Below are 211,242 nucleotides of genomic sequence, written 5' to 3'. Positions count from 1 at the left end.
GATATCAGTCATTTCCAGATCCTCCGGGCGATTGGAAGTTGCTGCCCCGCCCGTCAAGTTGTTAATCCGATTTCCGCAGCAAGTGCGTTAGTCGCGCTGCTGCACGTAGCGCCCCGGCGCCGGCTCGATCTCGGGGAATTCCGCCGAGCCGGCTTGCGCATGCGGCTTCACCTTCTTGCCGCCATACTGATCGAGCCATTCGGCCCAGGTCGGCCACCAGCTGCCCGGCTTTTCCTCGGCAGCAGCGAACCAGTCGTCGGCCTCTTCGGGCAGATGCTTCGCGTCGGCTTCGATGGTCCAGAAGCTGCGCTTGTTCTTCGAAGGCGGATTGATCACGCCCGCGATATGGCCCGACGCTCCGAGCACGAACTTCAGCGGCCCGGAGAGGAGCGGCACCGATGCATACGCCGTGCGCCACGGTACGATGTGATCCTCGCGCGAACCGTAGATAAAAGTCGGCACGTCGATGCGCGAAAGGTCCACTTCCTCGCCGCACACCGTGAGCGCGCCCGGCTCCCGCAGTTTGTTCTCGAGATAGGTATTGCGCAGGTACCACGCGTACATCGGCCCCGGCAGGCTCGTGGAATCGCTGTTCCAGAACAGCAGGTCGAACGGCGCGGGCGTGCGCCCCTTCAGGTAGTTGTCGACGACGTAGTTCCAGACCAGATCGTTGGGCCGCAGGAACGAGAACGCGTTCGCGAACTCGACGCCGCGCATGAGCCCCGGCGCGCTGCCATTCTTGCCCCCGATGGTCTGTTCGCGCATCTGCACATGCGCTTCGTCGACGAACACGTCGAGCACGCCCGTATCGGCGAAATCGAGCATCGCCGTAAGCAGCGTCATCGACGAAACGGGATGCTCGCCGCGCGCGGCCGCGACGGCCAGCGCCGTGGCGAGCAGCGTGCCGCCCACGCAGAAGCCGAGCGTGTTGATCTGCTCGCGGCCGCTGATGCTGCGCGTCGTGTCGATGGCCGTGAGCACGCCTTCCTGCACGTAATCGTCCCAGGTTTTATGCGCGATCGACGCGTCACCGTTGTGCCAGGAGACGAGGAACACCTGCTGCCCCTGCTCCAGCGCATAGGCGACGAGCGAGTTCTCGGGCTGCAGGTCCAGGATGTAGTACTTGTTGATGCACGGCGGCACGATCAGAAGCGGCCGTTCGCGCACCGTGGCCGTGCGCGGCTTGTACTGGATCAGCTGAAAGAGCGCGTTCTCGAACACCACCGAGCCCTCGGTGGTCGCGAGATTGCGGCCCACCACGAAGCGCGATTCGTCGGTTTGCGAGATCTTGCCGCGCGTCATGTCGCCGAGCAGGTTCATCACGCCCTGACGCAGACTCTCGCCCTTGCTTTCGAGCAATGCGTTCTGCGCGTCGGGGTTGAGTGCGAGGAAGTTGCTGGGCGACGCCGCCGCGGTCCACTGCTGGACGGCGAAGCGAATGCGCTCGCGCGTTTTCGGATCGGTGTCGATCGCGTCGACGAGTTCATGCAGGTAGCGCGCATTGAGCAGGTACCACGCGGCCGTGAACGCATAGCCGGGCGTCGCCTTCCAGGCGTCGGAGCTGAAGCGCTTGTCCTTGAGATCCGGCGGCTTCGGTGTTGCATCGGTAGCCTGGCGTAGCAAATCGAGTGCATCGCGCGAATATTCCGACTGCAGATGCTGAAGGCGCGTGGGTTCGATCGACGCCGTAGGAAGCTTCAAGGCCTCGAACGGGTTCGCCATGCCGAACGGCGTGGCACCGCTGAAGGGGTTCACTCCGGCGAAGGGGTTGGCTTCGCCAAAGGGCCTGGGCGCACTGAAGGGATTGTTCGGCGCACCGTTGGCGGGTGGCCACCAGTTGCCTGCGAGGCCGCCGAGCGGCGCCTGCTGCGCTGCGCCGCCCGCTTGCTGCGCGGCATTCAAGGCGCTCTTCCACGCGTTCGTCCACGCGTCGAGATACTGCTGCATGCTGGCTGCGTCAGGAGCGAAAGGCTGAGTGAAGCGCGTTGCACCATCAGTTGAAGCGCCCGTGCCCTGGGCAGTTTTGGAACGTTGAGATGCCGTCATGCCTGCTTTTGACCGATGTGTCCCGAAGGACTGGTTGAGAGGCAGGTGGGTACGCATACGGGCGCCGTTGCGGCGCTCGTCACGTCCTGTCCCGTGGGTGAAAGGACATTCTTGCTCCCCATTGCAAAGCGTGTCAATGCTTGTGCCCGATTTTGCCGCAGCGCGATATTTTTTTAATTATCGTTTTCCCGATGTAATCAATTGTTTAACCCGTGCGACACATCGTTGTGCGTCCCGGCGCACAAAAATCCGCCGCCTCCGCAAGCGCTTGCCATTCGAGGGAGCGTTCAGGGATTTCACGCTCCGGGCATTTGCACGGCGGCAGCGGAGCTTCGATGCGGTGCAGCAAAAATAGCCTGATATGGGTCAACCCTGGAGCCAGATCAGTGCCGCCATCCGGCCCGTGATGCGGTCCCGCCGATACGAATAGAAGCGCTCGCGCTGCGAAACCGTGCACATGTCGCCACCGCTCACGCGGCGTATGCCGAGCGCGTCGAGCCGCAGCCGCGCGAGTGCGGCGAGATCGGCGAGGAATTTGCCGCTTGCCTCGGGGCGCGCGACGAAAGCCGCAGCGGTGGCTGCACGATGAACCTCGCGTTGCGCCGTCTCAAGACGCTCTACGTGGGACATGAAGGCCTCGCGCACTTCTGCGCCGACCTCGAAGGCCGTGGGCCCGATCGCGGGGCCGAGGTACGCATGCAGATCGGCAGGCGAACAGCCCGCGAGCGCAGCGACGCGCTCGGCCGTGCGCTCGATGACGCCCGCGGCCAGTCCGCGCCAGCCCGCGTGCGCGGCGCCCACGGCACGGCCCGCGCCATCGCAGAGCAGGACGGGCATGCAGTCGGCCACCATCACCGTGCAGGCAATGCCGGGCTCGGCCGTCACGCTCGCATCGGCTTCGAGCGGTGCGCCCGCGCGCGCGGCGGCGAGCGCCGCGGCGGCATCGACCACGATCGGACCGTGGACTTGCTTGAGCCACGCAGCAGGCACGCCCGCAAGTGCGAGCAGCCGTTCGCGGTTCGCCTCGACATGCACCAGATCGTCGCCGCAACCGCGCCCGAGGTTCAGACCGCCGGGCAGCTCGATGCCCTCGTCACCCGCAGCGCCCTGTTCTGCCTGCGTCGCCTGCCAGCGCCCGAAAGGCGGCTCGCTCACGCCACCGTTGCGTGTCGTCACCAGCGCGCGCACGCGCGGCGAAACCTGCCAGTCGGGGTGCAGCAAATCGGCGGATGTCAGTTCCGGGCAGGTCGTCATGCGTGCTTGTCCTCGTCTTGCTGATCGTCTTCTTCGTCTTCTTCGTAGTCGTCTTCGTCGCTGCCGATCACATAGCCTTCATCGGTGTAGGCGCTGTCGAACATGTCGTCATCGAAGCCGGGTTCGTCGTCTTCCTCGCTGCCGAAGCCGAGCGCCTCGATCAGCGCATCCATGTCGTCGGGGACTTCGGCGCGCCATTGCATCGAACGGCCCGTCACCGGATGGACGAGGCCAAGGCGCCAGGCGTGCAGCGCCTGGCGCGCAAAACCGTCGGGCAACGCCGCCACCGAGCGCTTGCCGCGCGCATGGCCGTACACGGGGTCGCCCAGCAGCGGATGGCCGATGTGCGCGCAATGCACGCGGATCTGGTGGGTGCGGCCCGTTTCCAGGTCGCAATGGATCGCGCTCACGGGCTGGTTCTGCCACACCGTCTTGTCGATGCGCCGGAAGTGCGTGCGCGCGGGCTTGCCCGCCGCGCCCTTGACGACGGACATACGCGTGCGCTCGCGCGGATCGCGGCCGATCGGCGCGTCGATCGTGCCTTTGTCGGGCATGTTGCCCCAAACGAGCGCGAGGTAGCGACGCTTGACCGTGCGCGCCTGCAACTGGCGCACGAGATCGGTCTGCGCTTCGAGCGTGCGGGCGACGACCATCAGGCCGGAGGTCTCCTTGTCCAGACGATGGACGATGCCCGCGCGCGGCAGGCCCGCCGCGGCTTCGCCGTAGCGGTGCAGAAGACCGTTGAGGAGCGTGCCGCTCCAGTTGCCCGCCGCCGGATGCACGACGAGCCCCGCTGGCTTGTTGATGACGACGATCGCGTCGTCTTCGTACACGACGTCGAGCGGCACCGGCTCGGGCGTGAACGCGAGCTGCTCGGGCAGCAGGTCGGGCACGAGCTCGATGGTCGCGCCGAGCGGCACGGGCTGGCGCACCTTGGCCGGCTTGCCGTCCACGTGCACCCGCTGCTCTTCGATCCAGCCCTGCAGCCGGCTGCGCGAAAATTCGGGAAACAGTCTGGCGAGCACCTTGTCGAGCCGCTCGCCGGCCAGGTCATCTGGCACCTCAATCGAGCGCGGTGCTTCGCCGCCGCGCGTGCGCGGGGCGCCAACGGCGTCTTCTCCGGCGAGTTCATCCTCTAGCGCCTCGCTGGCGCCTGCGTCATCGGGCGCATCGCCCAGGCTATAATCGCTGATGCTGTTTTGGGCGCCGGGAGCGCCGGCCCCCGGAATAACTGAACGGGTCATTGAGTCTGGGTCACCTGTGGACCTGAAGCTGGACTGGATAAATGCGAGCCTTGAACACGATTACGAAACTGGCCCAACACGCAGTGGCCCGAAACGCAATGCGCGCGACGCGAGCACAGACGCTCGGCAAGATTGGCAACATGGTTCGGCTCGCTGCCTGCGGCGCCGCGCTCGCTGTCGTCGCGGCCTGCCACGGCCTGCCGGAAAAAACCGACGAAACGGCTGCGTGGAACAACAACAAATTATATACGGAGGCCCAGGACGCGCTCTCCGGCGGCGACTGGGGCAAGTGCGCGAAGTACTTCGAGGCGCTGCAGGGCCGTGACCCGTTCGGCCATTTCGCCCAGCAGGCGCAGATCAACGTTGCCTACTGCGACTGGAAGGACAACGAGAACGACGCTGCCGACCAGGCGATCAACCGCTTCATCCAGTTGCACCCGGATCACCCGGACGTCGCCTACGCGTACTATCTCAAGGGCATGATCCACTTCAACGACGACCTCGGTCTGTTCGGCCGCTTCTCGGGCCAGGACATGAGCGAGCGCGACCCGAAGTCGCTGCGCGAGTCGTATGACGCATTCAAGGTCGTGGTCGACAAGTATCCGCAGAGCAAGTACGCACCGGACGCAGCGCAGCGCATGCGCTACATCGTGAACGCGCTCGCCTCCCACGAGGTCCACGCGGCCGATTACTACTATCGCCGCGGCGCCTATGTGGCGGCCATCAACCGCGCGCAGCTCGCGATCCAGGAGTACAAGAGCGCGCCGGCAATCGAGGACGCACTGCACATCATGATCCTGTCGTACCAGAAGCTCGATCAGCCGCAGCTCGCCGAAGACACGCGCCGCGTGCTCGCGGGCACCTTCCCGGACAGCCCGTACATCACCGGCCACGCGCGCCCCACCAAGGAAGACAAGTCCTGGTGGCAGATCTGGTGATCGCCGCGCCTCGTTGTTGACGTAAGTCGAAACGCAAAACGCCACGGATTTCCGTGGCGTTTTTTTATTCAGCGACAACGCAGGCGTAACGCCTGCGCTGCGTGGACATCTTCAATCGCGTTCGAACAGCGCGATCGACTCCACGTGCGACGTGTGCGGGAACATGTTGACGACGCCCGCGCCCTTCAGCCGGTAGCCGGCCTCGTTGACGAGCACCCCGGCATCGCGCGCCAGCGTCCCAGGGCTGCACGAGACGTACACGATGCGCCTCGGCAGCGGACCCTCGCCGCTCTGCGCGATTTCCGCGAGCGCCTGGCAAACGGCAAGCGCACCTTCGCGCGGCGGGTCGACGAGGAACTTGTCGAAGCGGCCCAGCGCGCGCATGTCGTCGGCGGTGACTTCGAACAGGTTGCGGCATGCAAACGACGTATGACCGTCCACGCCGTTGGCACGGGCGTTCTCCAGCGCGCGGGCGGTCAGCGTATCGCTGCCTTCGATGCCCACGACTTCGCGTGCGAGACGGGCGAGCGGCAGCGTGAAGTTGCCGATGCCACAGAACAGGTCGAGCACGCGATCGCCCGGTGCCGGCGCGAGCAGGCGCAGCGCGCGGCCCACTAGCACGCGGTTGATCTGGTGGTTGACCTGCGTGAAGTCCGTCGGCTTGAACGGCATGCGGATGCCGAACTCCGGCAGCGTGTAGTCCAGTGCCTTGTCGAGCGGATAGAACGGGAACACGGAGTCCGGGCCCTTCGGCTGCAGCCAGAACTGCACGTTGTGTTCGTCGGCGAAGGCGCGCAGCAGGGCTTCGTCGGCTGCCGTGAGCGGCTCGAGAATACGCAGCACGAGCGCCGTCACGCTCGAACCGACGGCAAGCTCGATCTGCGGCATGCGATCGCGAATCGACAGCGCCGCCACGAGATGGCGCAGCGGCACGAGCATCGCCGACACGTTCGGCGGCAGCACTTCACAGCTCGTCATGTCGGCCACGTAGCTGCTCTTCTTCTCGTGGAAGCCCACCAGCACGCCACCCTTCTTCGGCACGTTGCGCACCGTGAGGCGCGCGCGATAGCGGTAGCCCCACGACGGGCCGTGAATCGGCCGGAACATCGTCTCCGAACGGACCTTCGAGATGTGCAGGAGGTTGTCCTCGAGCACGCGCTGCTTGACGGCGATCTGCGCGCGCACGTCGAGATGCTGCATCGAGCAGCCCCCGCAGGTGCCGAAAAACGCGCACTTCGGCTTCGTGCGGATCGCGCTCTCGCGCAGCACGTTCACCACCTGCGCCTGTTCGAACGTGGGCTTCTTGCGATAGCTCAGGTAGGTCACGCGCTCGCCCGGCAGCGCGCCCTCGACGAAGATGACCTTGCCGGGCTCGCCCGTCTCGGTGACGGTGCGGCCGACGCCGCGCGCCTCCATGTCGAGCGACTCGATCTCGAGAATGGGGGCATGAGCGACCGAGGCTTCAATCGCGGCGCGCTTTTCGGCGCGGCGTTCGCGCTTGCTGCGTTTCTTCGCGGGAGCGGACGGCACGTGCTCGGCCTGCACGGACGGGGCCTGAACAGGCTCGGCTTGAGGGTCGGGGGCAGCTTGAGACACCAGCGGTTTCCTGACTGACAATGAGTGAATTGTGGGCGAAGGCGAGATTGTAGTCGATGTCGGGACCGGCGCCCTCGACGCCCTTTTCGACTTCGTCGCCTCAGCCTCGCACTGATCGCTACAGCGATGCATGCTTCGGGCGCGCCATATGCGTTCACACTCCCGCCGCGCGCCAGAAAATATATGAAACAGCATGCCGGTAAAAACGGGCCAGGGTTGAACCTGCGTAGACCACCGCCGCGCCGGGCAAGGAGCACGAAGATGAAACTGGTGAGCTGGAATGTTCAATGGGGACGTGACGCCTCGGGCAACGTCGACCTTGCACGCACGGTGCGTGAGGCCCAGCGCCTCGCCGACTTCGACGTGCTGTGCCTGCAGGAAGTCACGTGCGGCTTTCGCGCGTTGCCGGGCGGCCCTGGCGACGATCAGTTCGCGGAACTCCGGACGCTGCTGCCCGGCTATACGGTGATCGAGGCGATCGGCGCCGATTTACCGGCATTGCCCAACGCCCAGGCCTCCAGTCAAAACGCGGCGCCCGCGCCGCGCCGCCAGTTCGGCAACGCACTCGCCACCCGCCTGCCCGTTGCGCAGGTGTTTCGCCACACCCTGCCGTGGCCTGCCGACTCGACGGCGCCGTCGATGCAGCGCGTCGCGCTCGAAGCGGTAGTCGATGCACCGGGCGGCGCGCTGCGGGTGCTGGTCACGCATCTGGAGTTCTATTCGCTGCGACAGCGGCTCGCGCAGGTTGACGAGCTGCGGCGCTTGCAGCAGGAAGCCGCCGATCATGCGGCGCACCCCGCACGCGCGGAAAACGACGTCGGCCCGTTCGCGCGCACCGCGCGGCCTGCCGCCGCGATCGTCTGCGGCGACTTCAACAGCGCGTGGGGCAGCGAGGCGTACACGCGCATGCTCGAGCCCCTCGCGGGCAGCCCCGCCTTCATCGACGCGTGGATGGCGCTCCACCCCGGCGCGACGCCGCCGCACACGGCGGGCGTGTATGACACGGCGCAATGGTCGGATGGGCCGCTCACGTGCGATTTCGTCTTTGTCACCGAGGATTTGCGAGCGCGCCTGCGTCGGTGCGAGATAGACGGCCTGACCCAGGCTTCGGATCACCAGCCGATCGTGCTCGAACTGGATTGACGGTAGTCGGTGGGCCGCGCGGCCGTTCGGTCGGTGTTCAGCGCTCGAATGCGCTCAAGTACTCGCCCCAATGCGGTGCGGTCTCCGCCGCGAGCGACTGCTTCACAAACTCGATCTCATCCGCATATTCGCGCTCGGTGAATCCACCGCGCATCATCTGAAACCGGCAATAGAGCAGGTAGGTGTTGACGACGTCGGTTTCGCAATAATTGCGGATCTCCTCGATGCGGCCTTGCTGGAACGCCGTCCACACCTGGCCGCCATCCATGCCGAGCTTGCCGGGAAAACCGCAGAGCTTCGCGAGCGCGTCGAGCGGCGCATTCGCGCGCGGCTGGTACATCGCGAGCAGATCCATCAAGTCCGTATGCCGCGTGTGATAGCGGCTGATGTAGTTGTTCCACTTGAACTCGCGGTCCTCGTCGCCCATTTCCCAGTAGCGCACGGCGCGAATGCCGTGCACGAGCGCACGATAGTGCAGCACCGGCAAGTCGAAGCCGCCGCCGTTCCAGGACACGAGTTGCGGCGAGTACTTTTCGATCGTGCGATAGAACGAGTCGATCAGGCGCGCTTCGCCGTCTTCGGGCGTGCCGAGCGAGCGCACACGAAAGCCCTGCCCGTCGCGAAACACGCACGAGATCGCGGCCACGCGCTGCAGATGATGCGGCAAGAAATCGCTGCCGGTCTTCTCGCGGCGTGCCGCGAAGGCATGCTCGGCCACTTCGGTGTCGGTGAGCGAGGCGGGCAGATCTTCGAGACGGCGAATGCCGTCGACATCGGGAATCGTCTCGATGTCGAATACGAGTACGGGAACTGTCATTCAGTCGGACTGCGAGGTGTTAGAGAACGGCGTCTTTGCGCACGCCGTTCGAAGCGAAAAAGCGCTTGAGGCGCACCAGCGCTTCCTGCTGGATCTGCCGCACGCGCTCGCGGGTGAGGCCCATTTCGTCGGCCAGCTCTTCGAGCGTGGCCGGCTCGATATGGTTCAGGCCGAAGCGCCGCTCGATGACGTGGCGATGCTTGTCGGATAACCGCCCGAGCCACGCGCGTGTAAGCGTTTCCAGTTCGCGATGCTGCACCTCCGCATCGGGCGACTGGCTCTGGTCGTCGGAGAGCAGGTCCAGCAGGCTGCTGGCCGGGTCGAGGTCGAGCGGCGCATCGAGCGATGCCGTGTGCTCGTTGAGCGCGAGAATGTCGGTGACTTCCTCGGTGGTCTTGCCCGTGAGGTAAGCGATGTCGTCGATGCTCGCGTCGCGCCGCTCCGAGGCCGAGTCGGCGTTGAGCGAGTTCTTTTCCAGATGGCGCTTCGCGCGCAGCACCTGGTTCAGTTCGCGAATCACGTGCACCGGCAGGCGCACCGTGCGCGCCTGGTTCATGATCGCGCGTTCGATGCTCTGGCGGATCCACCAGGTGGCATAAGTCGAGAAGCGAAAGCCGCGTGTCGGATCGAACTTCTCTATCGCGTGCATGAGACCGAGATTGCCCTCCTCGATCAGATCGAGCAGCGGCACGCCGCGATTGAGATACCCCTTGGCAATGCTGACCACGAGGCGCAGATTGCGCTCGATCATGACCTGGCGCGCCTCGAACTCACCCGCCTTGGCAAGGCGCGAGTAGCGCTGCTCTTCCTCGACGGTGAGCAGCGGCTTCACGCTGATCCGGTTCAGATAATGCTGAATGGTGTCGGCCGTGAGTTCGGCCTGCAGCATGGCGCGGAAATCGTCGGCATCGGGCGCGGCATCGGCGGCTTCGGCACCCTCGCCCGCACCGCCTTCGTCGGTCGCAGAATCGCGCTCTTCCGGCTCGTCGCGCTCTTCGCGCTCGTCATAGTCACGGCTGCTTCCAGGCTCGGGCAACGCGTCGTCGTCGCCCGACTGCGCGCCGTCCTCCACCGAAACCTGGGCGGCTTGGCTGTCAGACTCGGATTGCTGCAGACGGCGCTTCGATTTCGGCATAGTCGGCTCGCTTTATTGCGGCGGCAAGTACTTCAGTGGGTCGACGGGCTTGCCCTGACGGCGTACTTCGAAATGCAGCATCACCCTGTCTGAGTCGGTATTGCCCATTTCCGCGATCTTCTGACCTTTGGTGACTGCATCCCCTTCTTTTACCATCAAAGCCCGGTTGTGTGCGTACGCGGTCAGAAACGTCGCGTCATGCTTGATGATAATGAGATTGCCGTAACCGCGCAGCCCATTTCCGGCATAAACCACGCGTCCGTCGCCTGCTGCCTTGACGGAATCGCCCGGCGCACCACCGATATTGATGCCCTTGTTCTTCGAATCGTCGAAGCCGTTGAGCACCGGACCACGCACCGGCCATGCAAGCGCGATGTTGCCCGGCGCCGCGGCCATGTCGCCGCCGCTCGCAGCCGGCTGGGGAGGCACCGCGGCAGACGGCGCCGCTGCATTCGCACCCGAACCGTAGATCGGCGGCTGCGCCGGCCCTCCTGCTGCCGGCGCGCCCAGCGCCGCGCCCACGCCCGGAACCGGCGCGGTCACGACACCTGGCGTGTATGCCGACGCCGTGCCCGCACCAGGCGGCACCACGCGCAGCAACTGATCTACCTCGATCTGGTTCGGATTGGTGAGATTGTTCCACGTCGCGATGTCGCGATAATTCTGGCCGTTTTCGAGCGCAATCCTATAGAGAGTGTCGCCCGGCTTCACCCGGTAATATCCCGGAGGCGGCGGCCCGAGCGGCACAGGTGGCTGCGCCGCCGTGCCCAGCGGCGCCGTGCGGTCGACGACGGGCGCCTGATCGAGTCGCGTGGCGCATGCGGTCAGAAGACAGAGCGCGATGACCGAAGCGCCACGAGCGGCTGCGGTCAGATCGACAGTCAGGCGGTTTCTTTGGATCGCGCGCAACATACTCATCGGATTCAGATCACTCCAGATTTTAAGGGGACAAAGAAAACGCGATCGAGGCGCGACTCACGCCACTGCGCCGGCCCCGTGCGCTCGACGAGCGTCAGAACCTGCGTGGCTTCGCCAGCGCCGCCCGCCGCCCCCGATACGGCGACGGGCGCCACGAGCCGCCCGCCGATGGCGAGTTGCTCGCGCAGCGCCTGCGGCACGTCGAAGCCCGCGGCGGCGATCACGATCGCGTCGAACGGCGCCGCCGACGGCAAACCGAGCCGTCCGTCGCCGTAGTGCAAGCGGATATTCGGAATACGCAGCGGACGAAGATTCGTCTTCGCGCGCTCGTATAACGGCTTGATGCGTTCAATGGAATACACGTCGCGTGCAATCTGGCTCAGCACCGCCGCCTGATAGCCGCAACCGGTGCCGATTTCCAGCACGCGCTCCAGCACTCGGCCCGCGCCCGCCAGTTCGAGCATCCGCGCGACCACCGAAGGCTTCGAGATGGTCTGGTGATGACCGATCGGCAGCGCCGCGTCTTCGTAGGCCTGGGTAGCGAGGCCCGGGTCGACGAACATGTGACGCGGCACGGCCGCGAGTGCCTGAAGCACGCGCGCATCGGCGATGCCGTTTGCACGCAGCCGTTCGACCATGCGTTCGCGAACGCGTTCCGAAGTCAATGCGTGGGCGCCGTTGAGCGCAACGCCAGGTGCGCCCGTGACGGACGCCGCGGGGCGCGGCGCAGTTGCAGCGCCAGAGGGAACCGCGCGCGCCGACCCAACGTTGCCGGCCGCGAGCGTGGTCTTGATGGCAGTCGACGGCTTGGCGCCCGCCGCGACCGGCTTGGCGCTCGCCGGCTTGCCATTGACGGGCTTCGCAGGCGACGCTTTGAACGGCGCGTTTGCCGTGGACTTCGCAACGAGCGTTGCCCCTGGCTTCGCACCTGCGCCAGCGCCTGGCTTCGAAGGGCTCCCGTTGCCCGCGCCTGCCAGCGGCGTGCGCGCGTCGCCGGGCCGCGTGTCGTGCCTGCGCGTCTCACGCACGAGATCCGCGAGCCCAAGGGGAAAACGCTTCGTGCGCTCGCCCGTCATGAAGCGCTGCCGCCCTTGCGCGCCCAGTCGTGCGTCGCGGGGAGCATCTGTGTGTGGGTGAGATCGAGTTGCAGCGGCGTGATCGACACGTGGCCGTTCGATACCGCGTGGAAGTCCGTGCCCTCGCTTGCGTCGCGCGCGCTGCCCGACGGCCCGATCCAGTAGATCGGCTCGCCTCGCGGATTGGTCTCGCGGATCACGGGCTGCGAAGGATGACGCTTGCCGAGGCGCGTGACGCGCCATTCGCCAAGCTCGTCATACGGCAGGTTCGGAATGTTGACGTTCAGGAGCGGATGACCGGGCAGCGGATTCGCGAGGTAATGCGCGACGATCCCGGCCGCGACGCGCGCGGCGGAATCGAGATGCATCCAGTCCTTGTCGACCAGCGAGAACGCAATGGCCGGCACGCCGAACATGATGCCTTCGGTCGCCGCGGCCACCGTGCCCGAGTAGAGCGTGTCCTCGCCCATGTTCTGGCCGTTGTTGATGCCGGAGACCACGAGGTCGGGTTGGTGGTCTAGCATGCCCGTGAGCGCGATATGCACCGAGTCGGTGGGCGTGCCGTTCACGTAGTAGAAGCCGGTCGTCGCGGAGCGCAGCACCGACAGCGGGCGCCACAGCGTAAGCGAGTTCGATGCAGCGCTGCAGTTCTGCTCGGGCGCCATCACGGTGACTTCGCCGAGCGGCTTGAGCGCTTCGTAGAGCGCGGCAAGGCCGGGGGCGAGATAACCGTCGTCGTTGCTGAGTAGTATTCGCATCGAGCGATTGTAACCGAGGAAAGAAGGCACGCGAACGACAGCCCGGCCCCGGCTGCGTGGCTACCCCGGACATCGGGTTCGCCCGCCGTTCCGCGGCACGTTCGCGTAAGCGATGCACTCCACCCGCAACAGTCCCGGCACCATAAATCGCACGATCGTTCGCGTCGAAGCGGATTGCCGTACACTGTTCCGCTGTAGCGAACCCAGGCTCGAAACGACCGAACGCAACCGAACCAGAAGAGAAAGGAGACACGATGCGCGCAATCCGCTGCAACCAGTACGGCCCGCCCGACTCGCTCACGCTCGAAGAGCAGCCCGACCTCGTGCCCGGCGCGGGCCAGGTGGTGATCGACGTGAAGGCCGCAGCCGTCAATTTTCCCGACGTGCTCATCATCGAGAACAAGTATCAGATGAAGCCGCCGCTGCCCTTCACGCCCGGCGCCGAGCTTGCGGGCGTGGTGCGCGCCGCGGGCGAAGGCGTGAAGCTCGCACCCGGAACGCGCGTGGTGGCTTATGTGGGCACCGGCGCATTCGCCGAGCAGGCGCTTGCCGATGCATCGGCATGCGTGGCGCTGCCCGAGGGCGCCGACTTCGCGACGGCCGCCGCCTTCACGCTGGCCTATGGCACGTCGCATCACGCCGTCGTCGATCGCGCCGCGTTGCGCGCAGGCGAGACGATGCTCGTGCTCGGCGCGGCGGGCGGCGTGGGCCTCGCGGCAGTGGAGATCGGCAAGGTCCTCGGCGCGCGCGTGATCGCCGCGGCGTCGAGCGAGGAAAAGCTCGAGGTGTGCCGCCGCTTCGGTGCCGACGCCACCATCAACTACAGCACCGAGGACTTGCGCGAGCGCATCAAGGCGCTCACCGGCGGCCAGGGCCCCGACGTGATCTACGACCCGGTGGGCGGCGAGTATGCGGAGCCTGCCTTTCGCAGCATCGGCTGGCGCGGGCGCTATCTCGTCGTGGGCTTCGCGAACGGCGAGATCCCGCGACTCCCGCTCAATCTCGCGCTGCTCAAGGGCGCGAGCCTCGTCGGCGTGTTCTGGGGAGATTTCGCGCGCCGCGAACCGCAGCACAATGCGGCGGCGTTCGCGCAGATGGTGGGCTGGATCGGCGAAGGCAAGCTCAAGCCCTATGTCTCGAAGCGCTACAAGCTCGCCGATACCGCGCAGGCGCTCAAGGACATGGCGTCGCGCAAGGTGACGGGCAAGATCGTGATCGAGCCCTGATCGCTTACTGCGAAGCGTGCAGCGATACCAAAACGGCTCGCGACGTGCGAGCCGTTTTGCCTGTCGAGCAGCGAAGCGAGTACGGCTGACGATGCTGCCTCGAAGACACCCCGTTCATCGCGCCCAGCAGACCAGCACGAAGCCGCAGTGGAACGTCGTGAAGACGAACCGCCTTAAATAACTTGTTGCTCGCGCAACCGCGCGATGTGGTCTGCGTCATATCCCAGCGTCTGCAGGACTTCTTCCGTATGTTCACCGAGCGCGGGACCGAGCCAGCGCGTATCGCCCGGCGTGGCGGAGAGTTTGGGCGTGACCGAGGGCAGCGCGATGTCCACACCCTCGCCGTCCTTCGCACCCGGCGCCTGCCAGCGGAACTGCTGGATCATCTGGCGCGCCGCGAATTGCGGATCGGCGAACATGTCGGCCACACTGTAGATGCGGCCCACGGGCACATCGGCCGCGTTGAGCACGTCGAGTGCCTCGTCGATGGTGCGCGTGGAGAGCCATGCCGCGATCGCGCCGTCGATCTCCGCCGTGCGCGGCACGCGGCCGTCGTTGTGTGCGAGTTGCGCATCGTTGGCGAGATCCGCGCGGTCGATGGCCGTCATCAGGCGCTTGAAGATCGGATCGCTGTTGCCGCCGATCACGATGCTGCCGTCGCGGCACGGATAGGTGTTCGACGGCACGATGCCCGGCAGCGACGCGCCGGTGCGCTCGCGCACCATGCCGTACACGCCGTACTCAGGCACCACGCTCTCCATCATGTTGAACACGGCCTCGTAGAGCGCGACATCGACGATCTGGCCGCTGCCGCCGTTCATGTTGCGGTGATGCAGCGCCATCATCGCGCCGATCACGCCGTGCAACGCGGCAATCGAGTCGCCGATCGAAATGCCGATGCGCGGCGGCGGCAGGTCGGGATAACCGGTGATGTGGCGCAGGCCGCCCATCGATTCGGCGATCGCGCCGAAGCCCGGACGGTCGCGATACGGACCGGTCTGGCCGTACCCCGAAAGCCGCACCATCACGAGGCCGGGATTCTCTTTCGAAAGGACGTCGTAGCCGAGCCCGAGCTTTTCGAGCAGGCCGGGCCGGAAGTTCTCGATGACGATGTCGGCTTCCTTCGCGAGCCGCCGGACGATCTCCTTTCCCTCCTCGGCCTTGAGGTTCACCGTGACGGACTTCTTGTTGCGCGCCTGCACGGCCCACCAGAGCGACGTGCCCCCCGCCTCGGGATAGAGCTTGCGCCACTTGCGCAGCGGGTCGCCGCCCTTGGGATCTTCGATCTTGATGACCTCGGCGCCGAACTCGCCGAGAAAGCGCGCGGCGAACGGGCCGGCGATCAGCGTGCCGAGTTCGAGGACCTTGACGCCCGCGAGCGGACCCGCGCTTTTGGCGCCCGCTGCGTTCGCATGGGATTCGGGGGAAGCGGCTGCTGCGCTCATGGTGTCTCCTTTCGTTCTGTTGCCGAGGCGGCGCGGCTCGCAATGCGCCGCTATCGAGGCATCGCAAACGCTACATCGAGCGCCGGTCGAGCATGGCCCGCGCGATGGTGCCCGCGTCGACGTATTCGAGTTCGCCGCCAACCGGCACGCCGCGTGCGAGGCGCGTGACGGCGAGGCCGCGCGCCTTGAGCGTCTGGCCGAGATAATGGGCCGTCGCCTCGCCCTCGTTCGTGAAATTGGTTGCGAGCACCACTTCCTTGACGACGCCGTCCGACGCGCGCTTCACGAGCCGGTCGAAATGGATCTCTTTCGGTCCGATGCCGTCGAGCGGACTCAGATGCCCCATCAGCACGAAATACAGCCCGCGGTACGTCATGGTCTGCTCGAGCATGATCTGGTCGGCCGGCGTTTCGACGACGCACAGCAACGTCGGATCACGCTCCTCGTCGAGGCAAGTTTCGCACACCTGAGCTTCGGTGAAGGTATTGCACTTCTCGCAATGCTTCAGGTGCCCGGTTGCGAACAAGAGCGCGTTGCCGAGTTTTTGCGCGCCCTCGCGGTCGTGCTGCATCAGGTGGTAGGCCATGCGTTGCGCCGACTTCGGCCCGACGCCTGGCAACACGCGCAGCGCCTCCACGAGCGCAGCGAGAGCGGAAGGTTGTTTCATGCGGATTCAGCGCCGAACGCGCGAATGAGTTTGACGCGTAAGCGCCTTCTGGCCAGGTCCATCTGCTTCTGGCGCCTCGACGCCGGCGCGTGCACGACGCGCCGATCGCGGCCAGATTCACGCAAACGGGTACTGGCCCGTCCGAAGCCGGCCAGCGCCCGCACCGTGACTCAGAACGGCATCTTGAAGCCCGGCGGCAGCGGCAGACCGGCGGTCATGCCGCCCATCTTTTCCTGCGACGTGGCTTCGGCCTTGCGCACCGCGTCGTTGAACGCCGCGGCCACGAGGTCTTCGAGCATGTCCTTGTCGTCGGCGAGCAGGCTCGGATCGATCGACACGCGACGCACGTCGTTGCGGCAGGTCATCGTGACCTTGACGAGACCGGCGCCAGCCTGACCCTCGACTTCGATCTGGGCAAGCTGCTCCTGCATCTTCTTCATGTTTTCCTGCATCTGCTGGGCTTGCTTCATGAGCCCGGCGAGTTGGCCTTTCAACATAGTCACTGCTCCTTCTGTAGTCGTTCGAATCCATGCGCCCGAAAGCGCGCGACGCCCTCTCGCGCCGCGCGGCGCAAATCAGTGGGCGGATTGACTGCCGCCCGATGCGGCTTCCGGCGCGATCGGCCGGATCGAACCCGGCACGATGCTCGCGCCGAAGTCGCGAATCAGTTGCTGCACGAAGGGGTCGGCGCCGATCTCGCGCTCGGCTTCGCGTTGACGCTGCGCGCGCGCCGCGGCGTCGAGCGCGGCCGCTGTGCGGCGCGCCGGACCGACTTCCACGCTCACCTCGACCGGCTTGCCAAGGCGCTCGGCAAGCGCCGATTTGAGCTTCGCGACCTGCGAGGCTTCCGCGTACTGCGGCACCGGTACGCTGAGCTTGAGCAGCGTGCCTTCGAGCGCCGTCAGTTCGCTGTTGAAGGCGAGCTGGTACGAGATGCCCTTGAGCGAGAGCGTCGCGGCAAGCGCGGGCCAGTCGCCCGCGAAGCCGATCGGATCGAGCGCAATGCCCGGCGGCAGCTTGCTCACGTCGACCACGGCCGGTGAAGGCACCGGCGCCGAAGCGCTGGCGCGCGGCGCGGACGGCTCGCCGTCGTAAGCGGGCACGAAGCCGTCGTCGGGCGGCGCGAAGTAGGCGTCGTCGGCGCCGAGCGGCACGTAGTCGTCGGGCGGGATGTCGTCCCACGGCGGCGCACCGGAGGCGTCCTGCCGCGCATTCGGCTCGCGGGCCGGCTGGCGCACCTGCGCTTGCTGCGCAGCGGCGGCGCGGCGGGCGGGATCCGGCGTCGGCACCTTCACTTCGACGCGCGGCGCGGCCTTCGGCGCGGACGCGGGCGCAGCCGCCGCGCTCGCCGCGCCACCCGCTGCGCGGTTCGGGGAAACACGCATGCCCTTGCTGCGCAGCACGTCGAGCGCCGCGCTTGCGCCGCCACGAACAGACGTCGAGGCGGCTGCATCTTCGAGCGATTCGGGTTGCAGCGCGGGCGCGGCAGACTCCGCCTGAACCGCTTGCGGCTCTGCTGCAGGCGCGTCATCGATTGCGGGTCCGGCTTGCTCCGTGCGTGTGCCCGACGCGGTCTCACCCTCGTCTTCCCAAGGCGGGACGACCTTTGGTCCAGCAACGGCCATGGAAACCGGTGCGTCCGCGGCAGGCGACACAGTCGCATTGGCCGCCGTATCGGCGACGGTCGCCTTGACCGCCTGCGTTTCGACGGAGTTCGCCGCATTGAGCACGCTCGCGGCGCGCGGCGGCTCCGCTGCTTCGGCTCTGTGGACAAAAGCCTGGCCGGCCGGCGCCACAGTGCGTGCAGATGCCACCGCGGGAGCTGCTGCACGTGCCCCGGCACTCGCCGCGGCAGGCTTCGACGCGGGCGCGCTGCCCACGCTGCCCGCGCCCACGGAGGGCTCGAACGCGAGCATGCGCAAAAGCGTCATCGTGAAACCAGCGTATTCGTCGGGCGCGAGACCTATTTCGCTGCGGCCGAGCGTGGCGATCTGATAGAAAAGCTGGACCTGCTCCGGGCTCAAGGCTTGCGCAAAGCGGCGAATGTCGTCGGCTTCTGGCCACTCGTCGAGCACCGACGAAGGCGCGAACTGCGCCCAGCCGATACGGTGGAACAGGCTCGCGAGGTCCTGCAGCGCCGTGGAGAACGACAGGCTGCGCAGCGCCATTTCGTCGGCGATGGCCAGCACGCTCGCGCCGTCGCCGGCCACCAGCGCGTCGATGAGGCGGATCAGATAGCTCTGGTCGAGCGCGCCCAGCATGCCGCGGACCGCTTCTTCAGTGACCTGGTTGGCCGAATAGGCGATGGCCTGGTCGGTGAGCGAGAGCGCGTCGCGCATCGAGCCGTCTGCGGCGCGCGCGAGCAGGCGCAGCGCCTGCGTCTCGAACTCGACCTTCTCCTCGCCCAGGATGTGCGTGAGATGCTCGACGATGTTGCCCGCCGGCATCTGCTTCAGGTTGAACTGCAGACAGCGCGAAAGCACCGTAACCGGAATCTTCTGCGGATCGGTCGTCGCAAGGATGAACTTCACGTGCGGCGGCGGTTCTTCCAGCGTCTTCAGCATCGCGTTGAAGGCGTGGTTCGTGAGCATATGCACTTCGTCGATCATATAGACCTTGAAGCGCGCATCGACCGGCGCATAGACCGCGCGCTCGAGCAGCGCCGCCATTTCGTCGACGCCGCGATTGCTCGCCGCATCCATCTCGACATAATCGACAAAGCGCCCTTCGTCGATTTCCCGGCACGCACGGCATACGCCGCAGGGCTTGGACGTCACCCCGGTCTCACAGTTGAGCGCCTTGGCGAAGATGCGCGACAGCGTCGTCTTGCCCACGCCGCGCGTGCCAGTGAAGAGATACGCGTGGTGCAGGCGGCCGCCGTCGAGTGCATGCGTGAGCGCGCGCACCACGTGCTCCTGTCCGACGAGCGAAGCGAAATCCTTCGGTCGCCATTTGCGTGCGAGAACTTGATAGGTCATCCGGAAATTGTATCAGCAACACCCGCGCGCCCAGATGAATCAAAAGGCGGCGAACGGCTTGCCCGTGGCGGCTGCGGAACAGGGGGCACGAGCGACCGGGAGCGAGAAAGACCGCCCGAAACTGACGATCGCGACAGACTAGCGACAAACAAGCGACAAGCGAAGCATCGCGTCGCGCGCCAGATTGCGCGGCGTCGTAGCTGGGGAAAATACGGAAGAAAAAGAGGAAGGTGACGAGCCCGACCCTCGGCACTGGCGGAAAACGGCTGTGGCTGCTTCGTTCCCGACCTGACCAGGTTGACCGCCCCTCCATGCGAGGAGGCCCGTCACGGCGCATTCTAACATCGGTCGCGCCGCATTGCGACTCCGGCGGTGCCAAAAAGCGCGCCGAGCGGGTCACCGCATCTCGCACACGCTGCCCGGACGCATTCTTTGACGCTCTCTTGCAAAGGCCGGCTGCGCCATCAGATAGTGTTCGGGAGCACACGGTCTCGCGCGCAACGGTCGCGCCGAGGCGCCCGTCATATCCCTCGCATGCCCCGCCGAATGTGGCCTGGAGGACGGAAACCCTCCTTCCGGCATGAGTACTATCACCGTCGGCAACGCATAGGGATTTAGGCTACACTGGCGTCGGCAATCGGCTAAGCCGCGCGGTTTGCGCCCGAATGGCATGTGATTGGCATGGGGTGCGGCTTCGGCCTGGCCGCCCTCGCGGCCCCGGATGAATTTTCAGTTTTGGAGCATCGTGGCGAGCAATTTGCTCGGCCTCGAATCGAAAAGAGGTATTCATACAATGAGCGAACAAATCAAGCATATCAGCGACGCATCGTTCGAACAGGACGTCGTGAAATCCGACAAGCCCGTGCTGCTGGACTTCTGGGCCGAATGGTGCGGCCCGTGCAAGATGATCGCGCCGATTCTCGATGAAGTCGCGAAGGATTACGGCGATCGCCTGCAAATTGCAAAGATCAATGTCGACGAGCATCAGTCGACTCCGGTGAAGTTCGGCGTGCGCGGCATCCCCACGCTGATCCTCTTCAAGAACGGCGCCGTGGCGGCACAAAAAGTCGGTGCGCTCTCGAAGTCGCAACTCACCGCGTTCCTGGATAGCCACCTGTAACGGCCGTTTTTGCCGCCCTCACCTGCCCGGGCGCACTGCCCGGCCAGTCCACGCAGTCCGCGATGAGGCGAGCAACGCTGCGTGTTGTCACGCGACAACACGCACCCTGAAAACACGCGGAAACTTGCTGTCGGTCTACGCTGGCGGTTTCTGGCGTGTGCTATGCTAGAATTCATAAAGCGTCTACCGGCGCTCTTATAAAGCCTCAAGCAAAGTTCCAAGCAAAAGTCCTTGAGCGGTTCCGCTCGCTTCTTTTCCCCCAGACTTCTTTTCGTCGCACTCCTCCCCGACGGGTTCTCCGTATGCATCTTTCCGAGCTCAAGTCTCTGCACGTGTCCGAATTGATCGAGATGGCCAATGGCCTCGAGATCGAAAATGCGAACCGCCTGCGCAAGCAGGAACTCATGTTCGCGATTCTCAAAAAACGCGCCAAGACGGGCGAAACGATCTTCGGTGACGGCACGCTCGAAGTGCTGCCGGACGGCTTCGGCTTTTTGCGCTCGCCGGAAACCTCGTATCTCGCCAGCACGGACGATATCTACATCAGCCCGTCGCAGATCCGCCGCTTCAACCTGCACACCGGCGACACGATCGAAGGCGAGGTACGCACGCCGAAGGACGGCGAACGCTACTTCGCGCTCGTGAAGGTCGACAAGGTCAACGGCCAGCCGCCCGAGGCCTCGAAGCACAAGATCATGTTCGAGAATCTCACGCCGCTGCACCCGAACAAGGTGCTGCTGCTCGAGCGCGAGATGCGCGGCGAGGAGAACGTGACGGGTCGCATCATCGACATGATCGCCCCCATCGGCAAGGGTCAGCGCGGCCTGCTGGTCGCCTCTCCCAAGTCGGGCAAGACGGTGATGCTTCAGCACATCGCGCACGCCATCAAGCAGAACCACCCCGATGTGGTCCTCTTCGTGCTGCTGATCGACGAGCGTCCTGAAGAAGTGACGGAAATGCAGCGCTCGGTGGCCGGCGAAGTGATCGCCTCCACCTTCGACGAACCGGCCGCGCGTCACGTGCAGGTCGCCGAAATGGTGATCGAGAAGGCCAAGCGTCTCGTCGAAATGAAGCACGACGTCGTGATTCTGCTCGACTCGATCACGCGCCTCGCGCGTGCGTACAACACCGTTGTGCCCGCATCGGGCAAGGTGCTCACGGGCGGCGTGGACGCCAACGCGCTGCAACGTCCGAAGCGCTTCTTCGGCGCGGCGCGCAACATCGAGGAAGGCGGCTCGCTCACCATCATCGGCACCGCGCTGATCGAAACCGGCAGCCGCATGGACGACGTGATCTACGAAGAGTTCAAGGGCACCGGCAACATGGAAGTGCACCTCGAGCGCCGCCTCGCGGAAAAGCGCGTCTATCCGTCGATCAACCTGAACAAGTCGGGCACGCGCCGCGAAGAACTGCTCATCAAGCCGGATATCCTCCAGAAGATCTGGGTGCTGCGCAAGTTCATCCACGACATGGATGAAGTCGAGGCCATGGAATTCCTGCTCGACAAGATCCGCCAGACGAAGAACAACTCCGAGTTCTTCGACATGATGCGCCGCGGCGGCTGATACCGTCGTCCCGGCTGGATTGGCAACAAGACGCCCGCTGTTCGCGGGCGTCTTGCTTTTCCGGCGAGGGGCGCCGCGCGCCTCTCGCCCCCCGCCACTGAAGCGTGGCTCATCCCGCCGCTGCCCCTGCGCGCACTGCTGCTGTTCATCGCCCTGCACCGATTGCCCATCTCACGTTCCACGTCTTCGCGATCGAGGAATACACGGCTATCGCTTGAAAAACGTCGTCAGGCAGTTGACGATATCGTTCGACGGGCCGAGCTTTCCGAGCTCGTTCGACGCGGACAACCGCAAGCCTCCCCGAACATCTATCCGAAGCGATGCTTTCGAAACTCTCAAACTGGTTCGGCGCGCGCCGCCGCGAGAAGGCGCTGCGCACCTATGCGATCGACGACGCGCTCTGGAAGGCCACGCTCGCCGGCCTGCCGTTCCTCACGCATCTCGACGAAGCCGACCTTGTCCGCCTGCGCGAGATGACGAGTCTTTTCATCGCGCAGAAGGAGTTCTCGACTGCGCACGATCTCGTGCTCACCGACCCGATGACGGTGGCCATCGCCGCACAGGCGTCGCTGCCCGTGCTCAATCTTTCGCTCGATCTCTACAAGGGCTGGGTGGGGGTGATCGTGTATCCGGGCGAATTCGTGATCCGCAAGACCGTGGAGGACGAGGACGGCGTGGTGCACGAAGTCGAGCAGGATGCAAGCGGCGAGGCGTGGGAAGGCGGCCCTGTCATCCTGTCGTGGGAAGACGCGCAGATGACCGACGGCAGCGACGCCTACAACGTTGTGATCCACGAATTCGCACACAAGATCGACATGCTCAACGGCGAGCCGGACGGACACCCGCCCCTTTTTCGGCGCTGGCATGCGCCGCTCGACGCGCAGGCCTGGGCCGACGTGTTCGACAATGCCTACGACCAGTTCTGCGACAAGGTGGACGCCGTGCCGGAGCGCCGCTGGGCGCGTTTCGAGCGCGACTCGCTGATCGATCCCTATGCCGCCGATCACCCGTCGGAGTTCTTTGCGGTGTGTAGCGAGGCGCTGTTCGTCAAGCCGAAGGCGTTCGAGGCCGAATATCCCGAGCTTTACCGTCTGCTCGCGCGCTATTACCGCCAGGACCCGGCGCGCGTGGGCGCACTGGGCGCATAGTCACGCTGGGAAGCCAGCCTGAGCATCTGCCGGCAGCGCCGCAAAAAATCGCGAACCGGCTGATTTTCTGGCATAATCTCCTTTTTTCGACCTTGGGCAAGTGGCTCGCGCGAACGGTTTTTCGGCATGGTGCCGGGAGCACGCGGGTTGGCTACCGCCAGATTTGAGGAACAATCATGAAAGAAGGCATTCACCCGGATTACCGCGAAGTCCTGTTCGTCGACGTTTCGAACGACTTCAAGTTCGTGACCCGCTCGACCATCCAGACGCGCGAAACCGCCGAATTCAACGGCAAGACCTACCCGCTCGCCAAGATCGAAGTGTCGTCGGAATCGCATCCGTTCTACACGGGCACGCAAAAGATCATGGATACGGCCGGCCGTGTCGAGAAGTTCAACAAGAAGTTCGGCGCACGCGCCTCGGGCAAGGCCGCGAAGTAAATGCTTCGCCGCGCCGGCTGCTTGCCGGCCCCGCATTGGCAGGACTCAAAAGGGCAGCGTACGCTGCCCTTTTTTGTTGCTCGCGCCACCTTCGCGCGGCTCGGGCCACTCGCGGGTGCGACTGACTGCCCTGTTTCGCCTGTTTCTGCGAATTAGCCTGCTGCTCGTGCGATGACGCGCGATAGCCGGCCCGGCTAGAATGCCGGATTGCTCCGCGGGTACGGCCGGCCGTGCCGTCTGCCCCGCAAGCCTGCTTGCCCCTCTATGCGCACCCGCTCGCGCATACAGGGTTTATCCGTTTCCCTTCGCACTGCATGAAGCCAGCCATTCGACTGACCGCCTCCGCCACCAGCGCCTTGCCGCGCTGGCTGTTGCTGACCATCTGTATCGTCTTCGCGGCGTTCGGGCTCTTTGGACGCGATCCGTGGAAGAACGAGGACGCGGCGGGCTTCGGCGTGATGTGGACGATGGCGGGCGGCACCTCGCACGACTGGATGCTGCCGAACCTCGTCGGCAAGTACGTGACGGAGAACGGGCCGCTCGCCTACTGGCTGGGCGCCGCGTGCATCCGCCTGTTCGCGCCGTGGGTCGACGCGAGCAACGCCTCGCGCATCGCCACGGGCGTGTTGTTCTGTCTCGCGTGCGCGTTCGTCTGGTACAGCGCCTATCTGCTGGGCCGTCGTCCCGAAGTGCAGCCGTTCAAGTACGCGTTCGGCGGCGAGCCCGAGCCGCGCGACTACGGTCGCACGCTCGGCGACGGCGCCCTGCTCGTGCTGCTGGCGTGCTTTGGCCTTGCTGAGCGCGGCCACGAAACCACCCCGCAGCTCATGCAGTTCCTGGGCATCGCCATGCTCCTGTACGGCGTCGTGCGCGCCATCGACAAGCCGGTCCAGGGCGCGATCTGGTGGGGTGTCGCGCTGGGCGTCGTGATGTTGTCGAGCGGCCCCGTGCTCGTGGGCGCGCTCCTCATCGGCACGCTCGCCATGCTTGCCAGCGCGCCCGAAACGCGCTCGCGCTGGCTTCTCGTGGCGGGCCTGCCCGTCGCGCTCGCGATCTCGGCCTCGTGGCCTGTCGCCGCGCTGCACCTGTACCCCGACGACGCTGCCTGGTTCCTCAACCAGTGGGCGCGAACCAACGTCAACGCGTTCGCGGGGCCGCCGGGCTACGTACTGCGCTATGCGGCAAAGAACCTGCCGCTCTTCACGTGGCCCGCATGGCCGCTGGCGATATGGGCCTTCGTGAGCTGGGCCGGACTGCGCCGCAAGCCGCATATCGCGATCCCGCTCTCGGTGATCGTGCCGTTGCTCATTCTCGTGATCGTGCAGAGCCACGAGTCGAACCGGCTCTTCATGCTGGTGCTGCCCGCGCTTTCGGTGCTCGCGACCTTCGCGCTGCCCACGCTCAAGCGCGGCGCGATCAATGCGATCGACTGGTTCGCGGTGCTCAGCTTCACGATTCTCGGCACCTTCGTATGGCTCGTGTGGCTCGCGGGCATGACCGGATTTCCCGCACCGCTCGCACGCAATCTCGCGCGGCTCGCGCCCGGCTTCGTGCCGCAGTTCAAGATTCTCTCGTTCGCGTGCGCGGTGGCCGTCACCGTGTGCTGGATGGTTCTCGTGCAGTGGCGCGTGGCGCGCCATCCGAAGGTGCTGTGGCGCAGTGTCGTGCTGTCGAGCGGCGGCACCACGCTCATGTGGGTGCTGCTCATGACGCTGTGGCTGCCCGTCGTGAACTACAGCCGGACCTACAAGGACGTCGCCGAGCAGATCGCGGCGCACCTGCCCGCCGATTACCAGTGCATCTCCCCAGTGCGCCTCGGCGACGCGCAGATCGCCACCTTCGCCTATTTCGGCAGGATGCATTTCGCATTCGACGAGAACTGCGACGTGATCCTGCGCCAGGATACCCAGGACTACGGCGAGCCGAGCTCGATGCCTGACTACGAATGGAAGCTCGTGTGGGAAGGCCGCCGTGCCGCCGACCGCGACGAGCGCTTCCGCCTGTACGTGCGCATCGACCGTCCGAAGACGCCGCTCAAGAAGCCGCACGTCTGGCGCAAGCGCCCCGACTGAGGCCGCGGTGCCACCCTCACTCCTCGGCGACGTCCGGCGCATCGCTGCGCTCGCGTGGCCGGTGCTGATCGGCCAGCTCGCGATCATCGCCTTCGGCGTGATCGACACCGCGATGGTCGGCCGGTACTCGGCGCTCGATCTCGCGGCGCTCGGTCTGGGCTCGTCGATCTACGTCTCGGTTTATATCGCCCTCACCGGCATTCTCAGCGCGCTGCAGCCCGTCGCGGCTCAGCTCTATGGCGCGCGCAAGGACATCGAAATCGGCCTCGAAGTGCGCCAGGCATTCTGGCTAGCACTCGTGCTGATGGCGCTCGGCTTCGCGGTCCTCTACTTTCCCGGCCCGCTGCTCGACCTCGCGCACGCACCAGAGGCGCTGCGCGAGCGCACGATCGGCTATCTGCGGCTGCTCTCGTTCGGGCTGCCCGCAGCGCTGGCTTTTCGGATCTACAGTTCGCTCGCCAATGCCGTAGGACGGCCGCGACTCGTGATGTTCCTGCAAGTCGGCGCGCTCGCGCTCAAGGTGCCGCTCAACACTTGGCTCATCTTCGGCGGTCTCGGCGTGCCGGCCCTCGGCGGCCCGGGCTGCGCGCTCGCGAGCACGTCGATCAACTGGGTGCTCGCCGTTTGCGCGGTGCTGGCGCTCACGCGCTTCGACGTGTTCGCGCCGTTCGAAATCTTCAGGCACTTCTGCTGGCCCGAGTGGAAGCGCCAGGCCGAATTGCTCAAGCTCGGCATTCCGATGGGGCTCTCGTACCTCATCGAGGTGACCTCGTACACGTTCATGGCGATCTTCATCGCGCGCATGGGAACGACCACGCTCGCCGGGCATCAGATCGCCGGGAACATCGGCGCGGTGCTCTACATGACGCCGCTTTCCATCGGCGTCGCGACTTCGACGCTGGTCGCCCAGGCGCTGGGCGGCAATCGCCCGGCCGAGGCTCGCACCCTCGCGAGGCACGGCGTGGCGACGGCCGTGGCGATCGCCTGCTGCTACGGCGCGATTGTGTTCGTGCTTCGGCCACTCGTCATCGGCGGGTATACGCCCGACCCCACGGTGGTGGCCGCGGCCATGCCGCTCGTCGCCATCGTCACCTGCTATCACGTCTTCGACGCGCTGCAGATCACCACGGCCTTTGCCTTGCGTGCCTACAAGGTCGCGGTCGTGCCGACCCTCATCTATGCGGTCGCATTGTGGGGCGTGGGGCTCGGCGGCGGCTATGCACTGGGTTTCGACGTGACGGGCACGATACCCGTCTGGGCGACGGGCGCGCGCGGTTTCTGGCTCGCCAACCTGGCGAGCCTCCTGATGGCCGGTGCTGGACTCCTGCTTTATCTCTCGCGCGTGAGTGCGTGGCATCTGCGTCGGGGCGGATAGCCGGCGGGTGTCACTCGATGGCGCGAGACAGGATGGCAGTTAGTTGCAATCCCCCCTCACCGCGGCAAGGCCTGCCGCGCCGCCTGCACCGTCTGCGCCGCGTGATACGACGAGCGCACGAGAGGCCCGGCCACGACCTCGCTGAAGCCCATCGCGAGGCCCTCATTGCGCAACGCCGCGAATTCGTCGGGATGCACGTAACGTTTCACCGGCAAGTGAAACCGGGACGGCGCGAGATACTGCCCAATCGTTAGCACATCTACGCGATGGCCACGCAAATCACGCATCGTCGCGAGCAACTCCCCATTGGTTTCGCCCAGCCCAACCATTAACCCTGACTTCGTGACGAGCGCGCCGTTCGCCGCTTTCGCGCGCGCCAGCAGATCGAGCGAGCCGCAATAATCTGCGCCCGGCCGCGCGGCGCGATAAAGCGAAGGCACGGTCTCGACGTTGTGGTTGAACACGTCAGGCCACGCGAGCGAAAGTGCCTCGATGGCACGCTGGATGCGGCCGCGAAAATCGGGCGTCAGCACCTCGACGCCGATGCCCGGCACGCACTCGCGCACCCGTGCGATGCAACGTGCGAAATGCGCCGCGCCCCCATCGCGCAAGTCGTCGCGATCGACCGACGTAATCACCACGTGACGCAAACCCAGCGCCCCAACTGCCGCCGCGAGATGCGCAGGCTCCTCCTCATCGAGCGGCGCGGGCCGCCCGTGCGCGACGTCGCAGAACGGACAGCGCCGCGTGCACAGCCCGCCCATGATCATGAATGTCGCCGTGCGCTGCGCAAAGCATTCGCCGATGTTCGGGCACATCGCTTCTTCGCACACCGAATGAAGCCGGTGTTCGCGCAAGACGGCCGCCACGCCCGCGACAGTCTCGCTCATGAGCGGGCGGGCGCGCAGCCAGGCAGGCTTCGGCAAGACCGCGTCCGTGCCGGAGGTTGGCACGATCTTCACCGGAATCCGCGCGAGCTTCTCGCGGCTGCGCAAGCCCTCCTGGCCCAGCGCCGTACTGGACGATCGAGACGTATGAGACGTAGCGGCCTCCATGCTCAGGCTCCTTCGTCGAGGAAGGCCTTGAGCAGGCGATTGACCTCCTGCGCAGCCTCCATCTGCACCATGTGCCCCTTGCCCGGGATCATCTCCACGTGCACCTGCGAAGGCAGCCCCTGCGCATGGCGCGCCGGGATGATCTGGTCGGCCTCCCCCCAGATCACGAGCGTGCGCGGAGCGAGCGAGGCGAGGCGCTCGCGGAAGACATGCCGCTGCGCGCCGCCCGCGAACGCCTGCCCCGCGATCATGCCGAGCGCGGCCTGCACGCCTTCTAGCCGCTTGTACTTCACGAGGTCCTCGACCAGCTGACGCGTGACCAGCGCGGGATCGGCGAACAGTTTCGTCACATGCGGCTTGAGCGCATTGCGGTTTGCCGCCGTGACGAAGCCCTCGATGTACGCCCCGTCGATCTCGCCGCCAAGGCCGGCGCTCGAGATCAGCGCGAGCGAGGCCACACGCTGCTGCGCGCTCTCGGCCACCGCCATGGCCACCGCGCCGCCCAGCGAGTGCCCAACGAGATGCGCGCGGTCGATCTTCTGCGCGTCGAGAAATGCAATCACGCTCTGCGCAAGCTCGTCGAGGCTCCCGCTCTCGACGGCCTTGCCCGATTCACCGTGGCCCGGCAGATCGAGTGCCCAGACGGTGCGCTCCGCCGCCAGATCAGTGTGATTGAAGAGCCAGTTGTTGAGATCGCCGCCAAAGCCGTGGATCAGGACGACGGGCACGCCCTCGGCTTCTCCCTGCTTCAGGTAGCGCAGGGTCCTGCCGCCGATCTGCATCTTCTCCGGCTGCGGTCCCGCGTCGGCATCGCCTGCCTGCGCCGGCACGAAGTCGCGCTGGAATTCGGCCACTGCGGCGTCGATATCGGCGTCGGCCGCTTCGGCATCGGCTACCACGCCCAGCAGCGCACCGACCGGGAGGGTGTCGCCCTCTTTGGCGATCTGCCGTCGCAACACGCCCTCGAATGCACACTCGACCCCCGAGGCGATCTTGTCCGATTCGACGTCGAGCAGTTCATCGCCCTTGGTGACCGTCTCGCCTGGCGACTTGAGCCACCCGTTCACCTGGCCCTGCTCCATCGAAAGGCCCCATTTGGGCATCGTGATCATGTGGATCGGCATGACTTCAGCTCCTTGCAGCGCGCGCGGCTTCGGCGATCTTTTCCGCCGACGGGATATAGAGATCTTCGAGCGACGCCGCGAACGGCACCGGCGTGTGCGGCGCCGTGACCATGCCGACCGGAGCCTTGAGCGCACTGAACGCCTTTTGCCCGACGAGGGCGGCAATGTCCGTCGCGATCGAGCAGCGCGGATTCGCTTCGTCGACGACGACGACCCGGCCCGTGCGGCGCGCGCTTTCGAGGATCGTCTCCTCGTCGAGCGGTGAGGTCGTGCGCAGGTCGATCACGTCTGCCTCGATGCCGTCTTTCGCGAGCTTCTGTGCGGCGTCGAGCGCGTAGTGGACCATTCGTCCATACGTGACGATCGTGATGTCGTCGCCGTCGCGCACGATGTTGGCTTCGCCAAACGGAATCGAATAGGATTCCTCCGGAACGTCACCTTCCATCGTGTAGAGCAGCTTATGCTCGCAGAAAATGACCGGGTCGTTGTCGCGAATGGCCTCGATCATGAGGCCTTTTGCGTCATAGGGCGTGGCCGGGCACACGACCTTGAGCCCCGGAATATGCGTAAAGAGCGAGGTCAGCATCTGCGAATGCTGTGCCGCGGCGCGCAGTCCCGCACCGTACATGGTGCGGATCACAACCGGCGTGACCGCCTTGCCGCCGAACATGTAGCGGAACTTCGCCGCCTGGTTGAAGATCTGGTCGAAGCACACGCCCATGAAGTCGATGAACATCAACTCCGCCACCGGCCGCATGCCGCACGCCGCCGCGCCCACGGCCGCGCCGATGAAGCCGCCCTCCGAGAGCGGCGTATCGAGCACGCGCCCCGGAAACTTGCCGTACAGCCCCTTCGTCACGCCGAGGACGCCGCCCCACGCGTCCTGCTCGCCCGGCGCGCCTGCGCCGCCCGCATTGTCCTCGCCCATCACGATCACGCTCTCGTCGCGCCCCATCTCCTGGGCAAGCGCTTCGTTGATCGCCTGCGAATAGGTGATTTTCCGTGCCATTTCCGTCTCCTTATTGATATGGGATCCTGATTACCTGAGCAGGCAGCGCTCAAGGATATGAAACGTACACGTCGGTGAGCAGCGCGTCGGCCGGCGGCAGCGGTGCGGCCTTGGCCTGCGCGACCGCATCATCGATCAGTTGCTTCACTTCGGCATCCACCTTGCGCAGATCGTCGCTGCTCGCGAGTTCGGCGCGCATCACTCGCTCCTCGAAACGCTTGAGGCAATCCTTTTCCTCGCGCAGCTTCTGCACTTCGCCGGGCGCGCGATAGGTCTGCGCGTCGCCCTCGAAGTGGCCGAAATAGCGCGAAAGCTTCATTTCCACGAGCGTCGGCCCGCCGCCGCTACGCGCTCGCGCGATGGCTTCACCCAGCGCCTCGTGCACGGCAAAGAAGTCGAAGCCGTCGACGATCACGCCCGGCATGCCAAAGCCGTTCGCGCGGTCTGCGATGTTGTCGGCCGCGACCGACCAGGTGGACGACGTCGCCTCGGCATAACCGTTGTTTTCCGCGACGAAGATCACCGGCAGGCGCCACACCGAGGCCAGGTTCATCGACTCGAAGATCACACCCTGGTTCGATGCGCCATCGCCGAAGAAGCACACGCCCACGCCGCCGGTCTTCTTCTGTTTGGCGGCGAGCGCCGCACCGCAGGTCAGGGGACCTCCCGCGCCGACGATGCCGTTTGCGCCCAGCATGCCTTTCGACAGGTCGGCGATGTGCATCGAGCCGCCTTTGCCGCGGCATGAGCCCGTGGCCCGGCCATAGATCTCGGCCATCATTTCGCGCACGTCCACGCCCTTCGCGATGCAATGGCCGTGCCCCCGGTGCGTGGTGGCTACGTAGTCGGTATCGTTCAGATGGCTCATAGTGCCGACGGCGGACGCCTCCTCGCCCGCATAGAGGTGCACGAAGCCCGGAATGTCGCCGGTCGCGAACTCGACGTGCAGCCGCTCCTCGAATTCGCGGATCGTGCGCATCGAGCGATACGCGGTTAGCAACTGCTCCTTGTTCAACTGAATAGACATGGTTGTCTCCTGTGGGTATGCCTGCTGGTGGAAGTGCATCTGCGCCTGATGGAAAGCGAAACCACCTCGTCTCCTTCTGTTGACTACGCGTTGGGGAACCGCGCCCGGCCGCTACACGCTTGCGGCGGCCTCGCGCAACAGTTGATGCGACGCCGCGTATCGCAGCGTGCGCGCGACATCGACGGTCAATGGGCCCTGCCAGTCGAGTGTCACTTCGTAGCGGTCGCCGCGCGCCGGTTCGATCTCGCGCTCGCCGTCGAACGCGAGCGTGCCGTGGCCGGCTTCCAGCGGCAGCGCCACGCCGACTTCGAGGCGCTGACAGGTGCGCATCGTCAGTCGCGCAACGCGTCCTGGCGCGATCGGCGCAAGCAGCGGAACGCCCGCAGTCGCCCCCGCGGGGGCACCTGGCTCGGCGAAGGTCATGTGCAGCCCATGCGACGCATCTCGCCCGACCGGTGCCCATGCCCCGCCGATCGACGAAAGCCCGATGCCGTCGGACGGGGCGAAGGCGAGGAAAAGTGATTCGATATCCGAACTTTCCGATATCGCGCGCGCACCGATGAACGGCTGACGCGCCACGCAAATATCGACCAGCGCGAGTTCTTCGCGCCCGCGCGATGGTCCGTCGACGCAACGCGCGACGAGCCGCTTGTTGCGCGCGAGCGCCGCCTCGGCCGGCACCGCGCCCGTCGCGACGAGCGCACCGGCGAGCCCCGCGACGGTGGCTTCGCGCAATTCGGGAAACGCATTGTTGGTGCCGGTGGAAAGCGCAAGCAGCGGCGTCTCGCCGCAATGCGCCGCGACCGCGCGGTGGGTGCCGTCGCCGCCCAGGACCGCAATGAGCGCGACTTCCTCGCGCACCATGTGATCGACGCCGGCGTGCGTATCGGCCACGCTCTCGCTCACCGGCAAATCGATGAACTCGACCTCGGGCCAGCGCTCGTGCGTGGCAATGGCGGCGTGGGTCTCGATCGCACGCAGCAGCAGCGCGGCCACGCCGGTGTTGTCGCGCAGCGCGAGCACGCGCGCGACGCCAAGCGCGCCCAGACCCGCGAGCAGGCGCACGACCATGTTCGCCTTCTCCGCCGTGGGAAAGACGGATGCATGGGAGGTCAGACGGCGGATGTCGCGGCCCGATGCGGGATTCGCGATCACGCCTACGGTCACGGGCGTCGTCACGGGGTTTGTCTCCTTGGCGTCGCACGCTGAGATGCCGCGCTCCGCTTTTGCCCATGCACTCTGCAAGCGTCATGCCAATGATGTTCGAGACAACGCATGAACATCCAGAAGTCCGCGTGACGGGGCTCACGGGCCACTGCGCACGACCGCGCCAGCACCGCTTGCGGCTCGCGGTGCGTCTCACGGGCCGTCTCGCGCGCGCAAAGCACTGGATGCGCCGTGGCCGCTTCACCCGAACGAAAACGGGCAGAGCCCCGCGCAGCCTGCCCGAGCGGCGTCCCGACCCGTGCTCGAACGCGATACGCCGCGGGATGAGACGTTCGTCTCAACCGTCTCGCATGCTGCGCTGCGGTGTGATCGAGCGCAAAGGATGTGCTACAAAAGACTCCCGCCGAACGCTTTCCGGTCCGACGTGACGTTATCTCGCCGTTTTTGCGACCGTTGTCCGCCAGCCACCGTCTGGAACCGCTCATGCCCAACGCCCTTGCGTCTACCCGGCACGCCGAGCGCGTGCGTGGCGCCGTAGAAGGCCGGCTCCCCGCGCCGTCCGGTTCACCGCGCCTCGTCTCGTCGTGGCAGCGCTCGTTCGAGCGCTATCAGCTCGATCCCGGCTCGGTGATCGGCCCGCGCGTGCTGAGCGCCGCCGAGCTGCGCGAGATCCGCGATCGCGAGGAGTCCTTCCTGCGCGCCTCGGGCCAATGCCTCACGCGTTTGCACGACATGGTGCGCGAGGCCGACTACTGCGTGATGCTGACCGACGGTCACGGCGTGACCATCGATTACCGCATCGACCGCGAGCGCCGCAACGACTTCAAGCACGCGGGGCTCTACATCGGCTCCTGCTGGTCGGAGAGCGAGGAAGGCACCTGCGGCATCGCCAGCGTGCTGACCGATCTCGCGCCCATCACCGTGCACAAGACCGATCATTTCCGCGCCGCGTTCACCACGCTCACCTGCAGCGCCGCACCGATCTTCGCGCCGGGCGGCGAGCTGATCGGCGTGCTCGACGCTTCGGCCGTGCACTCGCCCGACAATCGCGAGAGCCAGCGCATCGTCAACCAGCTCGTGCGACAGAGCGCGACGCTCATCGAGGACGGCTATTTCCTGCATCGCCTGGCGTCGTGCTGGATCCTCTTTGGGCACCAGAACCGCAATTACGTCGAGGCGCAGCCCGAGATGCTGATCGCCTTCGATGAGATGGGCAACGTGGTCGCCGCGAACCGGCGCGCGCGCGAATGCATTCCGGGTCTCGACGGCCCTCGCCATATCGACGAGATCTTCGATTCGTCGCATGTGCATTTGCGCGACATCGGGCGCATCGAGACCATCGCGGCGCTGCGTCTGCGCGCGAACGGCTCGATGCTTTACGCGCGCATTCGCGCGCCGCTCGGATCTGGCGGACACAGCGGACACAGTGGACACAGCGGACATGGCGGGCACGGCGCGGCACATGCCGCGATGCCGCTGCGGCGCGAATCCGCGACCAACGCGCAGGAATACGATCGCAGCGCGCTCGGCCCCTTCCTGCGCAGCGCCGACGCACGCGTGGCCGAAAACGCCCGCATCGCGCAACGTGTGGCAGGCAAGCGCCTGCCCATCCTGCTGCTCGGCGAAACGGGCGCGGGCAAGGAAGTGTTCGCACGCGCGATGCACGACGCAGGCGCACGAAGCAACCGGGCTTTCATCGCGGTGAACTGCGGCGCGCTGCCCGAATCGCTGATCGAAAGCGAGCTGTTCGGCTATGCGCCGGGCGCCTTCACCGGCGCGCGCCGCCACGGTGCGCGCGGCAAGATCGCGATGGCCGACGGCGGCACGCTCTTCCTCGACGAAATCGGCGATATGCCGCTCACGCTGCAGACTCGCCTCCTGCGCGTGCTCGCGGAAGGCGAGGTGCTTCCGCTCGGCGCTGAAGCGCCGCTGCGCGTCGATGTCGACGTGATCTGCGCGACACACCGGGACCTCGCGCAAATGGCCAGATCTGGCGCGTTCCGCGAGGATCTCTACTATCGTTTGAGCGGCGCGGTGCTCACGCTGCCGCCGCTGCGCGAGCGCCGTGACATCGCGACGCTCATCGACACCGTGTTCGCAGAAGAAGCACAGGCCGCCGGCCGCCCGCTCGCACTCGATGCCACGCTCGCCGCGCGGCTCGCCGCGTTCGCGTGGCCCGGCAATCTGCGGCAACTGCGCAATGCGATGCGCTACGCATGCGCCGTTTGCGACACGGTGCGGGTCGAGGCACGGCACCTGAGCGCGGATCTCGCCGAAAACCTGCCCGCGCTCGCGCCGACAGCCGCGGCATACGCGCGTCCCGCCGCGCCGCTCTCGCCGGAGGTCGAGCGTGAGCGCATCATCGCGGCGCTCACGGCGCACCGCTGGCGACCCAACGCGGCCGCGCAGGCGCTGGGCATCTCGCGCGCGACGCTGTACCGGCGCATTGCGAAGCTCGGCATCGCCGGGCCGCACCGCGCCTGAGACGGATTGCGCGGACAGCGCCGTCTCGCCCGCCACGGCTTTCAGCGGATTTCGCGTCGCCGGAATGCATAAACCATTAAATATTGTGCGGCGCGATTTACTTGCCACGAATCGGCCGGTATAACTCGATCGCGCCCGAATCACGGATACGCCAACTGTCCTATTCTTTTATCGCAGCCTCCCTGGCTGGATGCGTCGTCCGTTCCCGGCTAACCGAATTGCCCTCAATGGAGTGATTGCCATGCTCAAGAAGCTGCTGATGCTGTTCCTCGCAATGGGTTTGTCGCTGTCCGCGGCGCTCGCTGCCGCCGTCGAAGTCAACACCGCCGACGAAACCGCGCTCGAATCCGTCAAGGGCATTGGCCCCGTCCACGCCAGGGCGATCATCGACGAACGCACGAAGAACGGCCCGTTCAAGGACGCCGACGACCTCGCGAACCGCGTCAAGGGCATTGGCCCGAAATCCGTGCAGAACCTCGAAGCCGCGGGGCTCACGATCAACGGCTCCTCGGCGCCGCCGGCGGGCAAGGCGGCCACGACGAAGAGCAGCAAGAGCGCCGCGGCGACGGCCGCCGCGCCCGCTGCCACCACGGCGAACCCGATGACGGCGCCCGCTAGCGCCGCGCAGCCCGCCTCCGGCCCGGTGGCGGCCAAGTCGAAGCACAAGAGCGCGAAGGAGAAGACGGCCATTGCCGCGAGCGCGCCAGAAGCGGGCGCCGCGGCTTCGGCGCCGGCCACGGCATCCGATACGAAGGCGAAAAAGCCCGGCAAGTCGAAGAAGAGCAAGGCCGCATCGGAGGCGGCCGCTTCCGGCGCCTGATCGTCGCCGTCGTCCGGCGTGCCAACCGTGCGCCGGCCCCGGATCCGGCGCCGCCATTGCGCGCGCCGGCCCACTTACCGGCCGCGTCCCCCGGCGCGGCCATCATTCAGAGAGATCGACATGAGTCTGCTAGATACCCTCGGTTCCCTGTTCGGTTCGCAGTCGCAACAGCAAGGCGGCGGCCAGGCCCAGCTCCTCGCCGCGGCGATGGAGTTGGTCAACAACCAGCCCGGCGGCCTGAACGGCCTCATCGAGAAGTTCAAGCAAGGCGGCCTCGGCGACATCGTGCAGTCGTGGGTCGGCAACGGCGAGAACCAGCCCGTCTCGCCCGATCAACTGCAAAACGCGCTCGGCTCGGACGTCGTTTCGGGCCTCGCGCAGAAAGTCGGCATGCAGCCCGACCAGGTGAGCGGCCTGCTCGCCCAGGTGCTGCCGCACGTGGTCAACGCGGGCACGCCGAACGGAGAAGTACCGCAAGGCGGCCAGATCAACACCGAAAGCGTGCTTGGCACGCTTGGCGGGCTGGCTTCGCTCTTTGGTGGCGGCAACAAGCAGGCATAACGGTGCTCGCGCTCTGAAATCAGCGCTTCTGCGGCAAAGAAAAGGGGCAGCGGATCACTCCGCTGCCCCTTTTCCGTTTCAGCCAGGCGAGCGCACCTCACGGTACGCGCCTGACCCGTGTTTCGATGCGCGAACTTAGTGCACCACGCGCTCGAACACGAACTTGCCGTCGTTCACATCGACCGGAATCACGTCCTTCGGCCCGAACTTGCCCGCGAGAATCAGCTTGGCGACAGGATTCTCGATCTCCTGCTGGATCGCGCGCTTGAGCGGCCGTGCGCCGAACAGCGGGTCGTAGCCGACCTTGGCGATCTGCCCGAGCGCTTCGTCCGACACCATGAGCTCCATGTCGAGCTTCTCCAGACGCTCGCGCAGACGCTGCAACTGGATCTTCGCAATGGCCTCGATATTCGTGCGATCGAGCGCATGGAACACGACGACCTCGTCGATGCGGTTCAGGAATTCGGGGCGGAACTGCTGCTTCACTTCGTTCCACACCGCGTCCTTCACCGCTTCCTGCGGCTCGCCCGCCATCGACTGGATGAGGTGCGAACCGAGGTTCGACGTCATCACGATCACGGTGTTCTTGAAGTCGACGGTACGGCCCTGGCCGTCGGTCATGCGGCCGTCGTCGAGCACCTGCAGCAGCACGTTGAACACATCCGGGTGCGCCTTTTCGACTTCGTCGAGCAGGATCACGCTATACGGCTTGCGCCGCACGGCCTCGGTCAGATAACCGCCCTCCTCGTAGCCCACGTAGCCCGGCGGCGCGCCGATCAGGCGAGCCACGCTGTGCTTCTCCATGAACTCGCTCATGTCGATGCGGATGAGATGATCCTCCGCATCGAACAGGAAGCCCGCCAGCGCCTTGCAGAGCTCGGTCTTGCCCACGCCCGTCGGTCCGAGGAACAGGAACGAGCCGTACGGCCGGTTCGGGTCCGCGAGACCGGCGCGCGAGCGACGAATCGCGTCGGCAACGGCGGTGATCGCCTCGTCCTGGCCCACCACACGCTCGTGCAGCTTCTCTTCGATCTGCAGCAGCTTTTCGCGCTCGCCCTGCATCATGCGCGACACGGGAATGCCGGTCGAACGCGACACGACTTCCGCGATTTCCTCGGCGCCCACGAGCGTGCGCAGCAAGCGCGGGCGCGTGGGATTGTTCTGCTCGTTCGCCTCGGCCAGCGCGACCTGCTTGAGCTGCGCCTCGAGTTCCGGCAGCTTGCCGTATTGCAGCTCCGCGACCTTCTCGAGCTTGCCTTCGCGCTGGAAGCGGTTGATTTCCGCGCGCACGCGGTCGATCTCTTCCTTGATCTGCGCGCCGCCCTGCACCGCGGCCTTCTCGGTGGTCCAGATCTCTTCGAGGTCCTTATATTCGAGGCTCAGCCGGTCGATCTCCTCCTCGATCAGCTGCAGACGCTTTTGCGACGCCTCGTCCTTCTCCTTCTTGACGGCCTCGCGCTCGATCTTCAGCTGGATCAACCGGCGATCGAGCTTGTCCATCGCTTCGGGCTTCGAATCGATTTCCATCTTGATCTTCGAAGCGGCTTCGTCGATCAGGTCGATGGCCTTGTCCGGCAAGAAGCGGTCGGTGATGTAGCGATGCGAGAGCTCCGCCGCCGCGACGATCGCCGGGTCGGTGATTTCCACGCCGTGGTGCAGCTCGTACTTCTCCTTCAGGCCACGCAGGATCGCGATGGTCGCCTCGACCGTCGGTTCGTCGACGAGCACCTTCTGGAAGCGGCGTTCGAGCGCGGCGTCCTTCTCGATGTACTTGCGATATTCGTCGAGCGTGGTCGCGCCGATGCAGTGCAGCTCGCCGCGCGAGAGCGCGGGCTTGAGCATGTTGCCTGCATCCATCGCGCCTTCGGCCTTGCCTGCGCCGACCATCGTATGGATCTCGTCGATGAAGACGATGGTCTGCCCTTCGTCCTTCGCGATGTCGTTGAGCACGGCCTTCAGGCGCTCCTCGAACTCGCCGCGATACTTGGCGCCCGCGAGCAGCGCCGCCATGTCGAGCGACAGCACGCGCTTGCCCTTGAGCGTCTCGGGCACTTCGCCGTTGACGATGCGCTGCGCGAGGCCCTCGACGATCGCCGTCTTGCCCACGCCCGGCTCGCCGATCAGCACCGGATTGTTCTTGGTGCGGCGTTGCAGGATCTGGATCGAGCGGCGGATTTCGTCGTCGCGGCCGATCACGGGGTCGAGCTTGCCCGAGCGCGCACGCTCGGTCAGATCGACGGTGTACTTCTTGAGCGCTTCGCGCTGGCTCTCGGCGTCCTGGCTGTGCACCTGCGCACCGCCGCGCACCGCGACGATGGCAGCTTCGAGCGCCTTGCGCGTCAAGCCATGCTGCCGCGCGAGGCGGCCCGCCTCGCCCTTGTCGTCGGCGACGGCCAGCAGGAACATCTCGCTCGCGATGTACGTATCGTTGAGCTTCTGCGCTTCCTTGTCGGCCTGATTGAGCAGACCCGTGAGCTCGCGGCCGATCTGCACGTTGCCGTCGGTGCCCCGCACTTGCGGCAAGCGGTTGATGGCGTCGTTGAGCGCGTTCTGCAGCGCCTGCACCTGCACGCCCGCACGCGACATGAGCGAGCGCGCCGAGCCGTCCTGCTGCGCGACGAGCGCGGCCAGCAGGTGAACGGGTTCGATGTACTGGTTATCGTGGCCAACGGCGAGGCTTTGTGCATCGGCGATGGCTTCCTGGAACTTGGTGGTGAGTTTGTCGATTCTCATTTGAAACGAGGCCTCCAGATTTCTAGACTGTCACCAAATTTGAGGGGGGAGACGCCGGTTTCAAGCGCGCTAGCGTCATTTTTTCCGATTTCCGCAATCGTGGCGCGCACCGCGGCCGCCGGCGCACGATGCCGGGGCGTGCGACGACGGGAGAGGGATGATCGGCAGTCAGGCGCCGGATTTCGTCTCGGAGACCCACCGCGCCGGGCGCGAGTGAGCAAAACGCCAGTCTGGAACAGGCAGGCAGAGGCGCCGCTCAATGCTCTCGCGAAGGCGCCGGCCGCGGCACCTGCACACGCGGCATGAGCTGGATCGGAGCCAGGCCCAGCAAGCCCGTCAGTTCGTCCGCCGGCTGCGCCAGTTCGCCGATCGTGTGGCGGTCGAGCTCCGCGAGGAACGCGTCGCGCGCGGCCGCCAGCGCATGCTTGAGCCGGCACTGCGGCTCGATGACGCAGCCGCGCCGCTCGCCATGTTCGTCCGGAAAACAGCCAACGAGAGAAAAATCGCTCTCGGTTTCGCGGACGACCGCGCCAACGGTCAGATCGAGCGAAGCCGGCGCGAGCCGCAAGCCGCCATTGCGCCCACGAACGGTATCGACCCAGCCTAGCTCGCCAAGACGCTGGACGACTTTCATCAGATGATTCTTCGAAACGCCATAGGCGTCCGAGATCTCCTGAATCGTTGCCATGCTCTCGCGACGGAGCGCGAGATAGAGCATCACGCGCAACGAATAGTCGGTGTAGTCGGTCAGTCTCATAGCGGCGCCATCAAAGGGGCAGTTCGGGCAGCAGAAACCATACAATAACATGCAGGGGGCATGCAGGTTTTGTCTGGACTCGGTATCATGGTCACTTCGCATTGCCTGGCGGCTCATTGCGGCGGAATGCGGCTCAGGGCCGCATCGTGCAGGGAGAGCCCCGCCCGCTAGACTCCAGGCTCTCACGCATCATCCGGACCCCGAAATGACTCGCCCCGACTCCAGCCCTGCTGCCATGCTGCACGTCCAGCCCACCGAAGACAACATCCGCGAACTCGTCTACGCGTTTTACGACCGCGTGCGCGACGACGCGATGCTCGGGCCGGTGTTCGACGGCGTGCTCGCCGGGCGTTGGGACGAGCATCTGCCGAAGATGTGCCGGTTCTGGTCGAGCCTCGTGCTCGGCACGCGAACCTACCGCGGCAATGTGCAGCAGGCGCACGATCCGGTGCCCGGCGTCGAGCCCCAGCATTTCAGCCGCTGGCTCTATCTCTTCCTCGATACGGTACAAGCGCGCTACGAACCCGCGGCAGCCGTGCAGTTCATGGAGCCGGCGCTGCGCATCGCGCAGAGCCTGCAACTGAGCCGCTTTGGCTGGGACTATACGATTCCGCCCGAGCAGCAGGCCATCCTCGATCGCATCGCGCCGCGCCGGCGCCCCGGTCACGGACACGATCTCCCCACGCGCTCCACTGGCGAGCCCTTCCCGGCCCGCTTCATTGGTCGTCCGCTGGATATCGACGAAACTACGCCGTCCGCGTAACGGCTTTCGCGTCCGGTCGCGAGGCGGAACAGGCGGTTAGTTGCATTAAAGCGAAGCTCATGCCTGGCAAAGCTGCCGCTCCCGCACGGCGCTCGGGCGCTTAACCGTCACCGCGCGAGGCATTCCCCGACGCCACACGCCAGCGCGCCAGCGCGGCATCGTCGCTCTCGCGGGCGTCGACCCAGCGCGCGCCCTGCTCCGTCTCTTCCTTCTTCCAGAACGGGGCCTCGGTCTTGAGGAAATCCATCACGAACTCGCAGGACGCAAAGGCGTCACCGCGATGTTTCGAGGTCGTCGCGACGAGCACGATCTGATCGAGCGGCGCGAGCCTGCCCACCCTGTGGACGATCAACACCTCGATACCCGCCCAGCGTCGCTGCGCCTCGCCGACAATCGCCTCCAGCGCCTTTTCCGTCATGCCGGGATAGTGCTCCAGCTCCATCGACGCGATCGTGCTGCCGTCGTTGAGGTCGCGCACCGTGCCGACGAAGCATGCGACCGCTCCGATCGCCGGATTGCGCGCGCGCAACTGCGCCACCTCGGTGGTGAGGTCGAAATCTTCCGTTTGTACGCGCACGGGCATCGCGAGTCTCCTGTGGCGCTCAGCCGCCCGTCACGGGTGGGAAAAACGCGACCTCGCAACCCTCGGTGATCCGCGTGCGCGGATCGGTCATCACGTGATTGCAGGCCATGCGAAGCGCGCGGCCTTCCGCCAGCGTTTCGGCCCACACGCCGCCGCGCGCGCGCAGCCAGCCGCGCACGTCGCCGACCGTCACGACGCCATCGGGCAGCGTGACCGTTTCATCCGCGACGCCCAGCGCCTCGCGCACACTCGCAAAAAACTTCAACTGGATCTTCATCGCTTGAGACTTCATTCAGGCTTCAATACAGCAATTCGGTGAACGGGATGAAACGCACGGTCTCGCCCGCGCTGATCGCATGGTTAGGCGGATTGTCGATGAGGCCGTCGGCCCAGACCGTCGAGGTCAGCACGGCCGAACTCTGATTGGGGAACAGGTCGAGGCCGCCCGCCGGATTCACGCGCGCGCGCAGGAATTCGTTGCGACGGTCGCTCTTCGTCTGGGTGAAGTCGGCGCGCAGTGACAGCGCCCGCGGGCTTACGTGCGTCGCGCCCGCGAGACGCAGCAGGAACGGGCGCACGAACAGCAGGAACGTGACGAAGCTCGACACCGGGTTGCCCGGTAGCCCGATGAAGAACGCCTCGCCGGCTTGAGCCGCAGTGTCGCCCGGCCCTTGCGGGCGACGTACCGCGCCGAACGCGAGCGGCTTGCCCGGCTTCATGGCGATCTGCCACAGGTTGATGCGGCCTTCGGCCTCCACGGCGGGCCGCACGTGATCTTCCTCGCCCACCGACACGCCGCCCGAGGTGAGGATCAGGTCGTGCGCGGCGGCCGCTTCGCGCAGCGTCGCGCGCGTAACGTCGAGCTGGTCGGGCACGATGCCGTAGTCGGTCACCTCGCAGCCCAGGTTGCGTAGCAGACCCGTGAGCGTGAAGCGGTTCGAGTTGTAGATCGCGCCGGGCTTGAGCGGCTCGCCCGGCATGGTCAACTCGTCGCCGGTGAAGAACACCGCCACCTTCACGCGGCGCAAGACGGTGAGCGCGGCGCAGCCCACCGATGCCGCCAGCCCGAGGGCCGCCGGCGTGAGGCGCGTACCCGCTGGCAGGATGACCGTATTTTTGCGGATGTCCGCGCCCTGCGCCGTGATCCACTCGCCCGCCTTCGGCGTATGCAGGAAGGTGACGGCGCCTTCGGCAGCCTCGGCCTGCTCCTGCATGACGACGGCGTCCGCGCCCGGCGGCACGGTCGCGCCCGTGAAAATGCGCGCCGCCGTGCCCGCCGCGAGCGGTTGGGGCGCATGTCCCGCCGGAATGCGCTGCGACAACGGCAGATGGCGGCTGCCCTGCGCCAGATCGGCCACGCGCACCGCGTAGCCATCCATGGCGCTCGTGTTCATCGGCGGCACATCGAGCGGCGAAACGACGTCCTCGGCAAGCACGCGATTGAGTGAATCGAACGTCGAAATCGTTTCGATGCCGGCGAGCGGCTTCGCGGCAGCAAGCAACGCCGCGAGCGCGTCGGCAGTGGAGAGCATCGGCGCGCGCGGCGCGGGCGCCGGCGCAGCGGAAGACGGGGACGTAGGCGTGGACATCGAGGTCGTCTCGGACTCGGCGGGCGGGCCGCCGGCAACGGTTGGTCTGTCGTTATTGTAGCGGCGCGACGGTCGCGCGGCGCCCTGGGGCGTGGCCGGGCCTCGCGCGGATCGCGTGCGAGTGCTGTGGATCGGCTGGAGTCTTGCAGCGCCCGGTTCGGGAGAGCCCGGGCGTACGGCCAGGAAGGAGCGCCCGACAGCTCGAAGCGCCAGGGCCGGAAGCGGATCCGGCCCCCAGGTGGTACGTCAGTCCGCAGTGTGAGCGGCGATGTAGTCCTTCACGCGCTGAGCGTCAGCGGGCACGACTTCGAAGCGCTGCGGCAGCGCCTCCAGTCCCTCGAACGCCGCGGGGCGCTCCGGCTCGCGGTCGAGCGCTTCGCGAATCGTCTCGCCGAACTTCACCGGCTGCGCGGTTTCGAGCACGATCATCGGCACGCCCGGCTGCAGGTGTTCGCGTGCGACCTTCACGCCGTCGGCCGTGTGAGTGTCGATCATCGTCTTGTAGCGAGCATAGATGTCGCGAATCGTCGCGATGCGATCGTCATGGCTGCTGCGGCCCGACACGAAGCCGAACTGCTTCACGCGCCCGAAGTCGCCGCTCGCGACGAGATCGAAGCCGCCCTTCTCCTCCACATCGCGGAACAGTTGCGTGACGCGTGCGGGATCGCGGCCCAGCAGGTCGTAGACGAAGCGCTCGAAGTTCGACGCCTTCGAGATGTCCATGCTGGGGCTCGTCGTGTGATACGTCTCCGCGGAGCCGCGCACGCGGTAAATGCCGGTGCGGAAGAACTCGTCGAGCACGTCGTTCTCGTTGGTCGCGACCACGAGCTTTTCGATGGGCAGGCCCATCATGCGCGCGATATGCCCCGCGCAGACGTTGCCGAAATTGCCCGACGGCACCGTGAACGAAACACGCTCGTCGTTCGACTTCGTCGCCGCGAAATAGCCGGCGAAGTAGTACACGACCTGGGCCACGACGCGCGCCCAGTTGATCGAGTTGACCGTGCCGATCTTGTACTGCGCCTTGAACGCGTGATCGTTCGAGACGGCCTTGACGATGTCCTGGCAGTCGTCGAACACGCCTTCCACGGCCAGATTGAAGATGTTCGGGTCTTGCAGGCTGAACATCTGGGCCGTCTGGAACGCGCTCATCTTCCTGTGCGGCGAGAGCATGAACACGCGCACGCCCTGCTTGCCGCGCATCGCGTACTCGGCGGCGCTACCCGTGTCGCCCGACGTCGCGCCGAGAATGTTCAGCTCCTGACCGGCCTTCGCGAGCGCGTACTCGAACAGGTTGCCGAGCAGCTGCATCGCCATGTCCTTGAACGCCAGCGTCGGGCCGTTCGAAAGTTCGAGCAGCGAGAGCTGCGCGCCGTTTTCCTCGCCGAGCGTGGTCAGCGGCGTGATCCTGCTCGCGTCTTCGCCGTGGCGCACGTTGCGGTACGTCTCGCCCGTGTAGGTGCGGCGCGTGATGTCGCGCAGGTCTTCGGCGGGAATGTCGCCCGCGAACTTCGAGAGAATCTCGAACGCGAGATCCGCGTACGGAAGGCCGCGCCAGCGCGCGAGCTCTTGCTGGCTGATCTGCGGGTACTCGGCCGGCAGATAGAGGCCGCCGTCGCGCGCGAGGCCGCCCAGCAGGATGTCGGAAAACGAATGATGCTCGCCGGCGCCCGCGCCGCGCGTTGATACGTAATTCATAGCCCTTGCCTCAAATGCGCCTTAGTTCAGTCCTTCCATGCGCAGCTTCGTGACCTGCGACTTCACCGTCGCGAGTTTCTCGATCTGCGCGATCGCCGCGTTCACGTTCTTTTCGACCGTTTCATGCGTGATCAGGATGATGTCGGTTTCCGCCTTGCCCTGCGCGTCGACCTCTTCCGATTCCTTTTGCAGCAGCGCGTCGATCGAGATGCCGCTATCGGCGAGGATGCGCGTGATGGCGGCCATGACACCGGTCTGGTCGGCCACGCGCAGGCGCAGGTAATAGCCGCTCGTGACTTCGTCGATCGGCAGGATCGGCGTGTTCGAGAGGCTGTCCGGCTGGAACGCGAGGTGCGGCACGCGGTGCTCGGGGTCGGCCGTGTGCAGGCGCGTCACGTCCACGAGATCGGCCACCACGGCCGAGGCCGTCGGCTCCGCGCCCGCGCCCTTGCCGTAGTAGAGCGTCGTCCCCACCGCGTCGCCATGCACGACCACGGCGTTCATCGCGCCTTCCACGTTGGCCAGCAGGCGCTTGGCCGGGATCAGCGTGGGATGGGTGCGCAGCTCGATGCCCTTCTCGGTGCGGCGCGCGATGCCGAGCAGCTTGATGCGATAGCCGAGCTCTTCCGCGTACTTGATGTCGATGGCGTCGAGCTTGCTGATGCCTTCCACGTAGGCCTTGTCGAACTGCACGGGCACGCCGAACGCGATCGCGCTCATGATCGTGGCCTTGTGCGCGGCGTCCACGCCTTCGATGTCGAAGGTCGGATCGGCTTCTGCGTAGCCCAGCTCCTGCGCAGCCTTCAGCGCGGTCGCGAAGTCGAGTCCGCGCTCACGCATTTCCGAGAGGATGTAGTTCGTCGTGCCGTTGATGATGCCCGCGATGTATTCGATGCGGTTGGCCGTGAGCCCTTCGCGCAGCGCCTTGATGATGGGAATGCCGCCCGCCACCGCCGCCTCGAACGCGACCATCACGCCCTTCGCGCGCGCCGCTTCGAAGATTTCGGTGCCGTGCACCGCCAGCAGCGCCTTGTTCGCGGTCACCACGTGCTTGCCGTTGGCGATCGCCCGCAGCACGAGGTCTTTCGCGAGCGTCGTGCCGCCGATCATTTCGGCGACGATCGAAATCGACGGGTCGTCGACGACGGCGTTGAAGTCAGTCGTCAGATCGACGGTGCCGGCTTGTGCGCCGAGCGCCGCGGTGGCCTTGGCGGGGTTGCGCACGGCAATGCGCGCCACCTCGATGCCGCGGCCCGCGCGACGTTTGATTTCTTCCTGGTTGCGCCGCAGTACCGTGAAGGTGCCGCTGCCCACCGTGCCGAAGCCCAAGAGACCTACTTTGATCGGATCCATGCAGCGTGTGTTCGTCTAGAGATGTGAAAGGGAGTGCGTTTGCGCGCGCGGCTCAGTGGCCGGACCCATGGGCTCGTCAGTTGCCGTGCCGCTGGCGATAACCGTCGAGGAAGCGCGCAATGCGGTTGATCGAATCGGTCAGGTCGTCGACGTTCGGCAGGAACACCACGCGGAAGTGGTCCGACTGCTTCCAGTTGAAGCCCGTGCCTTGAACGAGCAGCACGCGCTCCTGCAGGAGCAGGTCGAGGATGAACTGCTGGTCGTCCTCGATCGGGTAGAGCTTCGGGTCGAGGCGCGGGAACATGTAGAGCGCCGCCTCGGGCTTCACGCAGGTCACGCCGGGAATGGCCGTGAGCAGGTTGTACGCAAGCTCGCGCTGACGATAGAGACGCCCGCCCGGCTGGATCAGCTCGTTGATGCTCTGGTAGCCGCCCAGTGCCGTCTGGATCGCATACTGGCCCGGGACGTTCGCGCACAGGCGCATCGAGGCGAGAATGCCGAGGCCTTCCGTGTAGTCCTTCGAGCGGCGCCGGTTTTCGCCCGTCATGCCCGAGAGGAACATCCAGCCCGCGCGATAGCCGCAGGCACGATAGCTCTTCGAGAGGCTGTTCAGGGTGACGGTGATCACGTCTTCGGAGAGCGAGCCAAGCGCCGTGTGCGTCTTGCCGTCGTAGATGATCTTGTCGTAGACCTCGTCGGCGAAGAGGATCAGGCCGTGCTCGCGCGCGATGGCCACGATGCCGTGCAGCAGTTCGTCCGAATACAGCGCGCCAGTGGGGTTGTTCGGGTTGATGACGACGATCGCGCGCGTGTTCGGCGTGATCTTCGAGCGAATGTCGTCGAGGTCGGGCATCCACGCGTTCGATTCGTCGCAGACGTAGTGCACCGGCGTGCCGCCCGAAAGGCTCACGGCCGCCGTCCACAGCGGATAGTCGGGCGCGGGCAGCAGCACCTCGTCACCGTCGTTCAGGAGCGCCTGCATGGCCATCACGATCAGCTCGGAGGCGCCGTTGCCGATGTAGATGTCGTCGAGTTCCACACCCTTGACGCCCTTTTGCTGCGCGTAATGCATGATCGCCTTGCGCGCGGCGAACACCCCCTTCGAATCCGAGTAGCCCGACGAGCCCGGCAGGTTCAGGATCATGTCCTGAATGACCTCGTCGGGCGCGTCGAAACCGAATGGCGCGAGATTGCCGATGTTCAGCTTGATGATGCGGTGGCCTTCTTCTTCGAGGCGCTTCGCATGCTCGAGCACCGGCCCGCGGATGTCGTAGCAGACGTTCTGCAGCTTGTTGGATTTGAGAATCGGTTTCACGGCGGGCTATCAGTCAGAGGCGAGTAAAAAGCTGTAAAAGGGCTGGAACGGGGTTGACCGCGGGTTGATCGACCGCGGGTTGAACGACAGTTGACCAGGCAGCGGATGGCGCCAGGGCGGACGTGACATGCAGGGCAGCGAGCTGAGCATTCCGGGCAGCGCGGCCTACCCTGAAGGACACCTGCCGCGCCCCCCTTCGGCCTCGCTTCGGCCTGGCTGCGCCCGGTTGCGCCGCGCTTTGTGTGCGGGGGTCGGCGCACATGCGACGCCACAGGAGGGATCCTTGACCAACCGCACGGCAGCTTATGGCTGCCCTCGCCCGATGCGCGGATAGGCGCGAGCGGGTCTTCCAGCGGGGTCTGCCGACCTGGTTTGCCCGCAGGCACCGCTGCGGCGGCGGCTAAAAAGCTATAATTTAGCGGATTTTGACCAACTTCCGCAATGCGCAATCTGTCAAGATGCGGGCCAGGAGGCGGACCGGGAAGCGGACCTGGAGGCGGATCGCGAAGCCGGTAGCGCCGGCCGCCCCGGCCAGCATCGGCACAGGATGTGCGCCCCTTGCCTGCGCATCCGAACCGCCGCATCCGAACCGCCATTACCCCGGAACCCCGTTTTGAAACTACACCAGGACTCCAGCGGCGCGCTGAATACCGTTACCGGTTACGGCCCCGATTATGTCGAAGTGAATCTCGAACGCCATACAGGCAGCATCATCATGATGCCCGAGTCGCCGGTCACCCCCTGGCCGGTGCAAGCGTTCGACGCCCTGACGCCCGAACTCTTCGAAATGCTGCTTCCGCTCAACCCCGAGGTGGTGGTGTTCGGCAGCGGCGAGCGCCTGCGCTTTCCGCACCCGCGCCTGACCGCGGCGCTGGCTGCCCGGCGCATCGGCGTCGAGGCGATGGACTTCAAGGCCGCCTGCCGCACCTACAACATTCTCATGGCCGAAGGCCGCCGCGTGGCGGCCGCACTCCTGCTCGAAAGGTGACGCAGCTTAAGCTTGTCATCAGGTAGCCGCGCAGCGCCGTAGTACACTTGCGCGCCGCGTGATGGCGCGCGCCGCCGCACACACGGGGTGCGGACGGGGCGAGCCCGCGCCATCCGAACCTCGACCGCAACGACTGCAACAAGAACAGGCTGAAACCCATGAACGATACGCCATCGAGGCTACCGCTCAACCGCAGCGCGATCCTGCTCCTGATCCTCGCCCTCGCCGTGATCTGGTTCCTGCCGCTCGGCTGGCGCCATCTGTTGCCGAGCGACGAAGGCCGCTACGCCGAAATGGCGCGCGAGATGCTCGCCTCCGGCGACTGGATCACGCCGCGCTACAACGACTACAAGTACTTCGAGAAGCCGCCGCTGCAGACCTGGATGAACGCGCTCACATTCGCGTGGTTCGGCATTGGCGAGTGGCAGGCGCGCCTTTATACGGCGCTCACCGGCTTCGCGGGCGTGCTGCTCATCGGCTTCACGGGCGCGCGCGTGTTCAACGCCGCCACGGGCTTCTTCGCTGCGGTCGTGCTCGCGTGCGCGCCGTACTGGAACCTGATGGGCCACTTCAACACGCTCGACATGGGCCTGTCGTTCTGGATGCAGCTCACGCTGTGCGCGCTCTTGCTCGCGCAGCGCCCCGACCTGCCCAAGGCAAGCGCGCGGCTCTGGATGTGGGTGTGCTGGGCGGCCATGGCAATGGCAGTGCTCTCCAAAGGTCTGGTCGGGCTGATCCTGCCGGGCGCGGTGCTCGTCCTCTACACGGGGATTTCGCGCGACTGGGCGCTCTGGAAGCGCCTCTATCTCGTGAGCGGCCTGATCGTGTTCTTCGCGATCGTTGCGCCGTGGTTCATCCTCGTGCAGCAGCGCAATCCCGAGTTCTTCAACTTCTTCTTCATCGTCCAGCAGTTCCGGCGCTACCTCACGCCGGAGCAGAACCGCCCCGGCCCGTTCTACTACTTCGTGCCGGTCATGCTGGTCGGCTTTCTGCCGTGGCTCTCGGTGAGCGTGCAGAGCGTGCGCCACGCGCTGCGCGCGCCGCGCCAGCCCAACGGCTTCTCGCCCGTCACGCTGATGTTCGTGTGGACGGTGTTCATTTTCCTGTTCTTCAGCGTTTCCCACTCGAAGCTGGTCTCCTACGTGCTGCCCATCGCGCCGCCCGTCGCGCTCATCATCGGCATGTATCTGCCGCTCATGACGCGCGCGCAGTGGAACCGGCACCTCGCAGGCTACGCGCTCCTCGCCGCCGCGCTGATGGCCGGCTCCTTCGTGCTCACCCGCTTCGGCGATGCGCGCAACCCCAACGCGCTCTACCGGGCGTTCCAGGTATGGGTGTTCGCCGCCGCCGCGGTGGCCTTCGTCGTGACCATGGTCGGCCTGCGCCTGAACCGCGCGAAGCGCACGCCGGACACCGGCGCGCGAGCGCCGGCGCTCGCGCTCGGTACCGCGTGGCTGCTGCTCGCCACCATCGCCGGCACGGGCCACGACGTATTCGGCACGCTGAGCTCGGGGGCGCCGCTCGCACCCGCGGTGCGCGCCGCCATCGCGAAGCTGCCGCCCGACACGCCGTTCTACTCGGTGGGCGTGCTCGACCACACCATGCCGTTCTACGTGCGCCACTCGATGACGATGGTCGAGGTCACCGACGAGCTTGCCTTCGGCATCTCCGAGGAACCACAAAAATGGGTGCCGACCATCGCCGAATGGGAAACCCGCTGGAAGGCCGACCGCTATGCGCTCGCGCTGATTCCCGTGAAGCGCTACGAAGAGCTCGCCGCGCAGGGCTTGCCGATGCAGGTCATTGCCCGCGACGCGCGCCGCGTGATCGTCGAGAAGCCCCAATCCTGACCACTTCCGGCCCCCCGTGGCGCATGCGCGATAATTGGCGCGGCCGGCGAGGCGCGGCCGGCCAGGCGCGGCCGGTAACGTCCCGCCTGCGCCAGCGGCCAACGGCCACGATCCCGCCGCACCCCCATAACCCGTTGAACCACCCTTTCCGATGAATCCGATTTCCCTGATCTGCATCCTCGCCGGCGTCGGCCTCAATGCCTGTGCGCAACTGTTGCTGAAAGCCGGTGTCAATGCCGTTGGACACTTCGAATTCACCCGTGCGAACATCCTGCCCATCGGCTGGAAGCTTGCAACGCAAGTGCCGATTCTGGGCGGCCTCGCCTGCTACGTGTTCAGCGTGGTCGTGTGGATCGTCGGGCTCTCGCGCGTGGACGTCTCGATCGCCTACCCGATGCTCTCGCTCGGCTACGTGGTCAATGCGTTCGCGGCGTGGTATCTGTTCGGCGAGGTCATGAGCGTGCAGCGGCTCGTCGGCATCGGCATCATCCTGATCGGCGTGTTCGTGCTGGCGCGCAGCTAGAACGCCGCGGCGCCCCGTATTCTCGCTTGTCGCGCTGCATGCCCCGCCCCATATAAGGAATTCGTAAGGCGTGCAGATTCTTTCGCCTGGCCCACTTTCTGACGAGCAACGACTCCCACACCCATGTCCCAGTCATCCTCGCAGTCTCTCCCTTTCCTGCCGTTCGTGCGCCCCGAAATCGACGAGGAAACCATCCAGGGCGTCGCCGATGTGCTGCGCTCGGGCTGGATCACAACCGGTCCGCAGAACCAGGCGTTCGAGGCCGCGCTCTCCGCGTATTGCGGCGGCCGGCCCGTGCGCACGTTCAACTCGGGCACGGCCACGCTCGAAATCGGCCTGCGCATCGCCGGCGTCGGTCCCGGCGACGAGGTCATCACCACGCCCGCGTCGTGGGTCGCCACGAGCAACGTGATCTATGAAGTGGGCGCGACGCCGGTGTTCGCCGACATCGATCCGCTCACTCGCAACATCGACCTCGACAAGCTCGAGGCCGCCATCACGCCGAAGACGAAAGCGCTCATCCCCGTCTACCTCGCGGGCCTGCCCGTCGACATGGACCGCCTTTACGCGATCGCCCGCCAGCACAAGCTGCGCGTGATCGAGGACGCCGCGCAGGCGTTCGGCTCGCAGTGGAATGGCAAGCGAATTGGCTCGATCGGCGACCTCGTGTCGTTCAGCTTCCACCCCAACAAGAACCTCACCTCGATCGAGGGCGGCGCGCTCGTCCTCAACGACGAGGCCGAGGCCGTCCTCGCGCAGAAATACCGCCTGCAAGGCATCACGCGCACCGGCTTCGACGGCATGGACTGCGACGTGCTCGGCGGCAAGTACAATCTCACCGATGTCGCCGCGCGCGTCGGGCTCGGCCAGCTCAAGCACATCGAGCGCTTCACCCGTCAGCGCATCGCGCTCGCGCGCGCCTACTTCGCGGGGCTGGAGGGCGGCGCGGCGGTCAAGCTCGGCGTGGGCCTGCCGCTCGCCGATTTCACCAACAGCAACTGGCATATGTTCCAGATCACGCTGCCGCTGGAGAAGCTCGCCATCACGCGCGGCGGCTTCATGGGCGAGCTCAAGGAACGCGGCATCGGCTCGGGCGTGCACTACCCGGCCATCCACCTTTTCACGCTCTACCGCGAGCGTGGTTTCAAGGCGGGTATGTTCCCGCACGCGGAGCGCTTCGGCGCGAGCACGGTCACGCTGCCGCTCTTCACGCAGATGACCGAAGCCGATGTGGCGCGCGTATGCCACGCGGTGAACGAAATCTGTACGAAGTTCGCGAAGTAAGCCGCGGAAAGAGTCGGCCGGGAAGCATCAGGGGAAACGCAGACAGACGGTGCAGCTCATGCGCTACCGGTCTGCGCACGCAGTAAACCGCAGCATCAATAACGGAATCGACGCACACATGAGTCAAACGGAACAACGCACCTTGACCCCGGACACGCCGGAAGTCTCGGTCATCATTCCGGTCTACAACGAGGAAGCAGGCCTTCCCGCGCTGTTCGCGCGCCTGTACCCGGCGCTCGACAAGCTAGGCACCTCGTACGAAGTGATCTTCATCAACGACGGCAGCCGCGACCGCTCGGCCGCGATGCTCGCCGAGCAGTTCCGCGCACGCCCCGACGCCACCCGCGCGATCCTGCTCAACGGCAACTACGGGCAGCACATGGCGATTCTCGCGGGCTTCGAGCAGGCGCGCGGCGAGATCGTCATCACGCTCGACGCCGACCTGCAAAATCCGCCCGAGGAGATCGGCAAGCTCGTCGAGAAGATGCGCGAAGGCTACGACTACGTCGGGACGATCCGCAAGCAACGCCAGGACAGCCTGTGGCGGCGCAAGGCGTCGCAGGCCATGAACCGGCTGCGCGAGCGCATCACGCGCATCAAGATGACCGATCAGGGCTGCATGCTGCGCGCGTACGACCGCCGCATCATCGACACGATCAACCGCTGCGGCGAAATCAACACGTTCATCCCCGCGCTCGCGTACACGTTCTCGCAGAACCCCGTCGAGGTGGAGGTCGCGCACGAGGAGCGCTTCGCGGGCGAGTCGAAGTATTCGCTCTATAGCCTCATCCGGCTGAATTTCGACCTCGTGACGGGTTTCTCCGTCGTGCCGCTGCAGTGGCTCTCGTTCATCGGCGTGATCCTGTCGCTCGGCTCGGCCGGCCTCTTCGTGCTGCTGCTGATTCGCCGCTTCATCCTCGGCGCGGAAGTGCAAGGCGTATTCACGCTCTTCGCCATCACGTTCTTCCTGCTCGGCGTGATCATCTTCGCGCTCGGTCTGCTCGGCGAGTACATCGGCCGCATCTACCAGCAGGTGCGTGCACGCCCCCGCTATCTGATCCAGACGATCCTCGAGGAGCGCAACGACCGCGCCGTCGCCGATACGCCGCGCCAGGACGTCATGCAGGCCGCCGCGTTCGCACGACCGGCCAACGTCGGGACCAACCCGGCCAACGAAGGAGCCCGTCAATGAAGCCGCGCGCCGTCGTCTTCGCGTATCACAACGTGGGCGTGCGCTGCCTGCAGGTGCTGCTCGCGGGCGGCGTCGACGTCGCGCTCGTCGTCACGCACGAGGACAGCCCGACCGAGAACATCTGGTTCGGCAGCGTGAAGTCGGTGGCCGAGGAGCATGGCATCGAAGTCGTCACGCCTGCCGATCCGAGGAGTGCCGAGCTGCGCGCCGCCGTTTCCGCGGCGCGTCCGGACTTCATCTTCTCGTTCTACTACCGGCACATGCTGCCCGTGGACCTGCTCGCGCTCGCAGCGCGCGGCGCGTACAACATGCACGGCTCGCTGCTGCCTAAGTACCGCGGACGCGTACCCACGAACTGGGCCGTGCTCAACGGCGAGACCGAAACCGGCGCCACGCTGCACGAAATGGCCGCGAAGCCCGATGCCGGCGCCATCGTCGCGCAGACGCCGGTGCCGATCCTCCCCGACGACACCGCGGCACAGGTCTTCGACAAGGTGACGGTGGCCGCCGAGCAAACGCTCTGGCGCGTGCTGCCCGCGCTGATCGCGGGCGAAGCGCCGCATCTTCCGAACGATCTCGCCAAGGGCAGCTACTACGGCGGGCGCAAGCCCGAGGACGGCCGCATCGACTTCGGCCAGAGCGCGCAGCAGGTGTACAACCTGATTCGCGCCGTCGCGCCGCCCTATCCGGGCGCGTTCACGGATGTCGGCAACGCGCGGTTCGTGATCGCCCGCGCGCGCCTCGTGCGCCCCGGCTCGCAAGACGCCGAAAGGGTCCGCACCCTCGCCGGATTGCCCGTCGGCATCCACGTAAGCGATAATGCGTTTTTCGCCGTCTGCGGCGACGGCCGCGCCATCGCGATCCACGAACTGCGGCATGCGCCGAGCCATGGCGGTCAGGAGACCGTCATCCGCCCCGCCGCGTTCTCCGAACTCATTTCATCTGTCCCCCGTCCATGACCAAAAAAGTTCTGATCCTGGGTGTGAACGGCTTCATCGGCCACCACCTGTCCAAGCGCATCCTCGAAACCACGAACTGGGAAGTGTTCGGCATGGACATGCAGACGGAGCGCCTCGGCGACCTCGTCAAGCATGAGCGTATGCACTTCTTCGAAGGCGACATCACGATCAACAAGGAGTGGGTCGAGTATCACGTCAAGAAGTGCGACGTGATCCTGCCGCTCGTCGCCATCGCCACGCCCGCTACCTACGTGCAGCAGCCGCTGCGCGTGTTCGAGCTCGACTTCGAGGCGAATCTGCCCATCGTGCGTTCGGCCGTGAAGTACCGCAAGCACCTCGTCTTCCCGTCGACCTCCGAGGTCTACGGCATGTGCAGCGACGAGCAGTTCGACCCCGATGCGTCCGCCCTCACCTACGGCCCGATCAACAAGCCGCGCTGGATCTATGCGTGCTCGAAGCAGCTCATGGACCGCGTGATCTGGGGCTACGGCATGGAAGGCCTGAACTTCACGCTGTTCCGTCCGTTCAACTGGATCGGCCCGGGCCTCGACTCGATCTACACGCCGAAGGAAGGTTCGTCGCGCGTCGTCACGCAGTTCCTCGGCCACATCGTGCGCGGCGAGAACATCAGCCTCGTGGATGGCGGCGCGCAAAAGCGCGCGTTCACCGACATCGACGACGGCATCGAAGCGCTCATGAAGATCATCGAGAACAAGGACGGCGTGGCCACGGGCAAGATCTACAACATCGGCAACCCGACCAACAACTTCTCGGTGCGCGAACTCGCGCACAAGATGCTCGCGCTCGCGGCCGAGTTCCCCGAATACGCGGAGTCGGCCAGGAAGGTGCAACTCGTCGAAACGTCGTCGGGCGCCTACTACGGCGCGGGCTATCAGGACGTACAGAATCGCGTGCCGAAGATCGACAACACGAAGCAGGAACTAGGCTGGGCGCCGAAGTCGACCTTCGACGAAGCGCTGCGCAAGATCTTCGAAGCGTACCGTGGCCATGTGGCCGAAGCCCGTGCGCTCGTCGAGCAACACTAAGCTTCAGACAAAGGTCCCAGTCACTTGGCCCGCATCGTCCTGAAAATCGACGTCGACACGCTGCGCGGCACGCGCGAAGGCGTGCCGAACCTCGCGCGCATCTTCGACCGCTACAAGGCGCGCGCCACGTTCCTGTTCAGCCTCGGTCCCGATCACACGGGCTGGGCGCTGCGGCGCGTCTTCCGGCCGGGCTTTCTCAAGAAAGTCTCGCGCACATCCGTGGTCGAGCATTACGGCTTGAGGCAGCTGATGTACGGCGTGCTGCTGCCTGGCCCCGACATCGGCGTGGAGGCGGCTGCGCAAATGCGCGCGATACACGAAGCCGGCTTCGAGTGCGGCATCCATACGTGGGATCACGTGTACTGGCAGGACAACGTTCGCACACGCGATGCGCGATGGACCGCGCGCCAGATGCAGAAGAGCCATGACCGCTTCACGCGGATCTTCGGCACGCCGCCCGTCACGCACGGTGCGGCAGGCTGGCAGATGAACGAGGCCGCCTTCGAGCAGATCGACGCCTGGGGCATGAAGTACGCTTCCGACGGGCGCGGGCATTCGCCCTATCGCCCCGTGGTGGCAGGCCGCACGCTGAACCACGTGCAAATGCCCACCACCTTGCCCACGCTCGACGAAGTGCTCGGCGTGGACGGTGTCGATACCGGCACGGTCGCGGCGTGGCTGCTCAAGCGCACGGAGAACAATCCGCACGACCAGGTCTTCACGTTGCATGCCGAACTCGAAGGCCAGAAGCTCGCGGGCGTGTTCGAGCAACTGCTGGCCGGCTGGCGCGCGCAAGGCCACACGTTTGCCACGATGGGCGATTACCATGCGACGCTGGACCCGGATTCGCTGCCATCGTACCCTGTCACCTGGGGCGAGATCGCCGGCCGCTCGGGCCAGTTGATCGTTCAGCCCGACTGAATCCGCCGCCCGCGGGGCGCCCGCCAGGATCCGTGCCCGTGTAACGCCCCGCACCGCGGGCGGCACGCCGTTCCGGCGAACCGGCACCGCAGCGCGTCCAGCCTGAAGGCGCTGCGGCAGCGCGCGCCAATAACAAAGGGAGAGCCACGTGCCTGACGTGACCATCGCAGTCGACCAACCCGTTCCCGACTTCACCGCGCCCGCCACCGGCGGCGACTTCACGCTCTCGAGCCTGAGGGGCAGCAAGGTGGTGCTGTACTTCTATCCGAAAGACAACACGCCGGGCTGCACGACCGAAGGTCTGCAGTTCCGCGACCTCTCTCCGAAGTTCAGGAAGGCCGGCGCGCAGATCGTGGGCGTGTCGCGTGACAGCGTGCGCTCGCACGATAACTTCAAGGCCAAGCTCGAACTGCCGTTTACCTTGGTATCGGATGCCGACGAAGCGCTCTGCACGCTCTTCGACGTCATCAAATTGAAGAAAATGTATGGCAAACAGGTTCGAGGTATCGAACGCTCGACCTTCCTCATCGACGCCGACGGGGTACTGCGCCAGGAGTGGCGCGGAATCAAGGTGCCGGGCCATGTCGAGGAAATTCTGGAGGCTGTACAAGCGCTTTGAGGAGCGTTATATTGGGCTGCAATGAGTGCCTGTCCAACCCTTTTTACGTCGCGTTGCGTCGGTGTCGCTGCCGGTCATGGGATGACCGGAAATGCGCATCGGAGGCAACGGGTCAACACCGAAGTGAAGCCGCTTGCCTCGTCATCCGGGGCGGCGGCTTTTTTGTTTGTCCTACGCTGTTCCCTACCGCTTTTCTTTCCGTCCATGCCGGCTTTGCGACCCGGCATGCGCAAACGTCAAGGAGCTGATCGAAAACCAGGCGAACCGGCATTTTCTGACCTGAGCGCGCACCTTGCGCAGTAACGGCGGGCGCCTACCCGGCATCCGCACGCACCGCCCGAAAGCGCGCCTTACTGGGTAACCCCGCGACCACTCGACCCGATTTTTTCGAGGGACACCATGCCTTTGCCTACTCCCCCCAGCAAGCTCGGCAACCTGCTGCCGCCCGAAGAATGCAAGGCGCGCGCCCGCACGACGCGGAGCACACGCAAAGCCGCGAGCGAGAACGACGCTGCCGACGTTGGCGAATACGGCCCGGCCAGCGTCGCCGAGCCGATGACGCCGGCGGCCAACGCCGCGACCACGTTGCGCACGGTCCCGCTCTCGAGCGCGAGTGCCGAACTGGCCGCGCTCGAGCCCGTCGCCCCGGCGCCCGCACGCAACAAACGCAAACAGGCCACGCCTGTGCTGTTGCAGCCGCTCGAAGCGCGCACCGGCGGCGACGAGGCACCGGTTGCACGCGGCGGCAAACCCGTCTCGACCAAAGCGTCCGGCGGCGCTGCTGCACCGGCCACGCGTCCCGGCACGAAAAAGCGCGTGCATCCGGAAGAGAGCACGGAAGTCCAGAAGCTTTTCGTGCTCGACACGAACGTGCTCATGCACGACCCGACCTGCCTTTTCCGCTTCGAGGAACACGACGTCTATCTGCCGATGATGACGTTGGAAGAACTCGACAACCACAAGAAGGGCATGTCGGAAGTCGCGCGCAACGCGCGCCAGGTGAGCCGCACGCTCGACCAGCTGGTCGCCAATGCCGGCCCCATCTCCGAAGGCATTTCGCTCGGCCGCCTCGGCAGCCGCGAGGCGCTCGGACGCCTGTACTTCCAGACCACGCTCACACACATCGATCCGGTCGATGGCCTGCCCCAAGGCAAGGCCGACAACCAGATCCTCGGCGTCGTGCGCGCGCTGCAGCGCGACCGCCCAGACCGCCTCGTCGTGCTGGTGTCGAAAGACATCAACATGCGCATCAAGGCCCATGCGCTGGGCCTGCCCGCGGAAGACTACTTCAACGACCAGGTTCTCGAAGACAAGGATCTGCTCTACTCGGGCGTGCGCGCGCTGCCGCAGGACTTCTGGACGAAGCACGCCAAGGGCATGGAGTCCTGGCAGGAGACCAAGACCGGCACGACGTATTACCGCGTGACGGGTCCCGAATGCCTCTCGATGCTCGTGAACGAGTTCGTCTATCTGGAGCCGCAGAACGGCGAGCCCGCGTTTCATGCGATCGTGCGCGAGCTCAACGGCAAGACGGCGCTGCTGCAAACGCTGCGCGACTACGGCCACCACAAGAACAACGTGTGGGGCATCACGGCGCGCAACCGCGAGCAGAACTTCGCGCTGAACCTGCTGATGAACCCGGAAATCGACTTCGTCACCCTGCTCGGCCAGGCCGGCACGGGCAAGACGCTCGTCGCGCTCGCGGCGGGCCTCGCGCAGGTGCTCGACGAGAAGCGTTACAACGAGATCATCGTGACGCGCGCGACGGTGCCGGTAGGCGAGGACATCGGCTTCCTGCCGGGCACCGAAGAAGAAAAGATGCAACCGTGGATGGGCGCCTTCGACGATAACCTCGAAGTGCTCCAGAAGACCGACGACGCCGCCGGCGAATGGGGCCGCGCCGCGACCCAGGAACTGATCCGTTCGCGTCTGAAGGTCAAGAGCATGAACTTCATGCGCGGGCGCACGTTCGTGGACAAGTATCTGATCATCGACGAGGCGCAGAATCTCACGCCCAAGCAGATGAAGACGCTCGTCACCCGTGCGGGTCCGGGCACGAAGATCGTGTGTCTTGGCAACATCGCCCAGATCGACACGCCGTATCTGACGGAAGGCAGCTCGGGCCTCACCTATGTGGTGGACCGTTTCAAGGGCTGGGCGCATAGCGGCCACGTGACACTCGCCCGCGGTGAGCGTTCGCGGCTTGCCGATTACGCGTCGGACATTCTGTAAGCCGTTCGCCGGACGCCCTTTTACCGGGCGTTCACGCGCAAGTGAGGACCGTAGCGGGGTAACCCGATACGGTCCTTTTTTCTTGGGCGCGTTCCCCGAGCAACAGTTGGCGCACGAACTTCAAGTAAGTTATGAAGAATTCTTGCGAAAGCACTGACGGACCGGCTACTATCCGCCCATGACCGACCGTTATTCCGATGGCGCCTGCGTCGCACGCGCCTCGCCCGCTTCATGCGCCGACTCTGGCTCCCGCTTCTGATCGCCGTGTTGCTTGCCGCGTGTTCGAGCGCGCCGCAAAAGGTGTCGCGCGGAGCATCGTCCTCGAGCGAAAACGCGTGGCGCACGCGCCCCCCGGAGTTGCCGGATTTTGTCGATCACAGCATAGGCCGCGAGGAAATCTCGATCCAGGCGATGGCTCTCGTCGGCATTCCGTATCGATGGGGCGGCAATACGCCCGACAGCGGCTTCGATTGCAGCGGCCTCGTGAAATACGTGCTCGTGCGCTCGGCCTCCGTCGATTTGCCGCGCACCACCATCGAGATGAGCACACGCGGCGAAACGATCGAACCCGGGGAGATCGCGCCAGGCGACCTCGTCTTTTTCAATACGACGGGTCGGCCCCATTCGCATGTCGGGATTTACGTCGGCAAGCTGCGGTTCGTCAACGCGCCCTCGACCGGCGGCACGGTGCGCCTCGACTATCTGACCAATCCTTACTGGGCCAAGCGCTTCGACGGCATCCGCCGCATGGCGCCGCCCAGGCGCACGCCTTTCGATGCGCCGACCCTGCAAGCGTCTGCGCCTGCCGAAAGCGCCGCCGGTTCGAGCAATGCGCGAGGAGCTTCCGCGATGGCGAGCGCATCGCCTGCGCCGGCGCCCGAGCCCGCACGCGCGCCTGGCGGCAGCCGGAACCGCGCCGCGGCGGCGGCGCCGCCCTCGCCTTATGCTGCTGTGCCGCCTGCTGTGCCGGTTGCTGTGCCGGTTGCTTCGACGGCTGCCGACGCATCCGCCGACGCGTTCGAGCCGCCGCCAGCCTCGCTCGGCAGCGCACAAGCGCAGGCGCGAGAAGCGGGCGCCGTTGCGCCCGTCAATGAGGCGCCTGTCTATGCCGCGCGCCCCGTCACCAGCCTCGCCGCCGGCGCTACGGTAGGTGCCGCCGTCAGCGCTGAGCGCGACCCCATCGAGGCCGCAGCCGATGCCTTCGAGCCCCCGCCGCCCAACGCCGCAGCAGCGGCGCGCCAGGCAGGCCTCGCGGGTTCGACGCCGATCCAGGCGTCCTCACTGCCCGTAGGCAGCGCGCAGATCATGCGCGCCTCGACGGCTGGCGCAGTCTCCCCCGCCCCGACCCAGTCCAGCGACGACCCGATCGCGCGCTTCGCCAACGGCGGCGACTGAAACGCCGACCGCGGCGCGGGAGGGCGCAATCTCGCCCCTGGCCGAACGGCGAGGCGGGTTTGCGGCGCCGGTCGCGTCTGCTATCGTTTTGGTACCGTTTTCGATACTTTCGCGCAGCGAGGCGACGATGGATCTCGGACTCAGCAAGAAGGTGGTGCTCGTAACGGGCGGCAGCAAAGGCATTGGCCTCGCCTGCGCGCGCGCGTTTGCGAAGGAAGGCGCGCGCGTGGCGATCGTCTCGCGCGACCCGGCTAATCTCGCGCGCGCCCGCGAGCAACTGACGAGCGAAGGCCTGCACGTGCATCTCACGCGTGCGGACCTGCACGAAGCGCACAGCGCCGCCGACGTGGTCGAGGAAGTCTCTACGGCGGTCGGCCCCATCGATATCCTCATCAACAGCGCGGGCGCGGCACGCCGCTACGACCCGGAAGCGCTCGACGCCGACGCTTTCAGGGCCACGATGGAGGCGAAGTATTTCCCTTATATCTACCCGCAGCAGGAAGTGCTGCGCCGCATGGTGCAGCGGATCAAGGCAGGCGAGAGCATGGAGCCCGGCGCGATCGTCAATATCATCGGCATGGGCGGCAAGTTCGCGAGCGACATCCATATCGCCGGCGGCGCGGCCAACGCGGCCCTGATGCTCGCCACGGTTGGTCTTGCTCACTACCACGCGCGCTACGGTATCCGCATCAACGCGATCAACCCGGGCGCCACGCTCACGGAACGTCTGCAGGAAGCCGTTCAGCTCGAAGCTCAGAGGGCAGGCGTCGACGCCGCCCAGGCACTCGCAAGCGGCGAAGCGAAGATTCCGCTCGGGCGCTACGCGAAACCGGAGGAAATTGCCGATGTCGCGCTTTTCCTCGCAAGCCGCCGCGCGAGCTACGTGACCGGTGCCCTCATCCCCATGGACGGCGCCAGCACACCGCTCATCTGAGGCGCGCGGCAGCGCAGGCAAGCCCCGAAAAGCACCGCGGCGCCCGAAGGCGCCGCAGGTTTTACATGAAGCGGTGACCGAGCCACCAGGCGGCCGCGGCCAGCGTGGCCGAGGCCGGGATGGTCAGCACCCACGCCCAGACGATGTTGCCGGCAACGCCCCAGCGCACGGCGCTGAGCTTCTGCGTCGCGCCAACTCCGACGATGGCGCCCGTGATCGTGTGCGTGGTCGACACGGGAATGCCCATCCATGAAGCCGTGAAGAGCGTGAGCGCCCCGCCTGCCTCCGCACAGAAGCCGCCGACCGGCTTGAGCCTGGTGATTTTCTGACCCATCGTTCGCACGATGCGCCAGCCGCCAAACAGCGTGCCGAGACCCATCGACAGATAGCAGCCGCCAATCACCCAGATGGGCGGCGCATCCGAGCCGATTGCCGAGTAGCCCGTTGCGATCAGCAGCATCCAGATGATGCCGATGGTCTTCTGCGCATCGTTGCCGCCGTGACCGAGGCTATAGAGCCCCGCCGACACAAGCTGCAGACGCCGGAACCGGCGGTCGACCTTGCTGGGCGGCGTGCGGAAATAGAGCCACGACACCGTGAGCATGAAGAATGATCCCAGCACGAAGCCGAGCAGCGGCGAGACGAAGATGAACGCCACGGTCTTCATGAGGCCGTCGAAATTGAGCGAGCCCCAGCCCGACTTCGCGAGCGCCGCGCCCACCAGGCCGCCGATCAGCGCATGTGACGAGCTCGACGGAATGCCGTAGTACCAGGTCAGCACGTTCCAGCCGATCGCGCCCATCAGTGCGCCGAACACCACGTAGTGGTCGACGATATCGGGGTCGATGGTGCCCTTGCCCACCGTCTGCGCGACCTTCAGATGGAACACGAAATAGGCGATCACGTTGAACATGGCGGCGAATGCAACCGCCTGCTGCGGCTTGAGCACCCCCGTCGACACGACCGTGGCGATCGAATTCGCCGCATCGTGAAAGCCGTTCATGAAGTCGAAAACGAGGGCGATGGCGATCAGCGTAGCGACCGCCCAGAGGGCGAGTTGTATCGATTGCATCGCAGTCCGCTCAGGCGTTTTCCAGCACGATGCCTTCGATGATGTTCGCGACATCCTCGCACTTGTCCGTGATCGTTTCGAGCAGCTCGTAGATCGCTTTCAGCTTGATCAGCGTCTTGACGTTGTCTTCCTCGCGGAAGAGCTTCGACATGGCCCCGCGCAGCAGGCGGTCCGCGTCGGACTCGAGTCGGTCGATGTCCTCGCAGGCCTTCAGGATCTCGCGCGCCTGTTTCATGTCGGAGAGCATTCCCACCGCAAGCTGCACGCGCTGCGCCGAAGCCGCCACCACGTGCGCGAGCTGGCTCGCCTCGGCGGTCACCGACTGCACGTCGTAGAGCGAAATCGCGGTGGCGACGTCTTCCATCAGATCCAGGCAGTCGTCCATCGTCGTGATCAGCTTGTGGATCTCGTCGCGGTCGAGCGGTGTAATGAACGTCTTGTGAAGGAGATCGATCGCCTCGTGCGTGAGCTTGTCGGCCTGCTTTTCGGCCGCCTGCACGTTCTGCTTGTGGACCTCGGCATCCGCGAGGTTATCGATCAGGAGTTCGAGCTCGCGGCTCGCGGAAACGATGCACTTCGCGTGCGCATTGAAGATCTCGAAGAATTTGCCCTCGGTGGGCATGAAGCGACCGAACATTGGTATCCCGGAAATTGGTCTCGAATTGCCGTCACAAAACAGCAAAATAGCCGTCACAAAACGGCAATATTGTATCGTCAGCAGAGAACGGGCGCATTGAATGACGGGCGCAACAGCGGCTTTTGCGCCACTATGGCGCAACCGCCGCCTGCAAGTCACTCGCCGTAGAAGGTCTGCGCGCCCGCGAAATTATCGAACTTCGTGTATTGACCGTGGAACGTGAGCCGAACGGGACCGATCGGGCCGTTACGCTGCTTGCCGATGATGATCTCCGCGGTGCCCTTGTCGGGGCTGTCCGGGTTGTAGACTTCGTCGCGGTAGATGAACAGAATGACGTCCGCGTCCTGTTCGATAGCGCCTGACTCGCGCAGGTCCGACATCACGGGGCGTTTGTTCGGACGCTGCTCGAGACCGCGGTTCAGCTGCGACAGCGCGATCACGGGCACATCCAGCTCCTTCGCCAGGCTCTTGAGCGAGCGCGAGATTTCTGAAATCTCGGTGGCGCGGTTCTCCCCCGTCGACGATCCGCTCATGAGCTGCAGATAGTCGATGATGATGAGCCCGAGTTTGCCGCATTGACGCGACAGGCGCCGCGCGCGCGAGCGCAGTTCCATCGGGTTCAGCCCGCCCGTTTCGTCGATGAAGATCTGCGCCTCGCTCATTTTCTGCACCGCGTGCGTGAGCTTCGGCCAGTCCTCGTCGGTCAGGCGCCCGGTGCGCATGCGGTGCTGGTCGAGACGACCCACGGAGCCGAGCATACGCATGATCAGCTGCGTGCCCGGCATTTCCATCGAGAACACCGCGACGGGCAGGCCGTACTCCACGGCCACGTACTCGCCGATATTCATCGAGAACGCGGTCTTACCCATCGACGGGCGTCCCGCCACGATGATCAGTTCGCCGCCGTGCATGCCCGACGTCATGCGGTCGAGATCCATGAAGCCCGTTGGCGTGCCCGTCACGTCGCTGGGATTGGCCGTGTGATAAAGCGTGTCGATGCGTTCCACGACCTGCGTGAGCAGCGGCCCGATCTCGAGGAAGCCCTGGGTGCCGCGTGCGCCGTCTTCGGCGATCGAGAACACCTTCGATTCCGCCTCGTCGAGCAACTGACGCACTTCCTTGCCCTGCGGGTTGAACGCGTCGGCCGAGATTTCATCGGCGACGGAGACGAGGCGGCGCAGCACCGCGCGGTCGCGCACGATTTCCGCATAGCGGCGGATGTTCGCCGCGCTCGGCGTGTTCTGCGCGAGGGCGTTCAGGTACGCGAGGCCGCCCACGTCGTCGGCCTTGCCCGAGGTGCCGAGCGCCTCGTACACCGTCACCACGTCGGCCGGGCGCGTAGCCGCGATCAGGCGGCCAATATGCTCGAAGATGATGCGGTGATCGTAGCGGTAGAAGTCGCTTTGTGAGAGGAAGTCGGCAATCCGGTCCCAGGCGCCGTTATCCAGCAACAGGCCGCCGAGCACCGATTGTTCGGCTTCGATCGAGTGCGGCGGGACTTTCAGCGAGTCGAGTTGGGGATCTTTCGGAGCGTTCATGGAGGGCAATTATCGGGCAATCGGGGCGCGCGGAACAAGCTTGAAAACACGCAATGAGCACGCAACAAAAAAGGCAGAAGCCCTGCGGCTCCTGCCCTTCCTGAATTTTGCGTCAAACCGTGCAGCCCGAGCGGGCGTGCACGGCAAGCGCTGAGTGCTTAGGCGTGCTCGCCCAGCACCGACACCGTGACGTCGACGAGGACGTCGGTGTGCAGCGAAACGTGCACCGGGTGGTCGCCCACCATCTTCAGCGGGCCTTCCGGCAGACGCACTTGCGCCTTTTCCACTGCGAAGCCTTGCTTCGTCAGCGCAACGGCGATGTCCGCGTTGGTGACCGAACCGAACAGACGGCCGTCCACGCCGGCCTTCTGGCCGATCTGAACGGTCAGGCCGTTGAGCTTCTCGCCTTCGGCTTGTGCAGCTGCCAGCTTCTCAGCGGCGGCCTTTTCGAGTTCAGCGCGGCGAACTTCGAATTCGGCGATTGCGTCCTTCGTTGCACGGCGTGCCTTCTTGTTCGGGATCAGGAAGTTACGTGCGTAACCGTCCTTCACCTTGACGATGTCGCCGAGGTTGCCCAGGTTGACGACTTTTTCCAGAAGAATGATCTGCATTCTATTGCTCCTTATCGCGTCGTCTTGTTAGGCCTTGTGCTGGTCGGTGTACGGCATCAGCGCGAGGAAACGCGCGCGCTTGATAGCCGTGTCCAGCTGACGCTGATAGTGGGCCTTCGTACCCGTCAGGCGAGCCGGCGTGATCTTGCCGTTTTCGCCGATGAAGTCCTTCAGCGTTTCGATGTCCTTGTAGTCGATCTGCTCGACGCCTGCAGCCGTGAAGCGGCAGAACTTCTTGCGCTTGAAGAGCGGGTTTTGTTGCTGACGACGCTTGTCGAATTTTTTACCAGTCGGGCGGGCCATGATTAGTCCTTTCCTGTACCTTGCATTTCGGTGATGTGAAACACCAGGGTTCGCGCATTGCGGTGCTTCTTCGCCAGAAAGCCGGTGAAGAGCGCTTCCACGCCCATCTCGCAGCTTTCGACGAGACCGCAGGCTTTGCCGGCCGCCACCGCGGGCATCGTGAGTTCGACGAAGCGGGGAATGCCGGCTTCGACGACCTCCGTGCGATGCTGCAACGTGACGCTAGCGATCGGAACGCCGGCGGGCGTATAGCGCACCGGTTCACGCTCCACGACGCTAGCCGTGAGTTGCAGCCTGTTCACGGGGCGATTTCGGGCAAATGCGTTAAATCCTGATGGCTTGTGCCATTAAGCCTGCGCTTCGGTCGGCTGGGCAGCCGCCTTCTTGGCTTCTTCGCGCTGCACTTCCTTCATCATCGGCGACGGGCCGGTTTCGGCCTTCTTCATCTTGACGATGAGGTGACGCAGGACAGCGTCGTTGAACTTGAACGCGTGTTCCAGTTCGTCGAGCGTGCTCTGGTCGCATTCGATGTTCATGCAGACGTAGTGAGCCTTCGCGAGTTTCTCGATCATGTAGGCCAGTTGACGACGGCCCCAGTCTTCGATGCGGTGGACCTGGCCACCGTGCGACGTGATCGTGCTCTTGTAGCGCTCGATCATGGCGGGCACCTGCTCGCTCTGATCGGGATGCACGATGAAGACGATTTCGTAATGACGCATGTATCACTCCTTGTGGATTAAAGCCACCCGGGCGTCGGAACCGGTGCGGCAAGTGAGAAGCCGGAGATTGTAGCGCGGATGGGTTGCGCGCGCAAGCTAGATCGGGCTTTGGCGCGATGATTCGGGCGTGTTTTCAATGACTTGCGCGGCGCCTGGCGCGCCGGGGGCGCCCCCGCAGTGCGCCCGTAGAAAACGAAAGACGCGAAAGCCTAGCTGCCGTGCGCCTCGCCCGCGCCTGCCGCGAGACGCGCGTCGAGCGCCGCGCGCAGGCCGTCGATCGCGTCTGCGCCGGCATCCGTCACTGCCCACCAGGTCATGCCCGCCGCCTGCCAGCGCTGGAGTGCGTAGCCTTCGCTCGAAGGCGGCGGCGCGGCGCCCGAGACGGCCGGGCCGCTCGCGCCCGGCGGGAACACGTAGACGTCGATCACGTGCTTGCGATAGTGATAGACGAGGACCGCCACCCGCTCGCGCCCCACATAATCGAGGCGGCCGCCCGCGAGCGCAAAGCCCTCCTGCGCCAGATCGAAGACGGGCGGCGCATAGTCGATGCGGCCGTTGAACCATGGTTTCACGGTGTGGCGGTCCGTCGAGATCACGTCGAGGTCGCGGCCCGAGATCTGGGCGCGCACGTGGCTAGAAACGAGATCGTCGACGAAAGCGGCTTGCGCAGCAGGCCCGCGCAGATGCAGCGTGGCGATCACGGCGAGCGCGCAGAGCATCAGCAGGGCGCCGCCGAACCACGCGAACGTCGCCGCGCGCGGGCCGGCGTTTGGGATCGGCACACTCCACCCCGCATCGCCCCGCGCCCCGCCGCCACTGGATGGCCACCAGCTCCGCACCCAGTCGCGCCAGCCGCCCGCGGCGCGCCCTCGCGAAGGCGGAGGCGGCACCGTTGCGGATTCCGCGACCGTCGCCGGCAGCGCTGCGACGACGCGTGCGGCAAGCCCGGCGGGCGCCCGATGATAGGGCGCCGAGCGAATCATGCGAGAGATGGCCTGCGCGTCGTCGGCGGCGCGGCGGCACTGCTCGCAGCCTGCCAGATGCTCGCGCATGCGCCATTCGTCGGCGGGGGAAAGTTCACGATCGACGCTGGCGTCGACCAGCGGGCGCGCTTCGTTACAGTTCATCGGGCGCCTCCTTCGTGCGGCCTTCGGCGTGCGGGAGTCGCCGCAACGACGCTCCGCCGTCGGCGGCCGGCTCCTCGCGGAACCGGCCGCCGGTCTCCCGGACGGATGGTCTCCTGGCTTGACTGCTTCCCCCGACTCCTGCTGCGCCGTCCGCGCATCCTTGCGCGCGGACGACCGAATCGTTTGTTGCTTCCCCTGCCGATGCCCCGCGAGGCTCGCCCCGATACGACGCCAGCAGCGTCGCGAGGCGCCGCCGGCCGCGTGCGAGCCGCGACATCACGGTTCCCAGCGGCAAGTCCGCGATGGCCGCAATCTCGCGGTAGCCCAGCTCCTCCAGTTCGCGCAGCACCAGCACTTCCCGGTACTCCACCGGCAGGCGCCGCAACGCGTCCTGAACGTGGCGCGTATCCTCGGCGCGGATCGCGAGCGTCTCGGGATCGACGCCGCCCGTCTCCCAGCCTTCGAGCGGCGTGTCGTCGCGCAACTCGTCGAACGGTGCCACCTCTTCCGCGCCCGCGCGCCGCCGCCACTCGTCGTACCAGACGCGCCGCACGATCGCGAGCAGCCAGGGGCGCGCCTCGTCGCCGCGAAACGCGTCGAAGAAGCGAAACGCGCGCAGAAACGCCTCCTGGACGATGTCTTCGGCGTCGCCGGGATTGCGCGAGAGCCAGCGCGCGAGGTTATAGGCTGCGTCGAGATGCGGCAGCGCCAGCGCCTGGAAGCGGCGGCTGCGCCCTGCCTCATCCTGCTCGTACGCGGTTTCGCCCACGTCGTCCCCTCGCCTCTTCGTCTGGCTCGCGCGGCCCTGGCCGCCATAGACGCACTACCGATGCCGGGCCCAGTTTATTCCCGCTGACTGCGCGCGAAAACGAAAATAAATCGGCGAGCGCGGCGTGATCCGTCGCCAGTCGCGTGCTACGCGTCGCTCCAGTAACCGGGCCGCGCATAAACCTCTTTGAGGAAATCGATGAAATAACGGACTCGCGCCGGGACGTAACGCTGTTGCGGGTACACCGCGAGAATGTCGTAATCGGGCAGCGCGTACTCGTCGAGCACCGTTTCGAGTTCGCCGCGCGCGAGCTGGGCGTCGATCTCCCAGGTCGAACGCCAGCCGAGCCCGAGCCCCTCGGTCACCCAGCGGTGCAGCAGCTCGCCGTCGTTGCAGTCGAGCGTGCCGCCCACGCGCACGGTCACGAGCTTGCCGTTGCGGCTGAAGTACCAGCCGCGGTTCTGCCCGCCCTGGAGGTTGAACGCGAGGCAATTGTGGCTCGGCAGGTCTTCCAGCGTTTTCGGGCGGCCGTGCTTGCGGAAGTACTCGGGCGTGCCGCACACCACGCGCCGGTTCGTCGCGAGCTTGACGGCGACGAAGTTCGGATCCACGGCGCCGCCGATACGAATCGACAGGTCGTAACCCTCGCGCACCAGATCGACCACGCGGTCCGTGAGATTGAACGACACCTGCAAACCGGGCTTGTCGACGAGAAACTCGGGCGCGAGCGGCGCGACGTGCTTGCGCCCGAAGGCGGCCGGCGCCGAGACGATCAAATGGCCGTTCACCACCTGGCGCCCCGCCGAAAGCTCGTTTTCGGCCTGGTCCCAGTCGGCGAGCAGGCCGCGGCAGCGCTCGAGGAACGCCGCGCCCTCCTCGCTCACAACGAGCCGCCGCGTCGAGCGGTATATGAGCTTCACGCCGAGACGCTTTTCGAGCGCATCGATACGCCGCCCGAGGATCACCGGCGAGACGCCTTCCTCGAGCGCCGCCGCTGCGAGGCTGCCCGCGTCCGCGACGCGCACGAAGGTTTCGATCTGCTTGAAGCGGTCCATTGCATGTCTCCTGTCGGCAGCAGGTTGCGCTTGAGCGCCTCTTGCTGCCCCATGCCGCGCGCCGAAGGCGCCGACGCCACCCCTGGCGCTGAACGGGATGTCCCAAAGCCCCGTCGCGCCAGCATTCCATACTTTTTGTTTCGAAATAAGCGACCCAGACTGATCTTATCAAACCTTTCCTGCGCCACTACAGTGGGCCTCAACCGCTTCGCCATTCCTTGCATACGAGACATTCAGGAGACATTCATGGCCAAAATGAGAGCCGTCGACGCCGCCGTGCTGGTGCTCGAAAAAGAAGGCATCGATACCGCTTTCGGCGTGCCGGGCGCAGCCATCAATCCGTTCTACTCGGCGATGAAGAAGGCCGGCGGCATCACCCACGTGCTGGCGCGCCACGTCGAGGGCGCTTCGCACATGGCCGAGGGTTATACGCGCGCCGCACCCGGCAACATCGGCGTGTGCATCGGCACCTCGGGCCCCGCGGGCACCGACATGATCACGGGCCTCTATTCCGCCCAGGCCGACTCGATTCCTATTCTCGCGATCACGGGCCAGGCGCCGCGCGCCCGCCTCTACAAGGAAGACTTCCAGGCCGTCGACATCGAGTCGATCGCCAAGCCCGTCACCAAGTGGGCCGTGACCGTGCGCGAGCCGGCGCTCGTGCCGCGCGCATTCCAGCAGGCATTCCATCTCATGCGCTCGGGCCGTCCCGGGCCGGTGTTGATCGATCTGCCCATCGACGTGCAGCTCGCCGAAATCGAGTTCGACATCGACACCTACGAGCCGCTGCCCGTCTACAAGCCGAAGGCCACGTGCAAGCAGATCGAAGCCGCGCTCGAACTGCTCAACGCGAGCGAGAGGCCGCTGATCGTTTCCGGCGGCGGCGTGATCAACGCGGCGGCCGAAGACCTGCTCGTCAAGTTTGCCGAAACGGTGGGCGTGCCGGTCATCCCGACGCTCATGTCGTGGGGCGCCATTGCCGACGACCACCCGCTCATGGCCGGCATGGTCGGCCTGCAGACCTCGCACCGCTACGGCAACGCCACGATGCTCGCCTCGGACTTCGTGCTGGGCGTGGGCAACCGCTGGGCCAACCGCCATACGGGCAGCGTCGAGGTCTACACGAAGGGCCGCAAGTTCGTGCACGTCGACATCGAACCGACGCAAATCGGCCGCGTGTTCGGCCCCGATCTCGGCATCGTGTCCGATGCGAAGGCCGCGCTCGAGCTCTTCGTCGAAGTCGCGCAGCAATGGAAGGCCGCGGGCAAGTTGAAGGACCGCAGCGCGTGGGTGGCCGACTGCCAGGCGCGCAAACGCACGATGCACCGCAAGACGCATTTCGAGAACACGCCGATCAAGCCGCAGCGCGTGTACGAAGAGATGAACAAGGCGTTTGGCCGCGACACCTGCTACGTGAGCACGATCGGCCTTTCGCAGATCGCGGGCGCGCAGTTCCTGCACGTGTACAAGGCACGCAACTGGATCAACTGCGGCCAGGCGGGCCCGCTCGGCTGGACGATTCCAGCGGCGCTCGGCGTGCGCGCGGCCGATCCGACCCGCCCCATCGTGGCGCTCTCGGGCGACTACGACTTCCAGTTCATGGTCGAAGAGCTGGCCGTGGGCGCGCAGTTCAAGCTGCCGTACGTTCACGTGGTGGTGAACAACTCGTACCTCGGCCTGATCCGTCAGGCGCAGCGTCAGTTCGACATGGACTTCTGCGTGCAGCTCGCGTTCGAGAACATCAACGCGCCCGAAGTGAACGGCTATGGCGTCGACCACGTAACAGTGGCCGAAGGCCTGGGCTGCAAGGCGCTGCGCGTGTTCAAGCCCGAGGAGATCGCCCCGGCGCTCAAGCAGGCGCAATCGATGGCTGCGGAGTTCAGCGTGCCGGTCGTCGTCGAAGTGATTCTGGAGCGCGTGACCAACATCTCGATGGGCACGGAAATCGACGCGATCAACGAGTTCGAGGAGCTGGCCGAGAAGCCCGAGCACGCGCCGACAGCGATCGCTTTGCAATCCTGATCATCCGACGCCGCTGCAACGCAACTTGCATTCCCCCGCTTTTCGCACCCAGCCCTGATGTGCGAAAAGCGGACTCTCACCCACACTCATTGCCCCGAGAGACGAACCCATGCCGAAATTTGCCGCGAATCTCACCATGCTGTTCAACGAGATGCCCTTCCTCGACCGCTTCGCCGCGGCCGCGCTTGCGGGCTTCGACGCCGTGGAATTCCTCTTCCCGTATCCGTACAAAGCTGCCGAACTGGCCGAGCGCCTCGAAATCAACGGACTGAAGCTCGTGCTCCACAATCTGCCGGCCGGCAACTGGGAGGCGGGAGAGCGCGGCATTGCCTGCCTGCCCGATCGCCGCGGCGAGTTCCAGGAAGGCGTTGGCCGCGCAATCGAGTATGCCAAGGCGCTGAAGGTGCCGCAGCTCAATTGCCTCGTCGGCATTCCGACGGCTGGCGTCGATCGCGAGACAGCGCTCGCCACGATCGTCGAGAACCTGCGCTACGCTGCCAGCGAACTCAAGCGCGAAGGCATCCGTCTGCTAGTGGAACCCTGCAACTCTTACGATATCCCCGGCTTCGCGCTGAACCGCTCCGGCGAAGCGCTCGACGTCATCGCACAGACGGGCTCGGACAACGTATTCCTGCAGTACGACATCTATCACATGCAGCGCATGGAAGGCGAACTCGCCGCGACGATCAAGAAGCACTTCGCGAAGATCGCCCACATCCAGCTCGCCGACAACCCCGGCCGCAACGAACCGGGCACGGGTGAAATCCACTACCCGTTCCTCTTCGATCTGCTCGACACGCTCGGCTACGAGGGTTACATCGGCTGCGAGTACAAGCCGCGCACGACGACCACGGAAGGTCTCGGCTGGCTGCGCAACGCGCGGCTGCGCACCGCCGAACTCGCCTGAATATCGAGAGACAACCGCATTCGCTTTATCGGAGACACGAAGATGGCAAAGATTGGCTTTATTGGACTGGGCATCATGGGCGCGCACATGGCGCGCAACCTCATCAAGGGCGGCCACACGCTCGCCGTGAACGGCAAGTATCCGGTGCCCGACGACCTGCGCGCGCAAACGGAAGTCGTCGCCGATTCGACGGCTGTCGCGAGGGCCTCGGACATCGTCATCGTGATGGTGCCCGACACGCCCGATGTCGCCAACGTCCTGTTCGCCGACGATGGTGTCGCCAAAGGTCTCTCGGCCGGCAAACTCGTGATCGACATGAGTTCGATCTCGCCGATCGAAACGCAGCAGTTCGCGAAGCAGATCAACGCGCTCGGCTGCGACTATCTCGACGCGCCGGTTTCTGGCGGCGAAGTCGGCGCGCGGGAAGCCACGCTCACGATCATGGTGGGCGGCCCGCAGAAGTCGTTCGATCTCGCGAAGCCGCTCTTCGAACTGATGGGCAAGAACATCTCGCTCATCGGCGACAACGGCGCGGGTCAGACCTGCAAGGTGGCGAACCAGATCATCGTCGCGCTCAACATCGAGGCCGTTGCCGAAGCGCTGCTGTTCGCGGCACGTTCGGGCGCCGACCCCGAGCGTGTGCGCAAGGCGCTGATGGGAGGCTTCGCTTCGTCGCGCATTCTCGAAGTGCACGGCGAGCGCATGACGAAGCGCACGTTCAACCCGGGCTTTCGCATCGAGCTGCACCAGAAGGATCTGAACCTGGCGATCGATGGCGCCCGCAAGCTCGGCATCGCCCTGCCCCACACGGCCAGCGCGCAGCAACTCTTCAGCGTGTGCGTGGCGAACGGCGGCAAGGCGTGGGACCACTCGGCGATGATCCGCGCGCTCGAGATCATGGCGAACTTCGAGATCGCCGAGCCGCAAGCGCAAGTCAAGGCGGCTTGAGCTGGTTTACCGGTTGCATGAAGGCGGTTCGCGCGAGGTTAAGCGCGCACCGCCCCCAGAACCGGATCACGCATACCGGCTCGTGCGCAGCGGCAGTGGCTGTTAGCACACGAGCCTCCCGAGGGGCGCTTCGCGGCGGCGGCAACCGTCGCGGAGCAAATCGGTGCCGCTCTGGGCTGAGGGCGGCCAGTGGGGTCCGAAAGCGGCACCTGGTGACGACGGGGAAGCCTTGGTCGGTCAGACGTCGTCATCGGGTGTCCGCCTGTCGGATGCCCTTTTTTGTTTCGCTTCCCTTTTCCCCCCACGTTTCACACTCTTTGACGCTGCCCCGATGGACCCTGCGCGGCCGCGTTTCTAGAATCGTGCTTTCATCCGTCTGTCATGCGGACGGATCAAGGTGGATGTAGTACGTCACCACCCAGTCATTTCCAGCACGTGAGGAGTGTGATCGATGGGCATTATCAATTTCATCAAGGAAGCCGGCGAAAAACTGTTTGGCACGGCCGCTGCGCCGGCCGCCGCCGCGCAATCAGACGCGGCGCCCGCCGACCAGAACCAGAAGGCGGCCGACGCGATCGTCGCCTATATCCGCTCGCAAGGTCTCGACGCCGATAACCTCGGCGTGACCTATGACGGCGCCTCGCACACCGTCACGGTGACAGGCAACGCCGCCGACCAGCCGACGAAGGAGAAAATCCTCGTCGCGGCGGGCAACGTGCAGAACGTCGACAAGGTCGACGACCAGATGACCGTGACGAACCCAGCGCCCGAAGCGCAGCACCACACCGTGGTCTCCGGCGACAACCTCTGGAAGATGGCCGAGAAGTACTACGGCAGTGGCGCGAAGAACGACCTGATCTTCCAGGCGAACACGCCGATGCTCAAGAGCCCGGACAAAATCTATCCGGGTCAGGTGCTCGTGATTCCGCCGCTGCAGTAAGTCGCGGCTGCAAAAGCAACAGGCCTGGCGAACTCGCCAGGCCTGTTTGTCTTTCGTGCGATGCTTGTGTTCTGAACGCGCGTTCGCTCAGTATGTATCGAATGCGTTCTGCAACGCCTCTTTGTCGACTGCGCCCGCGGCAAGCGCGAGCAGTAGCAGCACACGCGCCTTGTAAGGGCTGAGCGAGCCAGCGGAGACGAACCCGAGCGCATCGTCCTTCGCCGCGCCGTTGTGCATCACATGGCCCGAGCCTACGCGCGAGGCGCGCACGACTGCGACACCCCTTGCGGCCGCCTCGGCCAGCGACTGCTGCAAGCCGGCGTGAATCGAGCCGTTACCGGTGCCGGCCACGACGAAACCATCCACACCCGCGGCCACGAGCGCCTCCACTGCCGCGCGCGAGACGCCCGCGTAGCTCGTCACGATCTCGACCTGCGGCCATTGCGCAGTGGCGCTGAACGGTGCGTCCACCGTATGCGGGCGCAGCGCGCGGCGCTGAAATTCGACGCGCCCATCCTGTACCCAGCCCAGCGCGCCGATTTCGGGCGACTGGAATGCATCCACCGCGTAGGTGCTGATCTTCGCGACGTCGCGCGCGCAATGGATGCGGTTGTTGAACGCCACCAGCACGCCCTGCCCTGTCGCCGCTTCGCTCGCGGCAAGCGTGACGGCGTTGAGCAGATTGAGCGGGCCGTCGGCCGAAAGCGCCGTGGCGGGGCGCATGGCGGCCGTCAAGATGCACGGCTTCGCGCTCTTCACCGTGAGGTGCAGCAGATACGCGGTTTCTTCGAGCGTATCGGTGCCGTGCGTGATCACCACGCCGTCGATCTCGTCGCTTGCCAGCACATCGTTCACGCGCTGAGCGAGCGTCGTCCACAACGCGAGCGACATGTCCTTGCTGTCGATGCTCGCGACCTGCTCGGCATGGATCTGCGCGATGGCGTCGAGGCCCGGCACGGCCGCGAGCAGCTGGGCGACACCGATTACACCGGCCTGGTAGCCGGCGGTGTTCGCCGCGTCCGCCGCGGAGCCGGCGATCGTGCCGCCCGTGGCGAGCACCGCAATGCGCGGCAGCCCACGGGCCGCCGCAGAAGAGGAAGTGGATGTGTTCATGGCGGCGATTTTAAGCGATCCGCCGGCCGCCGGGAAAACCGGACTTCAGCCCGGCTCGCGCAACTGGCTGGCGATCTGCTGCTCGTTGAGCTGCGGCGCGAACATCTCGATGAGCCGGTATGCATATTGGCGCAGGAACGCGCCCTTGCGCAGGCCCACCCGCGTCGTGCTCGCATCGAACAGATGCTCCGTGTCGAGTGCGACGAGTTCGCTGTCACGCTTCGGGTCGTAGGCCATCGCCGCGACGATGCCCACGCCCATGCCGAGTTCGACGTAGGTTTTGATCACGTCGGCGTCGATGGCGGTCAGCACGACGTCGGGCACCACGCCCGCCTTGGCGAAGGCCTGGTCGATATGCGAGCGGCCCGTGAAGTCCTGATCGTAGGTGATGACCGGATATTCGGCCACGTCTTCGAGCGTGAGATTCTCGCGGCCCACGAGCGGATGGCTCTTCGGCACGACCACCACGTGATGCCACGAATAGCACGGAAAGGTGACGATGTCCGCGTAGCGGTCGAGCGCCTCGGTCGAGATGCCGATGTCGGCCTCGCCGTTGATGATCATCTGGGCGATCTGCTGCGGGTTGCCCTGGCGCAGCGCGAGGTGAACCTTCGGAAACACTTCGCGGAACTGGTGCACGACCTTGGGCAGCGCGTAGCGCGCCTGCGTGTGCGTGGTGGCGACGACGAGGTGGCCGCTGTCCTGATCCGCGAACTGACGCGCCACGCGGCGCAGGTTCTCGGCGTCGAGCAGCATGCGCTCGATCAGCTGATGCACCGCCTTGCCCGGCTCCGTGAGGCCCGTGAGGCGCTTGCCGCGGCGAATGAAGATGTCCACGCCGAGTTCGTCTTCGAGATCCTTGATCTGCTTCGAAACGCCCGACTGCGACGTATACAGCACGTTCGCCACTTCGGTCAGGTTCATGTTCTGCCGTACGGCTTCGCGCACGAAACGCAACTGCTGAAAATTCATCGTCTTTTCTCCGATACTGCTGACCGTTTATTCGTTTTATTCGATGCGAGCGCTTTCGCGCGAATCATGCGCTCATTGCGCGGGGAAAACGCGCAGGCCGCGTGGCACCGCCGTGACGCCCTCGCCCACCGCGAGCCCCAGCGCGCGCCACGACTCGCGGTCGAGCTCGGCTTCGAGCGCCCCGCCCGTGCGGCTCTCCAGCTCCACGCGCACCGAGCCGCCCAGCGTCACCACGCGGCGCACGTCGACGACGATGCCGTCGCGATGATCGCTCGCTTCGCGATGCAGCACGAGATCGTGAGGCCGCACGTAGGCGAGCGCCGGGCCCTCGAAGCCGGCACGTACTGAGATCGGCTGGTCCGCGCCGTCGGCCACGAAGCCGCGCGCGTCCACGTTGCCGCGCAGACGGTTCGCCGCGCCGAGGAATTCGTAGACGAACGCCGACTGCGGATGATCGTAGACGTCCTGCGGGCTTCCTACCTGCTCCACGCGTCCATGGTTCATCACGACGATGCGATCGGCCACTTCGAGCGCTTCTTCCTGATCGTGCGTGACGAAGATCGTCGAGATGTGCAGGTCGTCGTGCAGGCGGCGCAGCCATGAGCGCAACTCCTTGCGCACCTTGGCGTCGAGCGCGCCGAATGGCTCGTCGAGCAGCAGCACCTTCGGCTCCACGGCGAGCGCGCGGGCGAGCGCAATGCGCTGACGCTGGCCGCCCGACAGCTCGGACGGGTAGCGCTGCGCGAGCCAGTCGAGCTGCACGAGCTTGAGCAGTTCGTGCACCTTTTCGCGAATCACGGCCTCCGAGGGCCGCTCGCCGCGGGGCTTCACGCGCAGGCCGAATGCCACGTTCTCGAACACCGTCATGTGGCGAAAGAGTGCGTAGTGCTGGAACACGAAGCCCACCTGACGCTCGCGCGCCCCCACCTCGCCTACGTCCTGGCCTTGCAGCACGACCTGGCCCGCGTCCGCGTATTCGAGGCCCGCGATCACGCGCAGGAGCGTGGTCTTGCCGCAGCCGGACGGTCCGAGCAACGCGACGAGCTCGCCCGCCGGAAAGTCGAGCGACACGTTGTCGAGCGCGGTGAAGTTGCCGAAGCGCTTTTGCAGATTGGTGACGGTGATGGCCATCTTTATTGCTCTCCCAAATGTACCGGTTGACGCACCACGCGAGGCGCAGCGGCATGCTTCGAGGGTTGTTGCAACGCTGCGGCCGGGGCACCGGCGTACGCGGGAACGTCGTGCGCGCCGCGCAGCTCGGCCGAAAGACGGCGCTCCGCGAGCAGCTTCAGGCCGAGCGTGACGAGCGCGAGCAACGCGAGCAGCGAGGCCACGGCGAACGCCGCCGCGAAGTTGTACTCGTTGTAAAGGATCTCGACATGCAGCGGCATCGTGTCGGTCTGTCCGCGAATATGTCCCGACACCACCGAGACGGCACCGAACTCGCCCATCGCGCGCGCATTGCAAAGAATCACGCCGTACAGCAAGCCCCAGCGGATGTTGGGCAGCGTGACGCGGCGGAACATCTGCCAGCCCGAGGCGCCCAGCACGTGCGCGGCCTCTTCCTCGTCGCTGCCTTGCGCCTGCATGAGCGGGATCAGTTCACGCGCGACGAACGGGAACGTCACGAAGATCGTCGCGAGCACGATGCCCGGCACGGCGAAGATGATCTGCACGTCGTGGTCCGCGAGCCACGGGCCGAGCCAGCCCTGCGCGCCGAACAGCAGCACATAGATGAGACCCGAAATCACGGGCGAGACCGAGAACGGCAAATCGATCAACGTGGTGAGCAGCGCCTTGCCGCGAAACTCGAACTTCGCGATCGCCCACGAAGCCGCGAGGCCGAACGCCAGATTGAGCGGCACGGCGATCGCCGCCGTGATGAGCGTGAGCTTGATCGCCGAGAGCGCGTCGGGGTCGGCTAGCGATTCGAAATAGAAGCCAATGCCTTTCGAAAGCGCCTGCCAGAACACCGCGACGAGCGGCACCACCAGAAACAGCGCCAGAAACACGAGCGCTACGCCCGTGAGCAGCCAGCGCACCCAGGCGGCTTCGGTGACCGGATCCAGCCGGCGTGTGCTTCGTTGTTGCGGCAGCGTGCTCATTGCGCATCTCCCGCGATCGTTGCGCCCGCAACGGCATGCGGCGCGCCGCCCGAGGTGATACCCCGGCTCGTGCGGCGTTGCAGATACCACTGCAGCGAATTGATGAGGAGCAGCATGACGAAGGAGACGCAAAGCATGACCACGGCGAGCGCCGTCGCGCCCGCGTAATCGTACTGTTCGAGCTTCGTGATGATGAGGAGCGACGTGATCTCCGACTTCATCGGCACGTTGCCCGCGATGAAGATGACCGAGCCGTACTCGCCCAGCGCACGCGCGAAGGCGAGCGCGAAGCCGGTGAGCAGCGCCGGCACCAGCGCGGGCAGCACGACGCGGCGGAACGTGAGCCAGCGCGACGCGCCGAGGCACGCCGCGGCCTCCTCCTGCTCGCGCTCGAAGTCCTCGAGCACCGGTTGCACCGTGCGCACGACGAACGGCAGGCCGATGAAGGTCAGCGCCACGAGCACGCCGAGCGGCGTGAACGCGACCTTGAGCCCGAGCGGTTCCAGGAACTGGCCGATCCAGCCATTGCCCGCATAAACGGCGGCAAGCGAAATGCCGGCCACGGAGGTCGGCAACGCGAACGGCAGGTCGACGAGCGCATCGATCAAACGCTTGAACGGGAACGTATAGCGCACCAGCACCCACGCGAGCAGAAAGCCGAACACCGCGTTGATCAGCGCGGCGCCGAGCGCGGCCGTAAAGGTGAGCCGGTACGACGCGATCACGCGTGGCGACCACACGGCGCGCACGAACTGGCTCCAGTCGAGCGTCGCGGTCTTCAGGAAGGTGGCGGCAAGCGGAATGAGCACCACGAGGCTCAGATACGCCACCGTGATGCCGAGCGTGATGCCGAATCCCGGCAGCGCACTGGGCTTGCGTAATCGAAACGTCGATCGAAACGTCGTCATGCTCATCGTCCAGACATGGGTTGCGCGCTTGTTTCAAAGCTGCGCCGAAAAGCGCGCCCGTGGGCGCGCTTCATTGTTATGCGGTGGGATCGTGATCGAATCCCGACCGGTGCTGCATAGTCTTACTGCGGCTGATAAATCGAGTCGAACACGCCGCCATCGGCGAAATGCGTCTTCTGCGCGTTGGTCCAGCCACCGAACGTGTCGTCGACCGTGTAGAGCTTGAGCTTCGGAAACTTCGCCGTGAGCGCTGCGGGGACCTTGTCCGAACGCGGACGATAGAAGTTCTTCGCGGCAATCTCCTGGCCCTCTTCGCTATAGAGGAACTGCAGGTATGCTTCGGCCTCCTTGCGCGTGCCGCGCTTGTCGACGACCTTGTCCACCACGGCCACCGGCGGCTCCGCGAGAATGCTCACCGAAGGCACCACGATCTCGAACTTGTCCGGGCCGAACTCCTTGAGCGAGAGAAACGCTTCGTTCTCCCATGCGATCAGCACGTCGCCGATGCCGCGCTGCACGAAGCTCGTCGTCGCGCCGCGCGCGCCCGAGTCGAGCACCCCGGCGTTCTTGTAGAGCTTCGAAATGAAGTCCTTCGCCTTTTGCTCATTCCCGCCCGGCTGATGCGACGCATACGCCCACGCGGCGAGATAGTTCCAGCGCGCGCCGCCCGAGGTCTTGGGATTCGGTGTGACGATCGAGACGCCGGGCTTCACGAGGTCGTCCCAGTCCTTGATGTGCTTCGGATTGCCCTTCCTCACGAGGAACACGATCGTCGACGTGTACGGCGAGGCATTGTCGGGCAGCCGCTTTTGCCAGTCCTTCGCGACGATGCCCTTGTTGGCGAGCGCGTCGATGTCCCAGGCAAGCGCGAGCGTCACGACGTCGGCTTGCAGGCCGTCGAGCACCGAGCGCGCCTGCGCGCCCGAGCCGCCGTGCGACTGCTTGATGGCGAGCGTCTCGCCCGACTTCGCCTTCCATTGCTTGATGAACGCGTCGTTGATGTCCTGGTACAGCTCGCGCGTCGGATCGTAGGACACGTTGAGCAGCGACGTATCCGCATGAGCCGCCGGCGCCATAGCCGCGAGGCCAACGAGCGGTGCAATGCCGATGACCAGTTTTGCCGCCAGCGTCTTCAGCCAACCGGCGTTCCCCGTGTTCCTGGTGCCCATCTATCTGTTCTCCATTTTTGTCCTGCGTAGTGACAACCACTGATGGAGGCCAGTCTAGCGATCCGCTTACATCATTAAAAATAATGTTTCCTCATTCTTTAATACGCAAAAGTGGTAAAGGCGGAGGAAGTCGCTGCCGCAACACGTTTTCGGCTACCGAAGCGCCTCGAAGCGGCGCTATGGCAACGCCCGGTTGTCGAACTTCAAGTAATACTTGAAAAGCGACGGATACTGTATAAAAATACAGTTACCTGTTCAAACATACAGTGGCGCCATGACCAAACTCACCGCACGACAGCAGCAGGTTTTCGATCTCGTTCGCCGGGCGATCGAGCGCACGGGCTTCCCGCCCACGCGCGCGGAAATCGCCGCGGAACTCGGTTTCAGCTCGGCCAACTCTGCGGAGGAGCATCTGCGCGCCCTCGCGCGCAAGGGCGTGATCGAACTGGCTGCAGGCGCCTCGCGCGGCATCCGGCTCGTGCCGGGGCCCGATGACCTGCCGCACCAGTTCACGCTGCCGCATCCGGGCATCATGCAGCTCTCGCTGCCGCTCGTAGGCCGCGTGGCGGCGGGTAGCCCGATCCTCGCGCAGGAGCACATCTCGCAGAACTACATGTGCGACCCCGCGCTCTTCTCCAGCCGTCCCGACTATCTGCTGAAGGTGCGCGGCCTCTCGATGCGCGACGCCGGCATTCTCGACGGCGACCTGCTCGCGGTGCAGAAGAAGGCCGAGGCGAAAGACGGCCAGATCATCGTGGCGCGACTGGGCGACGACGTGACCGTCAAGCGCCTGAAGCGCCGCCCGAACGGCGTCGAGTTGATCGCCGAGAACCCCGACTACGACAATATTTTTGTCGAGGCCGGCAGCGCGGATTTCGCGCTCGAAGGCATTGCGGTCGGCCTGATCCGGCCTACCGAATTCTAAGCAATCCGCTTGCGCTCATTTGCGCCCCCGTTGCGCCCCGTTTGCGCGATCTCTGGAGAGAGTCATGGAACGCCTTGCCCGCTTGCTGCCCTTCCGTCAATTCGGCCGTCTGCGCCATCTTCGTGGAATCGCGTCATGCGCGCTTCGCGAAGTCCGCGTCCCCGCCGCAGCGCTGAACCGCTCGCTTTTCGAAGAGACGCCAGGCATGGTGGCGGCCAGCACCGCCGATCTCCCGGCGCTGCCCTCGGCACAGCCGGCGTTTGCGCGCGTTTCGCTCAACAGCACGCTCAACACCGAGCAGCCCATGCGCCGGGCGCCGGTGCGCGTCTACCAGGGCCCGTCGCGGCTCATCCTCGTCGGCACGGTGGATGCGGTTTGCCGCGCGATCGACCGCTGCATCGCCGAACAGTCCACCGACCTCCCGGCGGCGCTCGCGAAGTAAGGTCGCGAGCCGGTTTTCCGCTCAAGAGGTCGCGCTCGGGATCACGTGGGGATTCTTTTCGCTGGTTTGCGGTCAACACCACGTTTGAACGATTTACCCTATCCCGATGACGGAATCCCTCACGACTCCACGTAAGACGCACGGCTGGAAAAAAACCGTTGCGATCACGGTTGCGATCGCCATGGTCGTTGCCGCGGTCGGCTACGCCTACGCGTCGCCCTATATCGCGGTGAATCGCATGAAAGCCGCGGCCGACGCGCGCGACGCCGCCACGCTCGACCAGTACGTCGATTACCCTGCGCTGCGCTTGAGCCTCAAGCAGCAGGTTGGCGAGATGCTGCAGCGGCGCATTCATGCGGAACACAGCAGTAACCCGCTGGTGATCCTCGGCGCCGTGATCGGCGCGGCGCTGATTGGCCCGCTCGTGGATGCGTACGCTACGCCTGAGGGCGTCGCCGCGCTGCTCGATGGCATGCCGCCGACGGGCAAGCCCGGCGACCGGCCGCACGCGCCATCGCCAGAGGAATCAGGCGCGCAGGCAGCACAATCGGCACAATCGGCGCAATCGGCGCAATCGGCACCCGCCCCCGCAGCGCCGCCTGCCGCGCCGCCCGCGCCGGCGTCCGGGAATCCCGCGCCCGGGGCACGGCCAGTTACCACGGCTGCCTATCGCGGCCTCAACGAGTTCGCGCTCACATGGGACCGCGGCAGTACGGGCGAGCACTATGCCGCCATCCTGCAGCGTCACGGGCTCTTTGGGTGGAAGCTCTCGGCAGTGGAGCTCAATGAAGGAAACGCCTCGAATTGAGGCGTTTGTGAAACGATGCCGGAACAGGTCCGTTCCAGGGGAACCGGGCGCGCTCCCAGCGCACTACGCGGCGGCTTGCTGCTTGTCCTCGGCAGCCGACGAACACGCCACCAGAATGCTGCACGACACGCGATCGAGCAGCGGCGTGTTGCCCGCCCCCATCCACCAGCGCGAGAGCCCGGTACGGCAGCGATGGCCCACAACCACGAGGTCGACATGCAGTTCGTTGGCCAGATTCGCAATCTCGTCGATCGGATGCCCGAACGCGAAATGCCCCTGCGCGCGCACGCCGCGCTCGGTCAGCCAGTCCACGCCTTCCTGAAGGATTTCTCGCGCCGTTTCCTCGAAGCGGCCGCAGGCCACATCGGTGAGGAGGCCGGCACTCTGCGCGATCGTCGAACGCATGTCGACGACCGACAGCAAATGCGTTTCCGCCTGCAGATCGAGCGCAAGATCAGCGCCGCAACGCAGCGCCTTGCGGCCTTCGCGCGAGCCGTCGTAACAGAGCAGAATTTTTTTGTAGCTCGCCATGATCACTTCTCCGTGCCCGCATGATTGCCGGCTGTGCGATGCTCATCATGGTGCGCCGCAATTGCGCGTGCAAGGGCTGGAAAACGCCAGGTCAGCATCGGAAAACGCCAGATGCGCCTTGGGCGAGCCGAATACTTGTCGCGGCATGCATTAACCTCGAACAGCGCAAAGGGCCGAGAGCGGCCGCCCACTCGCTGCGCCGCAATGCACTAGAATAGGCCGCCTTGTTTCGTGCGATTGTTCGTTCAGCTCTTCGTTCGTTTTTTGTTCGACTCGCGCGCCGCCCGTTCGACTCACGTTTAACTGGTCCATGCCCGCACCCGCCATCGAATTCGAGCAGGTCTTCAAACATTACGGAGACAGGACGGTCGTCAACGGCCTGTCGTTCGATGTCCTCCCCGGCGAATGCTTCGGGCTGCTCGGCCCCAACGGCGCGGGGAAAACCACGACGCTGCGCATGCTCCTTGGCATCGTTTCGCCCGATGCCGGGCGCATCAGCCTGTGCGGGGAACCCGTGCCGGCGCGGGCGCGCCATGCTCGTCAGCGCGTCGGCGTCGTCCCGCAGTTCGACAATCTCGATCCCGACTTCACCGTACGCGAGAACCTGCTCGTGTTCGGCCGTTACTTTGGTTTATCCGCGCGTGAAACGAAAGCGCTCGTCGCGCCGCTGCTCGAGTTCGCGCGCCTCGAAAGCAAGGCCGACGCGCGCGTGGGCGAGCTTTCGGGCGGCATGCGCCGTCGTCTCACACTCGCGCGCGCGCTCGTGAACGACCCCGACGTGCTCGTGATGGACGAGCCCACCACGGGCCTCGACCCGCAGGCGCGTCACCTGATCTGGGAGCGCCTGCGCTCGCTGCTCGCGCGCGGCAAGACGATTCTCCTCACCACGCATTTCATGGAGGAGGCCGAACGGCTTTGCAATCGCGTGTGCGTGATCGAAGAAGGCCGCAAGATTGCCGAAGGCGCGCCCAAGGCGCTGATCGAAGCGGAAATCGGCTGCGATGTGATCGAGGTCTACGGACCGGACCCGGTTGCACTGCGCGACGAACTCGCCGCCGACGCAAAGCGTACCGAGATCAGCGGCGAGACGCTGTTCTGCTACGTCGACGACCCCGCGCCCGTGCATGCGAAACTGCGCCATCGATCGGACCTGCGCTACCTGCACCGGCCCGCGAATCTCGAAGACGTGTTCTTGCGGCTCACGGGCCGCGAGATGCAGGATTGACGGCGTCAAAATCCAGGATCGCCAGGGACACCATGGAGACACGCACCAGCCCCCCCGCACCCGCGCGCCCGGCCCATTCGCCGGTGCGCGAGCCCCGCGCCGCCCTGCCTTCGAACGCCACGCACTGGATTGCCGTGTGGCGGCGCAACTATCTGGTCTGGCGCAAGCTCGCCATCGCCTCGATGTTCGGCAATCTCGCCGATCCGATGATCTATCTGTTCGGCCTCGGCTTCGGGCTCGGGCTGATGGTCGGCCGCATCGACGGCGTCTCGTACATCGCCTTTCTCGCGGCGGGCACGGTGTCGTCCTCGGTGATGATGTCGGCGAGCTTCGAGTCGATGTATTCGGGCTTTTCGCGCATGCACGTGCAGCGCACATGGGAGGCGATCATGCACACGCCGCTCACGCTTGGCGACGTCGTGCTCGGCGAGGTCATGTGGGCCGCGAGCAAGTCGATGCTTTCGGGCGCGGCGATCATGGTGGTGGCCGGCATGCTCGGTTATGCGAGCTTTCCTTCCATGCTGCTCGCGCTGCCCGTGATCGCATTGGCCGGCCTCGCCTTCGCGAGCTGCGCGATGATCGTGACGGCGCTCGCGCCGTCCTACGACTTCTTCATGTTCTATCAGACGCTCGTGCTCACCCCGATGCTGCTGCTCTCCGGCGTGTTCTTCCCAATCGCGCAGTTGCCCGCGGCCGCCCAGCACATCACGCTGATGCTGCCGCTCGCTCACGCCGTTGCGCTGATCCGGCCCGCCATGCTCGACCGGCCTGTCGAAGACGCCGGCCTGCATCTGCTGGTGCTCGCGATTTACGTCGTCGTGCCGTTCGCGATCGCTTCGATACTGTTCCGCCGGCGCATGATGCGCTAGGACACCGCGAGGCATTCAGTCCTCGTCATCGCCCCAGGGAATATCGACGTCCGAAATAAACGCGACCGTCGCAAACGGTCCGCCTTCCTGGCGGCCGATCTTGCCGTCGGCGCGATGCCATTCCACGCGGAACATCGTCGACTGGGTCTGGGCGAGCAGGCGGACCGTGCGGATCTCTTCAGGATCGGACTCCTCCACCGGACCATCGAGCGAGACGAGCAGCGACTGCGGCCAGAGACCATCGGCCGGGTCGTAAATGCGATCGCCATCGGGAATCGACGTGTGCGCCTCGACGCCAATGGTGGCCGACGCCTCGACGATCATTTTGCCGAGCGCACGCAGCACTGCCGTGGCGCGGGCCGAATTCGCCTGGCGAATGGCGAGATCGCCGCGCGTGAGCGCCTGCTCGAGTTTCGGATTGGTTTTTTGCTGTGCCATGCTGTTTTTCGGGCTGTGGCCCGCTCCGTGGCGGACGGCGAACCGTCCGCGTATTGACTGGTAGGCAGACGCTGGACGCATCGCACGTTCCTCGTCCCATGTCCCTGGAAGCGTCGCTAGAAACCGAGTGCCACCGCCGCGAGCCCCGCGGCGATGCCGAAGCACACCACCGTGGTGCCCACGATCGCGAGCATGCGCGGCCGGAACGAACCCGCCAGCATCGCGAACGACGGCACGCTCACCGGCGGCAGCGTCATCAGGAGCGCGCCCGCGGGCCCCACGCCCATGCCGAGCGCGAGCATCGCCTGGATGATGGGGACCTCGCCGGCCGTAGGGATCACGAACAGCATGCCGACAAAGGCGAACGTGACGATCCAGCCGAGGCTGCTCGTCACCTCCGGGCCGATGTGCGGGAAAAGCCACGCGCGCGCGGCGCCAAGCAGCAGCACCAGCACGATGTACTCCGGCACGAGGCGCACGGCCATGCGCGCGAAAATGCGCAGCCAGCGCACGAAGACGTTGCCGCCTTCCGCCTGCTGCCGGGCGAGCTGCGCGAGGCGGTCGTCGGCGGCACGCGTTTCCTCGGGCGTGACGAGGCGGTTGCAGAGCCAGCCGAGTCCGAACACCATCAAGAGGCCCAGCGCGAGACGCAGTGCGCTCCAATGCCAGCCGAGCACGAAGCCCATGAAGACGAGCGTCGCCGGGTTGAGCACGGAATTGCCGAGCCAGAACGCAATCGCGCCGCCCGCCGATGCATTGCGCGCGCGCAGGCCCACTACCACGGGCGCGGCGCAGCAGGTGCACATCATGCCGGGCACCGCGAGCAGGCCGCCTGCCGCCACGCTGCCGAAGCCCCGCCGGCCGAGCACGCGCGCGACCCATTGCACGGGCAACAGCGCCTGCACCGCGGAGCCGAGCAGCAGGCCGAGCACCATGGCCTGCCAGATCGCCTTGCCGTAGGCGTAAGCGTAATCGAGCGCGGCGGCAAACGACGGCGCGGGGGCGCTGGCCGCGCCGCCCGTGAGAATCGATTTGCCGATGGAGTGCGTCTCCTCGGCCGTGAACGCGCGGTGATAGTAGGGGAACCACTTCACGTAGAACAAGCCGGCCACCGCCAGCAAAATGAAAATGGGCCAGCCGTAAGACGGCGGCGATTGCGCTGGACGTGCGCTCGTCATTGTGAAGTCTCTCCCGGATTGAGCGTATGGACGGCCGGCGGGGCGTCATCGCACGAAGCGCAGTGCGTGCGCATCGCGTGATGGTGCCCCGATCGGCGCATGCTGGATCGTAGTGTATGCCCTGCGAATCGCCAACGATTTTGGTGTATCAGCGTTCGCTATCGCATCGGCCTGGCGCTGCGCGCGTCGTTCAAGCGCCGCGCGTGTCGCGGCCTGTTCGGGAGCTTCCCGTCAAGGGGCGGGATTCGGCTGCTGCTCATGCAGCGCATCGATATGCGAGAGCAGCTCGGGCGTGAGTTTGACGTCCACGCTCGCGATGTTTTCCTTCAGCTGTTCGAGCGACGTGGCACCGATCAGGTTGCTGGTGAGGAACGGCCGGCTGTTGACGAAAGCCAGCGCGAACTGCGCGGGCGTATAGCCGTGCGCTCTCGCGAGCTCGACGTAGCGCGTGGTCGCGGCCACCGATTCTGGCTTGCTGTAACGCTTGAATCGCTCGAAGCGCGTGATGCGCGCGCCTTCCGGACGCGCACCGCCCTCGTACTTGCCCGAGAGCCAGCCGAACGCGAGCGGCGAGTACGCGAGCAAACCCACGCCTTCGCGATGCGTGAATTCGGAGAGGCCGCTCTCGAACGTGCGGTTGAGCAGGCTGTACGGATTCTGGATGCTGACGATGCGCGGCAGCCCGAGCCTTTCGGCAGCGCGCAGGAATTGCGCGACGCCCCACGGCGTCTCGTTCGACACGCCGATGTGGCGGACTTTGCCCGCCTTCACAAAATCGGCGAGCACGCTCAGCGTCTCCTCGATCGGCACCGTGAAGGCATCGTCGATATACGGATAGGCGTTTCGGCCGAACGTCATCGTGCTGCGGTCGGGCCAGTGCAACTGATACAGGTCGACATAGTCGGTCTGCAGGCGCTCGAGGCTGCCGTCGAGCGCTTCCGTCAGGTTCTTGCGGTCGAACTGGTTCCCGGGTCCGCGAATATGCTGGGGATTGTGCGGCTGGCGTGCGGGGCCCGCTATCTTGGTGGCAAGCACGATGCGTTCGCGCGCCGAGCGATGTCCGGCGAGCCAGCTTCCGATGAATCGCTCGGTCTGCCCCTGGGTCTCGGGGCGCGGCGGCACAGGGTACATTTCTGCCGCGTCGATCAGCGTGACACCCTGGTCGAGCGCATAGTCGATCTGCTCGTGCGCCTCGCGCTCGGTGTTCTGCTCGCCCCAGGTCATCGTGCCGAGGCCGATCAGACTTACCTTGACGCCGGTATTGCCGAGTGTGCGGTATTCCATGGAAACCTTGCCCATCAGTGCGGTTGGAGAAACGGTGAAACTACCACGGCACCGGAATTTTTTCAGGAGACGCCGAATGAACCGCAGGGCGCCGTGGCGCGAGGAGACGTGCCAGAATCGGCACATGCGCCCACGAGGAGGATTCGGCATGGAACACCGACGCAGCTACGAGTACATGGGTTTCAACATGACAGCCGGCGTGGACGGCGACCACGAAGCCGGCTTCTTCGTCTCGACGCAAATCATCCAGAGCCTCACGAGCAGTGAAACCGGCAACGTGCCCGTCGACGGCGTCGCTGCGGGCCGATTCCCCACTCAGGACAACGCGTTCGATGCCGCCTTCGACCGCATTCGCGAAGATATCGACAAGCGCGTGCGCGACGCGTCCTGAGTCGTACGAGTGCCACGGGACGCACCTGACGACACCGCAGGCGCACCTCAAATGCGAAAAGCCGGATGTCGAAACGACATCCGGCTTTCATGCCGCCCGGCTCGCGGGCGGCTCGGCAACTTCAACTCGACTTACTGGCCAAAGTAGACCGATTGCGACGCCGGGGCCTTGACGTGGCCGCCCGACTGCGAAGCCGAGCCGGCCACACCGCCGTAAGCCGTTTCGGCGCCTTGTGCCTGGACGCGTTCAGCGGCGACGGTCTGCACGCTCTGGCCGCGCTGCGAAGCAGGCGCGCCGACGTCAGGGCGATAGAACGGTGCCGGGCCGTAGCCGCTGGCGAAGGCGGGAGCGGCGACAGAAGCGGTAGCTGCGACCAGCAGCGCTGCGATCAGTTTGGTCTTCATGGTGGACTCCATATTCAGGTTCAGTTGCGGATCGGGATGGCGCCTCGCCTGGGAGGTCTGTGCCCATGAGCTGCGTCAACGGAACCCAGTGTATACACCTACTATCGGAAAATAATCGCGATAATCCGAATTTACTATTCTGGCTTCGGAAACAATCGCGGGAGGCCATACCGGCGGGGGTGAGCGACGAACAGACCCTAAAAGTCGGCTCTAAAAATTGGTGCGACGCATCAGATTTCCAGGCAGATGACATACCACTGGCAGGGTCTTTCTGCGGCGGAAACCCACTGGAAACGCTTCCCAACGCGCAACAAGCGAACTTGGCACAACCCGCAAGGGGCAGAAGCAGTAACGCCAACATGCGCTAAAATGCAAGGTTGATCCACGCCAGCCGTCTCCCGTCCCCATGTCCGCCAACCGTCAAGCCAGCCCCCGTCGCGTCTGTGTCGCGCCGATGATGGACTGGACCGATCGCCACTGCCGATCGCTGCATCGTTTCATTTCCCGGCATACGTGGCTGTATACGGAGATGGTGACGACGGGCGCCCTCCTTCACGGCGACGTGCCGCGCCACCTCGCCTTCACGCCGGCGGAGGCGCCGGTTGCGCTTCAGCTGGGCGGCAGCGAGCCCGATGATCTCGCGCGTGCCGCGAAGCTCGGGGAACAGTGGGGCTACGACGAAATCAATCTGAACTGCGGCTGCCCTTCCGAGCGCGTGCAGCGCGGCGCCTTCGGCGCGTGCCTGATGAACGAGCCGCAACTCGTGGCGGACTGCGTCAAGGCCATGCGCGACGTCGTGTCGGTGCCGGTCACGGTCAAGCACCGAATTGGCGTCGATGCGGTCGAGAACTACGCGTTCGTGCGCGACTTCGTCGGCACGATTGCCGAGGCGGGCTGCGAAGTCTTCATCGTCCATGCGCGCAACGCGATCCTGAAGGGCTTGAGCCCGAAGGAGAACCGCGAAATTCCGCCGCTCAAGTACGACTACGCGTATCAGCTCAAGCGCGACTTCCCGCAACTCGAAATCGTGATCAACGGCGGCATCAAGACGCTCGACGAAGTCGAACAGCATTTGCAGCACGTGGATGGCGTGATGCTCGGCCGCGAGGCCTATCACAACCCCTATGTGCTCGCCGACGTCGATGCGCGCTTCTACGGCGCGACCGATGCAGCGCTCACGCGCGAAGAGGTGGAAGCCAGGCTCATTGATTACTGTGCGGGCGAAATCGCACGCGGCACCTACCTGGGCGCAATCGTGCGCCATGCGTTGGGCCTCTATCGCGGCGAAGCCGGAGCGCGCGGATGGCGCCGCGTTCTCTCGGACAGCCGCAAGCTCGCAAAGGGCGACCTCGCCATCTTTGACGAGGCCCGCGAACATCTGCGCCTTCCCGATGAAATTCTTGAATAAAGGGCTAGGCAAGCCAGCTTTGGTATGTATATAATCTTGCTTCTTGATTGACGCCGCTTTCGAAGCAGCGCCGATTGGGGAAACAGCGGTGGCTGTAGCTCAGTTGGTAGAGTCCAGGATTGTGATTCCTGTTGTCGTGGGTTCGAGTCCCATCAGCCACCCCAAAGAATTCAGCTGTGTACTGTGTATTCCCGGCATCTGCACCGGTATCCGCAGTGAACAAACGAGCCCGCACTGGTTGCGGGCTTTTTTGCGTCTACCTTCCAGGAAGACTCCAGGAAGACTCCAGGAAGACTCGAGGAAGACTCGAGGAAGACTCGAGGAAGACTCGAGGAAGACTCGAGGAAGACCCGAGGAAAATTCCAGGACAACCCGCAGGCACACCCGGGAACGCGTTTGAACTTCGAGGAATACTACAGGCGACTGCAACTGCCGGAGACTGCATCGCCGGCAGAGATCAAACGCGCCTACCGTCAGCTGAGGGCGAAATATCATCCCGACCGCAACAAGGGAAGTGAAGCGGCCGTCGAGCCGGTGTTCAAGCGCATCCAGGAAGCGTTCGAGATTCTGACCGGCAGGCGTGTCGCGCCGTCGGCCAGGTCAGCCAGCGCAACCGCGTCAGTCAACCCGACACGCGGCAGCCAAGCCCCGCTGCGCCAGCGCCGCGCGCCGCCGCCCATGCGCGGCGCGAATTGCCTCGTCGAGCTTTTCGTGCCGCTCGAAGTCGCGATCGATGGCGGCGGCGTCGAAGCCCACTACGCTGTCAAAGGACCGTGTGTCGCGTGCCAGAAAGAAGATCGCGGCGTGCTTTGCGAGCAGTGTCACGGCACAGGCGTGCAGACCTCGCGCAAGTCCCATGTCGTCGAGATTCCTCGCGGCGCGTGGGACGGTCAACGGCTGGTCGTGGAAGGCGGCGGTCATCCCGGCGTGAGCGGCGGTCCGCCGGGAGACGCAACGTTCTCGATTACCATCGTCTGTGGCCCCGGCTTCACGCGCAACGGGCTCGATCTCGCTTGCGAGATTCAGATCGACTTCGTGACGGCCATGTTGGGCGGCGCCATTCACGCGAAGATCCTGGGCCGCACAATCGAAGTGAAGATTCCCGCCAATGCGAGTTCGGGTACGTCAATCCGTCTTCCGGATCTCGGGCTATCGGACCGTAACGGCACGCGCGGCAGCCTGACGCTGAAGCTGTTGCTCACCATGCCAGCCGCCGCCGCGCACCTCACCGACGCCGATCGGCAACATCTGCGCGAGATCTTCGCTGCGGCAGAGCGGCGAGCGAAGCTCTCGCCGCCCGGCGGCTCGCAAGACAAGCGCTAGAGCGCCTGCGCGCCATCACGCGAATCGATCCACGCGCGAGCCGCATCGAAGCCGGCCTGCGCGGCCGCATGCTCGGTGGACCAGAGGCGCGTGATAGGCACGAGCTGCCAGTCCTCCACGACCGTATCGCCCTTCAGCACGCGATAGTGAGCCTTGACCCCCGTGAGCACCTGTTCGACCGCGACTTCGATGTCGTAGTCCTTGTAGTGCTCCTGGTAGTCGCCCATGTCGATGCCCTTCGGCTCCATGATCGCCACTCCGTCCGTATGCTGACGGTTCATCGTAGCACTTCGAGCGCGCGCCTCTCGTGTCAAAGGCGCGCGATCGACACCTCCGTGGACTTCACCAGTGCGACCACTTCCGAGCCCACCTTCAACGCGAGTTCGTCGATCGAGCGCGTGGTGATTACCGAGGTCACGATCCCGAACGCCGTGTCGACATCGACTTCCGAAACGACGGGCCCGCGAATGATCTCCTTGATCTTGCCGCGAAACTGGTTGCGCACGTTAATGGCGGTAATGCTCATGGATTCGTCTCCGTGAATTCGAATGAAAAAGAGAGGATTGGAATGAATACTCAGGCAGGCCGCCCGCTCGTTGGCTGCGAGCCCGGATTGAGCAGGTACTGCAGCACGTTCCCTTCGAGCGCGGCGAAACGCGCATCGACGCGGGCGCGTGGGCGTTCTAGCGCCACGGCCTCATCGAGCGCGATGCGCCCGGACTCCACGAGCAAGATCCGGTCGCCGAGCGCGACGGCCTCATGCACATCGTGCGTCACCAGCAGCGCGGTGAAGCGATGCTCGCGCCACAGGCGCTCGATGAGCGCATGCATCTCGATGCGAGTGAGCGCGTCGAGCGCCCCGAGCGGTTCGTCGAGGAGCAGCAGGCTCGGCCGGTGCACGAGCGCACGTGCGAGCGCGACGCGTTGCTTCTGGCCGCCCGAAAGACGCGCGGGCCACTCGTCGGCGCGCTCGAGAAGACCCACCTCGTTCAGCACCGCGCGGGCGTCCTCGCGTGCGCCGCGCCCGAGCCCGAGCATCACGTTCTGCAGCACGGTTTTCCACGGCAAAAGGCGCGCATCCTGAAACATGATGCGCGTATCGAGGACCGCGCCATTTGCGCCGCGCCGTTCCACGGCGCCCTCGTCCGCGATTTCGAGGCCGGCGATCAAGCGCAGCAACGTGGACTTGCCGCATCCGCTGCGTCCGACGATCGAGACGAAACTGCCGCGCTCGATTGCAAGATCGAAGCCGTTCAGCACGACGCGCTCGCCATAGCGTTTTCCCACGCCGCGCAGTTCAACGGCAGCGTCCCCTGAGCGCGAAGTCGTGCGCAACGCCACAGCCTCACCCGTGCCTTCTCGCGTGTCGCTTCGCGCACGTGCATGCACGCGCTCGCGCCCTGCACCATAGCGTGGTGCCAACTGGCTTGCGCTCATGCTTCGCCCTCCTCTTGATATGCAGGATGCCAGCGCAGCGCCACGCGCTCCAGCCACTTCGCGAGCCAGTCGGCGAGCTTGCCGAGCCCCGCATAAAGCAGGATGCCGACGACCACCACATCGGTCTGCAGGAACTCTCGCGCGTTCATCGTCATGTAGCCGATGCCCGACTGTGCAGAGATCGTCTCCGCGACGATCAGCGTCACCCACATCAGGCCGAGCGCAAAGCGCACGCCGACGAGAATCGACGGCAATGCCCCCGGCAAGATCACTTCCCGATAGAGCGCGAAACCCTCGAGCCCATAGCTGCGCGCCATCTCGACGAGATTGGCGTCCACCGAGCGTATGCCGTGGAACGTGTTCACGTAGACGGGAAAGAAAACGCCCAGCGAGACGAGAAACACCTTCGCCTCTTCGCCGATGCCAAACCAGAGGATCACTAACGGAATCATGGCGAGCGCCGGGATGTTGCGCACCATCTGAACCGTCGAATCCAGCGCGGTTTCCACGCGCTTGAAGAGGCCGGTAGCGAGCCCGAGCACGAGACCGATGCCCCCGCCGATCGCGAAGCCCGAGAGCGCCCGCCAGGTGCTCACGCGCACGTCCTGCCACATTTCTCCCGATTCGATCAGCGACCATGCTGCCCGCACCACGGCGAACGGCTCGGGCAGCACACGCGTCGAGAGGGCGCCGCTTTTCGCCGCAATTTCCCAGCTCACGAGAATCGCCAGCGGCACGAGCCAGGGCGCGAGCCGGCGCCGGCTCGCGCGCGCGAACGCCAGCACGGCGCGCGCACCAGCGTCACCGACCGCGCCGCTTGCGGGTGCGACTGTCACTTCTTTCACTTCCGTCACTGCCGATTGCGCCATCGTCGCGTCCTCCACGGTTGCTGCATTCGTCCGCCCTCTCAGCTCTGGCTAGCCTTCGGCAGAAAGTGATTGCCGACCACTTCGCCGAATGGACCGGAAAGCGGGCCGCCCGCGCGCTTCCCGGCACGCCCGGGCAGCAGCGGAAACACGAGTTCCGCAAACCGGTAAGACTCCTCCAGATGGGGGTAACCGGACAGAATGAACGTCTCGATGCCGAGTTCCGCATACTCCTTCATGCGTGCGGCCACTTGCTCAGGATTCCCGACGAGCGCCGTGCCCGCGCCGCCCCGCACGAGGCCCACGCCGGCCCACAGGTTCGGATAGACCTCGAGGTCCTTGCGCGTGCCACGCTTGCCGCCGTGCAGCGCGGCCATGCGGCGCTGGCCTTCCGAATCCATCTTCGCGAACGCGGCCTGGGCGCGCGCCACGGTGTCGTCGTCGAGGTGGCTGATGAGCTTGTCTGCGGCGGCCCACGCTTCGTCTTCGGTCTCGCGCACGATCACGTGCAAACGGATGCCGAAGCGGATCGTGCGGCCATGCTCCGCGGCACGCGCGCGAATGTCGGCGATCTTGCGCGCGACGGCTTCGGGCGGCTCCCCCCAGGTCAGATAGGTGTCGATATGCGCGCCCGCCATGGCGTGCGCGGCCGGCGACGAGCCGCCGAACCACAGCGGCGGATGCGGACGCTGCGCCGGCGGATAAAGCACCTTGCCGCCCACCGAACGCAAATGGCGTCCTTCGAAGTCGATGGCCTCGTTCGTGTGCGAAGCCGCGAGCAAGTTGCGCCAGATGTGCAGGAACTCGTCGGTGATGGCATAGCGGGTGTCGTGATCGACGAAGAGGCCGTCGCCTTCGAGTTCGGCCGTATCGCCGCCGGTCACGACGTTGATGAGCAGACGCCCGTTCGAGAGCCGGTCGAACGTCGCGGCCATGCGCGCGGAGAGCGCCGGCGACGAGAGGCCCGGGCGGATCGCCACGAGAAACTTCAGGCGCCGCGTCGCGGCAATGAGGCTCGACGCCACGACCCAGGCGTCCTCGCACGAGCGGCCCGTGGGCAGCAGCACGCCCTCGTAGCCGAGCGTATCGGCGGCGACGGCGATCTGCTGGAAGTACGCGAGGTCGGCAGCGCGTGCGCCCTCGGTCGTGCCCAGATAGCGGCTGTCACCATGAGTCGGGATGAACCAGAACACATTCATGCGTTACTCCTGCCTGTCATTTCGAAATGCGAATCGGGTGAACAACAGCGGCAAGCGGGGTCGCGCCGCGCAACGAGCGCGCCGCTCGAGGCCGGCTCAAAAAAAGGATTGGATAGCGGACGGGATGCGCCAGCGCCTCGCGCAGCGCGCGACGACAGCGGCGCCGTCTTCATGGGGGACCAGTCTAGGGAGGGGCCTCGCGCTTTAGAACGATTTTTTTGAGCTTAGGTTTTCCACTTTCGTGCTTTGCCCGACGCTTTAGCATACGGTGCAGCCCCGCTGCGTCGCGCGCCGATATAATGGCGCACGCACCCACAAATACACCGGCACGCCGCGCGAGAATGCGCAAGACGCGGCGAGGCCACGCAAGCCCTCGCACGATTCCATGCAAAAACTGATTCTGCCGTTCGTATCCGGCTTTCTGGCGTCGCTCTTCTTTCGCGAGGCGACGCTCGCGTTACTGCACGCCGCGCAGGTCATCGACGTGGCTGGATTTTCGACGGCCCCGTTCCTGCCCCTCGGGCTGCCCGAGTTCCTCGCCAACGCGATCTGGAGCGCCGTCTGGGCCGTGCTGATGGCGTGGCTGCTGCGCGTGTCGCCGTCACGGCCCGCACCGTGGGTTCAAGCCTTTGTTTTCGGCGGCATCGTCCTCACGGCCGCAACGGTGTTCGTCGCCAATCCGCTGCGCGGTATCTGGCCGAGCGGCAACATGCTGCCGCGGCTCGCGACGGGCTTCGCCTCGAACGCGATGTGGGGCTGGGGTGCGCTCGTATTCATGCGCGCGTTCATGAGCGAAACCGTAGAAGACTGACCCACGACTGCAAGATCTACAGGCCGCGCGCGAAGCACGGTCTGTACTTGCGCCTGCGTCCCCTCTTCCTCTTCTCCAGTCGGATCAGCCGATCAGCTCGCGTAACGGATGCTCAGTCACGCTCCAGGGACTCTCGAACATCTGCTCGACCGCTTCCCGGGGCACGTCTTCTATATTCGCGAAGCGCCACTGCGGGTGATCGTCCTTGTCGACGATGCGTGCGCGGATGCCTTCCATCACGTCGCCGGTCGCGAAGCTCGATCGCGTGAGATCGAGATCGCGGCGCAGGCAGTCGGCCATCGTTCCCTCCGCGCGCGACACGACTTCGAGCGACACCGCCATCGAGAGCGGCGAGCGCGCGCGCAAAACGCCCACGATCTGCTCGGCCCATTCGGCATGCTCACGCTCGCCCGCAAGCCGGGCAGCTTCTAGCGAAGCCAGCATGGCGGGCACATCGGCCAGCGAGAAATGCCGATCGAGCCAGCCACGAACCGCCGCCAGCGACGAACCCTCGGCGAGGCGCCGCGCCTCGTGTTCGGGCAGCGCTGCCTGCCTGATGCGCGCCACCACCTCGGCGCCGGTCGCAAACGGCTCGCTCTCGAGCGCGTCAAGCAGCCCCGGCCATGCGGTTTCGTCGAGCGACGCATCGGCGAGCCCTGCATATAGCGCGCTCGCCTGATCGAGCGTCTCGCCCGTCACCGCGAGATACCTGCCGATCGCGCCAGGCGTGCGTGCGAGAAACCAGCCCATGCCGACGTCGGGGAAAAGGCCGATGCGCGTCTCCGGCATCGCCATGCGCATGGTCGCGCCAACGAGGCGCAGGCCGCCCGTGCGATACGCGCCCTGCGAAATGCCCATGCCACCGCCCATGACCACGCCGTTGAGCATCGCGATATACGGCTTCGGGTAAGTGAAGATGGCGTGATTGAGGCGATATTCGTCGGCAAAGAACGTGTCGAGCGCCGCCTGGTCGCCGGCGCGATACGCCTCGTAGAGAAAGCGGACATCACCGCCCGCGCAGAACGCACGCGCGTGGCGCGTGCGCACGATCACCGCCAGCACGCCAGGGTCGTTGCGCCAGCGATCGAGCGCTGCGTGCATGGTGCGTACCATTGCGGTCGTCAGCGCGTTGAGCGCCTGCGGACGCTCGAGTTCGATATAGCCGATGCGGTTCGCCACGCGCGTGAGCACGTGCGGATCGGCGTGGGAAGCGGTCGGACTTGCAGTGGCTTCGTGTGACATGGTGATCGGCAGGACGAAACGATGGACGGTGAATCGATACCGCTTCCGAGGCTATCACGACGCTGCGCCAGCCGTCCGCACCGCCGGCGGCTCGCCCGGCGCAGCGCGAACGCCGAACCAGGCATCGAGCGCGGCGTCGATCATCGGACCGTGCGCCGCGCGCTCCAGCCTCTTTGCGTTCGGCGATACTCATGGCAGCGCGAGCGGGTCGCGGCGGCCGGGACGTCATTACCTCCGGGCCGCGCGCCCTGGGCTACGAGTCCAGGCGACCGGGCGGAAAATGACCGCTCTTGAGCAGCACGGGCGTGCCGTTGCTGAGTTCGAGATGGGCGCGGGCCACCGCCTCGATACGCGGACGGCCGGCATCGAAAGCCTGCATCCATGCATCGCGAGTCGCGGGCAGCGCGCCGAAATGGTCCTCGAGAGCCTCGACGGAAATCGCGCACGGTACGCGCGCGCCGTCAACGAGCGCGGGAAAGACCACCGTGAGATTGGAGTCGCGATAGAGCGGCGCATCGGCGGGGAAACGAATGATCATGTCCTGCCCCAATGGGGAAATTCAGCGAATAGCCCTCCCGCCAGCCAACGACGCGGTGCACGGCGGTAACCGGCCATGTTACGCGCGGGAGAAAAAGCCTGGGGCGAACGTGACCGACGCCCTTGCCGACGCTATGGCCAGGCCGCCCGGGGCCTTGACGTCGTGCTGCGCGCCAAGGGTTTTCAGTGCGCCTGCATCTTCGAGAACAGATTGAGCACGACCACGCCGGCCACGATGAGGCCAAGCCCGAATACGGCCGGCAGATCGGGCACCTGCCGATAGAGCGCCATCGCAACGAGCGTGATGAGCACGATACCCACGCCGGACCACACCGCATAGACGATGCCGACCGGCAAGCTGCGCAAGGTGAGCGAGAGCCCGTAAAACGCGACGCCGTATCCCGCCACGACGATCGCCGACGGCACGAGCCGCGTAAAGCCGTCCGAGGCGCGCAGCGCAGAGGTCGCGATGACTTCCGCGACGATCGAGATGACGAGCCAGGTCCACGCAGACAAGACTGGGAAGCGCATCGCGTCAGACCTTCGCGAGCGCGAGCTGCGCGTACTCGACGTCGAGCTGCGCGCAAAGCGCCTCGACCACCAGTTCGTGATCGGCGCGTTGCGGCATGCCCGAGACCGTCACCGAGCCGATCACGCCCGCACCGGCCACGGTCAGCGGAAACGAGCCGCCGTGCGGCGCGAAATCGGCGATGGGCAAGCCGTGCTTTTCTGCGAGCGTCGAGCCGGTTTGCTGCATGCGTAGGCCGATCGCATAGGAGCTGCGGCGAAAGTGCTCGACCACGCGTGACTTGCGGCGCACCCAGTCGGCGTTATCGGGCGTGGCGCCTTCGAGCGCGCAGAAGAAGAGCGGTTGCCCGAACATGCGCACGTCGATGGCAACGGGAAGCGCGCGGGCTCGGGCAAGCTCGTGCAGATGCGAACCGAGCTGCCAGGCGCGATCGGCGTCGAAACGGGGAAATACCAGCGCATGCTCCTGCGCGGCTATCGATTGCAGATCGAGGGGAATGTCCATGAATGAGGCGTATGAAGGGAGCGTTGGGGGCGCAAGATGCCGGGGCGAGCGCGCAAGTCCGCGCAAGTCTATGTCCGAGCCACGACGAGCACTCCTGCGACCGAGCCCCGATTCTATCCCGAAGGATGGACAGGCCGTCCGCCGGCGTCGTGCAATCGTTCTGCAAACGCACGGAAAGGCACTCGTCATTTATTGTTGCAACGCCGCGCGATCTGTCATATAATTTTTTCTTCGACGGACGCGGGGTGGAGCAGTCTGGCAGCTCGTCGGGCTCATAACCCGAAGGTCGTAGGTTCAAATCCTACCCCCGCAACCAGCAGAATTCGAAAGGGTTACAAGGCAAGGGTCTTGTAACCCTTTTCCCGTTTACGGTCTCCCACGCCGGGAAGTGCAATCGAGCGCGGATTTCCCCCTCTTCTTCGAGCCGTCTTCGAGCAACATCCGGCAGCGATGTGCAGCGGTGATAAACTCGCATCACCCATCCCCCTATCGTGCCCATGAAATTCTGCTCGACTTGCGGTCAGGCGGTCAGCCTGCTCATTCCGCCCGGCGACAATCGCGAACGCTATGTCTGCTCGCACTGCGGCACCGTCCACTACCAGAATCCACGCAACGTGGTCGGCACGGTGCCGGTCTGGGAAGACAAGGTGCTCTTGTGCCGCCGCGCGATCGAGCCGCGCTACGGCTACTGGACACTGCCAGCAGGCTTCATGGAAATGGGCGAGACAACCGCCGAAGCCGCGGCGCGCGAAACACTCGAGGAAGCCGGCGCACGCGTCGAGGTGCAGAATCTCTTTTCGCTGCTGAACGTGCCGCGCGTGCACCAGGTGCATCTGTTCTATCTCGCGCGCCTGCTCGACATCGAAATCGAAGCCGGTGAGGAAAGCCTCGAAGTGAGGCTTTTCGAAGAGCACGAGATTCCCTGGGACGACATTGCGTTCCCCACCGTCGGCCAGACCCTGCGCTTTTTCTTTGCCGATCGCCAGTCCGGCAGCTACGGGCTGCACACCGGCGACGTCCTGCGCTCGCTGCGCGACGGCTGACAGTCCCGCGAGTCCCCGCGACGATGGTCCCCTGGCTTTCGCCCGACGACCCCTTTCCCGCCGTCGAGCGCGCGCTCGGCGCGTCGAGCGGCGCGCCGGGCCTGCTCGCCGCGAGCGCGGACCTGCTGCCCTCGCGCCTCGTCGACGCCTATCGGCGCGGCATCTTCCCCTGGTACTCCGACGGCCAGCCGGTCCTCTGGTGGAGCCCCGACCCGCGCATGATCCTGCGGCCCGACGAGTTCAAGGTCTCGCCTTCGTTCAGGAAGACGCTCAAGCGCGTGCTGCGCGAGAACGCGTGGGAGATTCGCGTCGACAACAATTTCGCCGCCGTGATGCGCGCATGCGCGAGCGCGCCCCGGCGCGGACAGCGCGGCACCTGGATTACGGGCGACGTGATCGATGCCTACTCCACCCTGCACCGCGTGGGCGATGCGCACAGCGTCGAGGCATGGTGCAACGGCGAGCGTGTAGGCGGTCTTTACGGCGTGGCGCTCGGCACGATGTTCTTCGGCGAGTCGATGTTCGCCTCGGTCACCGACGCCTCGAAGATCGCGCTCGCGGCGCTCGTCGCGCACCTGCGCCGCCACGGCGTCGAGATGATCGACTGCCAGCAGAACACCGCGCATCTCGCCTCGCTCGGCGGACGCGAAATCTCGCGCAAGGTGTTCATCGCCCACGTGCGCACGCACGTGAACGCGGCACCCATTCCCTGGAAATTCGACAAAGCCGTGCTCGCCGATCTGCTCGGCGGCAGCGGCGCGCCCGACGAGTTCCTGCCCGCCGCATGAAGGGCGAGCGAGCCGCGCATGCGCGGCGAAAGCGCCCCGCTTGCGCACGCGCGACGGCGCGCGCAATTCGATGGATCCCTGCTCGGCGTCGATGTTAGACTAAAAAGCGAACCCGTCGCCCCCTCCGCCCAGCGCCGTTCAGGCTGGCGAACGTCACGCGCGAGGCCGGGTGCGCGATGCGCGCCTGAGGGACGATCCGAACTGCTACGAGAGCTGCCAACGTGACGCATCCAAACGAGCTGCCGCTTTCACCGCTTTCCGCGCTGCAATTCTATGCAACGGCGCCCTACCCTTGCAGCTACCTGGAGGGGCGCATCGCACGCTCGCAGGTGGCCACGCCGAGCCATCTCATCAACTCCGACGTCTATACCGATCTCGTGAAGGCGGGCTTCCGGCGTTCCGGCGTATTCACCTATCGGCCCTACTGCGACGGTTGCCGCGCGTGCGTGCCGGTGCGCGTGCCGGTCGAGCGCTTCGCGCCTGGCCGCACGCAACGCCGCGCGTGGAAGCGCCACGCCGCGCTCGTCGCAACGGTCGCGCCACTGCACTATGACGAGGCGCACTACGCGCTCTATATGCGCTACCAGTCCGCGCGCCACGCGGGCGGCGGCATGGACCGCGACAGCCGCGACCAGTACGAGCAGTTCCTGCTGCAAAGCCGGATCAACTCGCGGCTCGTCGAATTCCGCGAGCCCGATCCCGCGCATCCCGACGAGCCCGGCACGCTGCGCATGGTGAGCATGATCGACATCCTCGGCGACGGGCTCTCCTCGGTCTACACGTTCTTCGACCCCGATACGCCGCATACGAGCTACGGCACCTACAACATCCTCTGGCAGATCGAGCAGGCGCGCAGCCTTCAACTGCCTTACGTCTATCTCGGCTACTGGATCCGCGAGAGCCCGAAGATGGCGTACAAGGCCCGCTTTCAGCCGCTCGAAGGCCTCTTCGACGGCGCATGGACCACGCTCCCACCCGGAGCCTGAGCGTCCGGCCGGTCGAATCGGGCCGCCCCCGCATCGCCCTCGGGCGGCGTTACCGCTAAAATACCGGGTTCCCATTTTCCGGCGCCCGCGCCTTTCCCTTCCGTGTTCAGCACCCTTTATCCGTTCGTCCGCGACCAGCTCTTTCGCATGGACGCCGAAGATGCCCACCACCTTTCCCTGCGCATGATCGGCGCCGCCGGGCGCACCGGCATGGCCGGGCTGCTCGCGCCGCGCGTGCCCGATTCGCCGCGCACCGTCATGGGCCTCACGTTCCGCAATCCCGTGGGCCTCGCCGCGGGCCTCGACAAGGAAGGCGCCGCCATCGACGGCTTCGCCGCGTTGGGCTTCGGCTTCATCGAAGTGGGCACCGTGACGCCGCGGCCGCAGCCGGGCAATCCGCGGCCGCGCATCTTCCGGCTGCCCCAGGCGGGCGGCATCATCAACCGGATGGGGTTCAACAATCACGGCGTCGAACAGTTCGTGAAGAACGTGCAGGCCGCGCGCTATCGCGGCATTCTCGGCCTGAACATCGGCAAGAACGCCGATACGCCGATCGAGCGCGCCGCCGACGATTATCTCTTCTGCCTCGAGCGCGTCTATCCGTTCGCGAGCTACGTGACGATCAACATCTCGTCGCCGAATACGAAGAATCTGCGCCAGTTGCAGGGCGCGGGTGAACTCGATGCCCTCCTCGCGGCGCTCAAGGACAAGCAGCAGCGCCTTGCCGACATGCACGGCAAGCTCGTGCCGCTCGCGCTGAAGATTGCGCCCGATCTCGACGACGAGCAGATCAAGGAGATCGCCGACACGCTCCTGCGCCACAAGATCGAAGGCGTGATCGCGACCAACACCACGCTCTCGCGCGCGGCGGTGGAAGGCATGCCCAATGCGAACGAAGCGGGCGGCCTCTCCGGGCGCCCCGTGTTCGATGCGTCGAACAACGTCATCCGCAAGCTGCGGGCCGAGCTGGGCGATCAAGTGCCGATCATCGGCGTGGGCGGCATTTTTTCGGGCGACGACGCGCGCGCGAAGATCGCGGCCGGCGCCTCGCTCGTGCAGCTCTATACGGGCTTCATCTACCGCGGCCCGGCGCTCGTCGCCGAATGCGCGCGGGCGCTGGCCTCGGGCCGCGCGTGAAGCTATAGTGGCAGGCTGGTCATGGCGCATCGAAGGCGCCGTGCACTAGCACCAAAGAATCGCAGCAGCAGAACAAGAGGAAAACATGAAATCCGCTTTGCTGAAAAAACTCCTTGCACTCGCCGTCGTCGGCGTATCGTTCGCCGCGGCCGGCGCCCACGCCGAAGACCTGCTCGATCAGGTCAAGGCACGCGGCACGCTGCGCGTGGGTCTCGAAGGCACGTTCCCCCCATTCAATTCGAAGGCGCCCAATGGCGAGCTGGTCGGCTATGACGTCGACATCGCCAAAGCCGTGGCCGCGAAGATGGGCCTGAAACCCGAGTTCGTCACGACCGAGTGGAGCGGCATCATCGCCGGCCTCCAGGCCGGCAAGTTCGACGTGATCGTGAACCAGGTCGGCGTCACCGATCAGCGCAAGGCTGCGCTCGACTTCTCGCCGGCATACACCTACTCGGCCGCGCAACTCATCCAGCGCAAGGACGACACACGCCAGTTCAAGTCGCTCGAGGACCTCAAGGGCAAGAAGCTAGGCGTCGGTCTCGGCACGAACTATATGGACATGGCCAAGTCGGTGCCGGGCATCGACGTGAAGACCTATCCGGGCGCGCCCGAATATCTGCGCGACCTCGCCGCGAACCGTCTCGACGCGGCGCTCAACGACCGCCTGATGCTCGCGTATCTGCTGAAGAACTCGCAGCTGCCGCTGCGCACGGGCGCCATCGTAGGCGACGGCAACCCGTCGGCCATCCCTTTCAGGAAGGGCAATCCGAAGTTCGCCAAGGCGATCGACGACGCGATGACGCAACTCGAAGCCGACGGCACGTTCTCGAAGATTTCGGACAAGTGGTTCGGCATCGACGTGACCAAGCCGCTCTCGCGCTGATCTCGCCATGTTCCTGAGCACCGCACAGCCGGGCTGACGCGAAGGGCGGCATCGCACGATGCCGCCCTTCGTCTATCTGCGGCCATCGATGCGGCCACAAGCAAACCGCGCAACTTAATCTCGTAACTACGCCCATGCCCATTTACACGCTCATCATCCAGTCGTTGCCGGTGCTCGCGCAGGGCGCTGTGCTGACGGTCAAGTTCGCCGTGCTCTCGATGATCTTCGGGCTCATCGGCGGTGCCACGCTCGCACTCATGGGCATCAGCTCGAACCGCGCGCTCGTGTACGTCGCGCGCGTGTACGTGAGCCTGATGCGCGGCACCCCGCTGCTCGTGCAGATCTTCGTCGTGTACTATGGACTGCCGAGTATCGGCATCTCGCTGGATCCAACGCCCGCGGGCGTGATCGCGCTTTCGGCGAACGTGGCGGCGTATCTCTCCGAGAGCATGCGCGGGGCGATTCTCGGCATTCACAGCGGCCAGTGGCACGCGGCCTACAGCCTCGGCCTCTCGCGCACTCAGACGCTGCGCTACGTAATCGCGCCGCAGGCGCTGCGCATTGCCGTGCCGAGCCTCTCGAACAGTCTCATCAGCCTCATCAAGGACACTTCGCTCGTCTCCGTCATCACCGTGACGGAGTTGCTGCGCAGTGCGCAGGAGATCATCGCCTCGACCTATCAGCCGCTGCCGCTCTATCTCGCGGCCGCCGCCATTTACTGGGTGCTGTGTCAGGTGCTCGAGTGGATCCAGCACTGGTACGAAAAGCGCCTTGCGCTGCCCGCGCGGCACTGAAACTCCGCGCCCGACCGAGCTTTCGCACACGGCCCGCACATGCGGGCCGTGCCGTTTCCAGCCCGCTCGCGAAGCTTTCACTCGCAGGGAAAGCGCAGTCCGAGCGCCGCGCGCGCGGCGTCCGCCATGGCAAGCATGCGGCGCGACGTGTCGTGCGTCATCACCGGGCTTTCCAGCGCACCCGCGCGCAGCAGTTCGCAGAAGTGCGCGGTCTCGTAGTTGAGGCCGCCGCCCTCGAACGGCTCGTCGAGTTCGACGACGCGGCCATCGGCATAACGCACCGTCGCGCGCGACGGATTCCACCAGTTCGCATGAATCGTCACGTTGCCAAGCGGCCCCGCGAGCAGCGCGTCGCCATGGCCGTGGAGATCGAGCCCGCAAAATAGCTGCGCGATGCCATGCTCGTGCTGGCAGTTCAGGCTCGCAAACGTATCGACGCCAGTCGCACCTAGACGCCCGATGGTCTGCACCTCGCGTGGCGCGCCGAGCCAGTCCACCGCGAGAAACATTTCGTAGACGCCGATGTCGAGCAGCGCCCCGCCCGCCTGCTCGAACGAATACGACGGATGATCGGCCGGCACGTTCGCAACCGAGCAGCCCGCGCGCACGAGCCCGACGGGTCCGATCGGATCGGCAGCAAGTTGCGCGCGCAACGTTCGATAGAGGGGATAGAACGGCGGCTTCATCGCCTCCATGAAGAGGCGCTGCGCGCGGCGCGCCGCGTCGAGTACGCGTTCGAGCTGCGCGCCGTTGACCGTTGCAGGTTTCTCGCACAGCACGGGCAGGCCGGCTTCGAGCGCCGCAATGGCGTAGTGCGCGTGGCTGTCCTGCATCGTGGCGATGTAGACGGCGTCGATGCCGCTGGCGAAGAGTGCGTCCAGACTCTCGCACGCCTGGGCGCCGCAGGTGGCGGCAAGCGCCTGCGCGGTTGCCGCGCGCCGCGACCAGACCGCTTCGACACGTGCATGCGGCACGTGCGCGGCGCCCTGCGCGAAGCGGTGCGCAATGCGGCCCGCGCCGACGATGCCCCAACGTATGGTTTTGGTGTCGCTCATGTGCTGCGTGCTCCGGCTGTGAGGTCCGAGGCCGCCGCGTCGCTCGCGGCGCGCCCAAAGACACGCACGATACCGGCACGCACGCCGCGCCGCAATGCACTCGCCGCCATCCCGCTCGGTTCGCCCGTAGCGGTAGCGAATCGAGCCGGTGAATCCATCCCGAAAGCGGCCTTAGCGCTGCTCCAGTGCCTCGGGGGCGAACGCGCGAGTGAGTTCGTCGGCGGTGTACTCGATCATCGCGAGCGCGGCCGCTTCGGCCTCTTTGGGTGCGCGCCGCTCGATCGCGTCGATCACGCGTTCGTGCGCCGCCAGGACGTTTTGCCAGCCGCCGTCCCGCGCGCTGAGAATCGGGTTGACGAGCGAGAGCGCGCCGCGAATGATCGCCGCCATCTGCTGATAAAACTGATTCCCGCTCGCGGCGAGGATGCGCGTATGCAAAAGCGCGTCAGCGTTCTGAAAGTTCGGATCGTCGGTGCCCGTCTGCCGCAGCGCCTCGAACGCATCGCGAATGCCAGCGATGTCCGCCGCACTGGCACGCGTAGCCGCGAGCGCGCATGCGGCCGGTTCGATCAGGCCGCGAAACTCGATCACGTCGCGCAAGAACGTCTTGTCCGGCTTCGAGCGAAACCGCCAGTTCACGACATCCTCGTCGATCATGCGCCAGTCGCGCATGGGCCGGATGCGCGTGCCGATCTTCGGCCGCACATCGAGCATGTGACGCGCGAGCAGCATGGATAGCGCCTCGCGCATCACCGTGCGGCTCACGTCGAACTCCTTCGAGAGGATATCCTGCGGCGGCAGCACGGCGCCATACCGCTCCTCGACGATGCCTGCGATCAGCCCGTCCATCACTTTGCTGACGAGCGAGCGTTCCTTGTTCCCCAGTTCCATGACCCTACCCCCCCGATGTGGCGTTATCGCCCATGTTTGCCGGTTACTGCGCGGGCCCTCGTGCGTCGTCGAACTTATGTCATACGTTGCCATGCTGTTCGCATAATTCGCCAGCCAGGATATCTCCTGACATGTGGCTTGCTACGCAGGCGTGTTGTTCGTATTGACTCTTGCTGCGGCGGCCCTTGTGCTTTGCGAAGGTGCTGCTTTGCTGCTCTTCTTGTAAGGCGATCGTATACATCGCCCACTTACTTCACAGATCGTTCTGTATCCATCGGCACTCCCTGGCTGTGCATATGCAGGGACACCGGTACGCATGTTTCTCTTTCGCACGCTTTTTAGCGCGCGCGCGTTATCGCCTCCGGCGCTTTCAGCGCTCTCAGCGCTCTACACGACCGTACTGGTCGTCGAAGCGCACGATGTCGTCTTCGCCCAGGTATCCGCCCGACTGCACCTCGATGATCTCCAGCTGCGTCTTGCCCGGATTCTCCAGCCGGTGCTTCACGCCAAGCGGGATGTACGTGGACTCGTTTTCCGCAAGCAGGAAAATCTCCTCGCCGCGCGTGACGCGCGCCGTGCCGCGCACCACGGTCCAGTGCTCGGCGCGGTGGTGATGCATCTGCAGCGACAGGCGCCCGCCCGGCTTCACGACGATGCGCTTGACCTGGAAGCGTTCGCCCCGATCGAGCGAGTCATAGCAGCCCCAGGGCCGCTCCACACGGCGGTGGTGCTGCGCGACCTCGCTGCGTTGCACGCGCAGCTTGTTCACGACGGCCTTCACGTCCTGTACGCGATCCTTGGCCGCGACCAGCACCGCGTCGGCCGTTTCCACCACCACGACGCCGTGCACGCCCACGCAAGCCACGAGGCGCCCATCCGAATGCGCGAAGGTGTCCGTCACGTCTTCGAGCATCACGCGGCCGCGCGCCACATTGCCGCTCGCGTCCTTGGTCGACGCCTGCCACACCGCGTCCCAGGCGCCGACGTCCGACCAGCCCGCCACCAGCGGCACGACCACACCCGCGAGCCGTGCGTCCGAGCCGACCGACTCCATCACCGCGTAGTCGATCGAATCGGACGGGCACGCGGTGAGCGCGTCCGCGTCGAGATGCACGGTGCCGTCGGCGTCGACGACGGCGGCCTCGAACGCCGCCGCGCATTGCGCCGCGATGGCCGGCCGGCAATGCGCGATCGCGGCAAGCCATACCGATGCACGCGCGACGAAAATGCCGCTGTTCCAGAGGTAATCGCCGCAGGCGAGGTAGCTCGCCGCCAGCTCGGCGTCGGGCTTCTCCACGAAGCGCTCGATCCGGCGCGCGCCGCTCGTGCCCAATGCGACGCCCGCGCCGATGTATCCATATCCGGTTTCCGCGCGCTGCGGCGGCACGCCGAGTGTGACGATCGCGCCGCGCGCCGCGTACGCCACCGCTTCTTCCAGCGCGGCGGCAAAAGCCGCGCGATCGGCAATCAGGTGGTCCGCCGGCATCGCAACGAGGATCGGGTCGCTGTCGCAAACGGCGCCTGCGTCGTCGCTCGTGAGCGCCGTCTGCTGGGCACTGCGCGCCACCAGCGCCGCGAGCGTCAAGGCGGGCGCCGTGTTGCGCGCGACCGGCTCCAGCACGACGCGCGCGGGCTGGCCGCTGCGGCTGAGGCGGTCGGCGGTCATGAGCCGAAGTTCCTCGCTGCTCACGACGATAGGCGCGGCCTTGCGGATCACCGAGCCCGCCTGCGCGTACACGCCGTCGAGCCGCCGCACGGTCGCCTCGAGCAGCGACTCGCCGTCGAGCAGATCGATCAGCTGTTTCGGACAATGCTCGCGCGAAAGCGGCCAGAGGCGCGTGCCCGAGCCACCGGCCAGCACCACGGGCTGAACGATCAGTGCGACTTCGCGTTCATTGGCTGCCGAGAGCAGGCCGGCAGGCGTCACGAGCTGGTTCATGCAGTGTGCTCCCCGTTGAAATACGCCGGGTCGCGCAGGCGATCTGCGCCGCTTCCTGTTGGCGATCTCGCCCGAAGCATCGCGCGCCTCCCGGACCTCTCAGACGTCTGCGGTCTCTTAACCTCCGAGACCTTTTACGGGCTTCATTGGACCAAAGCTCACCGAACCACTCTGTACGTATACCCACATTGATCGCACGTGCCCAGGCGAGCGCACTCGCGGCGCGACGTTTCACCGTCGAACGTTTTTTTGCGAGGAACGCATGCGTAGCAACAGAACTGAATCAAAAACCCTGATTTTCCGCGTAGCCGCCAATAGCAGACCCGAGCTTCCCGCGTCGATGTTTCAGTAAGGAGCCATTTCTGAACGTCTCCAGCCGTGCGCTGAAAAAATCAATGAAATCAGCGGCTTGCGCCTTACAAAAATTCGCTGCGCACAGTGATGCAACGCAAAATGGCCGTACAAAACTGAAACAAAAACGCGGCGTTATACCGCGCTGCATCATGGACGCATCGCGCCAGCCCGCATGCAGACGTGGTTTCGCTGCCGCTGGCACATACCCTGCTAAAGAGAGATCGCCACACGAGCGCAGGCGCGAACGAACGACACCGCGCGCGGGAGCACGCAGGGCTATGGGGCCGGCACGACGAACACAAGAGCCGTACGGGAAACGGCGAACAAAAACCAGTTCGCGGACGGAATCAAAAAACAGGAGGCAGCGCGAGCCGCCTCGCACGAGGACCAGTCATGTTATCCCTTCAATCCGATCTTCACGGCAACCATTTGCTGGGCGCCCTCCCGTCGCATGAATGGCAGGCTCTCGCCCCGCACCTCGAACTCGTTCATCTGCGCACCGAACAGCTGATCTGCGATTCCGGCCAGCGCATTCATCACGTGTACTTCCCGACCACTGCGATCATCTCGCTGCTCTCGACGATGGAAGACGGGAGCTCGGTCGAGATCGCCGCGATCGGCCGCGAAGGCATGTCGGGCGTGCCCGTGCTCACCGGCGGGGAGACGATGCCCAACCGCGTGCAGGTGCAATGCGCGGGCTTCGCCTATCGCATGAGCGCACAAGCGCTCAAACAGCAGTTCGCACGCTCCGACTTCCTGCGCCGCCTCATGCTGCTTTATATGCATGCGCTGCTCACGCAGGTCGCGCAGACCGCCGCGTGCAATCGTCATCACTCGCTCAACAAGCAGCTGTGCCGCTGGCTGCTGATCGAAGTGGACCGCGTGGCGTCCAACGATCTCGCCGTCACGCAGCAACTGATCGCCGACATGCTCGGCGTGCGCCGCGAGGGCATTACCGAAGCAGCGGGCAAGTTGCACGACGAAGGCCTCATCCATCACAGCCGCGGCCATATCCGTGTGCTCGATCGCGAGGGCCTCGAAGCCCGTGCCTGCGAATGCTACGGCCTCGTTCGCCGAGAGTTCGACCGGCTGCTGCCGCGACTGCGCCAGGCCGAAACCGTCGAGTGAAATCAAGCTCGCGCGCGTTGGCATTGCCCGCCGCGAGCTTCTCCCTTCGACGTCTGCGCGCAAAGCGTGCCTTTCGTGGCACGCTTTTGCGCATCTGGATGCCTCGTCTCCATCATGACGAAGACAGTCGAGCGAGATCGAGTGCAGCACAAACATAGAGGATAACGAAACAATCGAATCCGGTTCAGTCGGAGAGAGAACAGGGAGTACCCTCTTCTCTCCGGCCTCGCGGGATTCAATGTGTCGAAGGTGCCAGCGCCTGGGCAAGCGGCAACGGAGGCAGGTTCTCGGGTTCGCGCACGAACGGGTCGGCCGGTTCCTGGACCTTCGCATCCGTCCTGGTATCGGCGTTGCGCAATCGCACCGACGCGCCGTCGTTCTTCACGACCTTGCGGTTCCCGCCACAGGGATGATCGGTCAGTGCGGCCGCCTCGCGGAAATCGTCCACACCCACGCTGCGCCTGCAAACAACGACACCTCCGCAACAGCTAATCGCGGCATTGCGTTCGGCAGGCCAGGCAGGCCTGCCGGAAAAAAGAGCGGCAGCGTACAGGCAAAACCTGCCGCAGCTACCGCCCGCGCGAGGTCGCTCAGGCGTTGCGGTATTCGATGCGCTCGACGCCGGCTGCGCCGCCGAGCAGGCAAAGGTCGGCGCCGCGCGCAGCGAACAGACCCACCGTCACTACGCCCGGCCATGCATTGACATGCGCCTCGAGCGTGCGCGGGTCATTGATGTGCAAGCCTTTGACATCGAGGATCTCGTTGCCGTTGTCAGTGATGAAGGGCGAGCCGTCCTTCTGGACGCGTAGCACCGGCACGCCGCCGAGCGCCGTGACGCGGCGGCCGATCGCCGTGCGCGCCATCGGCACGACTTCGATGGGCAGCGGGAACTGCCCGAGCACGTCGACGCGCTTGCTCGCGTCCGCGATGCAGACGAATACGTCCGACACTGAAGCGACGATCTTCTCGCGCGTGAGCGCGCCGCCGCCCCCCTTGATCATGGCGCCAGCGCCGTCGATTTCATCGGCGCCATCCACATATACGGGCAGCGATTCGATCTCGTTGAGATCGAAAATCTTGAAGCCATGCGCTTCGAGGCGCGCGGTGGTGGCGACGGAACTGGACACGGCGCCGCGATAGCGGCTCTTGCTCGCGGCGAGCGCGTCGATGAAACAGTTCGCGGTGGAGCCCGTGCCGACGCCGATCACGGCGCCTTCCGGCACGTTCGCGTTGACATAGTCGGCGGCGGCCTGGCCGACCAGCTGCTTGAGTTCGTCTTGAGTCATGGGAGTACAGCCCGAGGAGGGGAAAAACGGGGAATCTGCGTAGTTTACCGGAGATGCGGGCACGGGCTGCCCGCATCTCGCGGATCACGCGTAAGGCGATCAGCGCGCGGCCGAGCGCTGCCGCACCGCTTCGAACAAACAGACGCCCGAAGCGACGGACACGTTCAGGCTCTCGACCGTGCCCGCCATCGGAATCTGCATGACTTCGTCGCAGGTTTCACGGATGAGGCGGCGCATGCCCTCGCCTTCGGCGCCGAGCACGATTGCCACCGGGCCATCGAGCTTCGTCTCATAGAGGTTCGCGCTCGCGTCGCCGGCGGTGCCGACCACCCACACGCCCGCGTCCTTGAGTTCGCGCAGGGCGCGCGCGAGGTTCGTGACGGTGATGTACGGCACGGTGTCCGCCGCGCCGCTCGCCACCTTCGCGGCCGTGGCGTTCAGCCCAACGGCGCGGTCGCGCGGCGCGATCACCGCGTGCGCGCCGGCCGCGTCGGCTACGCGCAGACACGCGCCGAGATTGTGCGGATCGGTCACGCCGTCGAGCACGAGCAGCAGCGGCGAGCCCTGGATGCCGTCGAGCAGCTCCGCGAGATTCTGGGCGAGCGCCAGGTCGCGCACGCGGGCCACCACGCCCTGGTGACGTTCCGTATGAGCGAGGCCCCAGAGGCGCGTTTCGTCGGCTGCGATCACGCGCACGCCGGCTTCCTTCGCGGCGTGCAGGAAGTCCTGCATGCGGCGGTCGCGGCGCGTCGGATCGTAGTAGACATCCTCGACCGTGGACGCGTCGTGCCGCAAACGCGCGGTCACCGCATGAAACCCGTAAAGAACCTTGAGACGTGACATGACTGAGACAACCCCTGATGAACGGTTCGCGGCGCAGACACTGCGCCGCCGACAACCCTGATACAGCCGGCCGCGCGATGCGTTCGGCGCTTGCGCGTCACGCCCGCAACTGGCAAGCGAGGCGTGGCACGCAAGTGAAAAAACCGGGCACGCGCTCGGCGGCGCGGCCCGGACATGAAACGGCGGCGGAGCGCGGCAGGCGCCCCGCTTAACGCTCAGCGCTTCTTGCGCGACGGCTGTTTTTTGGCCGTCGACTTGGCGGCCGAACGCTTCTTCGCGGTCTTGGCTGCGCCGCGCGCCGCGCGCGCCTCCTTGACCGCGGCGCTCGGCGCCGGCGCGGCTCGCTTCTGCCGCGCGGCGTCGCCGCCCGCTATCGCGCGCACGCGCGGACCGCCTTCCATACCGCCCTTCTCGGCCGGCATCGGCCGGCTGCCACCCGCCTTCACGGGCGTATCGCGCACGAGACGGAAGTCGATCTTGCGGGCATCGAGATCCACGCGGCTCACCTGCACGCGTACGCGATCCGAGAGGCGATAGCGAATACCGGTGCGTTCGCCGCGCAGCTCGTTCTTGATCTCGTCGTACTGGAAGTAGTCGGAGCCCAGCTCCGTCACGTGCACGAGACCTTCGATGAAGAGCGCGTCGAGCTGCACGAAAATGCCGAACGACGTCACGCCGCTCACCATCCCGCCGTATTCCTCGCCGAGCTTGTCGCGCATGAAGTAGCACTTGAGCCACGCCTCGACGTCGCGCGAGGCTTCGTCGGCGCGGCGCTCGTTTGCCGAGCAGTGCAGGCCCAGTTCTTCCCAGATCGCCGTGTTGCTCCCCCGGGCGCGCCGGCCGCGCTTCTCTTCGTCCTCGGCCTGCAACGCGCGCGCGCGCGGCGAAAGCGCGGTGTTGAGCTCGACGCCCTCGGGCGCGTGCGGCTGATACTTCTTGCCCTGCAGGATCGCGTAGATCGCGCGGTGCGTGAGCAGATCGGGATAGCGGCGAATCGGGCTCGTGAAGTGCGCATAGGCCTCGTACGCGAGCCCGAAGTGCCCGATGTTGTCCGGGCTGTAGACGGCCTGCTGCATCGAGCGCAGCAGCATGGTCTGCAGCATCTGCGCGTCGGGCCGGTCGCGGATGTGCGCCATCAGCGCGGCGTAATCGCTCGCGTGCGGCGTGTCGCCGCCACCGAGCGAGAGCCCCATGCCGCGCAGGAAGGTGCGCAGATTCTCGAGCTTTTCGGCGGTCGGTCCCGCGTGCACCCGATAAAGGCCGGGGTGCTTGTGGCGCTTCATGAAGTCCGCCGCGCAGACGTTCGCGGCGAGCATGCACTCCTCGATCAGCTTGTGTGCGTCGTTGCGCTGACGCGGCACGATTTGCTCGATCTTGCCCTGCGCGTTGCAGACGATATACGTCTCCGTCGTATCGAAGTCGATCGCGCCGCGTTTCTGGCGCGCGGCGAAGAGCGACTTGTACACGCCGTAGAGGTTCTGCAGTTGCGGCAGCAGCGCCGCGCGGCGTGTCGCCTCCGGTCCCTTGGTGTTCGTGAGCACCGCCGCGACTTCGGTATACGTGAGGCGCGCGGCCGAGTGCATGACACCCGGATAGAACTGGTACGCCTTGATCTCGCCGCGCGCGGTGATCACCATGTCGCACACGAGCACGCAGCGATCGACGTGCGGATTGAGCGAACACAGCCCGTTGGAGAGCTTCTCGGGCAGCATGGGAATCACGCGGCGCGGGAAATACACCGAGGTGCTGCGCTCGATCGCGTCGATGTCGAGGCCCGTGCCGGGCAGCACGTAATGCGAAACGTCGGCGATCGCGACGATCAGGCGGAAGCCCTCGCCGCGGCCGACCTGGATCGGCTCGCAATAGACGGCGTCGTCAAAGTCGCGCGCATCTTCGCCGTCGATGGTGACGAGCGGCACGTCGCGCAGGTCCACCCGATAGCGGATGTCGGCGGGACGCACGGCGTCGGGCAGCTTTGCGGCTTCGTCGAGCGCGGGCCTGCTGAATTCGTGCGGCACGCCGTACTTGCGCACGGCGATCTCGATCTCCATGCCGGGATCGTCGATGTCGCCCAGCACTTCCATGACGCGACCGAGCGGCTGCGAATGGCGGCTGGGGAAGTCGGTCAGCTCGACGACCACGACCTGCCCGACCTTGGCCTTCTTGGGATTCTGCGTGACGAGAATGTCGTGGCCGATGCGCTTGTCCTCGGGCGCGACGATCAGCGCGCCGTTCTCGTTGAGCAGACGCCCGATCACGCTGCGATTCGCGCGGTCGGTGACTTCGACGATATGCCCTTCCGGGCGGCCGCGCCGGTCATAGCCGACGATGCGCGCGAGCACGCGATCGTTGTGCATGACCTTTTGCATTTCGCCTTGCGGCAGGAACAGGTCGTCCTGTCCGTCGTCGCGTACGAGGAAACCGTAGCCGTCACGATGGCCCTGCACGCGCCCCGCGACGAAACTGGAGGGATGGGCGAGCTGGTAATGGCCGCGCGAATCGAGCCGGATCTGCCCGTCGCGCTCCATGGCGGCGAGCCGCCTGAAGAATCCTTCGCGCTCCTGGCGCTTGATGGAAAGCGCCTCGGCGATATCGTTCGCGGTGCACGGCGAGTCGCTGGTCCGCAGCACGCCCAGGATTTCTTCGCGGCTGGGAATCGGGTACGGATATTTGCTCAAGGGCTTGTCGATGGTTGTTCTCGTTGCGTGGACGTCGGATTTCGCGCGACCCAAATTTGAGATACGAATGTGCAATATGTGCAATCCATCCGGGCGGCGCCCCGGTCTTCGAGTGCTGCAATCCGCCGGCCCGCGCGAGAACATCCACTCGCACCGCGATGCGCCCGCGCAAACCCGGGAGACCGCTTACGTTCGCCGGCGGAACTGCTGCGAGGCATTCTAACACTCGCATCGCACCCTAAGAGCCGCGCGAGCGGCGTCGCGGCGTGCCGAACCGGCCACGCCGTGCGACCGACGAAGCATCGGAAACCGCATTCCGTAGCGCAACACAAAACGCTTGACAGACACATTCGGCCCGCTATAATGGCGGTCTTTGCTGCACGTTGAACAGCAAACGACACCTTGCCCAGGTGGCGGAATTGGTAGACGCACCAGGTTCAGGTCCTGGCGGTGGCAACACTGTGGAGGTTCGAGTCCTCTCTTGGGCACCAGATTCAAAGGCCGGCTTAGCGCCGGCCTTTTTCATTCGTGTCGGCGCTTTATGGCGATGCGCTCGAGGACGACTGCGCCGATATCGCCCGAAGCGCAGTGGTCATCTTCCCGCGATGAAGATATTTTGAAAAGAATTATTGACAACCCAATTCAAACGCGTCATAATTTTTTTCTAGCTTGAAGACGTGCCCAGGTGGCGGAATTGGTAGACGCACCAGGTTCAGGTCCTGGCGGTGGCAACACTGTGGAGGTTCGAGTCCTCTCCTGGGCACCATGTGAAGTTCCATAAACTTCCATCGGAGTCTTCAAGTCATTGAAAAAGCCCGCAAATTGCGGGCTTTTTTGTTTTCTGACGCCCTATCGAAACTCATTGCCCGGCACATTCAACGTTCGCGTTCGCTCCAGACCGCTACGCCTGGGCGCGCCTCGTCGGCCACAACAACCGCAACACGGGTACGAACCGCAACGCAGGTGGTAGCCCCATCCTTGCCGCACTGCAAGCCGGAATCGATCTTCATCGCAGCGAACTCGACGGTGCCAGCATCGGCATCTATGGCGCGATGGGCCACAGTCACGGCGCGGCCGATCATATCGACGCCACCGGCACCACGACGCGCGCCGACAACATCAACTTCACCGGCTACTGCCTGGGACTCCGTACGGCACCTGGCTCGAAGACCACGGCGGCTATCTGGACGCCGTGCTGCAAGGCAGGAGCCTATGGGCATCCACCGCGACGACGACAGGTTCTGGCACGACTGGCAAGCTCTGCCATGGCATGCGTCAGAGGCACGCCAACATCCGGATGCGGACAGCGAGGCGAGGTACCCCCCACAGAGGAAACTCCGAAGGACAACTACAGGATTTGGGTGCAGCGGACCCAGGAGCTTTACGATGGCAGAATCCAGCCTCGCAAATTCACGCTATTGGCCACTGGAATCCATCGAGATTCATGGACGTTTGCGATGGAAAACACCGCGCCTGGCGCCAAACATTTGCTAGTCGGTTTGCGAGTACCCACAAACAAAAAACCCCGCAGAACCTGAATTCTGCGGGGTTTCGCCGCCATGACTGGCGGAGACGGAGGGATTCGAACCCTCGATCCAGGTTTTGGCCCAGATGCTCCCTTAGCAGGGGAGTGCCTTCGACCTCTCGGCCACGTCTCCCGAAAACTTCGTTCGCGCCAGGGAGGCAGCGCAACGAAGCCAAGATAATAGCGGGTTAGCGCGTCCCGGTCAATTCATACGACGCTTTTTTGCGAAGTTTTTTCTGCAGGCGCGCAACGGATGACGCTCGTGGCGTCAAGACTGCGCAGACACGCAAGGCGCCTGACAGAACACCAAAAGCCGGACACGAAAAAGCGCGAATTACGCGTGCTCGAGATCGAACGCCTTATGCAGTGCGCGGACCGCCAGCTCCATGTATTTCTCGTCGATCAGCACCGAGATCTTGATTTCGGAGGTCGAAATCATCTGGATGTTGATGCCCTCTTCCGAGAGCGTGCGGAACATCTTGCTCGCCACACCCACGTGCGAGCGCATGCCCACGCCGACCACCGAGACCTTCGACACCTTCGGGTCGCCCAGTACCTGCTCGGCGCTCACGTGCCCCTTCACCTGGTTGGTGAGGATGTCCATCGCGCGCTGGTAGTCGCCACGGCCCACCGTGAACGTGAAGTCGGTCTTGCCGGCCACGCTCTGGTTCTGGATGATCATGTCGACGTCGATGTTCGCGTCCGCCACCGGGCCGAGGATCTGGTACGCGATGCCCGGCTTATCGGGCACGCCCATCACGATGATGCGGGCCTCGTCGCGCTGGAACGCGATACCCGAGATGACTGCTTTTTCCATGGTCTCGTCTTCTTCAAAAGTAATCAGGGTGCCCGATTTCATTTCCTCGTCGAGGTTCATCATCGGGTCGGTCAGGCTGGAGAGCACACGCGTCTTTACCTGATACTTACCCGCGAATTCCACCGAGCGGATCTGCAGCACCTTCGAGCCGAGGCTGGCCATTTCCAGCATTTCTTCGAACGTAATGCGGTCGAGCCGGCGTGCGTCGTCGACCACACGCGGATCGGTCGTATAAACGCCGTCGACGTCGGTGTAGATGAGGCATTCATCGGCCTTCAGCGCGGCTGCGACCGCCACCGCCGACGTGTCCGAGCCGCCGCGGCCGAGCGTGGTGATGTGGCCTTCCGGGTCGATACCCTGGAAGCCCGTGATCACGACCACCTTGCCAGCGTCGAGATCGGCCAGCACGCGGTCGCCGTCGATGTCGTTGATGCGCGCCTTGGTGAACGAGCTGTCGGTTTTGACCGGGACTTGCCAGCCGGTGTAGCTGATGGCGTCGACGCCGGCTTCCTGGAGGGCGATCGACAGAAGGCCGACGCTCACCTGCTCACCGGTCGACGCGATCATGTCGAGTTCGCGCGGGTTCGGCTGCGGCGAAAGTTCTTTCGCGAGACCGAGCAGACGATTCGTTTCGCCGGACATTGCCGAAGGCACGACGACCATCTTGTGGCCAGCCTTGTGCCACTTGGCGACGCGCCTGGCGACGTTCTTGATGCGCTCCACCGAGCCCATCGAGGTGCCGCCGTATTTGTGTACGATGAGTGCCATTGTCGTTCTGAACTGGAGATGTTACCGCGCTGGCGCACTGGAAGACCGCGCCGCCCGGAGATTCACGGCCGTGGCGACGGCTTCATGCAGCGCGTGCAGCACGCGCGGGTTTTGCCTCAGGGGCGCGAAGCCCGGCGCATCGTATCGATGCGCGCATGGCCCAGGTTGTCCCTGGCTCTCGCGCCCTGCCCGCATGCCGCTATGACGTCCCTGCAACCGTCGGGTACCGCTCGAAGGAAAAATCGCACCTTCACGACACGGGCCGCTGTTGGCGGCGTTGGTGCACAAGCCGCTTTTGGCGGCGTCCGTGCACAGCCGCTTTTGGCGGCGTCCGTGAATGCGAAAAAGCGCGCGAAAAAAGCGGGCTGGACAAACGACTTACACTACCCGATCGGGCTCAAAATTACAAGACGCAACGGGCTCGTCGAAGACGAAAAAGGCTTGCGCGGCAAGCATTTGCGGGGGAAAGATCGACCGTTGCGGCACGATTTAACCGGACAAGGCCACTCGAGCTGCGAAAAAAAGTGCGCGACTGCCAGCAGGATCATGCGACCAGCAAGTCCTCGCGCCATTCGATGCGGCGCCACCTCGCGCCCTGATCGATCGACAAAGCACCGAACGCCGACCTGTTCACGCCGATACCGGGAACGAACAGCAACGTCTCGCCCGCGAAGAGGAGCGGCACGTCGCGCTCCCACGCCGGCACGCCGCGCAACTGAAACAGATTCTTGAGCGTGCGGCTCGACTTCGCCGCTTCGTCGCGCAGGCGCTCGCCACCGCTGCGCTCGCGCGCGATCAGCGGGGCGCCCGCCAGCACGTGCTCGGGAACGGAATCGGGATCGTCGGCAGTCGCGGGGGCAAAGACGTAGGTTCCGCGCCACGCTGGCAGGCGCCAGATTTCCTCGCCGCTCCAGTTCAACGACACCGGCGCGCGCGATGCGCGTTTCCCCGTGCCCTCGCCTTGCCCCCCGGCGCGCGCATGCTTGTCGTCCGCGTGTGCCATTTCCCAGAACACGCGTCCGCGATACGCGCGCAGCCGGCGTCCCGCATGATCGACGCGCAACGCGTGCCCGTTTCCGTCGTCGCGCGCGACTTCGCGTAACTGCCGCAGCATGTCCGCAAGCCGTCCAGCCGAGGCCGCCGGCATGCCGAGCGTTCGCATCCAGTAGCGCAGCAGGTTGAGCGCGCGCGCGTCGTCGCGCATGATCAGCGCGGCGTGGGAAAGCGCGCTGCCGCCTTCTCTCCCAATCTCGCGTAAATCGATATGGGCAAGCTCGTCGAGCAAACGCTGCGACGCGGCCGCATGCGCCGCCGTGCGCGCGAGCGCGTCGCGATAACCTGGAAAATGCGCGGAGAGCGCCGGCATCACGTCGTGACGCAAGGCGTTGCGCGCGTAGCGCGTATCGTCGTTCGACTCGTCGTCGATCCAGTTCAGGCCATGCGCGCGCGCATAGCGCTCCAGTTGCGCGCGCAACAAAGGCAGCAAGGGCCGCATGCGCGCCACGCCGTTCGCGCTCATGCGCGCCGGCGCCATCGCCGCGAGCCCAGCGAGACCGGCGCCGCGTAGCAATTGCAGCAGGACCGTCTCCGCCTGGTCGTCCGCATGCTGGGCGAGCCAGAGCGCCTGCGCGCCGTGCGCCTCGCACATCGCGTCGAGTGCGCGGTAGCGGGCATCGCGGGCTGCGGCTTCGACGCCCGCCGCGTCGTCGCGCGCGACCTCGACGCGCCGCGCGTCGAACGTCACGCCGTATGCGCGTGCCGTCGTCTCGCAATGCGCGAGCCACGCGTCTGCGTTCGGACTGAGCCCGTGATGGACGTGCAGGGCGACGAGACGCGCTGCTCCCGCCGCGCGCACGGCGGCATCGAGCAGCACCGACGAGTCGAGGCCGCCGCTATACGCAATCGCGATACGGGCATCGACGGGAAGCGTGGAAAGCACAACGCCGAGCGCATCGAGAACGATGCGCCCGGCGTCGGATTCGGGATGGTCGGTCACGGCACGAATGCGCCGGCAGACATTAAACGCGATGACGTCGCGCGCCTTACGCGCCCGGCGTCGTTTCCTTGAACTTGCCGTAGGCCATCAGGCGCTCGAAGCGGCGCTCCTTGAGGTCGGCGATGCTCATGCCCTGGAACTGGCGCAGCGAATCGGCAAGCGCGCGGCGCAGAAGCGCGGCCATGCCCTTCGGATCGCGATGCGCGCCGCCGAGCGGCTCGTTCACGATCTTGTCGATCAGACCGAGCGCCTTCAGGCGATGCGCCGTGAGGCCCAGCGCTTCGGCGGCTTCCGGGGCCTTCGCGGCGCTCTTCCAGAGGATCGACGCGCAGCCTTCCGGCGAAATCACGGAATAGGTCGAGAACTGCAGCATCATGACCGTGTCGGCCACCGCGACGGCGAGCGCGCCGCCCGAACCGCCCTCACCGATGATCGTCGTGATGATGGGCGTCTTGAGCTCGGCCATCACGTAGAGATTGCGGCCGATCGCCTCCGACTGGCCGCGCTCTTCGGCGCCGATGCCCGGGTAAGCACCCGGCGTGTCGACGAACGTGAAGATGGGCAGACCGAACTTCTCGGCAAGGCGCATCAGGCGCTCGGCCTTGCGATAGCCTTCCGGGCGCGGCATGCCGAAGTTGCGCGCGGCGCGCTCCTTCGTGTCGCGGCCCTTCTGATGCCCGATCACCATGCACGCCTGGCCGTTGAAGCGCGCGAGGCCGCCGACGACGGAGAGGTCGTCCGCAAACGAGCGATCGCCGTGGAGTTCGTGAAAATCGGTGAAAAGCTCGTGCACGTAATCGAGCGTGTAGGGACGCTGCGGATGACGCGCGATCTGCGAAACCTGCCACGGGCTCAGGTTCGCGTAGAGATCCTTCGTGAGCTGCTGACTCTTCTTCGACAGCCGCTCGATTTCTTCCGAAATATCGACGGCCGAGTCGTCCTGAACGAAGCGCAGTTCTTCGATCTTCGCTTCCAGTTCAGCGATCGGCTGTTCGAAATCCAGAAACGTGGTCTTCATGTGTGGGAATCCTTCACTTTGCGGCAGCGCGTATTCTAACCGCGCCAGCCCGCGCCGAAATCGGCCAAGAACTATCGATTTCTTTGATCGATAGCATTATCTTCACTAACAGACGAAGCGCCAGTCGATCACGACGGTTCGAGGCTGCGCCACATATACCAGGTCGCGACAGTACGCCACGGCTCCCAGTTGGCCGCGACTTCGCGCGCCTCGCTGCGCGTGACCGGCTCGCCACTGAAATAGTTGACGCTGATTGCGCGAATCAGGCCGAGATCGTCGAGCGGCAGCACGTTGGGGCGCGCAAGATTGAAGATCAGGAACATCTCGGCGGTCCAGCGCCCGATGCCGCGAATCGCCGTCAACTCGGCGATCACGTCCTCGTCTTCCATCGAGGTCCATTTGCCGACATGCAGCGCACCCGAGACGAAATGCTGCGCGAGATCGAGGATGTATTCCGTCTTGCGTTTGGAGAGCCCACAGGCGGCGAGCTTCTCGTGACCGAGCTTGATGAACTGCTGCGGCACGAGCTTCGGGCACGCGGCTTCCACGCGCTGCCAGAGCGCCTGCGCCGCCGCCGTCGAGATCTGCTGACCGACCACGGAGCGCGCGAGTGTGACGAACGGATCGTCGCGGCTCAGCAGATGCACCGGCCCGAACTTCGGAATCAGTTTCTTGAGAATGCGGTCGCGCTTGACGAGGTCGGCGCAGGCCTTGTCCCAATAGCCGGGGCGCTGCACTTCGAATTCGAGATCGCCGAGCGCGTTCGCCGCGGGCTCCACAGCCTCGAGCGCCGCCGGACCATTGGCGAGCACGGCGTCGATCGCCGCGCCGTCGAGCGCCTCGCGCTGCGCGGCCGAGCCGTTGGCCTTCGCGCGCGGGCGCTTTGCAGTCGCCTTTGCGCCCGGCTTGAGCGTTGCTTTCCCGCCTGCACCGTTGAGCGCGCGCCTCACGCCGGCCTTTGCGCCCGTCGTCCCGCCCGTTAGCGACGCAGACCGCCTGGTCTGCGTCTTCGTGGCCGTTACCATCCTGCCTCCTGCCTCGCGAATCGATCAGTGGAAACTGGACAGCCCGCTTACACGCGGCGCCACTCGGTCAACCCGCCCGGTTTGTCTTCGAGCGCGACACCGGCATCGAGCAGTTCGGCCCGAATCCGGTCTGCCTCCGCATATTGCTTCGCCTGCTTGGCCGCCGTGCGTGCCGCGATCTTCGCTTCGATCGCAGCCACGTCGAGCGCATCCGCATCTTGCGCGCCCGCGGCTTGCTGCAGGAACACGCGCGGCTCGCGCACGAGCAGTCCGATCAAGCGTGCGAGGCGTTGCAGCTGACGCGCGAGCACCGCATCGCGCGTGCGATTCACCTCGCTCGCCAATTCGAACAGCACGGCAATCGCCACCGGCGTGTTGAAGTCGTCGTTCATTGCTGCATGAAAACGCTGTGCATAGGGCTCTTTCCAGTCGAGCTCCCCCGCGTCGGGCGTCACGTCCTTCAACGCCGTGTAAAGACGCGTGAGCGCGTTGCGCGCGTCGTCGAGATGCACGTCGCTGTAGTTCAGCGGCGAGCGGTAATGCGCGCGCACCATGAAGAAGCGCACCACTTCAGCATCGTACTTCGCCAGCACTTCGCGGATCGTGAAAAAGTTGCCAAGCGATTTCGACATCTTCTCGTTGTCGATATTCACGAAGCCGTTATGCATCCAGGTATTGACGAACGTCTTGCCGGTTGCACCCTCGCTCTGCGCAATCTCGTTCTCGTGGTGCGGAAACTGCAGATCCTGGCCGCCGCCATGAATGTCGAAGTGCTCGCCGAGCAGCGCGCAGCTCATGGCAGAGCATTCGATGTGCCAGCCAGGACGCCCGCGCCCGTACTTCGAGTCCCAGCTCGTGTCGGCCGGCTCCTGCGGTTTTGCCTGCTTCCACAGCACGAAGTCAAGCGGATCCTGCTTGGCATCGTTCGTCGCCACACGCTCGCCCGCGCGCAGGTCCTCGATCGACTTGCCCGAAAGCGCACCGTAGTTCGCGAACTTGCGCACCGCGTAGTTCACGTCGCCGTCCGAACCCTGGTAGGCATAGCCGTGTTGCTCGAGCTTGCCGATCATGTCGAGCATCTGCGGGATGAACTGCGTCGCGCGCGGCTCGAGGTCGGGACGCTCGATGCCGAGCGCGTCCGCGTCTTCGTGAAGCGCCGCGATGAAACGGTCGGTGAGCTGCTTGATCGTCTCGCCGTTTTCCACCGCGCGACGAATGATCTTGTCGTCGATGTCGGTGATGTTGCGCACGTAGGTCACGTTGTAGCCGAGCGCGCGCAGCCACCGCTGCACGACGTCGAACACCACCATCACACGCGCATGCCCGACGTGACAATAGTCGTACACCGTCATCCCACAGACATACATACGCACGACGCCGGGCACGAGGGGCACGAAATTCTGTTTGTCACGCGCGAGCGTGTTGTAGATGCGCAGTGATTCCATAAAGACGATGGATACGTGGGTCGAAGGAAATCCGCGGCGACGCCGACGGCAGCCGGCGGGCGCGTTGGCCCGCGTTGTTCAGGCTGCTGTCTGTCGGCGCCCGGCCTGCAAACAGATGGCTACCGGAGCGGAGACGACCACGAGTGGCGAAAGAAAGCCCGGCGATTCAAGCGGCGCGCCCCGAATGCCCCGCACTGCAATTGCAATTCGACTATAACGAGCGAGGGACAAAGCGCGCGACGAAAACGCCCAGACCTTTTGTTAGAATGGCTCGGAGTATAACACCGCGACCTCACCCTATGAAACCTTCCAGCGGCCGCACGCCTCGTGCTGCGACCCTTGCCGCGTCGGCGCTTGCGAGCGCCGCGATCGTGCTGTGCAGCGTGAGCATCGCGCATGCCGCGCCCCCTCCGGCGACGGCTGACGGCACGCCCGGCGCAGACGCGGCGATCAGCCAGCACGACTGGGCGTCGGCGCTCACGCAGCTCGACGAGCGCATCAAGACGAATCCGCGAGACGTGCAGGCCAAATTCAAGCGGGCGACCATTCTCGCGCGCCTGAACCGCGACGACGACGCGATCGAGGCCTTCACCGAACTCACGCAGCTCTACCCCGAGCTGCCCGAGCCCTACAACAATCTTGCCGCACTCTATGCGAAGCACGGCCGCTACGACGAGGCGCGTGTCGCGCTCGAAACGGCCGTGAAGGCGAACCCTTCGTACGGGCTCGCTTGGGAGAATCTCGGCGACCTGTACCTGCGCCTCGCCGACACGTCATACCGCCGCGCGCAAACGCTCGGCCACGCGAGCGGCACCACGCCGCAGCGTCTCGCCGACATCGAGAAGATCATTTCGCCGCCGCCCGCGCAAAAGAAGCCGCGCGCCGCGTCGGCCGAAGCCGGGTCCGAAGCGAACTCGTCGCATCTCGTGCCCGCGCTCACCAACCCCGCGTACCAGTTCGGCGGCCCGACCGGTTCGCTGGCGATGCCGCCGTTCGTGGCGCCGTCGAACTAAGCCGCGGCGCGCGAAGCGTAGCGCGCCGCGACACGTATTTCCCGCACTTCCGAGGATACTCATGAAATGGTTGATGTTGGCGCTCGGCAGCGCCGCCCTGATCGCGAACGCACCGGCCTTTGCGCAAAACGGCCAGCCGGCCGCCGCGCATCCGCAGGTACTCTTCAAGACCAGTGAAGGCGACATTCGCGTCGAACTCTATCCCGAGAAGGCGCCGAAGACCGTCGACAACTTCCTCCAGTACGTGAAAGCCGGCCAGTACAACGGCACGATCTTTCATCGCGTGATCCGCGGCTTCATGATCCAGGGCGGCGGCTATACGCAAAGCTTCGTCGAGAAGCCCACGCGCGCGCCCATTGCGCTCGAAAGCCGCAATGGCCTGAAGAACCTCACGGGCACCATCGCGATGGCGCGCACGAGCGACCCGAACTCGGCCACCGCGCAGTTCTTCATCAACACCGTCGACAACGCCGGCCTCGACTATCCGAATCCGGACGGCAACGGCTATGCCGTGTTCGGCAAGGTCACCCAGGGCATGGATGTCGTGAAGAAGATCGAAGCGGCGCCCACCACCTCGCGCGGCCCGATGAGCGATGTGCCGCAAAAGGAAATCGTGATCCAGTCGGCCACGGTCGTCGGCAAGTAAGCGGCCGCGAGAAGCGTCCACAATACGGCGACAGCAGCACGAAGGTCGTCATCGACTAGCCGGGCGGCAACGCCGCCCTCATTCCCGTCGCGCGTCGCGGCGCCGGCACACGCGAGACAGCACGCCTCGCCTCGTGCCGTGGCGGCGACGTTCACTCCCCCAGCCACATGGCAAAGGATTCCATCATGGTCGAACTGCACACGAACCACGGCGTCATCAAGCTCGAACTGAACGCCGAGAAGGCCCCGAAGACGGTCGCAAACTTCCTCAACTATGTGAAGAACGGCCACTATGACGGCACGGTGTTCCACCGCGTCATCGACGGGTTCATGATCCAGGGCGGCGGCTTCGAAGCCGGCATGAAGCAAAAGCCCACGGAAGCGCCGATCGAGAACGAAGCGAACAACGGCCTGAAGAACGAGCGCGGCTCGATCGCCATGGCGCGCACCAACGACCCGCATTCGGCGAGCGCGCAGTTCTTCATCAACGTCGCCGACAACGACTTCCTGAACCACTCGTCGCCCACGCCGCAAGGCTGGGGCTACGCCGTGTTCGGCAAGGTCGTCGAGGGCCTCGAAGTGGTCGACAAGATCAAGAAGGTCAAGACCGGCTCGAAGGGCTTCCATCAGGACGTGCCGGTCGACGACGTCGTGATCGAGAAGGCCGTCGTCGTCGAATAAGTTTCACAACCATCACGCGCGAACTTCATCGATGCTGCAGGAAAAGGCTTTACGACACGCTGCTGCGGGCGTACCCGGCGAGGGCAAGCGCCCGCACGCGGCGCGCCCGTTCCTGTTCGTTTCCGATGTGCATCTGAATGAAGGCATTCCGCGTACGGTCGCCGCGTTCGAACGATTCATCCGGGTCACGGCCGATCAGGCCGACTCGGTGTTCATACTCGGCGACCTCTTCGAATACTGGATCGGCGACGACATGCTCGCCGATCCGTTCGTCGCGCGCATGACCGCGCTGATGCATACGCTCTCCGAGCGCGGCATCGCGCTCTACATCATGCATGGCAACCGCGACTTCCTGATGGGCAAGCGCTTCATGAAAGCGGCGGGCGCAATCTGGCTGCCCGACCCCATCGCCATCACCGCGTTCGGCACGCGCCTTGCGCTCGCGCACGGCGACGCGCTGTGCACCGACGATCGCGGCTATCAGCTCTTTCGCAAGCTCGCGCGCAACCGCCTCGTCCAGCTGCTCTTTCTCGCGTGGCCGTTTCGCTGGCGCCGCGCCATCGCCGAGCGGGCGCGCCGCGCGAGCGAGGACAAGCGCGGCGGGCCGCGCCTGCCGAAGTACGACGTCACCGCGAAAGGCGTCGCAACGCTCTTCAAGCGGGCACGCGCGAACACCATCGTGCACGGCCACACGCACCGGCCCGCGCGCCACCAGGAGCCTGGCGGCACACGCTGGGTCTTGCCCGACTGGGATCTCGATCACGGCAAGCCGCGCGGCGGCTACCTGCGGGTGGATGCCGAGGGATTCAGGTCATTGCCGCTGGACTGAAAGCGCGGTGCTAAAGAAGCGCCCCGCGCGTGGCGCGATGCGAACGCATCCAGCAGCCAGCGCCGCCTGGCTTGCGTCGTCGTAACACCGCGCATCAAGCACGCGCAGGCGCGCTCTCTTCGTGGATCGCGCCCTCGCCCTGCGGCGCGTCGCACTCCAGCCCCTCCGAGAGGCGCCGCAATTGCGCGAGTGCGGCATCGGCGCCATGCAGCGCCTCGAGCCGCGTCCCGAGCCGCTCCAACGCCACGACGATGGCATCGACGCGCTGCGTTTGCGTAGCCGCGTGATCGATCAGGCCATGGATGGCGAGCGAAACCGGATCGTCGGCGTTGGGCGTGATGCCGTATGCGCAGAAGCCCTCGCGCGCCGAGGCCGGTTTTTCCTGTACCGGCGAACGCTTCGCGGGCGCAACGATGCGCGCGGGGTTGCCCACCGCCGTCGCGCCTTCGGGCACCGGCTTCACGACCACGGCGTTGGAGCCGATCTTCGCCCCAGCGCCCACGGTGAAACCGCCGAGCACTTTGGCGCCAGCACCCACGATTACACCGGGGCCGAGCGTCGGGTGGCGCTTCGCGCCGCGCGTGAGCGAGGTGCCGCCGAGCGTGACGCCCTGGTAGATGGTGCAGTCGTCGCCGACCTCGGCCGTCTCGCCGATCACGACGCCCATCCCGTGATCGATGAACACGCGCCGCCCGATGGTCGCGCCCGGATGGATCTCGATACCGGTGAGAAATCGCGCGACCTGCGAGACATAACGCGCAAGCCAGCGACGTTTCGCACGCCAGCATGCATGCGCGAAGCGATGCAGCACGAGCGCATGCAGACCCGGATAACAGGTCAGGACTTCCCACGCGCTGCGGGCGGCGGGATCGCGCTCGCGGATCGTGGCGATGTCTTCGCGAAGTCTCTTGAACATGGCAGTCACGCTAAAAAAACGGATGAAACATGGGAGGAAGGCCATACGCCGCGGCGACATGAGGCACCCGCCGGGCGGCCTTTGCAGCCACGCGCATTTGCTTATGATGTTTTGGCCGGTTTTCAGGCGATTGTAGGCGCAAAGCCGCTTTGAGGCGGGATGCCCTCGTCGGCGGCAAGGTTGGTGCGCGGGCTAGCGCCGCCGCGCGGCTCAGCTTTTTTCGCCGCCTTTGCCCTTGAGCATCAGGATGTGCTTCGCAATGCCGCGCACGATATTGACTTCCTCGCGCTCGAGCCCCGAGCGCGCGAAGAGCCGTCGCAGGCGCGACATCAGTTTCTTCGGATTGGCGGGGTCGAGAAAGTCGAGCGCAATGAGCGCGTTCTCGAGGTGCACGTACATGCGTTCGATGTCGTCGCTCGTCGCGAGAGGCGAACCGGCGCCCGGCGCAACGGCGGCCGCCGCCGGAAATGCCGCGGCCGGCGCGCTCTCGCCCAGGTAGGCAAGACGGAGTTCGTAGGCGAGCACCTGCACCGCCTGGGCGAGGTTGAGCGAGCTATAGGCCGGATTTGCCGGGATATGCGCGAGTGCGCTGCAGCGCTCGACGTCATCGTTCGCGAGACCGGTGCGCTCGTTTCCGAAGACGAGCGCGATATCGCCGCCGTGCGCCACCTGGCGGCAGGCGTCCTGCACCGCAACGCGTGGCGCGCTGGGGGGCGGTCCGTACTCGCGCGTGCGCGCCGTGAGCGCGAGCGACCACTGGACGCCGGCCAGCGCGTCGGCGAGCGTCGGCACGATGTGGGCGGCCGCGAGCACGTCGTCGGCGCCACTCGCCATCGCCACCGCCTCGGGGTCGCAATGGACCTGGGGCACACGCGGCGCCACCAGCACGAGACGCGAGAAGCCCATTGTCTTGAGCGCGCGCGCGGCCGCGCCGACATTTCCGGGGTGGCTCGGCTCGACGAGGACGAAGCGGGTGGACGTGAAACCGCCGCGCAGCGGCTCGTGAGCGTCGCCGGCGGCGGCCGCGGTTGCCGCACCGGCGCGGGCAACGGGTGAATCGGGGTGCACCAAGATGAGTCTCTGACGCGAACGTAAGGAAAGGCTCTATGTTAGCGCGCCTCGTTCCCCAGTAGACACGGGAAAGCGGTGCGCCGCCAGCCGGAGCGGGCCGGTCTCGGGTAAAATGGCGGTTTCGCGCGCGCTGGGCGCAGCGCCGAGCCGCTTTCTGGCTTGCGTAGCGTCCGGCAGGCAACTGGCAAGCTGACACGTTCACAATCAGCGAGCGCCGCCGCGCCCCGCTCTTATCCAATTCGTCTCCGTTGGCGGGACAGGTTCCGCAGGCGCTACCCAGGGCCCGCGCCCTGTCCAATCGTTAGACGCTTTTATCTTCTGCACCACCGGCGCGCCGCACGTTCGAGGCTATTCGAGCGCGAGTGCCGGACAACAAGGATCCTGGCTCATGCATCCCATGCTCAACATCGCTGTCAAGGCCGCGCGCCGCGCCGGACAGATCATCAACCGCGCGTCGCTCGACCTCGACCTCGTGCAGGTCGCGAAGAAGCAGCACAACGATTTCGTCACGGAAGTCGACAAGGCGGCCGAATCCGCCATCATCGAAACGCTCAGGACCGCCTACCCCGACCACGCCATCCTGGCCGAGGAATCGGGCGAATCGGTGAACGAGTCCGAATACCAGTGGATCATCGATCCGCTCGACGGCACCACCAATTTCATCCACGGCTTCCAGTACTACTGTGTCTCGATCGCGCTCGTGCACAAGGGCATCGTCACGCAGGCCGTCGTCTACGATCCGACCCGCAACGATCTCTTTACCGCCTCGCGCGGCCGCGGTGCGTTCCTCAACGACCGCCGCATCCGCGTGGGCCGCCGCGACCGTCTCGCCGACGGCCTGATCGGCACCGGCTTCCCGTTCCGCGAGAAGGACGGCCTCGCGAGCTACTGCGACCTGTTCGCCGAGATGACCAACGCATGCGCGGGCCTGCGCCGCCCGGGCGCCGCCGCGCTCGATCTGGCGAACGTCGCCGCGGGCCGCATGGACGGCTTCTTCGAGCAAGGCCTCAACCCGTGGGATGTCGCAGCGGGCGCCCTGCTCGTCACCGAAGCCGGCGGTCTGATCGGCAACTACACGGGCGATTCCGACTTCCTGCACGAGGGTGAAATCGTCGCGGGCAATCCGAAGATCTACGCGCAGATGGTGCCGATCCTCTCGAAGTACACGCGCGTCAACAAGGCTGCATAAGCGCCCATGAGCGTCGCGGCCAGGGCACGCGCCGGGTCCACCCCGCGCTTCGCATGCGCATCGAGCGGCTCCGGCCGCTTTTTTGTTTGCGCCGCTTGCGCTGCGCCGCGAGCGAACCCCGCACGCATCCGATGAAGAAAGGCTTCTATACGATCATCGCCGCGCAGTTCGTGTCGTCGCTCGCCGACAACGCGCTCCTCATCGCGGCGATTGCGCTGCTCACGGTCATCTCGTCGCCCGCCTGGGTCACACCGCTGCTGCAGATCTTTTTCACGATCTCCTACGTACTACTCGCGCCCTTCGTCGGCGCGTTCGCCGACGCCCTGCAAAAGCGCCACGTGATGTTCATCTCGAACGCGCTGAAGGCAGGCGGCTGCCTGCTGATGGTTGCGGGCGTGCATCCGATGATCGCCTACGGCGTGGTCGGTTTCGGCGCGGCTGCGTACTCGCCCGCAAAGTATGGAATCCTGACTGAATTGCTGCCGGCAGAAAAGCTGATCGCCGCGAATGCGTGGCTCGAATCGGCCACGGTGCTCTCCACCATCGTCGGCACGATGCTGGGCGGCGCGCTCGTGTCGACTTACGCCGACCGCTTCGTGACGCGCCATCCGCTGCCATTCGTCCATTCCGCCGCCGGTCTGGCGATGATCGCCGTCATGATCACGTATGCGCTCGCCGCGTTCATCAACATCGGTATTCCCGACACGGGCGCGCGCTACGAGAACCGGCTCAAGGAGCCCGCGCGGCTCGTAGGGGAGTTCACCCGCTGCTTCAACGTGCTCTGGGCGGACAAGCTCGCGCAGATCGCGCTCTGGGTCACCACGCTGATGTGGGGTGCGGCAGTCACGCTGCAACTGCTCGTGCTGAAGTGGGCCGATGCGAACCTCGGCCTCTCGCTCTCCAAAGCCGCCGTGATGCAGGGCGTAACAGGCCTCGGCATTGCGCTCGGCGCGGGCGCCGCGGCCGCGTGGGTGTCGCTGCGCGCTTCGCTGCGCGTGCTGCCCGTGGGCGTGCTCTGCGGCGCGGTGGCGGTGGGCATGGCGTTCTATAGCAAGGGCCTCTTTCCACACGGTGTCGGCGTGCGCTTCGGCACACTCTTCGTGCCCTTCTATCTGCTTTTCGCGTATCCATTGATGGTGCTGCTCGGCGTACTCGCGGGTTTCTTCATTGTGCCGATGAACGCCTTGCTTCAGCATCGGGGCGCGACGCTCCTTTCGGCGGGCCATTCCATCGCTGTGCAGAACTTCAACCAGAACCTCGCGGTGCTGCTCATGCTCGGTGCGTATGCGCTGCTGCTCACCGCAAAGGTGCCCGTGCAATGGATCATCGTCGTCTTCGGCGTGTTCGTCGGCACGATGATCTGGCTCGCCATGCGGCGCAGTGCGGCAAACGCGCGCGCCGTGAACCTCCAGGCGCTGGTGGACGAATGACGCAAGCGCCTGCGGCATCACCTGCGACAGCGTTAGCCGAAAGGCTGGCTTTACATGCAATCGGCGCGCGTTAAACTCACGCCCTGAACCCTTAGCAAGACACCGAGGATGGCTACAGACACCGCCGGCGCAGCCGACATCGCGCAACACACCCCCATGATGCAGCAGTACCTGCGCATCAAGGCCGACCATCCGGGCACGCTCGTGTTCTACCGGATGGGTGACTTCTACGAACTGTTCTTCGAAGACGCCGAGAAAGCCGCGCGCCTGCTCGACCTCACGCTCACGCAGCGTGGCGCCTCGGCGGGTAATCCGATCAAGATGGCCGGCGTGCCGCATCACGCGGTCGAGCAATATCTCGCGAAGCTCGTGAAACTGGGCGAGTCGGTGGCGATCTGCGAGCAGATCGGCGATCCGGCCACCTCGAAGGGCCCGGTCGAGCGCAAGGTGGTGCGCGTCGTCACGCCCGGCACGCTGACGGACGCCGCCCTGCTTTCCGACAAGAACGACGTCTACCTGATGGCCGTCTGCCCCGGTCACAACCGGCGCGGCGCGACCGTCAACGTCGGGCTCGCATGGCTCAATCTCGCAAGCGGCGCGCTGCGCCTCGCGGAACTCGCGCCGGAACAGGTCGCCACGGCATTCGAACGCATTCGTCCGGCCGAAATTCTCGTTGCGGAAATGCCTGCGGAAACGGCCGCGTGGGCTCCGCCTGCCGGCATCGGCGCGCTCACGCGTGTGCCCGCATGGCACTTCGATGTCAGCTCGGGCAAGCAACGTCTGTGCGATCAACTCGATGTGGCAAGCCTGGATGGCTTCGGCGCGCAAACGCTCACGAGCGCATGCGGCGCGGCGGGCGCGCTGCTGCTCTATGCGGCGGCCACGCAGGGCCAGCAACTGCGCCACGTGCGCAGCCTCAAGGTCGAAGTCGAATCGGAATACATCGGGCTCGATCCGGCTACCCGGCGCAACCTCGAACTCACCGAAACGCTGCGCGGCACCGAATCGCCCACGCTCTGCTCGCTGCTCGACACTTGCAGCACGGCCATGGGCAGCCGCCTGCTGCGGCACTGGCTCCACCACCCGCCGCGCGCAGCGGCAATCGCGCAATTGCGCCAGCAAGCCATCGGCGCGCTGCTCGAAGCGCCGCCGCAAGCGAGCGTCGACACCTTGCGCGCCGCCTTGCGCCAGATCGCCGACGTCGAGCGCATCACCGGGCGGCTAGCGCTGCTTTCCGCGCGCCCGCGCGATCTTTCCAGCCTGCGCGACACCTTCGCCGCGCTGCCCGCGCTGCGCGAACAGGTCGCGGCCGCAAGCGGCTCAGCGACGTCGCTCGCGCACATCGCCGCGGCGCTCGAACCGCCCCCCGAGTGCGCAGCGCTGCTGCAGCGCGCGGTCGCGCCCGAACCCGCGGCAATGGTGCGTGACGGCGGCGTGATTGCACGCGGCTACGATGCGGAACTCGACGAACTGCGCGATATCTCCGAAAACTGCGGCCAGTTCCTGCTCGACCTCGAAACGCGCGAGCGCGCGCGCACCGGCATCGGCAATCTGCGCGTCGAGTACAACAAGGTGCACGGCTTCTATATCGAAGTCACGCGCGGCCAGACCGACAAGGTCCCCGACGACTATCGCCGCCGACAGACGCTCAAGAACGCCGAGCGCTACATCACGCCCGAACTCAAGACATTCGAGGACAAGGCGCTCTCGGCGCAGGAGCGCGCGCTCTCACGCGAGAAGGCACTCTATGACGCGCTGCTGCAGGCGCTGCTGCCGTTCATTCCCGATTGCCAGCGCGTGGCCTCGGCGCTCGCGGAACTGGACCTGCTGGCTGCATTCGCGGAACGCGCGCGGGCGCTCGACTGGAACGCGCCCACGTTTTCGGAGACGCCCGGCATCGAGATCGAGCAAGGCCGCCATCCGGTCGTCGAGGCTCAGGTCGAGCAGTTCATCGCCAATGACTGCCTGCTTGCCCCGGAACGCAAGCTGCTGCTCATCACCGGCCCGAACATGGGCGGCAAATCGACCTTCATGCGACAGACCGCGCTCATCGCGCTGCTGGCCTACGTAGGCAGCTACGTGCCGGCGAAACGTGCGCGTTTCGGGCCGATCGATCGCATCTTCACGCGCATCGGTGCCGCCGACGACCTCGCGGGCGGCCGTTCGACCTTCATGGTCGAAATGACCGAAGCCGCGGCCATTCTCAACGACGCCACGCCGCAAAGCCTCGTGCTGATGGACGAGATAGGACGCGGCACGTCGACGTTCGACGGCCTCGCGCTCGCGTGGGCCATCGCGCGGCACCTGCTCGCGAACAACGGCTGCCACACGCTCTTCGCCACCCACTATTTCGAGCTCACGCAACTGCCCGCCGAATTCGCGCAGGCGGCGAACGTGCATCTGTCGGCCGTCGAGCATGGTCACGGCATCGTCTTTCTGCACGCGGTGCAGGAAGGGCCGGCCAACCAGAGCTATGGCCTGCAGGTCGCGCAGCTCGCCGGTGTGCCGGCCGCCGTGATCCGCGCCGCGCGCAGGCATCTCGTGCATCTGGAGCAGCAATCGGCGGGACAGCCCGCACCGCAGCTCGATCTTTTTGCAGCGCCGGCCAGCGTGTACGACGACGAAGGGCCGCACGTGGAAGACCGCGCCGCGCCGGCCGAGGAGGATCGCGGGGCGTCACTCGTCGCACAACGGCTGCGCGAGCTCGATCCAAACGAGCTGCGTCCCCGCGATGCGCTCGATCTGTTGTACGAACTGCATGAACTGGCCACCGCGCCGGACGCGAAACGCTGAGCGTCGCCTCGCGACGCCGCCGCGGCCACTGCAACCGGCGCGCCGCGGCTGTCGCCGTTCGCGCTATCTGAAAATGATGCGCCGTGTGGCATGCGCGTTGATGCTGGTGTCCTCGCTTGGCTCGCCACTCGCGGCACATGCCCAGCCGGCGCGCTATGCCTTCGCGGTCGTGGCGAACGCACTGACTTCGCAGCCGGACGAAGCGTCGGCGCAGCGCCTCGTCGACGCCATCGGGCGCGATCCGCAAATCGCGTTCACCGTCTACGACGGCAATCTCAAAGGCGCGCACGAGAGCTGCGCCGATCAACTCTATGAGCGGCGTCATGACATCCTCGACGCGTCACGTGTGCCGCTCGTTTTCGTGCCCGGCGAGCACGACTGGGCCACGTGCGGCATGAGCGGCTCGGGCGCCTACGACCCTGCGGAGCGGCTCGATTTCCTGCGCCAGGAGTTCTTTGCCGATTCGAACTCGCTCGGGCAAAACCGCTTGACGCTCACACGGGAAAGCGAAGTCTCGCGCTTCCGCCCGTATCGTGAGAACATGCGCTGGCAGCTTGGCGACACCGTCTTCATCGGGCTGAACGTGCCCGACGGGAACAATCACTACCTCAATGCCGGCGGGCGCAATGGCGAGTTCGAAGATCGCGTGATCGCCAATGGCTTCTGGCTCGAACATGCGGCCGAATATGCGAGGCGCCGCAACGCGCGCGCCATCGTCATCTTCATGCAGGGCAATGCGATGCCCGAACATAGCGAGCGCCCCGACCGCTTTGCCTGGCTACGCTTTCATCGCGCGCCGCGCGACGGCTATGTCGAATTGCGCCGCAGCCTCGTGAGGCTCGCGCAAGCCTTTCGCGGCCCCGTGATCATCGTAAGTTCCGACGACGCAAAGCTCGCGCACGGCTTCACGATCGATCAGCCGTTGCGCAACGAGAAAGGCACAAGGATAGAAAACGTCACGCGCATCGCCTTCTCCTTGCGCGATCCGCTCACGCAGTGGCTGCAGGTGGACGCCGACACGACACGCAACACGCCACTGCGCGTGAGCGTGCGCGACGTCCCGAAACATCTCCCGCTGCTGCCTGGACAACCGTCGCCGACTCAGCCGGGAGCCGGACAGTCGCCAGCGATGCCGGAAATGCCCGAAGTTTCGTCGATGCCCGATGTGACCGAAATTCCCGGCATGCCTCAATCACCCGACGTCGCTCCAGTGACACCGGGTGCATCCGGCACCGCGGTGCCGCCAGGCGGAAATGGCGTGTTGATGCCAGCCTGGCCAGCGCAGGGCGGCCAGAACGGGCTAAGCGGTCAGAATCGAGGGAGTGGCCAGAACGGCCCGGACGGTGGATCCAGCGCAAGCAGTGGCGGCACGGGTCGCGGGAGCAATCCATCGCCTGAGATTCCGCAACCGCCCGGCGCACCGGCGTCGGGCGGCTTTGTGCACTGATCAGCGCGAATCAGTGCAGCGTGGGCTTCGAAGCACCTTCGTCGCCGTCGTCTTCTTCATCTTCGTCGACGATTTCGAGGCCGTCCGCACCGTGCGCGTGCTCATGCTCGATCTCGTCTTCGGTGGCGACGCGAACTTCCTTGACCGTGAGCGCGAAACGCAGCGCCATGCCCGCGAGCGGATGATTCCCGTCGAGCACGACCTTGTCTTCCGCGACGTCCGTGACGGTGTAGACGAGCGTATCGAGGTCTTCGTCGCCTTCTTCGGGCGTGCCTTCGAATTGCATGCCGACTTCAAGCGGCTCGGGAAAACGGTTGCGTGGCTCGATCTTCACGAGCTCGGGATCGTACTCGCCAAAGGCGTCCTGCGGTTCAAGCTGGATCTGGGTCTCGAAGCCCGGCTCCTGCCCGTCCAGCACTTCCTCGATCTTGGGGAACGTGCCATCATAGCCGCCGTGCAGATAGACCATCGGCTCGTCGCTTTCCTCTATCAGATTGCCCTGCGCATCCGATAGCTTGTAAGCGACCGACACGACGGTGTCCTTTGCAATTTTCATTCGTTCCTCCAGTTACAGCTCACATTATACGATGCCGAAGCGGTCCACAGACCACCCGGTGGGCGCGCGCAAGCGGCGCGCCTCCCTCCCCCTGGCATGCCCCGCGCCCGATGTTGCCACGCCGCTCCTGGGCGGCCTGACTCCGGCGCAGTTCATGCGCAAATACTGGCAGAAAAAGCCGCTTTTGATCCGCCAGGCGATTCCCGACATCGAAGCGCCGCTGTCGCGCGACGAGCTCTTCGAGCTTGCGGACAGCGACGACGTGGAGTCGCGACTGATCACGCATTTTCGCCGCCGCTGGGCACTCGAGCACGGCCCCTTCTCGCCCGACGAACTGCCCACACCGAAGACCCGCAACTGGACGCTGCTCGTGCAAGGCGCCGACCTGCACGACGACCGCGCACGCGCCCTGCTCGAGCGCTTTCGCTTCGCGCCGGATGCGCGCCTCGACGATCTCATGATCTCGTACGCGTCGGACGGTGGCGGCGTCGGCCCCCACTTCGATTCGTATGATGTGTTTTTGCTGCAGGTTCACGGCAAGCGCCGCTGGCGTATCGGCGCGCAGCGCGATCTCTCGCTCAAGGATGGCCTGCCGCTCAAGGTCCTCGCGAACTTCGAACCCGAGGAAGAATGGGTGCTGGAGCCGGGCGACATGCTGTACCTGCCGCCGCATATCGCGCACGACGGTATCGCCGAAGGCGAATGCATGACTTGTTCGGTCGGCTTTCGCTCGCCTTCCACGAGCGAGCTGACGAGCCAGTTCCTTTACTGGCTCGCCGAGCGCGGCGCCGACCACGGCGAGCGCAAGCCCGCGCTTTACCGCGACCCGGACCAGCCGGCCGTGGCGCATCCCGCGCAGCTTCCGCCGGCACTCGTGGAGCGTGTTGCCGGTGTGCTTGCCAAAGTGCGCTGGACCGATGCCGATGTCGCTTCGTTCGTTGGCTCCTGGCTGTCGGAACCGAAAGCCAATGTCGTGTTCGATGCCCCCGAAAAGCCGCTCGACGAAGCCCGTTTCGTTGCGCAAGCGGTAAAAGATGGGATAACACTCGACCGCAGGACGATCCTGCTTTACGATTCGCGGTCGTATTACCTGAACGGGGAACAGTGCTTGCTCAAAGAGGCAAGAAAGTGGTTGCCGGCACTGGCCGACAGGCGCTCTATTGACGGGAAACGCTTTGTAACACTCTCACACGATTCATGTGTGACAGCGTTGCTACACGAGTGGTATCGTGCGGGCTGGATTCGGACCGGGGTGCTTGCCTAAGCGCTTCGGACTGTTATACCGTATTAAAATAGTGCTTGTATGAGAAAGACAACGTATTGTCCCCGGATTTGTCGACGGTCGATACGAAAATGCCTATAATTCCCGGCCAGGCCGTAGGGAAGATTCACGCTCTTGCAGTGCGTCTCCACCAGCGGCTCAGGTCGGTGTTGGGGCACATTACCGGTATTATTTGCGCTGTTGCTTACCTTTAACCATAAAAGGACGTGATCATGAAGAAATCCCTCCTCGTAGCATCCCTGCTGGCAGCCGTTGCACTTGCTGCGTGCAACAAGAGCAGCGACCAAGCTGCTGCGCCGGCTAGCGATGCTGCTGCCGCTTCGGCACCGGCTGCTGCCGCTTCGGACGCAGGCGCATCGGCTCCGGCTGCTGCTGCGAGCGAAGCTGCTCCTGCAGCTACGGCCCCGGCTTCGGACGCTGGCGCTGCCGCTTCGGAGGCATCGGCTCCGGCTGCAGCTTCGGGCGCAAGCCAGTAAGTTGCATTCGCGCGAAGCTCGCCGGCGCCTCGGTCCCGGCGGGCATCGAAGCGAACCGTCGTATGGTCTGTCGCTTGCGCCAGCCGCGCCTCAGACATACGACGGGCAAGCAAAAAAGCCACGAACTCACGTTCGTGGCTTTTTTGTTATGCAGTGGGCATGAGTGTCGCGCTAGACGCCCTGCTCTCCTGCCTGAGCGTCCTTTTCTTCGAAGAATGCCTTCACGACCTCGATCTCCCGCGTCCGTCTGAACGGCGGCAGGCTTTGCCAGATTCGGCGCCCATACGGCTTGTCGACGAGACGCGTATCGCAGATCATCAGCACGCCGCGGTCCGTCTCCGCACGAATCAGACGCCCCGCACCCTGCTTGAGCGTGATCACGGCCTGCGGCAACTGGTGGACCGCGAACGGGCTCAGCCCTTTCTTCGCCAGCGCGTCGAGGCGCGCAGCCAGCACCGGGTCGTCGGGCGGCGCGAACGGCAGCTTGTCGATGACCACGAGCGAGAGCGCATCGCCACGTACATCCACGCCTTCCCAGAAACTCTGGCTACCCACGAGAATCGCATTGCCATAGGCGCGAAAGCGCTCGAGCAGTTCCGTGCGGCTCGCGTCGCCCTGCACGAGCAGCGGCGTATTCCAGCCGCGCGCTTCGATCGTGTCGCGTAGCTTCGCGGCAATGCGGTCGACCGCGCGCAACGTCGTGCATAGCATGAAGACGCCGCCGCCCGACGCCTCGATGGCAGGCAACGCCGCATCGAACACCGCGTCTGTGAACTGCGGCGACGACGGCTGCGGCATATTGCGCGGCACGTAGAGCAGCCCTTGCGTGGGGTAGTCGAACGGGCTTGGCAGCGTCATCGAACGGCGCGAGCTCAAGCCCATCTGCGCCGCGTAGTGCGTGAAGTCGCCGCGCACCGAAAGGGTCGCCGACGTGAAGATCCATGTGCGCGGCACGCCGGCGCGTTGCTTGGCGAAGATCGGAGCAACCGATAGCGGTGTTTCGTGCAATTGCACCGTGTGCGAAAACACCTCGACCCAGCGGACTTTCTCGTCGGCGTCGTCGGCTGCGTGCGCATCTTCATCGTTGCCGCCCACATCTGCCTTGCGCGCCTCTTGCCAGGGCGCGGCACCTTGCGCGACAGTCCAGCCTGCAAGGATGCCCTGCAGCTCGCGCGCGCGCCGCAGGCACGCGCCTAGCGACTCCGCACGCTCGGCCTGGCCGGCAAGCGCCGTGGCGAGCACGCTCAGCTCGGTCTGCAACGCATGGAGCGCGTCGAAGAGCGGGTGGTCCTCGGGCAACTGCGCGATCGACAGCCGCAGCGAATCTTCCTTGAACGCCAGCCGCACGTCACGCGCGGCGCGCTCCAGCGCCGCACCGAGCTTGACCCACTCCACGGCGTCGCGCGCGTGAGAAAGGCCTTCTGCGACGCAATCGCGCGCGAGCTCGAGAAATTGTGCCGTCGAGAGCGTTTCGCCGAAGAAGAGTGTCGCCGTTTCGGGCAATTGGTGCGCTTCGTCGAAAATGATCGTGTTCGCACTCGGCAGCAGCTCGGCCATGCCGGTGTCGCGAAGCATGATGTCGGCGAAGAACAGGTGGTGATTCACGACCACGATGTCGGCCTGCTGCGCCTCGCGGCGCGCCTGCATTACGAAGCAGTCCTTGTAATGGGGGCACTCCTGGCCAAGACAGTTATCGCGGGTCGAGGTCACCATCGACCATACCGCCGCGGTCTCGGGCACGCTTGCGAGCTCCGCCTTGTCGCCCGAGCGTGTGATCTTCGCGAAACGCACGATTTCCTGGAGGTACGCGGTTTCCTGCCGCGACGGCAGGCGCCCGTTGTCGGCCGTGCGCTGCAGGTAGTAATGGCACAGGTAGTTGGCGCGACCCTTGAGCATGGCCACGCTCACGGGCACTGCCAGCGCGTCGCGCACGGTGGGAATGTCGCGCGCGAAGAGCTGATCCTGCAGATGCTTCGTGCCGGTCGAGACGACCACCTTGCCACCCCACAGCATGGCCGGCACGAGGTACGCATAGGTCTTGCCGGTGCCCGTGCCCGCCTCGACGATCAGCGTGTTGTCGCCCGCTTCGGCGGCGGCACTCACCGCTTCCTGGGCGCCCGGCTGCGCCGGCGCGCCGCGCTCGAGCCGCCGCGCGGGGCGCGACTGAGCTTCGAACATCGCGGGTTCAGGCAGCGATTGCGCGGCGGCTTCCATTGCGGCCGCGACCGCGCGCGCCATCTCGATCTGCGCAGCGCGCGGGCGATAGCCGTCGATCTCCCGCGCGAGCAACCCGTCGGCAGCGAAGAGCTCCTCGAGTTCTGCCACGCGGCGCGCGCTCAATACCGGCGCGGCGGCAGTTTGCGTGGCGCGCGCGTCAGCCTCCGGCGCGCCGCTTTCGCGCGCGGGCCGGGAACGGGAAACGGTCGTTGAATTCAAGGCAAGCGGTTCCTGCTCGGTCCGGAAGGGCGCTGGCCGACTGCCGCGCCCCGGCGCCTGCCAGGACCCGGAATCAGGCGTGCCCGTCCGAAGTCTTCGTTGAATCGGGGTCCAGCTGCAGTTGCAGCAAGATGATGTTGTCCTTGACCTTGAGCTTGCGCTTCTTCAACCTTTGCAGCTCGAGATCATCGTAGTCCGCGGTGCCGGACATCCGGTCTATCAGGCGGTCCAGATCGCCATGTTCCGATTCCAGTTGCAGAATGCGGTCACGAAGGACCTCGGCCTTGACTTCACGATGCTCGCGCATGCTCGCCTCCTCGACATATGCGGCGCGCGCTTGCGAAGGACGACGCGCCTGAGGTTGCTGTCCGGCTCAAAAAGCGTGCTACTCGTACTACTGGTCCTGCTGCTGCCTTTGCTGCTGATCTGATTGTTGCTGTTGTTGCTGTTGTTGCTGTTTTTGCTGTGCCTTCCCGGCCGCCTGCTTCTGACGTTCTTCGACGTCAGCCTTATGCTTCGCTGCGTCTTCCTGCTTCTGCTCGAAGCGCTGGGCCTTCCCGGCACGTTCCTGCGCCTTCTGTTCACCCTGGCGATGCGCTTCGTCCAGTTGCTTCTGGTAGTTCGCCTGCTTCTGGTCGTACGCTGCCTGGTTCGCGTTGCGCTGCGACTGCTCACCAGCACGCTGAGCCTGCGCCAGCGCATGCTGGCGCTGCTTTTCCTGATACGACTGCTCGTTCGCCGCGCGCTGCGGCGCCTCGGCCTGGCGCTGCGCCTGATCGAGCGCGTGTTGCTGCTGCTTCTGCTCGTACGCCTGGGCGCTCGCCGCTTCGTTCGCGGCTCGCTGCGGCGCGTTGGCTTCGTCCTGCGCGCGCCGCAATGCAGCCTGCTGGTCGCGCTCCTGGGCATGCGCCGCACGCCGCTCTTCGTCGAGCGCCAGTTGCTCGCGCCGGATATCTGCCTGCACGACACGCATTTGGTCCCGTGCACGGCCAATGCAATGATTCACGAAGAACGTGCTGTAGCAGTTGTGTTCAGCAACGCCAAAACGATAGTTGTTCTCCGCCGTACGACGGTCCAGCACCTGTTGCCGCGCGTCGAAATCGCTCTGCCGCGACGCCTGCGCTCCAGGCGCGCCTGCCGCATCGGACGCCGCCAGCGGCACGTTGCCCGAAGCCCCCTGTTGCGCGACCGGCGCGACCGGCGCGCTCGCCGCACGCTGCTGCTCCAGCGGCCCGGACACCCCGACCGCTTGCGCAAGGGCCGGAACGCTCGCTCCAAGGCTCAACGCGACGGCGCAGATTGCGCCGCGAAGGGGCAACCGCCGAATGGCGCCAGCAGGCGCGTGAAACCGGGCAAGATGCGAAACGGAAAACAAGCGGAAGGTCGTCAACGTCTTCTGTGGGCAGCGGAACATGGCTGAAATTCTAACACCCCCCGGGTTGAGCGCTCCGGCATTTATGGCAAAATGCCCCGCTCCAACGGCCAGTGCGCGCACCGGGCCAACGCCCGGAGCGCCGGGGCCAGCCGAACGCTGAAGCCCGCACCGAGCGCCGGAATGCAACCCGGACCGCAACCGATCCTCGCAGGAATATCCAGACCCTATGACGGAAACCGTAGCACTGAAAATCGTCCAGCGTATCGCCAACGAGCTGACCGTGCAGCCGCGCCAGGTCGCAGCCGCCGTGCAGCTACTCGACGAAGGAGCGACCGTTCCGTTCATCGCCCGTTATCGCAAGGAAGTCACGGGCAATCTCGACGATACGCAACTGCGCACGCTCGAAGAGCGCCTGCTCTACTTGCGCGAACTCGAAGACCGCCGCGCCGCGATCCTCGCGAGCATCGAAGAGCAAGGCAAGCTCACCGACGAGCTGCGCGCCGCCATCGAAAATGCCGACAGCAAGCAGGTTCTCGAAGACCTCTATCTGCCGTACAAGCCCAAGCGCCGCACGCGTGCGCAAATCGCACGCGAAGCCGGCCTGCAGCCGCTCGCCGACGCGCTGCTCGCAAACCCGCTCCTCGACCCCCAAACGGAAGCCGCGCAGTACGTGGATGCCGAGAAGGGCGTGGCCGACGTAAAGGCCGCGCTCGACGGCGCGCGCGACATTCTCTCGGAGCAGTTCGGAGAGACGGCCGAATTGCTCGGCAAACTGCGTGACTGGCTGCACAACCAGGGCGTGGTGATGTCGAGCGTGGTCGAAGGCAAGGAAAACGAGGAAGGCGAGAAGTTCCGCGATTACTACGACTACGCCGAGACCATCAAGACGGTGCCGTCGCACCGGGCGCTCGCGCTCTTTCGCGGCCGCAACGCCGGTGTGCTGATGGTCAAGCTCGGCCTTGGCGGCGAGCTGGACGCGCAGGTGCCGCACCCGGGCGAAGCGATGATCGCGCGTCACTTCGGCATCGCGAACCAGAACCGCCCGGCCGACAAATGGCTATCCGACGTATGCCGCTGGTGCTGGCGCGTGAAGGTGCAGCCGCACCTCGAAAACGAGTTGCTCACGAGCCTGCGCGAGCAGGCGGAGAACGAAGCGATCCGCGTGTTCGCGCGAAATCTCAAGGATTTGCTGCTTGCCGCGCCGGCGGGCCCGAAGGCCGTGATCGGCCTCGACCCGGGGCTGCGCACGGGCGTGAAGGTGGCCGTGGTCGACCGCACGGGCAAGGTGCTCGCCACCGACACGATTTACCCGCACGAGCCCCGCCGCGACTGGGACGGCTCGCTCGCGAAGCTCGCACGCATCGCCGCGCAAACGCAGGCGGAGCTCATCAGCATCGGCAACGGCACGGCTTCGCGCGAAACCGACAAGCTCGCGAGCGAGCTGATTTCCAGGCATCCCGAGCTGAAGCTGCAGAAGATCGTGGTTTCCGAGGCAGGGGCGTCGGTTTATTCGGCGTCCGAACTGGCCGCCAAAGAATTCCCCGAGCTGGACGTCTCGCTGCGTGGCGCCGTTTCCATCGCGCGGCGCCTGCAGGATCCGCTCGCCGAACTCGTGAAGATCGAGCCGAAGGCGATCGGCGTGGGCCAGTATCAGCACGACGTGAACCAGCGCGAACTCGCGCGCTCGCTCGACGCCGTCGTCGAGGACTGCGTGAACGCCGTGGGCGTCGACGCCAATACGGCCTCCGTCGCCCTGCTTGCGCGCGTGTCGGGCCTGAATTCGACGCTTGCGCGCAATATCGTCGATTACCGCGATGCCAACGGCCCCTTCCCTTCACGCGAGCATCTGAAGAAGGTGCCGCGTCTGGGCGACAAGACCTTCGAACAGGCCGCGGGCTTCCTGCGCATCAACGGCGGCGAGAATCCGCTCGACCGCTCCTCGGTGCACCCGGAAGCGTATCCCGTCGTCGAGCGCATGCTGGCGAAGATCAAGCGCGCGATCGGCGACGTGCTTGGCAACCGCCAGGCCCTGTCGGAGCTCTCGCCCACCGAGTTCGTCGACGAACGCTTCGGTCTGCCAACGGTGCGCGACATCCTGAGCGAGCTGGAAAAACCGGGCCGCGATCCGCGCCCCGAGTTCAAGACCGCGACGTTCCGTGACGGCGTCGAGAAGGTGTCCGACCTCGTGCCGGGCATGCTGCTAGAAGGCGTCGTGACGAACGTGGCCGCGTTCGGCGCGTTCATCGACGTGGGCGTGCACCAGGATGGGCTCGTGCACGTCTCGGCCATGTCGACGAAGTTCATCAAAGACCCGCATGAAGTGGTCAAGGCTGGCCAGGTCGTCAAGGTCAAGGTGCTCGATGTCGACGTGAAGCGTCAGCGCATTGCGCTCACGATGCGTCTGGACGACGAACCGGCAAGCGCGGGCGCGTCACGCAGTGGCGGCAGCGCGGGCGGTGCGGGCGGTGCGGGCCAACCAGGCAACCGTGACAGCCGCGGCGGCGGCAATCGCGAATACCGTGGCGGTCAACGTTCGCGCGACGCAGAGCCGGCCGGCGCCATGGCCGCGGCATTCGCGAAGCTCAAACAGCGCTGAGCCCCGCACGACACGACGTGAGCCTCAGCCGCTCACGTTGTGTACGCAACAAAAAAGGCACTCGTGAGTGCCTTTTTTTCTTTGCGTGTAGAAACGCAGCAATCAGATCTCGATCTTCGTCCCGAGTTCGACCACCCGGTTGGCCGGAATGCTGAAGAAGTCGGTGGGTTTCGCCGCGTTTTGATGCATCCACGCGAATATACGTTCACGGAAGATCGACATGCCGGGAAGTTGCGTCGGCACGACCGTCTCGCGCGCGAGGAAGAACGACGTGTCCATCATCTCGAACCTCATGTTGTGCGTGCGGGAAATTTCCTCGAGCACGGCCTGCACATCGGGCGTTTCGTTGAACCCGTAATCGGCCTTCACGAGATAGAGCCCGCCGCCGATATCCCTCACCGTCACGCGCTCGGCATCGGCCACATAGGGGATGTCGCGGATCACGAACGTGAGGAAGATGGTGCGCTCATGCAGCACCTTGTTGTGCTTGAGGTTGTGCAACAGGCTCACCGGCACGAGCGCCTCGCTGCCCGTGAGATAGATGGCCGTACCCGAGACGCGGTGCGGCGGGTGCGCAAGCAGCCCCTGCAGGAAAGGCATGAGCGGGATACCGTCGGCGGCCGTGCGCTCCTTGACGATCATGCGGCCTTTGAACCACGTCATCAGCAGGAAGAACAGCAGCGCCCCGATGCCGAGCGGCAGCCAGCCGCCCTCTTCGACCTTGAGCAGGTTCGCGCCGAAGAAGCCCAAGTCGACGGCCAGCAGCACCGAAATGATGCAGGCGACGAGCGCCTTGTTCCACTTCCACACCTTCGTCATCACGACGGCGACGAGCACCGTGGTGATCACCATCGTCGCGGTCACGGCGATACCGTATGCGGCGGCCAGATTGTCCGAACTCTTGAAGGCGACGACGATGCACAGAATGATGAAGAGCAGCATCCAGTTCACGACCGGCACGTAGATCTGGCCGATGGCGAGATCCGAGGTATGCAGCACCTTCATGCGCGGCACGTAGCCGAGCAGGATCGCCTGGCTCGTGAGCGAGTAGGCACCCGAAATCACGGCCTGCGAGGCGATCACCGTGGCGATGGTCGAGAGCACGACGAGCGGCAGCAGCGCCCACTCTGGCGCGAGCAGGAAGAACGGGTTTTCGATCGCGCGATGGTCCTGCATCAGCAGCGCGCCCTGCCCGAAGTAGTTGAGCACGAGCGAGGGCATCACGAGCGCGTACCAGGCGTAGCGGATCGGCTTCGCGCCGAAGTGGCCCATGTCGGCGTAGAGCGCTTCCGCGCCGGTCAGCACCAGCACGACGGAGCCGAGCACGACATAGGCCTGCAGCATATGCGCGCCCATGAAGGCGACCGCATAGTACGGATTGAACGCCGCGAGGACGCCAGGCGCCTGCACGATGCGCGACACGCCGAGTATGCCGATCGTCACGAACCACAGCACCATGATCGGCCCGAACAGCCGGCCGACGAGGGCGGTTCCGTGCCGCTGGATCCAGAAGAGCGCGATCAGGATCACCATCGTGAGCGGAAGCACGAGGTGCGAAAGCTTGGGCGCGGCGATCTCGAGACCCTCCACCGCCGAAATCACCGAGATGGCGGGCGTAATCACCGCGTCGCCATAGAACATGCACGCGCCGAAGATGCCGAGCGCCGTGATCAGCGCGGCCGACTTGCTCTTGCGGCTGAACGAGCGCATGGCGAGCGCCATCAGCGCGAGCACGCCGCCCTCGCCGTTGTTGTCGGCGCGCATCACGAAAAGGACGTATTTGACGCTCACGACGATCACGATCGCCCAGAACAGGAGCGAAATGACGCCGAGTATGGAGGTCTCGTTGAGCGGAATGCCGTGAGATGGGCTGAACGCCTCTTTCAGGGAATACAGCGGGCTCGTGCCGATGTCGCCGAACACCACGCCGATGGCCGCTACGGCGAGAGAAGGTAGCGGCTGCTTGGCCACGTGTGTGCTAGTTGTCATATACGCGGTAATCCGTTGCGAGGCGGAAAAAACGAGCGCTATTCTAAACCGGGCCGCGGCAGAAACCGAGCACCCGTCGCAGCACAGCGACACCCCTTGTCCCCGCGCAGTTTAGCACCGGCCCCAAATGCCGTCTGCCCAGGTGCGCCCGGCGCGCGCATGGCGGCCGAAGGGAATGTGATGTGCCAACAACCGCCTCGAAGCGCTGTGCACTTCGCACGCCAGGCAAAAAAAAACGGAGCCTTGAAAGCTCCGTCGCTGGATCTGGCCGCCGCTGGACCGAAAGCCCTTGCAGCAGTTCAGCCCTGGATTACTTCTGCTCGTCCTGCGCTTGCTGCAGGCCACGCTTGATCCACGCACCGAGATTGTGCGGCCGCACCGTATCCCACTCCTCGAACGGCTGATGGATCCACGGATTGGTCGGCAGATGCTGGACGAAATAGTCCGGCTTCACTTTCGAGCAGCCTTTGTACCAGAGCACCGCCGAACGCACGCCGGTCACCGCCGGATAGCGCTCCTTGAGGTGCTCCTGCACGCGCGCGAGCGTGACGCCCGAATCGACGAGGTCGTCGACGAGCAGCACATTGCCTTCCAGGTGACCGCGCGTCATCGTGATGTACTGCGCGATGTCGAGATCGCCCTGCTGCGTGCCTGCCGCTTCGCGGTACGAACTCGTGGCAAGAATGGCGAGCGGCAGGTCATAGATGCGCGAAAGCTGGTCGCCCACGCGCAGGCCGCCGCGCGCGAGACACAGGATCTGATCGAATTTCCAGCGCGATTCGTGCACCTGCAGGGCGAGCAATTCGATCAGCCGGTGATACTCGTCCCAGCCGACCCACAGGTGCTTGTCGTCGTTGCGCGGATCCGTCATTTGAATCATTTGTGCTTCTACCTCGTTGCTTCTTGTTCTTTACACCTTGAACGGATGACGCAGCAGGATCGTTTCGTCACGATCCGGACCGGTCGACACCATGTCGATCGGCACGCCGGCGACTTCCTGCACGCGCGAGAGGTAAGCCTGGGCGCTCTTCGGCAGCGCGTCCCATTGCGTGATGCCGATGGTGCTTTCGTTCCAGCCTTCAAAGGTCTCGTAGACCGGCTCGCACGCGGCCACCTGCGACGCACCGCGCGGCAGGATGTCGACGTCCTTGCCGTCGACCTTGTAGCCGACGCACAGCTTCACTTCGTCGAGGCCATCCAGCACGTCGAGCTTCGTGATGCACAGGCCCGTCACGCCGTTGATCTGGATCGAGCGGCGCAGCGCGGCGGCGTCGAGCCAGCCGGTGCGGCGCGGGCGGCCCGTGACCGAACCGAATTCCTTGCCCACCTTCGCGAGCGTGAGGCCCACTTCTTCCTGGCGGTCGGCGTTGTCGGCGTCGTACAGTTCGCTCGGGAACGGGCCTGAGCCCACGCGCGTGCAATACGCCTTGGTGATGCCGAGCACGTAGTTGAGCTTTTGCGGACCGACGCCCGCGCCCGCCGAAGCCGCGCCCGCGACGCAGTTGCTCGACGTGACGAACGGATAGGTGCCGTGGTCGATGTCGAGGAGCGTGCCTTGCGCGCCTTCGAACAGCAGGTTGCCGCCCTGGTGGTTCACGTCGTACAGACGTCGCGAAACGTCCGTGACCATGGGCTTCAGACGCTCCGCGTACGAGAGCATCGTGTCGAGCGTTTGCTGATAGTCCACCGGGGCCGCGCCCAGGTACTGCGTGAGCACGAAGTTGTGATAGTCGAGGTTCTCGCGCAGACGCTCGGCAAATACTTCCGGCTCGAACAGGTCCTGCACGCGCAGACCACGGCGCGCGACCTTGTCTTCGTAGGCCGGACCGATGCCGCGACCCGTCGTACCGATCTTCGCCGCGCCGCGCTTCGCTTCGCGCGCCTGATCGATGGCGATGTGGTACGGGAGGATCAGCGTAGTCGCTTCGGAGATGAAAAGGCGCTTCTGGACGTCGATACCGGCTTCTTCGAGTTCGCCGATTTCCTTGAAGAGCGCCTCGGGCGAGAGCACCACGCCGTTGCCGATGTAGCAGGCGACGCCGGCGCGCATGATGCCCGAGGGGATCAGCCGGAGAATGGTCTTCTTGCCGCCGATGATGAGCGTATGGCCGGCGTTGTGACCGCCCTGGAAACGCACCACGCCTTGCGCGTGGTCCGTCAGCCAGTCGACGATCTTGCCCTTGCCCTCATCGCCCCATTGGGTGCCCACGACGACGACATTGCGCCCCGGGGTTACATTCACTGCGCTGGCAGACATGGTGTTTCGTTAGCTGGTTAAAAACGTATTTTACCTGGGTTCGGCGACAAGGCCGCCTTTTTTTCCGGAGATTCGCGGAATTTCCTTTTGCGCTCAACGGCATGCACGCTGCGAAGCGTGCTTCGGCGAGCGTGTGCGGCGGCGTTGCGGGCGGTATCAATGACCGCCCCGGTACCGCATCAGGCGCGCTGCTCGACGACCCAGACGCCGTCGCGCTCGACGAGCACGCGGTCGCACGCGAACTCGTCCATGTCGTGTTCGTGCCCCGGCAGCGCCTGGATCACGACCTCGCCCGCGTCGCGCAGCGCGGCGACGGCGGCGCGCAGCGCCTCGTCGTGACGCCACGGCGCGAGAATCGCGCTGCTGCGTGCTTCGACGGGCGAAATGCGCGCCACTTCGCGCAAGTCGAGCGAAAAACCCGTCGCCGCGCGAGCCCGGCCGTAGGCCACGCCCACCTTGTCGTAACGGCCGCCGCGCGCCACGGCGTTCGGCACGCCGTCCACGTAAGCCGAGAACATCACGCCGCTGTGGTACGCGTAGCCGCCGAGATCGGCGAGATCGATCATCAGTTCCGCGCCCTTGACCTCGCGAGCGAGGAACGCGAGGTCGTCGAGCGCACGGGCGATGCCGGCCAGCGCCGGCAGACGCGTGCGCGCCTCGTCGATCACACTGGCGTCGCCGTAGAGCGACGGCAGCGCACGCAGCGCGTCGCGCGACGCGGCTTCGAGGTTTTGCGTGAGTTCCGCGAGGCGCGGGACATCCTTGCCGGCGAGCGCCTCATACAATGCGTCGCCGAGCGCGGCCGCAGCCGGATCCGCCTCGAAGATCGCGGCGAGCACGCCCGCATGCGACAGGTCGAGGCGCACCTTCGCGAGACCCGCGAGGCGCAACGCGTCGAGCATCAGCTGCTGGATTTCGAGGTCGGCTTCGAGCCCTGCATGGCCGTACATTTCTGCGCCGATCTGGATCTGCTCGCGCGTCGCATGCAGGCCGCGCGGGAGCGTGTGCAGCACGTTGCCCGCGTAGCACAGGCGCGTCACGCCCTGGCGGTTCAGCAGATGTGCGTCGATGCGCGCGACCTGCGGCGTCATGTCGGCGCGCAGGCCGAGCGTGCGGCCCGAGAGCTGATCGACGAGCTTGAACGTGCGCAGGTTCAGGTCGCGGCCGCTGCCCACGAGCAGCGACTCGAGATACTCGAGCAGCGGCGGCATGACCATCTCGTAGCCATAGGCGCGGAAGCGGTCCAGCAGGCGGCGGCGCAGCTCTTCGATCTTGCGCGCTTCGGACGGCAGCACGTCCGCAATGTTCTCGGGAAGTAACCAGGTCGACATCGGTTGAGTCCTACGACAATGAGGGCCGTGCGCGGCAAGGCGCCACGCGGGCCGAAAATCCGGAATCCGGCGAAAAAACGCAACGGCGCACGACGGCAGCCAACCGCGCCGGTCGGCGATCCATCAGGTCGCCAGCATCAGCAGCACGAGGCCGAGTCCCATCACGATGAGCCCGCCGATCCGGATGTGATGCGGCGGCCGTTCCGCGATTTTACGAAATGTGTCGCGCCACGCCGTCGGAAAGACGAAGGGGAACATGCCCTCGATAATCAGCATCAACGCGATCGCGAGCAACAGGGAGCCAGCTATGTCCATGCGAAGAAATGCGCCGCGCAGTGCGCGGCGCGAGCGTCTCGTGTTGTCTAGTGTTTGCGCGGCGTGGCGGGAGCGGCCGATGTATCACCGCTATTGGCACCACCGTTAGGACCACGCATGAAGCGGAAGAACTCGCTCGACGAATCGACCACGATGACGTCGCCGGGCCGGAAGCTCTCGCGGTACGCCAGCATGCTCCGATAGAACCGGTAGAAGTCCGGGTCGCGCCCGAACGCCTCGGCGGCGATCGCGGCGGCCTTGCCGTCGCCCTCGCCCTTGATGGCTTGCGCCTCGCCGTAAGCGTCGGCCACCACGCCCTGCTGCTTGCGCTGTGCATCGTCCTTGATCTGCTGCGCCTCGGCCGCGCCCTTGGCGCGGATATCGGCAGCGGCCTGCTCGCGCGCGGCGCTCATCCGCTTGAAGACCGTTTCGGCCTGTTCGGGCGTGTAATCGACGCGCGTGAGCTCGATCGCGATCACGTCGATGCCGAGCGGCGCCGCGGCTTGCCTGAGCGCGTCGCGCGCGCCGCCGGCGATGGCTTCCTGCTGCGCGAGCGCCTCGGTGAGCGTGACTTTCGATATCGCATCGCCGATCGCGTCGCGCGAAAGCGAGGCGAGACGGTCGGAAAGCGTCTGCGCATCGCCCTTCGTGGCAGCAAAGAGCTTGAGCGGATCGGCAATGCGATAGCGCACGACCGGGTTCACGAGCAGCTCGATCTTGTCCGAGGTCGTGTGGCGATCGGCATCGGGTGCGTCGAAGGCCTGGATGCGCGTATCGATGAAGGTGACGGTCTGGAACGGCGGCGGCAGCTTCACGTGCAGCCCGGGATCCGCGAGCGTGGCATTGGCCCCACCCGACGAGGAAACGATGGCCACGTGGCGCGGATCCACCATGAAGACGGCGGACGAGGCGACCAGCGCCGCAACCACGACGGCGACGACGAGCGCAATAATCTTGTTCATGTTGGCGCTCCCGTTATTGCGCGTCGTCTTCGCGGCCGCGCGAGCGGAACGCGTCGCGCGAACGGAAGGCGTCGCTCGCGGCGGCTGCCGCGTCACTGGCCGTGGCGGCGGGCGTCGCGCCTTGCTGCTGCGCGCCTTGCGGTTGGGTACCCTGTTGGGTACCCTGCTGCGTGCCCTGCTGCTGCACGCCTTGCTGCGACTCGCTGCCGACTGCGGGCGCGGAAGCGGCGCCAGCCGCCGACGCGGCGCTGGCCGAAGCCGCAGCCGCGCCCGCAGCGCCGGTCGCCGCGGCGGCGCGTTGACGCGTCTCGTCGACCAGCTTGTCGAGCGGGAGATAGATCACGTTGTTGCCCGACTTGTTGTCGACGAACACCTTCGTCGCATTCGCGTAGATGTTCTGCATCGTGTCGAGATACATGCGCTCGCGAATCACCGCGGGCGCCTTCGCGTATTGCTCGTAGACCCGCGTGAAGCGTTGCGCGTCGCCCTGCGCCTGCGCGACCACGCGCTCGCTGTACGCCTTGGCGTCGTCGATGAGACGCGCTGCGTCGGCCTGTGCGCGCGGCAACAGCTGGTCGGCATAGGCCTGCGCGTCGCGCTTCGCGCGATCGCGCTCCTGGCGCGCCTTCGCCTCGTCGTCGAGTGCGGCCTGCACCTGGTCCGGCGCCGAAACGCCCTGGATCGCCACGCCGGTCACGCCGAGGCCCGTCTTGTATTCATCGAGCGCATGCTGGATCGTATCGGCGAGTTGCGCGCGGATCGGCTCGCGGTCCGCATAGAGCAGATCGCTCGTGCTGCGTGCGCCCGCCACGGTGCGCACCGCCGCCTGCGCCGCCTGTGTGACGGCGAGGTCGGGATCGACGCTGCGAAAGAGATAGTCGGTTGGCTGCTTCACCTGGTACTGCACGGTGAAGCGCACGTTGAGAATGTCGCCATCGTGCGTAATGACTGCGGCGTCCTTCACGTTGGCCGCACGCACGAGGTTGCTGCGGCCGATTTCGATGGTGCGGATCTGACCGATATTGACGATTTCATGAGTCTGGAACGGATACGGCATGCGCCAGTGCACGCCCTGGCCGACCGTATGGCGGTACTGGCCGAACTGAAGCACCACGCCCGCCTGCCCTTCCTGAACCACGAACACGCCGCTGCCCACGTAGATCGCGATCAGCACGCCGAGCACGATGCCCACGCCAATGCGCGCACCGTGCCCATTGTCGGGACGCGGCCCAAAGCCGCCGGGGCCCTTGCCCTTGCGCCCGAAGAAAGCAGACATGCGGCGGTTGAAGTCCCGCCACATTTCATCGAGATCCGGCGGACCGTCCCCCTTGTCGCCGTTGTTGCCAGGCGGGCGACGCCCGTCATCAGAACGCTGGCCATTGCCCTCGCCTCGCCCCCAACGCGGGTCGTTCAGCGAGAAAATGGCGCGCGCGCGCTGCCAGCCAGTCCGCTTGTTGTAATCGTTCACCTGTGTTCGTTCACCAGAGTAGACAGCGGGTCAATTGCGTGCGGAATCGATCGGGAGCCGCTGGGCCGGCCTTGCGTGCAAGGGCGGTGCGGGCGCGCTTCAGCGCTCGTGCTCGGGTTCCCAGCGAGGCTCTTGCTGCGCCGCATGCCAGTCGGAGGCCAGTGGCTGCGACGCGTCGACTAGCGGCTCGGCAGTCGCGATTTCGGCGATGACGGAGCGCAGCGCATCCAGTCCGACACCCGTGCGTGCGCTCAAAAAGACGCGCGAAATATTACCATATTCATCGCGCTCGACCGTTCCGCCGCGGGCCGCCAGTTCAGGCACGGCGTCGATCTTGTTGAAGACGAGCACCTGGCGGATCGTGTCGGCGCCGATATCTCGCAGCACCTCGTTCACCTGATCGATCTGGTCGAGGCGCACGGCGCTCGATGCATCCACCACATGCAGCAGCAGGTCGGCCTGAACCGTTTCCTGCAGCGTTGCGCGAAACGCGGCGACGAGCTGGTGAGGCAGCTCACGGATGAACCCCACCGTATCCGAGAGCACGATCTGACCGACTTCATCGCCGAGCCAGACGCGCCGCGAGGTCGTATCGAGCGTGGCGAACAGCTGGTCGGCAGCGTAGGCCTGCGCCTTCGTGAGTGCATTGAAGAGCGTGGACTTGCCGGCGTTGGTGTAGCCCACGAGCGAAACCGACATCGTGCGGTTGCGCTCGCGCTGGCGCCGTTGCGTGCCGTGCTGGCGACGCAGCTTCGCGAGCTTGCCCTGCAGCATCTTGATGCGCTCGCCGATGAGCCGGCGGTCGGTCTCGAGCTGCGTTTCACCGGGGCCGCGCAGGCCGATACCGCCCTTTTGGCGCTCGAGGTGAGTCCAGGCGCGCACAAGACGCGTGGCAAGGTACTGCAATTGCGCGAGCTCGACCTGCAGCTTGCCTTCGTGGCTGCGCGCGCGCTGCGCGAAGATATCGAGAATGAGGCTCGTGCGGTCGATCACGCGGCGATCGAGCGCACGCTCCAGGTTCCGTTGCTGGGCCGGCGACAGTGCGTGATTGAAAATGACGATTTCGATGTCGTTGGCTTCGCAGGCGAGACGCAGCTCGTCTGCCTTGCCGCTGCCGATGAACATGGCAGCATCGGGGCTGGCGCGACGACCGGTGAGCGTGACGGCAGGATGTGCGCCCGCGCTTTTGGCGAGCAGGCTGAGTTCTTCGAGACTGGCTTCGAAGTCGGTCTTGCCGAAGTCGATGCCGACGAGTGCGGCGTTGATCAAATTAGCGGATGTCAAAATGAAAGCGGCCGGACCCGAGCAGCCTGTGACGCGCCCCGGGCCGACCGCGTCATGGGTCAGGACGCTTCCGCATCCGGGTGGAAGTTCACCGGACGTGCCGGGACCACCGTGGAAATGGCGTGCTTGTAAACCATTTGCGTAACCGTATTACGGAGCAACACGACGTACTGGTCGAACGATTCGATGTTCCCTTGAAGCTTGATGCCGTTGACCAGATAGATCGAAACAGGCACGTGCTCCTTGCGCAGCGCGTTCAGAAACGGGTCTTGTAACAATTGCCCTTTGTTGCTCATAGCAAACTCCGTATTTTTTTGCAGGTTTAACTTATATTGGGATGAAGAAAAAGAAATCCACCACCAATCGCTACACTATAGCTGATTCTCGTTCCCCCGCGCGGTTCCTGGCGGTTCGGCCAGGAGGGCTGCGAGGGGTAGCGAACGCTACTCAGCCAGAGTCTAGTTTTTTTCTGTATAGGGATTCGTCGACGAGCGAAACTCTATGCGCAATGGAGTGCCCGTGAGCGAGAAAGTTTCGCGGAAACGGTTTTCCAGATAGCGCTTGTAGGTGTCCGTCACGGCGTCGAGCGCATTGCCGTGAATGACGATGATCGGCGGGTTCTGTCCCCCCTGGTGCGCGTAGCGCAGCTTCGGACGCACCGGGCCGCGGCGGCGCGGCTGCTGGAATTCCACCGCTTCGATGAGCGCGCGCGTGAGCTTGGGCGTGGGCAGCTTCGCCATGGCGGCGGCGTAGGCGTCATCGACCGAGCGCATGAGCGCGCCGATGCCGAACTTCTCCGTCGCCGAAATGAAGTGCATCTTCGCGAAGTCGAGGAACTTGAGCTTGCGTTGCAGGTGATGCTTGGTGCGATCGCGCGCATGATCGTCCATGCCGTCCCACTTGTTCACGCCCACCACGAGCGCGCGGCCCTGTTCCACCACGAAACCCGCGATATGCGCGTCCTGATCCGAAACTTCCTGCTGCGCATCGAGCAGCAGGATCACCACGTTGGCGTCGGCGATCGACTGCAGCGTCTTGACCACCGAGAACTTCTCGATCGCCTCGAAGACCTTGCCGCGGCGGCGCAGGCCGGCCGTATCGATCAGCGTGTACTTCTTGCCGTTGCGCTCGAAATCGACATAAATCGAATCGCGCGTGGTGCCCGGCATGTCGAAGGCGATCACGCGGTCTTCGCCGATCAGCGTATTGACGAGCGTGGACTTGCCCACGTTCGGGCGGCCGACGATCGCAATCTTCACGCCGTGCTTCGCGGCGTCTTCTTCGCTTTCCTCGGGGTGGTCTGCGTAGGCCTTCTCGAGCGCCTCGTTGATCATCTCCGTCACGCCGTCGCCGTGCGCGGCGGAAATCGCGCGCGGATCGCCGAGACCGAGTTCGTAGAAGTCGGCCGCCACTGCGCTGTACTTCATGCCCTCGGCCTTGTTGACGACGAGGAAGATCGGCCGGCCGGTCTTGCGCAGGTAATCGGCGATGTGCTTGTCCTGCGGCGCGAGGCCGTTGCGGCCGTCGCAAATGAACACGACGATATCGGCCTCTTCCACGGCCTGGCGCGTCTGGCGCGCCATCTCGTGCAGGATGCCGTCCTTCGCGACCGGCTCGAAGCCGCCGGTGTCGACCACGAGATACGCGCGATCGCCCACGCGCCCTTCACCGTAGTGGCGGTCGCGCGTGAGGCCCGACAGGTCGGCCACCAGCGCATCGCGCGAACGCGTGAGCCGGTTGAACAGCGTGGATTTCCCCACATTGGGGCGCCCGACGAGGGCGATTACGGGTTTCATCTGATCTTTTCTACAGTAAGGCGCGGCGCCGGAAAAGTCCGGCGCGCTGCGCGGCAAGTCCCGCGCCTGCGGGGTTGCGTCAGTTGCAAATTATCACGAAATTCACGAGCGGAGCCGCGGCCCCGAGCTGAAAGTGCGAAGCGACGGGGGCCGGTCGCCGCGCATCCGCCAGGCGGCGGAACGGTGGACGGCAGGCTCGCTGTTCGCCGCCGTGAAATGCGCTCGGCCGGCTCGAGCCGGCCTGTGTAAAAGGCGCCGGACCCAGGCCTCGTCGACGGCATGCATCAGACTGCCGCTCGCGAGATGCGGTCACTGCATCTGCATGCCACGCGAGTGTGCTGGTTCACGCGCCAGCCGCAGGGGCTGGCATGCAATGGACGGCGACCATCCGGGCAGCCACTCCCGGCAGACGATGCTTAATGCGGACGCAGACCGTACAGGTCGCCGTCCTTCGTCTGCACGACCAGCGTGTTGCCGGCGAGTACGGGGGCCGCCGTAATCGGGCTGCCGTCGGTCTTCACGCGCGAGACGAAGCTGCCGTCATCGAGTGAGAGGAAATGGACGTAGCCCTCGAAGTCGCCGAGCACGACCGCGTGGCCCAGCAAGGCAGGCACGCTCACGTCGCGGCTCTTGAGCTTTTCATTGGTCCAGGTCGGCTGGCCGCTCGAAACGCTGAAGGCCTTCACGACCGACCAGTCGTCGCCACCCACCACCGTCGTTTCGTCCTGGGCGATACCGCTCGTGCTCGAGAACGCCTTTTGCCACATCGGTCGGCCCGAGTTCGCATCGAAACAGCCAAGCTGCCCCTGGAACGTCACCGCGCAGGTCGTCGCGCCGACGAGCGTGGGGGGACCGCTCACGTCGTTGATCCGCTCGACTTCCGTCACGCCCTTCGGGTACGAAACCGGGGTCTCCCAGAACGCGTCGCCGCTCGCCAGGTTGATCGCAGCGAACGAGCCACCCGGGAAGCCCGCCAAGACCGCCTGATCGCCCGCGAACGTCATACCCGAAGAAACGCGCAGATTCAGCGGCACGGCGCGATTACGGTAGATCCATTTCTGCTCGCCCGTTTGCCCGTTGAAGGCGACGATCTGGCCGTCGATCGTGCGCACGATCACGAGGCCGTTACCCACGAGCGGCGGCGAGATGATCTCGCCAGGCGCCCTGGCCTGCCACGAGAGCTTGCCGTTCGCGTCGAGCACGTACACGTCGCCCTTCAGGCCGCCGACAGCCGTGAGATTGCCGTCGCTGCCCACGCCCGCCGAAATGTCGTCCTTGAGCTTCGTGCGCCAGATGTCCTTGCCCGACGCCGCGTCGATCTTCGCGACCGAGCCGTTCTCGCCCGCCGCGTAGACGGTGTCGCCCACGGCGACCGGCGAGAACAGGTAGCGACCGGCCTTGCCGACGCTCGTCTTCCACACCTGCTGGACGTCCAGCGCCGGCTTGAACTCCGTCAGCGGCACCGGCACGCGGCGCACGTCTTTCGTCGATGAACAGGCTGCGAGAGCCAGGACGGTCATCGCGAAAGCGACGGGCACAACGGTTCGTTTCAGCAGATTCATCGGTGAACGACGCATGAATGAAGTTTCTTTTGAATGGTTTCGCAATGCCACGCACGCATTGGGCGCGATCGGCACGATGATCACGACCGGCCGCTTAGCCGCCCAGCGCGTCCAGCTTGAACTGGATCAACTGGCGCTCGGAAGCGTCGCTCTTCGGCAGGCTGTCGAGCGCGAGCTTGTAGGCCGCACGCGCTTCGTCGCGCTTGCCGGCGGCCGCGAGCAGGTCGCCCCGGCCGTCTGCCACGATGCCCTTGAACGGACCCGAATCCGGCTGCGGAATCAGCGCAAGGCCCTGATCGTAGGCCTTCTCGTCGAGCAGGAGCGAAGCGAGGCGCAGCTTTGCGACCTGGCGGAATTCGTCGTCCTTAGCGTGGTCGGCGGCCCACTGCAGCTGCGCCTTCGCGCCGGCCGTGTCGCCCGCCATATAGAGCGCCTTGGCCACGGCCAGCGCTGTCATCTGCGCGTAGGCGGTGCCGCCGAAGCGGTCTTCCATGTCGGACCCGATGCGCGTGAGCATCGCCTTGTCGCTGCTGTTCGCGGCCTGCTGCACCTGGTCGTACAGCACGGCAGCTTCGGCCGCCTGGCGGCGCTGCCAGAAGTTCCAGCCATTCCATGCGGCGAGCGCGAGCAGAACGATCAGCACGACCCACGTAGTGGCGTTACCCCACTGCGCCCACCATGCCTTGAAGCTCTCGATCGATTCCTGTTCGTCGTGGTAACTCATCGCGTAGCGATTCCTCGTTTATTCTCAAGCCTGTTTTCGAATGCGCCGCGACCCCGGCGGCCCGCCTGGGCGGCCGCTTCAGTCCTCGCCGTCTTCGGCGGATGCAACCATCGCATTGATCAGATATTCGGTCAAGTCCTCAAGCGCTACCGTTTGTTGCTCGCTGCGAGCCTCCTCAGCGGTACCGCGCAGCGCCTTCACACCGGCCTCGCCCTTCGCCACTTCGTCCTCGCCGAGCACCACGGCGAACGCCGCGCCGCTCGCATCCGCGCGCTTCATCTGCGACTTGAAGCTCGCGCTCTGGCCATCGGCACTGCAATGCAGGATCACGTCGAGGCCCGTGTCGCGCAGGCGCTCGGCCACGATGAACGCCTTCTCGCGCGCGGCTTCGCCCTGGTGAACGACGTAGACATCGCAACCTTCTTCCTGCGGCACGAGATCCTCTTCCTTGAGCAGTTCGAGAATGCGCTCGATGCCCATGGCCCAGCCGCACGCGGCCGTCGGCTTGCCGCCCAGCTGCTCGATCAGCGGATCGTAGCGGCCGCCCGCCGCGACGGTGCCCTGCGCGCCGAGCTTGTCGGTCACCCATTCGAACACGGTCAGATTGTAGTAATCGAGACCGCGCACGAGACGCGGATTGATCGTGAACGGAATGTTGTTCGACTTGAGGATGCGCTGCAGCCCTTCGAAGTGCGCGCGCGAGGCCTCACCGAGGAAATCGATCAGCTTCGGCGCCTTGTTCGCGATCTCCTGCAGCGCGGGATTCTTCGTGTCGAGCACGCGCAGCGGGTTCGTGTAGAGGCGGCGCTTGCCGTCTTCGTCGAGCAGATCGACGTGCTGCTCGAGATACTTGATGAGCTCGACGCGATGCGCCGCGCGCTCTTCGGCCACGCCGAGGGAATTGATCTCGAGCTTGATGCCGGTGAGGCCGAGATCGTCCCAGAGCCGCTGGCACATCAGGATGATTTCCGCGTCCGCATCGGGACCCGCGAAACCCAGCGCCTCGACGCCCACCTGATGGAACTGACGATAGCGGCCGCGCTGCGGACGCTCGTGACGGAACATCGGGCCGATGTACCACAGGCGCTTCGGGCCGTCATAGAGCATGTTGTGCTCGATCGTCGCGCGCACGGCCGCCGCCGTGCCTTCGGGGCGCAGCGTGAGGTTCTCGCCGTTGAGCGCGTCGGTGAAGCTGTACATCTCTTTTTCGACGATGTCGGTCACTTCGCCGATGCCGCGCGTGAAGAGCTGCGTATGCTCGACGATCGGCGTGCGCAGATTTTGATAGCCGTACGAACGAAGCATGGACTTCACCGTGGTTTCGAAGAATTCCCACAGCCCTGCCTCCTGCGGCAGGATGTCGTTCATGCCCTTCACGCCCGTGAGCTTTTCGGGCTTGCGTTTTTGTTCAGTCATTGCGTTGCGGATGGACTTTCCGTGTATGCGTACGTGATCGTGCGTGGCTGGTCGTGCGAGTCGTGCAAGGGGCCGTGTCTGGCCGCGCGGATTGATCCGCGCGCTCAGTTCGTCACTTCGGCCTTGCCGTACTTGCGCGCGACGTAGTCGCTCACGATCTGCTGGAATTCTTCGGCAATGCGCTCACCGCGCAGCGTCTTCACCTTCTCGCCGTCGATGAACACCGGCGCAGCGGGATTCTCGCCCGAGCCCGGCAGGCTGATGCCGATGTTCGCGTGCTTCGATTCGCCCGGGCCGTTCACGATGCAACCCATGACGGCCACGTTCATCGTCTCGACGCCCGGATATTCATCGCGCCAGAGCGGCATTTGCGCGCGCAGATAGTTCTGGATCTGCGAAGCAAGTTCCTGGAACAGCGTGCTCGTGGTGCGGCCGCAGCCGGGGCACGCGATGACCATCGGCGTGAACGAACGCAAGCCCATGGTCTGCAGGATTTCCTGGCCGACCACCACTTCACCCGTGCGCGAGGCGCCCGGCTCCGGCGTGAGCGAGATACGGATCGTGTCGCCAATGCCCTGCTGGAGCAGGACCGAAAGCGCGGCCGTCGAAGCGACGATGCCCTTCGATCCCATGCCCGCTTCGGTGAGCCCCAGGTGCAGCGCGAAATCGCAACGCTTCGCGAGTTGCTGGTAGACGGCGATCAAGTCCTGCACGCCGCTCACCTTGCACGAGAGAATGATCTTGTCGCGGCCAAGCCCGAGTTCGACCGCGCGCTCCGCCGAGCCGATGGCCGACTGGATGAGCGCTTCGTACATCACGCTCTGCGCTTCCCACGGCTCCCTGCGCGCGCCGTTCTCGTCCATCATGCGCGCGAGCAGGTCCTGGTCGAGGCTGCCCCAGTTCACGCCGATGCGCACCGGCTTGTCGTACTTGATGGCCGCTTCGATCATCTGCGCGTACTGCGTATCGCGTTTCGCACCCTGGCCGACGTTGCCCGGGTTGATGCGGTATTTCGAGAGGGCTTCCGCGCATGCGGGGTAGTCACGCAGCAGCAGGTGTCCGTTGTAGTGAAAGTCGCCGACGAGCGGCACCGTCACGCCCATGCGGTCGAGCTGCTCGCGGACGTGCGGCACGGCCGCCGCCGCTTCGGGCGTGTTGACCGTGATGCGCACGAGCTCCGAGCCGGCTTGCGCGAGTTCCTTGATCTGGATCGCGGTGCCGATCGCGTCGGCGGTGTCCGTGTTGGTCATCGACTGCACGCGCACCGGCGCGTCGCCGCCGATCGTCACCAGCTGGCCGCCCCAGCGCACATGCACGGCGTGCGACTTGCGGCGCGGCGCGTGGCCGCCGAGGATCGGCTCGTTCGAGCAGATCTGACTGTTGCTGGTCGAGGATTGCGTTTCGCTTTGCATCGAAAAACCCATTTACGCCTCACGCGCACCGGGGCTGACTAGTCAGCGGCGGCACAGCATGAATTGAAAAAGCGTCGCGGCCGGCAACTGGTACTTGCCTCACCGCGACGCATGCCATGTTGCAATCAGGGCAGCACGAAGCGCGCGACATTGCCCCGCGCCGACGCGTACTTCGCCGCGTCGACCGGCTGACCATCGATCGTCATCGACTCGATGCCGGCCTTGTTGCCCACGGTGACCTTGAGCGGCTCCGTACCGGTGATCTCACGGGCGTCGCTGCCGTGGATCATGCCCGAGAACACTTCCTTCCCGTCCTTCTGGCGCACGCTCACCCAGGTGTCCTGCGTCACGCGGATCGCGAATGTCGAGGTGTCCGCGCCGCTGTCCGCGTTGGTGACGGCAGTCGTGCCTGGTGCAGCCTCCGTTGCCTTGGCGGCCGGTGCGCTCGCCGCCTGTGCGTGTGCTGCGCTGGCCACGCTGGCCGGCGCGGCCGCCGGCGCAGCGCTCGCAGCAGCAGGACGCGCGACTTGTGGCGCGGGCTGTTGCGCGGCCTGCGCCGCCGGTTGCGGCATGGCCTGCGGGGCCGGTTGCTGCGTAGTCTGCTGAGCAGCCTGCGGCGCGCTTGCCGCAGCGCCTTGATCGGGGGCTGCGCTGCCGTTGTCACCCGCGTAGCTTGGGGCCGCATCGCTTGCATCGCCACTTGCCGGCGTGGCCGACGGGTCCACGCCCTGAACGGCCGATGCGCCAGCGGAGCCGGTCGCCTCGCCTTGCGTCACCGTGGGCGACGAGCTGCCCGACTGTACGCTCGCGCCATTCGCCATTGCCTTCATGCGCGCAAACCAGGCCGACGATTCGCCGCTGTTCGTGTGCCACATGGAAAGGGCGAGCACCGCGATCACGATGATCGCCACGCCCCACAGCCACGAAGCGCGACGGCGCGGCGCCCGTGCGCCGCTGCCACCCAGCGAGAGCGACACCCGTCCGCGCGGCAGATCGGAGCCGGCCGACGCGGGCATCGACAGATCCGGCTGCGCGATGCCGCGCTCGCGCCGCAGCGCCTGTGTGAACGGCGTGGAGTCCGTGCCAAGCAGCTTCGCGTAGGCCCGCACGACGCCCAGTGCGAATGTCGTATCCGGCAGATGACTGATGTCGCCGGCTTCGAGTTCGCGCAGCTTCGAGACCGACACCTTCAGACGCGCCGAGACGTCCTCGATGGCCCAGCCCTTCGACTCGCGCAACTGCGCGAGACGCGCGCCGGCCGCGGCCAGCGTATCGGGGACCGCCTGCACCGGCGAGGGCGTCGCGCCCTGTACCGAACGATCAGCGTTGCTGTCAGTTCCGTCTGTACCGAAAGGGTGCTGCGGCTCGCTCATCCCAAAGTCCTTGCGTCGATTCTTTTCAATACTGGAACCGGTGGGCCGCCTTTAGCCCCGCCTCAACCCGATTCGCAGACCGTTTATAACAAAATGCGCGGCTCGTCGTCAGTCCACTCGCCGCTTCCGATCGCTTCTGCAACGTCTATTTCGATACTGCCAACGACCGCGCGTTTCCCCGCACGCCGCCGTGGGCCCTCCTCATGCCGGATCAGTGCTGAACCGGCCGCACTTCGATGATCTTGCCCCCTGCCCGGCCCGTCCGTTCAGCAAGGCGCGTACGGTCCTTCACCTCGCCGGCGAGCTGACCGCAGGCCGCGTCGATGTCGTCGCCGCGCGTCTTGCGCACGGTGGTGACGACGCCCGCATCCATCAGGATCTGCGCAAAGCGCTTGATCTGCTCCGGTTTCGAGCGCAGCAGACCCGATTCCGGAAACGGATTGAACGGGATCAAATTGAACTTGCAGGGCACGTCGCGCGTTACGGCGAGCAATTCGCGCGCGTGCTTTTCGGTGTCGTTCACGCCGTCGAGCATGCAGTACTCGAACGTGATGAAATCGCGCGGTGCGACTTCGAGATAACGCTGGCACGCCGCCATCAACTCGCGCAGCGGGTACTTGCGGTTGAGCGGCACGAGTTCGTCGCGCAGCGCGTCGTTCGGCGCGTGCAGTGAAACGGCGAGCGCCACGGGCAAGTCAGCCCCGAGGCGGTCCATCATCGGGACCACGCCCGAGGTGGAGAGCGTGACGCGCCGGCGCGACAGGCCGTAGGCGTTGTCGTCGAGCATCAGACGCATGGCGGGTACCACGGCGTCGTAGTTCAGGAGCGGCTCACCCATGCCCATCATCACGACGTTCGTGATGACGCGCTCGCCCTTGCCATCCCCGCCGGTCGCGCGCCCGCCTGCCTCGCCACGCAGCGAAGCGCGCAAGGCGAATTCCGCCATGCGCAACTGGCCGATGATCTCGGCGGTGGTGAGGTTGCGTGAGAAACCTTGCTTGCCGGTCGAGCAGAACCGGCAGTTGACCGCGCATCCCGCCTGCGATGACACGCACAGCGTGCCGCGATTGTCTTCGGGGATGAACACGGTTTCGACCGCGTTGCCGTTGCCGACGTCCACGAGCCATTTGCGCGTGCCATCGGAGGAAACGTTGTCGCTGATGATGCCGGGCATGCCGATGATGGCGCGCCCTTTCAGCTTCTCGCGCAGCGATTTGGCCAGATCGGTCATGCCGTCGAAGTCGGCGGCGTTGTACTGATGGATCCAGCGCTGAAGCTGTTTGGCGCGAAACGGCTTCTCGCCCAGGCTTTCGCAATATGCGACGAGCCCTTGGGCGTCGAGATCGAGAAGGTTGACGGTGGAACTGCTCGTCATGTCGAATCCTGCCATTTCAGTGCGAGAGCGCGCCCACCGACCGCATTACCCGGGAACCTGCGCACTTGCGCGGCACCCCGAACCGGACGGTGAGCGTCATTGCCGTTCGCGACCCTATGCTACTACTGCAGTCTGCTCGCGCCGTGCTTAGCGCGAGTAGACGTTGACTTGCGGGAAGAAAAACGCGATTTCCACGGCAGCCGTTTCAGCAGCGTCCGAACCGTGCACGGCGTTCGCATCGATGCTGTCGGCGAAGTCGGCGCGGATCGTGCCGGCCTCTGCCTTCTTCGGGTCGGTCGCGCCCATCAGTTCGCGGTTCTTCAGGATGGCGTTCTCGCCTTCCAGCGCCTGAACCATCACCGGACCGGAAACCATGAAGTCCACGAGGTCCTTGAAGAACGGACGCGCTGCGTGAACAGCATAGAACTTCTCTGCGTCAGCGCGCGAGAGGTGAACCATGCGAGCGGCAACGATCTTCAGACCAGCGTTTTCGAAGCGGCTGTAGATCTGGCCGATCACGTTCTTTGCCACTGCGTCCGGCTTGATAATCGACAGGGTGCGTTCGATCGCCATAAAAACTCCAGAAAATTAAGAGGTTACAGATTCAAATGAATCCGCAATTGTAGCATGTTCCCATGTATGATTGCGATTGAACCCTCTTAGCCGATCAAATCCGGGCAAACGGGTGCAGACCTCCGCAACCGCCGCGCTGCCACACGATTCAGAGAGGCTTAAGATTGGTGGCCTACGCTTTGTCACCATAACGGAAACTGTGTGGCAGCCCGTTGAAACTCCGGGTCGGCGCACTTATCTTACGAGGGAGCGGACCGCGCACCTGCGCGCCCTCACTCACGCGTCTCACGCAAGGAGAAAGCATGAACGAGTATCCCTACAACTTCGGCCGCGGCGGCGCCGTCACTTCGGCCGAGACCCGCAACCGCGTACTGCGCAACACCTACTGGCTGCTCGCGCTGTCGATGGTGCCGACGGTGCTCGGCGCGTGGGTGGGCGTCGCGACCGGCTTCTCGCTCTTCGCCGCTACGAGCCCGGCCATGAGCCTGCTCGCATTCTTCGCGATCGCGTTTGGCTTCATGTTCGCCATCGAGCGCACCAAGAACAGCTCGGTGGGCGTGTTCGTGCTGCTCGGCTTCACGTTCTTCATGGGCTTGATGCTCTCGCGCCTGCTGTCGTTCATCCTCGGCTTTTCGAACGGCCCGTCGCTGATCATGCTCGCGTTCGGCGGCACCGGCATCATCTTCGCCACCATGGCCACGGTCGCCACCGTCAGCAAGCGCGACTTTTCGGGGCTCGGCAAGTGGCTATTCATGGGCGTGATCGTGATCCTGCTCGCCGGCGTCGCGAACGTGTTCCTGCAACTGCCCGCGCTGATGCTCACGGTGTCGGTGCTCGCGATCGCGATTTTCTCGGCGTACATGCTGTTCGACGTGCAGCGCGTCGTGAACGGCGGCGAGACGAATTACATCTCGGCCACGCTCGCGATCTACCTGGACCTGTACAACGTGTTCACGAACCTGCTCGCCATCCTCGGGATCTTCGGCGGCAATCGCAACTAAGGCTTAAGTGAGACCTCACGGGGCCGGATCGTTCGATACCGGCTTCCGCGAACACTTCGTCGAACAAAAAGCCCATGACTTTCGTCATGGGCTTTTTTTCGTTTGTTGACCTTCCGCGAACAAGCGGCGGCTCAGAGCGCAATCCAGTCGAAGCCCTCCGCTTGCGAAGCGACCCCGATTTGCGTCAGCGCATTGCCGAGGACCGCCGCGACGGCTGCGCGCGCGAGCACAGGCGTATTGTTCTGCTGGCTCAGATGCGCCGCGATGAGATGCCGCAGCTTCGCGCGATCGAGCCCCGCGAGGATGCCGCCTGCGGCCTCGTTGCTCAGGTGCCCATGCGACCCGCCGATGCGCGCCTTGAGCGACGCGGGATAGCGGCTCGTCGCGAGCATCTCGAGATCGTGATTGCATTCGAGCACGAGCGCATCGCAACCGCCGAGCACATTGCCGATGTGCGGCGTCGATTCGCCCACGTCGGTGAGCACGCCAAGCCGGCAAGCACCGTCGCTGAACACGAACTGCAGGGGCTCGCGCGCATCGTGCGGCACCGTGTAAGGCAACACGGCGAGTTCCCCGATTTCGACGGTCTCGTCGCCCCACAACACATTTAGATCGACATCGGCGTCGTCGGCGCCCACGGCCTGCGCCGTGCCCCAGCTCATGTACAGGGGAATCGACCAGCGGCGCGCCAGTGTGAGCGCGCTGCCAATATGGTCGCTGTGTTCGTGGGTAACGAGAATCGCGGTGAGGGAGTCGGCGGCCAGCCCCGCGCGCGCGAGGCGCCGCTCGACTTCCTTCGCTGAGAATCCGCAGTCGAGCAGCACGCGCGTGGGCGTCGCGCCGCCGCCTGCTTCTACGACCAGTGCGTTGCCCTCGCTGCCGCTGCCGAGGCTCGCAAATCGCATATCAGCGCACGTCAGTTCAGCTGCGCGTGCAGGGCGGAGACGATCCGTTGCGCGTCGGACGAGGTGTCGATGCGGCCGTTCTGGTCCACCACGGCAACCTGGGTCGAATTGCCAGTCGCCCGCACCGCGACGAGGAATTCCGGACCCTGATCCTTCGCAGCCTTCTTCGGATTGTAGAAGAGCTTGCCGAGCAGACCGTCGCCCTTGAGTTCCTGCATCGAGTCCGCGTAACGCACGTAGTAGAGGCCCTTCTCGCGGTCGCGGTTGTCGACCGTGAAGTTCGTGCGGTCGAGCGCGAGACCCACGCGCAACCACGCGGTGTCGAACGCCTCGGGCAGATCGAGCGTCGTGCCGTCGGGACCCGCGGCGACCTTTACAGGCGCCGTAGCAGGACGCGCGTCGGTCAGCAGTTGTTTCGACTGGGCGTCGGTCAGACCGAACTTCTGCATGATCTTCGAGAGGAACGCCGCTTCGAGTGCCGGATCGCGCGGGCGCTCAACCCACTTGGACCCGGTCTTGTCCTGCCCCGTCAGCACTTCTTCCATCGCGTTATGCGTGATGGAAATATCGGTTTGACCGTCCGCGCCGCGCGAAACCAGCACGCGGAAGCGATCGCGCGTGCCCGACGAGTACGCGAAATCGATCACGCGTCCAATCGTACGACGGAACCAATCGTCCGGAATATTGGCGCGGTTTTCGGCCCAGTCGGTCGTCATGATGCCCGTCGACGGCGAGTCGGTGGTCAGCGTAAAGCCGTTTTCGGTCCAGAATTCCTGCAACTGGGGCCAGACATCGTCAGGCGTGCGGCCGTCCACCACGAGCCAGCGGCGGTTGCCGTCGCGCTCGACGTGCATGCCGAACGGGTCCTGCGAGTTCGGCACGCCGAGCGTGGCGTTGCCGGCCGGCGTGACCGTGCGCTGCGCTGCGCCACCGAGCGTGACCGTGGGCGGCGGCGCGACGTACTTCTGGTCGCTCGGCGCCGACGAAAGGTCGTGCGGCACGTTCAGCGGCGGAGCAGTCGGCGTGTCCTTGTAATTGACGCGATCCGACGCGAACATGTCGTTCAGCGATTCGCAACCTGCGAGCGAGCCGAGGGCAACTGCCAGCACCGCCATGCGCGTTGCGTGGAGGGAAAAAGCGGAACGTTTCATGTGGACCTTCGTGATACGGGAACGCTGAGCCTTGCTCTGCCAGATCGTCCGTTGATGATCTGCCAGTGATTGGGCGGCTGGGCCGTGGCGGCGTCGGTTGAAAAAACGGCGACTGCGCTGAACGGATCAGCGAGCCAGACCGGCCTCGCGCAACGCGGCGCGCACCACGTCGTGGTAGCGCGCGTCGAGCGGCGTGAGCGGCAGACGGATGCCGCCTTCGATGCGGCCGAGTTCCTGCAGCGCCCACTTCACGGGAATCGGATTCGATTCGATGAACAGGTTCTTGTGCAGCGACAGCAACTTCATATGAATCGCGCGAGCGGTCTTTGCGTCGCCTGCGAGCGCGGCCTTGCACAGGTCGCTCATCTGGCGCGGCGCGACGTTCGCGGTCACCGAAATATTGCCGTGGCCGCCGAGCAGCATCAGCGCGATCGCCGTGGGGTCGTCGCCGCTGAAAATCTTGAAGCCGGCCGGCGCGTGCTTGATGAGATGCGCGGCGCGGTCGATGTTGCCCGTCGCTTCCTTCACCGCCACGATGCCCGGCACTTCGGCCAGACGCAGGATGGTCTCGTTCGCCATGTCCGCGACCGTACGGCCCGGCACGTTGTACAGAATGACCGGCAGGTCCACCGATTCCGCGATCTTCGCGAAATGGCGGTACATGCCTTCCTGGGTCGGCTTGTTGTAATAGGGCACGACCTGGAGCGACGCATGCGCGCCGACTTCCTTCGCATGCTTCGTGAGTTCGATCGCCTCGGCGGTGGAATTGCCGCCGGCGCCCGCGATGATCGGCATGCGGCCCGCAGCGTGCTCGACCGCCGTCCTGATCATCAGGATGTGTTCTTCGACGTTCAGCGTGGCGGACTCCCCGCTCGTACCGACGACGACGAGGGCATCCGTCCCCTCTTCCACATGCCAGTCGATCAGTTTGCGGAATGCCGGCAGGTCGAGACTGCCGTCCTCATGCATGGGGGTGACGATCGCGGGAATGCTGCCTTGCAGCGTAATGCCGTCCTGAGTGCCGTTAGCCATGAAACGTCAGAAATGAGTCGGTTAAACCGCGATTGTAGCGGATTAGCCGGTCAGATCGTATCGCGCTACGGGTAGTACCTGGTTCTCAGGCACATTACCGGCGCTTTCGGGGGACAGTGAGGTCGATTTTTCGCGTACGGCGCAGATGCGCTGAATATACGCTTCGCGCGGCTGGGAGAGAAACCCGTCCTGGTAGGCGATGACGCGCAAGGACGGCGTAAAGCTGGCGAGCAGTTCGCCGGGAGCGAGCAGGAACGCGGGGTTCGACGGCTTGCCGACGGTCTCGTTGCCTTGCGCGAAGGTCTCGTAGAGGAGGACGCCGCCCGGCGCCAGCGCGTCGATGAGACGCGGCATGAGCGGCCGGTGCAGGTAGTTGGTGACGACCACGCCGGCAAAGCGAGCGTCGTGAGGGAGCGGCCAGGGTGCGCCTTCGAGGTCGCAGACCAACGTCTCGACGCCTGCCGCGTCTTGCAGCGTAGCGAGCGCCGCGGCGTCGCGATCGAGTGCCGTGACCGGATGGCCCCGGCCGGCGAGCCAGCGCGCGTGCCGGCCCGAGCCCGCGGCGACGTCGAGTACCGCGCCGCCCGATGCGATCAGATGCGCCCAGCGGCGCACCCAGCGCGAGGGCTCGGCGAGCCCAGCGTGTGGCAGCGAACCGCCGGCAGCTTCACAAGCCATCAGCTGTATGAGAGGCCCATGGCCTCGCGCACGTCGCGCATCGTCTCGTTGGCGAACTTGCGCGCCTTGTCGCAGCCGTCCGCGACAATCGCACGCAGCAGCGAAGGATCGTCCATGTACTTCTGCGCGCGCTCGAGCATGGGCTGCTGCTCGCGCAGGATGCCCTCGATCACCGGCTGCTTGCACTCCAGACAGCCGATACCGGCCGAACGGCAGCCCTTCTGCACCCAGTCGTGCGTCGCTTCGTCCGTGTAGACCTGGTGCAGCTGCCACACCGGGCATTTGTCCGGATCGCCCGGATCGGTGCGGCGCACGCGCGCCGGGTCGGTCGGCATGGTGCGGACCTTCTTCGTGATCGACTCCGCGTCTTCGCGCAGGCCGATGGTGTTGCCGTACGACTTCGACATCTTCTGGCCGTCGAGGCCCGGCATGCGCGAGGCCTCGGTCAGCAGCACCTGCGGCTCCGGCAGGATGATCTTGCGCGAGCCTTCGAGATAGCCGAAAAGGCGCTCGCGATCGTTCATCGAGAGGCTTTGCGACTCCGAGAGCATTGCACGGGCCTGTTCGAGCGCTTCTTCATTGCCTTCCTGCTGGTAGGCATTGCGCAGCTCGTGATAGAGCTTCGAGCGCTTGCCGCCCAGCTTCTTCGCGGCTTCGTTGGCCTTTTCCTCGAAGCCCGGCTCACGGCCGTACATGTAGTTGAAGCGGCGCGCCATTTCGCGCGCCATCTCGACGTGCGGCACCTGGTCCTCGCCCACCGGCACGAGCGACGCGCGGTACAGCAGGATGTCGGCGGCCATCAGCACCGGATAGCCGAGGAAGCCGTAAGTGCCGAGATCCTTGTCGCGCAGCTTCTCGATCTGCTCCTTGTAGGTCGGCACGCGTTCCAGCCACGATAGCGGCGTGCTCATGCCGAGCAGGAGCGCCAGTTCGGCGTGCTCGGGCACGCGGCTCTGGATGAAGAGCGTTGCCTGGTTCGGGTCGATGCCCGAAGCGAGCCAGTCGATCAGCACGTCCCAGACGTTCTTCTCGATGACCTCCGGCGTTTCGTAGTGCGTGGTGAGCGCATGCCAGTCGACCACGCAGAAGAAGCACGGGTACTCGGACTGCAGGCGCACCCAGTTTTTCAGCACGCCGTGATAGTGGCCGAGGTGCAGCGACCCGGTGGGCCGCATGCCGGAGAAGATACGGTCTGGGAACATGATGTTATGAAAAGAGCGACACAAGAGGGGTAAGGATGGCCGTGACCGCGTCGTAACCGAGACTCACGAGGGGGCGCAGCCAGAATCGCGTGAAGATGCCACTCACGAGCAACCCCATCACGATGATGAAACCATAGGGCTCGATACGGGCGAGCGCAATGCTCGCGCGCGTGGGCAGGAGCGCCCCGAGCACGCGGCCGCCGTCGAGCGGCGGCAGCGGAAAGAGGTTCAGCACGCCGAGCACGAGGTTCACGCCCACGCCGGCGGCGGCCATGCGCGTGAAGAACGGCTCGTCCACAGTGAGCACCGCCAGCGCCACGCCGAACACGCCCCACACGATGGCCTGCACGAAGTTGCACAGCGGCCCGGCCGCTGCGACCCACAGCGTGCCCCAGCGCGGATTGCGCAGGTTGCTGAAGGCGATGGGCACCGGCTTTGCGTAGCCGAACACGAACGCGCCATTCGTCAGGAAATACAGCACGAGCGGCATGGCGATGGTGCCGATCGGGTCGATGTGGCGCATCGGGTTGAACGACACGCGGCCGAGCACGTAGGCGGTGTTGTCGCCGAGCATGCGCGCGACGTAGCCATGCGCGGCTTCGTGCAGCGTGATCGCGAAGATGACCGGCAAGGCGTAGACGACGATCGTCTGAATCAGGTTGGCTTCCATGGCGGGCTATTGTATCAATGCGTCACTGCGCGCTGGCCGCGATTCATGCCGCTCATGTCTCTTCCTCCTCGATGCCGAACGGCGCCAGCGCGCCCCGCCCCGGCCGCACGAGCACCGGCTCTTCCCCGGTGAGGTCGATGACGGTGGAGGGTTCGCACGGACACGCCCCGCCGTCTATCACGAGATCGAGCTGCTTTTCGAGGCGCTCACGAATCTCCTCGGGATCGTTCAGGGGCTCGGTGTCGGGCGGCAGGATCAGCGTGGAGGCGAGCAGCGGCTCGCCGAGCGCTTCGAGGATCGCGAGCGGAATCGGGTGGCCCGGCACGCGCAGTCCGATGGTCTTGCGCGACGGATGAGAAAGGCGCCGCGGCACCTCCTTGGTCGCCACCAGCACGAACACATACGGGCCCGGCGTCACCGACTTGATGAGCCGGTACTGGCGGTTATCCACCATGGCGAAGTTCGCGAGTTCGGACAAATCTCGCACCATTAGCGAGAGCAGCGCCTTTTCGTCGAGGCCGCGGATGCGGCGCAGGCGCTCCGCTGCATGCTTGTCGTCGATACGCGCGGCAAGCGCGTAGCTCGAATCCGTGGGCAGCGCGATCACCCCACCGTCGCGGATGATCTCGGCCGCTTGCTTGACGAGGCGCGGCTGTGGATTTTCTGGATGAAGCCGAAAAAACTGGGACATGGCAGTAGTCAGCTAACGATAGACGAACGGGTGACGACGGAAAAGACCGGCCTTACGCGCAAGACAGCAAGAGTCAAGCAAGAACCGGCGGCGGCCGGGCACTGCGATGGATGGCTAAGCGGCCGCAAACCAGGTTCTGCCCGTTGAAACGCCTTGCGGCGGGCTGCCCGGCGGCAGGAGTGGCAAGGGGTCGAGGTTGTGGGCCGCGCGCCGTGCGCGGCCTAAAGCCATCGCTCCCAGACAGGCTTGAGATCGGAAGGAAGCGGCGGCAGCATGCCCGGCGCGATCGAGTCGTCCCCGGGAGCATGGAAATCCGAGCCGCGTGACGCCTCGAAACCAAAGCGCCTCGCGACCGCCGCATATTCGGCGTACTGGTCGGGCGTGTGGCTGCCCGTCACGACTTCGATCGCCTTGCCGCCCAGATCGATGAACTCGCCAAAGAGCGTGTCGAATTCGAGCTGCGTGTAGGCGTAGCGGCCAGGGTGGGCGATGATCGCCTCGCCGCCCGCGGCCTTGATCCACGATACGGCGTCGGCAAGCTTCGCCCAGCGGTGCGCAATGTAGCCGGGCTTGCCATCGCCGAGCCAGCGCGAAAACGCGTCCTGGGTGTTCTGTGCGCGGCCGCTTTCCACGAGAAAGCGCGCGAAATGCGTGCGCGAGATCAAATCGGGATTCGAAACATACCGGAGCGCGCCGGGGTAAGCGCCCTGAATGCCCAGCTCCGCGAGCCGCTCGCCCATCGCCTCCGCACGCGCCGCGCGGCCGTCACGCGTACGCGCAAGCCCCTCGACGAGCGCGGTGCACTCCGGATCCACATGCAGGCCGACGATGTGCACGGTACGCGACGCCCAGGTGACCGAAATCTCGACGCCGTTCAAATAGCGCATGCCGAGCGCCTCGGCCGTCTCGCGGGCTTCACGCTGACCGCCGAGCACGTCATGATCGGTCAGCGCCCACAGCGTCACGCCACCCGCCTTCGCCAGCCGCGCGACAGCAGCCGGGGCCAGTTGGCCGTCGGAGACAGTGGAGTGACAGTGGAGGTCGGCGTTCATTGCAGGCGGCAGAAGGATGAGCGCCTATTTTACTGCAATGCAGTGAAGTCGTCGGGCGGCCGCCGGAGCGCGGCGGGCGGGCGAAAGGGCACCCGGGCGAACCGTCGGTTGACCGCTCGTTTGGGCGCCCGACGCACCTCGCACTCAGGCGCAGAACGCCTCGATCAGGCGTGCGACTTCTTCCGGCTGATCGTGGTGCACCATGTGCCCCGCCCCGTCGACGATACGCTCGCGCCAGTCGGGAAACGCCTCGAAGCGTTTCTTGAATACGTCGATGGGCAGCGCGCCCGCGAGCCGCGCGAGCGTCTCGGACCCGGCCGCTTCGACGTGCAACACTTTCGCGCTCACCTTCGACCAGATCGCCATCACCTCGTCGAGCTGGTACAGCAGCGGCCCGCGCATCTTGTGCGCCGGATCGCCGAGCAGCTCGTAGCCGCCCTCGCCGTCCGGCTTCGACCAGTGCTCGGCGAGAAAACGCGCGCGTGGCGCGATCAGGCGGGGATTCGTCTTCACGAGCCGCGCGGCCACGGCGTCGAGCGACGCGTACGCGCGCAGTTGCGGCGGCGTGCGCACCGCGTCGAGCCACTCGCGCATCCGGCCGGGCGCCTGAGCCGGCGACGGAGCCGGCAGGCCGAAACCCTCGAGATCGACCACGCGCCGCACGCGCTCGGGCCGCACGCCCGCATACAGACAAACGATGTTGGCGCCCAGGCTGTGCCCGACGAGATCCACCTGGCCATTCGGCGCATAGTGCTCGAGCAGCGCGTCGAGATCGGCAAGGTAATCGGGGAACCAGTAGTTGCTGCCGCGGCCCTGTGCGACTGGCCAGTCCGACAGGCCGAAGCCGCGCAGGTCGGGCGCGATCACCTGCCAGTCGCCGCCGCGCGCACCCAGCGCGTCGACGACGAACTGGAATGACGCCGCCACATCCATCCACCCGTGCAGCATGAAGAGCATGGGTGCGTCCTCAGCGCCCCAGCGGCGCACATGCAGCCGGATGCCATTGACATCGACGAACTCGGATTGTGAGGGACTCATCTGCGCCGCCAGAAAAAGAATGATCGTTCGATTATATAAGCGCTCGGCAAGCCGCGTGGATCATTCGTTCGAGCGAGGCTCCGACGACTTCTGCGTGACGACGTGTTCGGCGGCGTCCTGGGCCGCGAGTGCATCGAGTTCGTCTTCGTCGAAGCCTGCCGAGCGGCGCGCCTCGAAGTTGAAGGGCCCGCGCATGCGTGGCGCCTGGTACTGCGCGGCTAGTGCGAGCCATGTCGCGTGGGGATCGAGGCCGCGCGCCCCGCACAGGTGGCGGAACCAGTGGTTGCCGATACGGACATGCCCTACTTCGTCGCGCAGGATGATGTCGAGGATCGCGGCCGATTCGATGTCGCCGGCCTGTTGCAGGCGTGCGCGAATGGGCGGTGAGGCGTCGAGGCCGCGCGCCTCCAGCACGCGCGGCACGAGCGCCATGCGGGCGAGCACGTCCGCGCTCGTGCGCTCGCACATCTCCCACAGGCCGTTGTGCGCGGGGAAGTCGCCGTAAGCATGGCCATGGTCGGCGAGTCGCGCTTGCAGCAGCGAGAAGTGATACGCCTCCTCGGCGGCGACCTTGAGCCAGTCGGCGTAGAACGCGTCGGGCATAGCGGCGAAGCGCCAGACCGCGTCGAGCGCGAGATTGATCGCGTTGAATTCGATGTGGGCCAACGCATGCAGCAGCACCACACGGCCCTGCGGCGTGCTCATGCTGCGGCGCCGCAGTTCGCGCGGTTCGACGAGTGGCGGCAGGGACGGGCGACCCGGCAGAGCCTCCGGCGTCGGGATGACGCGTTGGGGCTCCCACCGGACCTCACCGGCACTAGCCTGGGTTCGCGCGTGCAGCAGGCGCACCGCGCCGGCCTTGGCGATCGGGTCGCGCTCGCACAGAGCGTCGAGCGCGGCGAGGCGCCAGCCGGCAGGCTCGGCGCAGGAAGGCGCTTGATCGTCAGCCCTTGCGGGGGCGACTGCGAAAACGGAATTCATCGGCGAAGGAAACAGGAGCGAAAACGAGGGCGAAATTGCCTGGCGCAAACGGCGCGAAGCGAGGCGTTCGCGCAACCGTTTACAATACGCGATTAACCTGCCCCGCGCCGCGGCCCCCGCTGCACGGCAACAGCAGGCCGGCAGCAGCCCCCGAAATTCACAGGAGACTCGACATCGTGGCCATCTACAAGCTAGGCGACGCCGCGCCGACCATTCACGAAAGCGTGTTCGTCGCGGACAACGCGACTGTCATCGGCAAGGTCGAACTGGCCGAAGACTCGAGCGTCTGGTTCGGCGCCACGCTGCGCGGCGACAACGAGCCGATCACGGTCGGCTCGCGCAGCAACGTGCAGGAAGGCGCGGTGCTGCACACGGACCCCGGCTACCCGCTCACACTCGAAGCGAACGTGACGGTCGGCCATCAGGCCATGCTGCACGGCTGCACGGTCAAGGAAGGCGCGCTGATCGGCATTCAGGCCGTGGTCTTGAATGGTGCGGTGATCGGCCGCAACTGTCTGGTTGGCGCGGGTGCGGTGGTCACGGAAGGCAAGGTGTTCCCCGACAACTCGCTGATTCTCGGCGCGCCGGCCAAAGTGGTGCGCGAGCTTACCGAAGCCGACATTGCCGGCCTCAAGCGCAACGCCGATGTCTACGCGCAGCGTCGTGAATATTTCAAGGCTCAGCTCGTGCGCATCGGCTGACCGGGCTGGGACGGCCGAGAGCCGCATGCTCTCGCCGTGCGCGACGCGGCCGTGCGGCCCCGATTGAAACGAAGGAAAAGATTGTGAACGACCAGTTGCAGAAATTCATGTTCAGCGCCGCTCCGGTGCGCGGTGAGATCGTCTCGTTGAGCAGTTCGTGGCAGGAAGTGCTCAAGCGCCGCCAGTATCCGGCGCCGGTGCGCACCGTGCTCGGCGAGATGATGGCGGCGTGCGCCCTGCTTTCGGCGAATCTCAAGTTCGAAGGCACGCTGATCATGCAGATCTTCGGCGACGGCCCGGTGAAGATGCTGGTCGTGCAGTGCGGGTCGGATCTGGCGATGCGCGCCACCGCGCGTCTCGGCGAAGATTTCACGGGCGCAAACGCCCTGCCGCTCGCCGACGAACTCACGTTCGCCGACCTCGTGAATCCGGACGGCCAGGGCCGCTGCGTGATCACGCTCGATCCCGCGAAGAAGCAGCCGGGCCAGCAGCCCTACCAGGGCATCGTGCCGCTGAACGGCGAAGACGGTCCGCTCAAGTCGATCGCCTCCGTGCTCGAGCATTACATGCATCACTCGGAGCAGCTCGACACGCGGCTGTGGCTGGCCGCCAACGACGAGCGCGCAGTCGGCATGCTGCTGCAGAAGCTGCCCGGCGACGGCGGCATCGTGCCGCACCAGGGCGAGCATGACCTCGATACCTGGGAGCGCGTCTGCACGCTCGGCGGGACGCTCGAGCGCGACGAAATGCTCAAGGAGGACGGCGAGACGCTGTTCCGCCGCCTCTTCTGGCAGGAGAACGTGCGCCACTTCGAGCCGCTCGCACCGCGCTTCCAGTGCTCGTGCTCGCGTGAGAAGGTGGGCGCGATGCTCAAGATGCTGGGCCGCGAGGAAGTCGATAGCGTGGTCGAGGAGCGGGGTCACGTCGAGATCCATTGCGACTACTGCAATCAGCGCTATGAGTTCGACCCCGTGGACGTCGCGCAACTTTTCGCGGTAACCGGGCTCTCGGAAAGCGTGAGCCCCGCAGCTGAGCGTCGCCACTGAGGGTATACCGGCGAGGGCGTACCGGCCGCCTCGCCATGGCCGGGGCGCCCACGCGGCCCGACAGGCGTTGTGCTGCCGCCATGCGCGGCAGCGCATCCACTACCTCAGGGAATCGAGTCGAACGCTGACCCACTCGCCGTCCGGGCATTGCTTAGGCGTCCGACAGATGGAGGGAAGCATGATCAATAGCAAACGCTTCGCGCGTCCGTTGCGCGACCGTGCGCCGCGCGTGAACGCCCTGGCCGCGCTCACGATGTTCGGCGTTGCCGTGACCGCCGTTACGCTCACGAGCGGCTGCACGATGGATCCTCCCGGACCTTCGCCCATCTTTAGTCGACTGCCCGCTGACCAGTCGGGCGTGGTCACGACGGCGCCGGCGCTCACGCCCGACGAACGGGCACGCTACGACGCGATCGACCGCCAGGTGCTCGCGGAGCAGGACCAGGCAATGGCCGCCGAGGCGGCCGCGCAAGCGTGGTCGCGTGCCTACGCGCCGCCAGTCACGGTGTTTGGGGGCTATTCCAGCGGCGGATGGGGCAGTAGCTGGGGCACGGGTATTGGCTACGGTTATCCTGGCTGGGGTTGGGGCTGGTAGCCACGCCGCGTCACGCGAAGCGCTATCCAACGCAAAAGGCGCGGATCGATGCCGCGCCTTTTGTTTTCCAGTACGCCGTCGGCTCTGCGCTCGCGCACCGTTTACCCTGCCTTCTTCGCTTCCTTCGTGTGTCCGTGCTTCTTCTCAGGCACGCGTGAAACGGGGTTCGGCACCACCCTCACCGGCGCCGCCGACATCTGACCGCGCGTCGAGGTATTCGACGAACCGCTCGGCGTTGCCGGCGGCGTCTGGTTCGGCGAGACGAACTGCACGAAGACCTCGCTGTCCTTCACCATGCCCATCTCGTAGCGCGCGCGCTCCTCGACGGCTGCCGTGCCGTTCTGCAGATCCTGCACTTCGCCCGCAATGCGTTCATTGCGCAGTTTCTCGTCGTCGTTCTGCTTTTGCTGCTGCGTGAGTTGCTGCTCCAGTTCGTGGACACGCAGCCAGCCACCATGGCCCCACCACAGCGGATACTGAATCAGCACGAGCAGGATGATCAGAACGACAGTGACAAGCCGCATGAAAGGTGCCGGATAAATACACGCCGCCCTGCGCTAAACGCAGGGCGGCGGATAGATGACGAAGGGTGACAGCAAGGCCGCTGCCGGCGCAGGTTCCGCTTAGCGGAGGTTATAGAACGCCGACTTGCCCGGGTAGCTGGCGATATCACCGAGATCTTCCTCGATGCGCAGCAGCTGGTTGTACTTCGAGATGCGGTCGCTGCGCGAGAGCGAGCCCGTCTTGATCTGGCCAGCATTGAGGCCGACGGCGATATCCGCGATCGTCGAGTCTTCGGTTTCGCCCGAGCGGTGCGAGATCACGGCCGTGTAACCGGCGCGCTTGGCCATCTCGATTGCCGCGAAGGTTTCCGTCAGCGTGCCGATCTGGTTGATCTTGATGAGGATCGAGTTGGCGATGCCCTTCTCGATACCTTCCTTGAGGATGCGCGTGTTGGTGACGAACAGGTCGTCGCCCACGAGCTGGACCTTCTTGCCGAGCTTGTCGGTCAGGAGCTTCCAGCCGGCCCAGTCGGACTCGTGCATGCCGTCTTCGATCGAAACGATCGGGAACTTGTCGGCAAGCGTTGCGAGGTAGTCGGCGAATTCGGCCGACGACAGTTGCAGGCCTTCGCCCGCGAGCTGGTACTTGCCGTCGTGATAGAACTCGCTGGCTGCGCAGTCGAGCGCGAGCAGGACGTCTTCACCGGCGCGATAGCCGGCCTTCTCGATGGCTTGCAGGATGGTCGAGAGGCATTCGTCGTTGCTGCCGAAGTTCGGTGCGAAGCCGCCTTCGTCGCCCACTGCCGTGCTCATGCCGCGATCCGAGAGGATCTTCTTGAGCGCGTGGAACACTTCCGCGCCGCAACGCAGCGCTTCGCGGAAGGTCGGCTGGCTCACCGGCACGATCATGAACTCCTGAATGTCGAGGCTGTTGTTCGCGTGCGCGCCGCCATTGACGATGTTCATCATCGGCACCGGCAGTTGCATTGCGCCCGAGCCGCCGAAGTAGCGGTACAGCGGCAGGCCGGCTTCTTCAGCGGCGGCCTTCGCGACGGCCATCGAAACGGCCAGCATGGCGTTCGCGCCCAGACGCGACTTGTTGTCCGTGCCGTCGAGTTCGAGCAGGGTCTTGTCGAGGAACGCTTGTTCCGACGCGTCGAGGCCCATGATCGCCTCGGAGATTTCGGTGTTGATGTGCTCGACGGCCTTGAGTACGCCCTTGCCGTTGTAGCGGCCGGCTTCGCCGTCGCGCAGTTCGATCGCTTCGCGCGAGCCCGTCGATGCGCCCGACGGCACCGCTGCGCGGCCCATCGTGCCCGATTCGAGCAGCACGTCGCATTCGACGGTGGGATTGCCGCGCGAATCCAGAATCTCGCGACCGATGATATCTACGATTGCACTCATGGTTTCCTCAGGAAATGACAGTAATTCTTGCGCGTACCTGCGCCGCCTGCTGCATTTGCCCCCGAGGCACAGTTTCTATGCTCGTTCGGGGCACACCGTCACATGGGACAGGCGGCGCGATCGCCAGGTTCAACTTGCCGCAGCGCGATGGTCATGTTCGCATGCCCGATCGGCTGCCACGCTGCCTTGTACATCGAACGCGGCGCGCTCGCCCCACCGCGTACAGCATGATGGCGTTTGGCGACATCTGCTGTGCGCACGGGCCTGCGCCGCGCTGCTCCTCCATCGCGCCGCTCATGCAATCGAAGCGGCGCGCAACTGCTTCACTACGCGTACTGCGCGGGACCTGCTTGCGCTCAGTTGAAGTCGCTTTCGAGGAACGGCGTGCGCTTGACCGCCTGGTCGAGCGTCACGAGCGTTTCCAGCAGCTCGGCCATGCGGTTCAGCGGCACGGCATTCGGGCCATCCGACTTCGCCTGTGCGGGGTTCGGGTGCGTTTCCATGAAAAGACCCGCCACACCCGTGGCCACGGCTGCGCGCGCGAGCACCGGCACGAATTCGCGCTGACCGCCCGAGCTCGTACCCTGGCCGCCCGGCAGCTGCACCGAGTGGGTCACGTCCATCACGACCGGTGCGCCGGTCTCGCGCATGATCGCGAGCGAGCGCATGTCCGAGACGAGGTTGTTGTAACCGAACGAAACACCGCGCTCGCAGGCGAGGAAGCGGTCTTCGGAAAGACCCGCTTCGCGCGCGGCATCGCGCGCCTTGTCGATCACGTTCTTCATGTCGTGCGGCGCGAGAAACTGGCCTTTCTTGATATTGACCGGTTTGCCCGAGCGTGCGCACGCGTGGATGAAGTCGGTCTGGCGGCACAGGAACGCCGGTGTCTGCAGGACGTCCACGACCGAGGCGACCGGCCCGATCTCCTCTTCCGTGTGCACGTCGGTCAGCACGGGCAGGCCGAGCTGGCGCTTCACTTCGGAGAGGATGCGCAGACCCTCGTCCATCCCGAGGCCGCGAAACGACTTGCCGCTCGAACGATTGGCCTTGTCGTAGGACGACTTGTAGATGAACGGAATGCCGAGCTTCGACGTGATTTCCTTCAGGCGGCCCGCGGTGTCGATCGTCATCTGTTCAGATTCGACGACACAGGTGCCCGCGATCAGGAAGAACGGCTTGGTGAGGCCAACTTCGAAACCGCACAGATTCATGCTTTCTCCTCGGCGCGCGCCTGCTGGTGCGCGACCGCTGCTTCGACATACGCCTTGAAGAGCGGATGGCCGTCGCGCGGCGTGGACGTGAATTCCGGATGGAACTGGACGCCGACGAACCACGGGTGCATATCGCGCGGCAGCTCCATCATCTCGGGCAGGTCCTCGGTAGGCGTACGGGCGCTGATGATAAGGCCGCCGGCTTCGAGCTTGGGCACGTAGCCGTTATTGACTTCATAACGATGGCGATGGCGCTCGTTGACGTCCTTGCCATAGATCTCTGCCGCGAGGGTGCCCGGCTTGATCGGGCAGCGCTGCGAGCCCAGGCGCATCGTGCCGCCGAGGTCCGAGTCTTCGGAACGCTTCTCGACCTTGCCTTCGCGGTCGGCCCATTCGGTGATGAGCGCGACGACGCGGTCCGGCGTGTCCGGATCGAATTCCGTGCTGTTCGCGTGCTTCAGGCCCACCACGTCGCGCGCGAATTCGATCACGGCGAGCTGCATGCCGAGGCAGATGCCGAGGTACGGCACCTTCGCTTCGCGGGCGTACTGGATCGCCTTGATCTTGCCTTCGGTGCCGCGACGGCCGAAACCGCCCGGCACGAGAATCGCGTCGAGATGCTTGAGGCTCTCGACACCTTCTTCGTCGATCTGCTCGGAATCGATGTACTCGATGTTGACCTTCGCCGAGGTCTTGATCGACGCGTGGCGCAGCGCCTCGATGAGCGACTTGTACGATTCGGTGAGGTCGACGTACTTGCCGACCATGCCGATCGTGACTTCGTGCTTCGGATGCTCGAGCTTCTCGACCATCTCCGCCCAGATCGACAGATCGGCGGGCTTGGCGGAAAGCTTCAGTTCGTCGCAGACGATCGAGTCGAGGCCCTGGTCGTGCAGCATCTGCGGAATCTTGTAGATGCTGTCGGCGTCCCACACCGAGATCACGGCGTCTTCCGGGACGTTCGAGAACATCGAGATCTTCGCGCGCTCGTCGTCGGGAATACGGCGGTCGGCGCGGCACAGCAGCACGTTCGGATAGATACCGATTTCGCGCAGCTTCTGCACGCTATGCTGCGTGGGCTTGGTCTTGAGCTCACCCGCCGTGGCGATGAACGGCACGAGCGTGAGGTGCACGAAGCACGCGCTGTTGCGGCCGAGGCGCAGGCTCATCTGACGCGCGGCTTCGAGGAACGGCAGCGATTCGATGTCGCCCACCGTGCCGCCGACTTCGACGATCGCGACATCCGGCTCCCCGCACGTCGCCGATGCGGCGCCGCGCTCGATGAACGCCTGGATCTCATTGGTGATGTGCGGAATGACCTGCACGGTCTTGCCCAGATAATCGCCGCGGCGCTCCTTGCGGATCACCGATTCGTAGATCTGGCCCGTCGTGAAGTTGTTGGCCTTGCGCATCTTCGTGGTGATGAAGCGCTCATAGTGGCCGAGGTCGAGGTCGGTTTCCGCTCCGTCTTCCGTCACGAACACTTCGCCGTGCTGAAACGGGCTCATCGTGCCGGGGTCGACGTTGATGTAGGGATCGAGTTTGAGGAGGGTGACTTTCAGACCGCGCGATTCGAGGATCGCGGCGAGGGAGGCGGCGGCAATACCCTTGCCAAGGGAGGAAACTACGCCGCCGGTGACGAAAACATATTTGGTCATCGCTGGATGCTCGCGGGAAAAACGGATTATACCTGAAAGCAAGGGCTAACCCTGAATTTTGAGCGAGCGCGGCGCGGGTCGAATGCGTTGCGCCCCGCTCTCCCCCGCGCCGCCCCAGCAGCGCCGAATATCGATGGCTCAGGCTCCGTTTTCCATCGCGTAAAGCATGCGTTGCACCGCACGGGCAGTCTCGATCGGGCGCTCCATGGGATACAGATGGCTGCCCTCGATCCATTCGAAACGCTCGCCTGCAATGCGCCGCGTCGCCGCCAGTCCGACCTGACGGACTTCCCGCGATTGCGTGCCCGCGACGAAGCTCACCGGCACCGCCGAGCCGTGCACGAGCCGCGCGCCGAGCGTGTGCGGCAGCGTTCGGTAGATCATGTATTCGGTGTGGCGATCGAAGGCGAGCGTGCGGCCGCCGTCGGATGACGTCTGAGGAATGCCGAAGTCGATATAGTCGGACAGCACGCGCTCGTCCCAGCGCGCGAATGCGGCCTTCGAATGGAAATGCCGCCATGCCTCGTCGCGGCTCGCCCAGCTCGTGCGGCGCCTGCGCGTGGCGGCGGCGGGCGACAGGCGCTCGTCGAGACCGGTCCACTGCGATATCCGCAGCATGCTGCTGCGCCAGCCGGCGATCACGGGAGAATCGAGCATCACGACGCCCTTGACCCACTGCGGCTTCTTCAGCGCGGCCATCAGCGAGAGATAGCCGCCGAGCGAATGTCCGACGAGCCACACCGGATCCTCATAGGTACGTCCGATATCGTCCAGCAGTTGCTCGACGAGATGCGGCCAGTCGCGCGTGACAGGAAAGCGTGGGTCATGGCCGATCCGCTCGATGTAGCGCAGTTCGTAGTTGTCGGCCAGTTCGGCGAAGAACGTGCGATACGTCGAGGCCGGAAAGCCGTTCGCGTGCGAGAAATGGATGACGTTTTTCAAAGGCGGCTTGTCTCTCTATCTTGTTGATGTCTTTCGTTCGCGCTTCTGAGTTCTCACGTCGCATTGCCATCGGCCAGGCGCATCAGTCTCGCGTCGACGCGTCCATCCAATACCGCCGCTGCGTATCGCGAAAGCGCTCGACGGCGAGTGCGCCCGGGCGCGCATCGACGCGCGCTGCGCCGTCCGCGTCGCTACGCGCAAGCTCGATGCGGCGAGCCAGGTAGCGGGTGTAGACGCCCGGATACGGGTGATGAAAGCGATTCAAATAGCCTACCTGAAATATCGCGACGAGCGGCCAGACAGAGTCGAGGAACGGTTCAGTCGAAGAAGTGCGGCTACCGTGATGCGGCACGATCAGCACCTGCGCGCGCAGCCGCCCGGGATCGCGCGCCACGAGCGTGCGCTCGACGCCCGCCTCGATGTCCGCGGCGATCAGGGCGGAAACCGGTGCGCGCGGCGTCTCGAACGCGTCGCTCGCCGCGGTGGTCACCCGCAGGACGCAGCAATGGCCATTGGGTTTGCCCGTGAGCGGGCCGGCATCGGGCCACAGCACCTCGAAATCGACGCCGTCCCACTGCCAGCGCTGGCCTGCGGCGCATTGCACGGTCTGCGCACCCTTTGCGCGGGCGCTGACCCACAGCGGATGCGCGGGCAGAATGCCCGCCGCGAACTCGCCCACGTCGATCGAATCGAGCACGGCCTGTGCGCCGCCCGAATGATCGGAATCGTCGTGGCTGATCATGAGCGTATCGAGCCGCGCGATGCCGTGCGCCTGCAGAAACGGCACGACGATGCGCTCGCCCGCCTGTGTCGATTCCGGGCCGGGCCCCGCATCGAAGAGCAACGTATGCCGCGCCGTTTCGACCAGCACCGAGGTGCCCTGCCCGATGTCGAGCGCGGTGAGCCGGAACTGGCCCGGTAGCGGCCCCGTCGGCGCAGGCATGAGAAGCGGCAGCCAGGTGAATGGCGCGAGCCAGCGCATCGGCCAGCCGCGCGGCGCGAGGCACCAGGCGACGCCCACAGCCGCGCAGCCGAGTGCCCATGAGCCTGGCTGCGGCAATCGCAATACCGCCCACGGCAGACCTTCGAGAGCGCGCAGCACCTCGGCGAGCCAGTCGAGGCAGGTATGCGCCGCGCGCAACGCGACGGCGTCGAGGGGTGCCGGCAGCGCCGCACTCCCGATGACGAGCGGCGTGACGAGCATGCTCACGCAGGGAATCGCAAAAGCGTTGGCGAACGGGCCGATCAGTGGGATCTGCGCGAACCAGTACGCCGTGAGCGGGGCAAGCGCCAGCGTCACGGCCCATTGCACACGTGCGCTATCGCCCGCGCGCGCGGCAATCCTTCGCGCGGCACCGGGCCAACCGCCGCCCGGCACCACGGCGGCGGCGAGACGACGGAGCCAGCGCTGGCGCTCCTTTGGTTCGGCTCGATCGTGCATTGGATCGAGCTCGTCGACGGACAGCGCCTGCGACGCGTCCTTGCTCAGGCGCGGCACCCCGGTCGCCGCGAAAAGAATCGCCGCGACCGCGCAAAACGAGAGCCAGAATCCGGCCGCCGTCACGGCCCAGGGATCGCGCAGCAGCACGAGACCCAGCGCCCACGCGAGCACGTGCGATCGCGCAACCTCCCGCCCGGCGAATAGTGCGAGCGCCACGACTGCGAGCATCCAGAGTGCACGCTGCACGGGCACGTTGAAACCGGCGAGCGCCGCGTAAATCCCGGCCGCGATCAACGCGCCCGCCACCGCGGCTTTCTGCGCAGCCATCAGGAGCGGCGCCTCGACACCGCGCCAGCGGGCGCGCCGCCAGAGCGCGCCCGCCAGCCAGCCTGCAAGCCCCGCGACGAACGCGAGATGCAACCCGGAGATCGCCACCAGATGACTCGTGCCCGTATTGCGCATGAGGCGCCAGTCCGCGTCGCTCACCGAGTCTTGTGCTCCGGTTGCCAGCGCGATGACGATGCCGCGATGGGGAGCGTCGCCAAGCACAGCGTCGATGCGCGAGCGCAGCGCAGCGCGAGCGCGCTCGATACGCACGCCCACGCCCGAATCATCAACGGGAAGACGGGTGGCGCGCGCCGGATCGCTCACATAGCCCGTGGCGCGCACACCCCGCGCGAGCAAGGCGGCTTCCGTGTCGCGCAAGCCGAAGTTGCCGTTGCCGTGAGGACGCTTGAGGCGCACGGGCAGACGCCAGCGTGAGCCGGGCACGAGCGGCGGCAGCGGCGTCTCGCGCGGCACCCAGGACAGCTGGATCAAACGCGGAAGCGATGCGGCGCGCATCGATGCATGGGGGCCGCCCCAGGATTCAACGCGAAAGAGAAAGCTCGCCCCATTCGCGCCATAGGAAGGCAAGCTCGAGATAGAGCCGCTGACGTCCAGATCGCGCGCCTGCCAGGCAGCGGGAAGCGCCTCTGCAAGCCGCAACTCGGCGCGCCACGAGGCGTAACCCACCCCTGCGCAGCCCCCCGCGAGCCACACCGCGGCCCAGCCGCTGACGACACGCCAGCGCCGCCCGTCGCCTCGCCCGAGTGCCCAGGTCGCCCATCCGGCAGCGAATGTGGTTGCCAGCACGAGCCCAGTCCACACGCCCCAGCCCGGCAATGCAGCCTGCCGCTGCAATACGATCACGCCCAGCGCAAACCCGCACCAAATGACTCGCATCCTGCCTCCTCGCAACGAGGGGGCCTGATGTACGAACTGGCGACGTGATCCGGGCGCGTCGCGCGGCTGGGTGCAAGTTCGTCCGTTTCGTGCCAGTTCGTGCGATCGCGCCGCGGCACGCATGCCGCGCACGCCACCACGCCACCCTCTGGCAACGATTATGCAGACGAAAGCGCGAGCCGAGGCAGCGCAGCCGCCGCGTTAGCCGTCGTGCCAAGAGCAAGTTCCCCGACGCTCAGGCCGCGCAAGCCCGCGAGCACAGCGCCGATGCCCGGCACCTGGTCGGGCGTGTTGCGTTTGCGGTAGAGCCATGCCGGCGAGATGTCGGGCGCATCGGTTTCCATGACGATCGCCTCGAGCGGCAACTGCTCCGCAAGACGCCGGATCTGCAACGCGCGCTCGAACGTGACGTTGCCGCCGAAGCCCAGATGCATACCTTGGTCGATGAACGCGCGCGCCTGCTGAAAGCTCCCGTTGAACGCGTGCGCAATGCCGCTCGTCACGCCATTGCGCCGCAGGCCTTTCAGGACCTGATCCTGCGACTTGCGCACATGGCAGATCGCCGGCAAGCCGAACTCGCGCGCAAGGCGCAGCTGGGCATCGTAGAAGTGCTGCTGGCGCGCAGGGTCGAGGCCCGCAACGAAGTAATCCAGCCCGATCTCGCCGATGCCGACGAAGCGTGGATCGGCGAGACTCGCCTCGACTTCGCGCCGCAGCACTTCGAGGTCTTCGTCGTGCGCCTGCGGCGTATAGAGCGGATGGATGCCGAGCGCGTAGACCGCGCCCGCGGTGCGGTGCGCGAGCGCTCGAACCACCGCGAAATTCTCGCGCCCCACCGCCGGTATGACGATGCGCGACACGCCCGCCGCGTGCGCGGCCGCCGCGACCGCGTCGCGGTCGGCGTCGAACTCGGCCGCGTCGAGATGGCAGTGGGTGTCGATCCACATGGTGTTCGTTCGCCGCGCGACTCAGACCGGCACGACCGGCTCTTCGTGCAACCTGCCGTCGCGCAGGCGCACGATGCGGTCGCAACGCGCGGCCAGATCGGGATCGTGCGTGACGATCACGAAGCTCGTGTCGAACTGGTCGGAAAGCTCGAGCATGAGATTGAAGACCGTGTCCGCGGTCGCGCCGTCGAGGTTGCCCGTGGGCTCGTCGGCCAGCACGCAGGCGGGCTTCGTCACGAGTGCGCGCGCGATCGCCACGCGCTGGCGCTCGCCGCCCGAAAGCTCACCCGGCCGGTTGCGCGCGCGATGCGCGAGGCCCACGCGCTCCAGTATCGTCATTGCCTCGGCGCGCGCGGCTTCCTGCGTCATGCGGCGAATGCGCAGCGGCATCGCCACGTTGTCGAGCGCCGAGAACTCGGGCAGCAAATGATGGAACTGATACACGAAGCCGAGCGCGCGATTGCGCAACTCGTTGCGCTCGCGCTCGGAAAGCTCCGTGAACGGCTTGCCGAGCACCGAGACCTTGCCAGCGCCCGGCTCGTCGAGGCCGCCGAGCACGTGCAGCAGCGTGCTCTTGCCCGAGCCCGAAGCGCCCACGACCGCGAGCTTCTCGCCGCGCTTCACCTTGAGTTCCGTGTCGTGCAGCACCTGCACGGCGAGCGCGCCCTGGCCGAACACCTTCGAAACGCCCTGTGCCTCGAGCACGTACGGATAGTCGCCGGCCGCGGCGACGAACGATTGACGGTCATTCATAGCGCAGCGCCTCCGCGGGACGAACCTTGGCCGCGCGCCAGCTCGGATAGAGCGTGGCGAGCGCGGACAGCACGAACGCGATCACGCCGATGCGGATCACGTCGGAAGCCACGAGTTCGGAAGGCAGCTCGCTGATGAAATACACGGATGGGGGCAGGAACTGGATGCCGAGCAGATGCTCGATTGCCGGCACGCTCCACGGAATGCTCCAGGCGATCAGACAGCCCAGTGCGATGCCGAGGCCGGTGCCCACGAAGCCGATCGTCACGCCCTGCACGACGAAAATCTTCATGATCGAGCCCGGCTGTGCGCCGAGCGTGCGCAGGATGGCGATATCGGCCTGCTTGTTGGTGACGGTCATGACGAGAGACGAAACGAGATTGAACGCGGCGACCGCGATGATCAACGTGAGGATGATGAACATCATGCGCTTTTCGATCTGCACGGCCGAGAACCACGTCTTGTTCTGCTGCGTCCAGTCGCGGATATAGAGGTCCCCGGAGAGCGTGTGCACGAGCTGGCGCGCCACCGCCGGCGCGCGCTGCATGTCCTTCAGGCGCAGGCGCACGCCGCTTGGCGCGCCAAGTCGATAGAGCACCTCGGCGTCGCGAATGTTGGTCAGTGCAAGCGAGCTGTCGTACTCGTAGTGGCCCGACTCGAACACGCCCACCACGGTGAACTGCTTCAGACGCGGCAGCATGCCGGCCGGCGTAATCGAGCCCTCGGGCGCGACGAGCGTGACCTTGTCGCCCACCGTCACGCCGAGGTTCACGGCGAGGTCCGCGCCGAGCACGATGCCGAAGCTGCCGGGCGTGAGGTCGTTAAGACTGCCCGCCTTCATCTCCCGGCCGATGTCCGAGACCTGCGGCTCTTCGGAGGGCTCGATGCCGCGCAGCGCCACGCCGTTCACGCTGTCGCCGCGCGTGAGCAGCGCCTGGGCGTCCACATAGGGCGCCGCGCCGATCACTTCGGGATTGGACTTCGCTTCCTTCGCGGTGAGCTGCCAGTCGGGCATCGTGCCCGTAGGCGAAAAGATTTCGATGTGCGCAAGCACGGAGAGCATGCGGTCGCGCACGTCGCGCTGGAAGCCGTTCATCACCGAGAGCACGACGATCAGCGCCGCGACGCCGAGCGCGATGCCCGACATCGAAACGAGCGCGATGAACGAGATAAAACCGTTGCCGGTCGTGCGTTTGCCGGCGCGGGTGTAGCGCCAGCCTATCTGCCATTCGTAGGGAAGTTTCAAGCGAATCCTTTTTGCGTCTTCGTTGCGCTGCTGCGGCCTCTGGCGGCGCGCCCTCTGGCGGCGCGCCCTCTGGCGGTGCGCCCTCTGGCGGTGCGCCCTCTGGAGGCGTGATGGCCGCGGGGCCAGTGCAGCGTAGCCGGAAGAATTTCGTGCCCGGCCGGGCGGCGATCAAGCGCGAAGTTTGCCATACTGGCGGCGCTTCACGGACTTTGGCACGGACTTTTGAAGTGACTTCCATCGCCCGCTCAGGGCTTCAACGACGTTTTGTCCGCGCTTTGTCCCATGCCGCGCCCGATTCACGCGCCCTCTCCTTCGAGCCGCTTTTCGGCCACAAGTGCCGCAGCCGGGGCGTGAACCCACCGTAAGGCGCGCCCGGCGCGCGGAGCGCCGAAGTACAATGCGCACCATCATGCCCGCCGACCGACTCCATCTCCTCGTTCCCTTCGCCTTGCCGTCGGCGGCCTCCGCCTCCACCGCGCTCGCGGGCCTCGAGTATCCGGCGCTCGCGAAACTGGTTGCGCGCGCGACGCTCGGCGAGCAGGTGATCGGCGAGGACTTTCAGCGCACGCTGCCTCACGAGCGCTGGGTCGCGCGGCAGTTCGGCGCGCTCGGCCCGAGCGCCACCGGCGCACAACGCGCGCCGTCCGCCGACGACGAAGCACCGCTCGCACCCTACATGCTGCTCGCCGACGGCGGCACGCCCGGCGACGCCTCGTGGGCGTGCGTGCAGCCCGTGCATGTGCGTATCGCGCACGATCATCTGGTGCTGATCGACCCCGCGTCGCTCGAACTCGCCGACGCCGATGCCGCCACGCTCTACACCGTAGCGCGCCCGCTGATCGAGGAGCTGGGCGTGCGCGTCGAGGCCCCCACGCCGCAGCGCTGGTATCTCTCGTCGGAGGCATTCGGCGCGCTGGCCGGCGCGTCGCCGTTGCGCGCGAGCGGTCGGAACATCGAGATCTGGCTGCCGCACGAGGCCCACTCGGGCCAGCGTTCGCGAGCCTGGATGAAGGTGCAGAACGAAGTGCAGATGGCCTGGTTCGAGCACCCCGTCAACGAGGCGCGCGAGGCCCGCGGCTTGCCCGCCGTCAACTCGATCTGGTTCCACGCACAGGGCGCATTGCGCGCCGTCACGAGCCCGTTCGCGCGCGTGCGCTCCGATGCCGCCGCCACGCGCGGCCTCGCGCTCGCCGCGAAGGCGCAGGTGGACGCCACGCCGGCCACCTTCGGCGCGCTCATGAACACGCTTGATGCCGCGGGCCCGGGCGCGACGCTCGTCGAGCTGGACCCGTTCTCGCAAGCCTTCATCCAGCAGGACTGGGGCCGCTGGAACGCCGCCTTCGCGCAACTCGAGCGCGACTGGTTCGCACCCGCCCTCGCGGCGCTGCAAACGGGCGCACTCGCGGCGCTCGACCTCACGCTGTGCGGCGACACCGGCTCGGTCACGCTCTCCGTTACGCGCGGCGATCTGCACAAATTCTGGCGACGCCGTCCGTTCGCGTCGCTCTTCGTCGAATGATCCCCGAATGACCTCTTTCTTCCGCCGCCCCGCATGACCCGAATCGTCACACGCGCCTGTTCGCCCGCCGACGCCGAAGCGCTCGTGCGCCACGGTCTGCACCCGGTGCTCGCGCGTCTCTATGCGTCACGCGGCATCTGCCAGCCCGACGAGATCGAAACCGGCCTCGCGCGCCTCATTCCGCCCGCGGGCATGAAGGGTCTGGACGACGCCGCCGTGCTGCTCGCCGACGCCCTCGCCGCGAATCGCCGCATGCTCGTCGTGGCCGACTACGATTGCGATGGCGCCACCGCCTGTGCCGTGGCCGTGCGCGGCCTGCGCATGCTCGGCGCGCAGATCGACTATCTCGTGCCGAACCGCTTCGAGTATGGCTATGGCCTCACGCCCGAGATCGTCGCGCTCGCGGCGCAGCGCAAAGGCGGCAAGCCCGATCTGCTCATCACCGTCGATAACGGCATCGCCAGCGTCGAAGGCGTGGAGGCCGCGAACGCGCTCGGCATCGACGTACTCGTGACCGACCACCACCTGCCCGGCGACACGCTGCCCGCCGCGCGCGCCATCGTCAATCCGAACCAGCCGGGCTGCGAGTTTCCGAGCAAGTGCATTGCCGGCGTGGGCGTGATGTTCTATACGCTGCTCGCGCTGCGCGCCGAACTGCGCCGCCGCGGCGCGTTCAGCGAATCGAAGCCGGAGCCGCGTCTCGATGGCCTGCTCGATCTCGTCGCGCTCGGCACCGTCGCAGACGTCGTGAAGCTCGACTGCAACAACCGCGTGCTCGTCGCGCAGGGTCTGCAGCGCGTGCGCAACGGCCGCATGCAGCCGGGCATCGCGGCACTCTTTCGCGCCGCGGGCCGCGACGCGAAAAGCGCGTCCGGCTTCGACTTCGGCTTCGCGCTCGGCCCGCGCCTGAACGCGGCGGGACGTCTCTCGGACATGTCGCTCGGCATCGAGTGCCTGACGACCGACGATGTGGGCCGCGCGTGGGAACTGGCCCAGCAGCTCGACGCGATGAACCGCGAGCGCCGCGAAATCGAGGCGGGGATGCAGCAACAGGCGCTCGCCGATCTCGCCGACGTCGACCCGCAGGGCAAGGCCACGTTGACGCTCTTCAACGAAGCCTGGCACCAGGGCGTGATCGGCATCGTCGCGGGGCGGCTCAAGGAGCGCTTTCATCGCCCCTCGTTCACTTTCGCGCCCGCCGACGACGGCGGAGAACTCGTGAAGGGTTCGGGCCGCTCGATTCCCGGCTTTCATCTGCGCGACGCCGTCGATCTGATTTCGAAGCGCGAGCTCGGCCTCATCCACAAGTTCGGCGGCCACGCGATGGCCGCGGGCCTGACGATCGCCGCCGCCGACGTGCCACGCTTCGCCGAGGCGTTCGAGCGCGTGGGCCGCGAGTGGCTCACGCAAGAGGCGCTCGCGCGCACCCTGGAGACCGACGGCGATCTCGAAGACGCGTATTTCACGCCCGATTTCGTGGAAATGCTCGACGCCGCAGTGTGGGGCCAGGGCTTTCCGGCGCCCGTGTTCTCGGGCGAATTCGAAGTCGCCTCACAGGCGCTCGTGAAAGACAAGCATCTCAAGCTGCAACTGCTGCGCGGCCGCCAGCGCTTCAACGCGATCTGGTTCAATCACACCGAGTCGCTGCCGCAGCGCACGACCGTGGCCTACCGGCTCGTGCGCGACACCTGGAACGGCGTGTCGCGTGTGCAACTGGTGGTGGAGCACGCGGCGCTCTGACGCTTGCCGCGCGGTCCGCCCGACGCGTCCGCGCCGCCCTTGATCCAGGTCCAATCCAGGCCCAATCGGCTATAATTCAATGTTTTACACGCCGGATCACGACACAAATGGAAGCGGAACGTCTCAACGCGATCGAAGCCCTCTTGGCGGACCTGCGCACGCGCGCGGGCGAGCTACGGGGGTATCTTTGACTACGACGTAAAAGCCCGACGGCTCGTCGAAGTCAATAGCGAACTCGAAGACCCCAACGTCTGGAACGACTCCAAGCACGCGCAGGGTCTCGGCAAGGAAAAGAAACTGCTCGAAGGCGTCGTGCAGGTGCTCGACAGCATCGAGAACGACACGCGCGACACGCAGGATCTCTTCGAGATGGCGCGCGAGGAAGGCGACGACGACACGCTCGCCGCCATCGAATCCGACGCGCACGAGATCGAAAAGCGCGTGGCCGATGTCGAGTTCCGCCGCATGTTCGCGAATCCGGCCGACCCGAACAACGCGTTCATCGACATCCAGGCCGGCGCCGGCGGCACCGAAGCCTGCGACTGGGCGTCGATGCTGCTGCGCCAGTATCTGCGCTACTGCGAGCGCAAGGGCTTCAAGACCGAAGTGCTCGAAGAATCCGAAGGCGACGTCGCCGGCATCAAGAGCGCGACGATCAAGGTCGAAGGCGAATACGCCTATGGTTTCCTGCGCACCGAAACCGGCATTCACCGCCTCGTGCGCAAGTCGCCGTTCGACTCGTCGGGCGGCCGGCATACGTCGTTCTCGTCGGTGTTCGTGTATCCGGAAATCGACGATTCGTTCGAGATCGACGTCAATCCGGCCGATCTGCGCATCGACACCTTCCGCGCTTCGGGCGCGGGCGGTCAGCACATCAACAAGACCGACTCCGCCGTGCGTATCACGCACATGCCGTCGGGCATCGTCGTGCAATGCCAGAACGACCGCTCGCAGCACCGCAACCGCGCCGAAGCCATGGCGATGCTGAAGTCGCGCCTGTATGAAGCCGAAATGCGCAAGCGCCAGTCGGAGCAGGACAAACTGGAAGCCGGCAAATCGGACGTGGGCTGGGGCCACCAGATCCGCTCCTATGTGCTGGACAACAGCCGCATCAAGGATCTGCGCACCAACGTCGAAATCAGCAACACCAAGGCCGTGCTCGACGGCGATCTCGACGACTTCATCAGCGCCAGCCTGAAACAGGGCGTGTAACGCAATCACTCGGGCGGCAGCACCGCCCTCTCCCGCTGCGCCGCCTGCTTTCGCTCCAGGGCGGCGCGCGCAGCAGGAACCGAAGTCCGCTTTTGCGTGCGCGTCCCACGAAGGACCACGCCGGGGCCGCAGCCCCGAACACTCGCCGAAACACCCGCGACTCAAAGAACTCCGAGCCATCATGACCGAACCGACCCAGCAGAACGCGCCCAGCGCCGCGCCCGAACTCGACGACAACCAGATCATCGCCGAGCGCCGCGAAAAACTGCGCGCACTGCGCGAGGCGGGCGTCGCCTATCCGAACGACTTCCGCCCCACTCACCACGCCGCCGACCTGCAGCGCGACTACGCCGACACCGACAAGGAGGCGCTCGAAGCGAAGCCGCTCGAAGTCGCCATCGCCGGCCGCATGATGCTCAAGCGCGTGATGGGCAAGGCGAGCTTCGCAACGGTGCGCGACGGCTCGGGCCAGATCCAGTTCTTCATCACGCCCGCCGACGTGGGCGAAGCGACCTACGAAGCGTTCAAGAAGTGGGACCTGGGCGACATCGTCGCGGCAAAGGGCGTGCTGTTCCGCACCAACAAGGGCGAGCTCTCGGTGCGCTGCACGGAACTGCGCCTGCTCTCGAAAGCGCTGCGTCCGCTGCCCGACAAGTTCCACGGCCTCGCCGACCAGGAAATGCGCTACCGCCAGCGCTACGTCGACCTGATCGTCACGCCCGAAGCGCGTCAGACCTTCCAGGCACGGACCAGGGCGGTTTCGTCGGTGCGCCGCTTCATGGCCGATGCCGGCTTCATGGAAGTCGAAACGCCGATGCTGCACCCGATCCCGGGCGGCGCAGCCGCGAAGCCGTTCGTCACTCACCACAACGCGCTCGACATGCAGATGTTCATGCGCATCGCGCCTGAGCTCTATCTCAAGCGCCTGATCGTGGGCGGCTTCGAGCGCGTGTTCGAAATCAACCGGAATTTCCGCAACGAAGGCGTGTCGCCGCGCCACAACCCGGAATTCACGATGATGGAGTTCTACGCCGCGTACACCGACTACGCATGGCTCATGGACTTCACCGAGCAACTGATCCGCCAGGCCGCCATCGATGCGACGGGCACTGCCGTGCTCACGTACCAGGGCCGCGAGCTCGATCTCTCGAAGCCGTTCCATCGTCTGACGATCGTGCAGGCGATCCAGAAGTACGCGCCGCAGTACACGAACGAGCAGCTCGGCGACGCGGCTTTCCTGCGCACGGAACTCAAGAAGTTCGGCGTGGACACGAACCAGCCGGCGTTCCTGAACGCGGGCGTGGGCTCGCTGCAACTGGCCCTCTTCGAAGAAACAGCCGAGTCGCAATTGTGGGAGCCGACCTACATCATCGACTACCCCGTCGAAGTCTCGCCGCTTGCGCGCGCCTCGGACACGCTGCCGGGCATCACCGAACGCTTCGAGCTCTTCATCACCGGCCGCGAAATCGCCAACGGCTTCTCGGAGCTCAACGATCCCGAAGACCAGGCGGCGCGCTTCAGGAAGCAGGTCGAGCAAAAGGACGCCGGCGACGAAGAAGCCATGTTCTACGACGCCGACTACATCCGCGCGCTCGAATACGGCATGCCCCCGACGGGCGGCTGCGGCATCGGTATCGACCGTCTCATCATGCTGCTCACGGACAGCGCAAGCATCCGCGACGTGATCCTCTTCCCGCACCTGCGCCGCGAAGACTAAGCGGCACATCGCCTCGCAAGAAGGGCGCATGCGGTTCACGCCGCATGCGCCCTTTTTCCTGGGGGCGTTCCGGCGTGCAGGTTTGTAACCATCGGTAAAAAGTGCCCCCTGCCAGTGGGCCCGGAACAGGGGCGCCGGCTATACCGGTCTCGAAAACCGCGCCGCGCCTCGCTTCGCGACGATCAGCCCCCTTGCGCCTCGGCGCCGTCGCGGCGCAGGGTTACAAATTGAAACGCTCGCCGACCTGCGTTGTCTCAAACTGGCTGGCAAGAGCCAACTCTGCAAAAGACGGAGCCTGTCATGAACACAACCGATCCTGCCACACCGAAACGCCGCCTACATCCGCTCATCGCGACCGCCGCGGCCGCCGTCATCGTCGCGAGCCTCGCGGCCACCGCGGCCATCACGGGCGTCTTCCCGAAGGCCTCCAGCACAGCCGAACAAAGCGCCCAGGTTCAGACGGGCCAGACCACCCTGACGGCGCCGCCGCCGGCGATCGACTCGACCAGGGCGGTGCAGGCCTCGCAATACGCGCAGAACGAACAGAATGCGCCGGCAGAGCCTCAACCGGCCCCGGCCCAGCCGCGACAGCAAACGGCCGTACCGGTCGCCCCGGCGCAGCAATATGGACAACAGCCTGTCCAGCAGCCGCAGCCTTCGCAGCAGCAGTACGCGCAGGAGGCGCCGCCGCCGCGGGCCGCCTGCTCGACGTGCGGCACCGTCGTGGCGATCTCCGAAGTCAAGCAGGAAGGCCACGGCACCGGTATCGGCGCGGTGGGCGGTGCAGTGGCCGGCGGCGTGGTCGGCAACCAGTTCGGCTCGGGCAACGGCCGTACCGCGATGACACTGCTCGGCGCGCTGGGTGGGGGCTTTGCGGGCAACTCGGTCGAAAAACATCTGCGCAGCACGACGAGCTATTCCGTACGCGTGCGCATGGAGAACGGCAAGATGCGCTACTTCACGTATCACCAGCCGCCGCCGTTCCGGGAGGGTGAGCGCGTGCGCGTGGAGAACGGCACGCTGGTCGCAGGCTGATCGCGCGGATCCGTTGCGCGAGTCGATCGGGTCAATGCGTCCGTAGCCGAACAAAAAAGGCGATTCGCCGTACTAGCGAATCGCCTTTCTCGTTGACTTCGTGACAAACGCCGCGAATCAATAGCCGGCTTCTTCGATCCACGCGGCCTGGATCGCTTCCAGGATCTTCTCGTTGGAGCGCTCGGGGTTGTCCTCGAAACCGTCGAGTTCCGTGATCCAGCGGTGCAGATCGGTGAAGCGCACGTACTGCGGATCGACCTCTGGATGGGTGTCCGTCAACGCCATCGCGATGTCCTGTGTATCGGTCCATTTCATGGCTGCCCGCTCCTCTTTGTGGCTCAGTGGTTTTCCTTCGCATGGTTGATCGAGTAACGCGGAATCTCGACCACCAGGTCGTCGTTCTCAGGCACGAGGGCCTGGCACGACAGCCGCGACGTCGGCTCGAGTCCCCATGCCTTGTCGAGCAGATCGTCTTCGTCTTCCTCCGACGGCTCGAGCGCCTCGAAGCCTTCGCGCACGATGATGTGACACGTCGTGCAGGCGCACGACTTCTCGCATGCGTGCTCGATTTCGATGCCGTGTTCGAGCAGCGCGTCGCACACGCTCTCACCCGGCTTGGCGTCGATGACGGCGCCCTCAGGGCACAGTTCGACATGGGGCAGCACCACGATTTGAGGCATTGTGATTTCCGTATCCAATAACTTTTCATCTCGGGCGCATGCCCCGCCTGCGACGGCGGCATGTGCCCATTCTACTGGCGCGGCGCGCTCGCCTGCATCGGGAAAGCACGCACGCGAGCGGCGTTCATCAACGCCGCGTGTGGGTGTCTTTAGCCGATCTCGTCGAGCTTCTTGCCCGCCAGCGCGCGCTTGATGCCCTTGTCCATGCGGCGCGCGGCGAACTCGTCGGTGCCTTCGGAAAGCGCCTTCGTTGCCGCTTCGATCGCGCCGGCGTCCTCGCCCTGCGCGACCTGCGCGAGCGCGGCGATCAGCGTGTCGACCTGCGCGCGTTCGGCTGCGTCGAGCAGTTCGCCGTCCACGCCGAGCGCGGCGTTCGTCGCTTCGATGATGCGCTGCGCCTCGACCTGCGCCTCGCGCAGCGCGCGGGCGCGCATGTCGACTTCGGCGGTCTTGAAGCTGTCTTCGAGCATGCGGGCCACGTCGTCGTCGGCGAGACCGTAGGACGGCTTCACCACCACCGAGGCTTCCACCCCCGAATGCTGCTCGCGCGCGAACACGGACAAGAGACCATCGGCGTCTACCTGGTAAGTCACGCGAATGCGCGCCGCGCCGGCCGCCATCGGCGGTATGCCGCGCAGCTCGAAGCGCGCGAGCGAGCGGCAGTCGGCCACGAGCTCGCGCTCGCCCTGCACCACGTGGATCGCCATGGCCGTCTGGCCGTCCTTGAACGTCGTGAAGTCCTGCGCGCGCGCGACCGGGATGGTCGAATTGCGTGGAATGATCTTCTCGACGAGGCCACCCATCGTCTCGACGCCGAGCGAGAGCGGGATGACGTCGAGCAGCAGCCAGTCGTCGTCGCCGCCGCGGTTGCCCGCGAGCAGGTCGGCCTGGATCGCGGCGCCAAGCGCGACGACCTGGTCCGGGTCGAGATTCGTGAGCGGCGCCTGGCCGAAGAACTGCGCCACGGCGCGGCGGATCACCGGCATGCGCGTCGCGCCGCCCACCAGCACCACGCCCTTCACATCCTTTGCGGCGACTTTTGCGTCCCGCAGCGCCTTCCTCGTGGGCGTGAGCGTGCGCTGCACGAGCGCCTGCGTCAGCGCTTCGAAGCGCGGCTCGTCGATCGTCAGGGCGATCTGTTTGCCGTTCGAGAGCGTCGCATCGATGCGCGCTTCGGGCGCGAACGAGAGTGCTTCCTTCGCGTCACGCACGCGGTCGAGCAGGAGGCGCACGTCTTCGGGCGCGAGCGTCGCGCGTTCGATGCCCGACTGCTCCAGCGCGTACGCAAAGAGCGCATGATCGAAATCGTCGCCGCCGAGCGCCGAGTCGCCGCCGGCCGCCAGCACTTCGAACACGCCTTTCGTGAGCTTGAGAATCGACAGATCGAACGTGCCGCCGCCGAGGTCGTAGACGGCATAAAGGCCTTCGGCGCCGTTGTCGAGCCCGTAGGCGATCGCCGCTGCGGTCGGCTCGTTGAGCAAGCGCAGCACGTTCAGGCCCGCGAGACGCGCGGCGTCCTTGGTCGCCTGGCGCTGGGCTTCGTCGAAGTACGCGGGCACGGTGATCACCGCGCCGACGAGTTCGTCGCCGAGCGTGTCTTCGGCGCGCTGGCGCAGCGTCGCGAGAATTTCCGCAGAGACTTCGACGGGGCTCTTCACGCCATCGGCGGTCTGGATCTGCACCATGCCCGGCGCGTCGACGAAGTCGTAAGGCGCGTTCGCCGCGCCTTCGACGTCGGCTTTGCCGCGGCCCATGAAGCGCTTGACCGAGACGATGGTGTTGCGCGGATCGGTGGCGGCCTCAGCCTTCGCCGTGCGGCCGATGCGGCGGCCGCCGTTCGCGAGATAGCGCACGACCGAGGGCAGCAGCACGTGCCCGTCTTCGTCGGGCAGCACGTCGGGCACGCCGCTGCGCACCGCGGCGACCAGCGAGTTCGTCGTGCCGAGGTCGATGCCGACGGCGAGTCGCCGCTGATGCGGCGCCGGCGCCATGCCGGGTTCGGAGATTTGCAGTAAGGCCATCTGTGTGATCTGCTTGTTAACCTGGGTTGGGCGCGAGCGCCCGATATCCGTTTCAGCCGGGGTTCAGCCTTCGAGCCGCTCGATCTGCGAGTCGATCTCGCCCGCCACGCGTTCGATGAACATGAGCTGGCGCACCGCCTCGGCCGCAGGCTGGTTCGAACCGCTGTCGAGCAGCGCCGCGAGCTTCGTGAAGCGCACGCGTTCGTCGTCGCGCAGCTCGCTCGCGAGCGCGTCGAGCGCGTCGATATTCTTCGCGCCGACCGCGTCTTCGATCGCCTCGCGCCACTCCATCTGCTGCATGAGGAACGCGGGCTCCATCGCCGTGTTGTTCTCCGCGCCGACGTCGATCCCGCGCAGATGCAGCAGATACTTCGCGCGTTTGAGCGGATCGCGCAGGGTCTGGTACGCCTCGTTCGTACGCGTCGCCCATTGCATGGCGATGCGCTTTTGCGCCTCGCCGGCGGCGGCGAAGCGGTCGGGATGCACTTGCGCCTGCACCGTGCGGTACGCGTGATCGAGCGCGTTCGCGTCGATCTCGAACCGCTCTGGCAAACCGAACAGCACGAAGTGGCTATCGGAGAGCGAGCGCGAAGGCGTGGAAGGCGTGGTCATCGGCTGGAATGTTCGGGTGGGGCTATCAGGGCTATCAGGCCTGTCAGGGCCATCAAAATCAAAAAGGCGGCACAGGCCGCCTTTTCACCGCTCTGCGCGGGCTCAAACGCGGAAGGACTCGCCGCAGCCGCACTCGTCCTTCACATTCGGGTTGTTGAACCGGAAGCCTTCGTTCAGGCCTTCGCGCACGAAGTCCAGCTGCGTGCCGTCGATATAGGCGAGGCTCTTCGGATCGACGATCACCTTCACGCCGTGGCTCTCGAAAACATTGTCCTCGGGCGCGAGCTCGTCGACGTACTCGAGCTTGTACGCAAGGCCCGAGCAGCCCGTCGTGCGCACGCCGAGGCGCAGGCCCACGCCCTTGCCGCGACGGGTCAGGTACTTCTGCACGTGCTGTGCCGCTTTTTCTGTCAACGTAATTGCCATAGCATCTTCGCCGCGCCCCGCGCCGCCCGGTCGGGCTTTCGCCTTACCTTGCGTCGCGACGCAACCCTGCTGCATCCAAAATCGTTAGTCCTGCGACGCCACGCCTCGTCGGCCGGCGCCGTCCCGCCTCAACACCGCGCGCTTACGCTGCGTCGGCCTTTGCTTCCGTCGTATGACGCTGGCGATAGTCGGCGACCGCTGCCTTGATCGCATCTTCCGCGAGAATCGAGCAGTGGATCTTCACCGGCGGCAGCGCCAGCTCTTCGGCGATCTGCGTGTTCTTGATGTCGAGCGCCTGGTCGAGTGTCTTGCCCTTCACCCACTCGGTCACGAGCGAGCTCGATGCGATCGCCGAGCCGCAACCGTAGGTCTTGAACTTCGCGTCTTCGATCACGCCGTCCGCGCCCACGCGGATCTGCAGCTTCATCACGTCGCCGCATGCCGGCGCGCCGACCATGCCGGTGCCCACCGCGTCGTCGTCTTTCGAGAACGAGCCGACGTTGCGCGGGTTTTCGTAGTGGTCCAGAACCTTGTCGCTATATGCCATGATCACACTCCTTCAATTCGTTGGCCGCGCTGCATGTTCGATGCGCTGCGGCCGGTTCGTTATTCGCTGCTGACTGCGCCACTGTCGCCTTGGTGCGGCTTCAATGCGGCGGCTTCAATGCGGTGGCTTCAATGCGGTGGCTTCAGTGCGCCGCCCACTGAATGGTCGACAGGTCGATGCCGTCCTGATGCATTTCCCACAGCGGCGAGAGCTCGCGCAGCTTGGCGATCTTCGTCTTCAGCAGATTGATGACGTAGTCGACGTCCTGTTCGGTCGTGAAGCGGCCCACCGTGAAGCGGATCGAGCTGTGCGCCAGCTCGTCGTTGCGGCCGAGCGCGCGCAGCACGTACGACGGCTCCAGCGACGCCGACGTGCACGCCGAGCCCGACGACACCGCCACGTCCTTGACCGCCATGATCAGCGACTCGCCTTCGACGAAATTGAAGCTGATGTTGAGGTTGTGCGGGACACGCTGTTCCATGTCGCCGTTCACGTAGGTTTCTTCGATTTCCTTCAGGCCGTTGAGGAGCTTGTCGCGCAGCATGCGCACCCGCTCGTTTTCGGTGGCCATCTCTTCGCGCGCGATGCGAAACGCCTCGCCCATGCCGACGATCTGGTGCGTGGCCAGCGTGCCCGAGCGCATGCCGCGCTCGTGGCCGCCACCGTGCATCTGCGCTTCGATGCGCACACGCGGCTTGCGGCGCACGTACAGCGCGCCAATGCCCTTCGGACCGTAAGTCTTGTGCGCCGAGAACGACATCAGGTCGACCTTGAGCTTTTGCAGGTCGATGGGCGCCTTGCCCGTGGATTGCGCGGCGTCCACGTGGAAAACGATGCCCTTTTCGCGGCAGATCTCGCCGATCGTCTCGATGTCCTGGATCACGCCGATCTCGTTGTTCACGTGCATCACGGAAACGAGGATCGTGTCCGGGCGCAGCGCGGCCTTGAACACGTCGAGGTCGATCAGGCCGTCGTCCTTGACGTCCAGATATGTCACTTCGTAGCCTTCGCGCTCGAGTTCGCGGCAGGTGTCGAGCACGGCCTTGTGCTCGGTCTTCACCGTGACGATGTGCTTGCCCTTGCTCTTGTAGAAGTGCGCGGCACCCTTGATCGCGAGGTTGTCCGATTCGGTCGCGCCGGAGGTCCAGATGATTTCGCGCGGGTCGGCGTTGACGAGCGCCGCGACCTGCTCGCGCGCTTCCTCGACGGCACGCTCCGCGTCCCAGCCGTAGGCGTGGCTGCGCGACGCCGGATTGCCGAACTGCTCGCGCAGATACGGGATCATCTTGTCCACCACGCGCGGGTCGACCGGGGTCGTCGCGCTGTAGTCCATGTAAATGGGCAGGTGGGGAATGTCGTTATTCATCTATCGCTCCGGGGAATCTTTTTGTGCTGCGCTGTACTGTGTATTGCGTTGCCGGCTCGTGTCGTGAACCGCTCGGGAAGGCGCTTACGAACCCGCCATGTTGAAGATCGAGTTCGGACCAAGCGGCATCGTCCTCACCGGCTCCACCGCCGGGGCCTCGGTGCGGCGGTCGCGCAGGACGGCGGGCGCCGCGCCTTCGCGGGCGCGCTGCTTGTCCACCAGGTCCTTGAGCGACACGGAATCGAGGTACTCGACCATCTTCTGGTTCAGCGTCGACCAGAGTTCGTGCGTCATGCAGTGGCCGTCGTGCTGCTTGGTGCCTTCGCAGGCGCCCTTGCCGCCGCACTGGGTGGCGTCGAGCGGTTCGTCAACGGCGATGATGATGTCCGCGACCGTGACATCCTCCGCGCGGCGCGCGAGGTTGTACCCGCCGCCCGGCCCGCGGACCGATTCGACGATTTCGTGACGGCGGAGCTTGCCGAACAGCTGTTCGAGGTACGACAGCGAAATATGCTGGCGCTGGCTGATACCCGCAAGCGTCACCGGGCCCTGCTCCTGGCGCAGGGCCAGGTCGATCATCGCCGTGACGGCGAAACGGCCTTTGGTGGTGAGTCTCATGATGTATGGGAACCGCAATTCTCGACAATTTTCGTCAAGTATAAATACATGACTAGTTTAGTCAAGTATCCGCATCGCGATTTGGGGTTATTACGTGTGTTGCGACCAGGGAAAATGGCGCGTTTTCTACGGCTGGCCAAATCTGGCCGCATCTGCCCGAATCTGGCAGATTGCGCGCCGCTCATTCAACCATCAGTTGCGGACGCAGTGCGGCCAGCAGGCCCGCGCAGGCTGTCTCGCACTGATCAAGCACCGTTTCGAAGCCCGCGTCGCCGCCGAAATAAGGGTCGACAACCACGCGCGCTTCGGCCTGCGGCGCGAATTCCATCAGCAGGCGGATCTTGTCGCGCTCCGCAGCGGGACAGATGCCCTGCAGCGCTACGACATTGGCCTCGTCCATCGCCACGATCAGATCGAAGCGCCGAAAATCCTCTTCGGCAATCTGCCGCGCACGCAGCGGCGCGAGATCGTAGCCCCGCTGACCGCCCGCACGCTGGGCGCGCTCATCGGGCGCCTCGCCGATGTGCCAGTCGCCCGTGCCAGCAGAATCGACTTCGAGGTGTTCCGTCAGTCCCGCTTCGTCGACGAGACGCCGCATCACGGCCTCCGCGGTGGGCGAGCGGCAGATGTTGCCAAGACAAACGAAGCAGACAGAAACCGTTTTCATTGCTGGGACGCTGGAGCGGCGGCCGGCACACAGCGCGCGTCGGCGAGTCGCCAATTATACAAAGGGCAACAATTATGCGCGGCGCGGCCGGTAGGCACGCCGACTCGCAGCGCCCCGGCAGCGTTGCGCGAGCGGTTCATCAGATCGCGTTCGACTGCGGCAGCCCCGCAGCGCCGGTCATCGCCTTCACGGGCGTCTTGCCGTCGCTGCCTACGAGGCCGTACGACACGGCGCGCGCGAGCTCGGCCGTGAACTGTCCGGCGGCGAGGGGCATTTGCTGCTCCGCGGTTTTCCACGCATGGATCCACGCGATCGCCGCGAGCGGCACGATGAGCGCCAGTGGCCAGTACACCGTTATTTTCTTTCTCATGATGCGACTCTCTATCGACTGTTGGGCGAAGAGCACGAGCGCACTATCGCCAGTCGAGATGATATAGAGAGTCGCAATCAGGAAAAACCCGCGCGGCACGAACACACTGTTGCGCCCGGCTAAATAGTCTGCGAACAACGCTTGACTATCACGGGAGGTCAAGCTTCGTCGGCGCGCCTGGACCTGGTCGTGTCGAGATGCGTGTTCCGGGCCGCATACAACTCGCGGAACGTGCGGCCAACCGGGGCAGGCATGTCGCGGCCGTTTGTCCAGCCGCGCGCGAACGGCAGCTTGCGGATGAGCCGCGCCTGCCCGCCCATGCGCTCCAGGATCCGGACGCCCAGGCGTGTGACGAGCCCATAGGCGCCCGGATGCAGCGCGAGCCAGCCCCACGCGGCCAGTGCAGCGCGTTCCCGCCAGGGGCGCAGATGGCGCTCGGTTTGTTTCTCGCGCAGCTTGCGCAAAAGATCCGAAAGCGGAATGCCGACCGGGCAGACGCTGTTGCATTCACCGCAGAGCGTCGCCGCCTGCGGCAGATCGAGGGCCTGGTCGATACCGACGTAGCTCGGCGTGAGCACGGAGCCCATCGGCCCCGGATAAACCCAGCCATAGGCATGGCCACCCACCTTTTGATAGACCGGGCAATGGTTCATGCAGGCGCCGCAACGGATGCAGCGCAGCATCTCCTGGAACTCGCCGCCGATGAGGCCAATGCGGCCGCCGTCCACGAGCACGACATACATGTGCTCGGGGCCGTCCAGGTCGTCGGGCCCGCGCGGCCCGGACAGCACCGAAAAGTAATTCGACGTGGCCTGCCCCGTCGCCGAGCGCGGCAGCAGGCGCATGGCGGTAGCGAGATCTTCGAGCGTGGGGAGCACCTTCTCGATGCCGGTGACCGCCACGTGCACGCGCGGCATCACGGTGCACATGCCCTCGTTGCCCTCGTTCGTCACCAGCACCACCGAGCCCGTTTCCGCGACGAGAAAGTTGCCGCCCGTCACCCCCATGTCGGCCGAGAGAAAGTGCGGGCGAAGCACTTCGCGCGCCTCGCGCGTCATGTCGGGGATTTCGGTCAGGCGCGGCTTGCCGTGCGTCCTGGCAAAGAGCCCGGCGATCTCGTCCTTGTCCTTGTGGACGACGGGCGCAATGATGTGGCTGGGCGGCTCGTTGTCGTTGATCTGCAGGATGTACTCGCCCAGGTCGGTCTCGATGGACTGCACGCCCATTTCCGCCAGCACCGCGTTGAGCCGCATTTCCTCGGAGACCATCGACTTCGTCTTGATCACCTTGCGCACGTCGTGCCGGCGCGCAATGTCCGCGACCAGCTTCGCGGCGTCGCGCGCCGTTTCCGCATAGAGCACGGTCACGCCCCGCCGCGTGGCCTCGGTCTCGAACTGCTCGAGCCAGACATCGAGGTTTTCGAGCGCGCGATTGCGGCGAGCCTTGAGCGCCGCGCGCGTGGCTGGAAAGTCGATTGCCGTGATGGCCTCGGCGCGCGCGGAAACGAACTTCGTCGAGAGTTTCTTGAGGTTCTGCTGCAGACGCTGGTCGGCCAGCTTCTGGCCGGCGCGCGCCTTGAACTGCATCGATTGGACTTGCATGGTGTCAGCGCAATGGTGGGCGGGTTCGGGCGAGGCGTGACGAATGGGCGAGGAATCGGCGACGACGAGCGGCGCGTCAAACGTCGCCGGCCAGCACCTGCGCGATGTGCAGCACGCGCGTGGCGGTGTCCCCGTTGCGGCGCAAACGACCTTCGATGTTCAGCATGCAGCCGAGGTCGCCGAGCACCACGGCGCCCGTACCGGTCGCCGCTACATTCGCGCATTTTTCGTCTGCAATGGCCGTCGAGATATCGCCGTATTTCACGGCAAAGGTGCCGCCGAAGCCGCAGCAATGCTCGCAGTCCTTCATTTCCCGCACTTCCACGCCGCGCTGGGCGAGCAGCGCGCGCGGCTGTTCCTTCACTCCGAGTTCGCGCAGGCCGGAACACGAATCGTGATAAGTCACGGGGCCGTTGAACTCCCCTTGGGGCAGCGCGACCTTCGCGACATTGACGAGGAAATCCGTGAGTTCATACACGCGCTCGCGCAGCTTGCCGTAACGCGCCATCAATTCTGGATCGTCCCGGAACAGGTCGCCGTAGTGCACTCGGACCATGCCGCCGCACGAGCCCGACGGCACCACCAGGTAGTCGAACTGCTCGAATTCGCGCAGTGTCTTTTCCGCGAGATCACGAGCGATCGCCCGCTCCCCCGAGTTATAGGCCGGCTGACCGCAGCAGGTTTGCGCGGGCGGCACGATGACCTCGTAGCCCGCATCTTCGAGCAGCTTCAGCGTCGAAAAGCCAATTTCAGGGCGCATCGTGTCGATGAGGCAGGTGACGAACAGACCGACTCGCATGGGAACTCCTCGTGAAAACCGTCCCCGATTATCCGCTGTTTCGCCGCCGTCACCAACGCGGGCCTGGGCTGCCTGGCCGGCTAAATATATTCCGCACTGCAGCGCACATCGGCCGCCAAGCGCTTACTTTTTTCACAATACGAGATACAATGCCTTTTCCGCCTCACGCGTCAAACGAATCTGAACCCATGAGCGACACCCATCCAGATCCGAAGACCTCGATTCAGGTGATCGAGCGCATGATGCGCCTGCTGGACGCGCTGGCCGCGCATAGCGACCCTGTGAGCCTGAAGGAACTTGCGCAACGCACCGAACTGCATCCTTCGACAGCGCACCGCATCCTCAACGACATGGTGAGTTGCCGTCTCGTCGACCGTTCCGATCCCGGCACGTACCGGCTCGGCATGCGCCTGCTCGAACTCGGCAACCTCGTGAAAGCGCGACTGTCCGTGCGCGACGCGGCGCTCACGCCCATGCGCGAACTGCACCGCCTCACGGGCCAGACCGTCAACCTTTCCGTGCGCCAGGGCGACGAGATCGTCTATATAGAACGCGCTTACTCGGAGCGTTCGGGCATGCAGGTGGTGCGCGCGATCGGCGGACGCGCCCCGTTGCACCTCACGTCGGTGGGCAAGCTCTTCCTCGCCGCCGACGAGGCGAACCGCGTGCGAGCCTACGCCACGCGTACCGGCCTGTCGGGCCATACGCGCAACAGCATTACCGATCTGGGCCGCCTCGAGCGCGAACTCGCTCATGTGCGCCAGCAATTCTGCGCACGCGATAACGAAGAACTCGAACTGGGCGTTCGCTGCATCGCGGCGGGTATTTACGACGACACCGGCAAACTGGTGGCGGGCCTTTCGCTTTCGGCCCCGGCCGATCGCCTGCAGGATTCGTGGCTCGGCCAGTTGAGCAAGACTGCGCTCACCATTTCGGAGTCGCTCGGCTACCACCCGGAGCCCGCCGAAGGTAACGCCCAGCCCGCCTGAAGCTCGCCAGGACCGCCGTCCAGAGCCGCTTACGGAAACGAACGGAGCGGCAACCTCTCAAAGCAAAACGCCCCGCGATTGCGGGGCGTTTTCGTTGCGGTGCGAAACCAGTCCGCAACTCGCGCATCGGCACGCTGTGTGCCGGACTACCGCTCAGGTGCCGGGACCGCTTGCATCCGCACTCGTGATACGCGGCTGCTGGTCGGCGCCGCCATTGTCGAGCCATGTACGCACGCGCGTAGCATCCGCGAAGCGCGAGTACTTGCCGCTCGAATCGAGCAGCACCATGATCACCGGACGATTGTGGATCGTGGATTGCATGACGAGGCACTCACCGGCTTCGTTGATGAAGCCGGTCTTCTGGAGGCCGATGTCCCACGAGGCGTTGCGCACCAGCGCGTTCGTGCTGTTGTAGGCAAGATTGCGCTTGCCCGTGAACACGTCGTAGCTGCGGTCGGTCGAGAACTGGCGAATCATCGGGTATTGGTAAGCCGCGTTCACCATCTTCACGAGATCCCGTGCGGTGGCGACGTTGCGGCTCGTCAGACCCGTGGAATTCTCGAAGTGCGTATCGGTCATGCCGAGCTGCTTCGCCTTCGCGTTCATCGCCGCGATGAACGCCGGACGGCCACCCGGGTAGTAGCGCGAGAGCGCCGCCGCCGCGCGGTTTTCCGAGGCCATCAACGCGATGTGCAGCATGTCTTCACGCGAAAGCACCGAACCCACCGAGAGACGCGAACCCGTGTTCTTCTCGTAATCGCGGTCTTCATCGGTCACTTCGATCGATTCCGAGAGGGGCGCCTTGGAATCGAGCACGACCATGGCGGTCATCAGCTTCGTGATCGAGGCGATCGGCACAACCGCATGCGAATTCTTGTCGAAGAGCGGCTCGAGCGTGTTCTGGTCGACCACGTAGGCCACACCCGAACGCAGCATCAGCGAGTCGGGCGTCTCGTGCAGGCCGAAGGCCTGGCCGACCGTCGGCTGGCGCGGCTCGAACGCCACGCGGCGCATCGCCGAATGATGGCGACCGTTCATCGTGTAGGTGACGCGGCGTTTTTTCGCCACCGGGCGCGCAACGTCTTCCTTCGAGGCGGCGCTGCGGGTTGTGGCCGCCTGGTTGCCGGCCGTTGCCGGCTCGGCCTTCGCAACCTTCTTGCTGGCTTTCTTCGCCTTGGCCGTTTTGGCCGGCGCGGCGTCTTGCGACGCAGCAAAGGCGCCTTCGGGCGCCACGAGCGTCGCACCGATGGCGACGGACACAGCAACCGACAACGCGGCGCTGATGACCGACGACGGCATCAGTGAGAACGACAGGAGCTTGTCGGATTTCATTGGTGTTCTTGATGGAGCGGCGGGATCGTTCGCCAAGTGTAGTAAAACCACAAAAAATTCGCAAATTGAAGCACTTATCGGCGCTCATTAAACCGAAATATGACCTTCGATTGAGCAGATCAATGCACTTCCCGCGTTCGATTGCGTTCGATGGAGGCAGACAATCCCCCCGCCACGACGCCGCTTGCTGAGAACGCTTACGGCGCACGCAAAGTGCGCTTGCTGCGTTAACGGCGTTCGTCGTACAGAACTTGAACTGAGGAAAATGCGGATGAACCGCCTGACCACCGGTGTCGCCGTGCCGCGCGACACGCGTTCGACTGCAATAGATCATTAACGTTCCATGTAGCAATTCGGTAGACGCATTCGGTGAAATCCCGCATCTGCTTTCCCGCGAGATCAGGCGCACCTTGCAGAAAGCGGTTCTCCGCCGCGCCCCGAGCCCGCGCACTGGTTGCTGTCGCGATTGTCGCAGCCCTCCTAACCATCATGCATAAGTGTTTGTTTAATAATAATTTGTTGAGATTGTGCGACGCACCAAAAAATCTTGACTTTCTTCCGTGAGATCCTAAAATCGAGGTAATGTTGCGACGCACAACGCGAGCGACAGAGCACCAGCGTAGTGCCACTTCTTACTTCAGGCGACCCAAGAAGGCCGCCGACCAATCCAGGAGCGTAAACATGAGTCTGCTGACCCCTGAGCAATTCGCCGCTGCCCAGAAAGCCAACGTCGAAACCCTGTTCGGCCTCACCGGCAAGGCATTCGAAGGCGTGGAAAAGCTCGTCGAATTGAACCTTCAGGCTGTCCGCTCGAATCTGGCGGAAACGCAGGAACACGCCCAGCGCGCACTGTCGGTCAAGGACGCGCAGGAATTCCTGGCCCTGCAAACGAGCTATGCCCAGCCGCTGACCGAAAAGCTGCTGTCGTATGGCCGTCACGTGTATGAAATCGCCTCGGCCACCCAGGCCGAGTTTGCGAAGGTCGCCGAAGCCCACTACGAAGAGCAGAACCGCAAGGTTCAGTCGCTCGTCGATAACGTCGCGAAGAATGCGCCGGCTGGCTCGGAAACCGCGGTCGCCGTGATCAAGTCGGCCATCAACGCCGCGAACACGACCTACGAAACGGTCCACAAGGCCACGAAGCAAGCCGTGGAAATGGCCGAAAGCAACTTCAACGCCGCCACCGCCGCCGCCAGCAAGGCCGCCGCACAGGCTTCGCGCTCGGCTGCCGCTTCGGCCACCAAGAAGCCGGTCTGAACGTAGTGCGTCGAACCCGGGGCCCGCACTGAAACAGCGCGGCGCCCGATGCCGGACCTGAACGCTCCGGCATGCCTCACGGCGTGCCACTTGCCCGGTCGCCGACCGGGATTTCTTTTTACGCTCAGGCGCCTCTCGTAGCACCGGCAGGACCACGCGGCACACAGCGTTACCCCAAATGCAAACGGCGCACTCCTCGCGGAGTGCGCCGTTTCTTCATGGGCGCCGCCCGGTGAGGCGGCGCGGCACGAGCTTACTTCTTCTTTTGCGGCGGCAAGTCGGTACACACGCCTTCATACAGCTCCGCAGCCATGCCGATCGACTCGCCCAGCGTCGGGTGCGGGTGGATCGTCTTGCCGATGTCGGTCGCGTCCGCGCCCATTTCCACCGCGAGGCACACTTCGCTGATGAGGTCGCCCGCGTTCAGGCCGACGATGCCGCCGCCGATCACGCGATGCGTCTCTTCGTCGAAGATCAGCTTCGTGAAGCCCTCGTCGCGGCCGTTGGCGATCGCGCGGCCCGAAGCGGCCCACGGGAACACGGCCTTGCCGTACTTGATGCCTTCGGCCTTGCACTGGTCCTCGGTCTTGCCGGCCCACGCCACTTCCGGATCGGTGTAGGCCACCGAAGGAATCTGCAGTGCGTCGAAGTACGCCTTCTCGCCGTGCGCGGCTTCCGCCGCCACATGGCCTTCGTGCACGGCCTTATGCGCGAGCATCGGCTGCCCGACCACGTCGCCGATCGCGAAGATGTGCGGCACGTTGGTGCGCATCTGCTTGTCGACTTCGATGAAGCCGCGATCCGTCACCGCCACGCCCGCCTTGTCCGCGCCGATCTTCTTGCCGTTGGGCGAGCGGCCCACGGCCACGAGCACGAGGTCGTAGCGCTGCGCCTCGGCCGGCGCCTTCTCGCCTTCGAAGCTCACATAGATGCCGTCCTGCTTCGCCTCGGCCTTCGTGGTTTTGGTCTTGAGCATGACGTTCGCGAAGCGCTTCGCGTTGTACTTCTCCCAGACCTTCACGAGATCGCGGTCCGCACCGGCCATGAGGACGTCGAGCATTTCCACGACGTCGATCTGCGCGCCGAGCGTCGCATAGACCGTCGCCATTTCCAGCCCGATGATGCCGCCGCCGATGACGAGCATCTTCTGCGGAATCTGGCGCAACTCCAGCGCGCCGGTCGAATCGACCACGCGCGGGTCTTCCGGCATGAACGGCAGCTTCACGGCCTGCGAGCCCGCCGCGATGATCGCCTGCTTGAACCTGACGATCTTCTTGCCGCCCTCGCCCACCACTTCCATGTGGTGCGGATCGAGGAACGCGCCCACGCCCGTCACGACTTCGACCTTGCGCGCCTTGGCCATGCCGGCGAGGCCACCGGTGAGCTTCTTGACGACGCCCGACTTGAAGTCGCGCAGGCGGTCGAGATCGATTTGCGGCTTGCCGAACGTGATGCCGTGCGAGGCGAGCTCTTCGGCTTCGTCGATCACGAGCGCCGTGTGCAGCAGCGCCTTCGACGGAATGCAGCCCACGTTCAGGCAGACGCCGCCGAGCGTCGAATAACGCTCGACCAGCACGGTCTTCATGCCGAGGTCGGCGGAGCGGAACGCCGCCGAGTAGCCGCCGGGGCCCGCGCCGAGCACGAGCATGTCGCACTCGACGTCCGCGTTGCCGCTGAAACTGCCGGCCTGCGGCGCCGGCGCAGCTGCCTTCGGTGCTTCGGCGGCCTTGGGTGCTTCAGCCTTGGGCGCCTCAGCCTTCGGCGCCGGCGCCGCTGCGCCTTCCGAAGCCTCGACCAGTGCGATCACCGTGCCTTGCGACGCCTTGTCGCCGGCCTTGATCTTCACTTCCTTGACGGTGCCCGCGACATCGCTCGGCACTTCCATCGTGGCCTTGTCCGACTCGAGCGAGAGCAGCGTCTGTTCTTTCTCGATCACGTCACCGGCCTTGATGTTGACTTCGATGACGTCGATGTCCTTGAAGTCGCCGATATCCGGCACTTTCACTTCGACGAGACTCATGGTGTCCCCTTTTGGACGACCGGCCGCGCCCGCCGCGGCGCGCACGCATTCACACGTGCGGCGCCGCCAGCGTAAGCCGGTCGATGCGGTTTTACAGAATCACGCGGCGGAAATCGCCGAGGATCGAAGCGAGGTACGCGTTGAAACGCGCGGCAGCCGCGCCGTCGATCACGCGGTGGTCGTACGAGAGCGAGAGCGGCAGCGTGAGGCGCGGCACGAACTGCTTGCCGTCCCACACCGGCTTCATGGCGCTCTTCGACAGACCGAGAATCGCGACTTCCGGCGCATTGATGATCGGCGTGAAATGCGTGCCGCCGATGCCGCCGAGCGACGAGATCGAGAAGCAGCCGCCCTGCATCTGGTCGGGCTTGAGCTTGCCTTCGCGCGCGAGCTTCGAGAGGTCGGCCATTTCCTTCGCGATGTCGACGAGACCCTTCTTGTCCGCGTCGCGGATCACGGGGACGACGAGGCCGTTCGGCGTGTCGGCGGCGAAGCCGATGTGGTAGTACTGCTTGAAGACGAGGTTGTCGCCGTCGAGGCTCGCGTTGAAGGTCGGGAACTTCTTGAGCGCCGCGACGCAGGCCTTGATGACGAACGCGAGCATCGTGAATTTCACGCCTGCCTTCTCGTTCTCCTTGTTCAGCTGCACGCGCAGCGCTTCGAGCTCGGTGATGTCCGCTTCGTCGTTGTTCGTGACGTGCGGGATCATGACCCAGTTGCGGTGCAGGTTCGCGCCGGAAATCTTCTTGATGCGCGAGAGCGGCTGCGTGTCGATCGGGCCGAACTTCGTGAAGTCGACCTTCGGCCACGGCAGCAGGTTCAGGCCCGCGCCACCTGCGACGGGAGCGGCTGCAGCGCCGGCAGGCGCGGCGAGCGCGCCCGTCATCACGCCCTTCACGAACGCGGTGACGTCGTCCTGGGTAATGCGGCCCTTCGGACCCGTACCCGTCACGCGGGCGACGTCCACGCCGAGTTCGCGCGCGAACTTGCGCACCGAGGGCGAGGCATGGCTCGGACGGCGCGCGCCGCCTTCGCCAGCCGGGATGATCGGCGCCTGTGCGAGCGCCGACGGTGCGGCAGGCGCGGGCTGGGCTGCTGCCGGCGCAGGCGCGTCCGACGGCAGTTCGACGGGCTTCGCAGCCGGCGCGGCGGCCGCAGCCGAAGCACCTTCCGCTTCGACGACGACGATCTCCGTGCCTTCCGACACGTTGTCGCCGACCTTGACCAGGATTGCCTTGACGACGCCGGCCACCGGGCTCGGCACGTCCATCGTCGCCTTGTCCGATTCGAGCGTGACGAGCGACTGCTCCTTCTCGACACGGTCGCCGACCTTCACGCCGACCTCGATGACGGGCACGTCCTTATAGTCGCCGATGTCCGGCACCTTGACGGTTTGCGCGCCGCCGCCCGCGGCGGCCGGTGCAGCGGCCGGTGCCGGTGCAGCAGCAGCCGCTGCGGCAGGC

Annotated in this window: 194 protein-coding genes, 5 tRNA genes and 1 other RNA gene; 71 read left to right on the top strand and 129 right to left on the bottom strand. The window is 65.5% G+C overall.

All coding sequences use genetic code 11. From position 1 onward, the window contains the following. Positions 1 to 87: 87 nt before the first annotated feature. From phaC to BMI01S_RS09635, 3 genes are all read right to left on the bottom strand, one after another. A complete protein-coding gene (phaC, locus tag BMI01S_RS09645) occupies positions 88 to 2,046 on the bottom strand; it encodes a class I poly(R)-hydroxyalkanoic acid synthase (protein ID WP_161635518.1) in 1,959 nt (652 codons plus the stop codon). A 366-nt stretch (positions 2,047 to 2,412) separates the two neighbouring features. Continuing rightward, positions 2,413 to 3,300: a peptidoglycan editing factor PgeF gene (gene pgeF, locus BMI01S_RS09640; RefSeq protein WP_028209903.1), complete on the bottom strand. Its 888-nt coding sequence runs from the start codon at positions 3,298 to 3,300 to the stop codon at positions 2,413 to 2,415. After that, positions 3,297 to 4,544: an RluA family pseudouridine synthase gene (locus BMI01S_RS09635; protein WP_028209904.1), complete on the bottom strand. Its 1,248-nt coding sequence runs from the start codon at positions 4,542 to 4,544 to the stop codon at positions 3,297 to 3,299. The genes pgeF and BMI01S_RS09635 overlap by 4 nt, the downstream gene beginning before the upstream one ends. Before the next feature lie 98 nt (positions 4,545 to 4,642). On the opposite strand from BMI01S_RS09635, the gene BMI01S_RS09630 reads away from it, so the two are divergent. After that, on the top strand, positions 4,643 to 5,482 hold the full coding sequence (locus BMI01S_RS09630) for an outer membrane protein assembly factor BamD (RefSeq protein WP_042288988.1): 840 nt from the start codon (positions 4,643 to 4,645) through the stop codon (positions 5,480 to 5,482). Positions 5,483 to 5,593: 111 nt separating this feature from the next. Here the strand turns inward: BMI01S_RS09630 and rlmD are convergent, their stop codons facing one another. After that, positions 5,594 to 6,898 carry a 23S rRNA (uracil(1939)-C(5))-methyltransferase RlmD gene (gene rlmD / locus BMI01S_RS09625; protein WP_238327612.1) on the bottom strand — a complete coding sequence of 435 codons (1,305 nt, stop codon included), beginning with the start codon at positions 6,896 to 6,898 and terminating at the stop codon, positions 5,594 to 5,596. Between the two features lie 441 nt (positions 6,899 to 7,339). Here rlmD and BMI01S_RS09620 point away from each other — a divergent pair, with 441 nt between their 5' ends. After that, a complete protein-coding gene (locus tag BMI01S_RS09620) occupies positions 7,340 to 8,221 on the top strand; it encodes an endonuclease/exonuclease/phosphatase family protein (RefSeq protein WP_028230452.1) in 882 nt (293 codons plus the stop codon). 37 nt (positions 8,222 to 8,258) lie between these two features. Here BMI01S_RS09620 and BMI01S_RS09615 read toward each other — a convergent pair whose 3' ends face one another. From BMI01S_RS09615 to surE, 5 genes are read right to left on the bottom strand one after another with little or no spacing between them, the layout of a single operon-like run. Then, complete coding sequence (locus tag BMI01S_RS09615; protein WP_028209908.1) at positions 8,259 to 9,038, bottom strand: 3'-5' exonuclease; 780 nt, start codon at positions 9,036 to 9,038, stop codon at positions 8,259 to 8,261. 19 nt (positions 9,039 to 9,057) lie between these two features. Next, on the bottom strand, positions 9,058 to 10,173 hold the full coding sequence (gene rpoS / locus BMI01S_RS09610; protein WP_028209909.1) for an RNA polymerase sigma factor RpoS: 1,116 nt from the start codon (positions 10,171 to 10,173) through the stop codon (positions 9,058 to 9,060). Positions 10,174 to 10,185: 12 nt separating this feature from the next. Then, the gene (locus tag BMI01S_RS09605; RefSeq protein ID WP_028230453.1) at positions 10,186 to 11,091 is read right to left on the bottom strand and encodes a peptidoglycan DD-metalloendopeptidase family protein; all 906 of its coding nucleotides are present in this window, start codon (positions 11,089 to 11,091) and stop codon (positions 10,186 to 10,188) included. 5 nt (positions 11,092 to 11,096) lie between these two features. After that, positions 11,097 to 12,167: a protein-L-isoaspartate(D-aspartate) O-methyltransferase gene (locus BMI01S_RS09600; RefSeq protein ID WP_028230454.1), complete on the bottom strand. Its 1,071-nt coding sequence runs from the start codon at positions 12,165 to 12,167 to the stop codon at positions 11,097 to 11,099. Continuing rightward, positions 12,164 to 12,925 carry a 5'/3'-nucleotidase SurE gene (gene surE / locus BMI01S_RS09595; RefSeq protein ID WP_028209912.1) on the bottom strand — a complete coding sequence of 254 codons (762 nt, stop codon included), beginning with the start codon at positions 12,923 to 12,925 and terminating at the stop codon, positions 12,164 to 12,166. Before surE ends, BMI01S_RS09600 begins: the two co-directional genes overlap by 4 nt. A gap of 254 nt (positions 12,926 to 13,179) precedes the next feature. On the opposite strand from surE, the gene BMI01S_RS09590 reads away from it, so the two are divergent. Continuing rightward, entirely contained in the window at positions 13,180 to 14,151 is a 972-nt protein-coding gene (locus BMI01S_RS09590) for an NADPH:quinone oxidoreductase family protein (RefSeq protein ID WP_028209913.1), read from the top strand. Positions 14,152 to 14,324: 173 nt separating this feature from the next. Here BMI01S_RS09590 and BMI01S_RS09585 read toward each other — a convergent pair whose 3' ends face one another. The 5 genes from BMI01S_RS09585 to ffs all read right to left on the bottom strand — a co-directional run bounded on the left by BMI01S_RS09585 (position 14,325) and on the right by ffs (position 19,569). Then, positions 14,325 to 15,596 (bottom strand): CaiB/BaiF CoA transferase family protein, encoded by a 1,272-nt coding sequence (locus BMI01S_RS09585; RefSeq protein ID WP_028209914.1) that lies wholly within the window; start codon positions 15,594 to 15,596, stop codon positions 14,325 to 14,327. Between the two features lie 70 nt (positions 15,597 to 15,666). Next, complete coding sequence (gene recR / locus BMI01S_RS09580) at positions 15,667 to 16,263, bottom strand: recombination mediator RecR (protein ID WP_028209915.1); 597 nt, start codon at positions 16,261 to 16,263, stop codon at positions 15,667 to 15,669. A 170-nt stretch (positions 16,264 to 16,433) separates the two neighbouring features. Further along, positions 16,434 to 16,760, bottom strand: a complete 327-nt coding sequence (locus tag BMI01S_RS09575) for a YbaB/EbfC family nucleoid-associated protein (protein ID WP_028204938.1) — start codon at positions 16,758 to 16,760, stop codon at positions 16,434 to 16,436. Positions 16,761 to 16,838: 78 nt separating this feature from the next. Continuing rightward, the gene (locus BMI01S_RS09570) at positions 16,839 to 19,241 is read right to left on the bottom strand and encodes a DNA polymerase III subunit gamma/tau (RefSeq protein WP_028209916.1); all 2,403 of its coding nucleotides are present in this window, start codon (positions 19,239 to 19,241) and stop codon (positions 16,839 to 16,841) included. A gap of 229 nt (positions 19,242 to 19,470) precedes the next feature. Continuing rightward, an RNA gene (ffs, locus tag BMI01S_RS38520) (signal recognition particle sRNA small type) lies at positions 19,471 to 19,569 on the bottom strand. 465 nt (positions 19,570 to 20,034) lie between these two features. Between ffs and trxA the strand changes: the two genes are divergently transcribed. The 6 genes from trxA to BMI01S_RS09540 all read left to right on the top strand — a co-directional run bounded on the left by trxA (position 20,035) and on the right by BMI01S_RS09540 (position 26,961). Next, the gene (gene trxA / locus BMI01S_RS09565) at positions 20,035 to 20,361 is read left to right on the top strand and encodes a thioredoxin TrxA (protein WP_027797264.1); all 327 of its coding nucleotides are present in this window, start codon (positions 20,035 to 20,037) and stop codon (positions 20,359 to 20,361) included. A 302-nt stretch (positions 20,362 to 20,663) separates the two neighbouring features. Further along, positions 20,664 to 21,926 carry a transcription termination factor Rho gene (gene rho / locus BMI01S_RS09560; RefSeq protein WP_027818379.1) on the top strand — a complete coding sequence of 421 codons (1,263 nt, stop codon included), beginning with the start codon at positions 20,664 to 20,666 and terminating at the stop codon, positions 21,924 to 21,926. 320 nt (positions 21,927 to 22,246) lie between these two features. Further along, a complete protein-coding gene (locus BMI01S_RS09555; RefSeq protein ID WP_028209917.1) occupies positions 22,247 to 23,074 on the top strand; it encodes a M90 family metallopeptidase in 828 nt (275 codons plus the stop codon). Between the two features lie 176 nt (positions 23,075 to 23,250). Beyond that, on the top strand, positions 23,251 to 23,514 hold the full coding sequence (locus BMI01S_RS09550) for a type B 50S ribosomal protein L31 (protein ID WP_028209918.1): 264 nt from the start codon (positions 23,251 to 23,253) through the stop codon (positions 23,512 to 23,514). A 314-nt stretch (positions 23,515 to 23,828) separates the two neighbouring features. Beyond that, positions 23,829 to 25,586, top strand: a complete 1,758-nt coding sequence (locus BMI01S_RS09545; protein WP_028209919.1) for an ArnT family glycosyltransferase — start codon at positions 23,829 to 23,831, stop codon at positions 25,584 to 25,586. A 7-nt stretch (positions 25,587 to 25,593) separates the two neighbouring features. Next, a complete protein-coding gene (locus tag BMI01S_RS09540) occupies positions 25,594 to 26,961 on the top strand; it encodes an MATE family efflux transporter (protein WP_028209920.1) in 1,368 nt (455 codons plus the stop codon). Positions 26,962 to 27,017: 56 nt separating this feature from the next. Here the strand turns inward: BMI01S_RS09540 and lipA are convergent, their stop codons facing one another. From lipA to BMI01S_RS09515, 5 genes are all read right to left on the bottom strand, one after another. Further along, positions 27,018 to 28,016 (bottom strand): lipoyl synthase, encoded by a 999-nt coding sequence (lipA, locus tag BMI01S_RS09535; protein WP_028209921.1) that lies wholly within the window; start codon positions 28,014 to 28,016, stop codon positions 27,018 to 27,020. Between the two features lie 2 nt (positions 28,017 to 28,018). Further along, a complete protein-coding gene (locus BMI01S_RS09530; protein WP_028209922.1) occupies positions 28,019 to 29,140 on the bottom strand; it encodes an acetoin dehydrogenase dihydrolipoyllysine-residue acetyltransferase subunit in 1,122 nt (373 codons plus the stop codon). A 4-nt stretch (positions 29,141 to 29,144) separates the two neighbouring features. Further along, a complete protein-coding gene (locus BMI01S_RS09525) occupies positions 29,145 to 30,149 on the bottom strand; it encodes an alpha-ketoacid dehydrogenase subunit beta (RefSeq protein ID WP_028209923.1) in 1,005 nt (334 codons plus the stop codon). A 49-nt stretch (positions 30,150 to 30,198) separates the two neighbouring features. After that, positions 30,199 to 31,176 (bottom strand): thiamine pyrophosphate-dependent dehydrogenase E1 component subunit alpha, encoded by a 978-nt coding sequence (locus BMI01S_RS09520; RefSeq protein ID WP_028209924.1) that lies wholly within the window; start codon positions 31,174 to 31,176, stop codon positions 30,199 to 30,201. Between the two features lie 111 nt (positions 31,177 to 31,287). Next, entirely contained in the window at positions 31,288 to 32,355 is a 1,068-nt protein-coding gene (locus BMI01S_RS09515) for an ATP-NAD kinase family protein (RefSeq protein WP_028209925.1), read from the bottom strand. A 471-nt stretch (positions 32,356 to 32,826) separates the two neighbouring features. On the opposite strand from BMI01S_RS09515, the gene BMI01S_RS09510 reads away from it, so the two are divergent. The 3 genes from BMI01S_RS09510 to BMI01S_RS09500 all read left to right on the top strand — a co-directional run bounded on the left by BMI01S_RS09510 (position 32,827) and on the right by BMI01S_RS09500 (position 36,208). Continuing rightward, positions 32,827 to 34,827, top strand: coding sequence for a sigma-54-dependent Fis family transcriptional regulator (locus tag BMI01S_RS09510; protein ID WP_028209926.1), 2,001 nt, complete (start codon positions 32,827 to 32,829; stop codon positions 34,825 to 34,827). 241 nt (positions 34,828 to 35,068) lie between these two features. Further along, positions 35,069 to 35,647: a ComEA family DNA-binding protein gene (locus tag BMI01S_RS09505; RefSeq protein ID WP_028209927.1), complete on the top strand. Its 579-nt coding sequence runs from the start codon at positions 35,069 to 35,071 to the stop codon at positions 35,645 to 35,647. Positions 35,648 to 35,767: 120 nt separating this feature from the next. Further along, on the top strand, positions 35,768 to 36,208 hold the full coding sequence (locus BMI01S_RS09500) for a YidB family protein (protein WP_028209928.1): 441 nt from the start codon (positions 35,768 to 35,770) through the stop codon (positions 36,206 to 36,208). A 135-nt stretch (positions 36,209 to 36,343) separates the two neighbouring features. Here BMI01S_RS09500 and clpB read toward each other — a convergent pair whose 3' ends face one another. Together clpB and BMI01S_RS09490 are read right to left on the bottom strand one after the other, a co-directional pair. Beyond that, a complete protein-coding gene (clpB, locus tag BMI01S_RS09495; RefSeq protein WP_028209929.1) occupies positions 36,344 to 38,941 on the bottom strand; it encodes an ATP-dependent chaperone ClpB in 2,598 nt (865 codons plus the stop codon). 256 nt (positions 38,942 to 39,197) lie between these two features. Beyond that, positions 39,198 to 39,698, bottom strand: coding sequence for an Rrf2 family transcriptional regulator (locus BMI01S_RS09490; protein ID WP_028209930.1), 501 nt, complete (start codon positions 39,696 to 39,698; stop codon positions 39,198 to 39,200). A gap of 205 nt (positions 39,699 to 39,903) precedes the next feature. Here BMI01S_RS09490 and BMI01S_RS09485 point away from each other — a divergent pair, with 205 nt between their 5' ends. Beyond that, positions 39,904 to 40,461, top strand: a complete 558-nt coding sequence (locus BMI01S_RS09485) for a group III truncated hemoglobin (RefSeq protein ID WP_042288979.1) — start codon at positions 39,904 to 39,906, stop codon at positions 40,459 to 40,461. A gap of 100 nt (positions 40,462 to 40,561) precedes the next feature. Here the strand turns inward: BMI01S_RS09485 and BMI01S_RS09480 are convergent, their stop codons facing one another. The 6 genes from BMI01S_RS09480 to BMI01S_RS09455 all read right to left on the bottom strand — a co-directional run bounded on the left by BMI01S_RS09480 (position 40,562) and on the right by BMI01S_RS09455 (position 46,999). Beyond that, positions 40,562 to 41,044: a molybdenum cofactor biosynthesis protein MoaE gene (locus tag BMI01S_RS09480; protein ID WP_028209931.1), complete on the bottom strand. Its 483-nt coding sequence runs from the start codon at positions 41,042 to 41,044 to the stop codon at positions 40,562 to 40,564. Positions 41,045 to 41,063: 19 nt separating this feature from the next. Next, positions 41,064 to 41,321 (bottom strand): molybdopterin converting factor subunit 1, encoded by a 258-nt coding sequence (gene moaD, locus BMI01S_RS09475; RefSeq protein WP_028209932.1) that lies wholly within the window; start codon positions 41,319 to 41,321, stop codon positions 41,064 to 41,066. A 22-nt stretch (positions 41,322 to 41,343) separates the two neighbouring features. After that, on the bottom strand, positions 41,344 to 42,576 hold the full coding sequence (locus tag BMI01S_RS09470; protein ID WP_028209933.1) for a molybdopterin-binding protein: 1,233 nt from the start codon (positions 42,574 to 42,576) through the stop codon (positions 41,344 to 41,346). Positions 42,577 to 42,879: 303 nt separating this feature from the next. Next, complete coding sequence (gene thrC / locus BMI01S_RS09465) at positions 42,880 to 44,331, bottom strand: threonine synthase (RefSeq protein ID WP_028209934.1); 1,452 nt, start codon at positions 44,329 to 44,331, stop codon at positions 42,880 to 42,882. A 21-nt stretch (positions 44,332 to 44,352) separates the two neighbouring features. Continuing rightward, positions 44,353 to 45,684 carry a homoserine dehydrogenase gene (locus BMI01S_RS09460; RefSeq protein ID WP_028209935.1) on the bottom strand — a complete coding sequence of 444 codons (1,332 nt, stop codon included), beginning with the start codon at positions 45,682 to 45,684 and terminating at the stop codon, positions 44,353 to 44,355. A 76-nt stretch (positions 45,685 to 45,760) separates the two neighbouring features. Continuing rightward, entirely contained in the window at positions 45,761 to 46,999 is a 1,239-nt protein-coding gene (locus tag BMI01S_RS09455) for a pyridoxal phosphate-dependent aminotransferase (RefSeq protein WP_028209936.1), read from the bottom strand. Between the two features lie 613 nt (positions 47,000 to 47,612). Here BMI01S_RS09455 and BMI01S_RS09450 point away from each other — a divergent pair. The 12 genes from BMI01S_RS09450 (at position 47,613) to BMI01S_RS09395 (ending at position 60,942) form a co-directional block, all read left to right on the top strand. Further along, positions 47,613 to 47,987 (top strand): Mth938-like domain-containing protein, encoded by a 375-nt coding sequence (locus tag BMI01S_RS09450; RefSeq protein WP_028209937.1) that lies wholly within the window; start codon positions 47,613 to 47,615, stop codon positions 47,985 to 47,987. Positions 47,988 to 48,145: 158 nt separating this feature from the next. Beyond that, on the top strand, positions 48,146 to 49,837 hold the full coding sequence (locus BMI01S_RS09445; RefSeq protein ID WP_036017900.1) for a glycosyltransferase family 39 protein: 1,692 nt from the start codon (positions 48,146 to 48,148) through the stop codon (positions 49,835 to 49,837). Positions 49,838 to 49,988: 151 nt separating this feature from the next. Continuing rightward, positions 49,989 to 50,360 carry an SMR family transporter gene (locus BMI01S_RS09440; protein ID WP_028209938.1) on the top strand — a complete coding sequence of 124 codons (372 nt, stop codon included), beginning with the start codon at positions 49,989 to 49,991 and terminating at the stop codon, positions 50,358 to 50,360. Positions 50,361 to 50,483: 123 nt separating this feature from the next. Beyond that, a complete protein-coding gene (locus tag BMI01S_RS09435; RefSeq protein ID WP_028209939.1) occupies positions 50,484 to 51,644 on the top strand; it encodes a DegT/DnrJ/EryC1/StrS family aminotransferase in 1,161 nt (386 codons plus the stop codon). A 118-nt stretch (positions 51,645 to 51,762) separates the two neighbouring features. Beyond that, positions 51,763 to 52,836, top strand: a complete 1,074-nt coding sequence (locus BMI01S_RS09430) for a glycosyltransferase (RefSeq protein WP_028209940.1) — start codon at positions 51,763 to 51,765, stop codon at positions 52,834 to 52,836. Beyond that, a complete protein-coding gene (locus BMI01S_RS09425) occupies positions 52,833 to 53,795 on the top strand; it encodes a formyltransferase (protein WP_028209941.1) in 963 nt (320 codons plus the stop codon). Before BMI01S_RS09430 ends, BMI01S_RS09425 begins: the two co-directional genes overlap by 4 nt. Beyond that, complete coding sequence (locus BMI01S_RS09420; RefSeq protein ID WP_028209942.1) at positions 53,792 to 54,841, top strand: bifunctional UDP-4-keto-pentose/UDP-xylose synthase; 1,050 nt, start codon at positions 53,792 to 53,794, stop codon at positions 54,839 to 54,841. Before BMI01S_RS09425 ends, BMI01S_RS09420 begins: the two co-directional genes overlap by 4 nt. Before the next feature lie 24 nt (positions 54,842 to 54,865). Beyond that, entirely contained in the window at positions 54,866 to 55,762 is an 897-nt protein-coding gene (locus BMI01S_RS09415) for a polysaccharide deacetylase family protein (protein WP_028209943.1), read from the top strand. A gap of 157 nt (positions 55,763 to 55,919) precedes the next feature. After that, the gene (locus BMI01S_RS09410) at positions 55,920 to 56,381 is read left to right on the top strand and encodes a peroxiredoxin (RefSeq protein ID WP_028209944.1); all 462 of its coding nucleotides are present in this window, start codon (positions 55,920 to 55,922) and stop codon (positions 56,379 to 56,381) included. A 399-nt stretch (positions 56,382 to 56,780) separates the two neighbouring features. Further along, complete coding sequence (locus BMI01S_RS09405; protein WP_028230455.1) at positions 56,781 to 58,613, top strand: PhoH family protein; 1,833 nt, start codon at positions 56,781 to 56,783, stop codon at positions 58,611 to 58,613. A gap of 231 nt (positions 58,614 to 58,844) precedes the next feature. Further along, positions 58,845 to 60,008: a C40 family peptidase gene (locus BMI01S_RS09400; RefSeq protein ID WP_028230456.1), complete on the top strand. Its 1,164-nt coding sequence runs from the start codon at positions 58,845 to 58,847 to the stop codon at positions 60,006 to 60,008. A gap of 127 nt (positions 60,009 to 60,135) precedes the next feature. After that, a complete protein-coding gene (locus tag BMI01S_RS09395; protein ID WP_028209947.1) occupies positions 60,136 to 60,942 on the top strand; it encodes an SDR family oxidoreductase in 807 nt (268 codons plus the stop codon). Between the two features lie 61 nt (positions 60,943 to 61,003). On the opposite strand, the gene BMI01S_RS09390 is transcribed toward BMI01S_RS09395, so the two are convergent. The 10 genes from BMI01S_RS09390 to BMI01S_RS09345 all read right to left on the bottom strand — a co-directional run bounded on the left by BMI01S_RS09390 (position 61,004) and on the right by BMI01S_RS09345 (position 68,773). Further along, positions 61,004 to 62,014 carry an inorganic phosphate transporter gene (locus tag BMI01S_RS09390; RefSeq protein ID WP_028209948.1) on the bottom strand — a complete coding sequence of 337 codons (1,011 nt, stop codon included), beginning with the start codon at positions 62,012 to 62,014 and terminating at the stop codon, positions 61,004 to 61,006. Between the two features lie 10 nt (positions 62,015 to 62,024). Then, positions 62,025 to 62,651, bottom strand: a complete 627-nt coding sequence (locus BMI01S_RS09385) for a DUF47 domain-containing protein (protein ID WP_028209949.1) — start codon at positions 62,649 to 62,651, stop codon at positions 62,025 to 62,027. Positions 62,652 to 62,806: 155 nt separating this feature from the next. Next, a complete protein-coding gene (locus tag BMI01S_RS09380; protein ID WP_028209950.1) occupies positions 62,807 to 64,189 on the bottom strand; it encodes a replicative DNA helicase in 1,383 nt (460 codons plus the stop codon). Between the two features lie 158 nt (positions 64,190 to 64,347). Then, complete coding sequence (gene rplI, locus BMI01S_RS09375; RefSeq protein ID WP_028209951.1) at positions 64,348 to 64,800, bottom strand: 50S ribosomal protein L9; 453 nt, start codon at positions 64,798 to 64,800, stop codon at positions 64,348 to 64,350. A gap of 27 nt (positions 64,801 to 64,827) precedes the next feature. Then, the gene (rpsR, locus tag BMI01S_RS09370; RefSeq protein WP_017776738.1) at positions 64,828 to 65,103 is read right to left on the bottom strand and encodes a 30S ribosomal protein S18; all 276 of its coding nucleotides are present in this window, start codon (positions 65,101 to 65,103) and stop codon (positions 64,828 to 64,830) included. 2 nt (positions 65,104 to 65,105) lie between these two features. Continuing rightward, complete coding sequence (priB, locus tag BMI01S_RS09365; RefSeq protein WP_028204898.1) at positions 65,106 to 65,405, bottom strand: primosomal replication protein N; 300 nt, start codon at positions 65,403 to 65,405, stop codon at positions 65,106 to 65,108. A gap of 45 nt (positions 65,406 to 65,450) precedes the next feature. Next, on the bottom strand, positions 65,451 to 65,822 hold the full coding sequence (gene rpsF / locus BMI01S_RS09360) for a 30S ribosomal protein S6 (RefSeq protein ID WP_028209952.1): 372 nt from the start codon (positions 65,820 to 65,822) through the stop codon (positions 65,451 to 65,453). A gap of 209 nt (positions 65,823 to 66,031) precedes the next feature. Next, a complete protein-coding gene (locus tag BMI01S_RS09355; RefSeq protein ID WP_028209953.1) occupies positions 66,032 to 66,949 on the bottom strand; it encodes an anti-sigma factor family protein in 918 nt (305 codons plus the stop codon). Beyond that, positions 66,939 to 67,718, bottom strand: a complete 780-nt coding sequence (locus tag BMI01S_RS09350; RefSeq protein ID WP_028209954.1) for an RNA polymerase sigma factor — start codon at positions 67,716 to 67,718, stop codon at positions 66,939 to 66,941. The genes BMI01S_RS09355 and BMI01S_RS09350 overlap by 11 nt, the downstream gene beginning before the upstream one ends. Positions 67,719 to 67,864: 146 nt before the next feature. Next, positions 67,865 to 68,773, bottom strand: coding sequence for a LysR substrate-binding domain-containing protein (locus BMI01S_RS09345; RefSeq protein ID WP_028209955.1), 909 nt, complete (start codon positions 68,771 to 68,773; stop codon positions 67,865 to 67,867). A gap of 246 nt (positions 68,774 to 69,019) precedes the next feature. Here BMI01S_RS09345 and gcl point away from each other — a divergent pair, with 246 nt between their 5' ends. The 4 genes from gcl to lysM all read left to right on the top strand — a co-directional run bounded on the left by gcl (position 69,020) and on the right by lysM (position 73,590). Then, positions 69,020 to 70,795: a glyoxylate carboligase gene (gene gcl, locus BMI01S_RS09340; protein WP_028209956.1), complete on the top strand. Its 1,776-nt coding sequence runs from the start codon at positions 69,020 to 69,022 to the stop codon at positions 70,793 to 70,795. A gap of 109 nt (positions 70,796 to 70,904) precedes the next feature. Continuing rightward, a complete protein-coding gene (gene hyi / locus BMI01S_RS09335) occupies positions 70,905 to 71,702 on the top strand; it encodes a hydroxypyruvate isomerase (protein ID WP_028209957.1) in 798 nt (265 codons plus the stop codon). Positions 71,703 to 71,744: 42 nt separating this feature from the next. Further along, positions 71,745 to 72,650 carry a 2-hydroxy-3-oxopropionate reductase gene (locus tag BMI01S_RS09330; protein ID WP_028209958.1) on the top strand — a complete coding sequence of 302 codons (906 nt, stop codon included), beginning with the start codon at positions 71,745 to 71,747 and terminating at the stop codon, positions 72,648 to 72,650. 451 nt (positions 72,651 to 73,101) lie between these two features. After that, complete coding sequence (lysM, locus tag BMI01S_RS09320) at positions 73,102 to 73,590, top strand: peptidoglycan-binding protein LysM (RefSeq protein WP_028209959.1); 489 nt, start codon at positions 73,102 to 73,104, stop codon at positions 73,588 to 73,590. A gap of 87 nt (positions 73,591 to 73,677) precedes the next feature. Here the strand turns inward: lysM and BMI01S_RS09315 are convergent, their stop codons facing one another. The 6 genes from BMI01S_RS09315 to BMI01S_RS09290 all read right to left on the bottom strand — a co-directional run bounded on the left by BMI01S_RS09315 (position 73,678) and on the right by BMI01S_RS09290 (position 79,857). Continuing rightward, the gene (locus BMI01S_RS09315) at positions 73,678 to 74,703 is read right to left on the bottom strand and encodes an asparaginase (RefSeq protein ID WP_028209960.1); all 1,026 of its coding nucleotides are present in this window, start codon (positions 74,701 to 74,703) and stop codon (positions 73,678 to 73,680) included. A 45-nt stretch (positions 74,704 to 74,748) separates the two neighbouring features. After that, a complete protein-coding gene (locus BMI01S_RS09310) occupies positions 74,749 to 75,675 on the bottom strand; it encodes a CysB family HTH-type transcriptional regulator (RefSeq protein ID WP_028209961.1) in 927 nt (308 codons plus the stop codon). Between the two features lie 72 nt (positions 75,676 to 75,747). Further along, positions 75,748 to 76,806 carry a sulfate/molybdate ABC transporter ATP-binding protein gene (locus BMI01S_RS09305; RefSeq protein ID WP_028209962.1) on the bottom strand — a complete coding sequence of 353 codons (1,059 nt, stop codon included), beginning with the start codon at positions 76,804 to 76,806 and terminating at the stop codon, positions 75,748 to 75,750. Between the two features lie 2 nt (positions 76,807 to 76,808). Continuing rightward, the gene (cysW, locus tag BMI01S_RS09300) at positions 76,809 to 77,780 is read right to left on the bottom strand and encodes a sulfate ABC transporter permease subunit CysW (RefSeq protein WP_036017861.1); all 972 of its coding nucleotides are present in this window, start codon (positions 77,778 to 77,780) and stop codon (positions 76,809 to 76,811) included. Next, positions 77,777 to 78,688, bottom strand: a complete 912-nt coding sequence (cysT, locus tag BMI01S_RS09295; protein WP_036017863.1) for a sulfate ABC transporter permease subunit CysT — start codon at positions 78,686 to 78,688, stop codon at positions 77,777 to 77,779. Before cysT ends, cysW begins: the two co-directional genes overlap by 4 nt. Before the next feature lie 122 nt (positions 78,689 to 78,810). After that, a complete protein-coding gene (locus BMI01S_RS09290) occupies positions 78,811 to 79,857 on the bottom strand; it encodes a sulfate ABC transporter substrate-binding protein (RefSeq protein WP_028209964.1) in 1,047 nt (348 codons plus the stop codon). Positions 79,858 to 80,131: 274 nt separating this feature from the next. Between BMI01S_RS09290 and lexA the strand changes: the two genes are divergently transcribed. The 3 genes from lexA to BMI01S_RS09275 all read left to right on the top strand — a co-directional run bounded on the left by lexA (position 80,132) and on the right by BMI01S_RS09275 (position 82,032). Continuing rightward, entirely contained in the window at positions 80,132 to 80,782 is a 651-nt protein-coding gene (gene lexA, locus BMI01S_RS09285; RefSeq protein WP_028209965.1) for a transcriptional repressor LexA, read from the top strand. 64 nt (positions 80,783 to 80,846) lie between these two features. After that, positions 80,847 to 81,224: a hypothetical protein gene (locus BMI01S_RS09280; RefSeq protein ID WP_028230457.1), complete on the top strand. Its 378-nt coding sequence runs from the start codon at positions 80,847 to 80,849 to the stop codon at positions 81,222 to 81,224. 106 nt (positions 81,225 to 81,330) lie between these two features. Next, positions 81,331 to 82,032: a DUF2939 domain-containing protein gene (locus BMI01S_RS09275; RefSeq protein WP_028209967.1), complete on the top strand. Its 702-nt coding sequence runs from the start codon at positions 81,331 to 81,333 to the stop codon at positions 82,030 to 82,032. A 63-nt stretch (positions 82,033 to 82,095) separates the two neighbouring features. On the opposite strand, the gene BMI01S_RS09270 is transcribed toward BMI01S_RS09275, so the two are convergent. After that, on the bottom strand, positions 82,096 to 82,563 hold the full coding sequence (locus BMI01S_RS09270; protein WP_028209968.1) for a universal stress protein: 468 nt from the start codon (positions 82,561 to 82,563) through the stop codon (positions 82,096 to 82,098). Positions 82,564 to 82,873: 310 nt separating this feature from the next. Here BMI01S_RS09270 and nodI point away from each other — a divergent pair, with 310 nt between their 5' ends. Together nodI and BMI01S_RS09260 are read left to right on the top strand one after the other, a co-directional pair. Next, positions 82,874 to 83,788 (top strand): nodulation factor ABC transporter ATP-binding protein NodI, encoded by a 915-nt coding sequence (gene nodI, locus BMI01S_RS09265; RefSeq protein WP_028209969.1) that lies wholly within the window; start codon positions 82,874 to 82,876, stop codon positions 83,786 to 83,788. Between the two features lie 32 nt (positions 83,789 to 83,820). Next, positions 83,821 to 84,657, top strand: coding sequence for an ABC transporter permease (locus BMI01S_RS09260; protein ID WP_028209970.1), 837 nt, complete (start codon positions 83,821 to 83,823; stop codon positions 84,655 to 84,657). 15 nt (positions 84,658 to 84,672) lie between these two features. On the opposite strand, the gene BMI01S_RS09255 is transcribed toward BMI01S_RS09260, so the two are convergent. From BMI01S_RS09255 to BMI01S_RS09245, 3 genes are all read right to left on the bottom strand, one after another. Then, positions 84,673 to 85,095 carry a hypothetical protein gene (locus BMI01S_RS09255; RefSeq protein WP_028209971.1) on the bottom strand — a complete coding sequence of 141 codons (423 nt, stop codon included), beginning with the start codon at positions 85,093 to 85,095 and terminating at the stop codon, positions 84,673 to 84,675. Between the two features lie 116 nt (positions 85,096 to 85,211). Beyond that, entirely contained in the window at positions 85,212 to 86,273 is a 1,062-nt protein-coding gene (locus BMI01S_RS09250; RefSeq protein WP_028209972.1) for a permease, read from the bottom strand. A gap of 231 nt (positions 86,274 to 86,504) precedes the next feature. Next, on the bottom strand, positions 86,505 to 87,557 hold the full coding sequence (locus tag BMI01S_RS09245) for an NADP(H)-dependent aldo-keto reductase (RefSeq protein ID WP_028209973.1): 1,053 nt from the start codon (positions 87,555 to 87,557) through the stop codon (positions 86,505 to 86,507). Positions 87,558 to 87,705: 148 nt separating this feature from the next. Between BMI01S_RS09245 and BMI01S_RS09240 the strand changes: the two genes are divergently transcribed. After that, entirely contained in the window at positions 87,706 to 87,948 is a 243-nt protein-coding gene (locus BMI01S_RS09240; RefSeq protein WP_028230458.1) for a hypothetical protein, read from the top strand. A gap of 131 nt (positions 87,949 to 88,079) precedes the next feature. On the opposite strand, the gene BMI01S_RS09235 is transcribed toward BMI01S_RS09240, so the two are convergent. Then, the gene (locus tag BMI01S_RS09235) at positions 88,080 to 88,352 is read right to left on the bottom strand and encodes a hypothetical protein (RefSeq protein WP_028209974.1); all 273 of its coding nucleotides are present in this window, start codon (positions 88,350 to 88,352) and stop codon (positions 88,080 to 88,082) included. A gap of 406 nt (positions 88,353 to 88,758) precedes the next feature. On the opposite strand from BMI01S_RS09235, the gene dusA reads away from it, so the two are divergent. From dusA to BMI01S_RS09220, 3 genes are all read left to right on the top strand, one after another. Further along, on the top strand, positions 88,759 to 89,760 hold the full coding sequence (gene dusA / locus BMI01S_RS09230; protein WP_028209975.1) for a tRNA dihydrouridine(20/20a) synthase DusA: 1,002 nt from the start codon (positions 88,759 to 88,761) through the stop codon (positions 89,758 to 89,760). Positions 89,761 to 89,848: 88 nt separating this feature from the next. Next, a tRNA-His gene (locus tag BMI01S_RS09225) sits at positions 89,849 to 89,924 on the top strand. A 232-nt stretch (positions 89,925 to 90,156) separates the two neighbouring features. Then, positions 90,157 to 91,083, top strand: coding sequence for a DnaJ C-terminal domain-containing protein (locus BMI01S_RS09220; protein ID WP_028209976.1), 927 nt, complete (start codon positions 90,157 to 90,159; stop codon positions 91,081 to 91,083). On the opposite strand, the gene BMI01S_RS09215 is transcribed toward BMI01S_RS09220, so the two are convergent. The 5 genes from BMI01S_RS09215 to ssuD all read right to left on the bottom strand — a co-directional run bounded on the left by BMI01S_RS09215 (position 91,080) and on the right by ssuD (position 94,585). Then, positions 91,080 to 91,331, bottom strand: a complete 252-nt coding sequence (locus BMI01S_RS09215; protein ID WP_028209977.1) for a DUF6566 family protein — start codon at positions 91,329 to 91,331, stop codon at positions 91,080 to 91,082. The genes BMI01S_RS09220 and BMI01S_RS09215 overlap by 4 nt on opposite strands. Positions 91,332 to 91,393: 62 nt before the next feature. Then, the gene (locus BMI01S_RS09210; protein ID WP_028209978.1) at positions 91,394 to 91,609 is read right to left on the bottom strand and encodes a TOBE domain-containing protein; all 216 of its coding nucleotides are present in this window, start codon (positions 91,607 to 91,609) and stop codon (positions 91,394 to 91,396) included. A gap of 50 nt (positions 91,610 to 91,659) precedes the next feature. Beyond that, positions 91,660 to 92,520, bottom strand: a complete 861-nt coding sequence (locus tag BMI01S_RS09205; protein WP_081715824.1) for an ATP-binding cassette domain-containing protein — start codon at positions 92,518 to 92,520, stop codon at positions 91,660 to 91,662. Beyond that, on the bottom strand, positions 92,517 to 93,389 hold the full coding sequence (gene ssuC / locus BMI01S_RS09200) for an aliphatic sulfonate ABC transporter permease SsuC (RefSeq protein WP_028209979.1): 873 nt from the start codon (positions 93,387 to 93,389) through the stop codon (positions 92,517 to 92,519). The genes BMI01S_RS09205 and ssuC overlap by 4 nt, the downstream gene beginning before the upstream one ends. Before the next feature lie 38 nt (positions 93,390 to 93,427). Further along, positions 93,428 to 94,585, bottom strand: coding sequence for an FMNH2-dependent alkanesulfonate monooxygenase (gene ssuD / locus BMI01S_RS09195; RefSeq protein ID WP_028209980.1), 1,158 nt, complete (start codon positions 94,583 to 94,585; stop codon positions 93,428 to 93,430). 385 nt (positions 94,586 to 94,970) lie between these two features. Here ssuD and BMI01S_RS09190 point away from each other — a divergent pair, with 385 nt between their 5' ends. Continuing rightward, positions 94,971 to 95,396, top strand: coding sequence for an O-fucosyltransferase family protein (locus BMI01S_RS09190; protein ID WP_028209981.1), 426 nt, complete (start codon positions 94,971 to 94,973; stop codon positions 95,394 to 95,396). Positions 95,397 to 95,480: 84 nt separating this feature from the next. Here the strand turns inward: BMI01S_RS09190 and BMI01S_RS09185 are convergent, their stop codons facing one another. From BMI01S_RS09185 to BMI01S_RS09170, 4 genes are all read right to left on the bottom strand, one after another. After that, entirely contained in the window at positions 95,481 to 96,638 is a 1,158-nt protein-coding gene (locus BMI01S_RS09185; protein ID WP_028230459.1) for an enoyl-CoA hydratase/isomerase family protein, read from the bottom strand. Positions 96,639 to 96,891: 253 nt separating this feature from the next. Then, entirely contained in the window at positions 96,892 to 97,176 is a 285-nt protein-coding gene (locus tag BMI01S_RS09180; protein ID WP_028209983.1) for a DUF1488 family protein, read from the bottom strand. Positions 97,177 to 97,358: 182 nt separating this feature from the next. Further along, entirely contained in the window at positions 97,359 to 97,691 is a 333-nt protein-coding gene (locus BMI01S_RS09175; protein ID WP_407668958.1) for a DMT family transporter, read from the bottom strand. Between the two features lie 19 nt (positions 97,692 to 97,710). Further along, on the bottom strand, positions 97,711 to 98,208 hold the full coding sequence (locus BMI01S_RS09170; RefSeq protein WP_028209985.1) for a heme-degrading domain-containing protein: 498 nt from the start codon (positions 98,206 to 98,208) through the stop codon (positions 97,711 to 97,713). A 239-nt stretch (positions 98,209 to 98,447) separates the two neighbouring features. Here BMI01S_RS09170 and BMI01S_RS09165 point away from each other — a divergent pair. The 7 genes from BMI01S_RS09165 (at position 98,448) to BMI01S_RS09135 (ending at position 103,839) form a co-directional block, all read left to right on the top strand. Then, positions 98,448 to 98,524, top strand: a tRNA-Met gene (locus BMI01S_RS09165). 181 nt (positions 98,525 to 98,705) lie between these two features. Next, positions 98,706 to 99,251, top strand: a complete 546-nt coding sequence (locus BMI01S_RS09160; RefSeq protein WP_028209986.1) for an NUDIX hydrolase — start codon at positions 98,706 to 98,708, stop codon at positions 99,249 to 99,251. Positions 99,252 to 99,274: 23 nt separating this feature from the next. Then, complete coding sequence (aat, locus tag BMI01S_RS09155) at positions 99,275 to 100,039, top strand: leucyl/phenylalanyl-tRNA--protein transferase (protein WP_028209987.1); 765 nt, start codon at positions 99,275 to 99,277, stop codon at positions 100,037 to 100,039. Positions 100,040 to 100,260: 221 nt separating this feature from the next. Further along, positions 100,261 to 101,025 carry an arginyltransferase gene (locus tag BMI01S_RS09150; RefSeq protein ID WP_042288959.1) on the top strand — a complete coding sequence of 255 codons (765 nt, stop codon included), beginning with the start codon at positions 100,261 to 100,263 and terminating at the stop codon, positions 101,023 to 101,025. A 102-nt stretch (positions 101,026 to 101,127) separates the two neighbouring features. Next, entirely contained in the window at positions 101,128 to 102,162 is a 1,035-nt protein-coding gene (locus tag BMI01S_RS09145) for a quinone-dependent dihydroorotate dehydrogenase (RefSeq protein WP_028209988.1), read from the top strand. A gap of 85 nt (positions 102,163 to 102,247) precedes the next feature. Next, positions 102,248 to 103,045, top strand: coding sequence for a cystine ABC transporter substrate-binding protein (locus BMI01S_RS09140; RefSeq protein ID WP_028209989.1), 798 nt, complete (start codon positions 102,248 to 102,250; stop codon positions 103,043 to 103,045). Between the two features lie 134 nt (positions 103,046 to 103,179). After that, complete coding sequence (locus tag BMI01S_RS09135; protein ID WP_028209990.1) at positions 103,180 to 103,839, top strand: amino acid ABC transporter permease; 660 nt, start codon at positions 103,180 to 103,182, stop codon at positions 103,837 to 103,839. 77 nt (positions 103,840 to 103,916) lie between these two features. Here BMI01S_RS09135 and BMI01S_RS09130 read toward each other — a convergent pair whose 3' ends face one another. The 4 genes from BMI01S_RS09130 to BMI01S_RS09120 all read right to left on the bottom strand — a co-directional run bounded on the left by BMI01S_RS09130 (position 103,917) and on the right by BMI01S_RS09120 (position 107,724). Further along, entirely contained in the window at positions 103,917 to 104,894 is a 978-nt protein-coding gene (locus BMI01S_RS09130; protein ID WP_028209991.1) for a Gfo/Idh/MocA family protein, read from the bottom strand. Positions 104,895 to 105,065: 171 nt separating this feature from the next. Next, positions 105,066 to 105,785: a FadR/GntR family transcriptional regulator gene (locus tag BMI01S_RS09125; RefSeq protein ID WP_028209992.1), complete on the bottom strand. Its 720-nt coding sequence runs from the start codon at positions 105,783 to 105,785 to the stop codon at positions 105,066 to 105,068. Between the two features lie 79 nt (positions 105,786 to 105,864). Continuing rightward, complete coding sequence (locus tag BMI01S_RS40740) at positions 105,865 to 106,026, bottom strand: hypothetical protein (RefSeq protein ID WP_154671169.1); 162 nt, start codon at positions 106,024 to 106,026, stop codon at positions 105,865 to 105,867. A 138-nt stretch (positions 106,027 to 106,164) separates the two neighbouring features. Next, positions 106,165 to 107,724, bottom strand: a complete 1,560-nt coding sequence (locus tag BMI01S_RS09120) for a mannose-1-phosphate guanylyltransferase/mannose-6-phosphate isomerase (protein WP_028209993.1) — start codon at positions 107,722 to 107,724, stop codon at positions 106,165 to 106,167. A gap of 747 nt (positions 107,725 to 108,471) precedes the next feature. Between BMI01S_RS09120 and BMI01S_RS09115 the strand changes: the two genes are divergently transcribed. After that, the gene (locus BMI01S_RS09115) at positions 108,472 to 109,206 is read left to right on the top strand and encodes a Crp/Fnr family transcriptional regulator (protein WP_028209994.1); all 735 of its coding nucleotides are present in this window, start codon (positions 108,472 to 108,474) and stop codon (positions 109,204 to 109,206) included. A 235-nt stretch (positions 109,207 to 109,441) separates the two neighbouring features. Here BMI01S_RS09115 and BMI01S_RS09110 read toward each other — a convergent pair whose 3' ends face one another. The 4 genes from BMI01S_RS09110 to rnr all read right to left on the bottom strand — a co-directional run bounded on the left by BMI01S_RS09110 (position 109,442) and on the right by rnr (position 114,013). Beyond that, positions 109,442 to 109,654, bottom strand: coding sequence for a hypothetical protein (locus BMI01S_RS09110; RefSeq protein WP_028209995.1), 213 nt, complete (start codon positions 109,652 to 109,654; stop codon positions 109,442 to 109,444). 142 nt (positions 109,655 to 109,796) lie between these two features. Beyond that, positions 109,797 to 110,492 carry a ribose-5-phosphate isomerase RpiA gene (gene rpiA, locus BMI01S_RS09105; protein WP_028209996.1) on the bottom strand — a complete coding sequence of 232 codons (696 nt, stop codon included), beginning with the start codon at positions 110,490 to 110,492 and terminating at the stop codon, positions 109,797 to 109,799. Between the two features lie 99 nt (positions 110,493 to 110,591). Further along, positions 110,592 to 111,335, bottom strand: a complete 744-nt coding sequence (gene rlmB / locus BMI01S_RS09100; RefSeq protein ID WP_028230460.1) for a 23S rRNA (guanosine(2251)-2'-O)-methyltransferase RlmB — start codon at positions 111,333 to 111,335, stop codon at positions 110,592 to 110,594. Positions 111,336 to 111,550: 215 nt separating this feature from the next. Next, positions 111,551 to 114,013 carry a ribonuclease R gene (rnr, locus tag BMI01S_RS09090; protein WP_028209999.1) on the bottom strand — a complete coding sequence of 821 codons (2,463 nt, stop codon included), beginning with the start codon at positions 114,011 to 114,013 and terminating at the stop codon, positions 111,551 to 111,553. A gap of 404 nt (positions 114,014 to 114,417) precedes the next feature. Here rnr and BMI01S_RS09085 point away from each other — a divergent pair. Together BMI01S_RS09085 and BMI01S_RS09080 are read left to right on the top strand one after the other, a co-directional pair. Next, positions 114,418 to 114,504 (top strand) — tRNA-Leu (locus tag BMI01S_RS09085). 188 nt (positions 114,505 to 114,692) lie between these two features. Next, positions 114,693 to 114,779: transfer RNA gene (locus tag BMI01S_RS09080), tRNA-Leu, on the top strand. Between the two features lie 109 nt (positions 114,780 to 114,888). Here the strand turns inward: BMI01S_RS09080 and BMI01S_RS41885 are convergent. The 7 genes from BMI01S_RS41885 to cysS all read right to left on the bottom strand — a co-directional run bounded on the left by BMI01S_RS41885 (position 114,889) and on the right by cysS (position 122,607). Then, on the bottom strand, positions 114,889 to 115,095 hold the full coding sequence (locus BMI01S_RS41885) for a hypothetical protein (RefSeq protein ID WP_028210000.1): 207 nt from the start codon (positions 115,093 to 115,095) through the stop codon (positions 114,889 to 114,891). Positions 115,096 to 115,577: 482 nt separating this feature from the next. Continuing rightward, positions 115,578 to 115,671: transfer RNA gene (locus BMI01S_RS09070), tRNA-Ser, on the bottom strand. A gap of 201 nt (positions 115,672 to 115,872) precedes the next feature. Continuing rightward, on the bottom strand, positions 115,873 to 117,123 hold the full coding sequence (locus BMI01S_RS09065) for an aspartate kinase (protein ID WP_028210001.1): 1,251 nt from the start codon (positions 117,121 to 117,123) through the stop codon (positions 115,873 to 115,875). A 544-nt stretch (positions 117,124 to 117,667) separates the two neighbouring features. Then, a complete protein-coding gene (gene tilS, locus BMI01S_RS09060; protein WP_028210002.1) occupies positions 117,668 to 119,119 on the bottom strand; it encodes a tRNA lysidine(34) synthetase TilS in 1,452 nt (483 codons plus the stop codon). A 46-nt stretch (positions 119,120 to 119,165) separates the two neighbouring features. After that, positions 119,166 to 120,137, bottom strand: coding sequence for an acetyl-CoA carboxylase carboxyltransferase subunit alpha (locus tag BMI01S_RS09055; protein ID WP_028210003.1), 972 nt, complete (start codon positions 120,135 to 120,137; stop codon positions 119,166 to 119,168). 128 nt (positions 120,138 to 120,265) lie between these two features. Next, positions 120,266 to 121,162, bottom strand: a complete 897-nt coding sequence (locus tag BMI01S_RS09050) for a DNA-3-methyladenine glycosylase family protein (protein WP_028210004.1) — start codon at positions 121,160 to 121,162, stop codon at positions 120,266 to 120,268. A 47-nt stretch (positions 121,163 to 121,209) separates the two neighbouring features. Continuing rightward, positions 121,210 to 122,607 (bottom strand): cysteine--tRNA ligase, encoded by a 1,398-nt coding sequence (gene cysS, locus BMI01S_RS09045; RefSeq protein WP_028210005.1) that lies wholly within the window; start codon positions 122,605 to 122,607, stop codon positions 121,210 to 121,212. 299 nt (positions 122,608 to 122,906) lie between these two features. On the opposite strand from cysS, the gene BMI01S_RS09040 reads away from it, so the two are divergent. From BMI01S_RS09040 to BMI01S_RS09025, 4 genes are all read left to right on the top strand, one after another. Continuing rightward, entirely contained in the window at positions 122,907 to 123,620 is a 714-nt protein-coding gene (locus BMI01S_RS09040) for a tetratricopeptide repeat protein (protein WP_028210006.1), read from the top strand. A gap of 61 nt (positions 123,621 to 123,681) precedes the next feature. Next, positions 123,682 to 124,266 carry a peptidylprolyl isomerase gene (locus BMI01S_RS09035; protein ID WP_028210007.1) on the top strand — a complete coding sequence of 195 codons (585 nt, stop codon included), beginning with the start codon at positions 123,682 to 123,684 and terminating at the stop codon, positions 124,264 to 124,266. Positions 124,267 to 124,451: 185 nt separating this feature from the next. Further along, positions 124,452 to 124,946: a peptidylprolyl isomerase gene (locus BMI01S_RS09030; protein WP_028210008.1), complete on the top strand. Its 495-nt coding sequence runs from the start codon at positions 124,452 to 124,454 to the stop codon at positions 124,944 to 124,946. Between the two features lie 31 nt (positions 124,947 to 124,977). After that, positions 124,978 to 125,775, top strand: a complete 798-nt coding sequence (locus tag BMI01S_RS09025) for a UDP-2,3-diacylglucosamine diphosphatase (protein ID WP_028210009.1) — start codon at positions 124,978 to 124,980, stop codon at positions 125,773 to 125,775. Positions 125,776 to 125,869: 94 nt separating this feature from the next. Here the strand turns inward: BMI01S_RS09025 and cysE are convergent, their stop codons facing one another. Both cysE and BMI01S_RS09015 read right to left on the bottom strand, forming a co-directional pair. Then, positions 125,870 to 126,691 (bottom strand): serine O-acetyltransferase, encoded by an 822-nt coding sequence (gene cysE / locus BMI01S_RS09020; RefSeq protein WP_042289004.1) that lies wholly within the window; start codon positions 126,689 to 126,691, stop codon positions 125,870 to 125,872. Positions 126,692 to 126,901: 210 nt separating this feature from the next. Further along, the gene (locus BMI01S_RS09015) at positions 126,902 to 127,687 is read right to left on the bottom strand and encodes an RNA methyltransferase (RefSeq protein WP_238327614.1); all 786 of its coding nucleotides are present in this window, start codon (positions 127,685 to 127,687) and stop codon (positions 126,902 to 126,904) included. 463 nt (positions 127,688 to 128,150) lie between these two features. Between BMI01S_RS09015 and BMI01S_RS09010 the strand changes: the two genes are divergently transcribed. The 4 genes from BMI01S_RS09010 to BMI01S_RS08995 all read left to right on the top strand — a co-directional run bounded on the left by BMI01S_RS09010 (position 128,151) and on the right by BMI01S_RS08995 (position 134,621). Continuing rightward, the gene (locus BMI01S_RS09010) at positions 128,151 to 128,951 is read left to right on the top strand and encodes an inositol monophosphatase family protein (protein ID WP_028210011.1); all 801 of its coding nucleotides are present in this window, start codon (positions 128,151 to 128,153) and stop codon (positions 128,949 to 128,951) included. Between the two features lie 131 nt (positions 128,952 to 129,082). Further along, entirely contained in the window at positions 129,083 to 130,381 is a 1,299-nt protein-coding gene (lplT, locus tag BMI01S_RS09005) for a lysophospholipid transporter LplT (RefSeq protein WP_028210012.1), read from the top strand. A gap of 108 nt (positions 130,382 to 130,489) precedes the next feature. Continuing rightward, positions 130,490 to 133,174: a DNA mismatch repair protein MutS gene (gene mutS / locus BMI01S_RS09000; RefSeq protein ID WP_028230461.1), complete on the top strand. Its 2,685-nt coding sequence runs from the start codon at positions 130,490 to 130,492 to the stop codon at positions 133,172 to 133,174. Between the two features lie 73 nt (positions 133,175 to 133,247). Then, positions 133,248 to 134,621 carry a hypothetical protein gene (locus BMI01S_RS08995; protein WP_154671170.1) on the top strand — a complete coding sequence of 458 codons (1,374 nt, stop codon included), beginning with the start codon at positions 133,248 to 133,250 and terminating at the stop codon, positions 134,619 to 134,621. A 10-nt stretch (positions 134,622 to 134,631) separates the two neighbouring features. Here the strand turns inward: BMI01S_RS08995 and BMI01S_RS08990 are convergent, their stop codons facing one another. Further along, the gene (locus BMI01S_RS08990) at positions 134,632 to 135,177 is read right to left on the bottom strand and encodes an FKBP-type peptidyl-prolyl cis-trans isomerase (protein WP_028210014.1); all 546 of its coding nucleotides are present in this window, start codon (positions 135,175 to 135,177) and stop codon (positions 134,632 to 134,634) included. Positions 135,178 to 135,208: 31 nt separating this feature from the next. On the opposite strand from BMI01S_RS08990, the gene BMI01S_RS08985 reads away from it, so the two are divergent. Next, entirely contained in the window at positions 135,209 to 136,441 is a 1,233-nt protein-coding gene (locus BMI01S_RS08985) for a ribosomal protein uL16 3-hydroxylase (RefSeq protein WP_028210015.1), read from the top strand. A 230-nt stretch (positions 136,442 to 136,671) separates the two neighbouring features. Further along, positions 136,672 to 136,935 carry a hypothetical protein gene (locus tag BMI01S_RS44030; protein WP_081715826.1) on the top strand — a complete coding sequence of 88 codons (264 nt, stop codon included), beginning with the start codon at positions 136,672 to 136,674 and terminating at the stop codon, positions 136,933 to 136,935. 171 nt (positions 136,936 to 137,106) lie between these two features. Here BMI01S_RS44030 and BMI01S_RS08980 read toward each other — a convergent pair whose 3' ends face one another. The 3 genes from BMI01S_RS08980 to BMI01S_RS41875 all read right to left on the bottom strand — a co-directional run bounded on the left by BMI01S_RS08980 (position 137,107) and on the right by BMI01S_RS41875 (position 141,016). After that, on the bottom strand, positions 137,107 to 139,275 hold the full coding sequence (locus tag BMI01S_RS08980) for an ATP-dependent DNA helicase (RefSeq protein WP_407668959.1): 2,169 nt from the start codon (positions 139,273 to 139,275) through the stop codon (positions 137,107 to 137,109). A gap of 169 nt (positions 139,276 to 139,444) precedes the next feature. Then, positions 139,445 to 139,678, bottom strand: coding sequence for a DUF465 domain-containing protein (locus BMI01S_RS08975; RefSeq protein ID WP_028210017.1), 234 nt, complete (start codon positions 139,676 to 139,678; stop codon positions 139,445 to 139,447). Between the two features lie 87 nt (positions 139,679 to 139,765). Then, a complete protein-coding gene (locus BMI01S_RS41875) occupies positions 139,766 to 141,016 on the bottom strand; it encodes a hypothetical protein (protein ID WP_409372311.1) in 1,251 nt (416 codons plus the stop codon). Between BMI01S_RS41875 and BMI01S_RS08965 the strand changes: the two genes are divergently transcribed. After that, a complete protein-coding gene (locus tag BMI01S_RS08965) occupies positions 140,973 to 143,342 on the top strand; it encodes a Tex family protein (protein ID WP_028210019.1) in 2,370 nt (789 codons plus the stop codon). The two genes, BMI01S_RS41875 and BMI01S_RS08965, sit on opposite strands and share 44 nt — an antisense overlap. Positions 143,343 to 143,444: 102 nt before the next feature. Here the strand turns inward: BMI01S_RS08965 and BMI01S_RS08960 are convergent, their stop codons facing one another. The 17 genes from BMI01S_RS08960 to ndk all read right to left on the bottom strand — a co-directional run bounded on the left by BMI01S_RS08960 (position 143,445) and on the right by ndk (position 163,179). Further along, a complete protein-coding gene (locus BMI01S_RS08960) occupies positions 143,445 to 145,331 on the bottom strand; it encodes a potassium transporter Kup (protein ID WP_028210020.1) in 1,887 nt (628 codons plus the stop codon). A 310-nt stretch (positions 145,332 to 145,641) separates the two neighbouring features. After that, complete coding sequence (locus BMI01S_RS08955; RefSeq protein WP_028210021.1) at positions 145,642 to 146,211, bottom strand: phosphoribosyltransferase; 570 nt, start codon at positions 146,209 to 146,211, stop codon at positions 145,642 to 145,644. 30 nt (positions 146,212 to 146,241) lie between these two features. Beyond that, on the bottom strand, positions 146,242 to 147,588 hold the full coding sequence (locus tag BMI01S_RS08950; protein WP_028210022.1) for an adenylosuccinate synthase: 1,347 nt from the start codon (positions 147,586 to 147,588) through the stop codon (positions 146,242 to 146,244). Between the two features lie 179 nt (positions 147,589 to 147,767). Beyond that, on the bottom strand, positions 147,768 to 148,919 hold the full coding sequence (locus BMI01S_RS08945) for an ATP phosphoribosyltransferase regulatory subunit (RefSeq protein ID WP_028210023.1): 1,152 nt from the start codon (positions 148,917 to 148,919) through the stop codon (positions 147,768 to 147,770). 123 nt (positions 148,920 to 149,042) lie between these two features. Continuing rightward, positions 149,043 to 149,234, bottom strand: a complete 192-nt coding sequence (locus tag BMI01S_RS08940) for a DUF2065 domain-containing protein (RefSeq protein WP_028210024.1) — start codon at positions 149,232 to 149,234, stop codon at positions 149,043 to 149,045. 47 nt (positions 149,235 to 149,281) lie between these two features. Next, positions 149,282 to 150,196 carry a protease modulator HflC gene (gene hflC / locus BMI01S_RS08935; RefSeq protein WP_028210025.1) on the bottom strand — a complete coding sequence of 305 codons (915 nt, stop codon included), beginning with the start codon at positions 150,194 to 150,196 and terminating at the stop codon, positions 149,282 to 149,284. A gap of 13 nt (positions 150,197 to 150,209) precedes the next feature. Next, the gene (gene hflK, locus BMI01S_RS08930; RefSeq protein ID WP_028210026.1) at positions 150,210 to 151,664 is read right to left on the bottom strand and encodes an FtsH protease activity modulator HflK; all 1,455 of its coding nucleotides are present in this window, start codon (positions 151,662 to 151,664) and stop codon (positions 150,210 to 150,212) included. Between the two features lie 99 nt (positions 151,665 to 151,763). After that, positions 151,764 to 152,933 (bottom strand): GTPase HflX, encoded by a 1,170-nt coding sequence (gene hflX, locus BMI01S_RS08925; RefSeq protein ID WP_028210027.1) that lies wholly within the window; start codon positions 152,931 to 152,933, stop codon positions 151,764 to 151,766. 74 nt (positions 152,934 to 153,007) lie between these two features. Further along, on the bottom strand, positions 153,008 to 153,244 hold the full coding sequence (hfq, locus tag BMI01S_RS08920; protein ID WP_028210028.1) for an RNA chaperone Hfq: 237 nt from the start codon (positions 153,242 to 153,244) through the stop codon (positions 153,008 to 153,010). A gap of 162 nt (positions 153,245 to 153,406) precedes the next feature. After that, on the bottom strand, positions 153,407 to 154,744 hold the full coding sequence (der, locus tag BMI01S_RS08915) for a ribosome biogenesis GTPase Der (protein WP_028230463.1): 1,338 nt from the start codon (positions 154,742 to 154,744) through the stop codon (positions 153,407 to 153,409). A 416-nt stretch (positions 154,745 to 155,160) separates the two neighbouring features. Next, the gene (bamB, locus tag BMI01S_RS08910) at positions 155,161 to 156,306 is read right to left on the bottom strand and encodes an outer membrane protein assembly factor BamB (protein ID WP_028210030.1); all 1,146 of its coding nucleotides are present in this window, start codon (positions 156,304 to 156,306) and stop codon (positions 155,161 to 155,163) included. A 94-nt stretch (positions 156,307 to 156,400) separates the two neighbouring features. Further along, a complete protein-coding gene (locus BMI01S_RS08905; protein WP_028210031.1) occupies positions 156,401 to 157,030 on the bottom strand; it encodes a YfgM family protein in 630 nt (209 codons plus the stop codon). A gap of 78 nt (positions 157,031 to 157,108) precedes the next feature. Then, the gene (hisS, locus tag BMI01S_RS08900) at positions 157,109 to 158,446 is read right to left on the bottom strand and encodes a histidine--tRNA ligase (protein ID WP_028210032.1); all 1,338 of its coding nucleotides are present in this window, start codon (positions 158,444 to 158,446) and stop codon (positions 157,109 to 157,111) included. A gap of 104 nt (positions 158,447 to 158,550) precedes the next feature. Further along, the gene (gene ispG / locus BMI01S_RS08895) at positions 158,551 to 159,858 is read right to left on the bottom strand and encodes a flavodoxin-dependent (E)-4-hydroxy-3-methylbut-2-enyl-diphosphate synthase (RefSeq protein ID WP_028210033.1); all 1,308 of its coding nucleotides are present in this window, start codon (positions 159,856 to 159,858) and stop codon (positions 158,551 to 158,553) included. A 125-nt stretch (positions 159,859 to 159,983) separates the two neighbouring features. Then, positions 159,984 to 161,231 (bottom strand): helix-turn-helix domain-containing protein, encoded by a 1,248-nt coding sequence (locus tag BMI01S_RS08890; RefSeq protein WP_028210034.1) that lies wholly within the window; start codon positions 161,229 to 161,231, stop codon positions 159,984 to 159,986. Positions 161,232 to 161,442: 211 nt separating this feature from the next. Further along, positions 161,443 to 162,606, bottom strand: a complete 1,164-nt coding sequence (rlmN, locus tag BMI01S_RS08885) for a 23S rRNA (adenine(2503)-C(2))-methyltransferase RlmN (protein ID WP_028210035.1) — start codon at positions 162,604 to 162,606, stop codon at positions 161,443 to 161,445. 147 nt (positions 162,607 to 162,753) lie between these two features. Next, a complete protein-coding gene (ndk, locus tag BMI01S_RS08880) occupies positions 162,754 to 163,179 on the bottom strand; it encodes a nucleoside-diphosphate kinase (RefSeq protein WP_028210036.1) in 426 nt (141 codons plus the stop codon). Positions 163,180 to 163,481: 302 nt separating this feature from the next. Between ndk and BMI01S_RS08875 the strand changes: the two genes are divergently transcribed. Beyond that, positions 163,482 to 164,180 carry a Bax inhibitor-1/YccA family protein gene (locus tag BMI01S_RS08875; RefSeq protein ID WP_028210037.1) on the top strand — a complete coding sequence of 233 codons (699 nt, stop codon included), beginning with the start codon at positions 163,482 to 163,484 and terminating at the stop codon, positions 164,178 to 164,180. Positions 164,181 to 164,311: 131 nt separating this feature from the next. On the opposite strand, the gene BMI01S_RS08870 is transcribed toward BMI01S_RS08875, so the two are convergent. The 10 genes from BMI01S_RS08870 to BMI01S_RS08825 all read right to left on the bottom strand — a co-directional run bounded on the left by BMI01S_RS08870 (position 164,312) and on the right by BMI01S_RS08825 (position 173,580). Continuing rightward, entirely contained in the window at positions 164,312 to 165,085 is a 774-nt protein-coding gene (locus BMI01S_RS08870; RefSeq protein ID WP_028210038.1) for an MBL fold metallo-hydrolase, read from the bottom strand. An 11-nt stretch (positions 165,086 to 165,096) separates the two neighbouring features. Continuing rightward, positions 165,097 to 166,236: an outer membrane protein assembly factor BamC gene (bamC, locus tag BMI01S_RS08865; RefSeq protein WP_028210039.1), complete on the bottom strand. Its 1,140-nt coding sequence runs from the start codon at positions 166,234 to 166,236 to the stop codon at positions 165,097 to 165,099. Positions 166,237 to 166,362: 126 nt separating this feature from the next. Then, positions 166,363 to 167,268 carry a 4-hydroxy-tetrahydrodipicolinate synthase gene (dapA, locus tag BMI01S_RS08860; protein ID WP_028210040.1) on the bottom strand — a complete coding sequence of 302 codons (906 nt, stop codon included), beginning with the start codon at positions 167,266 to 167,268 and terminating at the stop codon, positions 166,363 to 166,365. A 42-nt stretch (positions 167,269 to 167,310) separates the two neighbouring features. Beyond that, positions 167,311 to 167,946: a class I SAM-dependent methyltransferase gene (locus tag BMI01S_RS08855; RefSeq protein ID WP_042288947.1), complete on the bottom strand. Its 636-nt coding sequence runs from the start codon at positions 167,944 to 167,946 to the stop codon at positions 167,311 to 167,313. Further along, the gene (locus BMI01S_RS08850) at positions 167,946 to 169,148 is read right to left on the bottom strand and encodes a tryptophan--tRNA ligase (RefSeq protein WP_028210041.1); all 1,203 of its coding nucleotides are present in this window, start codon (positions 169,146 to 169,148) and stop codon (positions 167,946 to 167,948) included. The genes BMI01S_RS08855 and BMI01S_RS08850 overlap by 1 nt, the downstream gene beginning before the upstream one ends. A 4-nt stretch (positions 169,149 to 169,152) precedes the next feature. Continuing rightward, entirely contained in the window at positions 169,153 to 169,818 is a 666-nt protein-coding gene (locus BMI01S_RS08845; RefSeq protein ID WP_028210042.1) for a site-2 protease family protein, read from the bottom strand. 52 nt (positions 169,819 to 169,870) lie between these two features. Further along, positions 169,871 to 170,509, bottom strand: a complete 639-nt coding sequence (locus BMI01S_RS08840; protein WP_028210043.1) for an L-threonylcarbamoyladenylate synthase — start codon at positions 170,507 to 170,509, stop codon at positions 169,871 to 169,873. A gap of 221 nt (positions 170,510 to 170,730) precedes the next feature. Beyond that, positions 170,731 to 171,561 carry a 3',5'-nucleoside bisphosphate phosphatase gene (locus tag BMI01S_RS08835; protein WP_028210044.1) on the bottom strand — a complete coding sequence of 277 codons (831 nt, stop codon included), beginning with the start codon at positions 171,559 to 171,561 and terminating at the stop codon, positions 170,731 to 170,733. A 144-nt stretch (positions 171,562 to 171,705) separates the two neighbouring features. Continuing rightward, on the bottom strand, positions 171,706 to 172,599 hold the full coding sequence (locus BMI01S_RS08830) for an alpha/beta fold hydrolase (protein ID WP_028210045.1): 894 nt from the start codon (positions 172,597 to 172,599) through the stop codon (positions 171,706 to 171,708). A 60-nt stretch (positions 172,600 to 172,659) separates the two neighbouring features. Beyond that, complete coding sequence (locus tag BMI01S_RS08825) at positions 172,660 to 173,580, bottom strand: ferritin-like domain-containing protein (protein ID WP_081715835.1); 921 nt, start codon at positions 173,578 to 173,580, stop codon at positions 172,660 to 172,662. 176 nt (positions 173,581 to 173,756) lie between these two features. Here BMI01S_RS08825 and BMI01S_RS08820 point away from each other — a divergent pair, with 176 nt between their 5' ends. The 3 genes from BMI01S_RS08820 to BMI01S_RS08810 all read left to right on the top strand — a co-directional run bounded on the left by BMI01S_RS08820 (position 173,757) and on the right by BMI01S_RS08810 (position 175,922). Further along, complete coding sequence (locus BMI01S_RS08820; RefSeq protein WP_028210046.1) at positions 173,757 to 174,281, top strand: gamma carbonic anhydrase family protein; 525 nt, start codon at positions 173,757 to 173,759, stop codon at positions 174,279 to 174,281. Between the two features lie 83 nt (positions 174,282 to 174,364). Further along, positions 174,365 to 175,327, top strand: a complete 963-nt coding sequence (hslO, locus tag BMI01S_RS08815; protein WP_028230464.1) for an Hsp33 family molecular chaperone HslO — start codon at positions 174,365 to 174,367, stop codon at positions 175,325 to 175,327. Positions 175,328 to 175,505: 178 nt separating this feature from the next. After that, positions 175,506 to 175,922, top strand: coding sequence for a hypothetical protein (locus tag BMI01S_RS08810; RefSeq protein WP_407668954.1), 417 nt, complete (start codon positions 175,506 to 175,508; stop codon positions 175,920 to 175,922). Positions 175,923 to 176,023: 101 nt separating this feature from the next. Here BMI01S_RS08810 and ftsB read toward each other — a convergent pair whose 3' ends face one another. The 9 genes from ftsB to BMI01S_RS08765 form a co-directional block, all read right to left on the bottom strand. Next, positions 176,024 to 176,446 (bottom strand): cell division protein FtsB, encoded by a 423-nt coding sequence (gene ftsB / locus BMI01S_RS08805; protein WP_028210049.1) that lies wholly within the window; start codon positions 176,444 to 176,446, stop codon positions 176,024 to 176,026. Positions 176,447 to 176,545: 99 nt separating this feature from the next. Beyond that, the gene (gene eno / locus BMI01S_RS08800; RefSeq protein ID WP_028216897.1) at positions 176,546 to 177,829 is read right to left on the bottom strand and encodes a phosphopyruvate hydratase; all 1,284 of its coding nucleotides are present in this window, start codon (positions 177,827 to 177,829) and stop codon (positions 176,546 to 176,548) included. Between the two features lie 356 nt (positions 177,830 to 178,185). Then, positions 178,186 to 179,040, bottom strand: a complete 855-nt coding sequence (gene kdsA, locus BMI01S_RS08795) for a 3-deoxy-8-phosphooctulonate synthase (RefSeq protein WP_028210051.1) — start codon at positions 179,038 to 179,040, stop codon at positions 178,186 to 178,188. Then, positions 179,037 to 180,698 carry a CTP synthase gene (locus BMI01S_RS08790; RefSeq protein WP_028210052.1) on the bottom strand — a complete coding sequence of 554 codons (1,662 nt, stop codon included), beginning with the start codon at positions 180,696 to 180,698 and terminating at the stop codon, positions 179,037 to 179,039. The genes kdsA and BMI01S_RS08790 overlap by 4 nt, the downstream gene beginning before the upstream one ends. 138 nt (positions 180,699 to 180,836) lie before the next feature. Beyond that, positions 180,837 to 181,640 (bottom strand): alpha/beta fold hydrolase, encoded by an 804-nt coding sequence (locus BMI01S_RS08785; protein ID WP_028210053.1) that lies wholly within the window; start codon positions 181,638 to 181,640, stop codon positions 180,837 to 180,839. An 82-nt stretch (positions 181,641 to 181,722) separates the two neighbouring features. Next, positions 181,723 to 184,305 carry a ComEC/Rec2 family competence protein gene (locus BMI01S_RS08780; protein WP_028210054.1) on the bottom strand — a complete coding sequence of 861 codons (2,583 nt, stop codon included), beginning with the start codon at positions 184,303 to 184,305 and terminating at the stop codon, positions 181,723 to 181,725. A 158-nt stretch (positions 184,306 to 184,463) separates the two neighbouring features. After that, positions 184,464 to 185,252 carry a TatD family hydrolase gene (locus BMI01S_RS08775; RefSeq protein WP_028210055.1) on the bottom strand — a complete coding sequence of 263 codons (789 nt, stop codon included), beginning with the start codon at positions 185,250 to 185,252 and terminating at the stop codon, positions 184,464 to 184,466. Between the two features lie 21 nt (positions 185,253 to 185,273). Continuing rightward, positions 185,274 to 186,005: a lipoprotein-releasing ABC transporter ATP-binding protein LolD gene (gene lolD / locus BMI01S_RS08770; protein WP_028210056.1), complete on the bottom strand. Its 732-nt coding sequence runs from the start codon at positions 186,003 to 186,005 to the stop codon at positions 185,274 to 185,276. Then, positions 185,998 to 187,251, bottom strand: a complete 1,254-nt coding sequence (locus tag BMI01S_RS08765) for a lipoprotein-releasing ABC transporter permease subunit (RefSeq protein WP_028210057.1) — start codon at positions 187,249 to 187,251, stop codon at positions 185,998 to 186,000. The genes lolD and BMI01S_RS08765 overlap by 8 nt, the downstream gene beginning before the upstream one ends. 397 nt (positions 187,252 to 187,648) lie before the next feature. On the opposite strand from BMI01S_RS08765, the gene BMI01S_RS08760 reads away from it, so the two are divergent. From BMI01S_RS08760 to BMI01S_RS08735, 5 genes are all read left to right on the top strand, one after another. Further along, positions 187,649 to 188,770: a hypothetical protein gene (locus BMI01S_RS08760; protein ID WP_028210058.1), complete on the top strand. Its 1,122-nt coding sequence runs from the start codon at positions 187,649 to 187,651 to the stop codon at positions 188,768 to 188,770. 33 nt (positions 188,771 to 188,803) lie between these two features. Beyond that, positions 188,804 to 190,510 carry a single-stranded-DNA-specific exonuclease RecJ gene (gene recJ, locus BMI01S_RS08755; protein ID WP_028230465.1) on the top strand — a complete coding sequence of 569 codons (1,707 nt, stop codon included), beginning with the start codon at positions 188,804 to 188,806 and terminating at the stop codon, positions 190,508 to 190,510. A 107-nt stretch (positions 190,511 to 190,617) separates the two neighbouring features. Next, positions 190,618 to 191,722, top strand: a protein-coding gene (prfB, locus tag BMI01S_RS08745; protein WP_167334409.1) for a peptide chain release factor 2 whose coding sequence is annotated in 2 segments (ribosomal slippage) — positions 190,618 to 190,698 and positions 190,700 to 191,722 — 1,104 coding nt in all. Because the reading frame shifts where the segments join, the coding sequence is not laid out codon by codon here. 181 nt (positions 191,723 to 191,903) lie between these two features. Then, positions 191,904 to 193,439, top strand: a complete 1,536-nt coding sequence (lysS, locus tag BMI01S_RS08740; RefSeq protein ID WP_028210061.1) for a lysine--tRNA ligase — start codon at positions 191,904 to 191,906, stop codon at positions 193,437 to 193,439. Between the two features lie 300 nt (positions 193,440 to 193,739). After that, entirely contained in the window at positions 193,740 to 194,474 is a 735-nt protein-coding gene (locus BMI01S_RS08735) for a glycine zipper 2TM domain-containing protein (protein ID WP_028210062.1), read from the top strand. 117 nt (positions 194,475 to 194,591) lie between these two features. Here BMI01S_RS08735 and iscX read toward each other — a convergent pair whose 3' ends face one another. The 12 genes from iscX to BMI01S_RS08675 all read right to left on the bottom strand — a co-directional run bounded on the left by iscX (position 194,592) and on the right by BMI01S_RS08675 (position 204,181). Next, entirely contained in the window at positions 194,592 to 194,789 is a 198-nt protein-coding gene (gene iscX, locus BMI01S_RS08730; RefSeq protein ID WP_028210063.1) for a Fe-S cluster assembly protein IscX, read from the bottom strand. Positions 194,790 to 194,812: 23 nt separating this feature from the next. Next, positions 194,813 to 195,154, bottom strand: coding sequence for an ISC system 2Fe-2S type ferredoxin (gene fdx / locus BMI01S_RS08725; RefSeq protein WP_028210064.1), 342 nt, complete (start codon positions 195,152 to 195,154; stop codon positions 194,813 to 194,815). A gap of 149 nt (positions 195,155 to 195,303) precedes the next feature. Continuing rightward, entirely contained in the window at positions 195,304 to 197,175 is a 1,872-nt protein-coding gene (hscA, locus tag BMI01S_RS08720; RefSeq protein WP_028210065.1) for a Fe-S protein assembly chaperone HscA, read from the bottom strand. Positions 197,176 to 197,238: 63 nt separating this feature from the next. After that, positions 197,239 to 197,787, bottom strand: coding sequence for a Fe-S protein assembly co-chaperone HscB (gene hscB / locus BMI01S_RS08715; RefSeq protein WP_028210066.1), 549 nt, complete (start codon positions 197,785 to 197,787; stop codon positions 197,239 to 197,241). Between the two features lie 102 nt (positions 197,788 to 197,889). Then, the gene (iscA, locus tag BMI01S_RS08710) at positions 197,890 to 198,213 is read right to left on the bottom strand and encodes an iron-sulfur cluster assembly protein IscA (protein WP_028210067.1); all 324 of its coding nucleotides are present in this window, start codon (positions 198,211 to 198,213) and stop codon (positions 197,890 to 197,892) included. Between the two features lie 142 nt (positions 198,214 to 198,355). Then, entirely contained in the window at positions 198,356 to 198,760 is a 405-nt protein-coding gene (iscU, locus tag BMI01S_RS08705) for a Fe-S cluster assembly scaffold IscU (RefSeq protein ID WP_028204173.1), read from the bottom strand. A gap of 142 nt (positions 198,761 to 198,902) precedes the next feature. Then, entirely contained in the window at positions 198,903 to 200,126 is a 1,224-nt protein-coding gene (locus BMI01S_RS08700) for an IscS subfamily cysteine desulfurase (RefSeq protein WP_028210068.1), read from the bottom strand. 84 nt (positions 200,127 to 200,210) lie between these two features. Further along, positions 200,211 to 200,744, bottom strand: a complete 534-nt coding sequence (gene iscR / locus BMI01S_RS08695) for a Fe-S cluster assembly transcriptional regulator IscR (protein ID WP_028210069.1) — start codon at positions 200,742 to 200,744, stop codon at positions 200,211 to 200,213. Positions 200,745 to 200,925: 181 nt separating this feature from the next. Then, positions 200,926 to 201,411 (bottom strand): low molecular weight protein-tyrosine-phosphatase, encoded by a 486-nt coding sequence (locus BMI01S_RS08690; protein WP_028210070.1) that lies wholly within the window; start codon positions 201,409 to 201,411, stop codon positions 200,926 to 200,928. A gap of 139 nt (positions 201,412 to 201,550) precedes the next feature. Further along, complete coding sequence (locus BMI01S_RS08685; protein WP_028210071.1) at positions 201,551 to 201,781, bottom strand: hypothetical protein; 231 nt, start codon at positions 201,779 to 201,781, stop codon at positions 201,551 to 201,553. 158 nt (positions 201,782 to 201,939) lie between these two features. Continuing rightward, entirely contained in the window at positions 201,940 to 203,382 is a 1,443-nt protein-coding gene (locus tag BMI01S_RS08680; protein WP_042288935.1) for a lactate utilization protein B, read from the bottom strand. A 76-nt stretch (positions 203,383 to 203,458) separates the two neighbouring features. After that, positions 203,459 to 204,181 (bottom strand): (Fe-S)-binding protein, encoded by a 723-nt coding sequence (locus tag BMI01S_RS08675; RefSeq protein WP_028210072.1) that lies wholly within the window; start codon positions 204,179 to 204,181, stop codon positions 203,459 to 203,461. A gap of 188 nt (positions 204,182 to 204,369) precedes the next feature. On the opposite strand from BMI01S_RS08675, the gene BMI01S_RS08670 reads away from it, so the two are divergent. Further along, positions 204,370 to 205,170 carry an IclR family transcriptional regulator gene (locus tag BMI01S_RS08670; RefSeq protein WP_028210073.1) on the top strand — a complete coding sequence of 267 codons (801 nt, stop codon included), beginning with the start codon at positions 204,370 to 204,372 and terminating at the stop codon, positions 205,168 to 205,170. Between the two features lie 153 nt (positions 205,171 to 205,323). On the opposite strand, the gene pbpG is transcribed toward BMI01S_RS08670, so the two are convergent. Then, positions 205,324 to 206,502 carry a D-alanyl-D-alanine endopeptidase gene (pbpG, locus tag BMI01S_RS08665; RefSeq protein WP_028210074.1) on the bottom strand — a complete coding sequence of 393 codons (1,179 nt, stop codon included), beginning with the start codon at positions 206,500 to 206,502 and terminating at the stop codon, positions 205,324 to 205,326. 681 nt (positions 206,503 to 207,183) lie between these two features. On the opposite strand from pbpG, the gene BMI01S_RS08660 reads away from it, so the two are divergent. Continuing rightward, positions 207,184 to 207,759, top strand: coding sequence for a phasin family protein (locus BMI01S_RS08660; RefSeq protein ID WP_028210075.1), 576 nt, complete (start codon positions 207,184 to 207,186; stop codon positions 207,757 to 207,759). A gap of 253 nt (positions 207,760 to 208,012) precedes the next feature. Here the strand turns inward: BMI01S_RS08660 and lpdA are convergent, their stop codons facing one another. Together lpdA and aceF are read right to left on the bottom strand one after the other, a co-directional pair. Next, a complete protein-coding gene (gene lpdA / locus BMI01S_RS08655) occupies positions 208,013 to 209,779 on the bottom strand; it encodes a dihydrolipoyl dehydrogenase (RefSeq protein ID WP_028210076.1) in 1,767 nt (588 codons plus the stop codon). Between the two features lie 91 nt (positions 209,780 to 209,870). Beyond that, a partial coding sequence (gene aceF, locus BMI01S_RS08650) for a dihydrolipoyllysine-residue acetyltransferase (protein WP_042288929.1) occupies positions 209,871 to 211,242 on the bottom strand: 1,372 nt, incomplete at its 5' end.

The sequence above is a fragment of the Paraburkholderia mimosarum LMG 23256 = NBRC 106338 genome (assembly GCF_000739815.1).
Taxonomy (GTDB): domain Bacteria; phylum Pseudomonadota; class Gammaproteobacteria; order Burkholderiales; family Burkholderiaceae; genus Paraburkholderia; species Paraburkholderia mimosarum.
This window is presented reverse-complemented; position numbering and strand designations above follow the sequence as displayed.

Coding starts and splice junctions, on each gene's coding strand:
- phaC (WP_161635518.1), bottom strand. CDS start 2,046: ATGACGGCATCTCAACGTTCCAAAACTGCCCAGGGCACGGGCGCTTCA.
- pgeF (WP_028209903.1), bottom strand. CDS start 3,300: ATGACGACCTGCCCGGAACTGACATCCGCCGATTTGCTGCACCCCGAC.
- BMI01S_RS09635 (WP_028209904.1), bottom strand. CDS start 4,544: ATGACCCGTTCAGTTATTCCGGGGGCCGGCGCTCCCGGCGCCCAAAAC.
- BMI01S_RS09630 (WP_042288988.1), top strand. CDS start 4,643: ATGCGCGCGACGCGAGCACAGACGCTCGGCAAGATTGGCAACATGGTT.
- rlmD (WP_238327612.1), bottom strand. CDS start 6,898: ATGGAGGCGCGCGGCGTCGGCCGCACCGTCACCGAGACGGGCGAGCCC.
- BMI01S_RS09620 (WP_028230452.1), top strand. CDS start 7,340: ATGAAACTGGTGAGCTGGAATGTTCAATGGGGACGTGACGCCTCGGGC.
- BMI01S_RS09615 (WP_028209908.1), bottom strand. CDS start 9,038: ATGACAGTTCCCGTACTCGTATTCGACATCGAGACGATTCCCGATGTC.
- rpoS (WP_028209909.1), bottom strand. CDS start 10,173: ATGCCGAAATCGAAGCGCCGTCTGCAGCAATCCGAGTCTGACAGCCAA.
- BMI01S_RS09605 (WP_028230453.1), bottom strand. CDS start 11,091: ATGAGTATGTTGCGCGCGATCCAAAGAAACCGCCTGACTGTCGATCTG.
- BMI01S_RS09600 (WP_028230454.1), bottom strand. CDS start 12,167: ATGACGGGCGAGCGCACGAAGCGTTTTCCCCTTGGGCTCGCGGATCTC.
- surE (WP_028209912.1), bottom strand. CDS start 12,925: ATGCGAATACTACTCAGCAACGACGACGGTTATCTCGCCCCCGGCCTT.
- BMI01S_RS09590 (WP_028209913.1), top strand. CDS start 13,180: ATGCGCGCAATCCGCTGCAACCAGTACGGCCCGCCCGACTCGCTCACG.
- BMI01S_RS09585 (WP_028209914.1), bottom strand. CDS start 15,596: ATGAGCGCAGCAGCCGCTTCCCCCGAATCCCATGCGAACGCAGCGGGC.
- recR (WP_028209915.1), bottom strand. CDS start 16,263: ATGAAACAACCTTCCGCTCTCGCTGCGCTCGTGGAGGCGCTGCGCGTG.
- BMI01S_RS09575 (WP_028204938.1), bottom strand. CDS start 16,760: ATGTTGAAAGGCCAACTCGCCGGGCTCATGAAGCAAGCCCAGCAGATG.
- BMI01S_RS09570 (WP_028209916.1), bottom strand. CDS start 19,241: ATGACCTATCAAGTTCTCGCACGCAAATGGCGACCGAAGGATTTCGCT.
- trxA (WP_027797264.1), top strand. CDS start 20,035: ATGAGCGAACAAATCAAGCATATCAGCGACGCATCGTTCGAACAGGAC.
- rho (WP_027818379.1), top strand. CDS start 20,664: ATGCATCTTTCCGAGCTCAAGTCTCTGCACGTGTCCGAATTGATCGAG.
- BMI01S_RS09555 (WP_028209917.1), top strand. CDS start 22,247: ATGCTTTCGAAACTCTCAAACTGGTTCGGCGCGCGCCGCCGCGAGAAG.
- BMI01S_RS09550 (WP_028209918.1), top strand. CDS start 23,251: ATGAAAGAAGGCATTCACCCGGATTACCGCGAAGTCCTGTTCGTCGAC.
- BMI01S_RS09545 (WP_028209919.1), top strand. CDS start 23,829: ATGAAGCCAGCCATTCGACTGACCGCCTCCGCCACCAGCGCCTTGCCG.
- lipA (WP_028209921.1), bottom strand. CDS start 28,016: ATGGAGGCCGCTACGTCTCATACGTCTCGATCGTCCAGTACGGCGCTG.
- BMI01S_RS09530 (WP_028209922.1), bottom strand. CDS start 29,140: ATGCCGATCCACATGATCACGATGCCCAAATGGGGCCTTTCGATGGAG.
- BMI01S_RS09525 (WP_028209923.1), bottom strand. CDS start 30,149: ATGGCACGGAAAATCACCTATTCGCAGGCGATCAACGAAGCGCTTGCC.
- BMI01S_RS09520 (WP_028209924.1), bottom strand. CDS start 31,176: ATGTCTATTCAGTTGAACAAGGAGCAGTTGCTAACCGCGTATCGCTCG.
- BMI01S_RS09510 (WP_028209926.1), top strand. CDS start 32,827: ATGCCCAACGCCCTTGCGTCTACCCGGCACGCCGAGCGCGTGCGTGGC.
- BMI01S_RS09505 (WP_028209927.1), top strand. CDS start 35,069: ATGCTCAAGAAGCTGCTGATGCTGTTCCTCGCAATGGGTTTGTCGCTG.
- BMI01S_RS09500 (WP_028209928.1), top strand. CDS start 35,768: ATGAGTCTGCTAGATACCCTCGGTTCCCTGTTCGGTTCGCAGTCGCAA.
- clpB (WP_028209929.1), bottom strand. CDS start 38,941: ATGAGAATCGACAAACTCACCACCAAGTTCCAGGAAGCCATCGCCGAT.
- BMI01S_RS09490 (WP_028209930.1), bottom strand. CDS start 39,698: ATGAGACTGACCGACTACACCGACTATTCGTTGCGCGTGATGCTCTAT.
- BMI01S_RS09485 (WP_042288979.1), top strand. CDS start 39,904: ATGACTCGCCCCGACTCCAGCCCTGCTGCCATGCTGCACGTCCAGCCC.
- BMI01S_RS09480 (WP_028209931.1), bottom strand. CDS start 41,044: ATGCCCGTGCGCGTACAAACGGAAGATTTCGACCTCACCACCGAGGTG.
- moaD (WP_028209932.1), bottom strand. CDS start 41,321: ATGAAGATCCAGTTGAAGTTTTTTGCGAGTGTGCGCGAGGCGCTGGGC.
- BMI01S_RS09470 (WP_028209933.1), bottom strand. CDS start 42,576: ATGCTCTCCACTGCCGACGCGCTCGCGGCGTTGCTTGCTGCCGCGAAG.
- thrC (WP_028209934.1), bottom strand. CDS start 44,331: ATGAATTACGTATCAACGCGCGGCGCGGGCGCCGGCGAGCATCATTCG.
- BMI01S_RS09460 (WP_028209935.1), bottom strand. CDS start 45,684: ATGGATCCGATCAAAGTAGGTCTCTTGGGCTTCGGCACGGTGGGCAGC.
- BMI01S_RS09445 (WP_036017900.1), top strand. CDS start 48,146: ATGAACGATACGCCATCGAGGCTACCGCTCAACCGCAGCGCGATCCTG.
- BMI01S_RS09440 (WP_028209938.1), top strand. CDS start 49,989: ATGAATCCGATTTCCCTGATCTGCATCCTCGCCGGCGTCGGCCTCAAT.
- BMI01S_RS09435 (WP_028209939.1), top strand. CDS start 50,484: ATGTCCCAGTCATCCTCGCAGTCTCTCCCTTTCCTGCCGTTCGTGCGC.
- BMI01S_RS09430 (WP_028209940.1), top strand. CDS start 51,763: ATGAGTCAAACGGAACAACGCACCTTGACCCCGGACACGCCGGAAGTC.
- BMI01S_RS09425 (WP_028209941.1), top strand. CDS start 52,833: ATGAAGCCGCGCGCCGTCGTCTTCGCGTATCACAACGTGGGCGTGCGC.
- BMI01S_RS09420 (WP_028209942.1), top strand. CDS start 53,792: ATGACCAAAAAAGTTCTGATCCTGGGTGTGAACGGCTTCATCGGCCAC.
- BMI01S_RS09405 (WP_028230455.1), top strand. CDS start 56,781: ATGCCTTTGCCTACTCCCCCCAGCAAGCTCGGCAACCTGCTGCCGCCC.
- BMI01S_RS09400 (WP_028230456.1), top strand. CDS start 58,845: ATGCGCCGACTCTGGCTCCCGCTTCTGATCGCCGTGTTGCTTGCCGCG.
- BMI01S_RS09395 (WP_028209947.1), top strand. CDS start 60,136: ATGGATCTCGGACTCAGCAAGAAGGTGGTGCTCGTAACGGGCGGCAGC.
- BMI01S_RS09390 (WP_028209948.1), bottom strand. CDS start 62,014: ATGCAATCGATACAACTCGCCCTCTGGGCGGTCGCTACGCTGATCGCC.
- BMI01S_RS09385 (WP_028209949.1), bottom strand. CDS start 62,651: ATGTTCGGTCGCTTCATGCCCACCGAGGGCAAATTCTTCGAGATCTTC.
- BMI01S_RS09380 (WP_028209950.1), bottom strand. CDS start 64,189: ATGAACGCTCCGAAAGATCCCCAACTCGACTCGCTGAAAGTCCCGCCG.
- rplI (WP_028209951.1), bottom strand. CDS start 64,800: ATGCAGATCATTCTTCTGGAAAAAGTCGTCAACCTGGGCAACCTCGGC.
- rpsR (WP_017776738.1), bottom strand. CDS start 65,103: ATGGCCCGCCCGACTGGTAAAAAATTCGACAAGCGTCGTCAGCAACAA.
- rpsF (WP_028209952.1), bottom strand. CDS start 65,822: ATGCGTCATTACGAAATCGTCTTCATCGTGCATCCCGATCAGAGCGAG.
- BMI01S_RS09355 (WP_028209953.1), bottom strand. CDS start 66,949: ATGAACTGTAACGAAGCGCGCCCGCTGGTCGACGCCAGCGTCGATCGT.
- BMI01S_RS09345 (WP_028209955.1), bottom strand. CDS start 68,773: ATGGACCGCTTCAAGCAGATCGAAACCTTCGTGCGCGTCGCGGACGCG.
- gcl (WP_028209956.1), top strand. CDS start 69,020: ATGGCCAAAATGAGAGCCGTCGACGCCGCCGTGCTGGTGCTCGAAAAA.
- hyi (WP_028209957.1), top strand. CDS start 70,905: ATGCCGAAATTTGCCGCGAATCTCACCATGCTGTTCAACGAGATGCCC.
- BMI01S_RS09330 (WP_028209958.1), top strand. CDS start 71,745: ATGGCAAAGATTGGCTTTATTGGACTGGGCATCATGGGCGCGCACATG.
- lysM (WP_028209959.1), top strand. CDS start 73,102: ATGGGCATTATCAATTTCATCAAGGAAGCCGGCGAAAAACTGTTTGGC.
- BMI01S_RS09315 (WP_028209960.1), bottom strand. CDS start 74,703: ATGAACACATCCACTTCCTCTTCTGCGGCGGCCCGTGGGCTGCCGCGC.
- BMI01S_RS09310 (WP_028209961.1), bottom strand. CDS start 75,675: ATGAATTTTCAGCAGTTGCGTTTCGTGCGCGAAGCCGTACGGCAGAAC.
- BMI01S_RS09305 (WP_028209962.1), bottom strand. CDS start 76,806: ATGGCCATCACCGTCACCAATCTGCAAAAGCGCTTCGGCAACTTCACC.
- cysW (WP_036017861.1), bottom strand. CDS start 77,780: ATGAGCACGCTGCCGCAACAACGAAGCACACGCCGGCTGGATCCGGTC.
- cysT (WP_036017863.1), bottom strand. CDS start 78,688: ATGACGACGTTTCGATCGACGTTTCGATTACGCAAGCCCAGTGCGCTG.
- BMI01S_RS09290 (WP_028209964.1), bottom strand. CDS start 79,857: ATGGGCACCAGGAACACGGGGAACGCCGGTTGGCTGAAGACGCTGGCG.
- lexA (WP_028209965.1), top strand. CDS start 80,132: ATGACCAAACTCACCGCACGACAGCAGCAGGTTTTCGATCTCGTTCGC.
- BMI01S_RS09280 (WP_028230457.1), top strand. CDS start 80,847: ATGGAACGCCTTGCCCGCTTGCTGCCCTTCCGTCAATTCGGCCGTCTG.
- BMI01S_RS09275 (WP_028209967.1), top strand. CDS start 81,331: ATGACGGAATCCCTCACGACTCCACGTAAGACGCACGGCTGGAAAAAA.
- BMI01S_RS09270 (WP_028209968.1), bottom strand. CDS start 82,563: ATGGCGAGCTACAAAAAAATTCTGCTCTGTTACGACGGCTCGCGCGAA.
- nodI (WP_028209969.1), top strand. CDS start 82,874: ATGCCCGCACCCGCCATCGAATTCGAGCAGGTCTTCAAACATTACGGA.
- BMI01S_RS09260 (WP_028209970.1), top strand. CDS start 83,821: ATGGAGACACGCACCAGCCCCCCCGCACCCGCGCGCCCGGCCCATTCG.
- BMI01S_RS09255 (WP_028209971.1), bottom strand. CDS start 85,095: ATGGCACAGCAAAAAACCAATCCGAAACTCGAGCAGGCGCTCACGCGC.
- BMI01S_RS09250 (WP_028209972.1), bottom strand. CDS start 86,273: ATGACGAGCGCACGTCCAGCGCAATCGCCGCCGTCTTACGGCTGGCCC.
- BMI01S_RS09245 (WP_028209973.1), bottom strand. CDS start 87,557: ATGGAATACCGCACACTCGGCAATACCGGCGTCAAGGTAAGTCTGATC.
- BMI01S_RS09240 (WP_028230458.1), top strand. CDS start 87,706: ATGGAACACCGACGCAGCTACGAGTACATGGGTTTCAACATGACAGCC.
- BMI01S_RS09235 (WP_028209974.1), bottom strand. CDS start 88,352: ATGAAGACCAAACTGATCGCAGCGCTGCTGGTCGCAGCTACCGCTTCT.
- dusA (WP_028209975.1), top strand. CDS start 88,759: ATGTCCGCCAACCGTCAAGCCAGCCCCCGTCGCGTCTGTGTCGCGCCG.
- BMI01S_RS09215 (WP_028209977.1), bottom strand. CDS start 91,331: ATGGAGCCGAAGGGCATCGACATGGGCGACTACCAGGAGCACTACAAG.
- BMI01S_RS09210 (WP_028209978.1), bottom strand. CDS start 91,609: ATGAGCATTACCGCCATTAACGTGCGCAACCAGTTTCGCGGCAAGATC.
- BMI01S_RS09205 (WP_081715824.1), bottom strand. CDS start 92,520: ATGAGCGCAAGCCAGTTGGCACCACGCTATGGTGCAGGGCGCGAGCGC.
- ssuC (WP_028209979.1), bottom strand. CDS start 93,389: ATGGCGCAATCGGCAGTGACGGAAGTGAAAGAAGTGACAGTCGCACCC.
- ssuD (WP_028209980.1), bottom strand. CDS start 94,585: ATGAATGTGTTCTGGTTCATCCCGACTCATGGTGACAGCCGCTATCTG.
- BMI01S_RS09190 (WP_028209981.1), top strand. CDS start 94,971: ATGCAAAAACTGATTCTGCCGTTCGTATCCGGCTTTCTGGCGTCGCTC.
- BMI01S_RS09185 (WP_028230459.1), bottom strand. CDS start 96,638: ATGTCACACGAAGCCACTGCAAGTCCGACCGCTTCCCACGCCGATCCG.
- BMI01S_RS09180 (WP_028209983.1), bottom strand. CDS start 97,176: ATGATCATTCGTTTCCCCGCCGATGCGCCGCTCTATCGCGACTCCAAT.
- BMI01S_RS09170 (WP_028209985.1), bottom strand. CDS start 98,208: ATGGACATTCCCCTCGATCTGCAATCGATAGCCGCGCAGGAGCATGCG.
- BMI01S_RS09160 (WP_028209986.1), top strand. CDS start 98,706: ATGAAATTCTGCTCGACTTGCGGTCAGGCGGTCAGCCTGCTCATTCCG.
- aat (WP_028209987.1), top strand. CDS start 99,275: ATGGTCCCCTGGCTTTCGCCCGACGACCCCTTTCCCGCCGTCGAGCGC.
- BMI01S_RS09140 (WP_028209989.1), top strand. CDS start 102,248: ATGAAATCCGCTTTGCTGAAAAAACTCCTTGCACTCGCCGTCGTCGGC.
- BMI01S_RS09135 (WP_028209990.1), top strand. CDS start 103,180: ATGCCCATTTACACGCTCATCATCCAGTCGTTGCCGGTGCTCGCGCAG.
- BMI01S_RS09130 (WP_028209991.1), bottom strand. CDS start 104,894: ATGAGCGACACCAAAACCATACGTTGGGGCATCGTCGGCGCGGGCCGC.
- BMI01S_RS09125 (WP_028209992.1), bottom strand. CDS start 105,785: ATGGAACTGGGGAACAAGGAACGCTCGCTCGTCAGCAAAGTGATGGAC.
- BMI01S_RS40740 (WP_154671169.1), bottom strand. CDS start 106,026: ATGTATACGATCGCCTTACAAGAAGAGCAGCAAAGCAGCACCTTCGCA.
- BMI01S_RS09120 (WP_028209993.1), bottom strand. CDS start 107,724: ATGAACCAGCTCGTGACGCCTGCCGGCCTGCTCTCGGCAGCCAATGAA.
- BMI01S_RS09115 (WP_028209994.1), top strand. CDS start 108,472: ATGTTATCCCTTCAATCCGATCTTCACGGCAACCATTTGCTGGGCGCC.
- rpiA (WP_028209996.1), bottom strand. CDS start 110,492: ATGACTCAAGACGAACTCAAGCAGCTGGTCGGCCAGGCCGCCGCCGAC.
- rlmB (WP_028230460.1), bottom strand. CDS start 111,335: ATGTCACGTCTCAAGGTTCTTTACGGGTTTCATGCGGTGACCGCGCGT.
- BMI01S_RS41885 (WP_028210000.1), bottom strand. CDS start 115,095: ATGATCGGCCGCGCCGTGACTGTGGCCCATCGCGCCATAGATGCCGAT.
- BMI01S_RS09065 (WP_028210001.1), bottom strand. CDS start 117,123: ATGGCACTCATCGTACACAAATACGGCGGCACCTCGATGGGCTCGGTG.
- BMI01S_RS09055 (WP_028210003.1), bottom strand. CDS start 120,137: ATGAAGACCACGTTTCTGGATTTCGAACAGCCGATCGCTGAACTGGAA.
- BMI01S_RS09050 (WP_028210004.1), bottom strand. CDS start 121,162: ATGGTAACGGCCACGAAGACGCAGACCAGGCGGTCTGCGTCGCTAACG.
- cysS (WP_028210005.1), bottom strand. CDS start 122,607: ATGGAATCACTGCGCATCTACAACACGCTCGCGCGTGACAAACAGAAT.
- BMI01S_RS09040 (WP_028210006.1), top strand. CDS start 122,907: ATGAAACCTTCCAGCGGCCGCACGCCTCGTGCTGCGACCCTTGCCGCG.
- BMI01S_RS09035 (WP_028210007.1), top strand. CDS start 123,682: ATGAAATGGTTGATGTTGGCGCTCGGCAGCGCCGCCCTGATCGCGAAC.
- BMI01S_RS09030 (WP_028210008.1), top strand. CDS start 124,452: ATGGTCGAACTGCACACGAACCACGGCGTCATCAAGCTCGAACTGAAC.
- BMI01S_RS09025 (WP_028210009.1), top strand. CDS start 124,978: ATGCTGCAGGAAAAGGCTTTACGACACGCTGCTGCGGGCGTACCCGGC.
- cysE (WP_042289004.1), bottom strand. CDS start 126,691: ATGTTCAAGAGACTTCGCGAAGACATCGCCACGATCCGCGAGCGCGAT.
- BMI01S_RS09010 (WP_028210011.1), top strand. CDS start 128,151: ATGCATCCCATGCTCAACATCGCTGTCAAGGCCGCGCGCCGCGCCGGA.
- lplT (WP_028210012.1), top strand. CDS start 129,083: ATGAAGAAAGGCTTCTATACGATCATCGCCGCGCAGTTCGTGTCGTCG.
- mutS (WP_028230461.1), top strand. CDS start 130,490: ATGGCTACAGACACCGCCGGCGCAGCCGACATCGCGCAACACACCCCC.
- BMI01S_RS08995 (WP_154671170.1), top strand. CDS start 133,248: ATGATGCGCCGTGTGGCATGCGCGTTGATGCTGGTGTCCTCGCTTGGC.
- BMI01S_RS08990 (WP_028210014.1), bottom strand. CDS start 135,177: ATGAAAATTGCAAAGGACACCGTCGTGTCGGTCGCTTACAAGCTATCG.
- BMI01S_RS08985 (WP_028210015.1), top strand. CDS start 135,209: ATGCCGAAGCGGTCCACAGACCACCCGGTGGGCGCGCGCAAGCGGCGC.
- BMI01S_RS44030 (WP_081715826.1), top strand. CDS start 136,672: ATGAAGAAATCCCTCCTCGTAGCATCCCTGCTGGCAGCCGTTGCACTT.
- BMI01S_RS08975 (WP_028210017.1), bottom strand. CDS start 139,678: ATGCGCGAGCATCGTGAAGTCAAGGCCGAGGTCCTTCGTGACCGCATT.
- BMI01S_RS08965 (WP_028210019.1), top strand. CDS start 140,973: ATGACGGAAACCGTAGCACTGAAAATCGTCCAGCGTATCGCCAACGAG.
- BMI01S_RS08960 (WP_028210020.1), bottom strand. CDS start 145,331: ATGACAACTAGCACACACGTGGCCAAGCAGCCGCTACCTTCTCTCGCC.
- BMI01S_RS08955 (WP_028210021.1), bottom strand. CDS start 146,211: ATGATTCAAATGACGGATCCGCGCAACGACGACAAGCACCTGTGGGTC.
- BMI01S_RS08950 (WP_028210022.1), bottom strand. CDS start 147,588: ATGTCTGCCAGCGCAGTGAATGTAACCCCGGGGCGCAATGTCGTCGTC.
- BMI01S_RS08945 (WP_028210023.1), bottom strand. CDS start 148,919: ATGTCGACCTGGTTACTTCCCGAGAACATTGCGGACGTGCTGCCGTCC.
- BMI01S_RS08940 (WP_028210024.1), bottom strand. CDS start 149,234: ATGGACATAGCTGGCTCCCTGTTGCTCGCGATCGCGTTGATGCTGATT.
- hflC (WP_028210025.1), bottom strand. CDS start 150,196: ATGAACAAGATTATTGCGCTCGTCGTCGCCGTCGTGGTTGCGGCGCTG.
- hfq (WP_028210028.1), bottom strand. CDS start 153,244: ATGAGCAACAAAGGGCAATTGTTACAAGACCCGTTTCTGAACGCGCTG.
- der (WP_028230463.1), bottom strand. CDS start 154,744: ATGAAACCCGTAATCGCCCTCGTCGGGCGCCCCAATGTGGGGAAATCC.
- bamB (WP_028210030.1), bottom strand. CDS start 156,306: ATGAATCTGCTGAAACGAACCGTTGTGCCCGTCGCTTTCGCGATGACC.
- BMI01S_RS08905 (WP_028210031.1), bottom strand. CDS start 157,030: ATGAGTTACCACGACGAACAGGAATCGATCGAGAGCTTCAAGGCATGG.
- hisS (WP_028210032.1), bottom strand. CDS start 158,446: ATGACTGAACAAAAACGCAAGCCCGAAAAGCTCACGGGCGTGAAGGGC.
- ispG (WP_028210033.1), bottom strand. CDS start 159,858: ATGCAAAGCGAAACGCAATCCTCGACCAGCAACAGTCAGATCTGCTCG.
- BMI01S_RS08890 (WP_028210034.1), bottom strand. CDS start 161,231: ATGAGCGAGCCGCAGCACCCTTTCGGTACAGACGGAACTGACAGCAAC.
- rlmN (WP_028210035.1), bottom strand. CDS start 162,606: ATGACGAGCAGTTCCACCGTCAACCTTCTCGATCTCGACGCCCAAGGG.
- ndk (WP_028210036.1), bottom strand. CDS start 163,179: ATGGCGATCGAACGCACCCTGTCGATTATCAAGCCGGACGCAGTGGCA.
- BMI01S_RS08875 (WP_028210037.1), top strand. CDS start 163,482: ATGAACGAGTATCCCTACAACTTCGGCCGCGGCGGCGCCGTCACTTCG.
- BMI01S_RS08870 (WP_028210038.1), bottom strand. CDS start 165,085: ATGCGATTTGCGAGCCTCGGCAGCGGCAGCGAGGGCAACGCACTGGTC.
- bamC (WP_028210039.1), bottom strand. CDS start 166,236: ATGAAACGTTCCGCTTTTTCCCTCCACGCAACGCGCATGGCGGTGCTG.
- dapA (WP_028210040.1), bottom strand. CDS start 167,268: ATGGCTAACGGCACTCAGGACGGCATTACGCTGCAAGGCAGCATTCCC.
- BMI01S_RS08855 (WP_042288947.1), bottom strand. CDS start 167,946: ATGGCTTGTGAAGCTGCCGGCGGTTCGCTGCCACACGCTGGGCTCGCC.
- BMI01S_RS08850 (WP_028210041.1), bottom strand. CDS start 169,148: ATGTTCCCAGACCGTATCTTCTCCGGCATGCGGCCCACCGGGTCGCTG.
- BMI01S_RS08845 (WP_028210042.1), bottom strand. CDS start 169,818: ATGGAAGCCAACCTGATTCAGACGATCGTCGTCTACGCCTTGCCGGTC.
- BMI01S_RS08840 (WP_028210043.1), bottom strand. CDS start 170,509: ATGTCCCAGTTTTTTCGGCTTCATCCAGAAAATCCACAGCCGCGCCTC.
- BMI01S_RS08835 (WP_028210044.1), bottom strand. CDS start 171,561: ATGAACGCCGACCTCCACTGTCACTCCACTGTCTCCGACGGCCAACTG.
- BMI01S_RS08830 (WP_028210045.1), bottom strand. CDS start 172,599: ATGAGTCCCTCACAATCCGAGTTCGTCGATGTCAATGGCATCCGGCTG.
- BMI01S_RS08825 (WP_081715835.1), bottom strand. CDS start 173,580: ATGAATTCCGTTTTCGCAGTCGCCCCCGCAAGGGCTGACGATCAAGCG.
- BMI01S_RS08810 (WP_407668954.1), top strand. CDS start 175,506: ATGATCAATAGCAAACGCTTCGCGCGTCCGTTGCGCGACCGTGCGCCG.
- ftsB (WP_028210049.1), bottom strand. CDS start 176,446: ATGCGGCTTGTCACTGTCGTTCTGATCATCCTGCTCGTGCTGATTCAG.
- eno (WP_028216897.1), bottom strand. CDS start 177,829: ATGAGTGCAATCGTAGATATCATCGGTCGCGAGATTCTGGATTCGCGC.
- kdsA (WP_028210051.1), bottom strand. CDS start 179,040: ATGAATCTGTGCGGTTTCGAAGTTGGCCTCACCAAGCCGTTCTTCCTG.
- BMI01S_RS08790 (WP_028210052.1), bottom strand. CDS start 180,698: ATGACCAAATATGTTTTCGTCACCGGCGGCGTAGTTTCCTCCCTTGGC.
- BMI01S_RS08780 (WP_028210054.1), bottom strand. CDS start 184,305: ATGCGAGTCATTTGGTGCGGGTTTGCGCTGGGCGTGATCGTATTGCAG.
- BMI01S_RS08775 (WP_028210055.1), bottom strand. CDS start 185,252: ATGTGGATCGACACCCACTGCCATCTCGACGCGGCCGAGTTCGACGCC.
- lolD (WP_028210056.1), bottom strand. CDS start 186,005: ATGAATGACCGTCAATCGTTCGTCGCCGCGGCCGGCGACTATCCGTAC.
- BMI01S_RS08760 (WP_028210058.1), top strand. CDS start 187,649: ATGCGCACCATCATGCCCGCCGACCGACTCCATCTCCTCGTTCCCTTC.
- recJ (WP_028230465.1), top strand. CDS start 188,804: ATGACCCGAATCGTCACACGCGCCTGTTCGCCCGCCGACGCCGAAGCG.
- lysS (WP_028210061.1), top strand. CDS start 191,904: ATGACCGAACCGACCCAGCAGAACGCGCCCAGCGCCGCGCCCGAACTC.
- BMI01S_RS08735 (WP_028210062.1), top strand. CDS start 193,740: ATGAACACAACCGATCCTGCCACACCGAAACGCCGCCTACATCCGCTC.
- iscX (WP_028210063.1), bottom strand. CDS start 194,789: ATGAAATGGACCGATACACAGGACATCGCGATGGCGTTGACGGACACC.
- fdx (WP_028210064.1), bottom strand. CDS start 195,154: ATGCCTCAAATCGTGGTGCTGCCCCATGTCGAACTGTGCCCTGAGGGC.
- hscA (WP_028210065.1), bottom strand. CDS start 197,175: ATGGCCTTACTGCAAATCTCCGAACCCGGCATGGCGCCGGCGCCGCAT.
- hscB (WP_028210066.1), bottom strand. CDS start 197,787: ATGACCACGCCTTCCACGCCTTCGCGCTCGCTCTCCGATAGCCACTTC.
- iscA (WP_028210067.1), bottom strand. CDS start 198,213: ATGGCAATTACGTTGACAGAAAAAGCGGCACAGCACGTGCAGAAGTAC.
- iscU (WP_028204173.1), bottom strand. CDS start 198,760: ATGGCATATAGCGACAAGGTTCTGGACCACTACGAAAACCCGCGCAAC.
- BMI01S_RS08700 (WP_028210068.1), bottom strand. CDS start 200,126: ATGAATAACGACATTCCCCACCTGCCCATTTACATGGACTACAGCGCG.
- iscR (WP_028210069.1), bottom strand. CDS start 200,744: ATGAGACTCACCACCAAAGGCCGTTTCGCCGTCACGGCGATGATCGAC.
- BMI01S_RS08690 (WP_028210070.1), bottom strand. CDS start 201,411: ATGAAAACGGTTTCTGTCTGCTTCGTTTGTCTTGGCAACATCTGCCGC.
- BMI01S_RS08685 (WP_028210071.1), bottom strand. CDS start 201,781: ATGAGAAAGAAAATAACGGTGTACTGGCCACTGGCGCTCATCGTGCCG.
- BMI01S_RS08680 (WP_042288935.1), bottom strand. CDS start 203,382: ATGCAAGTCCAATCGATGCAGTTCAAGGCGCGCGCCGGCCAGAAGCTG.
- BMI01S_RS08675 (WP_028210072.1), bottom strand. CDS start 204,181: ATGCGAGTCGGTCTGTTCGTCACCTGCCTCATCGACACGATGCGCCCT.
- BMI01S_RS08670 (WP_028210073.1), top strand. CDS start 204,370: ATGAGCGACACCCATCCAGATCCGAAGACCTCGATTCAGGTGATCGAG.
- pbpG (WP_028210074.1), bottom strand. CDS start 206,502: ATGAAATCCGACAAGCTCCTGTCGTTCTCACTGATGCCGTCGTCGGTC.
- BMI01S_RS08660 (WP_028210075.1), top strand. CDS start 207,184: ATGAGTCTGCTGACCCCTGAGCAATTCGCCGCTGCCCAGAAAGCCAAC.
- lpdA (WP_028210076.1), bottom strand. CDS start 209,779: ATGAGTCTCGTCGAAGTGAAAGTGCCGGATATCGGCGACTTCAAGGAC.